This is a genomic window from Maricaulis maris (assembly GCF_049116555.1).
Classification (GTDB): Bacteria; Pseudomonadota; Alphaproteobacteria; order Caulobacterales; family Maricaulaceae; genus Maricaulis; species Maricaulis maris_C.
This window is the reverse complement of sequence record NZ_JAGDYT010000025.1, coordinates 112,497-337,541: the sequence shown is the minus strand read 5'-3', so window position 1 is coordinate 337,541 and position 225,045 is coordinate 112,497. Positions and strand designations below refer to the sequence as shown.

Here is a 225,045-nt window from a genome sequence, read left to right as displayed (position 1 = left end):
ACCGCCTCCCCTTTTTCTATTCTCCCCCCGCGAGGAGCGGCTCATGGGCCCGCGGATCGAAACAGAACGTCTGCTGATGCGGCTGCCCGAACTGGGCGATGCCGCGAGCATCTCGACCTATCTGGGCGATTATGATGTCGCCAAGAATACGGCGCGCGTCCCCCATCCCTACCCGCCGCTGGCGGCGGAAATGTGGGTCTTGACGACCCGTGCCAGCTGGCAGCCAGGCGGCAATCTTTCCCTGACCGTCGAGATGGATGGCATGGTCATCGGCGGTGGCGGCGTATTCAAGCGGACACCTGATGCCGATTGGGAAATTGGCTACTGGATCGGCAAGCCGTGGTGGGGCCGGGGGCTGGCGACGGAGCTTGGAGAGGGCCTGATCGACCACGCCCGCAATACGCTGGGCACCCGTCGCGTCATCGCTGGATACTACACCGACAACCCCGCTTCCGGCCGCGTGCTCGAAAAGCTTGGTTTCCAGCATGACGGCGATGGTGTTCGCGCGTTCTCGATGGCGCGCATGGGCCCGGCTGACATGCATGAGCTTTCACTAACGCTTTAGCCGGACCCGAAGGCTGTCTGACCCGGTCAGCCGTTCAACGTGCGTCCGAACTCACTGAAGCTGATAGATCCGTCTTCATTGAAATCGCCGCGCCCGCCGCCCCGCTCACCGCTAAAACGCACTGATTTCCCGTTGTTTTGCCTGTATAGACTGTGCGAACACCCGCTGTGCAGTCCAGAAAGCCACGTCCATGAAATTCCTCGACCAAGCCAAAGTCTATGTCCGCTCCGGCAATGGCGGCGGTGGCTGTGTGTCGTTCCGGCGCGAGGCCTATGTCGAATATGGCGGGCCCGATGGGGGCGATGGCGGCAAGGGCGGCGATGTCTGGATCGAAGCGGTCGAAGGCCTCAATACGCTGATCGACTATCGCTACAAACAGCATTTCAAGGCCGATACCGGCATGCATGGCATGGGACGCAACCGCACCGGGGCAAGTGGTGAAGATGTTGTCCTGCACGTGCCCGCCGGCACCCAGATCCTCGATGAGGACAAGGAAGAAGTACTCGCCGACCTGACCGATATCGGCCAGCGCGTCCTGCTGGCGCGCGGCGGCGATGGCGGCAAGGGCAATTCCCACTTCAAGACGTCAACCAACCAGGCGCCGCGCAAGACCATTCCGGGCTGGCCCGGCGAGGAGCGCTGGATCTGGCTGCGGCTGAAACTGATCGCCGATGTCGGTCTGGTTGGCCTTCCCAACGCTGGAAAGTCGACCTTCCTGTCGGTTGTCAGCAAGGCCAATCCGAAGATCGCTGCCTATCCGTTCACGACGCTCTACCCCAATCTGGGTGTGGTCGATCTGGGCCCCGGCTCGCGCTTCATCGTGGCTGATATTCCCGGCCTGATCGAAGGTGCTCACGAGGGGGCCGGCATCGGGGACCGTTTCCTTGGCCATATCGAGCGCTGTGCCTCCCTGATCCATCTCATCGATGGGACCCAGGAAGATGTGGTTGGCGCCTACCGCACTGTCCGTGGCGAACTGGAAGCCTATGGCGACGGGCTTCCCGACAAGCACGAAATTCTCGCGCTCAACAAGACAGATGCGATGGACGCCGAGATGGTGGCCGAGAAAGTTGCCGCCCTGGAAGCTGAAAGTGGAAAGACGGTCATGACCCTGTCCGGTGTTGCCGGAAATGGCGTCAAGGAATTGTGCGGCAGCGCCTGGGAAGTCGTGCTGGAGACCCGCCGGGCCGAGAAAGCCGCCATTGAAACTGCCCTCGCAGCAGAAAATGGCGAGGACGGCTGGACACCGTCATGACACCGCGCGACCTCGGCACGGCGCGTGGCGTTGTGGTCAAGGTTGGCTCCAGCCTAGTTCAGGCTGGCGCACCGGTCATGGGCGCGATCGCGGATGACATCATGGCACTCCGCGAGGGCGGAGTACGGGTCACGCTGGTTTCCTCAGGCGCGGTGGCACTCGGTCGTGATCGACTTGGCCTGCCGGCGGGGACTCTCTCGCTCGAACAGAAACAGGCCGCGGCGGCAACCGGCCAACCACGCCTCCTGGACCTCTGGGAAAGCGCCTTTGCGCCCCATGGCGTCGCCACGGCGCAGGCCCTCCTTACTCTTGATGTGACGGAAAGCCGCCGCAGCTGGCTGAATGCGCGCGCGACGCTGTCCACCCTGATGGATCTGGGTGCCCTGCCCATCGTCAACGAGAATGACACGATTGCCACGGACGAGATCCGCTATGGCGATAATGACCGTCTTGCTGCTCGCGTGGCGCAGCTGACCGGGGCCGAACTTCTGGTTCTTCTCAGCGATGTCGACGCGCTTTACGACGCAGACCCTCGCAGACGCCCCGGGGCGCAGGCGCAACACGATGTCCCGGTCATCAATGCCCGCATTCAGGCCATGGCCGGTCGGGCCAATGCCGAGCACGGCGTTGGTACCGGCGGAATGCAGACCAAGATCATGGCCGCCGAGCTGGCCGGCGCGTCCGGCTGCGCTACCGCGATTGCGATCGGGACAGCCCGGCATCCCATTCTCAGCCTAGCGCGTCCGAACCATGGCAGCTGGTTCCATCCGGCAAACAGCTCGACCAGCGCCCGCGAACGCTGGATTTCCGGGATCGTCAGCCCGAATGGCGCGCTTCGTGTCGATGCGGGCGCGGTCGGAGCGCTGCGGGACGGCAAGTCACTTCTGCCAGTGGGTGTAACGGCGGTCGATGGACAGTTTGAACGCGGTGAGACCATACGTATTCTCGGGCCTCAAGGTGAGCTGGTGGCGCGCGGCGTCACAGCCTATGGCGCTGACGAGGCCCGCAAACTTGCGGGCTGCCGCAGCGACGAAGCCGAAGACCGGCTCGGCTATCGCCGCGCGGCCGCCCTGGTCCATACTGACGATATCGTTCGGGTTTCGTCACAGGAGGACGGTCGATGAGGCGCCTGGGGGCGCTGCGGGGAGAGGGCGTGTCTGCCGGCATGCGCATTGGCCTGTTTGGCGGCAGTTTCGATCCGCCCCATGCCGGTCACAGGCATGTGGCCCAGACAGCCATGCGCCGACTGGGCCTTGATCAGGTCTGGTGGCTTGTCACGCCGCAGAATCCGCTCAAGGGCAATCCGACAGGCGATTTCGAGCGCCGCTTCGCTGCGGTCGAGGCCATCGCCAGGCAACCGGGCATGAAGGTCAGCGATATCGAGACCCGCCTTGGCACCACCCGGACAGTGGACCTCCTTCACCACCTCAAGCGCCGCTATCCCGCGACCCATTTCGTCTGGCTGATGGGTGCGGATAATCTGGCCGGAATTCACCACTGGGCCAATTGGAACCGCATTTTTGAAACCGTGCCCGTGGCCGTTATTTCTAGACCCCAAGATGCTGTCCGGGCGCGGCTGTCGCGCGCAGCGCGGCACTATGCCAGTTCACGACTTCGTGAGAGCGAAGCCGCCTCACTGCCGCTCCAATCGACGCCGGCATGGACCTATCTAACTGAGCGGTTACACTCGCACTCCTCGACTGCGCTGCGCGCGCACGATTGAATCTCCAGACGAAGCCGACAGGACAAAACCATGCACGACCGGGTCTCCGGCCGCCCGAGCACTCACGCAGCGCTTGCCTTCTATGACGACCAGCACCCACCGGCCGGAGACTTCCTGGCCGATGTCCTGGACGGTTTTTCGCGAACCCCGAAACAGCTCACCCCCGTCTATTTCTATGACGCCAAGGGGTCGGCGATTTTCGACGAGATTACCGCGCTCCCGGAGTATTACGTCACGCGGACCGAGCTCGGCATACTCGACCAGATCGGCTCGGAACTGTCCGCGCTCGCCGGGCCGGGTGCCGTGGTGATCGAGCCGGGTTCCGGTTCGAGCGTGAAAATCCGCAAACTGCTGGACGCGCTCAGCGTGCCGGCCGCCTATGTCGGTCTCGACATTTCCGGCGAGCATCTTGAATCGGCCTGTCAGGAGATAGCGGCGGACTATCCAGACCTTCAGGTCGGAGCGATCTGTGCCGACTTTACCCAGGGCCTGGACCTCAAACACCTGACACTCGAGAGCGGTCGCCGGATCATCTTCTTTCCAGGCTCGACGATTGGCAATTTCGAGCCCGAGGGCGCGCGCGAGCTTCTGTCTGGTTTCCGCAAGGCCATGCGGCCCGGGGATGCGGTCCTGATCGGAGCCGACCGTGTGAAGAATGCCGACCGTCTGGTGGCGGCCTATGATGACAAGGCCGGGGTCACCGCACGGTTCAATCTCAACCTGATCGACCGCATCAATGATGAACTCGGCGGCACGATCGACGCATCGGCCTTGCGCCACAAGGCGATATGGAACGCCGAAAAGGCTCGCATCGAGATGCATCTCATCGCGATCCGCGATCTGCACTTCACGGTGTCAGGGCGTGAATTTGAACTGCGCGAGGGTGAGAGCATCCACACCGAAAACTCGCACAAATTTACACCGGAAAGTTTTACTTCCCTTGCAAAATCAGTGGGTTTTGATGTCTTGCAGGCTTGGTCCGACCCGGCTGACTTGTTCACGCTGCATTGGCTCGAACCTGCCGCCAAAGCGTGATATAGCTAGGGCTGCATTAGGATGACAGAGAGGACTTAGACCCTGTCTACGGAATTATCGCGCCGCGCTGAGCAGGAAACGGCCGCCGCCGTTCGCGTCACCGGCGATGACGGCCCCGTCGAGGCCCTGGAAACCCTGATCCTCGACTCGCTCGATGACGACAAGGCGGAAAACGTCGTGGCCATCGATCTGCGTGGAAAATCATCCATCACCGATATCATGATCATCGCATCCGGTCGTTCGGCAAGGCATGTTGCCTCGCTGGCAGATCATCTTGTGCGCAAGCTCAAGGATGCCGGCGGCGGAAAGGCCCGTATCGAGGGCACCCAGACCAATGACTGGGTCCTGATCGATATTGGCGACATAATCATCCACCTGTTCCGACCGGAAGTCCGGGAATTCTACAATCTTGAAAAGATGTGGTCGGTCGAGCCGGACTCATCGGCCTCCTAGGTGAAGCTGCGAATTACGGCCCTCGGGCGGGTTAAATCCGGCCCCGAACGTGATCTCGTTGATGATTATACCGGTCGTGGCACAGCGACCGGTCGCGCGATCGGCCTGGGCCCTCTCTCCGAAACAGAGATCGACAACCGGTCGCTCAAGAGCGCGCGCGACGAAAGCCGCGCACTCGCAGCCAGCCTGGAACCCGGCGTACGTCTCATTCTCCTGGACGAGCGCGGCAAGGCGCTGTCCTCGCGACAACTTGCTCGCCAGATCGGGCAATGGCGCGATGAGGGGGCCCGAGAGGCAGTTTTTTGTATTGGGGGCGCCGACGGTCATGATCGTAGCCAGCTGCCGCAGCCCGATTTGACGCTCGCTTTCGGTCCCGCTGTTTTCCCGCACAAGCTGGTGCGGGTCATGCTTGCCGAACAGCTTTACCGAGCGGTCTCCATTCTCGCCGGCACGCCTTACCATCGTGATTGAGCCTCAACCGGTAGCGAGCTAGCCTTCCTGCCATGTTGAGCATCATCGCAGCCCTGCTGATATTACAGACCCAGCCGGCCAGTCCACCGGACCCGGAGGAGGCAGCGCGTCTGGAACAGGAAGAGCAGGCGGCGGCCAGCCGTGCGGAGGCTGCCCGACGTCAGGCTGAAGGCCTGGCCAATGAAGTCGCCCTGATGCAGCAGCAACTGGTTGATCTGGGCGAACGTGTCGGAGCAAGCGAGAATGCTGCGCTGGACGCCGAGCGCGAACTGGCTCGACTGACCCGAGAAGAAGCGGATCTTCTCGGGCGACTCACGGCAGATCGTGAGACCCTTATCGATATTCTTGCCGCAATTCAGCGGATCGAGAGCCAGACCCCGCCCGCCGTACTGACCGCTCCGGATGATGCGGCCGAGGCCGCCCGCGCTGCTGCCCTCATGGCAGAAGTCGCACCGGCCCTGCGTGAAAGGGCCGATCAGATTGCAGGCCAATTGACACGATTGCGTGATGTGCGGGCATCCATCGAGGCGGAGCAGACGACGCTGAATACTGCCGAACGGACTTTGTCTTCCCAGCGTCTGGAACTCGAAGTGCTGATCGCCGAACGTCAGGCGCTGGAAGCCCGGCGCCGGAATGAGGCTGTTGCCTATCTGGTAGCTTCGAGCACAGCCGGTCAGCGCGCCCGCTCTATCCGGTCGCTGATCGGTGAATTGTCACGCATGGCTGAGGTCATGCCGACACTGAATCCGCGCCGGCAACCGCCTGAGACCGCCATTCCCGCCCCCCGGCCGCGTCCGCCTCGCGACCTCGTCTCGGCCCGCGTTCCCAATGCACCGCTTGAAACCCTGCGCTTTGCCGATGCGCGCGGCCGCCTCCGTCCGCCGGCGAGCGGAGAGATTGTCCGCGAATTTGGCGAAGTGGCCGAAGATGGCACAGCATCTGAAGGAATTTTCATTCGGACCCGCCCGCGAGCGCAGGTAGTGTCTCCCTTCGATGGTCGCGTCGAGTTTGCTGGACCGTTCAACACATACGGCGGTCTCTTGATACTCAATGTCGGCGACGGCTACTATGTTGTGCTGGCAGGCATGTCCGTGACGTATGCCAGCGTCGGTCAAAGCGTCCTTGCCGGAGAGCCGGTTGGCGCCATGTCCGAGAATGCCCAACCGGCACCGGATTTGTATCTGGAGCTGAGACGGAATGACGATGCGATCGATCCGGGCCCGTGGTTCCGGACCTGATCGCAACCGGGCCTGACCCATCGCGCTCAAAGGACGCGAGTTAGCATGCGTATCAATGTCTTCGTTTCGATGGTGGCTCTGGCCGTTGGTGCTGTCGCCATCGCGGTGTCCGCTGAGGGCGCTCAGGAAGACCGGTCAGCGAGCTTTCGCCAGATCGAACTTTTTGGCGATGTGCTCAGCCGGATCGAAGCCGATTATGTGTCGGACACCGACCAGGCCGAGCTGATCGAGGCCGCGATCGAAGGCATGCTGACCTCGCTGGACCCGCACTCTGCCTATCACAGTCCCGACGCCTACGAGGATCTCCGCGTCACCACGCGCGGCGAGTATGGCGGACTGGGCATGGAAGTGGTCCGGCGCGACCAATACATCACGATCGTCTCTCCGATAGCTGACACGCCGGCCGAGCGCGCCGGCCTGCGCACCAATGACCGGATCATCGCCGTAGATGGTGATGGCATTGTCGGCATCTCCGTCGACGAAGCGGTCGCCCTGATGCGGGGCGCCGTCGGCGACCCGGTCACCATCACGATTGCCCGAGAGGCCGACGATCCGTTTGACGTCACCCTCGTTCGCGACACCATTCCGCTGCGCACGGTGGCCACGCGGATTGAAGAGGGCGTGCCCTATATGCGCATTGCCGGCTTCAATGAGCGCACGACCGAAATGGTCCATGAAGGTCTGACGGACCTGCAGGATGAGTTCGGCGCCGAACTGCCGGGCCTCATCCTGGATATGCGTTTCAACCCCGGCGGACTTCTGGACCAGGCCATCGGCGTTACCGATGTTTTCCTTGATGGCGGAGAGGTGGTCTCGACCCGCACCCGCGATCCGCGCGACACCCAACGCTATAATGCCCGGCCGGGTGATCGCCTCGACGGCGTCCCGATCGTGATCCTCATCAATGAGGGGACGGCCAGCGCTGCCGAAATTGTTGCGGGCGCCCTCCAGGACCGCGAACGAGCCGAGCTGATCGGCATGACAAGCTTCGGCAAGGGGTCGATCCAGACCATTATCCCGTTGCGTGGCGGACGTGACGGCGCCTTGCGCCTGACCACTGGCCGCTACTACACGCCGGCCGGCCGCTCGATCCAGGCGACCGGGATCATTCCGGATCAGCTGATTTCCGCGTGGGCGCTGGAAGAGGATGCGGAAAGCCCTGTTCCACAAATCGGCTCCGAGGCGGACCTTGATGGCGCGCTCGAGAACGAAAATGGCGACGAGCGTGAAACCACCGACATCGCATCCGTCGAACAACCGCCCGCTGACTGGCCGGAAGACGAGGATTACCAACTGCATCGCGCGGTCGAGCTCCTCAGCGCAGCCATGGAAACCCAACAGGCTTCATTGCGCCCCTGACGCTGACAGTCAAAACAGGTTGGACCGGAATCGACGGCGGCGGGCAAAAGCCCGCCGCCGTTAACCGTTTCTTACAGCAGGGGCACGCACATTGGCACTTACGCGAGATCCGTAAATCTCGCCTCACGTGCAACCCAAAGACCGTGCCGCCGCCATGTCGACCGCCCTTCTTCGTCACGCTCAGCCGCTTCTCACCTTGCGGGCTCCGCTGTTTGCCGGCTTGGGCGCTGCCGTGGCCCTGAGCCTCGCGATTGGCGGCGTGGCGCTGTTCGGCAATGGCGACATCGCCCCGCCGAGCGCGGTACGCGGCGTCGAACCCGCGCCAACACCAGAACCGGTCCGGCAAGCCATGCGCGCTGATGAGGCGGATCGGGGGGATGGCATTCGCTTCCTCGATCCGGACGGCGAAGATGAAGTATCCCTGTCTGGTGTCCGCGAAGGTTTCAATGCGCCGGCCAGCACGCGCTCCGAAGCAGCGTCAGCAGACACGCCGGGCTCTGACCCCGCTGAGGCCGAAGCCCGCCTCGCGGCAAGCACGGCAGCGGTCGCCAATCCCAATGCGCTGCCCAGAGCGCCGATCGCCGGTCTCACTGAACCTGGGCCGGGCGGCCCACTCCCGATCATCGCCGCTGATGGCTCTCGCCCGTCACGCGCCTATGCGCGGCCTTACCACGGCGATCCGGGTGCCCCGACAATCGCTGTCGTGATCGGTGGCATGGGGCTTAACTCTGCCGTGACCGAGGCCGCCATCAACGACTTGCCGCCAGAAGTGGCGCTTAGTTTCGCCGCCTATACACGCGATCTCCAGACCTGGATTGACCGTGCTCGTGCCGCTGGCCACGAAGTCCTCATCGAAGCGCCGATGGAGCCCTTCGACTATCCCAATAATGATCCGGGTCCGCACACATTGCTGGCCGACGGTACTGCGGAAGAGAATAGCCGCCGCCTCACTTGGGTGCTGAGCCGCGCAACCGGCTATTTCGGCGTCACGAATTATCTGGGGGCTCGTTTTTCGGCATCACAGGGCGCTATGCGACAGGTCTTCGGCACTCTGGAAGAGCGCGGCGTCGCGTTCTTGCATGATGGCTCCGGACGCCGCTCCACCATCGAGGCTGCCGCTGACGCCACCGATATCAAATACGCCGTCGCCGACCGGATCCTGGACGAGGATTTGTCGCCGGACGCCATTGACGAGCGCCTCCTCGCACTGGAAGCGCTGGCCATCCAGAACGGCTCCGCTCTGGGAACGGGATTCGCCTATCCCGCCACGGTTGAACAGATTCGCGACTGGGCTATCAGCCTTGACCTCCGCGGCTATCAGCTGGCCCCGCCTTCAGCCGTGATGGCACGCCGCCGCCTGGAAGCCCGCCTTGCGGCAGAAGCAGAAGCCGCCCTTCCGCATGACGAGTCGGCTTCCACCGACCATCGCTGGGCGCGGAATCCCGATGATGCAGCAGCAAGTGATGACAGCTATGGCGCGCCGGCTGCCGACGGTCACTGATGACAATCACGGCCTCCGATCCCTACCCTCATCATCGCGCCAATGTCGGCATTGCCCTGTTCAATCAGAATGGCGAAATCTGGCTCGGCCGGCGTGACAGCACACCCGGGCCCTGGAACTGGCAATTGCCACAGGGCGGGATTGATGCCGGCGAGAACATGCAGGATGCGGCTTTGCGCGAGCTCGCCGAAGAAACCGGGATCACCTCAGGTCTGGTGAGCTATCTCGGAGAGATCAAAGGCTGGCTCGCCTATGACTACCCGCCGGAAGTCCGTGAGGACCCTCGCTTCCACAAAAAGCGCCATCTGGGCCAGAAACAGCGCTGGTTCGCCTTCCGCTTCGATGGCAGTGACGCAGACATCAACCTTCAAACCCATGCCGAAGTGGAGTTCGATGCTTGGCGCTGGGGCCAGTTGACCGATATTCCCGACCTCATCATCCCGTGGAAGCGCGACGTCTACGTGGAAGTCGCCCGAGCCTTCGCGCCCTTCGCCCAGCGAGACTGAGCGCGTTCACTCTGCCCGCGCCGACAAGCTGGCCCGATTGATCGGGCGCCCCTCCAGAACCACCGTCTCGATCTGCTCGAACGCCGAGATGGCCTCCCTCGGGTCCGCATTGAGGATGAGGAGGTCGGCATCATAGCCTGAGGCGATCAGGCCCCGCTGATTGCCCATGCCAACGGCCCGCGCGTTCCGGATCGTTGCCGCCGCGAGGATGTCCTCGGGGGAAATGCCGGAATCCTCCCAATCTCGCATCTCCCAATACCCTGCCAGACCCGGCGGCGAAGCCCATCCAAATCCACCGACAGCCGTGTCAGTCCCGAACAAGAGCGAGCCTCCATTCTGGTGGAAACCAGCCAGAAGCGCCTGGTAACGACGAAAGAAATTGGCCTGGAGGGCCGGCATGTCCTCGACAGTTTGACCGGAGGCGAGGATGACGGGGCCAAATCGTGCCAGGAATTCGTCTCGTTGAATCTGGGCGCCCGAACGCAAATGACGGAGCATGTCGGCCGGGATGACATCGAGCCAGGCGGGATCCTCCAGAAGCTCCGGCCGAAAGAGCGAGCCGGTATTTGCCAGCGTCCTCATGGTGGATTGCATGCCGATCCCGGTCTTGGCGAGTGCCGCCATGGTCTCAGTAACCTGTTCACCTGGCTCAGGGGCTGCAAATCCGTCCCGCGGCCACTCCCAAGGGCCGTGTGCAAGGATGTCGATATCCGCCGAGATGCCCACCTCAACCCCTGCCGGTGTCGTGGCGTGAAACAGGACCGGCATGCCGCGAGCACGCGCCGCGGCGGTCATTTCCCGCAGGATCGGCAAGGATGGCAGCGCGAAGTCCGGCGCGCCTCCCGGCCACCAAAGCGCCTCTTCATAATAGAGTTTGACGCATTGGCCGCCGGCGGTCTGGATGGCGTCCAGAACCGCTTCGGGCGTGTGGTCAGCCGCAAGCATGCCAGGGGCGAGCGTACCCCGCCCGAACCGATCATGCAGAAGGGCTGGAAAGGCATCTGCCAGAGCATCAATTGGCACCTCCAGCGCCATGAAACCGTCAGGCAGTACGACCCCGGGCCCGCAGTGAGTGAGGCGCGGTCTGTCCGGGGCCTCCAGAAATCTCGCATTTGTCTCGGGATCGGCATTGAGCTCCACTACCGTCGTGAAGCCATGAAACAGGTAGCTTCGCGGCATTTGTCGAAGATAGGCCGCATGCAAGGCGTCAAAGTCTGGGGTGTCCCGGCGCCTCAAGCCCGTGGCGTGGTACAGGTGCACGTGACCATCAATCAGACCAGGCAGCAGGAAGCGGCCATCGGCGTCGATCACGTCACGCGCTGCGCCCGAGGACAGATCACCCACTGCCACGATCTGTCCAGAATCAATGGCGACGTCCAGAACCTGCCCATCATGGACGCTTTCCGGCGACACGATCATCGCGCCTGTCACGATCAGATCATAGGTGGGTTCAGGAATGGGTAGCTGAGCCGACTGACAAGCCGTCACCACGCCGCAAACAGAGATCGAAATAGCGCCAAGGCGGAGCGAGGCAAGGAAATTCGGGCGTATGGGGTCGTGTCGCATGTGATCCTCCATCTGGACTTCGCGGTGATAGTCCGGGCCGGGCGACCATGCGTCCTCGAACGCGATCTTGGACATCGCAATCAGACCCCGCTAGATGAGCGCATGATTTGGCTCCTGCCCGTCTCGATCACATTGTCCGCGCTCATGTCGCTCTATCTGGCATCCTTGAAGGGCGAGCAGAGGGTCGCACATATCTGGCTCGCGGCGTCCTTCGCGCTCCTCGCCCTGATGCATGCTCTGACCGGTCTCGCGGCGAGCGGACACCCGGCCCAGCTCCATCTGGTCCGACCGGCTCTGGCAGCCGCATTCCCGGTCCTGATTTTCCTGCACGCCCGAGCCCTGACACGCCCGCCCGGCATGCCGAGGCGGCGCGACCTATCCCACCTGACAGGCCCGGCAGTGCTGCTTGCGCTTCCCTGGCTGGACGGACTGCACACTCTGCCAACCGGGTGGCTGGTGGATGTTGCACTCTTCGCGATCACCGTTGGCTACGCAGTTGTCACCCTCGGCCTGGCGCGCAGAATGACACCGCCACCACAGGCCCGGTGGGGCGTCATGCTCGCTAGCTGGCTCGCCGCCACAGCTGTTGGCGATGCGATTATCGTCTTCGAGCTTGCCCGCCCGGTACCCCTGTCAGGCTCGGTAGGGCTGGTGATCTCCCTCGCAGGCCTCATCGGATTCTTCGTCTATTTTCTCTATTGCAGCCTGCATCAGAGCGGTCCGATCGCATGGATAAGGGCGCGGGCGAGAACGCCCGAGCGCGGCTTTCCGGAACGACTTGAAGCGCACATGGTCACGCGCGAGCCGTGGCGCGATGCCGAACTGACCGTGGCCCGTCTCGCCCGGCAGATCGGATGCCCACAGCGCCAGATTTCCGAGACAATCAACGCCCGTTGGAACATGTCCGTCAGTCGTTGGCTGGCGACCTATCGGGTCGCAGAGGCCCGGCGCCTGATGCTGGAGACACCGAAGCGGCCCTTGGTCGAGCTCATGCTCGATTGCGGGTTCCAGACCCGGTCCAACTTCAACCGTGCTTTCAAGGATATCACCGGGCAGTCGCCATCTGTCTGGCGACGGGCCCATGAAAAAGGCCACCCCTGACGGAGCGGCCCTGATCAACCCATCACAAATGCGTCGGCGCTAGTGGGCGACAACGGCCTGCATGGCTTCATATTTGGCAACCAGCGCGGCTGCAGTATCGCGCTCGTCCTCGTCCTTGGCTGCCGTCACATCTTCACGGGCGTCGGACAGGTCCTGGGCGAGTTTCTCGGTATCGATATCCGCAACAGCGATCGCTTCTTCGGCGAGGATGGTCAGGCCATCCGGCGTCACCTCGGCGAAACCGCCATGGATGAAGGTGCGAGTTTCCGACCCACCATCAATGACGGTGATCGCACCCGGACGAATCACGGACATGAAAGGCGCGTGGTTCGGCAAGACACCGAAATCGCCTTCTTCACCGGGGACAACAACCTGATCGACAGTGCCTGCGAAAAGCCGGCGCTCCGGAGAGACGAGATCAAATTGGAGTTTTTCAGCCATGGGTCTACCCTTCGATAATCCGCGTCCGTCTAGCAGGTAATCCTGGACTTGTGGACCCCCTTCATTCAGCCCGCCACCGGGTGTCGCAGCGGGTGCGACAACAGGGTCAGCGACAGTCCGCGATCCCTTCCGTGATGACCTGCCAGAGATCGGAGACCGCCCGGTTCCGGACACCCTCGATGCGAACCGTCACATCGGCCCCCCCATAGCCCTCCACCGGCACTTCGACGACTTGTCGGATATGAATTGGGTATGGCGGTGGTGGCATTGACGCCAATCTCCCGTCCTCTGGTCCAAGAAGCAGCGGATCCTGATCGGACAGCCGGGTCCGCCAACGGCCCACGGCCGGACAGTCCTGCTCCCAGGCCACCTGAACCGAGCGCGTGGCCTGCAACAACGTGTCGAGGGCATCCAGGTCCGGCATGGTTATCGCGGGCCTCTCCGACAGATCGACAGGCGTGATGCCCTGCCCCCGAAGACTGCGGGCAATCGCCTGACCGTCAAAAGATGCCTCGGCCAGGACATGAAAGTCATCGGCTCGCGCCGTCAGTCGGGCGCTGCGATAGACCCATTCGCAATCCTGCGTCGCGGTATTGCAGAGTTGAACGAAACTGGCCTCGAACGCTTCGGTCCAATAGCCGGTTGTGCTCGACGTGACGGGCCCATCGGAGGTGCGCCGCCACCCCTCACGATCAGCGGCAGCCGCGTAGGCAGCATCACGCTCCTCGACAGCGCGAGCGCGAACCAGATCGGACCACGCCTGCCACAAGTCTGCGCCAGCATACCCGTCATGATCTATCTGGGCCGCGGCCGGAGGGCCGGGAGGCGGCGGAGGAGGAGATCCTGTGCCGGCAACAAGACTGGCCAGTAGAGCAACGAACAAAAAACACTCTCCCATTTTGAAGGTCGGCGGATCGGACCGTCGCAGGCTGCCCTTGTCGATGCCAAAAGAAAAGGCCAGCTCCGTGAGGAACTGGCCTTTTAACTCAGATCTGCAAGAGAACCTTAGGCGGCTTCGGCAGCCAGCTTCTCGGCCTTCTTCACAGCGTCTTCGATGGTGCCAACCATGTAGAACGCGGCTTCCGGCAGGTGGTCATACTCACCGTCACAGATGGCCTTGAAGCCCTTCACCGTATCGGCAACCGGCACCTGGATGCCCGGGAAGCCGGTGAAGATTTCAGCCACGTCGAACGGCTGCGACAGGAAACGCTCGACCTTACGGGCGCGGGCCACTGTCAGTTTGTCTTCTTCTGACAGCTCATCCATGCCGAGGATGGCGATGATGTCCTGCAGGGCCTTGTAGCGCTGGAGAATTTCCTGGACGCGACGGGCGGTCAGATAGTGCTCTTCACCGACGATGCGCGGCTCGAGGATGCGCGAGGTGGAGTCGAGCGGGTCAACAGCCGGGTAGATACCCTTTTCCGAGATCGCACGGTTGAGAACCGTGGTCGCGTCAAGGTGGGCGAAGGTCGTGGCCGGAGCCGGGTCGGTCAGGTCATCGGCCGGGACGTAGACGGCCTGGACCGAGGTGATCGAACCCTTGTTGGTCGAGGTGATGCGCTCCTGCAGGGCACCCATGTCGGTTGCCAGTGTCGGCTGATAGCCAACGGCAGACGGGATGCGGCCCAGAAGGGCGGACACTTCGGAACCGGCCTGGGTGAAGCGGAAGATGTTGTCGACGAAGAACAGGACGTCCTTGCCTTCTTCATCACGGAAATACTCTGCCTGGGCGAGACCGGACAGGGCCACACGGGCACGCGCGCCCGGAGGCTCGTTCATCTGGCCGAAGACCAGCGAACAACGCGAACCTTCCGTCGAACCGTCATTCTCTTTCGGGTTCTTGTTCACCTTGGAGTCGATCATCTCCCAGTACAGGTCGTTACCCTCACGGGTACGCTCACCCACACCGGCGAAGACCGAGTAGCCGCCGAACAGCTTGGCGATGTTGTTGATCAGTTCCTGGATCAGAACCGTCTTGCCGACGCCGGCGCCGCCGAACAGGCCGATCTTGCCGCCCTTTGCGTAGGGGCAGAGCAGGTCGACGACCTTGATGCCGGTCGGCAGGATTTCCGCTTCCGTAGCCTGTTCCGCAAAGGACGGGGCCGGACGGTGAATCGGCGCCTTCATCGTGTGCGGGACATCGCCAGCTTCATCGATCGGCTGACCGGTGACGCTCATGATGCGGCCGAGCGTGCCCGGACCAACCGGAACCATGATCGGGGTGCCGGTGTCGGTGACAACGGTACCGCGCTGGAGGCCTTCGGTGGCGTCCATGGCGATGGTGCGGACGGTGTTTTCGCCGAGGTGCTGGGCAACCTCAAGCGTCAGCGCCTTGCCATCATTGGTGGTTTCCAGGGCGTTGAGGATGTCCGGCAGTGTGCCGTCAAATTCAACGTCAACAACAGCGCCGGTAATCTGGACGACGCGTCCTTGGGAAGTGGTCATAGCGTGTGTTCCTCTGCCTAGAGGGCCTCGGCGCCGGAGATGATTTCAGTCAACTCCGTGGTGATCTGCGCCTGACGGGTGCGGTTATAAACAAGGTTGAGTTTGTCGATGAGTTCGCCGGCATTGCGCGTCGCATTGTCCATGGCAGCCATCTTGGCACCCATTTCGCCGGCGACATTCTCCAGCAGGGCGGACAGGATGACCGTGTCGGCATAACGCGGCAGCAGCACGTTGAGGATTGTCTCCTCATCCGGTTCGGCGTCGTAGACGGCGCCGCCCAGATCCGGACGCTCAACACCCTCATCAATGGCGTCGATCGCCGGGATGAGAACCTTGGAGCGCGGCTTCTGGGAGATAACCGAGACGAACTCAGCCGAAACGAGTTCGCAAACGTCGAACTCGCCATTCTCGAACATGTGGCGGATCTTGTCGCCGATCCGGGCCGATGTAGCGCCGGAAATCGTCTTTTCAGCGGAGAGATCCATCTTGTCGACGATCAGCGAGGCAAAAGTACGCTTGAGCTGGTCAGCGCCCTTCTTGCCCACGCAGATGATCTTGACGTCCTTGCCCTCGGCCTTCAGCGCATTGATACGCTCGCGGGCCTTCTTCACGATATTCGTGTTGAAGCCGCCGCACAGGCCGCGGTCTGCGGTCATGACGACCAGCAGATAGGCGTCCGACTTGCCGGTACCAACCAGAAGCGGTGACGCCCCCGGTGTTCCCGACATGGCGGTGGACAGATTGGCCATCACGGCCCCCATACGCTGGGCATAGGGGCGCGCGGCTTCCGCAGCTTCCTGCGCACGGCGCAGTTTTGCTGCGGCGACCATCTGCATCGCCTTCGTGATCTTCTGCGTCGACTTGACGCTTTCGATCCGGTTTTTAAGGTCCTTAAGGCTCGCCATCAGGCTCTCCTCAGCGGTTGATCTCGATCAGGCTCACGCGAAATGTTCGGTGAACTTGTCGAGTGCCGCCTTCAGCTTGCCTTCGCTGTCGTCGGTCAGCTTCTTTTCGGTGCGGATCGAGGTCAGCAGCGCAGCGTGTTCGCTGTGCAGGTGACGCAGAAGATCCGCTTCATAGCGCTGGACATCGGCGGTCGGCAGTTTGTCCAGATAGCCACGGGTACCGGCATAGATCACGCAGACCTGCTCTTCCATCGACAGCGGCGAGAATTGCGGCTGCTTGAGGAGCTCGGTCAGGCGCTGACCGCGGTTCAGCAGTTTCTGGGTCGCGGCGTCGAGGTCCGAACCGAACTGGGCGAAGGCCGCCATCTCGCGGTACTGGGCCAGTTCGCCCTTCATCTTGCCGGCGACCTGCTTCATGGCCTTGGTCTGGGCAGCCGAGCCAACGCGCGACACCGACAGACCCACATTCACGGCCGGGCGGATGCCCTGGTAGAAGAGGTCGGTTTCCAGGAAGATCTGACCATCAGTGATCGAGATCACATTGGTCGGAATGTAGGCCGACACGTCGTTCGCCTGGGTTTCGATGATCGGCAGGGCCGTCATGGAACCCGAACCGTTCGCCTCATTCAGCTTCGCGGCGCGCTCGAGCAGGCGGGAGTGGAGGTAGAAAACATCACCCGGATAGGCTTCACGGCCCGGCGGGCGACGCAGAAGCAGGGACATCTGACGATAGGCAACAGCCTGCTTGGACAGATCATCATAGACGATCAGCGAGTGCATGCCGTTATCACGGAAATACTCGGCCATGGCGCAGGCAGTGAACGGTGCCAGGAACTGCATCGGAGCCGGGTCCGAGGCGGTCGCCGCAACGATGATGGTGTAATCCAGCGCGCCATTTTCCTCGAGCGTCTTCACGATCTGGGCGACCGTGGAGCGCTTCTGGCCGACGGCGACGTAGATGCAGTAGAGCTTGGCGCTCTCATCATCGCCTTCGTTGATGGCTTTCTGGTTGAGGATGGTGTCGAGTGCAATCGCGGTCTTGCCGGTCTGGCGGTCACCAATGATCAGCTCGCGCTGGCCACGGCCGACCGGGATCATGGCATCAATGGCCTTGATACCCGTCGCCATCGGCTCGTGCACGGATTTACGCGGGATGATACCCGGCGCCTTGACGTCGACGCGACGACGCTCGGCGACGTCCGTGAGCGGACCCTTGCCATCAATCGGCTCACCGAGACCGTCAACGACGCGGCCCAGCAGGCCTTTGCCGACGGAGGTATCGACGATCGAGCCAAGACGCTTGACCGTGTCACCTTCCTTGATGCCCCGGTCATCGCCGAAGATCACGCAACCGACATTGTCGCGCTCCAGGTTCAGGGCCATGCCCTTGATGCCGCCCGGGAACTCAACGAGCTCGCCGGCCTTCACCTCGTCGAGGCCGTAGACGCGGGCAATACCGTCACCAACGGACAGAACGCTACCCACGTCCGAAACCTTCGCTTCGGCACCGTAATTCTTGATTTGATCCTTGAGGATCGCAGAGATTTCTGCGGCACGGATGTCCATGGACCTAGGCCTCTTTCATCGCGGTCTTCATCCCATCCAGCTTGGTGCGGAGGGAGGAGTCGAACATGCGGGAGCCGACCTTCACGATCAGCCCGCCCATCAATTCAGGCCGTACTTCCGTACGAACCTCGATTTCGCGCCCGAAGGCACCCTTCAGCGAAGCCGCAAGGGCCTCGGTCTGTTTCTTGGTCAATGCGGCCGCTGTCTGTACATCGGCCGTGACAACGCCGCGGTCTGCGGCAGCCAGCGCAGCGAAGATGCGCGCGACCTGGCCGAGCTGTCCGGCGCGGCCGTTGCGCGCAGCGACGCCAAAGGCATTGCCTGTCATCGCGTTGAACTTCGCCTTCTTCGCCAGATCGGCGAGGACGCCGGCCTTGGCTTCGGCAGAATGCAGCGGCGAGGCGAGCGCCCCGCTCAGCTCGGCGGAGTCGCCAAGCATGGCCTGAAAGGCCGAAAGATCAGCCTCCACAGCATCCGCTGCACCTTCGGATTTCGCCAGCTCGAACAGCGCAGTCGCATAGCGGCCCGCGGCGTTGGCTGTCATGGCGTCTTCGCCGGTCTTCACCGTGACGTCACTCTCTAGCTGGATCAGCGCTCATCAATTTGCCGCGAACGACATAAACGCTTGATTATCAACGATATAAAAAACGAGACTCACCGTGTTGCACTGCAAGCCCCTCAGGTTCGGCGCTGCGATAGCACAGGGGGGAGCAGGCAGCAAGCCACTCACACCGGGCGATTCAGCTTGCAAGCACCTTCTGCCGTCCTCCCAAGAAATAATCAATTGACATATTACAAAGTAGATAAATACTATTTGATAAGAAGAGAGATTGACCATGCCCGCAAGCCCCAACGAGCTAAAACGACACGTCCAGCCGGCCCTCGCGGTCGATCTGGCACTCCTGACCATAGTGGACGGCGTGATTGAGGTGCTCGTCCAGAAGCGCTTGGATGGAGACAAGGTCGGCGGCACACATGCTCTTCCCGGCAGCATTGTTCGCATCGATGAAACACTCGAGCAGACGGTAAACCGGGTTCTTCAGAGCAAGGCGGGTCTTCATGAGGCCTTTGTCGAACAACTACGGACATTCAGCGCTCTCGACCGAGATCCGCGCGGCCGCGTTGTTTCGGTCGCCTATTTCGCACTCGTTCCGCCCGAGACATTCAAGAAGGCGGCTCGCAAGCAGCATGGTCTCGATACAGCAGTCGTCCAGCACCTCGGCACAAACGAAGAGGGCCCTGCCGCGCAGCTGCGCGACCGGAACGACCAACCAATGCAACTGGCCTTCGACCACAGCCTGATCGTCGCCACAACGCTGCAGAGACTGCGCGGCAAGCTGGACTACACGGGTGTTGGCTTCGAGCTCCTGCCGCACCGTTTCACGCTGCGTGAGCTCCAGGAGATCCACGAAACCATCCTGGGACACACGCTCACCAAGCCCGCCTTCCGAAAAAAAATGATCGACCGGGGCTTCGTCCGACCGACCGGAAAACGGGAGAAGGGCAAGGCCTTTCGGCCGGCAGAACTCTATGAGCGGACCAACAAGGAATCAGAGTCATGATTGAAATTCGCAATTACCCGGGAATCCGGCACTTGCGCAGCGACGCCTCCAGCTACGTCATGAAGTATGCGCGTGGTCAGTGCATCGCCTCGGGTCGAGGCCTGTCATTCTGGTTTCGACCAGACCAGGTTTCGCTTCAGGAATTGCCGATGGATGATCGCCAGACTCCCTTCGTGATCAACGCTCGGTCGTCGGATTTTCAGGACGTGATGGTGCAGGGAACGCTCCTGTGGAGAATCCGCGATGCCGAGCGGATCAGCGAGCGAGTGGACTTCAGTATCGACTTGCGACGCGGAACGCATATTGCCACTCCAATGGACTATATCCGGAACCTGCTTGCGTCACATGTGCAACAGGCGGCCACGGACTATCTCGGCGCCTTGGCCGTGCGCGATGCCCTCGATACCGGAGTCCGCGCCATCCAGACCTATTTGGCCGAACAACTCACCGAAGCCGTGGCGCTCACGGAGCTGGGTCTTGAAATCATCACCATCCACGTGGCGGACGTGAAACCATCGGCGGACCTCGCGCGCGCCCTGCAAACACCGACCTTCGAGAAAATCCAGCAACAGGCGGATGAAGCGACATTTGCCCGGCGCGCCATGGCTGTGGAAAAGGAACAGGCGATCGCCGAGAACGAGCTGAAGACCCGGATCGAACTCGCGCGCCGCGAGCGCGAGCTTATCGACCGGGATACAGAGAACGCCCGCCAGCGCGCAGAGGGCGATGCCGCAGCAGCCCTGGTGAAGGCGACGGCCGATGCAGAAGAAATCCGCCTGATTGAGGGCGCTCGAAACCAGGCTGAAGAGGGCCGCATCAACCTGTATCGCGACCTTCCGACAAGCACCCATATCGGTCTCGCCGCGACAGAGTTTGCCGGGAGCATTGGCACGATCGAGCACCTCAACATCACCCCCGAGCTTGTCGCCGCTCTTGGCACAGAGTTCAAACGGATCGCGCGAAAGGACGACTGAGGTGAGCATCCTCGCACCCCGCGCGGTCCTCGTGACACGGAAGACCGATCTCGACCTGCTGATTGGTCGACACGGCACGCTCGGTCAGGTGGAATTCTTTTTGCGTTCGCATGATCGGGAAATGGAACCGCTCTTGGGGCAGGCGGACGCTCAGAAGCGGGCCTTGATGACAGTTCAGCGATCGATTCCGCAGGACTGGCGCTATGTCGAGATCGACCGCTCCGACCTGTCCCGCTTCCTTTTCGCCGAGGGCGATATTGTCATCGCGATCGGCCAGGATGGCTTGATCGCCAATCTGGCAAAATATGCGCACGGCAAGCCTGTCGTCGGTGTGAATCCGGCCCCCGATCAGATCGCCGGACTTCTCGTCGCCCATCGGGCCGATCAGCTTCGCTCGCTTCTGCCACGAGTCGCGGATGGAGCCGCGACCGTACAGCACCGGACAATGGTGGAAGCCTCGCTGAGTGACGGCCAGCGCTTGCTGGCCCTCAACGAAATATTCGTTGGACACCGCTCGCATCAATCGGCGCGTTACACGCTCAATCATGCCGGGTCCATCGAGCGACAATCGTCTTCCGGTGTCATAATTGCGACGGGGACCGGCGCCACAGGCTGGGCGCGATCGATCATCGAACTGTCCGGCGCAAGCGTTTCGATCGACCCATCCGACACAAAGCTCGCCTTCTTTGCGCGCGAGCCCTGGCCGAGTCCGACAACAGGGAATTCAATCAAATACGGCTTTATCAAGCCCGGCGAAGCCCTCTCCCTGACGTCCGAGATGAACGAGGCGGGCGTTGTCTTTGCGGACGGAATCGAGGACGACCGTCTCGCTTTTGACCGCGGCCTGAGCGTATCCATCAAGCGTGCTCACGAGACCCTGCAACTCATCCAGCCTGCCTGAAAGAACCTATTTCGGCGACACCTTCCGGCCCTTCCGCGCCATGATGTTGAGCACCTCGACAAGAAGCGAGAAGGCGATGGCGAAATAGAGATATCCCCGGGGGATATGGAAGCCGAGGCCGTCGGCGATGAGCGCAACACCGACAAGAAGAATAAAGCTCAGCGCCAGCATCTTGGCGGTCGCGTAGCGTTCGAGAAAGTCCGCGACCCGCTTCGCCGACGCCACCATGATGGCTGTCGAAACGAGCACCGCTGTGACCATCACGAACAGACGCGCCGCAGCACCGTCGGGACCGCCCAGATCGCGGGTCATGCCGACGGCGGTCAAAACCGAGTCCAGCGAGAAGACCAGATTGATCACCGACATCTGCACTATTACCGCCACAAAGCCCGACACCTTGCCGCCCTTGCCGGCATCAGGATGCCCCTCAATCGTGTCGTGAATCTCGGTCGTGCCCTTCCACAGGAGGAAGAGCCCGCCGAGGAGCAGGATCAGGTCCTCAAGCGTCACTTCTATCAGGCGGTCAGGATGTTCGGGGTCTGCCAGACCGTGGAGGAATTCCGGAAGGTTGAAGAGCGTCGCATGGGTCAAGCCGGTGAGCCACACAAGACCGAAAAGGAGGACGACCCGCATCACGGCGCCCGACCAGATTCCGATATCGCGACCACGGGCTTGCTGGTTTTTGGCCAACTTCTGTGAAGCCACCGAGACGAACACCACATTATCCACGCCCAAAACGATCTCAAGGAAAGTCAGGGTCAGGAGCGACATCCAGACGGCGGGTGAAGTCAGGAATTCAATCATGGCAGATCAGTCCCGGGTTCGGTGCTCAGATAAAGCTATAGGGTTCAACATCGATTGACACCCGTACAGATGGGGGCGTCTTTACGCGCTTTGACCAGGCCCTCAGATAGGCCGAGATATCGATCGCCTTGTCGGCTCGAACGAGAATGCGGCGTCGATGCCAGCCACGCACCATGGCGCGTGGTGGTTCTGCCGGCCCCCAGATTTCGACACCTTCGGAATTTGGCGCCTTGGCGGCGTAGTCGTTGGCGACTCGATCGACTTGTTCGGGATTCATCGACATGAAGCCGATCGCGGCCAAGCGCCCGAAGGGCGGGAGGCCAAGCGATTCGCGGACCATGAATTCCATGTCGAGAAAAGCGTCCCGATCCCCGGCAATCAATGCCTGGATGGCATCATGCTCGGGCTGGTGGGTTTGCAGAAGTGCTCGCCCGGGACGGTCGGCACGCCCGGCACGCCCGGCGACCTGGACCAGCGTCTGGAAGGTACGCTCCCCGGCCCGTGGGTCGCCCCCGGCCAGACCCAGATCGGCATCGATGACACCGACCAGGGTGAGGCCCGGGAAATTGTGACCCTTGGCGGCAATCTGGGTGCCCACGAGAATATCGATCTCGCCCTGCTCCATCGCAGCGACGATTTCGGCTCCGGACCGGCTGTCCGACGAATAAATCTCAACGCGCGCGTCCGGGAAGGTGAGGCGCGCCTCCTCGGCCACACGCTCGACCCCCGGCCCGATCGAGGTCAGGCTTTCCTCGGCGTCACAGCTGGGGCAGCGCTTCGGCTTGGCCATGGAGAAGCCCGTGACGTGACAAACAAGACGGCCGGTATAGCGGTGCTCAACGAGATAGGATTGGGTATCCGGCGAGACCATGCGATGGCCGCAGGCGCGACAGAGCACGAGAGGCGCATAGCCGCGGCGGTTGAGATAGAGAAGCGACTGTTCGCCACGTTCCAGCGTGTCCCGCACCGCCTCGATCAGCGGCGGCGACATCCACCGCCCCGTCTCGGCCGGGTGCTCACGCAAATCAATGGTGTCGACCTCGGGCAGGATCGCCGCACCGGGTCGAGCCGCGAGGCGGACATGGACATAGCGCCCGGCCTGGGCATTGGACAGGCTTTCCAGAGACGGGGTGGCCGAAGCGAGAATGACGCTCGCACCTTCGATCTTGGCCCTGACCACCGCCAGATCCCGCCCCTGATAGGGCAGCCCCTCATCCTGCTTGTAGGTCGGGTCGTGCTCCTCATCGACGATGATCATGCGCAGGCCCGGAAAAGGCAGAAAGAGCGCCGAGCGAGCGCCGACAACGATGCGGGCGCGACCCTCCGCCACTTCACGCCAGGTCCGGCGCCGCGCTTTCGAACCGGCTCCGGAATGCCAGAGCGCGGGTTCCGCACCAAAGCGGGCCCGGAAGCGCGACAGGACGGCCTCTGTGAGCGCGATTTCGGGCAACATGATGAGGATTTGTGCCTCGGGCTCTCGTCGCAGCAATTCGGCAATGGCCTCGAAATAGACCTCCGTCTTGCCAGAGCCGGTCACCCCATCGAGCAGCGCCGCCTGGAAGCCGCCAGCCTGGACAAGCCGGCGCAGAACGCCAGACGCCTCAGTCTGCATGGGCGTCAAGGCAAGCCCTTCGCCTTCCGGGTCCGGGGTCTCGAAGGGAGGGTCGACAAGGCGAACCAGTTCGGTCAGCGCGCCGGCCTTGGCCAATCCCTTGACGACAGAGGCCGAGACCCCGGCTTCACGCGCCAACTCGGACGCGCTGGCCTCGCCCAGGGCCACCACCGCATCGAGCACACGCTCCCGGGCATCGGTCATCCGCTCGGCTTCGCCGGCACCACGCCGATAGACCGTCTCCGTGGGCGAAGGCTTGAGCGCTTCACTTGACCGCAGAACAGAACGAAGGACGACACCCGGCGACTGCACCAGGTAACGGGCAAGCCAGTCGACAAACTTGCGGATGCCTGGCGGGAGGGGGGCTCCGCCTTCGGGAGCCTCGACTGTTTTGAGCGCCCTGTCTCCCGGACCAGGCTTCACTGCCCAAACGACGCCGCGCGCCGAGCGCTTGCCCAGTGGTGCCCGCACATGGTCACCAGGGCGTAACTCCATCTCCGCCGGGACGAGGTAGTCGAAGGCTTCCGGCAGGGGCAGCGGAAACAGGATGGACACGCGATAGGGCAAGGTATCGGTCAATATCTGGGCCTGGCTCTGGGCAGGAACGAATCAGGTGTCTGCTCGACTGTCATCATAGCGATGACCATGCGGGGAGACTCCGACCACACTCAGCCTGCTCGGGATCTCTGATATCAGTCGGATCACCATATCGTCGCCGAGCGGGTTTGATCATGCGCCACCTCAGATCAATCAGATCGGTTTGCTTCTCGTAAACCGAATAGGACAAGAGTGGGCGTTCAAGGCGAGGGAGACAATCGGCATGTCAAAGGATGAGACCCGGCAAATTAGCGCCGCGAGCGACGCCGAGGAGGTTCGCGCCTTCCTTATCGCCAACCCCGACTTCGTGCGAGAAGACGCCGAGCTTTTCTCGCTGATCGTTGAAACCAGCCGCGATGACGGCGCAATCGACCTCGGTGCGGCTGCGCGTGGCAAGCTGCGTGAAGAGATTCGCCAACTGAAGTCGCTGAACGGGTCGATCGTTGAAACCGCGCGCGCCAATCTCGCTATCCAGTCCCAGATCCACATGGCGGTGCTGGCCTTGCTGGAAGTGGATTCCCTGTCCGGACTCGACAGCAAGATCTCGAACCGGCTGACCGGGGCATTGGGAGTGGATGTTTGCCGGGTCCTGATCGAGGGACACGCGCCCCTGAAGAATGCCGAGTCAATCCTGGGTGCCGCCGAAGGCTTTGTCGGTGACGTTCTGGGCGATCATGTTGAAATGCTGGGCCCTGTGGATCCCGGCAATGCACACGCTCTCTATGGCCAGCAAGGCGCGCGGGTCAGCTCGCAGGCGATCGTCCGGCTCGACTTCAATGGTCAGGACGGCTTGATCGCTCTGGCTGCCCGGGACGCACACCTCTTTCAGTCAGGCCAAGGCACCGAATTGTTGAATTTCCTCGCGCGAGCCGTAGAGCGCATGGTGGTCCAATGGCTGCATCAGACCTGAAGACGGGATGGGCGGAGTCTCAGTCCGCCTTCCTGGCCCATCTCGCCGGCGAACGGCGGCTCTCCCCCCGGACGCTTGACGCCTATCAGCGTGACCTGGACGGATTTGGGAATTTCCTGTTCGGTCATCTGGGAGCACCACCAGACCTCGGCGGTCTCGCCACCCTCACATCCCGTGACTTTCGCGCATGGATGGCCGAGCGCCGACGCGCAGGCCTGTCGGCGCGCTCGCTTGCCCGCTCGCTATCCGCTGTTCGGACCTTCTTTGCCTATGCCAAGCGACGCTGGGGACTCGACAATCCAGCGCTCTCGCTCGTGGAGAGCCCCAAGCTCGGCAGAAGCGCCCCCAAACCGGTCAGCGAAGAGGCTGCACGCCAGCTGCTTGAGGAAACCGGCGCGCGCGGAAAACCGGACTGGATCAGCGCCCGTGATGCGGCTGTGCTCCTCCTCCTGTACGGATGTGGTCTGCGAGTATCCGAGGCGCTTGGCCTGACCGGCGAGGACTATCCCTTCGGGGACACGCTCCGCATCGCCGGCAAAGGCAACAAGACCCGGATCGTCCCGGTCCTGCCGGCCGTCGCGGAAGCTGCCGCGCGCTATGTCTCACTCTGCCCTCATCCTGCCGAGCGGGAGGCAGCGCTCTTTCGGGGTGCGCGCGGCGGGGCTTTGGGCCCGCGCAGCGTGCAGATGCTGATGCAAGACCTGCGCGGCCGCCTCGGGCTTGCCGAGACTGCGACACCGCACGCATTGCGTCATGCCTTTGCCACCCATCTGCTCGCGCATGGGGGGGATCTGCGCGCAATCCAGGAATTGCTCGGCCATGCCAGCCTCTCCACCACCCAGATCTATGCGGATGTTGAGAGCGCCCGACTGATGGCGATCTATGACGGTGCACACCCACGCGCTCACAAAGGCTGACCCGCCGCCTGCAGCCTCGCAGCAAAGCCCGTCGAGCCCGCCAAACGTCACAAGTACCGGGAGCCGGGAATATCGCGCGCCCAATCCCCTTGCCGGACGCAGGCAATCCCTGTACTTTATTTTTCAAAGAACTTGGGAGATCGTTATGAACGAACAATCCGACCTCGAATACCTGCGCGACGTCGCCGCCAGCGGACAATATGCGCCTTCCCTCAGCGGACGTTTTTTCATCTGGTGGGGCGGGCTGGCCGCGCCGGCACTCCTTGCTCACTGGAGCATCATCACCGGAACAATCGCCATCCCGACCCAATATGTCGGTCTGGTCTGGCTGGCCTACGGGATAATCGGTCTGATCGGTTCCAGCCTCCTGGGGCGCACCTTGCGGAACAAGCCCGGCACAGGTGCGGTGAATAATCGCGGCGAAGCCGCCGCCTGGCGCGGCGTCACCTGGATGGTGGCTGCCTATGCAATCGGCGCCGTGGTCGCCGCCTTCCTCGGTCGGGGCCATGCGATCCTGTTTGACACCATCCCCCTGGTGGCCTTCGCCGGCTATGGAATGTCATTCAATGTCAGCGCCCAGTTGGGCGGCGCGCGCTGGATGCAGGGGATGGCCATCCTGGCCTGGTTGTTCAGCGGCGCCGGCCTGCTTCTGGTCGGAACGCACAGCCTCTACCTGTTCGCGGCAGCGGCCGTCGGCATTCTGGCCATCGTCCCGGGGCTTGTTCTCCTGCGCGGAGAGCCTGCAGCGGAGGCCGTGTGAATGCCGGACGATTTCGACGCCAACGCTCTGGACGATGTCATTCACGGCAAGCTTCGGCTTGCTGTGATGGCCTTTCTGTCGGCAACACGGGATGCCAGCTTCACCGAGATCAAAACCCAAACCGGCGCCTCCGACGGGAATTTGTCGGTACATCTGCGCAAATTGGAGGAAGCGGGTTATGTCGCGATCGAGAAAAGCTTCGTTGACCGCAAACCCCAGACCCGGGCCTCACTGACCAAGCCCGGGCGCGCCGCCTGGATTGCCTATCTGGACCAGCTCAAAAACCTGATTCAACCTTGAAAACCCGAGCCTGACGGAGGTCAGGCCGCTTGCCGATTGGGGGTATGGTGCCAGGCAATCACGTCAAAGCCCTCATCCGGCTCCTGGCGTGTTTCGCCCTGAACGAAGCCCGCCTTCTCGAGCACCCGGTGCGACGCGTCACGATCATCGCGGGTATGGGCGACAACCGATTTGACCCGCTCATGCGCATAGGCCCAATCCAACAGGGCCACGACACCTTCGGTCGCCAGACCCTGCTCACGGTAGGAGATCAGCATGGAGTAACCGATCTCGACAATGCCGTTCGCGTCCGGTGCCCCCTTGAACCCGCCCGTACCAAGCAATCGGTTCATGACCGGCGAAATATAGACCCAGGAATACCAGCCGGACTCCCCGGGATGCGCCGCGAGCTGGTCGCGCGTCCATTCCATGGTCGCCAGATCCATGAGTTCCGGCGGCCAGCTTGGTTCGGGATCGACGCCCAAGGCTTTGAAAAACGCCAGGCGATCCTCAAGCTGAAGCGCGGCGAGTTCGGCATTCAGCGCAACCAGCCGCAAGCGCGGCGAAGCGATTTCGATCGGCTTCGGCATCAAAGTTAACCCTGACCCAGACTTGAACAGACGCATGCGGCACACCGGCCACACAACTCTCTTAACGCGCACCGCCGGGTCCGACCAGCTTTGGACAAACCCTTTGGCCGCTCACAGCGACGCGCTGAAGCCTACCACGGAGAGAGCGGACTTGTACGACATCAGCGTGAAACAATTCGCGTCAATCGAACCCGAACGTGTGATCAGGACTGCATCGTCCAGCCCTCGACACCCATAGCCGCCTGGCGGACCGCCTCCGTCAAGGTCGGGTGTGGATGACAGGTGCGCGCAATATCCTCGGACGCGGCCCGGAATTCCATCGCCAGGCAGACTTCCGCGATCATCTCGCCAACATTGGCGCCGATCATGTGCGCGCCGAGGATTTCATCGGTTTCCGCATCGGCGAGGATTTTCACAAATCCGTCAGTGGCATGATTGGTCCGCGCCCGGGAATTGGCCTGGAAAGGGAATTTCCCCTTCTTGTACTTCCGGCCTTCCGACTTGAGCTCGTCTTCGGTCTTGCCAACCGAAGCGATCTCCGGCGCCGTGTACACGACACCCGGTATGACGTTGTAATTCACATGCCCCGCCTTGCCGGCGATCCGCTCGGCACAGGCAACGCCCTCGTCTTCAGCCTTGTGCGCCAGCATCGGGCCGTGCGTGCAGTCGCCCACAACCCAGACATTCTCGGCCGTGGTCCGATAGTGATCGTGCGCGATGAAGCCGCGCTGATCGGTCTCGATTCCCACGGTCTCAAGACCCAACCCGTCAGTGTAGGGGCGGCGGCCGATACAGACGAGGACGGTGTCCGCCTCAATCGTTTCGGCCTCGCCACCGGCAGCCGGCTCCAGCGTCACCGCAAGCGTCTCGCCAGACGTGTCGACTCCAGTCACCTTGGTACCAAGCTTGAAGTCCATGCCCTGTTTCGCAAAGGTCCGCTGGGCGGTCTTGGCCAATTCGCTGTCCATTCCGGGAAGAATGCGGTCGAGATACTCGACCACGGTGACGTCTGCCCCGAGGCGACGCCAAACCGAGCCGAGTTCCAGCCCGATCACGCCGGCGCCGATCAGGACGAGCTTACCCGGGACGGCTTCTAGCGACAGGGCGCCGGTCGAGGAAACCACACGCTTCTCGTCGATCTCTACGCCCGGAAGCGGGGTGACTTCAGACCCAGTGGCTATCACGATATTGCGCGTTTCCAGGGTATGGCGGCTACCCTCGGATTCGACCTCAACCTGGCCCGGCCCGGCAATCCGGCCGCGGCCGCGGATATACTCGACACCGTTTTTCTTGAAAAGGAATTCGATCCCCTTGGTGAGGCCATCTACCGCCTCGTCCTTCTGACCCAGCATCGTATCAAGGTCGAGTTCGACATTGCCTGTTTTGATCCCGAGTCCGGCAAACCCAGTCCGCGCGACATCAAACATTTCAGACGCGTGCAACAGGGCTTTGGAAGGTATGCAGCCAACATTGAGGCAGGTGCCGCCAAGTGTGCCGCGCATCTCGACGCACGCCACTTTCAGTCCAAGCTGTCCAGCGCGGATCGCGCAGTTATAGCCACCCGGGCCGCCGCCAATGATTACAATATCATACGTGTCGGACATGCTCGCCTCGCTCTGCTCGCCGCCGTTGCGGCTTGTTGGTCCTATATGCCCCGGCAGGGGCCAGCTTGTAAGAGGGTAAAACGCCGCCGCGGCAGCTGTTCAGCGGTTCTGTATCATATGCCTCGGGATGGCACCGGCCTGGCGCAAAATGATCATGACAATCAGCCCGGCCAATAGCAGGCTATTTGCAATCCAGTCCGCCGGAGCCGGTGTGGACGCAGCCCAAAAATCGTAATTAGAATCAGACGAATAGACCACCCATCCCGTCAGATCAAAGACAACGGCCGCCGCGTAGACGGGCAAAGCCGCCGAGAAACGCGCGGCCAGCAAGATCGTGCTCGCAGCATAGCAAAATGCGTTGGCAACCGTGAGCACGACCAGAAAAGGGCCCATCGCCTCAACGATTATGATCAGGCTTGGGTCTATACCGGCCGAGACCGCGTCTCCAAACTTGATTGCAAGGACATTGGCCGCCGACGATAGCTGGTTGTAAGCCCAGGCGCCGATTGCAAGGACGAGCACCCATCTTGCTGCGAGCAGAAACAGATTTGCCGTCACATCAAAGCCCCTTATGGCGGATCGCACCGCGTCACGAGACCACGGCCTCGCTCATCAAACCCTCTCCGACCCGTGCCGGATTCCAAGCGCGAGCGCCCCGGCAGCGATCAGCGTTTCGAGCGTGAACAGGATCCAGCCCAGCATTTCCGGGTCAAAAGCCTGGTCGACCCGCTCCTGCTGGTGGGCCGCCACATCCTCAGGCCGGACGCTGAACCCGATCCACATCGCCTGATCGACCAGATAAACCGCCAATGCCAACCAGAGTAGCCGACGCGCATTGGTCCAAATAGCCCAAGCGACCAGGAAGTAACCGAGTTGCAGCGCCAGAGACAACACCGACAATGCCCAGCCGGTCTCGGCGAGCATCCGCGTGATTGTCACCGAATAACCAAGCTGCCCCTCGACTCCGGCCTGATGCAGAAACCCGGCAATCGGCGACCGCAGCCCGTACATACCCCGCAAGACCGCCAGCACGACAAGGACATATCGGAGCAGCGGCATGAGCTGTCGCCTACAGATCAAACAGCATGCGCTGAGGATCTTCGAGATTCTCTTTGACGCGGACGAGATAGGTCACCGCTTCCTTGCCGTCGACGATACGGTGATCATAGGACAGGGCGAGATACATCATCGGCTTGATGACGACCTGGCCATTCTCGGCCATCGGGCGTTCCTGGATTTTGTGCATCCCCAGAATGCCGGACTGCGGCGCGTTGAGTATCGGCATGGACATCAGTGAGCCATACACACCGCCATTCGAGATGGTGAAGGTTGCGCCTTGCATCTCATCAATGGAGAGCTTGCCGTCGCGGGCCCGCTTGCCGAGGCGAATGATTTCCTTCTCGATCTCCGCCAACGACATCTGGTCGGCATCGCGCACAACCGGAACCACGAGGCCGCGATCCGTACCAACGGCAACGCCCATGTCGTAGTAATTCTTGTAGATGATGTCAGCGCCATCAATCTCTGCATTCACTGCCGGGACTTCCTTGAGCGCGTGACAGCAGGCCTTCACGAAGAAGCTCATGAAACCGAGCTTGACCCCGTGCTTGGCCACGAAGGCTTCCTGATGCGTCTTGCGTGCCGCCATGATGGCCGACATGTCGGCCTCATTGTAGGTGGTCAGGATCGCCGCCGCGTTCTGGGCATCCTTCAGGCGCTTGGCGATGGTCTGACGCAGCCGGGTCATGCGAACACGTTCTTCACGCGGGCCGGTTTCGCGTGGCGAAGCTGCCGGAGCGGGGGTCGGGGCACGAGCCGGCGCTGCTGCCGGAGCTGGCGCCGCAGGCTTCGGTGCCGCGGCCGCCTTGAGCGCATCGCCTTTGGTGATCCGTCCATCATTCCCGGTGCCGACGATAGTGGCGGCGTCGAGCTTGTTTTCCTCAATCACGCGGGCTGCGGACGGCATGGCCGCCTTGTCGTCGCCTTGGCCTGACTTGGTATCCGGTATCTCTGTCGGGCTGGAGGCCGCCGCCGCGACGCCTTCGCTGATCCGGGCGACCGCATCGCCCGGCGAGACCGTGTCGCCTTCATCGACCAGCAGGTCAGAAACCATGCCGGCAACCGGCGAAGGAACTTCAACCGCGACTTTGTCAGTCTCGATTTCGACCAGAGCCTGATCGATCTCGACCGTATCGCCGGCCTTGACCAGCCAGGAACCAATTGTGCCCTCGGTGACGCTCTCGCCCATTTGCGGAACAGTCGCTTCAACAGCAGCGCCCGACGCGGCTGGAATGACTTCCGTGTGAGCGGCCTCCGTCGGCGCATCCTCGACCGGAGCGGCAATCTCCTCAGCGGGCGCCTTCTCAGCGGCCGGAGCCGGTCCACCGCCGGTTTCCAGAACAGCCAGCTTGGCCCCGATTTCGACGTTATCGCCTTCATTCGCGAGGATCTCGCCCATCACGCCATCAGCGTCAGCTCGAACTTCCACCGCAACCTTGTCGGTCTCGAGTTCAACCAGAACGTCGTCCCTCGAGACGGCATCGCCGGCCTTGACCATCCAACTGCCCACGGTGGCTTCGGTGACGCTTTCGCCCAGCTGCGGCACGGTGATATCGGTCATGTCTCTCGTCTTTCCTTCAAAGAAGTTGGTCGTGCCCTAGGAGAGGGCTTCATCGACCAGGGCATCCTGTTGTTGCTTATGCTTTGAGGCGATACCGGTCGCCGTCGACGCAGTCGGCGTACGGCCGACATAACGCGGACGCTCGGCCTTGCCGTCGATCTTGCCCAGTACGTATTCGATATTGGGCTCGACAAAGGTCCAGTAGCCCATATTGCGAGGCTCTTCCTGGCACCAGACGATCTCGGCGTTCGGGAAACGCGCGAGCTCGGCGATCAGCGCCTTGTAAGGGAAGGGGTAAAGCTGCTCGACACGCATCAGGTAGACGTCGTCCGTGCCCCGTTTTTCACGCTCTTCCAGCAGATCGTAATAGACCTTGCCGGTACACAGCACGACACGGCGGATTTCCGCATCCGATTTCAGATTCACCGTGGTCTGGCGGATCTCGCCTTCCGGCCGCGACGCCTCATCCGCATCATCCCAGAGCACGCGGTGGAAGGACGAGCCCGGGCCCATCGCAGCCAACTGCGAGACGCAACGCTTGTGACGCAGCAGGCTTTTCGGCGTCATGATCACCAGCGGCGTACGGAAATTGCGGTGAATCTGACGCCGCAGGATGTGGAAGTAATTGGCCGGCGTCGAGCAATTGGCGACCTGCATATTGTCTTCCGCACACAGCTGCAGGAACCGCTCGGGACGCGCGGACGAATGCTCGGGCCCCTGCCCTTCATAGCCATGCGGCAGCAACATCGTCAGACCGGACATGCGCAACCATTTGCGTTCACCAGAGGAGATGAACTGGTCGATGATGACCTGGGCACCATTGGTGAAGTCGCCAAACTGGGCCTCCCACATCACCAGCGTGTTCGGCGCCGACAGCGAAAAGCCATACTCGAACCCAAGCACAGCCTCTTCAGACAGCATGGAGTCGATGACCTCATACTTCTTCTGGTCCGGCGTCAGGTGATTGAGCGGCGTGTATTTCTCGGCGGTTTGCTGGTCGATGATGTGCGAATGGCGCTGCGAGAACGTGCCACGGCCACAATCCTGCCCGGACAGACGCACCGGGAAACCCTCAGCCAACAGCGTTCCGAAGGCGAGGTGCTCGGCGGTCGCCCAGTCAATCCCTGTACCCGTCTCGATGGCCTCGCGCCGGCTACCAATGACGCGCTTGAGCGTGCGGTGGATATTGATGCCGTCAGGCACTTCGGTCATCGCCATACCGACGGTCATCAGACTCTCGGTGGTCGCGGATGTTTCGCCACGGCGGTCATCGCCCTCGGCCAGGCCAAGTCCGGACCAGCGACCGTCGAGCCAGTCAGCCTTCTTGGGCTCGAAATCCTTGCCGGCGTTGAATTCCTTTTCAAGGAAGGTATCGAAATCATTCTCGATCGCCTCGGCCTCGGCAGCGGTGAGCACGCCTTCGGCCAGGAGCCGGTCCTGATACTTCTTTTTGACCGGCGGCATGTCCTTGATGATGCGGTACATGATCGGCTGGGTGAATGTGGGGTCGTCACCTTCATTGTGGCCGTAGCGGCGGTAGCAGATCATGTCGATGACCACGTCCTTGCCGAACAGCTGACGGTATTCCGTCGCCATGCGGGTGGCGTGGGTCACGGCTTCAGGATCGTCGCCATTGACGTGGAAGATCGGCGCCTGGACCATCAGCGCCACATCCGAGCAATACGGGCTGGAGCGGCTGTCCTTGGGGTCGGTGGTAAAGCCGATCTGGTTGTTGACGATGAAATGGATCGCGCCGGCCGTGCGGTGCCCGCGCAGACCCGACAGGCCGAGACACTCGGTGACGATACCCTGGCCCGCAAAAGCCGCATCACCGTGCAAAAGCAGAGGCAGAACGCTGGAACGTGGCGTACCGGCTTTCTTGCGGCAGTTTTCTTCCTGTTTGGCGCGCGCCTTGCCCAGGACAACCGGGTCGACGGCTTCGAGATGCGACGGGTTGGCGGTCAGCGAAAGGTGGACCTTGTTGCCATCAAATTCACGGTCGGAGGACGCTCCGAGATGGTATTTGACATCGCCCGAGCCGAATTCATCCTCGCCTTGCGTGTTGCCGCCCTGGAACTCGTGAAAGATCTGGTGGTAAGGCTTGCCCATGACCGAGGCGAGAACATTGAGCCGGCCGCGGTGCGGCATGCCAATGATCACATCTTCGACACCCATCGAGCCGCCGCGCTTGATGATCTGCTCCAGCGCCGGAACCATGCTCTCACCACCATCGACGCCGAAACGCTTGGTGCCCGGATATCTCTTGTGCAGGAATTGCTCGAACCGTTCGCATTCAATCAGCTTTGACAGGATCGCGATCTTGCCTTCACGGGTGAAGGAGATGTCCTTGTCCGGCCCCTCGAAGCGCTCCTGCAACCAGGATTTCTCTTCGGGATTCGAGATGTGCATGAACTCGACGCCGACCGGACCGCAATAGGTCCGCTTGAGGATGTCGAGCATCACGCGTGGGGTTGCGGTTTCGAGACCGAGATAGCCGTCGATGAAGACCTCTTCGTCGAGCGCCGCACCTGTGAACCCATAGGTCGCCGGGTCGAGCTCTGCCTGATAACCGAAATCGGTCAGCCCCAGCGGATCGAGATCGGCAGCCAGGTGGCCACGCATGCGGTAGGCCCGGATCATCATGATCGCGCGAATCGAGGACTGGGTCGCCTTGCGGACATCATCCGCACTGGCGCCGGGATTGGTGGCCGCGACATGGTCGGCGACCTTGTCGACCATTGCGCCCTCGTCGGGCCCGATATCGCCCAGGGCCGAAACCATTTCGCCATTCGCCTGGCGCGGCCAGTCGGCGCGCTTCCAAGCAGGACCACGAGCGGCATGCGAGCTCTCACCTGGCGCGTCGCCCATGGCGGCAAAGAAGGCTTTCCAGCTGGGCGGCACCGAATTCGGATCCGAGGCGTACGCAGCTGCCATCTGTTCGAGATAGACGGCGTTGGCGCCCTGGAGGAATGAGGTATCCAGGAAGTTCTGATTATCTTGGGAGCGGCTTTGGTCAGACATATTGGGGGGAGGCCTGAGTCAGGAGTGTGTCTGGATGGGGTTAAACCGTGTCGGTTAACCAACCCTCTATGCTTTTCAGGCGCGTCACGAAAGGGATTGGCGCGGGTCTGCTGCCAAGATGGTGACAAAACAAAACCGCGCCCCGGAGACCCGGAGCGCGGCTTGTTGTTTCTGCCATGACGGCAGCAGTCAGCCCTTGAGGACTTCCGCGAGGGTCGTGCCAAGGCGCGCCGGGCTCGGAGAGACCGTGATCCCGGCCGCTTCCATGGCCCCAATCTTGTCTTCCGCGCCGCCCTTGCCGCCCGACACGATGGCGCCGGCATGGCCCATCGTCCGACCCGGAGGCGCCGTGCGACCGGCGATGAAGCCGACGGTCGGCTTGGAGCGTCCCTTTTTGGCTTCATCGGCCAGGAATTGCGCCGCATCCTCCTCGGCCGAGCCACCGATCTCGCCGATCATGATGATCGACTGGGTCTCGTCGTCGGCGAGGAATTTCTCCAGCACGTCGATGAATTCGGTGCCCTTGACCGGGTCACCACCAATGCCGACTGCCGTGGTCTGGCCGAGGCCGACCTGGGAAGTCTGGAAGACCGCTTCATAGGTCAGCGTACCCGAACGCGAAACCACGCCGACGGAGCCCTTCTTGAAGATCGAGCCCGGCATGATGCCGATCTTGCACTCTTCCGGCGTCAGGATGCCCGGGCAGTTCGGACCCAGCAGCATGGAGTTCGACTTGTCGAGGCGATCCTTGACCTTGACCATGTCCATCACCGGAATGCCTTCGGTGATGCAGACGATGAACGGGATTTCGGCATCGATGGCCTCGATGATCGCCGCACCGGCGCCGGCCGGCGGGACATAGATCACGGAGGCGTCGGCACCGGTGGCCTCCTTGGCTTCACCGACCGAGGCGAAGATCGGCAGCGTCGCCGCGCCGTCAACACCGGCCGACCAGCTCTCGCCACCCTTTTTCGGGTGCACGCCGGCGACCATCTTGGTGCCATAGTATTCGAGCGCCTGCTCGGTATGGAAGGTCCCCGTCTTGCCGGTCAGGCCCTGGACGATGACCTTGGTATTCTTGTCTACGATGATCGACATCAGTTGGCCTCCTTCACGGCGGCGACAATTTTCTGGGCAGCGTCGTCGAGATCATCGGCGGCGATCACGTTGAGACCGCTTTCATTGATGATCGATTTGCCCTTGGCGACATTCGTACCCTCAAGGCGAACCACGAGCGGGACCTGCAGGCCGACATCCTTGACCGCGGTGACCACACCCTCGGCGATCACGTCGCAGCGCATGATGCCGCCGAAGATGTTGACCAGAATGCCTTTGACGTTCGGGTCGGCGGTGATGATCTTGAAAGCTGCCGTGACTTTCTCGGTCGTGGCGCCACCGCCAACATCGAGGAAGTTGGCCGGCTCGGCGCCGTAGAGCTTGATGATGTCCATCGTCGCCATGGCGAGACCGGCACCATTGACCATGCAGCCGATATCACCATCGAGGGCGACATAGGCGAGGTCGTATTTGGAGGCCTCGATTTCCTTGGCGTCTTCCTCGGTCGTGTCACGGAGCTCCATGATGTCCGGGTGACGGAAGAGGGCATTGCCGTCAAAGGAGACCTTGGCGTCGAGAACGCGCACATGGCCATTGTCCATGACGATGAGCGGATTGATCTCCAGCATCGACATGTCCTTCTCGCAGAAGGCCGTATAGAGGATCTTCGCCAGACCCATCATGTCCTCGCGCGCCTGACCGTCCAGCTTCAACGCGTCGCAGACAGCAGCGGCAGAACCATCGGTGACGCCGGTGGCCGGGTCGATATCGATGGTCTGGATTTTTTCCGGTGTTTCCGCCGCGACTTCCTCGATATCCATGCCGCCCTCGGTGGAGACGACAAAAGCGACCTGGCCGGTTTCGCGGTTCACCAGAAGCGAGCAATAGAGCTCGGTAGAAATGTCGGCCCCGTCCTCGATATAGAGGCGATTGACCTGCTTGCCGTCCGGGCCGGTCTGGTGCGTGACCAGCGTATTTCCCAGCATTTCCTTGGCATTGGCGATCACATCTTCCTTGGAGAAGGCAAGACGGACACCGCCCTTGGCGTCGGGCCCAAGTTCCTTGAACTTGCCCTTGCCGCGCCCGCCGGCGTGGATTTGGGATTTCACCACCCAGAGCGGACCGGGCAGTTGATCGGCCGCCGCGGCAGCCTCTTCGGCTGAGAAAATAGCGACACCGTCAGCGACTGGAGCGCCGAAGGATTTCAGTACGGCTTTCGCCTGGTGTTCGTGGATATTCATGAATGGGCCTCGCGGGAGGAAGAAAGCGACAAAACGGCCAGAATGGACTCGCCTTATAGCACTGGGCTGCTGCGGTGCAACGCACTCGCGGCGGCTAATTGTCAGTCAATCTCGAAGGTGTCGTCAGCTTGCCCCGCTTCGGCGGGTGGTACGAGAATGCTCGACAGGGACAGTCGGCGCGGAGCGCCCGGCACATCGACGTCCGGCGCAATGGCCGGACCTGAGAAGTACCGGATGCCCGCCGACATGGCCGCCTCCAAGAGAGCGGTATTTTCGACGTCCAGCAATGCGGTTTCCGCTGTCATCGCCTGAGCGGTCGTGACCCATTCCACACAGGTCATGAGCTCCTTGTCTCCCGCCCCGTCATCATTGAACCGCGGCGGCGTATCGGCGCTGAATATTCCGATGCCACAGCTTTCGAATCGATCGAGTCCGGGATGGCCAAATCGGTGATGCACCAGGACATAGGATCCGAAATGCTTCATCGACCGACACACTTCCTGCAATTGCGCCATGGGTGCACCGTCCGGCACCCCGTCAATGCGCAACTGGAAAAAGCGGCGAGCCGCCTCGGGTATCGGCTGAAGAATGCTGAAATACTCCATCCGTCGGGAAATGGAGGACAGGCTGTCATAGTGAACCGGCACGATGATCATGCTGGCATGTCCGGCCGCCCGAGCCTTTTGAAAGCCCCGCTGGGCCGCGAGCGCGGTCGCCCGATCCAGCTTACGGTGGGCCTCGCGATCCGGCGCGCCGGACAGGGTATCGCGTCCGTATCGGGCACCACCGCCAACCGATTTTCGGGCAACACAGAGATGATGGCTGACGAAGGCTTTGCGACTGTCCCAGGTCGGCATGAAAATGAAATCATCCCAGCCGACGGACTGATCGCGCTGGCGAGCCGCCGGCTTCGAGACTATGGCGGACTTGGCTTGATCGACCGGCTTCGGCGCCTCCACCCAGCGGGTCTTGCCGTCGTCATCGCGAGACTGTGTCGGCACGGATTGCCAAGGAACCTCCAGCGCGGGCGGACCGGCGGGGGCGGGCACATCTGGATCATCAACCGGCTTCTCCAGCTCATCAAGCTGGGCGCGAGCCACAATATCGAGCAGCTCCACCGTTGGCACATTGCGCGCCTCGGCCTCGGCCTTCACCTCATCAAGACCCATTTCCCCCAGGAAAAAGGTATTGAGCTCGCCGGCGATCGCATCGACCATCTCCTGGGAGGCCTCGACATCCGAGGCCCGGAAAATGATCAAAAATCCACCCTGAACGCGGATCATCACGTCTTCCGGGCCGATGCGGCGCTCGATGAATTGTGTCGATGTCTCGTAGACCTTGTCGCGCAGTCGCGGCCATTGCGCACCCGCGCGAGCCCGCACGCGCTCCAGATTGAGAAACTGGAACTGCCCCATATCAACGGATTGTCGTCCGGCAAGGGCCTGTTTCAGTTTCTGGCGTAATTCAGGTGGCATGCATTGACCATTCGTGTCGGGAGCTCCCGAGACGTCCAGTCTGCCTCCATATGTCTTGCAATTGTGTAAGTTCCGCTGCCGTTTCAGCGCAATGTCGCGACAATCGCCCCATCAATGGACAGGCCGCCGCCGCCGCGCGCGAAAAGATAGAAGCCAATCGCGGCAAATACGGCCACCGACGTCCATGCCTCAGGCAGCACCCAAAAGGCGTAAATGGCGCACGCCATCAAAAGGGTGAGGCCGACCAGTCGGGTCAGGAAACCAATGGTCAGCATGAAGGCGATCAAATGGGCACCCCATACCGCGATCTGCGCGGTCTGGGCGGCGGAAATGAGCGGGACATTCCAAACTGTCGCGGCCGCCACCATGTCCGGCATGACCCCCGGCCACGCATCTGCATTCGCCCGCGCCCAGGCCCACAATCCCGGGACCACGGACAGCCGAACAACCCCGCCGACAATCCAGTCCGGCAGAAAACGCTCGGCACGCGCCGGCTGATCGCTGGTCTCCATCCCACCCCCCGGTGCTCACATCACCCGCCCCTCCGGATGACCCGAACGACCATGCCGCAGCCATCAATCTGGCGCAATCGAACGCACCTAAGGCGCGAAAACGCGGCGCGCGGCATGGTCCAGAGACACACGCCCGGGGCCGTTGACGGCCAGATACAGCCCGATCACCACCCAGAGGGCATGCGTACTCCACCAGGCTTCCGGAAAGACGAAGACCTGGATCACCAGTGTCATGCCAACAAGCGCGAGTGCGCCCAACCGGGTCGCGACGCCCAGTATGAGCGCGATGGGAATCACGAATTCAGCCAGCGTCGCCATCCACGCTGCCCACTCCGGCGGCAGAAGCGGCAGCGCGAAATCGGTGCGGAATTGGTGCAGGGTCGCTGCCTTCAGGTCGAGTGGCAATTCGGGCAAGCGCATGCGGGCGCGCTCGACCGGGAAATCATTGATCAGCTCGGTATAGGTGAACAGCTTGACGGTGCTCACCTTGGTAAGCAGGGAGCGCCAGAATATCCCGGCCAACGCCAATCGCGCGAGCAAAGGAAGAAAGTCAGGCGCCAACCGCGCTGACAGGAAGTCGAACACGGCAACATGCCAGGCTCGCGGGCTCTGGATCGTTTTCATGGCAATAATGCTCCGGACAGATAGCCGGCACTGAGCGCAGCCCCGAAAGCAGCGGCCGGGTCGAAATCGGGGTATCGGACAAGCGTGTGCTCACTCGCACTGGCGAGCGCCTTGCCTTCATTGAGACTGGCAAGGAAACAGGCGGAACCCGGATCGAGAACGACCGACCGGACATCGCCATACGGGCGCCAGACCAGAACAGACTGCGCCTCCGCAGCCAGACGCAGATCCCGCTCGATGCTTTGACCGGACCGGTGCCGCTGCCAGATATCGTGGATCGGCCAGGACAGATCGAGCAATCGCGCCGACGGGTGAAGGCCAGGGGTGAGTTCTGCGAGACTGGCCGGCGAGAGAGCCGCCACCTGCGCGGGTCGGCAGACATGGCCATCCGCCGCGTGATGCGCCTCGATCCAGGCCCGATCGAGGCGAGCGATGTCTGCGAGGTAGGGCAGCATCCGTGCGGGCTGATATCCGGCAACATGATTGGCAAAACCATCGCCATATCCAGACAGGCCCCGGGTTCGCGGCGGGCAGCGCCGCCAGAAGGCCTTGGCCATCGGCGAAAAGAAGCGCGAACCGGTGACCGCATTCACAACAGGATAGGCGGCACGCAAGGCTTCGATCGCGGCGCTCGCGACATTGTTGCGATAAACGGCCAGCCGACCTGCCTGCCCGGGACGCTCAAGGCGGAGCGCCATCGGCTCGGATGCGGCCCCGTTCACAAGATCGGCGAACCCATCATAGAATTGCCTAGACATGGGCGACCACGGAGCGCTCGACCGGCATCAGGCGGCGCGCTGCCCGGTCTCGTTCGGCGATGAGCTCCCCGAAGGCTGGCAGGTCCGTGTCGCGTTCGATCAGCGTCGGTCGTGGGCCGATCAGGGCAATGACGGTTTCAAACAGGCGCCAGACCGGTTGGGCGACCGGCCCGCCATGGGTATCAATCAATACCGGCTCGCCCAGCCCCGTATCCACCTCATGTCCCGCCAGGTGAATTTCACCCACGGCTTCCGCCGGAATTCGGCGCAGCCAATCCTGGACATCGAGGTCGATATTACGCGATCCGACGTAAAGGTTGTTGACGTCCAGGAGGAGGCCGCAACCGGTCCGCCGGACCGTCTCGGCAAGGAAATCCGCCTCATCGCCATCGCCCTCGAACCGAACATAGCGCGCCGGATTCTCGATCAGGACCTGCCGACCCAGAGCGGTCTGCATGATATCGACATTGCGACAGAACCGGTCCAGCGCCGACCGGGTCATCGGGACCGGGAGAAGGTCGGGGAACCAGACATCGTCCAGCGCTGACCAGGCCAGATGCTCTGAAATCAACACCGGCTCATAGCGTTCGATCAGCCGCGCCCAGTTTGCGAGATGCTGCGGATCGGGGCGGTCGGGTCCACCAAGCGACATGGCGACACCGTGCAGGCTGAGCGGATGACTCTCACGGATCGCGTCCAGCCAGCGAAGGCGCGGACCGCCATCCGACATGTAGTTTTCCGGGTGAATCTCGAACCAGAGGCCGTCCGCCCGCGCCTCCAGCGCCGAACGGAAATGTTCGGGCTTCAGGCTAATGCCTGCGACGGGGGGGATGTCGGGGAGCGCCATGACGGACAGCCTCACAAGGGGTCGGCGAGACCAACCCCCTGACCTTTGAATCAGGGTCGTTCGACGGGCGCCAGGGATCCCGTTCCATACGGCGTCTGGATCGACTCACATGTCCCCTCGGGCACATAGGTCCAGGCATTACCCTGGTAGTCGACTGTGGACGTCCCGGCGCAGGATGTTCCGGGGCCTGCGGCACAATCATTCTCGCCGGCAAGCGCGATGCCGTAGCATTGCTCCATCTCGTCGGTCGTAGTGGACATGCTCGCCTCGGCCGCGGCCCCTGACAGGGACAGGGCCAGCGCGGATGCGGCAAGGGCAGTGGTACGCGTGGGGGCTTTCATCGTGTGCGATCTCCAGCTTGGGTGACAGCCGGAACGGCCTTCTGACCGCCCGGACACCCCGACATTGACGCCCGATCGCACAACACGCCAATCACGTGGTCGCGCAGGCCGTCACCTTCGCGTGACCTCCCGTCAGCCCGACCTCTTCATTTCGTCAGGAGACTGTGAGCGGCATTATCGGAGGAAGGCGGTGAAGCGCGAGACATTGCTGCGAAAGACGTGTCTCTCCGGCGTTATCCAGGCCGCCTCGCCGCAGCCATCTTCCGCTGCCTGGACGACGGCTTGATCGTCGCCTGTGAGGCAGAACCGACCGATCGCATCGTCATTGAGATCACCAACGCCACCGACAAGGATGGTCTGGTCGGGCGGAAACCCACGGTAGATATCGGCACACCCTGCAGCGGGAACAGTCTGCCTCGCCGCGATCTCGAAACCGCCATCAGGTCTCGAAACCAGAACAACCGTATCCGAGTCCTGTTGACCGGTTTGGCAGACTTCAAGCGTGCGTACGGTCTGAGCGAGGCCGCGTTCATCGCGCGGCGCGCCAACGCACAAATCCGCATCCGACTCGTTCAGGTCACTGCACCGGACCCTGTAATCGGCTTGCCCCACGCCGCGGTGCCGACTGGCCATCACGGGCAAGCGCACGAAAGTGCGAGCTTCCTGACCGGCCCGGCATGGCGCGCCGGTCGCGAGGGCGAAGGTCGAATTGGCTGGCGTGCAGTAGACCGCATCGCCGGCCCGCGCGGGCCAGCGCCATTCGCCTGACATCACATGCAGGTCGACGCTGTCGCCAACGACATTGTTCACGGCGCCCTGAAGGCAGGCCGCAGGCTCCACCAGAAACCAGCTGCGCAGGGTCCGGTTCTCACTGGGCGTTGTCCGATAGGCGGCCGCAATGGCAACACTGAAGCCGGTATCGTTGCAAACATTCAGCAGCACATCGCGCTGGGCCGCGGCCACGCCGGTCAGACCGGACAGCATGGCCGTGGCAAACAGGACGACGAGAGAAATCCGGGTCGAACGCATCACAAGCTCCATAGCGACCTCAAAGACCTCGCAAAACCGGCCTGCGTGGTCAATTCCAGCAATGCCACCCTGAAGCGTTTCTCATATCACTCTGCCGGCGCAACGAAACTCATGGGCTGACCACCAACATCGATCCGGACTATCCGGCCGCTTTCGCGGTCGATGTAGATATCATTCGGCGGCGTGCCACCGCGCTGCTCGATATGAAGGGTCCGGTACACGCCGGCCGGGGTCTCGACATCAGCCTCACCAATAGCGGTCAGGGTCACGGCCTCTTCCGTATTGCTCATCGTGGCGAACCAGTTGAGCGACACGCTGTCTCCGATCTCAAACGGGAACGCGGCGGCGACGAGGAAATAGCTGGCGCGCAGGATGGTGCCATCCGTCAGGTCGGACGAAAGCGGCTGAGAACTGACTCCGGACGCCGGCTGCACGATCTGGACGCTGCCCGCAGCGGAGCCCGGCTCGAAGTCGATGTCGAAGACGTAGTAATTGGCGCCCTGGTGAAATCTGATATCGCTCGAGACAGGGGCAAGACCGTCCCGACGCATCCGCACTTCCATTGTCTCGTAGACCTCGCCAGAGGCCCACATGGTCCGGTCATACAAGACGATATCATCGCCCTCGGTGCGCCAGCCATAGCGCATGAATCCGTCAGTCTCGCCTTCGTACTGGAGTTCAAGATGGATTTCGCCTCCAGCCAGGCGCTCCGGATCAAGCCGGGACCACCAATCGCCAGGCTGGGCCTGAGCGGGAAAACTGGCAAGGGCCGCCGCGGACACGGCGGCAAGGCAGGTCATCTTCATCATTCATCTCCCAACGCCCAAGCCGGGAGGGGAACGCTTTCACGTCGCCCGTGTCGACAGCCTTTCCGGCACATTAACTCCCGAAAGTGGCGCCAATAACCGTCGTGAACATCAAGCGCCCCGGGAGAAAGGCGAACAGGCCGGGGATGATCAGTGCCGCGAAGAAAAGCGAGGTCGCATTCTTGCGATGAGCCGCGAGATCACCACGGCGAACGCTCCACACCAGCCCGGTCAGGCCGACAAGGGTAACCGGGACAAATATGTGGATCCAGGAGAAGGCGCCATCATTGATCTGACGGATGAAAAAGGCGCTCACGGCGGTTGCGGTCATCAGGGCGACAAATGTCATGCCAAGCAGCCGATGCGGGAGCTGTCCCTTGGGGCCCAGCCACTGGATCAGGCCGATGGCGAAAGCGGTCAGGGCACACAGAGCATGGATTTGGATGAGCCAGGGTGCATCGGTGAAGGCCTCAATATTCATGGCTCAGACCTGGCGTCCCGAGCGCCAGCAGCCATGGAAGCCAAACGGGCAAGCATAGCCGAGCTGCCAGCTGGCTACCGGGCCGTCAGACAGATGACCGGCATTGAACACATGCAGTTCCGTGCGACGGGCATTGGCATTGAGGGCCGTGTGAAGGATCCAGCCCTGACCTTCCGGCGCATCAGGCGCCGCCGGAATAAACAACGGTTCCTCGACATAGACATTCGGACCGTGATCGAACGCATCATGGGCGCCGGTGTGCAGATTGCGTCGCTCGATCCGAGTCGCACCCCGCGGCTGGTCGGCATCCCAGGCGATGTGCCAGGTATCATTGCGCCGCAAGCCGGTCAGGCGGGGGTCGATCTGCGGAAACTCGATATAGCCCGCCCCCAGCGGCTCGACGCGACTACGCCCACCCGGTGCAAGCGTTACCAGCATGTGACGACTCTGGGAATCGGTCTCGGTTTCGGCCTGACCCCGCATGACATCATACGCGCCTGCCATGGCGAAACGGGCGTCCTGAGACAGGGCTGCGTCAAGCCGGATCGTGCCATCCGCCTCCTCCCAGGCGCCACCGAAATGGAAGAGGAAGCCGGGAGGCAATTCCCAGGTCCTGCGGACAGACCAGTCATTCTTGTCGACCGCAATCGCCACCATCGGAGCGTCCTCGTCGAACCCGAAACTCTCGATGAAAGGCAAACGCATCTGATCGAACCGGTAACTGCCGACCAGGAAAACCAGCGAATGCTCGGTGATCACGAAGTCATGCACCATCCCGCCGGGAACATCATTGAGAAGCCCCGCATCGAGCAGCCTGCCGTCCGGCGCCACCTTCCAGAGGATCATGCGGGCGCCAGGTGCGTCCTGGCCGAAATTCCAGACGATGCCGGTTTCCGGCTCCCGCTTGGGGTGGGCGGAGAAGGGGACACCATCGAGACCATTGCCCCAGCGCCGCGCACCCTGACTGGCCAGGGTATCGGGATCGATTGACCAAGCGGATCCGCCTTCCCACAAGGCCAGAAGCTCGTCTCCGAGCAGAATGACCGACGTATTGGCGACATTCATGTCGTCCGGCCCGGTCAGGCCGCCCGGTTGAGGGGGAACCGATCCGAGAGCCGGGACGATGAAGCGGCCTGCCGCTTCCTCGGCCTGCCATTTGTCGGTCTCGATGAAACGACCGCGATGATGCACACCGTCCGGGCCGATCTGCCAGGATTGCAGAAAACCATCACCGTCAAACCAGTGGCGGTAACGCCAGTCCTGTCGCGAGAAGCGGCCCGGGCCATTGCGAAAAAGCGTGCCGGCGAACCCATCGGGAACCTGGCCCGAGATCAGCTCGGCCTGACTTTCGAAGCCGGCGACCGGCGCGTCCCGGACGATCAATGTCCAGGGATCGTTCGCGGCTGCGGTCTGATAGTCCAGGAAAACCGGGTCACCCTGGCGGGCGAAGGCCGGGGCATTCAGTGCGGCGGCGCCACCTGCGGCGGCAATGAGCTGGAGCGCGTCTCGGCGTGACAGGGCGGTCATTGCGTTCTCCCTATTCGAAGCGGATGACGTGAATGGTGCCGTCAGTCGCGACGTCGAAGACTGCAGCATCCCAATTCGGCGGACCGAAGCGGCCACGGGCATTGTTGGAGAAGGCAAAAGGCTCGCTGGGAATGCCCATGAGATTGGTGTCCATCTCACCATTGGCATTCACGTCGTGATACATTTTCACGCCGTATCGGCCGGCTGGCAGGTCATCAAAAACTGCCACCACCTGGTCACCGGACACTTCAGCGCGTGTACCGGCAACGGCATTTCCGGAGTCCCAGGACGTCTCGCTGTCATAGAGGCCAATCATCACGAAGCCTTCAGACGGGGCGACGCCGGCGATCTCGAGGGTCAGGGCCGCACGGCTCTCTTCGGCGCCCGACAGGCCTGACAGGCTCGCGGCCAAGGCAGCGGTGGACAGCAGGGTCTTTGTCATCATCTTCATGGTGTTCATGGTGTTCATCATCATCACTCCTTGGCAGCCGGGGCGTCCGGCCTGTTCGAAAGACGTGATGAACGACCTGCCGGGCCGGCGCGACCGCGTTTGCGCAAACGGGCTGCCAGGCTTCGCGAATTGCGCTAGGTGTTCATTCGCGCTTCGTGAATGACGGTGACCATGACGCTCAAACGACTGAGACCCCTGCTGGTGAACATCGCCGCGATCCTGGCCCTCGGGACCTTCCTGTCCATTCTGGGCCCCTATAACTCACACAATTTCGGGGTTCCGGGTGTCTGGTTCTACTGGACCGGCCTCATGGCGCTGGGCTGGGGATCGGGATCGCTCTTTACGTGGCTGTTTGACCGCTACCTGCCGGACTGGCCCCGCGTTGCGACCGGTCTGGCCCTGTCCGTGCTGATCAGCCTTCCCGTCCTCCTGGCCGTCACCGCCATCCAGGCACTGATCGGCACGCCCTTCCAGCTGGCGAACACACCAATTGTCTTCTTCTTCGTATGGGTCATCTCCGCGGCCGTTGTGACCATCTCGATTCTGACGGATCGAAGCCGCCGGGCGCCCGATGAGCCCGGGCCACCAGTGGCGAGTCGCACGCTGACCGACAAACTCCCCCACCACTTGAGGCAGGCCCGACTGATCGCGATGGCCGCCGAGGATCATTACCTGCGCGTACACACCGACAGGGGTGAGGCTCTCATCCTGATGCGATTGAGTGATGCGATCGCTGCCGCCGACCGTCTCGACGGTGCACGGACACACCGATCCTGGTGGGTGGCGCGCGATGCGGTGGCGCGTGTCGAGCGCGGGGACGGCCGGGCCAGGCTGATCCTGAGCGGCGCCATAGAGGCTCCCGTCAGCCGTACCTATGCGCCCAAATTGCGCGAAGCGGGCTGGTATTAGAGCAACAGCTTGCGGTGCTCGCGCCATTCCGCCGCGCTCTGACCCCACACATCCACGATCATGTCGAAGCCGGCGACCGGGACATCGTGGCCCAGATCGCGCGAGCCGAGCTTGCGGGCGACGCCCTGACTGGGCGCATTGTCCTCATGGATCAGATGGATCACATCGCGCCATTCCAGCCGATTGAACACATCGTCGAGACAAGCTGCTGCTGCTTCCGTCGCATATCCCTTTCGCCAGGTTGATCGATTGAGGGACCAACCCACTTCAGGCTGCGGCCAGCCATGCGGATACCAGGGTCCGATCCGACCGAGCCAGGCCCCGCTCTTTTTCTCGATGACAGAGTAGAAGCCGTATCCACGCAGGGCCCAATGGCCAACAATTCCGCACAGGCCTCGCCAGACATGCGCAGGCTCCTGCTGACCGCCAATGAACCGCGTGGCTTCCTCGTCCGCCATGAGTTCACAAAGCGGTTCGAAATCGGACAGGTCGGGCTGGCGCAATATGAGACGTTCGGTCTCGAGAATGATCTGGCTCATGGCACCAATGGGGGCAGAGCAGCGCAACCGGTCAAGTGAATTTCCGGAAACAGGTTCCACGCGATCCGAATGGCGGCAGGCAGCTGCCCGCCGCATTCTGGCCGCCTTGGGATGGCCTATGGGTTGAAACGGTCTCATGTGCCGCAAGATGGATCAATTCTTGCAGCCGGGAAGGTGAGAGCAAATTCGAGTGAGTAGTCGTATCCATGGCTGACAAGCGGCACGGTCCGGGCGTCATTACCCTTCTGGTCTATCTGGTCGGCGCAGCTTCGCTGTCGGGCGGGCTGTCCGGCTGGCTGCATGCGACCGGCGGCATGGACTGGGCGCGCACACTGACCGCGCCAAACTGGGCACCCAGCTTCGGCCTCGTGAACCTCGTCGGCCTGTTTATTCCTGCCTTTGCCGTCATTGCCCTGTGGATCATGCAACGCAATGGCAGGGATGGGATGCGCCTGCTCTGCAGCCTGCTGATTGCCCTCCTGCTCGCCGGCATGGCGACACAGGTCTGCGTTTTCTTCGGCCTGAGGGACCCGGCGCTCGGTTTCCTCGCCGCCATGGCCATGTGGGTCTATACGCTCTTCGCTGCCGGGATTGTCGGTCGGGCTTCAAGCGCTGCCGGCGTCCTCTTGTGGATTCCCTTTGCCTGGGTCACCGCCATGCTGGTTCTCGGCTTCGAATTCATGCGCCTGAACTCGGCCGGAAACTTCGCAGGTGGACTCTAGTCACGAAAAAAGCCGCCGCCCGGACAGGCGACGGCTTTTGCCAAGAGACAGGCGGTCAGCCGCCTAGCCGAGCGACGGCTCGAGGCCCTTGCAGGCCGCGACCAGGCCTTTAACCGACTCAACAGAATTATCGAACATGGTCTGTTCGTCGGCATTGAGCTCGATCTCGACCACTTTCTCGACACCGCCAGCGCCAATCACAACCGGGACGCCAACATAGAGGTCGTCCTGGCCGAACTGTCCGGTCAGATAAGCGGCGCATGGCAGGATGCGCTTCTTATCGCGCAGATAAGAGACTGCCATGTCGATCGCACTCTCGGCGGGGGCATAAAAAGCCGAACCGGTGCCGAGAAGCGCCACGATCTCGCCGCCGCCCTTGCGGGTACGGTCGATGATGGCGTCCATCTTCTCGTCGGTCGACCAGCCCATCTTGACCATGTCCGGGACCGGAATGCCGGCGATGGTGGAATAGCGCAGCAGCGGCACCATCGTGTCGCCATGCCCGCCCATCACGAAGGCCGTGACATCCTCGACCGAGACCTCGAACTCGTCGGCGAGGAAGTGACGGAAACGCGCACTGTCGAGCACGCCGGCCATGCCGACGACCTTGTTGTGCGGCATGCCCGAGAATTCACGCAGCGCCCAGACCATCGCGTCGAGCGGGTTGGTGATGCAGATGACGAACGCGTCCGGAGCGTGCTTGGCGATACCTTCGCCAACAGACTTCATGACCTTCAGATTGATGCCCAGAAGATCATCACGGCTCATGCCCGGCTTGCGCGGCACGCCGGCCGTGACGATGCAGACGTCGGCGCCGGCAATGGCGGCATAGTCATCCGCACCGGCGAGCTTGGAATCCTTGCCGAATACCGGGCTGGCTTCAGCAATGTCCAGCGCCTTGCCCTTGGCCACGCCTTCCGCAATGTCGAACAGGACGACATCGCCCAGTTCTTCACGTGCCGCGATGTGAGCCAGGGTGCCACCGATCATACCGGATCCGATGAGCGCAATCTTGTTACGGGCCATGGGGGAGCTCCTCTTGTGGGGGTGTTCAAGCACTTGGCCAGCGGTCTAGCGCTGCGCGGCGGCTTCGGCAAGGCGGTGTTATAGCCGCACCCGGTTCGGAGCCGTGCTCAGCCCTCCCCGGACGGCTCCAGACTGAAGATATCCTCAACCGGCACGGAGAGCGCGGCAGCCAGCTTCAAAGCGAGAATGGTCGATGGCACGAAGACCCGGTTCTCGACGGTATTGATGGTCTTGCGTGTGACACCGACGCGAGCCGCCAGCTCGGCCTGGGTAAGGCCCTCACGAGCCCGCAACGCCTTCAGCGTGTTGGCCAGCTCGCTGGTCACGCTTCATCCTCCAGATCGTCCCGACCCAGAACCAGGAAGGTCACCAACGGCGCCGTGATGCCAATGATCAGCAAGGCGCGCAGCGCGACCGTCGCGGAGAAGTCAATCAACAGATCGGCCGCGAGCAAGAGCGACGTCGCGGCAATGAGTGCCATGAAACCGAAACGGATCGCGATGCGCTGATTGTGGCAGAACAGCTCGTCCTGGATGACCGATTGCGTCCTGGTGCGCTGCACCCGGCTGGCATAGAGCAGAAACAGGAAGGACGCGCCCGCCCAGCCAAGTGCGCCCGCGAGGAGAACAAGCTGGACCACCAGGTTGAAGGGCCCGAGCTCCCAGCCGCCTTCCTGCGCAATGTTTTGAGCGAGCTGCGCACCCTGCCAGAATACGAAGCTGACGGCTGCCAGCGTGAGAACCCGGTCGCGCTGGCGGATGAGTTTGGACACCTGATCTTCCATGACGGCACCTCCTTGTAACCTTTGCGTTACAAGTTACCTATAGGTGACATTGAGTGTCGTCAAGGTTACATTTCATTCCCGTTCCGCTGCGCATAAAAGACGTCATATGCTGCCGGCTGCCGTGCCGGAACCGGCGTGATCCCGGCGAAATGCCGAAACTCCCGGGTCATGTGCGCCTGGTCGGCATAGCCCGCCATGTCCGCGACCTCGACGAGGTCGATACCGCGCTTGATGGCGTCCCGGGCATGGTGGAAGCGGACAATGCGAACCATGGCGCGGGCCGTCAGGCCGCAAGCCCGTTCGAAACGGCGACTGACCGTGCGTTCGGTCACGCCGAAGCGCCGCGCCAGGCCCGCTGTCTTGGTCTCCGCTCCGCTCTCAAGAACCTCAACGAGTTCACGCCCCGCTGTCAGGGCCTCACTGTGCGGCAGAGTCCGGTCCAGTAACGCGGCGGCAGACACCCAGAAGGCCGAGGGGTGGGCCGCCTGGCGCGCATGCGAGAGAAGCTCACAGGCCGGGCCGGTACCGATTATCTCGGCCAGCGGCACCGCACGATTGCGCCAGCGGGCTGGCCGGGAACCCAGCGCCCCCAGCGCCCAGGGGCGCAGTCGGATGCCCAAGACATCCATGGCACCGGTTTGCTGCAACTTCAGAACCCGGTCCAGGGGACCGTAGAGAAAGGCCTCATCCTGTCGCGTCCAGCGGCGTTCGCGCAGTTCCAGCGGCGGCGTGGCGCGGTGAAGGATGATTTCGCAAGCCCCGTCCGGCGCGATGAATTGCGGGGCCTCGTCGCCGTCATGGCGCAAGTGCCAGACCGCCTCGACCCGGTCAGCCAGGTCCGGTCCGGCGGGCTCATAGTGATAATCGGCCTGGCCCATATCGCCCCCTGTCCGGTTCATTCAAGACGGCGGGCAAAGCGCGTGTCAATAAGGACCCACGCCGACCAGGAAACGCTGTCATGTCCCTTTCTGTCCCCGCCCCGCTCACCCTCGCAGCCACGGCCTCGGCGAGCCTCCTCCTAGCCTGTTCGCCGCTCATGGCGGCCGATGGCCAGACGCCCGAACTGGACTGGATGGCCGGTCACTGGACCAGCACCGACGGCGACCCGCTGATTGAGGAAATCTGGTCGGATGGCGATGGCGGCCTCCTGCTCGGGGTCAACCGGACGCAAGTGGGAGGGCGCGCGGTTGGATTCGAATTCCTGCGCATCGAGGTGTCGGACGAACAGACCCGCTATTGCGCCCAGCCCGGCGGGGGTGCGGCGACCTGTTTCGCCCTGACCGAGCACAGCGACCACCATGTCCGGTTCGAAAATCCCGACCATGATTTTCCCCAGGTCATTCAATACCGGCGAGAGGGTGACAGGCTGAGTGCAACGATTTCCGACACGTCCGGCGAGCAGGCCATGCGCTTCGTGTGGCAGCGCGTAACCGATTGATCACCGCTTCAGCGCCATCAAAATCCCGTCGCCCAGGGCTGTGAAGGCGATATCCACCCGCGCATCAGCCCGCAGTTTTGCAGCAAGCGCCACCAGGGCTGCGGTATCCGGGTCTTCCGCGACATGTGCGGCGTCGACGACGTCCCCGCCCCACAGGACATTGTCAAACAGGATCAATCCGCCCGGTCGCACGAGCTCCAATGCAGCTTCGTAATAGGCATCATAGCCGGTCTTGTCCGCATCAATAAAAACCATGTCGACAGCGCCGGCGCGGGTGGCAATCAACTCGGCGAGCGTCTCGCGGGCATCACCGATACGAAGCTCGATCTGCTCACTGACACCGGCCTCGTCCCAGTATCCGCGCGCCTTTCCGGTATAATCTTCGGAAATGTCGCACCCGATCAGACGGGCGGCATCGCCATGCATGTCGTGCATGGCCAGCATCGTTGCGAGAGCGGAGTAGCCAGTGAAAACACCGACTTCCACCGCCGTACGAGCCGATACCAGGCGCGCGCACATCTGCAGGAAAGCGCCTTGTTCCGGCGATATCTGCATGCGCGAGACATCGCCCATGGCGTCAGTCTCCGCCCGGCACCGCGCAAGGGCCGGATGCTCCGACCGATTGGCGCCGCGCACATAATCGACGAGCTCCGGCGACAGACCGATGGACCGTGACATTGGCATTTCCTTCTATTGCGGGTCGTTGCCTTCGCGCTCGCGGCGCTGGGCGGCGAGATAGTCATGCGTTCGCATTTCCATCAGGCGAGACGCGGTGCGCTCGAACTCGAACGCCCCATCGCCGTCGGGATAAAGGTCAACCGGCTCGGCATCCGCACTCATGACCAGCTTTGTACGGGCCTCATAAAGCGCATCGATCAAGGTCACGAAGCGTTTGGCCTCATTGCGCTTGTCTGGCGATAATTTCGGCACGTATTCCAGCAGTACAGTGTGGAACCGGTCCGCCAGTGTGAGATAGTCGGCCGGCCCGAGCGGGCGTGCGCAGAGCTCGGAGAACGTGAAGCGGGCCACGCCGGCCGCCTCGCGCTCGACTGGCAGGCTCCGCCCCTTCACATCGAGCACGCAGTGCTGCGGCACGGCGCCCGAGGTCAGACGCTCCCAGGCCTTGTTCATGGCCAGCTCCGCATCCGCAGAAAGTGGCGTGTAATAGACCGGTGCCGCTTCCAGTTGGCGCAGACGGAAGTCCGTCCCGCCATCCAGCTCCATGATGTCGAGCCGGTCCTTGAGCATCTCGATCACCGGCAGGAAGCGCTGTCGGTTGAGGCCATTCTTGTAGAGATCGTCCGGGTGACGATTGGATGTCGCCACGACCACAACGCCGCGCTGGAAGAATTGCTCGAAGAGGCGGCCCAGGATCGAGGCGTCGGCGATATCGGTGACCTGGAATTCGTCAAAGGCCAGGAGGCGCGCCGTCGCGGCGATCGCCTTGGCAACGGGCGGAATCGGGTCGTCGCCGGCGCTCCTGACATACTCGGAGCGCTTGCGCCGCGCATCTCTTGAAAGCCCCCGCCACTCCGCGATGCGCGCATGCACGTCCTGCATGAATTCATGGAAGTGAACGCGGCGTCGGGCGTCGATGGGCGCATGGTCGACGAACAGGTCCATCAACATGGATTTGCCGCGTCCGACCCCACCCCACAGATAAAGGCCACGAGGAGCCGGATCAGGCTTGCCAAACAGTCTTTTGCGATCAGGGCGCCAAGCGGCGATCCGATCAGCGAGCTCGGTCAGCACAATTGCCGCCCGCTCCTGTTGCGGGTCCGGGTTCAGCACACCAGTTTCGACACGATGGCGCAGGGCAGTCAGGGGCGTCGTCATGTATGGAAGGGTTGAGTGCTGCGCGTGCTCAGGTCAATGCCTGACACCCGCTTGGACGGAGCCGGCAGCAGGGCGCGAGACACAGCATCGTGAACGCCCTGCTGCGGAACACATCTGTCGACCAATCCGCGACTCGCTAGAAATGGAGGTCTCGGGTGGGGCCCTGCGAGGAAGTTTGAATCATGAGAATTTTTGTGTTGGCCATCACTTTGATCATGGCGCCAGCGCTTGCCAGCGCCCAACCGGTTGATGACGGCTCGGCGCTGAGTGCGGCCGAAGATGAGATCCGGGCGGTGATCGCCGACTATTTCTGGGGCCGCCAGGCGGGTGACCCGGACCGGCTTGGGCAGGCTTTCAATCTCGAGAATGGCCAGTTCGCCTATGTCCGGCGCAGTGATGACGGAGACACGGTTGTCGCAATGTCACTCTCAGACTTCGCGGCCCGCGCTGACGGCCCCCTCTCGAGTCCCAATTCCGGTCGGATACTGACCCTCGATATTGTCGGCGACCAGATGGCATTCGTGAAGTTCGAGCTTGCCGGCGAGACCCGCACATTCATTGACTACTTCATCCTGTACCAGGTCGATCAGCGCTGGATGATCCAGTCCAAGACTTCTGCCTTGTTCCTGCACGGCGAGTGACCATCGCCTGACGATCGATGACGGGCACAACAGCTGCGGATTGCCTGACAGGGCCCCCGGCCCCTTCTCTCATATCCGGATAATCTCGAGCGCTTGCCGCATGGCATCAGGCAGGGAGACGGGTCGACGCGTCTCCCTGTCCACATAAACATGGACAAATCGCCCCTGGGCCGCAGGCTGGTCTTCCCCCAATCTGAACAGGCCGATCTCATAGCTGACCGAGGAATTGCCCAGCCGTGCGACGCGCACACCGGCTTCCACGGTTTCCGGATAGGCGAGCGGCGCAAAATAATTGCAGCCGGTCTCCACCACCAGACCGATCACACGGCCCGCATGGATATCAAGCCCGGCCTCCTCGATCAGGAAGCTATTCACCGCCGTGTCGAAGAAGCCGTAATAGGCCGCATTATTGATATGGCCGTAAATGTCGTTGTCGGCCCAGCGGGTCGGCAGGGCGCGAAAGCGGGGATAGGCGTCGCGTGTCCGTTTTTCCATCACAGCACGGCCTCATAGCAGGCCTGGGCCGCCTCGAGCGTCATCGGACGCGGATTATTCTTCAACAGGCGCTCAACCTTCATCGCATCTTCGGCAAGACGCGGCAGGTCATTGTGCGAAACTCCCACCTGCGTCAGGCGGGTTTCAATGCCAACCACGTCCGCAATCCGCTCCATTTCGGTGACCAGCGCATCGGTCGAAGCGCCCGCCAGATCGAGATGGGCCGCCAGCTGGGTATAGAGCGGCTCGGCACTGGTCGCATTATAGCGCAGCACTGGCGGCAGCATGAGCGAGTTTGAGAGGCCATGCGGGACATGGAAAATCCCGCCCAGCGGGTAGGCCAGCGCATGGACCGCGCCGACCGGCGCATTGGCAAAAGCCTGGCCGGTCAGCAGGGCCCCGAGCAGCATGTCCTCGCGCGCCTCGATATCGGACCCATCCAGACAGGCCCGCTCGATTGCCCCATGCAGCTTCTTCAACCCGGCCAGGGCCAGGGCGTCGGAGACCGGATTTTTCTCGATGGCAGAGGTATAGGCCTCGATCCCGTGCACCATGGCGTCGATACCGGTCGCCGCCGTGACGTGACGCGGCAGGCCGAGTGTGAGCTCGGCATCGAGCACGGCCAGATCGCCATAGAGAACCGGATCATTGACCCCCATCTTCGAGGTCTCGCCAACGGTGACCACCGAGATCGGCGTCACTTCGGACCCGGTACCCGCCGTCGTCGGCATGAGAATGAGCGGCAGGCGAGCGCCCTTGACCTGGTTGACGCCATACATGTCCGCAAGCGGCTGGTCGCAACCGAGAAGCAGGGCCACCAGCTTGGCCGTGTCCATCGACGATCCGCCGCCAAAGCCGATCACCAGCTGCGCCCCGAACTCGCGCGCCCGCGCGGTCGCGGCGAGCACCATGTCTTCCGGCGGGTCGGCCACGACATCATCGATCACGAGAACCGAGCAACCGGCAGCGTCCAGCCCGTCGAGCGTGCTGTCGATCAGGCCGAACTGGCGCACGCCGTTGTCGGTGACAAGCACAACGCGCTCCACCCCGGCCATAAGCGGCGCGGCAATCCCGGCCAGCTGGCCGGACGCACCCCGCCCGGAGTGGATATGCGGAACGGTTCGGAACTGGAATGTGGCCATTTTGGACTCTCAACGCCGGATTACAGTTAACGGTATGTTTTCCATGTCCTAATGAAACGCCCTTGGCAAGGGCAGGAAAGATCGCAGTTTAACGTTCATTTTCTACGCTTTTGAATTGATTGAACTTGGTTGGTTAACCGGGCACATAGCCTGTCATGCCGAGCGATTTCGAACCAACTGCTCATTTTGAAATACTGGCGAACAGCGTTCAAGAAATCTAGTTTGGGTCGGCAAGAAAAACAATTACGTGTTAGGTGTTCGAGTATGACGGTGCGGGTTACCCTTATCGACGGCGGAAGTGTCGTTGAAATCAAGGCCAGTGGGCAAGCGACGCGACGCGAAGCCGGTTGGGCAACGGAGCGCGCGCGCGAACTGAGCGGAAACAGTGAGGTGACGGCAATCCTGGCCGATTGCCTGGGCGCCGAGCGCCAGAAGTCGCCGCAACTCTCTGCCGAGATGATCGAGAACTTCCTGTTTGCGCTCGAGCGCCCGCTACCCAGTGCCTATATCGTGCCGCAGGTCTGGGATGAGTCCTACGCTCAGGCTGTGCGCGATGAATTGATCGAACTGCCGCCGCATGCGCGCTTCTTCACTGATCGTGAAACTGCCCTCGACTGGCTGGCCAGTTTCCAGGCCGCCTGACCATCCACCCAGCTTCCCTGCAAAAAAGGGCCTCCCGGCATGCCGGGGGGCCCTTCTTTCATGCAGGACGGATGATCCGACCTATTTCATCGTCGGAATGACAAAGGCCTGATCGCCGATATCACCGGTCGGCCAGCGCTGGGTCACCGTCTTGATCTTGGTGAAAAAGCGGATGCCATCCGTGCCGTACTGATTGGTGTCGGTGAAGGCCGAGCGCTTCCAGCCTCCAAAAGAGTGATAGGCCACCGGCACCGGAATCGGCACATTGATGCCGACCATGCCGACCTGCACCTTTGACGCGAATTCGCGGGCCGCGAGACCATTGCGCGTAAAGATGGCAACGCCGTTTCCGTACTGGTGCTCGGACGGCAGATGCGCTGCCTCGTCGAGGGTGTCGGCCCGCACGACCTGCAGGACCGGGCCAAAGATCTCTTCCTGATAGGAGGACATGGACGGCTTAACATTGTCGAACAGGCTCGGCCCGATGAAGAAGCCCTTCTCATGGCCCTGAAGCTCGAAACCGCGACCATCCAGCAGGAGGTCTGCGCCCTCATCAACGCCGGTCTGGATCCATTTCTCGATCGAGGCGCGATGCGCGGATGAAACGACCGGGCCATAATGGGCATCCGCGTCCGTGGACACGCCCACGCGAAGCTTGGCCGCCTCTTCCATGATCCGACCGACAAATTCATCTGCCGTGTCCTTGCCCACCGGGACAGCAACCGGCAGCGCCATGCAACGTTCGCCAGCCGAGCCGAAAGCCGCACCGAGGAAATCATTGACGACCTGGTCCATGTCGGCGTCGGGCATGATGATGCCGTGGTTCTTGGCCCCGCCCATGGCCTGAAAGCGCTTGCCCTGCTGGGCACAGGTCTGGGCGATATAGTGAGCGATATTTGACGAGCCCACGAAGGACACAGCCTTGATGTCGTCATTGTGGAGAAGGGCGTCCACGGCAGTCTTGTCACCATGCACGATCTGGAGGACGCCTTCAGGCAAGCCCGCTTCGATCATCAGCTCCGCCAAGCGGACCGGCACCGACGGGTCTTTCTCGGACGGCTTGAGGATCATGGCATTGCCGGTCGCCAGAGCCATGCCCATGAACCACATCGGGATCATGGCGGGGAAGTTGAACGGCGAAATGCCGGCAACGACGCCGAGCGGCTGACGCATGGAATAGACATCAATGCCTGTGCCGGCGCTCTCGGTATATTCGCCCTTGAGCAGATGCGGAGCTCCACAGGCGAACTCAACCACTTCCAGACCGCGGACCAGATCACCCTTGGCATCGGCGATCACCTTGCCATGCTCGGAGGAGAGGAGCGCCGCGAGGCTGTCCATCTCTGCCTCGACCAGCGCCTTGTAGGTCATCAGGACGCGAGCGCGCCGCTGCGGATTCATGGCCGCCCATTTGACCTGCGCGACCTTGGCATCGGCAACCGCCTTGGCGACTTCGTCGGTGGTCGCAAACTGGACGCGTGCCTGCACTTCGCCCGTATTGGGATTGAAGACATCGCCATACTGACCGGATGTGCCAACGGCCGCCTTGCCATTGAGGAAATGATGGATCTCGCGCGTCATTGCTACGCTCCCGAAACTCGTGTGGACCCGATCCTCGCCGGGACCGGTTGCTGGCGCTGACTTAGTATGCCGGCCCGCATATGTCGAGCCGGTCCGCAGACCACGCGGCGCCGTTTCTCCAATGCCCACAATCTGGCGCGGCCCGCCGGGTTGGGATCTCGGCCAGCGGTTCGATTGCGCCTTGTCAGGCTGACAGGTTCAGCCGACAATCTTGTCAGAAAATGCGACCGAATGGGATGAGCACTGATGCTCTGTGTCCCGGGTCCGCACCGGGGGAAATAGGCATGACCGAACTTCGCGCTTTCAAGACTCTGCTCATTGCCACGTCATCCGTCTTAGCGCTGGCCGCTTCGCCAGCCCTGGCGCAGCAGGAGGTCGGACAGATCGTGCCGGTGGACGGCGTCACACCCGATGACATCGTCGACACCGCTACGGATGTGACCGGGGTCGGCATGTTCTTTCGCAATGACGGCTTTGTCTGCTCGGGGACGCTCATCAATCCGCGAACCGTCCTCTTCGCCGCCCATTGCGTGAATGATCGGGATGCCAGCGATTTCGGCGACACGATCGGCGCGGCCTGGTCGTTCGGCGCCGATTCCCTGCCGGGCTTCATGGACTGGGCAAATAACGGTCTCAGCAGCAATCCTGACCTTGCCGTCTTCAACGTCGCGCAGGTCCTGTACAATCTGGAATCGCGCGCGCGACCTGAGAGCTTTGGCTTCCTTGAGGGCGACGTCGCCCTGTCTGTGCTCGATACACCGGCCGGCAATGTCCCAACCTGGGCCCTGCTCTTCTCCGCCCTTCCGGCGCCGACCGCCTACACGCAAGCCACCGGCTCGGGGTATCACGTCGACCTCATCGGCTACGGGCGAAGCGGAGATGGCACGACCGGCGCCTCGATCGGGATCAACTGGCGCCGGCACGCAGCCGAGAATTTCATCGGCGCCCTCGCCTCTCTCGATGATCGCAATATTTTCCTGTTTGGCGCGGCCTTCGGCGACCTGCCGCAAAATCTCTACCAGCTCGATTTCGATGATCCGACGCGGACCAGCCCGTTTGATTTCGACCTGTTTCGGGGCGACGCGGCCCCCAATGAGGGTACCACCGCGGGCGGTGATTCCGGCGGCCCGCTCATTCTTGATGCGGCGGGCAATGCTGGCATCGAGGAAGACCTGGTCATCGGCGTCCTTTCGGGCGGCTCGCGCTTTTTCGGACCGCAAGTCTTCTCATCCTACGGCACATCAAACTTCTACCAGCCGCTCTACCTGTTCTGGGACTGGATCGTGGAGAACAGCCCCTATCGTTACGTCTCGACGACCGGCGGTGACGGCAATTGGGAGGACCCGAACCATTGGGTGACGATGCTTGATCCGGCCTTCCGGGTCATTGATGCGCAAGGCAATATCGTCAATGGCCTCCCCACTTCGCCGGGTGAAGGGATCAACGATACATCCGACCCCTGGGGTGAAATCTGCTTTGCTCCGGTCGAGTGCCAGACGCTGGAGACCGGGGCCACAACGCCCTATACGGGTGGCAGTACCGAAGTCAGCGGTCTCGGCTCGCTTTCCCTTGAGACCGGCGACCAACCAATGCGCCTGCCCGTATCGGAACAGAATCCGGCCTACGCCGTTTCCGGGGTCGCGGCGACCGGGCCAGGCACCCTGTCAGCCCTGCCGGCCGCCACGCTCGCTAATGGCTTGCCCGGGGCTTCCGGCTTCGTGGCTGACAATATCAACGCCACATCCAGCTCGATCGGTCGTTATTTCGATGTGACCCTGAGCAGCGGTACAACCCGTCTGTCCAGCGCGGTCGAGATTGACCGACTCACACTCGCAGGCGCCGAGGCCGGCCTCAACATCACCACCGGTGGCGATCTGACCAGCCTGATCGAGATCATGCACCAGTCCGGCACGATGAATGTCGACGGAAGACTGACGAGCTATGGCGACTACCTCCTGATGTCCGGCCTTCTGACCGGCACGGGCACGATCAACACGCCCTACCTTACCAATATCATGGGGTTGATCGGACCCGGCGGGCTTGGACAGGTCGGCAATCTCACCGTGAATGGCAATGTCGTCCTGGCATCGGCCAGCGGTCTCGCAATCGATATCGCTCCCGGCGGCTCGGACCGCCTGACGGTCAACGGCACGATCTCGCTCGGCGGGACGCTTTTGCTCAATCCGGTGAACGGCTACCTGCCGCGCTATGGCGACAGCAACAGCTTCATCCTCGCGACGGCCATTACCGATGGCTTCACCGACATCATGGATCTGCCCGGCGCGCTGCGACCGACGATCAGCTTCGCCAATGGCATCGCTTCCTACCGCATGGAAGCCGACGACCTGACCAGCCAGGCCAGCTTCAGCAATTTCTTCCAGTACAACCTCGCCAGCGCACTCGATGGCGGTCGTGCTGGCAGCTATGACGATCTGGCAACGGTTTACGGCCTGGTCGACCTGCTGGAGGGCGGAAACCTGACCGCCGCGCTCGACAGTTTCGCGCCTTATGAAAGCGTGATGTTCGATCGCTCTGCCCGTGCCCAGACCAATGCCCTCAACGCAGCCCTGCGCCGCCAGATCGGCAATCGGGGCAGCGAGGCTGAAGCCATGGCAGAAGTTCTGGCCAGCGCGGAATTGCACGCCAATGGCATGGGCCATGCGGTCCAGTCGAGTGGCGCGAAATCGCTCTTCCGCCGCTCAACACCGTCCGAGGTTGCCCACGGCGAGACCGGATGGCGGGCTTTCGGGCAGCTCGGCTTTGTCGAGGGTGATGCCGCACTGATCGCGGGCGCCGGCCGGTTCGACTTCGATGGCGGGTTTACGCTCCTCGGAATTGAGGGGCAGGGCGCGAATGGCTGGTCTGGTGGCGGTGCGATCGGCTTTGCGCAGACGGATGGCGATGCATTGAATTCGGTCGGCTATGTCACCTCGGAAGTCGCCACGACCCAGTTCAGCCTGTTCGCAGGCCATGCGTCGGAGCATTGGAACCTGACCGCTCACGTCAATTATTCCGATTTCGAGAATGATGGCCTCCGCAGCCTGGCGACGGGCGGCATGTCCCGCCTGCAACAGGACGGGTCGGCCTTCGGTGGCGGCGTCGAGATCACCCTCGATTCCTGGTCTTCCGGTCCGATCGCGATCCATCCGGTCGCCAGTGCCGAATACACCGAGTTCAGCTTCGATAGCGCAACAACGATCGCCGGGCCCGCGAGCCTGGATATTGCCAGCCGATCTGCGACCAGCTTCCAGACCCGAGCCGGAACGCTCATCGAGTGGCAGGCCTTCGGAATCGAGCCCAGCGTCTATCTCGGCGTTGTCCATGATTTCGGCGACGGCGGAGAAAGCTACGCGGCGGCCTTCTCGAATGCCCCGAGCGTCGCCTTCGCAGCGCCCGGAGACCTGACCCTTGACGGCACTTGGTACGAGGTTGGGATCGGGTTTGAAAAGACGCTCGAGAACGGTCTGGTCGCTTCGGTTAGCCATGAGCGCGAGATCAACCGTAATTATCTCGACCGGTCGGTCACCACACTGGCGATATCCTTGCCATTCTGAGACTGATCAAACAAAGGGCCGCTGCGACTGGCGCGACGGATTGCCCGGTTCAACACGTTGAACCGGGCATGGCTATTCGGGAATTTGCTGATGTATCGCGCGACCACCGCCCTCGTGGCTTTGCTCTGTCTGACAGCTTGTGCCGGGGGCCGGAGCGCCCAGGACGAACGACCTCCGTCTGGTTTCGAGGGCGCTGCCCGTCTGGTTGACCGAGGCCAGTACGCCGAAGCCCTGCCAATCCTGCGGTGCGTGGCGCGGCAGGGAGAGGGGTTCGAGATCGCCGAATACCTGGCCGGTCACAGCGCACTGGCCCTGTCGCGTGAAGCCGAGACGCCGGACCTGCTGCGTGACGACATGCGCGCGGAGGGCTTTGATCGCCTGATCAAGGCTGGCGAGGCGGGCTGGCCCGCCGCCCAGGCCGAACTGGCCGAGGCCTTCTCCACGCTTGAAACCGACACATCGCACACGGACGCGGCCTATTGGGCGGAAGTGTATCGCGGCAATACCCGGGAACGCGCCTATGGGCTGGACCGTCTCGACGATGCCGTGGAGGCCAGGATTGACGCCGCCCTGTCGGCCGAGGAACGCGTTTCAGCCACGACCCGGGCAGCCGCATTCACCCGAACGCCGCTGGAACGCCTCCCCATGACACCGGATTGCGCGGCCCATGTCCGCTCAGGACGCGGGCGCTCCGGTGCGGGCGAAGGTCGAGATCGCCCCGGCGGCAATGGTGGTCGAGGCGGGCAAGGCCGGGGCCCAGGCGGCCGCGGCTAGGCGATCCGTTCAGGACGCCTCAGCCAATGCCGCACGGACCGGGCCGACAAGGTCTGATCGGTTGTGGCAGCACTCATCGACGAGAAAGTTGACGAGTTTCCGCGTCCCGGACGGGTCCACCGAATAGAGCATGAAGCGCGAGCGACGCTCCGCCTTGACCAGGCCGGCCCGCGCCAGCGCCTGCAAATGCCCCGTCATGGTGGAGGGTGGGGTCTCAAAGCCCTGGGCCAGCTCTCCGGCCGAAACACAATCGGGGGCCTGATCGCACAAACGGCGAAACAGGGCGAGGCGCACGGGATGAGCCAAGGCTGAAAATCCGGCGAGAGCGTTGCGAGCATTCATGCCTTCCGGGTTACGGGTAAAGCATGACTACCAGATTGGGTTTTGGTGAAAGTTTTGCGACAGATGGCCTGTCCCGGCAGGGACGGACTCCGCTCAGGCCGCGCTATGCCGTTTGGGAAAGACACGGTCGATCAAGCGGCTGACCAGCCCGTATCGCACGCCCCGCGGGCGGCGGGCCGGATCCGACACCCGGGCCAGGCCTGCCAGCGAGGTGGCTTCGCACACCCTGCCCGTTTTGCGGAAGACCGCCGCCTCGCCACCGATCCGGGCTTCCATCACCCAGGTCTGGTCGCCTTCCAGCGCATCCGCGAGGCGGGCGCAGGCACCGTGATCAGCACCCAGGAGCACCAGCACACCGCCATCACGCAGACGACCGGACACGTGGCGCCAATTGGCGGCCATGGCCGGGAAGCCTGTTTCGGCGCCGAAAATGGCCAGGTCGAACGGAGCGGCGTTTACATCGGAACGCGCCGCCGGACCGCCGCTCAGCGCATCGGTCGGAATGGCGCGACTGTCACAAGCGGCCTGCAAGGCCTCGATCGCCCCCATCGGCGCCACGATCTGGTGATGTGCGCCTGCCTTCAGACAGACCGCGCCCAGATCACCGGCGCCGATCTGGATGGTGCGCTGGCCGGACTCGAGCACGGCCGCAAGATAGTCAGCCACCATGTCATCCTGGATCCGCGCGCGCTTGGTCGGAAGGCGGCGGATATCCCCGGCAGGCCGTGTCTGGGTCATCGTCATGGCGTGTTCCATTCGTGAACAAGGCGTTAACGTCTGACCGGGCCGTCGCAAGCGGCGGGCCAATTCGTCAATCTTCCGGTAACCCTGTTGCGTCGCAACGTGAAAACCCGTTGCTTCGTGCGCGGTGCGGGGGTTTCCTGCCAGCATGACCCAAGCCGATTCTTCGCCGCCCGCGGTGAAGCCGCATATTGTCGACGAGCTGATCGAGGACAGGGCGCCACGCCTGATCCACACACCGATCTGGCCGCTGATTCGCACAATCGGCTATCCCATGCTGGGTTATCGACGCGCCGTCGCCATGGCCGATGCCATCGCCGACCTGTCCGGCACGGAATGCTTTGAATGGGCGTCCGACTATCTTCGGCTGAACACCGATTATAGCGGCCTGGACAATGTCCCGGAGAGCGGGCCCTGCGTGATAGTCGCCAATCACCCGGGTGGGATCGCAGACGGCATCGCCCTCTGGGACAGCTTGAAAGCCCGTCGCTCCGACCTGCTCTATTTCGCCAATAACGACGCCTTGAAGGTCTGTCCCGGCCTGGAAGAGCGGATCATTCCGGTCGTTTGGCGCGACGAGCACCGCAATCGCAATCAGAGCCGGGAAGTCCTGCGGCGCGCGATCGATGCTTTCAAGGGCGGCCAGTGCATTGTCCTGTTCCCGTCCGGCCGCATGTCGGAGTGGAGCTGGAAGCATTGGGGTCTGCGTGAAAAACCCTGGCAGCCGACCGCCATCAGCCTGGCCCGGAAATTCGGCGCTCCGGTCATCCCGCTGGCCGTGCGACAGCGCATGCCTCTGCTCTACTACGTGCTCGCCCAGATCAATGAAGAGCTCAAGGACATGACGATTTTCCACGGCCTGATGGGCAAGGCCGGCGCAAAATACAAACTCGCCTATGGTCGCCCCATGATCATCGGCAAGGAGGACGGCAGCGACGCCCACGTCACCGAAATGTTCCGCGACATCTGCGAACGGATGGCTTGGGAGCGCTAGTGCGCCTCCATCCGGTTGATAAGGGTGTAGTTCGAGCCTTCCGACACTGCGTAGACGATGTCGGGTCTGCCATCTTCATTCAGATCGCCGACACTGAGGTTGTAGGTATCCGAACCGTCATCGCCGACCTCAACCGCGATGAACCCGTCGGGCGAACCGAGATACACACGGTTTCGGACGCCAGCATTGGCGATCGCGATGTCCGTCCGACCGTCCTGGTTGAAATCTGCCAATGCCAGCCCGAACACAACATCCGTATCTGCCCCGAATCGTTCGATCCGATCAAAACCGCCAACTCCATCATTCACGAAGACGAGACTTTGAGCCTCCAGCCCACCGGCGATGATGTCGGGAAAGCCATCCCCCGTGACATCGCCAACCTCAACCGCCCGGATTTCCATCGCCAACTCACCGCCGAGCAGTTCAGGGGCTGAAAAACCGCCGTCGACGTGACCGCGATAGAGCACCACGCCCTCCCCACCCCGGTTCGAGAAGACGAGATCGAGCCGGTCGTCTCCGTCCAGATCACTGATCGCGACCTGGATGGTCTGCCAGGCACCCGGCAGTTCAATATCGGCGCCGAAATTGCCTTGGCCATCATTGAGGAAGTAGCGATTGGCCTCGCCACGCTGGACCAGGACGAGGTCCTGGTCACCATCGCTATCTAGGTCGGCAGCCGCGACGCTCCGGGCCTGGGCGACCGGACCAAGTTCGCGGGGGGCATTGAAATTGGCCTCGCCGTCATTGAACAGGAGCAGGACCGGCAGCAGGTCGCGTGCGATGGCGGCATCGAGATCACCGTCACCATCGAAATCCGCCAGCGCCGCCTCATATCCCGTAGCGCGATCCGCACCTGCATCCCGCGCCGACCGGAAAAAGCCCATGCCGTTATTGAGGAAAACTTCATCCTGCTGGATCCAGTGGCGGCCATTGACCGCAAATCCGTCCAGATCACCATCGCCATCAAGATCGCCGAGATTGACCGAGGCGGTCAGCGCCGTCTCCTCGCCGAAAAAATTGAATGGGTGCAGCCAGAAGGGGTCCTGGGCCTGGGCAATGGCTGTGACACCGCAAGCGAGCACCAGACCGATAGCGAGATGCTTCATGAAAACCCCTCCCGAACCGTGCCAAGCTACGCGCGGACCGCCCACTCCGCCAGTTACGCTTTTGTTGGGTTGCAACCCAACAAAAAAAGCCCCGCCGGGGTCTCCGGCGAGGCTTGATTTCGACAGTGTCGCGACAGACTAGCCTTCGCGTTCGACCATCATCTGCTTGATCTCGCCGATCGCCTCGGCCGGGTTCAGGCCTTTCGGGCAGACCTGGGCGCAGTTCATGATGGTGTGGCAGCGATAGAGCTTGAACGGGTCGTTGAGCTCGTCGAGACGCTCGCCTGTGGCTTCGTCGCGGCTGTCGGCGAGCCAGCGATAGGCCTGCAGCAGGGCCGCCGGGCCCATGTATTTGTCGCCATTCCACCAATAGGACGGGCAGGCCGTCGAGCAGGAGGCGCACATGATGCACTCGTACAGACCGTCCAGCTTTTCGCGCTGTTCGGGGCTTTGCTTCCACTCTTTCTCCGGCGCCGGCGTATCGGTCTTGAGATAGGGCTTCACCGCAGCGTGCTGGGCGTAGAACTGTGTCAGATCCGGGATCAGGTCGCGGACCACCGGCTGGTGCGGCAGCGGGGAGATCGTGATCGCACCCTTGTATTCATCGATGCCGGAGGTACAGGCAATCGTGTTACGGCCGCCGATATTCATCGAGCAGGACCCGCACACGCCTTCGCGGCAGGAACGACGGAAGGCCAGCGAGGCGTCGACATTGTTCTTGATCCACAACAGGGCATCGAGAACCATCGGCCCGCAATCATCCATGTCGACCTTGTAGGTGTCCCAGCTGGGCGCCTCATCGGTTTCCGGATTATAGCGATAGACCTTGAAGGTCCGCGTATTCTTCGCCCCGTCCGGCGTTGGATGGGTCGTGCCCTTTTTCGGGGCGGAACCTTTGGGGAGTGTCAGCTGAACCATTTGGGTCCTCGTTCAGTTCACAACGCGCTTGGCGCGCGGGATCATCAGTTTCAGGCCGGACCAGATCGAATCGACGGCACACACTTTCACATCGACCAGGTCGATGGGCAGGGCGACGTCACGGATCACGTCCTCGGTCATATCGGTTTCGACTTTCGACGCCTTCTTGGGCCAGGAGACCCAGATCATGCCGTCTTGCCGTATGGATGAGCGCAGGCGCGGCAGATCGGTCTCGAACTCGGCACGCACCTTGGTGAAATAGTGCACGAAATCGAGGTCGTCTCCGCCCTTGGCGGTCGATTGTTCACGGGCAAAGACCGCCGCCGCGCGCAGATCGTCATGCGCCTCGGGCAAATTCAGGAATGCCACCGCCTGCCCGTCCTTGAGGCCGAGCTTTTTTGGCAGGGGCGTGCCTGAATATCCGGCGGCTTGCACCATGCCTAGTAAACCCGCGCCTTCGGCTTGATGTACTCGATATCGTTGGACATCGTGTAGGTGTGGACCGGGCGATAGTCGATCTTCACATTGCCGGCCTCGTCGCACCAGGCGAGGGTGTGCTTCATCCAGTTCTCATCGTCGCGGTCGGAGAAATCCTCGCGAGCATGGGCGCCGCGGCTCTCTTCGCGATTGGCCGCGCCATTCACGGTGACGGCCGCCTGGCTGAGCAGGTTATCCATCTCGAGGGTTTCCATGAGATCGGTATTCCAGACCATGGTCCGGTCGGTGACACCGATATCGGCCATGCCCGTATAGACCTGCTTGATCGCCTCGACGCCCTCATCCAGCACTTCGCCCGTCCGGAAGACGGCGCAATTATTCTGCATGGAGCGCTGCATTTCGAGGCGCAGTTTGGCGGTTGGCGTGCCACCGGACGCATTGCGATACTTGTCCAGCCGATCCAGCGAGACTTGGCCGTCCGTGGCCTTGATCTCGGGCTGGCTGGCACCGGCCTTGGTCGTCTCGCCCAGGCGCAGGCCAGCGGCACGGCCGAAGACCACGAGGTCGATCAGCGAGTTCGAGCCGAGGCGATTGGCGCCGTGCACCGAGACGCAGGCGGCTTCGCCGACAGCCATCAGACCCGGCACGACCGTATCGGCATCGCCGCCGACCTTGGTCAGCACTTCGCCGTGATAATTGGTCGGGATGCCGCCCATGTTGTAGTGGACGGTCGGCAGGACCGGGATCGGCTCCTTGGTCACGTCAACGCCGGCGAAGACGCGGGCGCTTTCGGAAATGCCCGGCAGGCGCTCGCCGAGAATATCCGGATCGAGATGATCGAGATGGAGATGGATATGGTCGCCATTGGCGCCGACACCGCGGCCTTCGCGGATTTCCATCGTCATCGAGCGTGAGACAACATCACGGGAAGCGAGATCCTTCGCCGACGGCGCATAGCGCTCCATGAAACGCTCGCCGTTGGAATTGGTCAGATAACCGCCTTCACCGCGGGCACCCTCGGTGATCAGGCAGCCCGCGCCGTAAATGCCGGTCGGGTGGAATTGCACGAATTCCATGTCCTGCAGCGGCAGGCCGGCGCGCAGCACCATGGCATTGCCGTCACCCGTACAGGTGTGGGCCGAGGTGGCGGAGAAATAGGCACGGCCATAGCCGCCGGTCGCAAGAACGACCGTCTGGGCCCGGAAACGGTGCAGCGTGCCGTCATCGAGCTTCCAGGCGGTGATACCCCGGCAGACGCCGTCATCATCCATGATCAGGTCGAGGGCGAAATACTCGATGAAGAACTCGGTCTCATTGCGGACCGACTGGCCATACAGCGTGTGCAGGATGGCGTGACCGGTCCGGTCGGCGGCGGCACAGGTCCGCTGGACCGGGCCTTCGCCGTAATTCTTGGTCATGCCGCCAAAGGCGCGCTGATAGATCTTGCCGTCCTCGGTGCGCGAGAAGGGCACGCCCCAGTGCTCGAGCTCGTACACAGCATCGGGCGCATTGCGGCAGAGATATTCAATCGCGTCCTGGTCACCCAGCCAGTCCGACCCCTTGACGGTGTCATACATGTGCCAGCGCCAGTCATCCTCACCCATATTGCCGAGCGAGGCGGAAATTCCGCCCTGGGCCGCAACCGTGTGCGAACGGGTCGGGAAGACCTTGGTGATGCAGGCGGTCTTCAGACCGGCCTGGGAAGCTCCGAGTGCCGCGCGGAGGCCCGAGCCCCCGGCGCCGACGACGACCACGTCATAGGTGTGATCGATCCAGTTGTATTCGGCCATGTGGTGCGTCCGTTAAAGCGCGAGTTTGAGCAGGGCGAAGGCGGTAACGAGCCACAGCCCCAGCGTCAGGAAAGTATTACCCAGCATGAGCACCATTTTGGTGCCCGGCTTGTGGATATAGTCCTCGATGATCACCTGCATACCCAGGCGCATGTGCGACAAACCCGCCGTCAGGGTGAGCAGCGTAATGATGGCGCCCGCCGGGCTGGCGAAGAAGTCGGCGGCACTCGCCGGCGCGCCGGACTTCGCCAGCATCCAGACGAAGACAGGCGCCAGGAAGAACAGGGCGATCGAGGTGACCCGATGGGTGATCCAGTGACCGGCTGCGTGGCCGGACGCACCGAGGCCGCGAACCTTGGCGGCGGGCGTTCTGTAATCGCTCATGGTCAAATCCCCAGCTCGATCCAGACCAGTGCGGTCGGAATGACGGCGCCGACAATGATCAGCACGGAGCGCAGATTGGAACCGGCCGGATCATAGCCCTTGCCGGCATCCCAGACGAGGTGACGCAAGCCATTGAGCCAGTGGTAACTGACCGCATAGGTCAGGGCGATCAGGCCAAGCTGCGTGACCCAAGCCATCCAGCCCTCGAAGAGAAAGCCGACCGCGCCCTCGGCGCCGAATGCCAGCAGGATCACCCAGACGCTGATCGCGACAGCGCCGATATAATTCGCCACGCCTGTGGCACGATGAAGGATGGATGACGCCATCGTCGCGTGCCAGCGCCAGACCTGAAGGTGTGGCGACAACGGACGCGGATCAGACCAGTCGGAAGCCATGCGGCAGCCTTTCGCTCTTTTGTCCGGAACCTGCGCGGCAGCCCCGCCGTCGCAGAAAGTCAGTGCTGATGCAGCACAATAGGCCTGAAGCTGTCAGGGTCAACGCGACAGGAAGTGCACCGCTGACAACATCCAGACATTTTTTCAGGGATTCGGTACGCAATCCCGTTTGAGAACGGTCCGGCACGCCCTAGGTTAAGCCTGTCCATCAAGGAGATCGACATGACCCAAGTCCAGCCATCCGCCGTCGTGACAGGCGCCTCCACAGGGATCGGCGCTGCCTGTGCCAAGCGTCTTGTCGATGAGGGCTGGCGTGTCTTTGCCGGCGTGCGAAAGCCGGGAGATGGCGAGCGCCTCAAGGCCGATCTGGGCGCCAGCCTCATCCCGGTCATTATCGACGTCACCGACACGGCGAGCGTCAAGGCCGCCGCCAAGACAGTCGGCGCGATGCTCGACGGCCAGACGCTGAAAGGCCTGGTCAATAATGCCGGTATCGCCGTCGCGGGCCCGATGCTGGAATTGCCGCTCGAGGAATTCGAGAACCAGATGGACGTCAATGTGACCGGCATTGTTCGCGTCACCCAGGCTTTCGGACCACTTCTCGGCGTCGATGAAAGCCTGAGCGGTGAGCCGGGCCGGATCGTCATGATGTCCTCGGTCGCCGGCGAAATGGGGGCGCCCTTCCTGGGACCCTATGCCGCGTCCAAACATGCTGTTGAGGGGATCAGCAAATCGCTGCGTCGCGAGCTCATGTTGTATGGCATCGAGGTTGTCGTGATCGGGCCGGGCGCTGTTGCGACGCCGATCTGGTCCAAGGCCGAAGAGATCGACACCACGCCGTATGAGAACAGCCCCTTCTTCGAGGCCATGACCCGCATCCAGGGCTGGATGGCCAAGAACGGTCCTGCCGGCTTCCCGCCGTCGAAGATCGCGGACCGGGTCTTCCGCGGGCTGACAGAGGCCAAGCCACGCTTCCGCTATGCCATCGTGCCGGACAGGCTGACCAATTGGTCGCTGCCCCGCATCCTGCCCGAGCGGCTGGTCAACAACATGGTTGCCAAGCGCGTCGGACTTCAACGCAAACATCGCTAGATGCGCATTTCCGCTAGTTAATTTGATCAGATGTCCGGTTTGTCGCTGAATACGACCCACTCGGGGAGACACGCATGCTGCACACACTTCTGGTCACTGTCGGGACGCTTGCCCTTCAAGCGGCCGACGAACCCGCCAAGCTGGACTACACGCTCGATATCTCCAGCGAAGCCGGGGTGACCTACGTCACCGTCGAACTGAATCTGGCTGGCGAGGCCGACGGCGAAACCGGCATCATTCTGCCCAATAGTTGGGGGGGTCAGGACGCGTTGTGGGGTGCCATTGATGACATCTCCCTGACCAGCGATGGCAGCCCAGCGACCATCCGGACAGGTGATGACCCATCAAGTCTGACCCTGACACACACTCCCGGTGCAGACCTCAGCCTGCGCTATACGATCACGCCGGAACGCACTGGCGAACCGCAAGCTGCGCTGGACGACAATTATCGCCCCTATGTGGAACCGGACTGGGTTCATCTTATCGGGCAGACCATATTTGCCTTTCCTGATTCCGACGCGGATTTCGATGTCGAGGTCGCGCTCACGGCGCCGGATGGCTGGGCGCTGGCATCGGACCTCGAACAGGGTGACCTCGACGTCAATACACTGCTGACCAGCATCACGGTGGCCGGCGATTTCAGACTCCAGGACAATCTGGTCGACGGTGCCTCCCAGCGGGTCGCCATTCGCGGTGACCAGGCCTTTACCGATACCGACATGGCGCAGTCCGTCAGCCAGGTGCTGGCCGCCAATGCCGCCTATTGGGGTGCCGAGGCCGAACCCTTCCTGGTCACGGTTCTGGAACTGGAGGCTGAACCGGGCGTGATGAGCGTCGGCGGCACCAATCTGGGCGATGCCTTTGCCTTCTTCACGACCAGCAATGCGGAGGGCGCCATTCTCCTTCGCATCCTCATGCATGAACATGTCCACACCTGGATCCCCGGCCGCGTCGGTGGGGCCATTACAGGCGACACCGAGCCGTCCGGATACTGGTTCTCCGAAGGCTTCACCGACTTCCTGACCCAGCGCGCGGCCGTGCGGGCCGGGCTGTGGCCAGCGGACGTCGCAATCGAGACCTGGAATGAAGCACTGGTGGAGAACCACGCCTCACCGGTTCGAGATGCGCCCAATGACGCCATCATCGCCGGCTTCTGGACCGATGGCGATTTTCAGCGTCTACCCTATCACCGCGGCATGATCTTCGCGGCCCTCATCGACCAGACCATCCATGCCGAAACCGGCGGCCGCCTTGATCTCGACGACGTCCTTCTGGCCATGCGGGATGATCCTCCCGCTGAGCCCGCGCCGCTCGCGTTTGCGGATCGGGTTCTCGATGTCACGGGTATCGACATCGCTCCCCTGATCGAACGCCACATCATCAATGGCGAACCGGTCAGCCTGCCAGCCGAGACATTCGGGGCCTGCGGCCTTGTCGAGACGGTCAGCGAACCGGTCTTCGTCTATGGCATGTCAGGGCAGCGCAATGCCGATGATCGCTACGAGATCGCTGCCGTCGATCCGGACGGGCCGGCGGCGCCCGCGGGCTTCCAGCCCGGCATGATCATTCTGGAACGCCTCGAAGGGGCCGTGGGCGACGCTACGGTGGACAGTGTGCTGCGCGTCCAGACACCGCAGGGCGAGACTCTCGACCTGCGCTACCGCCCGACCAATGGCGAGGTACAGACCTATCCGCGCATCACGGTGGCGCCCGGCGATCTCGTTTCGAATGGCTGCACGGCACGGCTGGCGGGCTTGCCCGCAACCGGCACAGACTGATCGGATCCGCGCGATGACGGCCCGGCTTGCGGGTCGTCGCGTGCCGGGCCATCCTCTGGCCAACAGGGGAGAGATTTATGCTTTTTCAACGACCCGCGCGCCTGCTCGCCGGCGCCTCGCTGCTCGTCTTGGGCATGACCGCGCCTGCCGCTCTTGCCATGTCGCCGGCGGACCAGACCGCCAAGACTGCCTTGACCACGCAGGACGAGACGGCCGCCAGCGCTTTCGCCCAACTGGTCGAGGATTTTGAAGCTTTCGAGCATGAGAACAGCCCCGGCGCCCGCGCTCGCGACGGCGATCTGGAAGCGGCCGGCGAATGGTTTGACGTTGCGCCCGAAAGCCTCGCCGCCCAGGCCGAGGCCGAAGCCGGGTTTCTGGAACGGCTCGAAGCCATCAACGTCGACGCGCTCGATGAGAATGACGCGACCTCCTATGCCGTACTCGACTACATCCTGCGTTTCCGGGTGGAATTGGCACCCTTTGACGAAATGCGCGCCCCGTTCCGGAATGACAGCGGCTTCTTCTCGGCCCCGTCCTATGCCTCCGCCTCGACCCGCCCGCGCACAATTGCCCGCGCCGACGCCTGGGTCGCGCGGATCAATGCCATCCCGGATTATTTCGACGCCAATATCGCCTGGATGCGGCAGGGGCTGGAAGACGGCTTCACCCAACCGCGCCTGATCGCCGAGCTGGCCGCCTCCCAGATCGAATCGCTGAGCGACCCGGAAACGCTGACCACACTCCTGATCGCCCCGATCGACCGCTTGCCGGAAGGTCTGCCGCAAGCCGAGCGTGATCGCGTGCGCGCTGACGCCGAGGCTGCCATTCGCGACGCCGCCATCCCGGCCTACGAGGCTCTGCTCGCCTTCTTCCAGGACGAGTACATCCCGCAGACCCGCGAGAGTCTGGGCATTTCGGAAACTCCGGAGGGTCGCGAATACTACCAGACCGTCGTCCGCTACCACACCACACTGGATACATCGCCGGAGGAGGTTCACCAGCGCGGCCTCAATGAGGTTGCGCGCATCCGGGCGGAAATGGACGACGTGATTTCCCGCACGGGCTTCGAAGGCACATTCGCGGAATTCCTGAACTTCCTGCGCACGGACCCGCAATTCTACGCCGAGACACCGGAAGAATTGCTGATGCATGCAGCCTGGATATCGAAGCGGGCCGATGACGCCATGCCGCGCTTCTTCGGCAATCTGCCGCGCCTGCCCTACGGCGTCAGGCCCGTTCCGGACACGATGGCCCCAACCTATACGACGGGCCGCTACTGGCCGGGCGATCTCGAAAATGGTGTGGCCGGCGGCTACATGGTCAACACCTATGACCTCACCCAGCGCCCGCTTTATACCTTGCCGGCCCTGACGGTGCATGAGGCCGTGCCGGGTCACCACCACCAGATCTCGATCGCCGCCGAGCTCGAAGACGTGCCGGATTTCCGCCGCGACAGCTATATCACCGCCTTTGGCGAGGGCTGGGGTCTCTATACCGAGACACTGGCCACCGATATGGGGCTCTATACAACGCCCTATGAGGAATTTGGCCGCCTGACCTATGAGATGTGGCGCGCCTGTCGTCTCGTGGTCGATACCGGCATCCATTACATGGGCTGGACCCAGGCCGAGGCTGAAGCCTGCCTGCTGGAGAATTCAGCCCTGGCGCCTCACAATGTGCGCACCGAGGTCCAGCGCTATATCTCCTGGCCAGGCCAGGCGCTGGCCTACAAGTCCGGGGAGTTGCTGATGCGTGATTTGCGCGCCCAGGCCGAAGCCCGGCTTGGCGCAGACTTCGACATCCGGGCCTTCCATGATCGGCTTCTGGACGATGGCGCCATGCCGCTGTCAGCCCTGGAAGCGAAGATGCTGGCCTGGATCGGTGAGCAGGAAGCGGAGCTGGCGGAGGCGGTCGAATGATCGCCTTTGCCCTGACCGACGCCCTGGTCACGATCGGGGCGATTCTCGGCATTTATCTACTCTGGCCGCACCGGCGCAATGGCAAGGTCCGGATGATCCGGCTGGGCCTCGGACTGATGGGCTTTGCCGCACTGATCGGGGCGATCCGTTTTGCCTCGGGACAGGTCGACGCCCTCGCCGAAGCACACAGCCTGACCAGCCAGTTCGCAGCGGCGGCCGGCCTGCTATTGATCGCCACCGGGTTGTTGCTGAAAGCGAATGATGCCCGACTGGATCCGGGCATCACTCGCTATGTGCGATACGGCATTCCCATGCTTGTCGTTTTCCTGATGATTTTCCCCGGAACGGGCGGCGTTCTCGGCTTCCTGCCGACGCTGGCCTTCATCCTCGGACTGATCGGCAGCGGCATGTTGATCATGCACGGCCAGCGCCCGGCGGGCCTGGCCTGGCTGGCCAGCTTCCTGGTGCTTGGCGTGGCCTCCATCCTGATAGGGGGAAGCCGAACCGAAACAACATTCGGGATCACCAACTGGCACCTCTACCACGCCCTGCTCGGCATCTGGGCGGTCATGGTTGGCGAGGCGACCAAGCGGGTCATGGCCCGATCCTGACACCGGAGTGACGGAGTGATTGCCCGCGCGGCTTGACGATGGGCAGCCACTCCACCACTTATCCGCACGCCATGAGCACGCATGATGACAATCCGGCCGCTTCCGGTGCCGACACCCCGCCGACACGGCCGGTCGACACCGAAGCCGGGCTCGACATTCTGACCTTCGGCTGCCGGCTCAATGCCTGGGAGAGCGAGGTCATGCGCAAGCATGCGCGTGAGCAGGGGCTGACCAATACAATCCTGGTGAACACCTGCGCCGTGACCAATGAGGCGGTGCGCCAGGCACGCCAGCACATTCGCCGAGCGCGCCGCGACAACCCCGACGCCCGGATCATCGTCACCGGCTGTGCCGCCCAGGTCGATCCGGACATGTTCGGCAACATGCCGGAAGTGAACCGTGTCATCGGCAATGACGAAAAACTCAAGGCGGAGACTTTCAAGCCGGCTGACCTTCTCGGTGGTACCGAGAAAGTGCGCGTCAACGACATCATGAGCGTCACCGAAACGGCGGGCCATCTGGTCGAGGGCATGGAGGGCCGCGCCCGCGCCTATGTTCAGGTCCAGAATGGCTGCGACCATCGCTGCACCTTCTGCATCATCCCCTATGGCCGTGGCAATTCACGCTCGGTCGGAGCCGGCGAGGTGGTTGACCAGATCAAGACGCTCGTTGACAGCGGCCATAGCGAAGTCGTGCTGACCGGTGTCGACCTGACCTCGTGGGGTGACGACCTGCCCGGAACGCCGCCGCTGGGACGCCTGGTCCAATCCATTCTCAAGCATGTGCCTGACCTGCCGCGCCTGCGGCTGTCTTCGATCGACGCCATCGAGATTGACGAGGCGCTGTTCGAAGCCGTCACCGGCGAAAACCGGATCGCACCCTATCTCCACCTGTCGCTGCAGGCCGGCGATGACATGATCCTCAAGCGCATGAAGCGCCGGCATCTGCGCGATGACGCCATCGCCCTGTGTGATCGGCTGAAGTCAGCTCGACCCGAGATCGCGTTTGGCGCCGACATGATTGCCGGTTTCCCGACCGAGACCGAGGCCATGTTCGATAATTCGATCCGGCTCGTCGACGAATGCCAACTGGCCTATCTGCATGTATTTCCCTACTCGCCGCGCCCGGGCACGCCGGCGGCCCGCATGCCTCAGCTTGAACGGGCCGTCATCAAGGATCGCGCCACCCGGCTGCGCGCGAAGGCCGATGAAGCGCTGGTCGCTCATCTCGACGGCATGATCGGCATCGAGAAGGCCGCGCTGGTCGAAAAACCGGGCTTCGCGCGGGCCGGCAATTTTGCCAGTATCCGCATACCCGAAGCCGACATTCCGCGGCCCGGTGCGCTTGTCGATATCGCCATATCCGGGCATGACGGGCGCGAACTTCAGGGGGTCATCACCGGATGAGCGAGAAGAAACCGGGCTTCTTTTCCCGACTGGCGCAGGGGCTGAAACGCTCCTCCACCAAGCTGGGCGACAGCGTCACTGCAATTTTCACCAAGCGAAAGCTCGACCGCGAAGCGTTGGACGAGCTGGAAGATGTCCTCATCGCAGCCGATCTCGGCGCGGCCGCGGCCATGCGTGTCACCGAGCGCCTGGCCAAGGATCGCTTCGACAAGGAAGTGTCGGATGAAGAAGTGCGCGAAGCGCTCGCAGACGTCGTCGCCGAAACCCTCACACCACTGGAACAGGCGCTCGATCTCGGCGGCAGCAAACCGCAAGTCGTCCTGTTTGTCGGGGTCAATGGCTCGGGCAAGACCACGACCCTGGGCAAGATTGCCGTGAAGCTGAAGCGCGAAGGCCGGAATCCGATCCTCGCCGCCGGCGACACGTTCCGCGCGGCCGCGATCGAACAGGTCTCGATCTGGGGTGAGCGGGCAAACGCCCCGGTCATCAAGCGTGAAATCGGCGCCGATGCGGCAGGCCTCGCCTATGACGCCATCGACCGGGCCGATCGCGACGGGCATGACGTCGTGCTGATTGACACGGCCGGCCGGCTTCAGAACAAGGCCGAGCTGATGGATGAGTTGAAAAAGGTCGTGCGGGTCATCAAGAAGCGGATGCCGGACGCGCCCCATCATGTCGTGCTTGTGCTCGATGGCACCGTCGGCTCCAACGCGGTGTCCCAGGCCCAGGCCTTCCTGGAAGCCTCGGACGTGACAGGCGTGGTGATGACCAAGCTGGACGGAACCGCCAAGGGCGGCGCCCTCGTCCAGGTTGCCGAGAATTTCCAGCTGCCAATCCACTATATCGGCATTGGCGAGGGCGAGGCTGACCTCCAGCCCTTTTCCGCACGGGATTTCTCGCGCGCATTGGCCGGGCTGGAAGGCTGACGCGTGGACAACACGCTCGCCTTTGCCACAGTGGCGATGCTGGGCTCGGCGCTGGCTCACGCCATCATGACCCTGCTGACCAAAAAGGCGGATGACCGGCTGGTCTTTCGGGGCCTGACCCAGGGCTTTCTGGCCATTCTCATCCTGCCCTGGCTCCTCTTCCAGCCGATACCGCCCTGGGAAGTCTGGCGTTTCCTGCTCGCCGGGGCCCTGGTGATCTGGGCCTTCAACATGCTGCTGGTCGCCGCCTTCAATGAGGGCGAGATGAATCTGGCCTACCCCGTCATGCGTGGCGCCGCCCCTGCCCTGGCAGCGATTGCCGCCTTTGTCTTTCTCCAGGAAGCCGTCAGCCCGGGTCAGATGGCCGGACTGGGCATTGCCACCGCCGCCCTGATCGGCTTTGCCTGGCCGGAGAAGGATGGTCGCCCGAAATTGAAACTCATCTTGCTGGCCCTCGCCGCAGCGAGCATGACGGCCAGCTATACCGTCATCGACGCGGCAGGCGTGCGAACGTCCGGCCAGCTCTTCATCTATCTGGGCTGGTTCTTTGTCCTGTCCGGCTTGACCATCCTGCCGACGGCCATCTTCCGACGCGGCGCGCATTTCCTCGCGATCGCGCGGCAGGAGACAAGGCCGGCCCTGATGTGCATGGGTTTCAATCTCGCCACCTACGGCCTCGCGCTCTACGCCTATGCCAATGCACCGGTTGCGCCGATGGCAGCCCTGCGAGAGCTCTCCATCGTGCTGGGTGCGCTGCTCGCCGCCCTCGTACTGAAGGAACCCTTCGGCGGACGGCGCATCACGCTTGCAATCTGTCTTGCTGCCGGGCTCGTATTGCTTCAGGTGATGTAAACCGCAAACGGAGAGCCGATCTTGGCCCAGACCCAGAAAACGTCCGAGCAGAGCTCGCGCCTCCTGATCGATGCCGGCCCCATCGGGGTGTGGATCGTCGTCTACAATGTCGCCCGCATGATTGCGGCCGATCAGGCGATCTATATCGGTACCGGCGCCTACATGATCGCCGCAACGATCGCCCTGGTGATGTCGATCCGGGTCGAGAAGCGGATCCCACCCATGCTCGTCTTCACGACGGTCATCGTGCTCTTCTTTGGCGCTCTGGGGATTTTCCTGCAGGACCCCGTCTTCATCTACGCCAAGCCGACCATCATCAATCTTTTCCTGTCCTATCTGATCCTCGTCAGCCTCGCCTTCGGCCAGAACATCTGGAAGGTCTTCTTCAAGCACATTTTCGAACTGACCGACCGGGCCTGGATGCTGCTGGCAATTCGCTGGGCGCTCTGGTTCCAGTTCCTGGCCTTCCTCAACGAGGTGATGTGGCGCCACATCACCGACAGTGTTGTGCCGGAGAGCGCGCGCTGGTTTGCCGGGCTGGAGCTGAGTGAGGCCTTCTGGTCCAACGCCAAGCTGGGTGTGATGGTCCTGTCGATCGGTTTTGCCGCATCACAAATGCCGCTTGTGCTGAAGAACCAGCCCAAAAATCCGGATGGTGGGTAGAACCGATACCGGCATTCCGTGCTCGGACATTTGTCATTCTCGCGTTATAAATCCGACCTAGGATGAATTCCCGAGCACACGGGGGGCGTCATGGCGCACGACAAGCACGACACCAAGGCCTTCCACCTCTCGGAATCCCCGGGACACCTGCTTCATCGCGCCCAGCAATTTGCCGCGGAACGCTTCACCAAGGCGATGGCCGGGGCGAAGCTGACCCAGCGCCAATTCGCCGTCCTGCACGCGACTGCGGAGGAGGAGGGGCTGACCCAGACCCAGCTGGTGAAGTCGACCGGGATTGATCGATCCACCCTGGCCGAGCTGGTCGCGCGAATGGTCAAGAATGGCCTCCTGGAACGCGAGAAACTCGCCGATGATGCACGCGCCAATGCGGTCAAACTGACAGCCGATGGGCGCACGCTTCTGGAGGCAGCTACGCTCGGGGCCATGGACGCGGACAAGGCCATTCTCTCCGCCCTCCCCAAGAACAAGCGGGCCAGCTTCCTGGAAACCCTCCGCCGCATCGCCGAGACGCTCGAGAAGGGCGAGGAGGCAGCCAAGGCGGCCAAGCTGAAGGCCAAGGAAAAGAAGAAGAAGGCCAAGAAAAAGGCGAAGGAGAAGGCCAAGGCCAAGGCCAAGAAGGCCGAAAAGAACGCCAAAAAGGCCAGGACGCCCAAGGCTGCCCGGAAAGCCGACGCCGCCTAGTCGCGACTGGCGCGATCGAGGGCCGGATAGATCGCGTTGCGCAAGGCGTCCGAGGTCAGCGGTCCAGGCCAGCGGGCGTATATCTCGCCATCCTTGATGACCAGGGTCTCCGGCGCCCCGTTAATGCCCAGCGCGGTGACCGATGCATTGTCGACATCCTGCATCACGCCGACAAAGGGATTGCCGAGATCGTCCAGGAATTGCTGGGCGTCTTCGGGCGTGTCCCTCCAGTTGAGCCCATAGATTGCAATCCCCTCACTGCGCAGCGCCATCAGCACTGGGTGCTCGGCATGACAGGGGGCACACCAGCTGCCCCAGACATTGAGCAGCCAGACACCCTCGACCTCATCCGGCTCGAAACCGGCGCGTGCTTCCAGCGTTTGCATCTGCAGTACCGGCAGAGCTTGTGTCGGCGGCGGCGCCTGATCGGCCAGATAGCGCCAGCCCAGGGCTGCCACGAGACCGAGCACCGCCAGCCAGGCAATGAGGCGAGCCCACGGCATCACGCTTCATCCTCTTCAAGCCGGCGCAAGGCGGCCTGTGCCGCACGACGTTCCATGATCGCATGCACGACCAGGCCTGCGAGCGCGGCAAACGAGAGCCCCCAGGTCGGCCAGACGAAGGCCGCATACCCGCCCATGTCCAGAAACGCGTTCATGATACGGCCTCCTCTCGTGCCCGGGCCGCCTGCTCACGCTGGCGCTGCAGGGTCCGGGCACGGCGCCGCAAGGCCTGGCTGCGCAGGCGATAGAGGATCAGCCAGCCGGCAAGGAAGCTGTACCCCAATGCCATGATGGCCAATGGCCAGAGCTGGCTGGAATGGATGGTCGGGCCATCGAAGCGAATAACCGAGGCCGGCTGGTGCAGGCTGGACCACCAGTCGACCGAGAATTTCACGATCACCAGATTGATAATGCCGGCCATGGCGAGGATGGCCCCGGTCCGGGCCGCCTGCTGGACATCCTCGAGCGCGGCGCGCAGGGCCATATAGCCCAGATAGACAAGAAGCAGGACCAGCACGGAGGTCATCCGGGCATCCCATTCCCACCATGTCCCCCACATCGGCTTGCCCCAGAGCGAACCGGTGAACAGGGCCAGAACGGTGAAAACGGCGCCGATCGGGGCGATCACCTCCGCCGCTGCATCCGCCAGCGCATGGCGCCAGACGAAATAGACGAAACTCGCCGCCGCGAGCGCCGCATAGAGTGCCATCGCCATGTAGGCGGCGGGCACATGCACATACATGATCCGGATCGTCTCGCCCTGCTGGTAGTCCGGCGGCGATGCGAAGAAGGACAGATAGACCCCCACGGCGAGCAGGCCGAGCGCCAGCACCCCGAAAATCGGGACCAGGGTCCGGGCCAGCTGATCGAAACGCTGGGGGTTGGAAAAATAGGACAGCATGTCAGCTGATTACTTTGCGACCGACCAACCGGCAAGTGCGGCAAACGATCCCGTCCCGGGCCACAAGAGGACGCGACGGCACAGACAGCGCGGTCGGGCGCCCGGCATTTCCGGTGAGGCACGGGTCAGCCGACCTAACCCAACCGGCTACGGATCGCCGCGGCAATACCGAAGGGAGCAAGCGCGATTGTGCCAAGCGAGACCGCCGCAGTGAGCAAAAGATTGGCCAAGGCCCGCTCGTCACCCTCGAAGGCAGAGCGTCCGGCGCCCGCGGCAAAAATCAGGACCGGCACCATCATCGGAGTCGCAATCAGGGCAATCAGCAAGCCGCTGCGCCGTATCCCGGCGGCGAGGGCACCGGCAAATCCGGCAATCAGCGACAGCGCCGGGATAGCTGCCAGCAGCGCCAGTGCGCCCATCATGGCCGGTTGGACGGGCACGCCGTACATCATCGCGCCGAGGCATCCGATCACCGGCAGGGGCCAGAGTGTGGCCAGCGCCTGACCCGTGACCTTGGCCAGTACCAGCCAGGCCGGCGAGACGCCGCTGAGCAGGTAGAGCTCGGCGGTTCCATCGCCATGATCATCACCAAACAGGCGGTCGGCGGATTGCAGGACGGAGAGCAGCGCGGCAAAGCCCATGATACCGGGCCCAACCGCGGAGAGGAGGTCTGCCGCCGGACCGATGGCCAGCGGTGCCAGGGTTATCGCGGCGAGGAAAAAGGCTGCCGGCCCGGCTGCGCCGCCGCCACCGGCCCAGGCCAGGCGAGCCTCTCGCATGAAGATCGCTCCCAGCGCGCTCATCGATGCGCTCCCAGATCAATCCGCCTGGCATCAGGCCAGTCGAGCAATTGATGGGTCGCGGCAACCACACTGCCGCCGCGGGCACGGTGCCAGGCGACAAGGGAGGCCAGCCGCGCGCGACCGCCGCCGTCGAGCGGACCGGCCGGTTCATCGAGTAACCAGATCGGGCGATTGGCCAGGGCGACGCGCACCAATGCCGTCCGCCGCTGCTGGCCGCGCGACAGGCGCGCAGCGGGCCGGTCGATCAGGCTCTCCACCGCCATCGCCCGCATGAGCGGTAGAATGGCCTTCCGGCTCTGCCCGGTGAGGTCCGCCCAGAAGCGCAGCGCAGCGCGGGGCGTCTCATTGGGCTTGAGGCCATCGGCATGCCCAAGCCAGCCCAGACAATCCGCAGCAACCTCACCGGGAGGCAGCTCGCCGAAACGAATGTCACCCGCATCGGGTCGGATAAAGCCGGCAAGCGCTCTGAGCAATGTCGTCTTGCCGGTCCCGTTCGGGCCGCTCATGAGCACGGCATCCCCGGGCGCGAGATCAAGCGAAAAACCGCGGACCAGCTCAATCCCCCCGCGCGCCAGCGACAAACCGGAAACCCGGAGTGTTTCCGTCACAAGTTCCGGCATGTCCGGAGAAATTTCGATCGCGCTTTGCATGGTCATGCATGTCGCCTGACCGCGCGCCATCCGTCAACGCACGGAACGCCGCATTGCAGCAAACCGAATGTCCGGCTAAAACCCCGCCAAAACATATGGCCGTAACCTGCGGCTACCCTCCCCACCGGGTATTTTACCCCTGACCTCATGAGGACGACGCATATGCCCTCTCTCGACAGCTTTTCCTGTAAACGCACCCTCACCGCTGCCGGTGAAACCTATGTCTATTATGACCTGAAGGTCGCCGAAGCGAATGGCCTGGCCGGGGTTTCCCGCCTCCCGGGCTCGCTGAAAGTGCTTCTGGAAAACCTGCTGCGTTTTGAAGACGGCAAGACCGTCACCAAGGCTGATATCGAGGCGATGGCCGAATGGCTGACGACCCGCAAGTCGACCCATGAGATCGCTTACCGCCCGGCCCGCGTGGTCATGCAGGACTTCACCGGTGTTCCGGCCGTGGTCGACCTCGCCGCCATGCGCGATGCCGCGACCAAACTCGGCGCAGACCCGGATCGCATCAACCCGCAAGTCCCGGTCGACCTCGTGATCGACCACTCGGTCATGGTCGACAATTTCGGCCAGGCCAACAGCTTCGCCAAGAATGTCGAACGCGAATACGAGCGCAATGGCGAGCGCTACAAATTCCTCAAATGGGGCGCCAAGGCGTTTGACAATTTCCGCGTCGTCCCGCCGGGCACGGGCATCATCCACCAGGTCAATCTGGAAAATCTTGCCCAAGCTGTCTGGACCAAGGAAGAAAACGGCGAAACCGTCGCCTATCCCGACACCTGCGTTGGCACTGACAGCCACACCACCATGATCAATGGCCTCGCCGTCCTGGGTTGGGGTGTCGGCGGTATCGAAGCCGAAGCAGCCATGCTCGGCCAGCCGGTCTCCATGCTGATTCCGGAAGTCATCGGCTTCGAGCTGACCGGCAAGCTGCCGGAAGGCGCGACCGCGACCGACCTGGTCCTCAAAGTCGTCGAAATGCTTCGCAAGAAGGGCGTGGTCGGCAAGTTTGTGGAGTTCTACGGCACCGGCCTCGACCATCTTTCCCTGGAAGACGAAGCCACCATCGCCAACATGGCGCCCGAATACGGTGCGACCTGCGGCTTCTTCCCGGTCGACAACGAAACCCTCGCCTATCTCAAGGCCACCGGCCGCGATGACAAGCGCGTCGCGCTCGTGGAAGCCTATTCCAGGGCCCAGGGCATGTTCCGCCCGGAATATGACGCCGACCCGACCTTCACCGATACGCTGCACCTGGACATGTCGAGTGTCGTGCCGGCCGTGTCCGGTCCCAAGCGTCCGCAGGACTGGATCGAGCTGTCCAATGCCGCTGCCGGCTTCGCGCGCATCATGGAAAGCGAGTACGGCAAGGGCGACGAGCTGGACAAGTCTGCACCGGTCACTGGTGAGGATTTCCCCTTCACCAATGGCGATGTCGCGATCGCGGCCATCACCTCTTGTACCAACACATCCAACCCGTCCGTCATGCTCGGCGCCGGCCTCCTCGCCCGCAACGCCGTGGCCAAGGGCCTCAAGACCAAACCCTGGGTGAAGACCTCGCTGGCTCCGGGTTCCCAGGTTGTGACCGATTATCTGCTGCGCGCCGGCCTGAATGACGATCTCGACGCGCTGGGCTTCGATCTCGTGGGTTATGGTTGCACCACCTGTATCGGCAATTCGGGCCCGCTGCCGCCGGCCATTTCCAAGACGATCAACGAGAATGACCTCGTCGCGACGTCCGTACTGTCGGGTAACCGCAACTTCGAAGGCCGGATCTCGCCGGATGTGCGCGCCAACTATCTGGCCTCGCCGCCGCTGGTTGTCGCCTACGCCCTGGCGGGTTCGATGAAAGTCAATCTGGTCACCGACCCGCTGGGCCAGGACCAGGACGGCAATGACGTCTATCTGAAGGACATCTGGCCGAGCTCGGCAGAGATCGCCGAAGTGGTGCGCACCTCGGTCACGCCGGACATGTTCGCCAAGCGCTATGCCGACGTGTTCAAGGGTGATGACGCCTGGGGCGGTATCGAAGTCTCCGGTGGCCTGACCTATGCCTGGGACCACACATCCACCTATGTTCAGAACCCGCCCTATTTCGAAGGCATGACGATGGATCCGGAAAGCCCGGGCGATGTCATCAATGCCAAGATCATGGGCCTGTTCGGCGACTCGATCACGACCGACCACATTTCGCCGGCCGGTTCGATCAAGGCCGACAGCCCGGCTGGTCGCTACCTGCAGGAACGTCAGGTTCCGGTGCTGGAGTTCAACTCCTACGGCTCGCGTCGCGGCAATCACGAAGTCATGATGCGCGGCACGTTCGCCAATATCCGCATCAAGAACAAGATGCTGGACGGCGTCGAGGGCGGTTACACGCTCAAGGACGGCAAGCAGGTCGATATCTTTGACGCCTGCATGGAGCACCAGGCCGCGGGTACGCCGCTGGTCGTGTTCGGTGGCAAGGAATACGGCACGGGCTCCTCACGTGACTGGGCAGCCAAGGGCACGCGCCTGCTGGGCGTGAAGGCCGTCATCGCCGAGAGCTTCGAGCGTATCCACCGCTCCAACCTGATCGGCATGGGTGTCCTGCCCCTGCAATTCGAGGATGGTGGAAGCTGGGAATCGCTCGGCATGACCGGTGACGAGACAGTCACGATCAAGGGCATTGAAAGCCTCGAGCCGCGCGCCGTGATGACCGTCGAGATCACTTTCCCGGACGGCGCGGTGAAAACCGCCCCGGCCCGCGCCCGGATCGATACCGAGAACGAGCTCGAATACTTCCGCCATGGCGGCATCCTGCACTACGTTCTGCGCAACCTCGCAGCGTCGTAAGTCGCCGGACAGCATTCTCCCGCCCGCGTCACGTCCAATTGATTGGATGATGCGGGCGGGCATGCTTATCTAGATGCCATGAAATGGCTCCTTCCCCTTTTGCTCGCAGTCATGAGCGGGCTGTCACTGCCGGTTGCGGTCGCTCAGGATGACGCCGAGGCGCCCTGCGAAGAGCGCCCGGTCCTGGTCGAGCTCTTCACCAGTCAGGGCTGCGGGCTGTGCCCGGAAGCGAATCGCTATCTCGGTGAACTGGACCAGCGCGAAAACGTCTTCGTGCTCGCCTATGCGGTGTCCTACTGGGACATGTATGGCTGGACCGACACCTATGCCCGACCGGAATATGTCCAGCGCCAGCGGACCTATCTGCCGCGGCTCGACGTGCCCCGTCTCTACACGCCCCATTTCGTGGTTGATGGCGTGACCGATGCGCCCGGCTGGGAGCGCGATGCCGTTGCCCTGGCCGTGGGCGAACGCCTGACGGCCATGCCGGACAGCCCGGTTATCACGGTTGCCGACGGTCCCTTCGGCTCCTTTCAGGTCACGCTGGACGGCAATGCGCCGGAAGAGGAACTGGATGTCTGGCTCGTCGCCTACTCGCCCGGATGGGCCACGGTGGAAGTCCGCGCGGGCGAGAATGACGGCCTCGACATGCTTCACTACAACATGGTCAAGAGCATGACATATCTGGGAAATTGGTCGGGCGGACCGGCCACTTTCACCGGTGAGAGTTTCCGTCGCTATGGCACGGTCGCCATCGTTCAGGGCGCCAATGGCGGCCCCGTTTATGGCTATGCCCGGGTCGCCCCCAGCGAGATGGCCACCCGCTAGCGCGGTGCGCGTTTTGCCAGGATGCGCTGCAGGGTGCGGCGGTGCATGTTCAGCCGGCGCGCGGTCTCCGAGACATTGTGATCACACAGCTCGAAAACGCGCTGGATATGCTCCCAGCGCACGCGATCGGCCGACATCGGGTTCTCCGGCGGCTCCGGCTTGTCTTCCGGGTGGGCCAGCAGCGCCTTGATGATGTCATCGGCATCGGCCGGTTTGGAGAGATAATCCACGGCGCCGGCTTTCACGGCAGCCACTGCCGTCGCGATATTGCCGTAACCGGTCAGCATCACGACACGGCAATCGGCGCGCGAGGCGTGCAACGCCTTGACCACATCCAGTCCGTCCCCGTCCTGCAGGCGCAGGTCCAGCACGGCGAAGGCCGGTGGGTTGGAGCGGGCCACTTCCTTGGCCTCATCAACACTGGCCACGGCCGAGACGATGAAACCGCGACCGGTCATGGCACGGCCAAGACGGGTCCTGAAGGGCGCATCATCGTCCAGGATGAGAAGGGATTTGTCTTCGGGAAGCTCGTATTCGATCTCGCTCACGCGTCGGTCCTCGTGAATTTTGGTCTTTGTCCATTATCTAGCCCAGTGCAGGCGTCGCCTCCACCCGTTTGCGCGGCCAGCGGATTGCGACGATCGCACCACCCGGCCCGGGCGCATTGTCAAAACGGACCACACCCCCGCTTTTCTCGATCATGGTCTTGGCGATGAAGACGCCGAGCCCGAGACCGCCCTGACCGGGAGTCCCCGACCGGGTCGTAACATAGGGCTCACCGATCTTGGAAAGAATGTCCGAGGTAAAACCAGGCCCGTCATCGAGCACACGAACATAGATGTTGGACCGGTCCCATCGCCCTTCCACAACAACGCGGGAGGCCGCGAAATCTACTGAGTTTTCAATGAAATTCCCGATGCCATAGAGCAGCTCCGGAATGCGCCGCAGGACAGGCGCATCGCCATCGCCGGTTTCCGACAACTCGACGGTCACGACCGGGCCAAGGCCGCGCAAGGGCACGCTCGCCTCCTCGAGCGCGGCGAGAAACTCGATACGATCATGACGTTCATCGGAGGCTTCCTGCACCTCGCCCAACCGCTTCAGTATGTCGCGGCAACGGCGCGCCTGTGCAACCAGGAGATCGGCGTCCTCGGCCAGCGGCGAGTCGGCCTCGATCTCGCGGAGCATTTCCTTGGCGGTCAGCTGGATGGTTGCCAGCGGCGTTCCCAGCTCATGCGCGGCAGCGGCCGAAAGGGCACCCAGTGCCGACAGGCGCTGCTCGCGGGAAAGAACGCTCTGGGTTGCCGCCAGCGCCGTGGCCATGCGTCTGCCTTCCTGACTGACCCGCCAGGAATAAACGGCGGTAAAGGCGACGGCGATGAAGATAGCCGCCCACAGGCCAAAGACATACATGCCCGGCAGGTCAAGCGTGTCACCGCCATACCAGGGCAGGGGCAGGCTCCACAGCCACATCGCACCTGTCCCGCTGATCGCAACCGCCGCGACACCGCCGGACCAGTGCGCCGGAAGGGCAGCGACGGCAATGATGATGGGCGCTGCGAGCATCACGATGAAGGGATTCTGCAGGCCACCTGTCAGGGTCAACAGCGCACACATCTGGAGGATGTCGAAACCCAGCTGGGCGAAGGCTTCCCAGTCTCGGGCGAATTTCTGCGGCGGCACGGCAAGGGTCAGCCAGGTATTGACGAGCGCGCTCATGGCAATCAGGCCGAGGCAGAATCCGATCGGCAGCTCGAACCCGACGACGAAATGCACGACGAGAATGGTCAGCGTCTGTCCGCCAACCGCGAGCCATCTCAGCATGACCAGCGTACGCAGGCGCAGCCGCCCGAAGACCGGTGTCAGATGGGCGTCCCCGCCATAGGGGTCCCAATCGCTCTCACTCATCGCGTGCTTGCCTCCTGAAAGCGTGACCGCGTCCGGTTATGGACAGGGAGCGGGCTTGGCCCTACCTTCGCATCCGCAGCAAAACCGGAGCATTCTGACTAGCATGCTTCGTTTGCGCCCGGATAGACCGGGCGCCGGCCAAGGAGTGACAATGCCGCGTCCATTGCTCTGGCTGCTGATCGCAGCGCCCACAGTCTTGTTGATAGCGTTCTTTACCCTCTTGCTGACCCAGCCGGGCGAGGTCGTGGAGCGTCGCTCAGGCGTGCGCACAACCGGGGAAGCCCAGGTGGGCGGCCCGTTCGAACTGATCGACCAGACCGGCGCAAGCGTCACGCAGGAAGCCTATGCCGGCAAGGTCATGCTGATTTATTTCGGCTACACGTATTGCCCGGATGTCTGCCCCTTCTCGCTGCAGATCATGGCCGCCGCCATGGACCAGCTGGATGCCGGACAACGGGCGCGAATTCAGCCCATCCTGATTACGGTCGATCCAGAGCGAGACACGCCGGAACAGATGGCCCGCTATGTCAGCTCGCCGGCTTTTCCCGACGGTCTTGTCGGCCTGACAGGGAGCGAGGCGCAGATTGCCGCCGTCGCCCGGGCCTATCGCGTGGTCTACCAACGCGCGGAAGAAGACAGCAGCAGTGACTATCTGATGGATCATTCGTCGATCATCTATGTAATGGATGGCGACGGGCGTTTCGTTGATCTCTTTACCTCAGGCGTGGACCCGCGCGATGTCGCGCTCCGCCTGCAAGACTTCCTTGAGGAAAATCCCGGATAGTCGTCCGGAACAGTGCCGGCGCACGGCGCCGACGCGAGGAGAGCGTATGCTTTACAGCGTCTATGAATTCAATCGACTCGCCATGACTCCATGGCGCGCGGCAGCCAATGCCACCCGGCAGGCCCTCCGCTCACCGATGAATCCGATGGCCGACTCCATTGCCGGTCGTTCGATGGCCGCCGCCGCCGAACTCTTTGAATCCGTGACCCGGCGCTATGCCAAGCCGGAATGGATGCTCGACCACACCACGGTCAACGGGCAATGCGTTGGCGTCAGCGAGGAAGTCGTCTGGACCAAACCCTGGTGCTCACTGCTCCACTTCGAACGCGATCATGACGCGCTCATCGCGGCCCGCGGCAATGAAACGCCGGATCGAAAAGTCCTCTTCGTCGCTCCGATGTCAGGCCATTATGCGACCCTGCTGCGCGGCACCGTTGAAGCCTTCCTGCCTGATAGTGAGGTTTACATCACCGACTGGCAGGACGCGCGGATGGTCCCGGTCACCGACGGCCGTTTCGATCTCGATGAATTCACCAGCTATGTCCGCGAAATGGTCAGCCTTCTGGGACCGGATGTCCACGTCGTCGCTGTCTGCCAGCCAGGCCCGCCAACACTGGCCGCAATCGCGCTGATGGCCGAGGATGACGACCCGAACCGGCCGGCTTCAATGACCTTTATGGGCTCCCCCATCGATACGCGCCTGTCGCCGACCGTGCCGAACAAGCTGGCAGAAGAGAAGCCGTTCGACTGGTTCGCAGGGAATCTGATCCACACCGTTCCCGCGCCGAATCCCGGAGCCTTCCGGCGTGTCTACCCGGGCTTCCTGCAGCTGGCTGGCTTCATGAACATGAATCTCGAGCGCCATGTCGACGCTCACTGGGATTTCTTCACCCATCTGGTCGATGGCGATGGCGACAACGCCGACAAACACCGCACTTTCTACGACGAATATCTTGCCGTGATGGACCTGTCGGAAGAATTCTACCTGCAGACGATCACTGACGTCTTCCAGGAGCACAAACTGGCCAAGGGCGAGCAGACGCACGGCGAGCGCACGGTCAATCCGGCCGCAATTCGCGACATCGCCCTGTTGACGGTGGAAGGCGAGAATGACGACATTTCCGGCATTGGCCAGACCCAGGCCGCGCACACTTTGTGCTCAGGCCTCCCGGACGCGCTGCAACAGGACTGGATCCAGCCCGATGTCGGCCATTACGGCGTTTTCAATGGACGCCGTTTCCGCGAGCAAATTGCTCCACGGATGAAGACCTTCATGGACGAAACCGGCGAGGCCGCACTCGCAAGCCGCTAGGACTCGCCCCCTTTCGAAGGCGAACAAGAAAAAGGCGCCAGTCGAACCGACTGGCGCCTTTCCTGTCTCTCGTGAAGAAACGATCAGGGTGCTTCGGATGTGAAGCTCAACCCCAACACGTTGTAATCGAAGGTGCCGGCCTCGATATCCACCAACATCTCACCGATGCTGAGCGGCTCGGGCGGGGTCATGTCAATCGTCAGACTGCCACCCTGATTGACGAAATTCGTCAGGGCAGATGACAGCTCGGCGAGAACCGTTCGCGGAATCTCCGGCGGTGCCGCCATCAGGCCCATACCCATCATCGCACCCGCCTGGACACGCAATTCGTCCTTCGTGATGCCCTGGGCCGCAGCGCCAGCATCAAGGGCGCGGTCAAGCAATGACAGGTCGACGAAGCGCATGGACATATTATTGATGAGGAGCGGCCCCATCAGACTGACCATCGCATCCATCTGGGCGGCCTCATCGGACTCGTCGACGGCAGAGAGCGTCTCCATCGCCGACGGCATGTTGGCCAGATACTCGTTGAAGCCGGACATGTCCTGCGCCATCTCGATACGCAGACCATCAGTCAGCTCGAGATAGTTTTCGCCAGTTGTGTAGGAGCGACCCGTGTCTTCGTCATAGACCGAGTTGGCCTGCATCCGCAGTTCGAGCTGATCATAGCCGAGCATGCCCAGACCCATGGCGAGTTGGGCCCCGCCCGGCTTGGACGCGTCCGGGATCAGCATTGCGGAGCCGAGTTCAGCCGTGCTGAAAACCCGGGAGCCGCTGCGCTCCATTTCGGCCGTCAGGTGATCCATAGAAAAATGAACACCCGACGCCTCGACCAGGATGTCGCGCACGGCGAAGCGGTCATAGATATCAACCGGTGAGAGGAAGGCGCTCTGGTAATAGGCCTGCATCACGGCGTCTTCATCAGCGCCCGCAGCGGCCGCATCCATCATGTCGGCATAGGCCGCCGTCTGGAAGCCGATGATCGACATCTCGCCGAGATTGACGGTCACATCTTCACCGGTCTCGTCTGCGCCCGAGAAGGCGAAGCCGAGCATGGCCAGGCGACCCAATTCTACGCGTGAGTATTGCTCGACGACGAATTGGGCGAGGCTGAACTCGAACGGATTGCCGTCTTCTTCGCCTTGGCCCACGAGACCTTCAATCGCGAATCCCTCAAACTCGTAGAGATTCCAGTCCGGCTCGAAATCATCATCATTTTCGCCTGCGACAGCGCGACCGAAATCATGGGTCATGACCGAGTTGGGGCCATCAAGGCTGACGCGGTCGAGCCGGATCACGGTGCCATCCATATCATCGGTGGCCGAGATGCCTTCCAGAGCGAGACCGTCAAACAGCACTTCACCGTCGGAATCGAGGCGAAGCGCGTCAAAGATCATGCGCTCGACCTGGACCACGTCCGGGCCGCCATCGCCTTCATCATTGATGTCGCTGAAAGTGACATCGTTGAGAATGTAACGACCGCTGCGGAAGCTGACGCTGTCATAGCTGAAGCCGTCCTGTCCGCCATCCAGTCCCATCCGCTCCATGGCGGCTTCCGCCGCTGCGCGGCTCTGGGCCTCTACGCTGCCGGCCGGCAGCATGTAAATGGCGACGCTCGCCGCGGCAGCGGCAGTAAGCAGGCTGTATCTCATAATGACCCCCTTATTGGATCGGTGTTTCTAGGTCCCTCGAACGGGAGTTTAACACCACGGCGACCACACGTCCTTGAAACAGTGTGGCTCTTTGGGGGGATTTTGGGTCAGTCGCGTCCCCCCAAGCCGGCGAGGAAAGCGCCGATGGGGTCTTCACCACTGTCCGTGTCATCTTCCGCACGCGCCGCGGGTGTAGCGGGCGTGGCTTCGGGTGATGGGTCCAGGCTTGCCGCGAGTATGTCGGCGAGCGCATCAGGAGCGGCAATCGGCGCCGCGCCGAGGCCGTGACGCGGAGCGTTCTGCAGATAGGCCTGGAATATCCGCGCCGGCGGACCGCCGCCCGTGGCCCGGTCAGTGGGCGAATTATCGTCATTGCCGGTCCAGACGACCGTCACCAACTCGCTGTTGAATCCGGCAAACCACGCGTCCCTGAAATCATTGGTGGTCCCGGTTTTACCGCCAATCGTCAGTCCGGACACTGCAGCGCGCCGACCTGTGCCCTGACGGACATTGGTCAGAAAGAGATCGCGCATGCGCTGACCCGTGCGCGCATCCAGCACCAGCTCACCACCGGCGGGCGCAGCGGCGTAGACGAGCTCACCGTCGGCGCTTTCAATCCGGTCAATGCCATAGGCCGAGGCCCGCAGACCGCCATTGGCGAATGGCGCATAGGAGGAGGCGAGTTCCAGCGGCGTCACCTCGAACACGCCGAGCGCCAGCGAGCGATCGACCCGCATCGGGCTCTCAATGCCCAGCCGACGCGCCAGACGGGCAACATGACCTCGGCCGGTCTCCTCGGCAATCTGGACGGCGATGGAATTGGAGGAGCGTATGAACCCCTCGCGCAGGCTCATCTCACCCCGATATTCGTCATTATAGTTCTGCGGTGCCCAGTCCCCGATCCGCACGGGGGCGTCATTGCGCCGGTCTTCCGGTGTCAGCCCCGCTTCGAAAGCCGAAGCGTAGACAAAGGGCTTGAAGGCGGAGCCCGGCTGACGTTGGGCCAGGACGGCGCGATTGAATTGCGACCGGGCATAGGATCGCCCGCCAACCATCGCGCGCACGGCGCCATCATGCGCCAGGGAGACCAATGCGCCCTCGCCGGCACCGGCAGCCAGGTCTTCATCGTCCAGTATACTGCTGAGCGCCCGCTCGGCCGCGCGTTGGGCATCAACATCCAGCGTGGTGTGCACGACCAGGTCCCCATGGTCGAGGCCGGCAATGCCGCGCACCTGTTCCGCGGCCCAGTCGACGAAATACTGGGCGCCCTGGCTCGAGGCGCCGCGTGATACACGGATCGGAGTCGAGGCGGCGTCAATCCGTTCGGCGTCGGTAATCCGGCCGGTCTGGGCCATCAGATCAAGCACGACGGTCGCCCGAGCCGCAGCGCGCTGGGCGTCATTGACCGGACTGTAGCGGGAGGGCGCCTTGAGCAAGCCGGCAAGCAGGGCCGCTTCTCCCAGACCCAGTTCGCTGGCCGGACGAGAGAAATAGCGCAGGGATGCCGCCTCGACGCCATAGGCGCCACCGCCGAAATAGACGCGGTTCAGATAGAGCTCGAGAATCTCGTCCTTGCTGAAACGGCTTTCCAGCCAGAAGGCCAGCATCATTTCCTGGACCTTCCGGCGGAGAGTCCGCTCAGGTGACAGGAACAGGTTCTTGGCCAATTGCTGGGTCAGCGTCGATCCGCCTTGAACCACACGACCGGCACGCAGATTGGCGACCATGGCGCGGCCAAGGCCGATCACATCAATCCCGGGATGGCTGTAGAAGCGACGATCCTCTACCGCGAGGACGGCATCGACGAGATAGGGCGGCAGCTCGTCGATCGTCACTTCATGCCCGTGAGCCGAGCCGCGTCGTGCGATCAGGGCGCCATCCTGGTCAAGAAATGTGATTGTGGCCGTGCGTTCGACCGCTTCGAGGCCACTTGTGTCCGGCAGGTCGCGCGCAATCGAGACCAGCAAGCCGCCGATGAAAAGTGAGGCGATGATGACAAGGCAGGCCGCCATGCGGAACCAGGGAAAGCCCCTGCCGGTCGTACGCTTTCGCCGGCGCGAACGCCTTTGACCGCGCGACGGCGCTGCCGAGCGGGCGCGCTGCGCCGCCTGAGATTTCCTGGGCCGGCGGGCCATGCTCGATCCTTGTCGCAAAACCGGGAGTTTTATCTGCGCGCGGCAGGGTTAATTCCCCATGAAGGCACGCCCCTAAAAGCTTGCACTGGACCAAGCCTGACGGCACGATATGGCCGAAGAGGGGCCTCATCATGTCAGTCAAGCGTTCACTTCTTGTCCTCGCCGTGCTTCTGGGCGCAGCCAGCCTGTCCGGCTGTATTGCTATCTATGAAGGCACGGATGCGGTCTGCCCGCACGGCGACCCCAATGCCGACAACTGGCCCTATTGCGGCGGTGCCCCGCCGGGCGGGTCACAGCCCTACGACGACTGATCGTCAGGCGTATTGTCCGGTGCGTCCGCCTCTGGCGGTCCAAAACGGATCAGAATCGTTCCCGGCTGGCTAGGTGCCTCGCGGCCCGAGCCCAGCAGATGGAAACTGCCATTGGGCATGCGCGCCAGGACCAGGTCCGGACTTTCACCTGCGTCTTCGAGATAGGACTCGAGCGGATAGGTTTCAGACAATTTGGTGTTGCGAAACCGCCAGCCCTGCCACCAGTCCCGGGCCAGGCTGTCATAGCCGCGCCCGCGCCGGATAAGCGTGCGACCACGCGCCGTGAAGGCAATTGCCCGCGGATCATCCTCGACCTTCTCCGCGTCCACAGGCCCGTCAAAGCCGGACAGCTGAAACACCCGGCTACGGCCCATGTCCGGCCCGTATTCAATACAGACCAGCGCGTTGTAGGCATCATTGGGGGAGACGGCGAGCAGGGCCGAGAAACGGGCAGGTTCCAGCCGGTGATCAGCGACCTCCGACAGGACTTCGCCATAATGGACATCGTGCCCGGCCAGACGCGCGGCCCGCAGCCGCCGCCAGCTGGTATCAGCGATCGTGACCGGCACCTCGGCCTTCTTCAGCGCATCCGCGAGGCCGAGACTCCACGGGTTCGCGCCGACGAGAAGAAGACGCTCGGGACCCGACTGGGACAGGCCCAGCAGCTTGGCCAGCGGTGAAACCGCAAACCCGCACCCGAAGACACTGATGAAGATGGTCACGAAGACCAGCGGGGCGAGAATGGCCGCATCCTCGCGCCCGACCTCGACAAGGCTGGCGGCAAGATGGCCCGCCGCCGCCGCCGCAACGACACCGCGCGGGCCAATAATGCCGATAAAGGCCGTCTCTTTGAGATTGAGGCCAGACCCCCAGGTCGCGAGCACGACCGAGATCGGCCGGGCCACCAGGATAAAGACGCCGACAAAGGCCAGATGCCAGCCATTGAGCGCCAGCAGATCGCCCGGGGCGAGATCGGCCGCCAGCACAACGAAAACACTGGCGACAAGGATGGAGGCAATACCTTCCTTGAAACGGCGCATTTCCTCGATCGAGGCCAGCCGCGAATTCGCTACCACGAGGCCAAACAGGGTCACGGCAACAAGCCCGGTTTCACTGGCCAGCGCGTCGGCGACAGAGAAGCAGACCAGGACAGCCGCGAGAATGAGCGGCGCTTTCATGGGCTCCGGGACCCAGCCGCGCCGGAAAGCGCGCGAAAGTCCAGTCCCGAAGGCGAAGCCGAGCGCCGCGCCGATCAGCGCCCCCAGCCCAAGCGCCATGCCGGCCTGGATCCAGTCCTGGCCCAGTGCGGTCTGGCGGATGGCTTCAAAGACAAAGACGGCCGACAACGCACCGATCGGATCATTGACGATGCCTTCCCATTTCAGCACCGACGCGATCCGGCCGGGCAATTTGGCCTGGCGCAGGAGCGGCAGGACAACGGTCGGACCGGTTGTGGTTAAAAGGGCCCCGATCATGGCGGAAATGTCCCAGGCGAGACCAGCCACATAATGCAAGGCGAGGACCGCGCCGGCCCATCCGAGCGGATAGCCGAGAAAGACCATGCGCCGCACCGGTCCGGAGGCATCGCGCAGCTCGCGAAAGTTCAGCGTGATGCCGCCCTCAAAGAGAATGACGGCCACGGCCAGGGCAATCATGGGGCGCAGATAATCGCCGAAGACGGCGCTGGGATGGACCAGGGGCTCGCCGGCGGCGAAGGCCCAGATCGGCCCCAGGATAAGGCCTGCCCCCATCATCAGGACGATGGAGGGCCAGCGCAGGCGCCAGGCCAGCCATTGGGCGGCAACACCTGAACCGGCGATGAGCGCGATGGTCAGGGTGAGGTCAGGTCCGGTCTCTATCATGGCGATCCTGTTAGCGCGTTTCGTTCCATTCGTCGCCCGGAGGCGACAGACCTGGGGAGGCAAAAATGGACACCCTGCCGCAAGAGGCCCAACTGGCCGTGACATCCTTCATCGCCGCCATGCTGATCGGCGGCCCCGTCGCCCTGGTCGGCGCCGGCAATGCCTTTGCCATCGCCCGCTGGACCGGGGCCTTCATGCTGCGTCGCCGGCTGGCGTCCAGCGCCCTTCTGGGCCTGGTCGGCGGCGCAGGCGTTTTCGGATCCGGCCTGTTTGGCAATCCGGCGCTGGATATCGCGGCCCTGATCGGTCAGGCCTTCGCCTAGAGCGATCCCTCGTCGGAGTGAACCAGATCGAACCCGATCGTTCGACCGCCATAATCGCCGTTCTCGTAGAGATCGGCCTGGTCATTGAACCAGGCAATCAGATGCGCCTGCAAGCGCTCGAACACGATCGTCAGGGCCGACTCGTCAAGCGGCAGCTCCAGATCGAAAACCGGACCATTGGCGATCGCGATCTCGACATGATGACCCTTCTTCGCACAGGCCAGGACGAGACGCGTCCAGTCACCCGTACGCGAGACTTTCACTGCCAGTCCGAAACTGATGACGCCCAGCGGCAAAAATCCCTTGCCCGATACCGAAAAAGCGCCGGACCGGTGTGGTTGCGGTGACCACGCACCCTCCGGCGGGACCAGGTGGACGCACACCTTGTCACCCGACCCGAGAAAACGGCAAAATCCGGTCGAGACATTCTCGGCCACCGAACGGATCACCGCATAATTGTCCAGCGAGCACGCGCCATAGCGCTCCGCCGCATCGGCAAGCTCGTCAAACCGGCTCTTGTCGCGCATTTGTCACTCCCGTGCGATACCGGCTCAGGCTAGAGTGCAAATCAGCAAAGCGGGAGGGGGCGATGCGACAAATCTTTCTGGGAATTGGGATACTTGTCGGGCTCGCGGCCTGTATGCCCACTGCGGAGGGCCCACAGCCGCATGTCTGGACCACGCTCGACGGCCAGCCGCCCCTGGTCATCGCTCATCGCGGCGCATCGGGTGACCGGCCGGAACACACGCTGGAAGCCTTCAGACTCGCGATCTCCCAAGGCGCCGATGTGATCGAGCCGGATCTCGTCATGACCGCCGACGGCGTTCTGATCGTGCGCCATGATCACTATCTCTCCACGACAACCAATATCGCCGACCTTCCCGAATACGCAGACCGGCGACGCATCCAGGGCGATCGCGAGGATTGGTGGGTCGAGGACTTCACCCTGGCCGAAATCCGCACCTTGCGCGCCCGACAGCCCTGGCCGCAGCGAGATGCCAGCTTCAACGATCAATTCCTGATCCCGACTTTCGAGGAGGTTCTGGACCTCGCAGCCGAGCACAATGTTCGCACCGAACCCGAGGTGAAGGCGCCGGGCCATTTCACTGCCATCGGCCTCGACCCCTTGCCGGTTCTGGTCGAAATCCTGCGCGCCCGCGGGCTGGATACGGTCGACGCGCCAACGGCGATCCAGTGTTTCGAGCCGGACTTTCTCGCCCGCCTCGACAGTGAGGTCGAAACCCGTCTCCTGATGCTGGTTTTCCCGATGATCGAGCTGGACCCGGAAGCCGACCCGCTCACCCCGACGGTCTCACTGGAAGATGCCGCGACCTTCGCCGACGGAGTCGGGCCCTCCAAGGCCCTGCTGATCTCTGCGGACGGAGGTGATACCGGTTTCGTGAGGCGCGCCCACGCGCTGGGCCTGGCCGTCCACCCATGGACTTTCCGTGACGATGTCCCGGTTTCCGAGGACCTGGATATCGAGGCCGAGCTGCAGCGTATCTATGCCCTCGGCGTGGATGGCGTCTTCACGGACTTTCCCGCAACGGCGGTGCAGGTTCGAGACACCATGAGCGACGGCTGATCCCGACCGGACAAAGAAAAACGGCGCGGAGCTTGAGCTCCACGCCGTTTCCCGTAGATCTTGCGATCCCTGAACTGCCTTAGTCGGCCAGCTGCAGGTCAACCGCCTTCGGACCCTTGCCGCGACGATCCGGCTCGGTTTCGAAGGAGACTTTCTGGCCATCTTCCAGACCCGGCAGACCAGAAGCCTGGACAGCCGAGATGTGCACGAAGACGTCATTGCCGCCCTCGTCCGGGGTGATGAAGCCAAAGCCTTTGCTTTGGTTGAAGAATTTAACGACACCTGTAGCCATTAGAGGGAACCTTCCCAGTATGCATGCCCCGCGTCCGGACAAAAAATAAAGTCAGTATCAGCGTCCTGATACCGGTAATACGGACGTAGAAAGTCGGGGAAGGCTGAAGTCTCTGGGCCCGATGGGACCCTGCCATGAAGGCAGGCACCGGGTAGGCGATCAGTTTTCCGTCCGGCCAGTTCGGCCGCCCGTTGCCAAACTTATGCGCATGAAATCGCGCCCAACGCAAATGAAACTCCTGTGGCGCAACGCGATTGGAGCGGCATAATCGGGGCCGGGGAGACCGTGTCCATGACCGAGCATGACCGCAACCAATACGTCCTGTCTTTCGGCGCTGTCGCGATGTCGGCCCTTGCGTTGCTGTTCGCCTTCCTGGAATTGCGATCGTCTGATCGTCAACTCGACGCCTCGGTCTGGCCCTATGTCGACACCACTTTCACCCTCAATTCCGAAGCCGGGAGCCTGACCCTGTCCAACAAGGGGCTTGGACCGGCCCTCATCCATGAATTCCGGGTCCTGTACGAGGGCGAGGTCGTCCGTCATCCGATGGAATTGCCACAATTTGCCGAGCTCGTCGGAGATTATTCCGTGACCACAACATCCGTGCCGAGCTCGGTTCTGTCGGTCGGTGAGGATCTGGTTGTGTTCGAAGTGCGCGGCGATGATGCTGGCGAACGCATGCAATCCGCGCTGCGCGGACTGGAGCTGGAAATCTGCTATTGCTCGCTGAATGACGCTTGCTGGAGCAATGGCTCCATGGCCAATTTCAGTGAGCCCGTTCAGGCCTGCGCGGTGCAGGATGTCGACATTGATGATGCGCTGGATGTCCTTCGGGATATCCACCCGCCCTCGGACCAATCACAGGAGGATGAGGGATGAGTCGACGCCGCTTTCTCGAGCGCACGCGCCGCAATCGCGAAGAACAGTCGCGGGCCGGTCGCAGTTTCAATCCGGCGACGATGATCCGGCTCGCCTTCTTCGGCGTGGCCATCGTGGTGGCTGCCGCTGTCTATATCGGTTTCTGGCGACAGGGCGAGACGATTTATGACGGCCCTTGGGGCCTGCTACAGCGTCTGATCACACCACTCTTCCTCGGCATCAATGCCCTGGAGCTGATTGTCATCGCGCTCGGTGGACTGGTTGCCTGGCGGATCTGGCTGCAGATGAAACGGCCCCGCCAACCCTGAACATCGACCCAGGTCAGTGTTTGAATATCGGATCCTATCCGGGGTGTGGGTCGACCCTTGCTGGCAGGCGGCAGGGCAACCACGAACAAGGCCAGGCGGACCACGACCTCGCCGAAACGCAATCCGGGTGTCATTGCCGATCGGGGGCATCGCCGCGCCTGAATCCGCTGCAACATTGGAAATTTTTGCCCGCCCGGGCCAGAAGAACAGCGCCATACCGCAAAATCAGCCTAGCCAGTGCCCTGATGCGGGTTTATGTGCACCCGATCGGCATGGATCAACCCTTGGGCAAGTGAAAGGTCATCACGCAAATGGGCGTCAAGATAGCAGTATTCGGAGCGACCGGAGCCGTGGGCAAGGAGATGCTCACCATCCTCGCGGAGCGTCTTTTCCCGGCAGATGAAATCCATGCCCTGGCCAGCCGAAAATCCATGGGTGTCGAGCTGTCCTATGGCGACAGAACACTCCGCTGCCAGAATGCCGAAAGTTTCGACTTCTCCAGCGTCGATCTGGTCCTGATGTCGGCCGGCGGTGATGTGTCCAGGGAATGGGCGCCGAAAATCGCCAAGGCTGGCGCCATCGTGGTCGACAATTCCTCGGCCTGGCGCATGGACCCGGATGTCCCTCTGGTCGTGCCCGAGGTCAATCTCGACGCGCTGGACGGCGTGACGAAAAAGCGCATCATCGCCAATCCGAATTGCTCGACCATCCAGCTCGTCGTGGCCCTGAAGCCGATCCATGACCGGGTCGGCATCAAGCGCGTCAATTGCGCCACCTACCAATCAGTATCCGGCGCCGGACAGGCGGGCATGGACGAGTTATGGACGCAGACGAAAGGCATTTTCGTCAATGATAGCGTCGACCCGCAGGCGTTCACCAAGCAGATCGCCTTCAATGTCATCCCCCATATCGACACCTTCATGGAAGACGGGTCCACCAAGGAAGAGTGGAAGATGATGGTGGAGACGAAAAAGATCCTGGACACGAGGATCAAGCTGTTCGCCACCTGCGCCCGCGTTCCGGTCTTTGTTGGCCACTCCATCGCGGCACATCTCGAACTGGACGCCCCGATGTCCTCCGGCGAAGCGCGCGACCTGCTGCGCGAGAGCCCGGGCCTGATGGTGATCGACAAGCGCGAGGACGAGGGCTACGTGACGCCGGTCGAATGCGTTGGCGAATTCGCCACCTTCGTTTCCCGCGTTCGCGAGGACCCGACCGTCGACAACGGTCTGGCCCTGTGGATCGTCTCCGATAATTTGCGCAAGGGAGCGGCCCTCAATGCGGTGCAGATCGCAGAAGGCCTGCTGAACAAGGGGCTGATCGGCAACTGAGCGCAACAGGCAGGCTGACGCAGACCTGTCATGCGCAAGAAGCGGGTCGTTATCGACAGGCGGGCACCCTATGTGCGATGGACGACTTCGACCGAGGAGCCCGCATGTCCACCGAGACTTCGACTGATACGCGGCGTGCCCTCGCGGCGGGCCTTTCCGGCTATCTCATCTGGGGCATTTCGCCCTTCTTCTTCCAGGCCCTCAGCTTTGCTGGCGCGATCGAGATCATCCTCCATCGTGTGGTCTGGGCTGTGCCACTTCTGGCAGCCTCGCTACTCGTTTCCGGTCGACTGAGGACAGCCCTGGGCGTCCTCTCGGACCGCCGGACCCTGCTGACACTGCTCGCGACCTCGGCGCTGATATCGGTGAATTGGTGGGGCTTCATCTTCGCGGTCAATACCGGCCAGGTTCTGCAGGCTTCACTGGGCTATTATATCAATCCGCTGATGAGCGTCGCCGTCGGTGTGGTCATTCTTCGCGAACCGCTCGGCCCGTGGCGGATTGCGGCCATCTCGCTGGCCGCCCTTGGCGTCGCCAACCAGATTCTCACCGTCGGCGAAGTTCCCTGGATTTCCCTGATGCTGGCGACGAGCTTCACGGCCTATGGCTACCTCCGCAAGGTGGCTGCGGTAGACGGCCGCGTCGGGCTGTTGTGGGAAACACTGTTCCTGCTGCCCTTTGCCATCATCGGCCTGATCTGGATGCAAGCCTCCGGCGTCGGGCATTTCCTCGAATCCCCGACCCAGGCAGCGCTGCTGATCGCCGCCGGCGCCGTCACCGTCGTGCCGCTTCTGCTCTACACGATCGGCGTGCGAGGCCTGCGTCTATCGACCATGGGGCTGATGCAATTCCTCGCGCCGTCCATCCAGTTCGGTATTGGCGTGATGAGCGGCGAACCCTTCGCGACCGGCCACATGATTACCTTCGCGCTGATCTGGTCAGGCGTGGCCTGTTTCGCCTGGAGCCAGATCCGCCGCGACCGCAAGCAGGACGCGCTACCCGGGGATGTCTGAACCAGCCGCGTCGCGCTTGACCCATGCCGGTCCCTGCTTTCTCCTGCCCGCCAACCCGTAATGATCTGATCCCGCTCACCGACCGGGATCGAGACGAGGCTGTTCCATGACTGATTTCCCGACACCACAACGGATCGCCACCAACGGAATAGAGATTTCCGTTCATCTCGCCGGCCCCGAGACCGGGCAGCCATTGCTGCTCGTCCATGGCTGGCCGGAGCTGGCCTATTCCTGGAAGAACCAGATCAGCGTGCTCGCCGGGGCCGGCTATCGGGTAATCGCACCCGATCTTCGCGGCTTTGGTGGCTCAGACTGTCCGGGCGGTGTCGACGCCTACGACATTGACACGATGATCGCCGACCTCACCGGCCTGCTCGACGCGTTGGGCCACGACAAGGCTGTCTGGGTCGGTCACGACTGGGGCGGGATCATAACCTGGCACGCCGCCATGCTGGCGGCCGACCGATTTGACGGTGTGATCGGGGTCAATACGCCCCACTTGCCGCGGGGCGCCCAGGCGCCGACCGAGGCCTTCCGGGAAATTGGCGGAGAGGACCACTATATCCTGCGTTTCCAGGCGCCCGGTTATGCAGAGAGCGTGTTCGAGGGCAAGGAAGATGAGTTTTTCGCCTTCATCTTCGGCAGCCCGCCCAAAATCGGCAAACTCGAGGATTATTTCCCCGACATCACCCATATCCCGGCCCAGTTCGAGAGCTTCAATGGCCGCCCGGAAAAGCGGATCGTGGTGAAGCCGGAGGATCGCGCCGTCTATGCCGAGGCCTATCGCAAGACCGGCTTCGGGCCCGGCATCAATCTCTACCGGAATTTCGACGCCAACTGGCAGCGCATGGGCGGTGTCGACCACCGCCTCTCATTGCCCTGCCTGATGATCTCCGCGGAGCTCGACTTCATGCTGCCGCCGAAACTGGCCGGATGGATGCCGGCCCTGTGCAAGGACAGCGAGTTCGCCGTGATCGAAGGCTGCGGCCACTGGACAATGTGGGAAGCCCCGGATGAACTGAACGCCTACCTGCTGGACTGGCTGGAGCGCCGCTTTCCGGCCTGATCACAGCAAGATAAGAAGATATCTGGCGCACTGGCCAAGGAACATGTCTAGAATACACGTCTTCAATTCCGGGGAGCCATATGGGCAAGGCACACTGGACGCTCCATCGTGATCTCAAGGTCGCCGAACTAATCTTCGGTGCCGATACCTCGATGTTGAATTTGCGGCACTCCATTGCGGAATTACCTGGTATTCCGGGCTGGCAGTCCGACTTCGATTTGCTGTTGATTATTGGCGATTTCGCCACGCTCGAAACCTTCACCCCAGCGGCGATGAATGACCACCAGACCTTCATGCGAGGCTGGAATGAGCGCTACCGCGCCGGCCACTCACCAAAAACAGCGCTGGTCTGCGCCGATGATCTCAAGCGAATCATCCCCGAACTCTGGTCCGCCATGACGCGGGAAGGGTGGAAGACGAGGATCGCCGTCTTCACAACCCGACCGGAAGCACTGGAATGGCTGGCAGAAGACGACACGTAACCAGGGCCTCGTCAGAGGCAGCCGTAAACAGCCTCGATGATCCGGACCGGACGCGGATCGCCTGCCAGGTAATGGTGCTGGCGGTTCATGACATAGGCGCCGGTCAGCGTACGCACCGGATCGGCGAAGGCGCAGGATCCGCCCCAGCCTGAATGACCGACGGTTTCCGGCGTCGGTCCGTAAAAGCCCGGCGACACATTGCGCATGATACCGGCACCCCATGAGAGGTCGAAGGGCAAGACCTTGTCAGGCCCGCGGACGCGTTCCTTGACCAGCGCGGCGAGGGTCGCCTCGGAAATAAAGCGCTTGCCCTCCAGCTTTCCGCCATCGGCATAGGCGGTCATCAGGCGGGCGAGCGAGCGCGCGGTGGCGTGAGCGTTGGCGGCGGGGAATTCGGCCTTGCGCCATTCCGTTGCACCGCGGCGGCCCGGCGAGGACCAGGGCTTCAGAAAGGCCAGTTTGCGCGCCGTGTTCAGCTCACCGAGATCAGGGACCTGGCGCGGCATGGCGTGCTCGGCCGTGCGCTCATGCTCGCTCTCGGGCAGACCGACATGGAAGTCGATGCCGCGCGGACCACAAACCTCCTCCCGCAGGATCGCGCCGATGGAGCGGCCATCGGTCCGGCGGGCGAGCGCATCGGCGATGAAGCCGAAAGTGACCGGGTGATAGCCCGATCCCGTGCCCAGCTCCCAAAGCGGGACCTGCCGCGCCAGCCTGTCTTCGATCTTCGCCGCATCGAACCAGTCGCCGGCGTCCATCTCCTCGGCAATTCCGGACAGGCCCGCCTGGTGGGACAGGGCCTCGGCCACCGTTACTGCGGATTTGCCGCCCGCACCAAATTCCGGCCAGTAGTCGGCGACGGGGGCGTCATAGCTCAGCAGCCCCCGATCCACGAGGCGGGCCAGGACCAGCGCCGCGATCGCCTTGCCGGTGGAATAGACCGGAACCAGCGTATCGGCTTTCCAGTCCTGCGATTTCTTGCGGTCAGCCCAACCGGCATGAATGTCGACCACCATCTCGCCATCCAGGCAGAGGGCGAAGCCGGCGCCGATCTCGTCCTGATCTTTCCAGTTGGCAAGGAAGGCATCGGCCACCGGTTCGAAACCGGCGGCAACATGTCCATGGAGGGCGGGCAAAATCTCTGTGCTCATAAGGAACTGGCTAACGCGCGCCGCGGCAGCGATCAAGCGAGCTAAACTGCCTCGGCGTCGAGTGTGACCAAGGGCGAGGTCAGCACATCCGCTGCCGCGACCACCGGGAGTTCAGGCGCGGACCATTCATGCGCCCTCATGACGAGGCTGACCGTCATCGCCACGGATTGCTCCAGAGCGGTGCGCGCGTCATCCCCGGCGAGAAGGCGATTGATAAAGGCAGCGGTAAGGGCATCGCCCGTACCGTTCGGCGCCTTGGGAAGTCGATCATGGGTCACCAGCCAAGCCTCTTCGGAGTCGACATAGAGCACACCGATCTGCCCATGGCGCGGCAGCGAAGAGACCAGGACTGGCCGCTCCATCGCCCGCGCCGCCCGCACCATCGAGGCCAGGTCGGTCAAGGGCCGGCCGGTGATGTGGCCCAGCTCGAACAGGTTCGGCGTGACCAGGTCAGCGCGGGGGATCAGTTGATCCTTGATGGCAGCCGCGATCGCCGGCGATACATACAACCCGCCCGGGGAGTCGCCCATGATTGGATCTACCACGATGATGGGCGCCGGCAGGGCCGCCTTGACGCCCTTGTTCATGCGCCGCCCCTTGCGCACGACATCGATCACCGAGGCGGTATCGAAAACCTGGCCGACATCGGCAAAATAGCCCGCCAGCACGATATCGGTGATGTCGAGCAGACCCTGATCGGCAATACCACTGAGGACGCTCTCGAACTGGTCCTGCTCCACCGGACCACCGCCGGGCTCCCCCCAGCCGGGGTGCCGCCCGAAGAGGACGGTCGGCACCAGCATGGTGTCGATCCGGGCTGAATTAAGCACGCGCTGGGAGACCCCGCCTCCGACCATGGAGGCGGCCACATGACTGGAAAGGATCAGCGCCATCGGCATGGAAAACATGCTATATCCAAAACCTCACCGAGCAGAAACCCCGGAAACGACTTGATGCGCCGACTGATCCGTTCAGCCCTCTTTGTGCCCGCTTCCAAGCCCCGCGCCATCGAGAAGGCCGCCCATGTCGGCGCCGACTTGCTCATCCTGGACCTGGAAGATGCCGTCGGACCGGAAGAAAAGACCGATGCGCGCGCCGTCGTCGAGAACGCCCTGCACAGTTGGGACTCATCGGGCGCGGTGCGAGCCGTGCGGATCAATGCCCTCGAGACCGAGTGGGGCGCGGCGGATCTGCGCAGCGCGGCCAGGGCCGATGCCATCATCCTTCCCAAGGTCGAACAGGTGGGCGATCTGCACGCTGCCCGGTCGGCTTTGAGTTCGCACGGGTCCTCGATCCCGATCTGGGCGATGATCGAGACGCCACGCGCTGTCCTGGCCCTCAACGCCATCGCCAGCGCCGTGGGGACAGGCCTCGCCGGACTGATCGCCGGCACCAATGACCTCAGCAAGGAATTGCGCTGCTCACTTGAGCATGAACGGCTCGCCCTGGTACCGCATCTGGTGAATATGGTCTGCGCTGCGCGGTCACGGGGGATTTATGTCCTGGACGGCGTTTACAATCATTTCCGTGACCCCAAGGGGTTTCGGGCCGAAGCCGAACAAGGGCGCGCGCTGGGCTTTGACGGCAAGACACTGATCCACCCCGGGCAGGTGGATCTGGCGCATCTCTATTTCGGTCCGACCTCACGGGATCTCGAGCAGGCCGCCAAGGTCGTCGCCGCCTTTGCTGACCCGGAAAACGCGGGAAAGGGTGTGATATCTCTGGAGGGCAACATGGTCGAACGGCTCCACCTGGAAGCCGCGCGCGCGCTGCTTTCGACCGCCAGCGAAAATGATTCCTGATTGCATAAAAGCAGAAGAAACGCAGGCCAAGACTTGATGTTGCAGCACAAGACCGGCTTTCATGGCTGCACTTGAGGGACTTTCAATGACCGATTCGACGATTATCTGGCACAATCCGCGCTGTTCGAAATCGCGGCAGACGCTGGCCTTGCTTGAAGCCCGTGGCGGCGCGCTTGAAGTCCGTGACTACATGGACGACACACCCAGCGTGGACGAATTGAAAGCCGTGATGAAGAAGCTCGGCTTCGTTTCCGCCCATGAATGGCTGCGCAAGGCGGAGCCCGACTATCGTGAACTCGGCCTCAAGGCGGTCGAGGATGAGGAAGCGCTCTTCAAGGCGATGACCGAGTATCCGAAGCTGATAGAGCGGCCCGTCGTCATTCATGGTGACACGGCGATGATCGGTCGCCCGCCAGAGCAGGTCCTGGAGCTGTTCTGACGTCCGGACGTCAGTCCGACGCCTGTTCCAGCCGTCCCCGATATCTCACGATCAGACCGACCAGCGGCAGGCTGAGTGCGACATCGAACAGATGCGCCTGACCATCCGCGTCTTCGCGGGCCTGAATTCGTGGCCACAGGATGGGAGGCAGGGAGAGCGACCAAAGCTTCACACCGGCCTGATCGAACATCAGGGCCCCAGCCTCCAGTCGCAGGTCGAACGCCAATGTGAACGGTCCGATACGCTCGGTCAGTCGACCGGCCGAGCGACCCTGATGGGTCGCGAAATAGCGGCCGTCATACCAGCGCTCCAGCAATTCATCGCCGTCGAACCGACTGACCCGGACCAGAGCCGGCAGGGCGCGACCCGACTTTGGCAGGCCGAGCATGGCAGCCACCAGATCCGCAAGCGGATTGCGGCCACGTATAATCTCGACCCGACCTTCGAAGAGCACCGCCGGGTCGGGGCTGTGCAATGCCTGCGTAACCGCAGCAAGGTTGGCCCAGTCCGGCCCCAGAAGCGCCTGATAGAGATGGGTCATGGCGACCGCCTCATCCGCCGACGAACCGGGCGATGCGGCTGCCCATCTCCATGAGCTTCAACAAGGTGCCCTGCGGGAGTTTGCGGATCTGCGCGTACCAGCCCGTCAGATTGGTGACAAAGCCCTCCATGCGTCGCAGACGCTGGACCGCCAGTTTCGGTGTGTCCGGGTCAGCTTCGGCGGCTTCAGCGCACTCGCGCAGGATGTCGATCATTGGATCGATCTCCCTTTGCTTGCGCGCTTCGGCGATCGCCATAAGCATATCCCAGGGCTCATGGGTCGCGGTAAAATGATCGCGACGGTCGCCCAGAACATGCTCACGCTTCACCAGACCCAGCCCCTGAAGTTCTTTCAGGGAGTTGGACACATTCGAGCGGGCGATCTGCAAGACTTCGGTGATCTCTTCGGCGTGCAGCGGGGATTCGGCGAGGTAGAGGAGGGCGTGAATCTGTGCGATCGAGCGGTTCACACCCCAGCGGGCGCCCATCTCCCCCCAATGGAGGACAAATCGCTGCATGGGTGCGGAAAGCTTCACGACGCCTGACCTTCTTCAATTTCTGTCCTGACAGAAACTAACAGGAGACCGAAGCGTTGTCGCGTGTCGCCATGACGCAGGCCGCGCAGTCGAGAACCGGGATTTTTTATACATTCTACCGGTGACCGATTCAGCGGAGTTTCGCGTCTTACCTGGTAGAAAGATACCCGCATGCGCGTTGCAGTCGTCGATGATGATCCTGTCGAGCACGTCATCCTGAGCGAAATGAGCCAGTCATTGGACTTGAATGTTCATATGGAAGGCTTTGCACGACTGGACGAGTTTCTCGACTCGGAGCCAAGCAGTTTCGACATCGTTTTTCTGGATCGGCGCATTCCACCGCATGAGTCATACGCGGAGACCCTGCCGCGACTTCAAGAGAGCGGCTATTCGGGGCATGTGGTCCTGATGACCGCCCATGCCAACGAACCGCGTTCCGACCAGTTTGCGTTCCGTGTGACCGGGCCGGTCGACAAGATTGACTTGATGCGCGGCGATCGCCTGCAGCGGATTCTGACTGCGGGGTCTGGCTGAGGCCTCAAGGGCTGTCCGGCGCCTGCAGGATGTCGCGGATAGCATCGCCAAGCTGGATCGCTTCGTCCGAGCGGGCGGACCCTTTGCGCCAAGCCACCCCGATTTCCCGGCCGACAACGGGCGGATCAAAGGCTCGGACTTCAAGACCCATGCGATCCACAAGGCCGGCTTCCACGGCCATGCGTGGCAAAAGCGTCGCGCCGAGGCCGGACTTCACCATGTGAACGAGCGTATGCAGGCTTGTGGCCGCAAAATCGGCGCGCGCCGAGCCGGTCGCGCAGGCGGCGAGTGCGTGATCGCGCAGACAATGCCCGTCCTCGAGCAAAAGCAGGGGCTCGTCCGACAGGTCGGACGGCGCGAGTGTCTTGTTTCGGGCAAGGGGGTGATCCGGCGGGGCGGCAAACAGGAATTCATCCGCCCACACTGCGTGCGTCTCGATCATCGGTGCATCATAGGGAAGCGCAATCAGGGCCGCATCGATGCGCCGGTCGCGCAGGGCGTCGAACAGACGGTCGGTCAGATCTTCACGCAAAAACAGCTCGATATCGGGAAACCGCTCCCGCAGCGCGGGCAGCACACGCGGCAACAAGAAGGGCGCGATGGTCGGAATCACGCCCAGTTTGAAAGGGCCGGAAAGTGGCTCACCGGCGGCCTGCGCGGCGATCACCAGATCCTCCGCCTCGGTCATGACCCGGCGCGCGCGCTCCAGCACCGCGTCACCAGCCGGAGTCAACACCGCACCCCGGGCACCGCGTTCAACCAGGACCGTTCCGAGAATGGTCTCCAGCTCCTTGATGGCTGCGCTGAGCGTTGGCTGAGTGACGAAGACTGCCTCGGCCGCGCGGGAAAAGCTTCCATGCTCGGCAAGGGCGATGATGAATTGCAGTTGGCGAAGAGTCGGAAGCTGAGACATAGCCATAGATAATACCTATGACTTATCCAAATACAATCCATTGGATTAATCTCAGAACGCCCGTAATACCGGCCCCGTTCACAACGCCGGCAGACAAGCCGGCCCGTCCAAATGGAGAGACGCAATGCTGGGTATCGGCGAAAAACTTCCGGAATTTGAAATCGTCGGCGTGAAGCCGGGCTTCAACGCGCACGAGGAAAACGGCGAGTCGGCATTCGAGCCGGTCAACCAGGACAGTTTTGAGGGCAAGTGGAAGGTCATTTTCTTCTACCCGAAGGATTTCACCTTCGTCTGCCCGACGGAAATCGTCGCCTTCGCCAACCTGGCCGAAGAGTTTGCCGATCGCGACGCCGTCGTGATGGGCGGTTCGTCCGACAATGAGTTCTGCAAGCTGGCCTGGCGCCGCGAGCACCCGGACCTCGACAAGCTCGGCATGTGGCAATTCGCCGACACGACCGGCTCGCTGATCGACAGCCTGGGCATCCGCTCCGAGGAAGGCGTTGCCTATCGTGCGACCTTCATCGTCGACCCGCACAATGTCATCCAGCACGTCTACGTCACCAATCTGAATGTCGGCCGCAACCCGGAAGACACGCTGCGCGTCCTCGACGCCCTGCAGACGGACGAGCTGTGCCCGTGCAACCGTCCGCTCGGCGGCGACACGCTGTAGTCCCGCGATTCTGACCGGCGACCTGCCCTGCGCGGGTCGCCATTTCCCTGGAGCCGCCCTCACCCGACCGGCGCATGGCCGGCCCGGTATTCGGCTCCAGGGCCCTTTTCGCCTTCCCCGATCACAGACCGCACCAGATGGGAGCGAATGATGTCGCTTGACGCCCTGAAGAATGAATTGCCGGACTACGCCAAGGACCTGAAGCTGAACCTGTCCTCGCTTGGCCGTGAAACCGAACTCGATGCGCAGAAGAAGTGGGGCACTTTCCTCGCCTCGGCCCATGCCATTGGCGAGCCGAAAACCCTGGCCGCCATCAGCGCCGCGGCCGAAGCCGAGTTGAGCCCGGAAGCGATCAATGCGGCCAAGGCCGCTTCGGCCATCATGGGCATGAACAATGTCTACTACCGCTTCGTTCACCTTGCGAAGAACAAGGAATACAGCACACTTCCAGCCAAGCTGCGCATGAACATCCTGGCCAATCCGGGCGTCGACAAGGCCGACTTCGAACTGTGGTCACTGGCCGTCTCGGCCATCAATGGCTGCGGTTTGTGCATCGACAGCCACGAAGCCGAATTGCGCAAACATGGCATGACCACGAGCCAGATCCAGGCGGCGGTCCGGATTGCTTCGACGGTGAATGCGGTCGCTGCGGTGGTCGCAGCTGAAAGCTGATTCAGGGTCTTTTTTGCGGTGCGGGAGCGAGTTTGAAAAGTCGCTCCCAAAACGCTGAAAAGGGGATTTAAAAGCGAGTTTTACACAGCCCGGTTGCATTGCTAAAAATAAGTCCGTACAATGAGTGAATGTCGCTGATAGATCACACATTCGATCCGCTGCCGAGGCGGACCACTCGCAAGGACCATGACGTCCGGGGCGGCCGCATATGGTTCTCCCGCGAGACGATCAACAAGGCTCGCAGTTATGACGATGTGTCCTGGCTGCGGGTGTCCCGCACAGCCCAGATCGGCGCCGGCCTTGTGGCCGCCGGGCTTCTGATTGGCAGTGGCGGCACCAGCTCCCTGCTGATTCTGTCTGGGGTCGCGGCGATCGCGATCAACATGCCGGCCCTGATCCTCAAGGCTGCCTACGCCTCCAAGGCGGGCTGAACCCCACCTCTCCCCAAAGATTGACCCCGACCGCGCACCCACTAGTGTGCGAACGCATCATCGCGCCTGCACGGCGCGTCTGGATCGGGGAGAGACTTCATGGGCTGGTGGTTCAAGATCAAGCTGTGGCAGCGCGTGCTGGCCGCACTGGTGCTGGGGGTTGTGTTCGGTCTGGTGACATCCAATTTGATGGGTCAGGACGCAGCAACAAGCTGGATCGACAGCTATATTCGCCCCGTCGGCCTGCTATTCATCAACTTGATCCGAATGTTGATCGTCCCGTTGATTTTCACCACGTTGGTGGCGGGTGTGATTGCGATGGGCAAGCCGTCCAAGCTGGGCTCGCTAGGTCTCAAGACGATCGCCCTTTATCTGATAACCACGTTCTTCGCCAATGTGATTGGCCTCACCTTCGGGGCACTCTTCCGCCCCGGCGCCGGCGTCAATCTTGAAGGTGTCGAGGCCGTGCCAGTCAGCACCGACCCGCCCTCCATTACCGAGCGGCTTCTCGAGATCGTTCCCACCAACCCGATCGCGGCCCTCGCGGATGGCGACGTACTCGCGATCATCTTCTTCTCGCTTTTCCTCGGCATTGCGATCCTGTCGACGGGTGCCGCCGGCAAGCCACTGGGCGACCTGTTCAACTCGGCCTCCGAAGTTGTTCTCAAGATCACCCACTACGTGATGGAAGTTGCGCCTTTCGGCGTCTTTGCCCTGGTCAGCTACACGGCTGCCAGCCAAGGACTGGAAGCGCTCCAGGCCATCCTGACCCTGATTGTGGCAGTCTATCTGGGCCTGATCGCGCACGCGATCATCACCTACGGCATACTGGTCCGCTTCGTGCTGAACTTGCCGCTGGTACGGTTCTTCCGCGGCATGACCGACCCCATCGCGGTGGCCTATTCCACGGCATCTTCCTCCGCGACCCTGCCCGTCACCATCGCCGCGGCCTCCGATAACCTCGGAGTCAAGAAATCCGTTGCCGGTTCGGTCCTGCCGCTCGGGGCCACCATCAATATGGATGGAACGGCGCTCTATCTCGGCATTCTCGCGCTCTTCACGGCCCAGGCCTTCGGCTACGACCTGACCTTCATGAATTACGTGATGATCGCCTTCACGGCCGCGATTGTGTCAATCGGCGCCGCCGGCATACCGTCGGCGTCGCTCTTCTTGTTGGCGATCGTGCTTGAGACCTTCGGGGTCACGCCGGAGCACACCGCGATCATTGTCGGCTTCATCCTGCCGGTTGACCGGATCATGGACATGGCGCGGACGGCCGTGAACGTGACCGGCGATGCTGCCGTGGCCACCGCAGTCGCCAAATGGGAAGGCGAACTCGACGAGGAACGCTTCCGCGATCCCGCCGTCATCTAGCTGCACCGTCCCCGGACGTCTGCCATTCGCATTGAACCCAATCAAACCGTCCCTCCACCTGTCTCAATAGCGGCAAGGTGGGGGGACGGTTTGTCATGAAGATTGCCATCCACACATTCGGCACGCGCGGCGACGTGCAGCCCTATCTCGCCCTGGGGCTCGAACTGCAATCCCGCGGCCATTCGGTGACCCTTTCGGCGCCGCGCGATTTCACCGCCTGGATCGACAGTTTCGGCCTTCCGGCCCGCGCCTTCGATTTCGACATGGGCGATTTCATACGCCGGGCCGAGGCCCTGGGCGTCACCCGCAATCCGCTCAAGGCGTTTTCCAATCGCCGCGAGATGATCGACCCGATGATCGATGCCTGCCTGAAAGAGGCGGTCGAGGGTACGCGCGATGCCGACATGGTCATCGCTCACCCCAAGGCCCTGTTTTCCGCCAGCGGTGCGGAGGCGGTCGGCGCCGGCTTCATCCTCGCCGCGCCGCTTCCCATTATCAGCCCGACCCGCCACTTTCCGATGCCCGGCGTCATGGCAAACAATCGGGCTCGCTGGCTCAATGCGCTGAGCTGGGCCCCGCTTGGACTGGGCATGACGCCCTTCCGGAGCAAGCTCAACGCCTTGCGGACCTCGCTCGGCCTGCCCCCTGTCGGCCATGGTCTCGACTATGGCCGGTATCGGGGTGAGCCATGCCTGCGACTGACGGCCAATTCCGCCCATATCCTGCCGCGCCCGGATGATTGGGACGATAACAGCGTGCTGACCGGAAACTGGGTCCTGCCGGAAACGTCCCGATCTCTGGCGCCAGAGATCGACGCCTTTCTCGACGCTGGCGCCCCGCCCGTCTATGTCGGCTTCGGGTCCATGGTCACCGGTGATGCGACCCGGCTCGTCACCGCCGCGATCGCCGGGCTTCGACAGGCGGGTCTGCGCGGGATCATCGCCCGCGGATGGGCCGAACTTCCGGCCACTGCCGAACCGGACATGCTGGTGATCGACGGCGCCCCGCACAGCCTGCTTTTTCCGCGTTGCCGTCTGATTGTCCATCACGGCGGCGCCGGCACGACGGCCGCGGCCCTGACGGCCGGCAAGCCCAGCCTGATCACCCCCTTCATGGTCGATCAGCCCTGGTGGGCTGAACGATTGCGTGAGGCCCGGCTCGGACACAAGGCGCTGCGCCCTGAACGTCTGAACGGCGGACGCTTTGCGCGCGCGCTCCGGCGGCTCGAAAACGACAAGGCCGTCGCACAGAATTGCGCAAATCTGGGCGCGCTGCTCCGCCGTGAGAATGGCCTGGCCAACGCCGCCGATCTCGTTGAACGAGACGCGGAGCGGTGGGCAGGACTGACCCGAGCTGGAACCTCGTCCAAATCAGGCTAGGCTGCGCCTTCACACGGGTCGGGGAGGCGTCATCATGAAACTGCACCACCGCATGATCGAGCTGGTCGTGGCTGTGAGTGTCGTTGTCATCTCGCTCGCATCCCTCTTTGTCGCGGTCTACCAGGGCATTGTCATGGACCGCACGATGAAGGCGTCGGTAATGCCGGTCATCCAGGTCGAAAGCGGCAATATCGATGATGACCGCGAAACCTGGGTAATGACCATCAACGTCAAGAATACCGGCCTTGGCCCCGCCGAAATCCGCTATTTCAACATGTATTGGGGCGACGAAATCATCCGTGACACATCGGCTTTCATCGCGCGCTGCTGCCTTCCGGAAGACATCCCGGCCGATGATCGACTGCCCTTTGTCCATGACGCTTTCCGCAATGGTCAGCTGAATCTCGTGTTCGACAATGTCCGACGGCGCTTTCTCGCTCCCCAGGAAGACATCGACTACATCGCCTTCGACCGACCGGATGCCGCAACCCAGCCACTTGGCCACGCGCTTTGGGAATCCCTCGACGCCGTGCGCCATGAAATGAGCTATGAGATCTGCTACTGCTCGGTCTTCGATGATTGCTGGATGGCGCGCTTCCCCGATCACAGCCGCGAACCGGTTCGCCAATGCATTGACCCGGCCATTGCGGACTGATCCGGCCCTTGCGGGGCCACGTATCAACCGCATGACCTCTTCGGAACCCCGCTCCAAATCGCTTCTCATTCGTCTTGCTGCCCTCGTCGGGACGCTTGGGCTGACCGCGCTGATTGTATGGGCGGTCCAGGCCGGTGACTTCGGAGCCGCCGGAGACTGGCTGACACATCATCCGTGGGGCCTGGTCACGCTTGCCGATCTGTATTTCGGCTTTTTGATCGCCGCCGTTTTCATCGCTGGCATCGAGCGGGACTGGCGCTGGGCCATGGTCTGGATCCTGCCCCTTCCCCTTCTGGGCAATGTCTGGGCCGGCCTGTGGCTGTGCCTGCGGGCCGGTCGTATCTGGAACACGCTGCGCGGTCGGACTGGCCAGGGCACACAACAAAACCGCCCCGAGTGATCCAGCTGGGCTCAGGCAGCGTAACTGTCATGTCCCCCGAGCGGCGCACGGGCTGACCCTCCAAAAACCGTGCCCGCTCAACCCGCGTCGGCCCTGTCCGCCTCATGTCCCCGGCGGGCAGGCCGGCGTCTCCTCCGGACAGCCCTGATTCCGGATCAGACATCGCCCCTCTTGAACGGGCCAAACCTGCTCCCATATTCAGGCCACATTCATTGGATACGCCAACAAGACAGTTTGAGGCGTATTTTACTTGTTTTAACGATAAACCCGCTTCGAACGCCGCCGCTAGGACCCCGTTAAGGGAATCGGCGCTCAAATCGGTACGCGTATAAACGGGCAATCCCGCCCCGAGGACATCATGGCCAAGGCTCAATTCGCAATCAGCATGCTCGCAAAGACAGCCCTTCTGTGGCTGACGGCAGCGCTGATCTTTGCGTCTCTGTTCGGCGCCATGCTCTCTGCGCGCCCCGACCGTCCGGGTCTGACCTTCTCAAGCTCGGAAACGGTCATTGTCTCCGGCGAAGCCGACACGGTTGCCGAGACCCGCTGAACCACGCCCCGCATCGTGCGGGCGGCTTGACTCTTTTCCACCCGCCACGTACTAGCCCCGCTTCATCTTGCAAGCATCACGCTTGTCTTACCGGCACATCCGCACCAACTGGTCGGGGGAGGTCGGCGAGAACCCTGCTCGGCGAAGGTTTCGCTCAGCGGGGTCGCTTTGCTTTGTGATGATGACGACGGATTGAGGTTTTGATGTTCGACACACTGACAGAACGACTTGGCGGCGTTTTCGACAAGCTCACCGGGCGCGGTGTGCTGTCGGAGAAGGATGTCGATGCGGCATTGCGCGAAATTCGCGTCGCCCTGCTCGAGGCCGATGTCGCTCTGGACGTTGTGAAGGCCGCGACCAGGCAGATCCGCGAACGCGCTGTCGGAGAAGATGTGATCCGCGCCGTCTCGCCGGGTCAGCAAGTCATCAAGATCGTCCATGACGCCCTCGTCGACCTGCTGGGCGGTGACGGCGAGCCGGTCGGCCTATCCCTGGACGGCGAGCCGCCGGTCGCGATCCTGATGGCCGGTCTGCAGGGCTCCGGTAAAACCACGACCTCGGCCAAACTCGCCAAGCGCATCCAGGCGATGCACAAGAAGAAGGTCCTGCTGGCCTCGCTCGATACGCGTCGCCCGGCCGCCATGGAACAGCTCCAGCAGCTGGCCGGCCAGATCGATGTCGCCTTCCTGCCAATCGTTCCGAACCAGCGCGCGGTCGACATTGCCAAGCGTGCGATGAGCGCCGGCCGCCTGCAGGGCTTTGACGTCGTCATCCTCGATACGGCCGGTCGGACCTCGATCGACGAGGACATGATGGCCGAGGCGCATGAGATTGCGCGCGTCACCAATCCACACGAGACCCTGCTGGTCGCCGACGCCCTGACCGGTCAGGACGCCGTCGAGACCGCCCGTCGTTTCCACGCGCGCCTGCCGCTGTCCGGCCTGGTGCTGACGCGGATGGATGGCGATGGCCGTGGCGGCGCCGCCCTGTCCATGCGCCACGTGACCGGCCTGCCGATCAAATTCCTTGGCGTCTCGGAAAAGCCTGACGGGCTGGATGCCTTTGACGCCAAGCGCGTCGCCGGCCGCATTCTTGGCCGCGGTGACATCATCTCGCTGGTCGAGAAAGCCGCCCAGAATGTCGACGAGGAAAAAGCCGCCCGCATGGCCAAGAAAATGGCCAAGGGCAAATTCGATCTCGACGATCTGCGCGAGCAGTTCGGCCAGCTCAAGACCATGGGCGGGCTTGGCGGCATCATGGGCATGCTGCCGGGCATGAACAAGAAGATGCAGGCCCAGGCGGCCGCCGCCGGCATGGATGACAAGATGCTGACCCGCCAGGAAGCCATCATCCAGTCGATGACCCGACAGGAGCGCGCCAAGCCGGAAATCCTCAAGGCCAGCCGCAAGAAGCGCATCGCCGCCGGTTCCGGTGTCACCGTCGCCGACGTCAACAAACTGCTCAAAATGCACCGCCAGATGGCGGACATGATGAAGAAGGTCTCGAAGGGTGGCCGCGGCGGCCTGGCCAGCATGATGGGTGGAATGCCCGGTGGCATGCCGCCTGGCATGAAGGGGATGAACCCAGCTGATATGGGCAAGGCCACACAGGACCTGCTCGGCGGCAACGCTCCCTCCGGCACCCAACTGCCCGGCCTTGGAAACACAAACACCAGCAAGCCTGCCAGCCTGCCGGGACTGGGCGGTGCACCGCTTGGTCCGGACGGGCTGCCGCTCGGCTTGCCCAGAAAATAGTCACGTTATTCAAAGATCAAACTGAAGGAATACCCCATGTCTCTGAAAATCCGTCTCGCCCGTGGTGGCGCCAAGAAGCGTCCCTACTACCGTATCGTCGTTGCCGACAGCCGTTCGCCGCGCGATGGCCGTTTCATCGAGAAGATCGGCTCCTACAACCCGATGCTGCCGAAAGACGGTCAGCGCGTCGAGCTGGACATGGACAAGGTGAAGGCCTGGATCGCCAAGGGCGCCAAGCCGACCGATCGCGTCGGTCGCTTCATCCACCAGATCGAGGCTGACGCCTGGAAGTGGGAAGCCAGCAACAACCCGAACAAGGGTGAGCCGGGCCAGAAAGCCAAGGAACTCGCTGCCGAGAAGGCCGAGAAGGAAGCCGAGCGCAAGGCGGCTGCCGAAGAAGCCAAGGCCGCTGCTGCCGCCCCGGCCGCTGAAGAAGCGCCTGCTGAAGAGGCTCCGGCCGCTGAAGCTGCTGCTGAAGAAGAAAAGTCCGAATAGGACTTTCTCTCCTGACACGCTGGGTGGACGGTCCTTCCCCTTGATGGGGAAGGTGTCCGCGCAGCGACGGAAGGGGTGAAACGCAAAGCGTGAATTCGCAGACCGTTTCACCCACTCCGACCCCTCCTTCGCTATCGCTACGGAGGGCCCACCTCGCCCATCGAGGGCGAGGACCTTATCCCTCTCAGGATACATGCCATGACCACGCCCGCCGACGATCTCGTCTTCATTGCCGCCATCGCCGGCGCCCACGGGGTCCGTGGCGAGTGCAAGGTCAAGAGTTTCGCCGGCAATCCGGCTGACGCCTTTATCTATGGCGCCTTCCTGGACACGGACGGCAAGACCCTCCTGACGCCCAAGGCCGCCCGGCCGGTCAAGGACGGTTTCGTGGTCCGTTTCGCCGAACCGCTCGACCGCGACAGGGCCCAGGCCCTCAAGGGCACAAAACTCCACGTCCTCCGTTCCGCCCTGCCTGAGTTGGAAGAGGACGAATTCTACCATTCCGACCTGCTCGGCCTGAAAGTCCAGGCCCTCGACGGTGCCCCGATGGGCACACTCAAGGCCGTCCATGATTTCGGCTCCGGCGACCTGCTGGAGATCACCGGCACGCCCGACCGCAATGGCAGCTGGATGCTCCCCTTCACGCGCGAATTCGTCCCGCACCTTTCGATTGCCGACGGTGTGGTGACAATCGACCCGCCGGAAGATGTCGGCTCGAAGGCTGAGGAAGAGGCGGGCGAGTAGGCGAAGCGGCACACCTCGGGGCTGCGGAGGGCGCATTCGCTGATTGCCGAGACCGGTTGAGCTAGGGCAAGGTACAGACGATGAGTTTTGCCGCTTTACCCGCTCTGTTTCTGGCCGTCATGTCCAGCTCCCATGAGGAAGCAGGGCGCGGCCCCAGCGAACCCAATAACGACGCCGCGCGCACCTGTGGCTTTCTATCGGATCTGGTGAACGAGCAGGCGTCGACAATCGAAGAAGACCGCGGGGACGTTCTCGGCGTATCGCGGATGTATCGGCCTGTTTCGGGCGACGAAACCGACCTCGTCGACGAGATCGCCAATCGACCCATGTTACATGCGGATCGATTTCTGGCGCGGATCGGCTTGTCGGCTGGCGCCTACCTGGATTTGATCGCGCGGGCGCTGATGCCGTCATCCGAGAGTGAGCTTGAGGTTGACTGCCCGGGCCTGCTGGCACAATGGCCAGACGCGGATGAGGCGATGACGGTCTGGTCGCGCAGATTTGAAAGCCGACAAGCCAGAAGCGCCTTGCCGGAAGACCATCCGGACTATCTGCCACCCGTCGAGTGGATGGCCTGCGGACCCGCAGGTGAAGCGGTGCCCCGGCTGAATGTAATTCTCGTCTCTCGGCCGGTGTTTGATGAAGCGGGACATTCTGCCATCGCGGAAGTCCGATCCGGCCTGACGCAATACATGCAGGAAGATGGGCGCTGGGTCCCTCTTGGAATTTTGCGCCCAACCTATTGCTAGGTAGCGCTGACTCCCCCCTCCCCAACGCCCCTCATCCCTGCTACACCCGCGCGCCATGACTCACGCCACCACCCCTTCCCTGCCTTGGACCGCGACCGCGCTGACGCTCTTCCCGGATGCCTTTCCGGGACCCCTGGGTGTTTCGCTGATTGCAACAGCTGCGAATCATGGGTTGTGGGCGCTTGAAACTGTGGACATCCGGGATTTTTCCCGTCATAAGCACCGCTCCGTGGACGACACCCCTGCTGGCGGAGGCGCCGGTATGGTGCTCAGGCCGGATGTCGCGACGGAGGCGATTGATGCGGTGCAGTCTCGCTGGCAAGGCGAGAAACGACCGTTGATCTATTTGACGCCGCGCGGAAAACCGCTGACCCAGTCCCGGGTTCGGGAATGGGCTGAGGGTCCGGGCGTTGTCGTGTTTTGCGGACGCTTCGAAGGCCTCGACCAGAGGGTGATCGAAAGCCGCGAAATGGAAGAGGTCAGTGTTGGCGATGCCGTGCTGGCCGGGGGCGAAGCGCCCGCGCAGGTTCTCATCGAGGCCTGTGTGAGACTTCTCCCCGGCGTGCTGGGCGACCCGATGTCGGCCGAGGATGAAAGTTTCGAGGGTGATCTCCTCGAATATCCTCACTACACGCGACCGCGCGTGTTTGAGGATCGGGAGATCCCGGACGTCCTGTTGTCGGGGCATCATGGCCGTGTTGCGGCCTGGCGCCAGGAGCAGGCTGAGAAAATTACGAAGGCGCGTCGCCCCGACCTCTGGACGAGGTACAAGGCCCGCAAGGAGAATGCACGATGAACATGATCGAGCAGCTTGAACAAGAAGAAGCCGCCCGCGTCCTGGGTGACAAGAAAATTCCGGATTTCAGCGCCGGCGACACGCTGCGCGTCCATGTTCGCATCAAGGAAGGCGAACGTGAGCGGATCCAGGTCTTTGAAGGCGTCTGCATCGCCCGCAATGGCGGTGGCCTGAACGAGAGCTACACCGTCCGCAAGATCTCCTTCGGTGAAGGCGTCGAGCGCGTTTTCCCGCTCTACTCGCCGAATGTCGAGCAGATCGAGATCAAGCGTAAGGGTAAAGTCCGCCGCGCCAAGCTCTACTATCTGCGCGATCGTCGCGGCAAGTCGGCCCGTATCGCCGAGCGCGTCACCGGTCGTGGCATTGAAAAGCGCGAGCCGAAGAAGAAGGGCTAGTCCCACCTCTTCGCGACAGCGACACGAAAAACCCCGTCAGCCTGGCTGGCGGGGTTTTTTCATCCGATCGCTCTGCAATTCGGGCCCAAGTGTCGCTGTGACTGGCTTGCGCGAGAATTCTGTGCCCGAATACGCGCTGATCCGCTCGCCGCTTGAATGACAGGACCGCCACCGAGATGTCGATGACGCCGCAAGAAGCCTTTGCTCGTTCCCAGTCCGGGTTCGCCGCCTATCGCGACCATCGCTTCGTCGATGCCGAATCCGTTGCCGATGCCATTCTCGCCACCCTGCCGAACGACCCCAACGGGCTCTATCTGAAGGCGATCTGCCGACGCGCCCGGCAGGATCCGGACGCCGCACTCTTGTGGATCAAACAGGCCTGTGATGCGGCCCCGGGGCAGATGGGCTTCGAGCTGGCCGCCGCCCAGATCCTTGGCGATCTCGCGGATTATGTTTCCGCGCGAAGCCGCTTCGACGCCATTTCCGATGCCTTCCCGGACGCTGTGGAACCCCACGTACTGCGCGGCGCCATGGAGCGTCAGGCCAATGATCTTGCCGCTGCGCGTGCGGCATATGAAGACGCCCTGACGCGGCAGGCCGGTCATGTCGAAGCCCATCGGGGCCTGGCTATTGTGTGTGAGAATCAGCGTGACTGGTCGGCGGCGCGCGAGCATGCGGACGCGGTCCTGGCCGTCGAACCAAGCGATGCGGCCGCCCTTTCTGCACGCGCTGGCTCCGACCTCGCCAACCGGACGCCGGACCGGGCGCGCCAGCTGATCGAGGCGCAATTCGATGCCAGCCGGGCGAATCCGGCGGTCAATGCTTCCGTCTGGCGCCGCCTGGGTGATGCCTGCGAAGCAATGGACGACCATGCGGCCGCCTTCGCGGCCTGGGAGACGGGCTATTCAGCCCTGCGCGAGCATCTCGCGCCGGGCGGGCAATTCTTCGATGGCCTGCATGGGCTAGACAGCCTGAAACGGCTGACAGCCGCCTATGCGACCATCAAGCCGCCGAGCCTGCCGGCACCTGACAAGTGCCGCTCGCCGGTCTTTCTTGTCGGCTTTCCGCGGTCAGGCACGACGCTGCTGGAACAAATCCTGGCCAGTCACTCGCGGATCTCCACGAGTGACGAGGCCCTTCTGGTCCAACCCATCCTCGATGAGGCCGGCGACAGTGATGACAGTCTGCGGCGCTTCTTCGCGGCCCTGCCCCGGAACCGGGCTCGGCTGCAAAGCGAATACTGGGAGCGCGCGAGAGCGCTCGGCGTACCGGACGACACCGTCTTCATTGACAAATTGCCGCTGAATTTGCCCTGGCTGGGCGTGCTGGGGCAGGTCTTCCCGAATGCCCGGGTCCTGTTGGCACTGCGCGATCCACGGGACAGCGTGTTCTCGACCTTCAAGCGGCTCTTCCAGTTCAACACGGCGATGCTGCGCACCTACACGCTGGCCGACACGGTCGCGCTTTACGATGCCACCATGAAAGCCGGCGAAGCGGGCCGCAAGGTGGCACCGGACCTGCGCGTCACCCAGGTCCGCTATGAAGACATCGTGACCGACATGAAGGACGAGATCGCGCGGGTGCTTCTGGCGCTCGGTCTGGAATGGGAAAGCGAGATGGCCGACTATCGCGAGCGCCTGTCGCCCAGCCTCTCGACACCCTCAGCCTCGCAGGTGGAGGAGGCCATTCATGACCGCTCCATCGGTCTCTGGCGGCACCATGCCGAGGCGCTGGAGCCCTATCGGGCCCAACTCGATCATTGGATCAACCATTGGGGCTATCCCGCCCGATAAAGGCTGAAAGCCGTCAGTCCGCGTCCTCTATACGGTGCATATCCTCATCGGAGAGGCCGAAATGATGGCCGATCTCATGCACCAGGACATGAGCAATCAATTCGCCCAGCGTGATGGATCCGTGATCGGCCCATTCATCAAGGATAGGGCGGCGGTAGAGGACCACCCGGTCCGGCTCAGGCGACGGGTCCGAGACCGATTTCTGCGACAGGTCCACGCCGATATAGACGCCGGTCAACTCAAACGGGTCGGTCAGCCCGACCGCGGCCAGGGTCTCGGCATCCGCAAATTCACTGACAAAGACGTCCACCCGACCGCAAAGCGCCCGCATCTCGCCAGGCAATGCCTCAAAGGCGGACGCGGCGAGCCGCTCGAAATCATCCAGCGATGGCGCGATACTGTCTGCGGTCATGGCGCGTCTTTCTGTCATCCCGCCTCAATCTGATCGAGCCCGACTGGCTTGAACAGAGGCATGATCAGCATACGCTTGCAGCGCGAACAAATCAGGTACAAACTCCGGCAATGTCCAGAGATGATGTCGCCTCAACCGCCAACCCGCTGATCGATGATGCTCAGGCCCTGACGCGTGGCGCCGCGCGCCTGCTCTGGCATATGGGATATAGCGCGGTCCCGGAGTTCAGCCTTCCCGATGGACGGCGCGCCGATCTCGCTGCGCTTGGTCGCAAGGGCGAGATCACCATTATAGAGATCAAGTCCGGCCTTGCCGATTTCCGCGCCGACAGCAAATGGACCAATTATGCCGGCTATTGCGACCGGCTCTATTTCGCGGTGTCCGAGCGCTTTCCCCGTGACGTCATTCCGGACGATGCCGGTCTGATCATCGCCGACGGCTTCGGCGGTGCGATTGTCAGGGAGAGCCCGATTCTCAAGCTCGCCCCCGCCCGACGCAAGGCGCTGACCTTGCGCTTTGCCCGGGCCGCCGCAGACCGGCTGATGCGTGTGGGCGAGCCCTCGGCCGACACGGCGTCGACCGCCGATTGACAGATCAGGCGTCTGCCGTGGCCGAGACCCGATCCACAACTTCCAGAAACGCCTCCAATCGCGGCGCGAAGCGCGCGTCAACGGCGTCACGAACCGCCGCCGGCGCCTTGTCGGGAGACCCGGCATTCACAGGAGGCGCCGGATCATACTCCAGACCCAGCTGGATGGCCTGGGCCAATGCCTCGCCATAAAGTTCGCGCACGATCGTCAGCGCGAAATCAATCCCGGCCGTGACGCCGCCGCCGGTGAACAGGTTTCCGTCCCGGACAACCCGGGCAGTGACCGGCTCGGCACCGAAGCGGGACAGGGAGGCGTGATAACGCCAGTGGGTGGTGGCCTTGCGGCCCTCGAGCAGCCCTGCTGCCCCGAGAACAAACGCCCCTGTACAGACCGAGGTCATGAATTGCGCCCCGGCGGCCTGCCGGCGCAGGAAGTCCACCGTCGCCGCATCTTCCATCGCCGCGTCGACGCCCCAACCGCCGGGCACACAGATCAGGTCGAGCTGCGGACACTCGGAGAAGCGGGTGTCAGCAAGAATGAAGGGTCCGCAATCCGTCCTTACCGGACCGGCCTCCCGGGCGACCAGGTGGATCTGGACGCCTGGAATTCGGCTGAGCACTTGCAGCGGCCCGGTGAAGTCCAGCTGGGTGAGGTCGTCGAACAGGACAAAGCCGATATGTTTCAGACGGGGCATGCATGTCTCCAATCCCAGCCACGCGCAAGCTAGCCATCGCCATCAGAAGCGGGAATGCCAAACCCCCCGCAAATCCTGTCAGCGACTGTCCGGCGAGACGCGCCAGGGCGGATCGATGCGGTTTTCGCCCGCGTAGTAGAGTTTGATGCGATGACCATCCGGGTCCCGAAGAATTGCTTCACGCCAAAGCCAGCTCTCGTCACGCGGCCCCGTTTCAAAATCAAACCCCGCCGCCTGCAGGCGGTGGTAATCCGCGTCCATGTCCTCGGATTCCAGATAGATGACCGCCCCGGTCCCAACCGGTATTTCGACATGGATCGAAAAGGTCGCATCCCCGTCCGGTGCGAGAAACCGACAATAATGCGGACTGTCGACCAGGAGCCGGAAGCCGAGGCGCGCGTAGAAATCCTTCGAACGCGGAATGTCGCTGACGGGAAGGGTGATCTGGTTAAGGCGCATCGCGGGTCTCTTCGCGCGGGTCCGCAATCCTGTCGAGCGGTCTGATCAGACGATCAATCGTGAGATCAGACATCAGATAGGCCCAGCCATCGCTGAGCGCATTGAGCGCCGACGCTTCAGCGGCTGCATCATCGGTGATGGCTGACGCCGTGATCAGCGCCCAGCGGGTTTCGCCCAGCGCCTTGACGTCAATCCGAACCCTCAGACCCGAAAAGGTTTCGGCCGTGTGGTGGGCCACGAACTCACCGCCCAACCGGTCCGCGCGGCGAACATCACGGAAGCGAACGCGGCCAAGCGCGGCTGCCGGGCCATTCCCGGCTGCGGCGGTTATGGTCTGCCAGCCAGCTGGTTGCCGCAGGGCGAAATTCCGTGACGCCGTCGATGCCCGTTCCAGACGATAGGCCGGGCCAGCCTCCGGCTGGATATCCGCACGGGCAATGTCATTCGTGCCGAGGGAGAGGAAATCGAGATCGAGCCAGGCATCCGCCGGCAGCAGGTCGGGCCGTGCCACCGCACCGTCGCCGAGCCGGGCCGCAAAGGCCCGGTTGCGACCGGGTTCACGCACATAAACCCGCTCACCGCGCGTCTCGCCCAGAAGAATGTCGGCCAGAATGGTCCCGTCCGCATCGCGAACGCTGATACGCGTCGCGCCGTTCTCGGTGCCGGGTTCGGCCAGTCCGAGACGGCCGAGCCTGCCGGGATTATCGGTTCGGGCGCCCTCGAATGTCAGAGCCGCAAGATAGGCGTCCAGCTCGGCGAGGCGTTCCGGCCGGACCGGATATCCGTCCCGACTGGGCATGGTCCAGACGCCAGCCGCCTGTTCAAGGAGAAAGCTTTCGTCCCCGGTAATATCGATTGCCCGGGCGCTGGCCACTGTATTGGACCAGTTTGGCAGAACCGGTCCGCTGACAGCCGGGCGCCAGGTCTCGCTGGCCTGCGAAAAAAGCGTCACCAGGGCGCCGCTTGCAAGCAGCAAGGCCGCGCCGGCAGCTACCAGCAATTGGGTGCGTCGTCGCTTGTCCGTGGTCACACTCATCCGCGCCGCCTCCGTCGCCGGACGACCGCCCCGGCGATCCCGAGCAGGATGATCAAGGCGGGCGGGACGCCGATCGTCCAGAATTGGAGGTCTGCATTGAGCGCATCGATATCCTGCCGGAAATCACGTTCGATTCCCCGCAATGACTCGCGTCCCTCGAGGATTTGTTCACGCAAGCGCATCGCCTCATCGCGATCACTGGCCTGCGAGTCGGCGAGCAGGGCCGAAGCCTGACCGCTGTTCAACAACACGCTCAACCGGTCCTGTGCATCGGCAATTTCCGCTTCGAGCCGATCCTGTGTTTCGACATAGCGGGCCTCCGCTTCTGCCCGCAGACGTTCAACCCGTGCCATCGGGCGCAGGGATGGCGTCCGCGAGCGCAGTGAGACAAGGGCCGGGTCGCCCGCCGCCATATCAATGAGATTGAGCGCCAGGGTCAGATTGTCGGCGACAAAGCTGCGGCCCGTGCCCGGATCATTGCGGACATAATAATTGTCATCGAGCCAGTCTGCGTCGGCGACAATGACGATATCCACCGGCCCCGAGGCCAGCGCGCGATGAGCGCCCGGATTGAAGGCGATCTCGCCGGCGGGTGGCCCTGACGGGAAAGCCGTCTCGATCATGCCCGTAACGCGCGCCGCGATAATGGGCGCCTCGCTTGCCGCATTGTAGTCCTGCAACAGGGCGTCCGGTCCCGGCGCACCTGCGGCTATGTCAGCGTCCAGCAACGCGCCTTCCGGCGATGTCGACAGGAGAGGTGTCACTTCGACACCGGCAAGCGGATTGATCGACAACGCGCCGGGCGAACCGAAATTCAGGCCGAGATCGAGGGTGGCCGTGGCCAGATCTGTCTGGCTGATCTGGCCCGCGCCCAGTGAAAACCAGAGCGGGTAGGCTCGCCGTCGGGCACGACCGTCGGATTCCACAATCTCGACCGGCAAGCCGAGCTGCCGGTCCATGCTCACCGTTTCACTGTCATATCCAACGCCCCAGCGGGTGAGGAGCGGCCCGAGATCGGACGAGCGACGGGCATTGATCGGCGGCAAGCCGTCCGGACCAGGCCGCAAGGCCATGTGCGCCAGCGGATCGAGGAAGGCGAGGACACGCCCATGGCTCAGCGCGAACTGATCAACGAGATAGAGCTGCTCCTCACTCAAGGCGCCCGGGTGCAGAATCAACAGGGCGCTCGCCTCTGGCATCGCTACAAAATCGCGCTCCAGCCAGATCAGATCATAGGCCGCGTTCAGTTCGGCAATGAAGGCGTTCGGAGCACCATCATCGGGACTGAGCGGCAAACTTGTAAGGACGGCCAGTCTTGGTCGGGCAGGCCGCTCGATGTCGACGATGAGGCGGGTGAGATCGTATTCAAGCCGCGCTTCCGCCTCTTCCCGGAAAAGTGGAATAACAGCCTGTTCGTCGACAGAATTCCGCGCCACGAGGCCGAAAAAAAGATTGTCCCCGCTATCCGTGGGCATGGGCGATAATCCGGCGGCAAGCGCCTCATCCTCGTTCGATGAGAAGGGCTCCGGATCAATCTCGGTTACGCGGATACGCCCGTTGGACCGGTCCGCATACGCGTCGAGAAACTCGCGGACACGGGTCGCATAGGCCCGGATCGCAGGATACTGGGCGGCCTCGGCGCGGGAATAGTAGAAGCGCCACTCGATCGGCTCTTCGAGACGGTTCATGACCGCGACCGAGCCGTCAGACAGGCGGTAGAGCCCGTCCTGTGTCAGGTCGAGGCGGGCGCTGCCGAACCATCGACCCGCCAATTCATTGCCACCCAGGAAGACGACGATCAGGCTGATCAGCATCAGGGGCAGGAAGAAAGTGCGCTTCATCGCCCTCCTCCACGCCGCTCGGCAATGAGGACACCCGCAATCGTCAGCGAGACGAGGATGAGTCCGACAAAATAGATCAGGTCGGACAGGCCGATCACGCCGTATCGGAAGGCGTTGTAATGCTCCAGAGCGCTCAGCCGCGCGACGAATTCGGACAGGACGGCTGGTGCATTCTCCCCCAGCGCCGAAAGCACAAATGGCCATCCCGCCATGGTCAGGAGAAAGGCAGCCCCCGTACCGAGAACGAAGGCCACGACCTGGTTCGATGTGGTCGCAGACAACGCCTGGCCAACAGCCAGATAGCTGCCCGCCATGAGCCAGGCACCCAGATAGCCGGTCGCGATCGCCGCATTGTCCGGTGCGCCGAGATAGTTGACCGCGATCCACATCGGAAAGGTCAAAGCGAGGGCGAGACCGGCAACCGTCCAAGCGGCGAGGAATTTGCCACCCGTCGCAGCCCAGAGCGGGATCGGCAAAGCCATCAGGAATTCCAGTGTGCCGCGATCACGCTCCTCGGCCCAGGCACGCATGGCCAGGGCCGGCATGAGGACCACAAACAGCCAGGGCAGATAGTCGAACATCGGCGCGAGATCGGCGCGGTTGGTGTCGAAAAACCGCCCGATATGAAACGCGAAGGCGGGCGCACAGATCGCGAAAACCGCCAGGAAGACATAGGCGAGTGGCGTCTGGAAATACGCGGTGAGTTCGCGGCGATAAACGGCATGCAGGGTATGGATCACGCCGCTGCCTCCGCGCCGTCAACGCCCTGGGTAAGGGCTCGGAAGGCCGATTCCACCGTCGCATCAGGGCCTTTCGCAGCCAGCGCGTGCGGGGTGCCGTCAAACAGGACACGGCCCTTGTCGATCACGATCGCCCGCGAGCAGACAGCGGGCACTTCTTCCAGGATATGGGTTGAGATGATGATCGCCTTTTCCGGCGCCATGTCGCGGATCAACTGGCGCACACCATCCTTCTGGTTGGGATCAAGCCCGTCAGTGGGTTCATCGAGAATGAGGACAGCCGGATCATGGGCGATGGCCGCGGCAAGGGCAGCGCGTCGCTTATAGCCCTTGGACAACGTCCCGATCGGCTGATCCGCCATCTCGCCCAGAACAGCGCGCTCAAGCGCCAGACCCGTCGCGCGCATCAATGCATCGCCGGAGAAGCCACGTGCACGCAGGCCGAAAATGACAAAACCCCGTGGCGTCATGGCCGGATAGGCGGGCGCCCCTTCCGGCAGGTAACCAAGGCGCGACTGCGCCTCCAGGCGCTGGGTCATGCAGTCATAGCCGGCAATCGACGCGGTCCCGCCATCCGGCTCCAGCCCACCGGCGAGCATGCGCATACTGGTCGTCTTCCCGGCTCCATTTGGGCCGAGAAAACCAAGCACTTCGCCGCGCTCGAGGGTGAAGCTCACACCATCGACCGCACGAAAGGACCCGAAATCCTTGATGAGTTGATCGGCAACCAGCATGGTTCGCAGGGCTCATGATCTGACTGATCTAGCGTTAGCGCGACGCGGCGCGCTTGGCCAGAGGCAAGGCAAGTTGTCCATTTCATGAGCGGAATTGGGGGTGTCGACCGGACCGCAGCCTCTTGACCCGGGGGGCTGGGGGGGCTGTCTAAAACCAGGCTGGGAGGCGGTTAGTGCGACCGGCCGACAGGTGAGACGGTGGTCGGGCGGTATGGCCGGAACGCGCCGAGAATGTGGCGACTTTGCGGCGCTGCGTGAAATGTTTGTAAGCTGGACAGGGTGATTCAACTGGTGGGAGAATTCGGCGTGCAATCTTTATCCCCCTTCGCGAAACGCAAGCCGGACCCGGTCATGTGGAACCGGCGCGAGCTCGATGCGATCCTGCGGGTCTATGGACGTTTCGTCGCCCAGGGGGAGTGGAAGGACTACGCCATTGACGGTCTGCGGACCGAAGCCGTGTTCTCGATTTTCCGCCGCGCCAGCGAGGTTCCGATGTTCACGGTCGTCAAAACGCCGGCGGACACCAATCGCCAGGGCCAGTACAAGGTCATCGCCATGAGTGGGCAAATCCTCAAGCGCGGCAATGATCTGACCCAGGTAATGAAGGTCTTCGAGAAGAAGAAATTCCAGGTCATCGACTGAGGTGGCTCTTTCGAACCGGCAAAGAAAAACCCCGGAGCAACCGCTCCGGGGTTTCTTGTTTCAGTCAGTCAGATCAACGCTAGTCGCGGCTGCCCAGCAGGGACAGGATGATCTGGAACATGTTCACAAAGGCGATGTAGAGGTTCAATGCGCCCATATTCGTCATCACGGCCATGGAGCGCTGGTCGCCGGCAATCTGGTAATAGGTGACCTTCAGCGCCTGAGTCTGCCAGGCGACAACACCCGCCATAAGCGCCAGCACTGCAAACTGCAGCAGAAGCTCAAGCATGCCCGACTGGAAGAAAAACATGTTCAGGATGCCCAGTGCGACCGCACCGAAAACAGCCATGAACAGGAAATTCTGCATCGGCATCAGATTGCGCTTCGTCGTATAGCCGAAGACTGACAGCGCCATGAAAGAGCCGGCCGTAATCACGAAGGCTTGCGCGATGGTTCCGAAATCAACAGAGAGGCCACCGCCGCCAATGCGCTGGACCGTCTGGCCGCTACCCGCAAGAACGACCCAGAAGCTCAGGCTTGCCCCGATCAGGGCGACAATCGCCCAGTAAAGGACAGCGCTACCAATCGGCGACGGGTTGCGCATGAAGAACATGGAACCGAAGAGCAGGGCGATTGGGCCCCACTGCACGACGAAAAGAAGCGGTGTGCCGAAAACGAGATTGGTCAGTGGCGGGAAGGTGCCGACCGAATAGGCAATTGCGGCGGACAGTAGAAGGCCCAGAGCCATCTTGTTGTAAACGCCGAGCATGAAGCTGCGCAGGCCGGCATCCACCGACATGTCCAGCGAACCGGCGCCGGGATGAGTGCGGGAAAAATCGTTCATGGAAGACGTCTCTCTTGTCTACGCGCGCCAACACAGGCGCTTTGTGCAGACTATATCATGTTCCCCGGGCTGGAAGGCAAGTTTCCGTCATCAGCGCAAGGGGGGACTGGAAAGCCGGGAATCCCGGTTTGGGCGGCCCGATTGCCTTGGCCGGGAAAATCGCCCTAGTTGGAAGGGATACCCAGCGGATTGACCCATGACACTTCGCCTCTTTGCCGCCCTGCCCGTGCCAGACAGCCTGCACGCCGACATTCGTCGCCTGCAGAAGGGCGTCCCCGGTGCGCGCTGGCGTCCGCCTGAAAACTTTCACGTCACGCTGCGCTTCTTCGGCGAGATGGATGAGCGGCGCGCCGAGGACCTCGACGCAGAACTGGCCAATATCGTCATGGCCCCGTTCGAGCTGGCGCTGCTCGGCTCGGGCTGGTTCGGCAAGCTGGATCCGCGCGCACTCTGGCTGGGCGTCCGCCCCAGCGAGGCATTGCTCCAACTCAATGCAAAGTGCGAGCGCGCGGCGCGGCGGGCCGGTTTGGAGCCGGAACACCGCAATTTCCATCCGCACATGACGCTGGCCTATCTCCAGGGCACGCCGATCGAGAAGCTGACCCGCTTTGTCGAGCGCACCGGCGGCTTCGCCACCGAGCCCTGGCGGGTCACGCATTTCACGGTCTATTCCAGCTGGCTTTCGCGCGGCGCCAGAAATATCTACGAGCCGGAAGCGGATTATCCGCTGCTCTGATCCGGGCTCAACGAGGCCAGCAGTCCGTCGACGCTCCGCTCGATCATGTCGAGCACGCCCTCAAACCCGTCCTCGCTCCCATAATAGGGGTCCGGCACATCAACCCCGGTCTCGCCAGCCCAATCCATCATCAGACTGATTCGGGCTCCGCGCCCGGCACCGGGCATGCGGCGCAGAAAGCGCAAATGGCTGCCATCCATAGCGATAATGTGATCAAAGCGCAGGAAATCCTCCGGACAGACTTCGCGGGCACTCAGCACGGACAGGTCATAGCCGCGCGCCTTTCCGGCCTCGGTCGCTCGCTCATCCGGCGCTTCACCGACATGCCAGCCTCCCGTTCCGGCGCTGTCGACCTGCCAGTCCAGACCGGCGGCCTCAACGCGTTGGCGCGCCACGGCGTCAGCCGTCGGCGACCGACAGATATTGCCGGTACAGACGAAAAGCAGGCGCACTGGCTCAGTCAGCGAGCGAGAAGGCATCGGGCAGGACCGCCAGCGACCAATCCTCACCGGTCCGATAGAGCCAGAAGATGTCGCCATAGGCATCGTCGGGAAGCCGGCCCTCGCCATCGCAGCCGGCGGCCTGGGCTGCATCCGAGCCGGCAAAGGCCGACATCCAGAGACAGGAGGTGTTGGAATGCTCACCCACCAGGGTCCAGACGGCCTCGCCGGCAGCGACCTCGGCATAGGCATCGCCTCGGACACGTGTCACCGTCTCACCTTCGGTACATCCCACCGCATAACCGTCGACTGCCTGGTGAGCCACAACAGGTGCGCCTCCGGCGGCCGCTGTCAGCTGCGTTCGGCATGCCGCGCTCGAATAGGCCCGCTCGAAGGGCGTGTCCCCGACCAACCCCTCGAGGCGTTCGACCATACGCTCGCCATCAGCGCTCAGCGGACAATCCATCCCGTTGCAATCCGGCGATATCTTCAGGGCGTGGCGGACAACGAGGACATGCTGGTCTGCTGCCGCAATGTCGGCCCGAACCGCATCCGGAGCCAGGGCCAGCAATGCGGGGTGGGCGCTGCCCTCGACAACCGGGCTACAGGCTGACAGCCCCAACAGGACACTCGCGGCAAACAAGATCGACTTCATGATGAATTCCTCCCCGTCATCACTCTAACGTGAGGAAGCGGGAAGGCGAAGTGACGAGACGGTAAGGCGCTAATCGATCGCTTCGGGTTCATCCGGGACACGGATCCGGACGGTGATGGTCGTGCCTGCGCCGGGCGCCGACTGAATCTCGAGCTCACCGTCCATCAAGAGGGCCAGCCGGTGACAGATTGACAGGCCGAGGCCGGGATCGCCGCCCGCATCAGACCCCGCCGCGCCGGAAATCCGCGCGAGAAGCTCGCTGTCCATGCCAATCCCGGTATCGCGGACCTGGAACTGGACCCAGCGTTTCTCACGCTTGTCGGAAGGCTGCTCCACAACAAGCACAATCGAGCCGTTTGGCGTGAATTTGAGGGCGTTGGACATGAGATTGTTGAGAATCTGACGCACCCGCCCAGGGTCACCCAGAACAGGGGAATCCGCGCCCTCATGCACTTCCAGCACAAGTTCCAGCCCCTTTTTGCCCGCCAGCGGCTCGAATAGCCCCACGACAGTCTGGGCGATTTCGTCCGGCCGGAAGGCGACGCTGCGCAATTCCACCTTGTTGTTCTCGAGGCGCGCGAGATCGAGCACATCGGACACGCGCGCCAGCATGGCTTGCGCCGAACGCTCCACCGTCGAGAGCAGCTTTCGCTGCGAGGCGTCGAGCTCGGTGTTCGAGAGCAAGCTGGACAGGCCGAGAATACCATTCAGCGGTGTCCGCAATTCATGGCTGAGGCCCAGCATGAATTCAGAGCGAGACTGGCTCTGGGCGCGTTCGGTATTGGCCCGCGCCTTGAGCTCGGCCTCACGCTCGCTCCGGGAATCGATCTCACTCTCCAGCGCAGCCCGAGATGAGCGGAGCCCTCGAAGAATTTCGATCAAGCGGGCGAAAAACCAGATGAAGCCAACGGCCAACAGGAGCGTCACGACCGTGTCTGAGATCCAGCGCAATGGCCCTTGAATGAAGCCTGTAATCGCCGGCAACTGCCGGGTTTCGACGAAAAACGGCCCAAACAGCATGACGATGGCGGAGAGGGAGTGATACGCGGCCCAGACCAGCAAGCCGGCCGTCAGCACGGCAACCGGACGAATGGCGCCGGCCTCACGCAGCACGTCAGCATGGCGATACATATACATCACCGCCACGATCGGGACCGCGGCGAATGCAATATCCAGCAGCACTGTCAGCAGGATGGAGTTCATTTCCCCCTCATCCCCCGTGCGAGGCCCACAAGTCCTGCAACCTAGGCCTGATCTCTGAACACAAAATTAACCCTCGATGACGCTCCGGCGAAAACGGTCCACTTCACGCGGCGTTTAGTAAAGGTCCGCCCGGCAAAATAAATTTTTCATTCATCGGCCGGGCGCCTCGACTCGCGCCGTGATCAATCGTTCTGACCGAGTCGGCGTTTACGGTGGGCAAGGAGCTGGAGGCGGAGGGCGTTGAGGCGGATGAAGCCTTCAGCATCCGTCTGATCGTACACGACATCCTCTTCGAATGTGACGTGTTCGAGCGAATAGAGGGAGTGCTCGGATGCCCGGCCGACGACATTGACGGAACCCTTGTAGAGCTTCACCCGAACATCGCCCGTGACATGCTTTTGCGAGTGATCAATGGCCGCCTGAAGCATTTCGCGCTCGGGCGAGAACCAGAAACCCTCATAAAGGAGTTTGGCGTAGCGCGGCATCAGCTCGTCCTTGAGATGGGCCGCGCCGCGATCCAGGGTGATTTGCTCGATACCGCGATGGGCTGCCATGAGAATGGTGCCGCCCGGCGTTTCATAGATGCCGCGCGATTTCATGCCGACAAAACGGTTCTCGACAAGATCGAGCCGGCCAATCCCGTGCACGCGCCCCATCTCATTCAGCTTGGTGAGGAGTGTGGCCGGGCTCATCTCCATGCCGTTGAGGCTCACCGCATCGCCAGCCTTGAAGCCGATGGTGACGTATTCAGGCTGGTCCGGCGCATCCTCCGGCCGCTGCGTCCGCTGATAGACGATCTCGTCGGCTTCCTCGGCCGGGTCTTCCAGCAATTTGCCCTCCGAAGAGGTGTGCCAGAGATTGGCATCGACCGAGAAAGGGGCCTCGCCGCGCTTGTCCTTGGCGACGTGGATCCCATGCTCCTCGGCATAGCCAATCAGCTTGGTGCGAGAATTGAGGTCCCATTCACGCCAGGGGGCAATCACGCGCAGATCCGGGTCCAGCGCATAGACGCCGAGCTCAAAACGAACCTGGTCATTGCCCTTGCCGGTCGCGCCATGGGCCACGGCGTCGGCGCCGGTTGCATGGGCAATCTCGACAAGCCGCTTGGCGATCAGGGGCCGGGCAATCGATGTGCCCAGCAGGTAGAGGCCTTCATAGACCGCATTCGCCCGCACCATCGGATAGACATAGTCGCGGACGAATTCCTCGCGCAGATCCTCGATGAAGATCTCCGACACGCCCGCAGCTTCGGCTTTCTCGCGGGCCGGGTCCAATTCCTCGCCCTGGCCCAGATCAGCCGTGAAGGTCACGACTTCGGCGTCATAGGCATCCTGCAGCCATTTCAGGATGACCGACGTGTCGAGACCGCCGGAATAGGCAAGAACGACCTTTTTGACGGGCTTTTTCGACGACATGAGCAAATTCCTTCTCGATTTGCCCCTGCGCGTAGCGCTGCTCTTGCTCACAGGCAAGTGTTTCACGGCAGTTTCGGCATGATCATGACGCGTCTTGCCGGTGGACAGATGGACAATCCTGCCCATTCTGACTCCCATGACCGCATCCGGAAACGACCCATTCGCCCGATTTATCGCCCGGCCGGCCCGCTTTGAGCAGGACGCCGCCGATCGCGATTCGCGGCGTGAGTTGGCCCAGGCCGTCTGCCGCGCCGGCCGGGCAGCCGGGTGCGAGGATGGAGCAAGCCTGATCGACCATCTGGCATTGGCCGGCCTGGTCCCGGAAGAGCTGCCGCGCCTGGCGAGCCTTGCGGATCTCGCTGCAGGACCGCTGGACGCCGACAGCCTGGCGAGCGGATTGACGTCGGACGCGCTCAACCTGATTCACAATGCCCTGGACAACCGCCTCGCGATTGCCAGCTTCGGGCAGTTCTCCAGCCGCCTGGCCAATATTTTCGCCTATGCCCGGGACGCCGATGGCGGCCATCTCGCTGACTATATTCCAGAACTGGCAAAGCAGGACCCGGACGCCTTCGGCATGGCGGCCTGTACGATTGATGGCCAGCAGATGGCGATCGGTGATGCCCGGACCGCCTTCTGCCAACAATCCGTGATCAAACCGCTGATCTACGCTTTCGCGATGGCCCTCAACGGAGAGAACCAGGTGCATCGCCATGTCGGACGCGAACCATCGGGGCGCCGCTTCAACGAACTGGCTCTTGATGCAGACAACCGGCCGCACAATCCGATGATCAATTCCGGTGCCATCATGTGCGCCTCAATGATCCGGCCGCACTTGCCGGTGACAGAGAGGGCCGAACTCCTGAAACGCTTTGTCAGCTCGGCGACAGGTGGGGCCGGGGCCGAGATTGACCAGGCGGTTTATGAGAGTGAGCGCGCCACGGCGCATCGTAATCTCTCCCTCGTCAAACTGATGGATGAGCACGATGCCTTCCCCGAGGAATCGTCCCCCGGCGAAGCGCTAGACCTTTACTTCCGGGCCTGCGCGATCCGGATGGATTGCCGGCATCTGGCCGTGGTGGCCGGCACGCTGGCCAATGGCGGGGTCTGTCCGACCACCGGGCACCGGGTGATAGACAGCCAAATCGTGCGCAATACGCTCTCGCTCATGCTGACCTGCGGCATGTATGACTACTCCGGCGAATACGCCTTCACGGTCGGTCTGCCGGCCAAATCGGGCGTGTCCGGCGGCCTGATGATCGTGGTGCCTGGCGTGGGCGGCTTCAGCCTCTGGAGCCCGCGCCTCGATCGACAAGGCAATCCTGTTCGCGGAATTGAAGTCTCAAAACGCCTCGTCGAGGCCTTCCCCTTCCATATCTTCTCCGGGGTCACCCGCGCCTAATCGCTGGAGGCCTGAGGGTCGTCTGTCTCGATCTCATCCGGCATCGCTGTCTCGCGGGTCGGGTCATTGCGCCAAACCCAGTAGGAATAAGCCGTACCAATGACAGCCGGCGCCAGGCCGACAATCAGGGCCAGACCGAATTGAAGCTTTGCCGGCAGGAACCAGACGCCGGCGAGCAGGATCAGCCCGGCCAGAACCATCAGGCGACCGACCAAGCGGTGCGTTTTGTCCCAGGCCAGGTCCGAGGACAGCGTCCAGGGGGTCCGGATTCCGACAAACCAGTTCGGCCGCGCCTTGCCCAGGACATTGCCGAGCAGGATGAAGAGAATGCCAACGGCGGTCAGGCTCAGACCCGGCATGAACCGGGTCCCATCCGCGTCGACCCAGCCCAGGCCGAAAGCAAGCATCGCCGCCTCGAGCACAAGGAGAAGGGCCAGCGTTCCGGACCAGGCCGTATTCAGGACCACACGGGAGCGCGCCAGGTTGCGGCCACGCGGATCGATCGCAGGCAGTATGGCAAAGGCGAGACTGATCCCGATCATGATCGCAGGCAAAAGGAAGAAGGCTTCGAGGCGTCCGCCCCAGCGGTCAGGCTGGCCGTCAATGCCCCAATGGACCGGTATCCGGGTATCGGCATCTGTTCCGAGCCATCCCGCGGCCGCCATGGCCAAGGCTGGCAGGATGAAGACCATTGATCTGAGAAGTGCCGCTCGCATCCCTATTCCTCTTTCTGGCCCGGCTTTGCGCCATGCTGGTTGCCGACCAGTTCCATGAGCCAGCCCAGAGCCTCATCGGCAACGCTGGCATTGAGACGATAGACAATGGTGGTGCCATGCCGCTCGGCGATGATCAGGCCGGCCGCCTTGAGGCTGGCGAAATGGCCTGACATGGTTGGCTTTGACACCGGATACCGGGCCGCCAGCTCACCGGCCGACTGGGGTCCGTCCCGAAGGGCACGAAGCACGTCCCGCCGCACCGGGTGGGCCAAGGCCTTGAACACGTCACTCATCGGGTCGGAGTCTCATGTCCCATCAATAATTCGGCATGTGACTAATCACAAGTCACCGACTCTTGAACCCGGCGAGAATGGACAAAGCCGTCAGACGCGGCAATCTGCCGACAAACGCCCCCGTCCCTCACGAGTTCACCATGCTTGATCCTGCCCTTTTTCCGGTCTTTCTGGTCGGCGCGACAGCGCTCGCCCTGGCGCCCGGACCCGATATGGCCTTCACGCTCGCCACGGCTGCCTCACGGGGTCGCGTCGCCGGCCTCGCCGGCGCTGCCGGCATCGTCGCCGGAGGCGCAATCTGGACGGTGCTGGCCGCTGCAGGCCTCGCCGCACTCCTGGCCACCGTCGAGCATGCCCTGACGGTCGTCCGATACGCCGGCGCCTTCTATCTTCTCTACTTGGCGTGGAGAACGTTGCGTCACCTGGATGCTCCGCTGGATTCCAAGGGCGCCCGCAGCAGCTGGCGCGCTTTTCGTCGTGGCCTGGTGACCAACTTGCTCAACCCGAAGATCGGCCTCTTCTTCCTCGCCTTCCTGCCCCAGTTCACGAATGCCGAGCTGTCGCCTGTCTGGCTGCAAATGCTTGTGCTGGGCGGGATATTTTTCTCCATCGGCACGGGAGTCCTGATCATTGTCGCGCTGGCAGCCGGGCAGGCTCAGGCCTGGCTGGCCGGGTCGCGCACCGCACGGCGCGCGCTGAATGGCCTGTCAGCGACCGCGTTCGGTGGTCTGGGCCTACGCTTGATTCTGGTCGACGACGCGGTTTAGAAGCGCCCTATGTCACACGCTGATTCCCGCCTTATCGTCGCGCTCGACCTGCCGACGACCGACGCCGCATGGGCTCTGGTCGAGTCCATTGGCGATACCGCCAATTTCTACAAGATCGGGCTCCAGCTCTTTCCCATGGGCGGGATGGAGCTGTGCCGCAAGATCAAGGCGACAGGCAAGCAGGTCTTCCTCGACTTCAAGCTTCACGACATTCCTGCCACGGTAGAGAAGGCAACCCGGTCAATCACGACGGGAGGCGCCGATCTCCTGACCATCCACGCGGAACCGGCTGTCATGCGCGCCGCCGTTGCCGGTCGTGAAGGCTCAAATCTCAAGCTTCTCGGCGTGACCGTGATGACTTGCTATGACGACGCCATGCTGGCGGAGATGGGGTATGCCTATGGCGCGCGCGACCTGGTCTTGCGCCGGGTCGAACAATCGCTTGAAGCGGGCGTCGACGGGATCGTCGCCAGCGCGCATGAAGCGAAGGAAATCCGGGAACGATTCGGCGATGAGCTGCTGATTGTGACCCCTGGCATCCGACCAGCCGGCGCGGATGTCGGTGATCAGAAGCGGGTTGCGACGCCGGCCAGCGCCCTCGCAGACGGCGCCAGCCATCTTGTGGTCGGCCGACCGATCAATGCCGCGCCGGATCCCGAAGCGGCCGCAGCGGCCATCGTATCGGAAATCGCCAGCGTCTGATCCGACGACAAGGGTTTACGGACCGACCAGGCGCGTCCGCAAACCGGCCCGGGCCTCCATGCTCACCACCGGCCCGCTGGCGCGCTGGCCCGGAGTGAGCAGTGCAACGCGGCCGGATGCGTCAATTACGATCATGCCGCGATAGCCGTACTGGATTGTCGGTGCGCGGCCGACCCCGCCAACCAGGCCTCCCTGGAAGAAGTCATCGGACAATCGGACCGTGGCCGCTTCGGCGCGCGCCACGGGCATGGCCGCGGGAAATGGCGTGCGCGGCATCTCGCGCACAGCCATGCGGCGCGGCTCCGGCTGCGCAACCGTTCGCTCATCCCGCACTGTTGGCCGGGCGCCGGCCAGTTGTGGCGAGGCGTCTGCGGGCATTTCAGTAAAGCGACACGGCGGACCGGCATAATCACCCGCCAGAGCCTGCCGGATATCCTCGGGCGAGCAATCGCGCACTGGCGCCGATTGAGCCGTGGCGGCGGTCGAGCCGAGCGTCAGGCTCGTCAGGGCGATCATGAGACTGAGAATCCGGTGTTCCATTCCGGCACACTAGCAGCCCGTCACGGTCCCGCTAAGCCTCTGCACCGGTGAGGCGAAGCCGGAGCCCTCGGCTTCACGCGTCAGGCGCGTCCACACGAACCCCGTCAAGCCAGTCCGTCGCCGCGTCGCGTGTCTTGAATATGCGCACTGTCAGGGTCTCATTGCCCTGATAAAGGGCCTCCCAGACTGCGCCGAGCGCGTCAAAGAACGGCGATTCAACGACATTGGCGCCAAAGAGGCTGTGGCCGGGCGCATGATCCGCCTGCCAGTCCGAAAGGGCCGTCTTGATGGCGTCGATATCCGCGAACTTCATGTCATCGACATCGGCCTCCGCCTTGTAGACGACGAGACGGTTGAAATGGGGCTTCCAGTCAGGATGGGCAGCGACTTCGGCATAGGCGGCACGCACAGCGTCCAGCCCGATCTGACCACGCCAGACAAGCTCGAAGAATCCGCGGTCGGGATAAACGGAAATCTCGTAGGGAGGTCCGACCGGGGCGTCAGAAGTCACAGATAATGCCCTTCTTCTCCCAGTCTCCGAAACGGGTCGGCTCCGGCCCCTTTCGACCACCCAGCTCAGCAGGCGCATCAGCCGCTTCCGCCTGTTCCGCGGCTTCACGACGCGCCGCGGCTTCGGCCAAGGCCCGCTCCGCCGCCGGGCTGAGCGCTTTGGGGGCCGCCTTGGCGTTCGGCGTGGAAGAGGGGATGGGCGCGGTGTCGTTCCCGCCTTGCTGATCTTTCTCGCTCATCCCATCTAGATAAGCCGAGAGCCACAGCTCGCCAAGACAACCAGGCAAGACCAATGACAGCGAATACACTTCGAACCTTCCTCCTCCTCGCGGGCATGACCGCGCTCTTCATGGGGATTGGCTATCTGCTCGGAGGGGCTGCCGGTGCGATGCTGGCCTTGATCGTGGCCGCGGCGATGAATCTTTTCGCCTGGTGGAATTCGTCTGACATGGTTCTGCGCATGCATGGTGCCAGGGAAGTCGGGGCAGACGAGCGCCATCCCGCCCTGCGTCAATATGCCAGCGATGTGGAATTTCTGGCGCGACGCGCAGGCTTGCCCATTCCCCGCGTCTTCGTGATCGAGAGCGACCAGCCCAATGCCTTTGCAACCGGGCGCGACCCGGCCCATGCAGCCGTTGCCGCGACAACCGGGCTCCTGCAACGCCTTTCACGGTCCGAAATCCAGGGCGTGATGGCGCACGAACTGGCACATGTGAAGAACCGCGACACCCTGACCATGACAATCACCGCCACGCTGGCGGGTGCCATCGGCATGCTGGCCAATTTCGCCCTTTTCTTCGGCGGCAATAACCGCGCCGGATTGCTCGGCTCGCTGGCCATGATGATTTTTGCTCCGATGGCAGCGATGTTGGTCCAGAGCGCGATCAGCCGGGCCCGCGAATACGAGGCGGACCGGGTCGGTGCAGAGATCGCCGGCGACCCGATGGCGCTGGCCGGTGCCCTCGAGAAGATCGAGCGCTCAGCCCGGCAGACAATGAATGTCGGCGCGGAACGCAATCCGGCGACCGCTCACATGTTCATCATCAATCCGCTCAATGGTCAGCGAATGGACAATCTCTTCTCGACCCATCCGGACACTGCCAACCGGATCGACCGCCTGCGCCAGATGGCGGGCGCCAGCGCCGCGGTCCAGCCAGGACCCTGGTCACAGCGCGGTCCCTGGGGATGACGGCGCCGCAGCGAGTGATCGACGGGGCGCGGCCCGCGTGCTAGCTCCGCGCCATGAGTGACGGACTTGCCCCACGCCGCGCCGCGGCCCTTGCCTATCTTGCCGTGATGAAACAGCGCCGGACCCTTGAGGCTGCGCTGGAACACACGCCAGACTTCAACGCCATGAGCGATCGCGACCGCGCCTTCGCCCGCGCCATCACCGCCACCACTTTCCGGCGTCTCGGCCAGACGCGCACCGTGCTCAACAAGCTGCTTTCGCGGCCGCTGGACGAGACATCAAAGGGCGCAGAGGCCCTGCTGGTGACCGGCGCCACGCAGCTCCTGTGGATGGAAGGCGCACCGCATGCCGTCGTGTCCTCGACCGTCGACCTGGCCCAAGAGCGCCCCGACGCCCAACGCATGAAGGGCCTGATCAATGCGGTCCTGCGCCGTATGGACCGCGAAGGTGCCAGTCTCGTCAAGCAGACCCTGCCCCGCGACAATCTGCCGGAATGGCTGCGCGATAGCTGGCGGACGGCCTATGGCCCGGGAACGCTGAGCCGCATTGCCAACGCCATCATGACTCCGCCACCACTCGATCTGACCCTGCGCAACCAAGCCGAGACCGAGGCCTGGGCTGAAAAGCTGGAGGCGGAGATCCTGCCAAATGGCAGCTTGCGCCGAAACGTGGTCGGCGATGTCCGAGCCTTGCCCGGTTATGAGGAGGGCGCCTGGTGGGCCCAGGACGCTGCGGCAGCCATTCCCGCCACCTTGCTTGATCTTGGCCCCGGCAAGCTTGCCATCGATCTGTGCGCCGCACCCGGCGGGAAAACCCTGCAGCTGGCCGCCACCGGTGCCGATGTCACGGCGCTGGACCTGTCGGAAAAGCGGCTTCAGCGGGTGCGGGAGAATCTCGACAGAACGGGTCTGAATGCTCAGCTGGTAGCCGGTGATGCGCGCGAATTCATGCCGCCTCAGCGGGCGGACGCGGTTCTGCTGGATGCCCCTTGCACCGCCACCGGCACGCTGCGCCGCCACCCGGAAGCAGGCTGGATCAAGCAGGCCGAAGATACGCCGCGCATGGCCCGACTTCAGGACGAAATGATCAAGGCCGCCGCCGACATGCTGAAACCTGGCGGTCAGCTGGTCCTGTGCACCTGCTCGCTGCAGCCGGAAGAAGGCGAGGCCCTTGCCGGGCGGGTTGTGGGCCGCAACAGGCAGCTCAAGGAATCGCCCATCAGGGCCGAGGAATTGCCGGGCCTGGAAACCGCGCTGACGCCAGCGGGCTGGGTGCGCCTCACGCCGGCCCTCTGGGCCGAGCAGGGCGGTATGGACGGCTTCTTCATTGCCCGGTTCGTGAAACGCGCCGGATAAGACCAAAACCGGCCCCACCCGCCGCATGCGACTTGCGCGGGTCAGGCCCCACTGTTATCGGATCGATATGGGCGCTCCTGTAATCATTTCTCCGTCCATCCTCTCGGCGGATTTCGCCAAGCTGGGTGAAGAGGTTCGGGCTATCGACGTGGCCGGGGCCGACTGGATTCATATCGACGTGATGGACGGGCATTTCGTGCCCAATCTCACTATCGGGCCAGCTGTCATCAAAGCCCTGCGGCCGCACAGCAAAAAGCCGTTCGATGTGCACCTGATGATCACCCCGGTCGATCCGTTTATCCAGGACTTCGCCGATGCCGGGGCCGACATCATCACTGCCCATCCCGAGGCGGGACCCCATTTCCATCGCACGGTCCAGACGATCAAGGCGACCGGTGCGAAAGCCGGTGCGGCGCTGAACCCGTCCACGCCTGTCGAGGTGATTGATTACGTGCTCGAGGAGCTCGACCTTGTGCTTGTGATGAGCGTCAATCCGGGCTTCGGCGGCCAGAGCTTCATCACCAGTCAGCTCAAGAAGATCGAGGCTCTCAAGACGCGCATCGATCAGCGGGGCCTGGCAACAAAAATCGAGGTGGATGGCGGTGTCAATCCGCAGACCGCACGGGATTGTGTCAATGCCGGGGCCTCGGCGCTGGTCGCAGGCTCTGCCGTCTTCAAGGGCGGACCTGACGCCTATCGCGACAATATTTCAGCCCTGCGTAGCTGATCCCATGGCTCGCGCGGTGCGTCTGTCCGACTATGCCGGCGCGATGATCGCCTCAGCGCGGCGCGAGGCCTCCTCGACGCTTCAATCCATGGGCCTGTTCTCGAGTCTGCGCGATCTCGGCCCCTTGCCCTCGGAGACCGGGCCGTTACCGGAAGATTTCTACGCCCCCCGCCCGGATCGGGGTACCGAAATCCTGGCCGGTCGATTCCAGCTCGCCGGAGATCTGGTCTCGGTTGATCCTGAACACGACAATATCTGGCTAAAGCCCGCCCCGACCCGGGCATTTGCGCGACGCTTGCACGGTTTTGGTTGGTTGCGCGACGTCATTGCGGCTCCAACCCCGAAACAGGAAGACCCGGACGATTTCGGCCTCTCCGATGAGGATGAAGAGGCGGGTGCTGCCAACGCCCGGGCCCTGGTCGACAGCTGGATCCGCGCCTTTGGCCGCTGGAACAGTTTCGCCTGGAGCCATGGCGTGCTGTCGGCACGCCTGATCAATTGGCTGCGCGCGGGCGACACATTGTTTGAGACAGACGAGTCCGACAGGAAGGCGCGCAACGCCCGTTTGCGAAGCCTTTTGCGGCAAGCGCGCTATCTCCAGCGCACGATTCCGCTGGCTCATGACGGCGCTGTTCGACTGCGTTGCGCCATCGCGCTCAGCTTTGTCGGCCTGTGTGTCCCCAGGCAGGCCGGTCTCCAGAAATCCGGACTGGCGGCGCTGGAGAAAGAGGTCAAACGCCAGATTCTTCCGGATGGCGGACATGTCTCGCGCTCACCCCGAGCCGGCACCGAAGCCCTGATTGATCTCATCGTCCTGCGGGATGTCGCTGAAACCGCGGGCGTCGACATACCGCGGGAGATTGTGCGGGCCATCGACCGTCTTGCGCCGATGTCGCGATTCTTCCGCATGAGCGATGGCGGGCTGGCCAGTTTCCACGGTGGCGGCGAGTGCGATCATGGCGCCTTGAAGATGGCCCTCTCGCGAGATGAAACCGGCGCCAAACCCTTCGGTTTCGCGCCCCATTCCGGTTATCACCGGGCCGAGGCCGGCGGCGCCACAATCCTGCTCGATGTCGGCAAAGCGCCGCGTGGGACGCTGAGCACCAGCGCCCATGCCAGCGCACTGGCCTTTGAGCTGTGCACGACGGGCGGTCGGCTGGTTGTCAATTGCGGCTGGCATGATGACCAGCCGTCGAGTTGGCGCGAAGCGGTCCGGGCGACGGCGGCTCACTCCACGCTCACGCTCGAGGAAACCTCCTCTGCCCGCCTGTTCGCGCCCGGCTGGAAACGGGACCTGCTTGGCCCGCGCCTGACCTCGGCCCCCGGATCGGTCACGGCCCGCCGCAATGAAGAAGATATGGGCGTCTGGCTGGAAGGCATTCATGAAGGCTATCGCGCCGATTACGGCCTCTCTCATCGTCGCCGCGTTTTCCTGGCGGCAGATGGCGGGGATTTGCGGGGCGAGGACGCCCTGTTCCGGCCGGTTTCGGACGGACCGCCGGAGGATGTCGATGTTCGCTTTCGTTTCGCCATTCGCTTTCACCTCCACCCCGATGTCCGTGCCTCGCTATCGCGCGATAGTATGAGCGCCTTGCTGGTTCAGCCCGATGGCGATGGCTGGCGTTTCAGGACCGATGGCGGGCCGATCCGGCTGGAACGATCTGTCTATCTGGCTGCCGGTGCACCTCCACAACGCGCCACGCAGATAGTAGTACAAGGGGAAGCCGAGCCCTTCGGGGCCGGAGACAGGCCACCGAACCGTGTGCGCTGGGCGTTTCAGCGCCTGGGCCAGGTCGGGGGTACGCAGGGGGAAACCGGATGAGCCAGCCGCCGTCCAAGGCGCGGGGCGCGACATCAATTCGCAGCCAGATGTCCATGGTGACCGTCGCCCTGTTCGATCTTGCTGCCGGCGCTGTGTCGATGTGGGCAGCCGTCCTGTTGCGCTATCGATTCGAGCCGGGCCCTGCTCCCGACGAGGTGATGCTGCAATCCGTGGCCGTCTTCGCCCTCGCTTGCGCGATCATTTTTCCGATCGAAGGCCTTCATCGCGGACTTTGGCGCTATACCGCCCTCAATGATGCCGCCCGTATCGTGCGCGCTGTCGTCCTCGCCAATCTCGTCTTCCTGCCCATTCTCTTTCTGATCAACCGACTGGATGGCTTCCCGCGGACCTCCATCCTGCTGGAAATGCCGATCCTGCTCTTCATCCTGCTCGCCGCACGCCTGTCTGTGGCCGCCTTGCGAACACAGGGTTTGCGCGGCGCATTGCAGATCGAGGATCGCTCCAAACCCACCGCCATCCTCGTTGGAACCGACCTGGAGCTGGACGACGCCTTGCGTGATCTTGGTCGCCGCAATGGCTCGGCGCCTTTCCGGACCAAGGGCCTGATCGAGCCTGGCGCCAGCCTGACCGGCCACGCCATTCGCGGCATTCCGGTTCTCGGTGGTCTGGAAGCCCTGCCAGCAGCCCTCAAACGCCTGTCGGAAGTCGAGAAGGATCCGCCACGCGTCGTGCTGGCCGGGGCCCATCCCGATTCCGATACGGTCAATCAGCTCATCCGCATCGCCTCTCACACCGGGGCAAAACTGTCGCGGGCTCGCCCGAGCGATGGGCGTGAGGCCTTCTCGCCGGTTGAAGCGGCTGACCTGCTCAATCGACCACCTCGCGCACCCAATCTGTCGCCGGCCCGACCCCTTATCGAGGGGCGTCGCGTTCTGATCACGGGCGCGGGAGGTACCATCGGGTCACAGCTCGCCCGCCTGGCGGCCACTCTCGGGCCGGAAAAACTGATCCTGTTCGACGCCTCTGAGGCCAATCTCTACGAGATCGATCTGGAGTTTGCGCAACGCCATTCGGGTATAGCCTGGCGCGCTGTGCTGGGCGATGTCCGCGACCGCGACAGACTCGACCAGGTCTTCCGGGAAGAGAAGCCGGACGTGGTTCTGCATGCGGCCGCCCTCAAACATGTGCCGATGAGTGAGCGCAATCCCGGCGAGGCGGCGCGCACCAATATCATCGGCACGGTCAACACGATCGAGATGTCACAGACCCACGGTGCCAGCGTCGTCGCCCTCATCTCCACCGACAAGGCGGTCAATCCCGGCAATGTCATGGGCGCCACAAAGCGGGCAGCGGAACTCTACGCCCGGGCCGCGGCGCCGAAGTCGGAGGCGACTCGCGTTTGCGTGGTCCGTTTCGGCAATGTGCTTGGGTCGACGGGGTCCGTCGTACCGCTCTTCGAACGCCAGATTGAAGCCGGCGAGGCCGTGACCGTCACCGACCCGGAGGCGACCCGCTATTTCATGACCGTCGAGGAAGCCTCTGGCCTGGTCCTTGATGCAGCCGCCCAGACCGCCGCCGATCCGGCGCTCAATGGCGCCCTTTATGTGCTCGACATGGGACGCCCGGTCCTGATCATGCGCCTGGCCCGCCAGCTGCTGCGCTTGCGGGGCCGCGACCCGGACGCACCGGGTGCGATCCGCGTTGTCGGCCTTCGACCGGGCGAAAAGCGCCATGAGAGCCTAGTCTATGATTTTGAGAGCACGATCGAAACCTCGATCGACGGGGTCTGGGCCGTGACCGGGCCGGAGCTTGATGCCGAGGCGGTCAAGGCTGGCCTCGATGTCATCGTGACAGCTGCCGGCAGTGGCGATGCGCCCGGCGCGTCGGCGGCGCTGGAAGCGCTGTGCAAACTGCGCCCCTCGCCCCGGGAAGATTGACTTGACGGCCCGCCGTGTTACCTCGCCGCGAACCACCGGCATGAAGCAATGGAGACCATTCCATGTCCGACCATGACCACGCCCCCATTCGCCGCGCCCTGATCTCTGTCTCCGACAAGTCGGGCCTTGTTGAACGCGGGCGCCAGCTCGCCGATGCCGGCGTCGAGATCCTCTCAACTGGCGGCACGCTGCGCGCCCTCAAGGATGCCGGCATCCCGGCCAGGGACGTGTCCGAGGTCACGGAATTTCCGGAAATGATGGATGGCCGCCTCAAGACGCTGCACCCGCGGGTGCATGGTGGTCTGCTGGGACGACGCGACAATGGTGATGATCGCGCGGCAATGGGCGAGCACGGAATCCCGCATATCGACCTGCTCTACGTCAATCTCTACCCGTTCGAGGAGACTGTCGCCAAAGGCGCTGAGTATGCCGATTGCGTCGAGAATATCGACATCGGTGGCCCGGCCATGATCCGCGCCGCAGCCAAGAACCATGCCTGGGTGAATGTCTGCTGCGATGGCGAAGATGTTGACCGTGTCCTGGCCGAGATGAGTGACCATGACGGTCATTCCAGCCTCGATCTGCGCAAGGCGCTCGCGGCCAAGGCCTATGCCCGTACCGCCGCGTATGACGCCGCCATATCAAGCTGGTTCGCGGATGCCCTCGACGATCCGGCCCCGGCCTATCGGGCCTTTGGCGGCGCGCTGACGCAGGCCCTGCGATATGGCGAGAATCCGCACCAGAATGCGGCTTTCTACGCCAGCGCCGAAAACCGGCCGGGCATCGCTACCGCGCGCCAGATTCAGGGCAAAGCTCTGAGTTATAACAATCTGGCGGACGCGGATGCCGCATTCGAGTTGGCCGGAGAATTCGCGCCTGACGACAAGGCCGCCGTCATCATCGTCAAGCACGCCAATCCCTGCGGCGTTGCCCTGCATGACGATCTGGCCGTCGCGTATGAGAAAGCTTTCGCCGCCGACCCGATCTCCGCTTTCGGCGGTATCGTCGCGATGAACCGCAAGCTCGATGCCGACACAGCCGGCGAGTTGGTGAAGATTTTTACCGAAGTCGTGATCGCGCCGGACGCCGATGAAGGCGCGCTGGCGGTTCTCTCCGCAAAGTCCAATTTGCGCGTCCTGCTGACGGGCGGCATGCCGGATACGACCCAGGGCGGATGGCTGACAAAGACGGTCGCCGGTGGCCTCCTGGTGCAGGAGCGCGATATCGGCATGATCGGCGCGGACGCGCTCAAGGTCGTGACCGAGCGCGCGCCCACCGAGGCCGAACTCGCCGATCTCCTGTTTGGCTGGAAAGTCGTCAAGCATGTGAAATCGAACGCCATAGTCTATGCCCGCAATGGTTCGACCGCCGGGATCGGCATGGGCCAGACCAGCCGCCTCGAAGCGGCTCGCCTGGCGGTTCGCAAGGCCGAGGCGACCGCTGCCGAAAATGGTTGGGACGAGCCGAGGACCCAAGGGTCAGTCTGCGCGTCGGATGCCTTCTTCCCCTTCGCCGACGGCCTGCACGCAGCCGTGGAGGCGGGCGCCACGGCTGTCATCCAGCCGGGGGGATCAATCCGTGACGAAGAGGTGATTGCTGCCGCCAACGAAGCTGGCGTGGCAATGGTCTTCACCGGAATGCGTCACTTCCGCCACTAGCGCGCCCTGCATGTGAATCGACTAAACATTGCGCCATCAGGCGCAATGGGCTCACCTTGCCGGCATGACACTGTCCCGCTTGATCCGACCTCTCATCATCGCACTCCTTATCCTCATGTCGGGGCTGGGGGCCTGTGCGACCGGTAATTTCACCGGCTGGAGTGTGCCCGAGCGCACCTTGGCTGAGCAGACCGCCCTCCTGCGCGAGCATGTCGAGATCCGGCTGCCTGAAACGGCGAATGGCCCGGTTCCAGCGGCAATCCTGCTGCACGGGTGCGGCGGTCAACGCGATGTTCAGGCGGATTATGCAACCGCGCTTCTGACGGCCGGCTATGGCGTTGTCCTGGTCGATTCCAACAGTGCGCGCGGGATAGGGCGTTTTGGCGCCATGACCCAGATCTGCACCGCTCAGCGCCTGTGGGGGCAGGAACGCGCTGCCGACATCCCCGCGGCGATCGCAATCGCGTCGGAATCGCCCGGCATCGATGCTGATCGCCTGGCCCTGATTGGGTGGAGCCATGGCGGCTGGACAGTTTTGGAAGCGCTCGATTTCGCCGATGAGGGTCGCAGCTCACCGGCCCTTTCCCCGCAGCCCTCCACGCCCTTGCCGGGGGTCAGAACCGCGATCGCGATCTATCCCTATTGTGGTTTTCCAGTCCGGGCAGACGGGCGCGGATTTGCCACCGATATTTCGCTGCACGCCCTGCTGGGTGGCCGTGATGTGGTGGCACCCGCGCGCGATTGCGAGCGTCTGTTTGCCCGCGCCGCCGAGGCGGGTCGCCCTGTCAATCATGAGCTCTGGTCCGGCGTGACCCATGCTTTCGACGAGCCCAATGGGCCGCCCGATCCGCGGATGGAATATGATGCTGACGCGGCTCAGAGAGCCCGCGCCAGCATCATTTCATGGCTGGATGAGGCGTTTGCCGATCAGGGCTGAACGACGGCGGCCATCTCGCCGAGCTGGGTTGAGGCAATGGCCAGCTTGGACAGGGTCCAGCTGCCCGATTCATCGAGCTGCCGCTGAACCGAGTCGACCCGTCCCGCCTCTTCCTCATTGATGGTGTTCCAGGCTTCCACCAGCGCATCGGCCCATTCTCGGGTCGGCTCCTCGACGCCGGAGGCCAGAGATCCGCCCGCCTGGACAGCGAACTGCATCGCAGACGCGGTGAAGGCCTGCTGGCTGGCGTAGAAGTCTTCCATGAGGCGGCGCACAGCCAGACGGTCCCAGTGCAGCTCGGAGGAAACCTCCTGGCCTAGGCCTCGCAGGCGGTCGAACTTAAAGCGCGCGCCGACAGCGTGGTAGATATAGGCGGTCGAAGCCAGGGGCCAGTCCGACCCCATAGCCATGTCAATCACGTCCGTCGACGAGGTGAGCGGACGCAGCTCGGCAACGGCCAGGGCGATGTCTTCGGGGGCACCGGCTTCGATAAAGCGCTTCTGGCGCGCCTTCACACCCCGGCGTTCATGGGTGGAGATGATTTCATGGACCATACCGCGCAAGCGCTGCACGCCTGGCTGATAGGCCTCGATCACATCCGTGATGGAATCCGGGATTGACGAGTTCTGGTTCCGGCTGCGCCGGACCAGCCAATAGGTCTGACGACGCAGGAGGCGGATGATCTCCTCGTGCAGCTGGACCTGGACCTCCGCTGGAGCCTTGTTGTCGAGCGCATTGATCGCCTCGGTGATCTCGGCAAAACCGAAGATCTGGCGACCGGCCTCAAAGGCCCGGGTGATGGCGGGCACAGCCGCAGTGGTGGAGTCGATCGCCCGGTGAATGAAGGTCGGGCCGCCCAGATTGATCATCTCATTGGCCAAGACGGTCGAGACAATCTCGCGGCGCAGGCGATGGCCCTCCATCGCTTCGCTCAGATCATGCAGGCCCTTCGGGAAATAGCCCACCAGCATGGAATTGAAGTGCGGGTCATCCGGCACATCCGACGCAACCAGCTGATCAAAAAGCGTGATCTTGGCGTAGGAGTTCAGCACGGCGAGCTCCGGTCGGGTGAGACCCTGTTCCCGCGCCTTCAGACCGCGAACCTGCTCGACAGAGGGCAGGCCCTCGACTTCCCGATCCAGCTGACCCAATTCCTCCAGACGCGCCATGAAACGCTCATGGGCATCAAGGTCGGCGGCCGCCGTATGCTCGGCCAGCGAAATGGCCAGGGACTGATCATAATTGTGACGCAGGACATGGGTCGCGACATCATCCGTCATCGACTCAAGAAGCCGGTCGCGCGCCTCGCGGGTCATGTCGCCATTGCGGACCAGCGGACGCAGGAGGATCTTGATATTGACCTCATGGTCGGAGCTGTCCACACCGGCGGAATTATCAATGAAGTCGGCATTGGCCCGACCACCATGGCGGCCAAATTCGATACGGGCCGCCTGGGTGAAGCCCAGATTGGCACCTTCACCAATAACCCTGGCCCGCACCTCATTGGCATTCACGCGCAAGCCGTCATTGGTCTTGTCGCCAACCTCCCAATGCTGCTCGGTGGTGGCCTTCACATAGGTGCCGATTCCGCCGAACCACATCAACTCGACATCAGACTTCAGCAGGGCATTGATGAGCTCGATCGGGCTGGCATTATTGGTGGTCAGGCCTGTGATGGCCTTGATCTCGTCGCTCAGCGGAATCGATTTGGCCGATCGGGCGAAAACACCGCCACCTTTTGAGATCAACGACTTGTCATAGTCCTGCCAGGATGTTCGCGGCAGGTCGAACAGGCGTTTGCGCTCATTCCACATCGTCTCCGGATCACCCGGATCGGGATCGATGAAAATATCGCGATGATCAAAGGCCGCCACCAGGCGGATCTGCTTCGACAACAACATGCCATTGCCAAAGACATCGCCGGACATGTCGCCAACACCGATCACCGAGAAGGGTTCGGCCTGGATATCCTTGCCCATCTCACGGAAATGACGCTTCACCGACTCCCAGGCTCCGCGCGCCGTGATGCCCATTTTCTTGTGGTCATAGCCGGCCGATCCGCCTGACGCGAAGGCGTCGCCAAGCCAGAAGTCGAACTCGTCCGTTGCAAGCCCGTTGGCTGTATCGGAGAAGGTTGCTGTTCCCTTGTCAGCGGCAACGACGAGATAGGGGTCATCATCATCCCAGCACGCCGTGCCTTCCGGATGAATGACACCATCGTCGACAATATTGTCGGTCAGGTCGAGCAGGCCGCGGATAAAGGTCTTGTAGGCTTCACGCCCGGCCTCGAAAATCTCTTCCCGCGAGCCGTGACGGGGCAGGGATTTGGGGTAGAACCCACCCTTCGATCCAACCGGCACAATGACCGCATTCTTGACCTGCTGCGCCTTGACCAGGCCAAGCACTTCCGTGCGGAAATCATCTCGACGGTCCGACCAACGCAGGCCGCCGCGGGCGACCGGTCCGAAGCGAAGGTGAACCCCCTCGACATCAGGCGACCAGACGAAGATTTCACGATAGGGCTTCGGCAGCGGCAATTCTTCCAGCAACTCGCTGGCAATCTTGATCGCGATCCGCGATTTTGGCTCGCCGTCCTCGCCCCGCTGATAGAAGTTCGTCCGCAAAGTGGCTTCGACCAGATGGAAAATGCGGCGCAGCGCCCGGTCATGATCTAGGCTGGCAACATCATCGAGTTGCTTGCGCAGGGACTCCGAGACATCCCACACCGCATCCGACCGGACTTTCTGATCATCGGTGAAATCGGGGTCGAATTTGACCCGCGCCAATTCCAGCAATCCGCGCGCAATACCGGGATAGGCCGCGAGCGCCTCTTCCTGGATTGCCTGTGACGGGTCGAGACCGGTCTGCTGGCGATAGCGGGCACAGGTTCGCAGGAAGGCCGCTTCACGCCAAGTCACACCAATCTCGACGATCAGGCGGTTAAAGCCGTCATCTTCCGCCCGACCGTCAGCAACAGCCATAAGAGCGTCTTCGAGGCTGGGCGCCAGCTCGGCGAGATCACGGCCCTTCAGCGCGTCCGATTTCATCTCGAAATCATGGACATGGGCGCGATCAAACGCATCTCCGTCGGCACCGCGGCGATCAACCGGAAATCCGGTTTCCTGAACCACATAGAGGCCGAGATTTTCCAGAACCGGCATGACGCGCGACAAGGAAACAGGACGCCCGACGCGATAGATTTTCAGGCGCAGATCGGTCTCGTTGTCGTCGGCCTCGCGATAGACACGCACAGCGACTTTTCCGGGGCCTTCCAACGATTCCAGCTTGAGAACATCGGCGAGCGCCTCTTCCGGGTCGTAGAGTTCGCGATACCCGGCCTTGAAGGCGTCCTGATAGGCCCCCATTCGCATCCGGATGGCTTCCGGCGCATTGCGACGAACATGGGTTTCCAGATCGTCTTCCCAGGTGCGGGCGAGACGACCGACCTTGCGCTCGAGCTCGCCGGTATCCGGCTCCGGGTGATCAAACGGGTTGAGCCCGATGATGTAGTGAACGCGCGCCAGTGAGCTGTCGCCGAACTGCGGGTAGAACGCTGACAGTCGGCCGCCAAACGCTTCGCGTATCAATTCGCCCGCCTGCTCGCGGACCTTCGAATTATAGCGGTCGCGCGGAACGAAAAGGAGCGCGGAGACAAAGCGGTCGAACTGATCGCGGCGAATGAACAGCTTGGTTCGCGGGCGATCATGCAGGTGCAGAATGCCGAGCGAAATCTCCAGCAGATCATTCTCATCCATCTGGAAGAGCTCATCGCGCGGGAAGTTCTCGACGGTATTGCGCAATTTCTTGGCCGAGTGCGTACCCGGTGTCTTGCCGGCGCGCTCCAGGACACGGCGCACCTTGCGCCGGATCAGCGGTACAGCGCTCGCGCTCTGGTCATAAGCTTCGGCCGTGAACAGGCCGACAAAGCGCGCCTCTCCGATAACGGCCCCGTCTTCGCGATACCGTTTGACGCCGATATAATCCATGTAGACGCGGCGATGGACGTGCGACTTCATGTTTGCCTTGGCCACGATAAGCGGGGTGGGTTCACGCAGGAAGGTTTCGATGGCCGGTGTCAGAACGGCTGGCTCGGAGCCCTTGCGGAGCACATGGCGATCCGGGTCGCGCAGCACACCACGGCCGGATTCCGGCCGCACGCGCGGATGGCGTTGAGCCATCGAGCCGTCTTCATCCACCTCGAAATCATAGACGCGGCAACCGAGGAAGGCGAAGTGGTCGTCGCGCAGCCAGCGCAGGAATTCCATCGCCTCCGCCAGTTCATCCGGTGATGCGTGGGTCCGTGCGCCCGACAGATGCGCTATGGCATCATCCATCTGGGCCCGCATGTCGGTCCAGTCCTCGACCGCGACACGGACATCATCCAGGGTCGCGGTGACGCCTTCGATCAACGTTCGGCGGGACAATTCGTCCAGTGGTGGCAGATGAACCTGGATCATCGACTCGGCGAGACATCGCCCGCCTTCCGACACGCGCGCACCGGCATTGTCCCTGCGAACCTGGACAATCGGGTGGAACATGGCCGTGATGTCGTGGCCTTGCGCCCCAACTTCGCCCATCACCGAGTCGACGATGAATGGCCGGTCCCGACCGATGATCTCCAGGACGTCACGGGGCAGGTCGGTGCCATCCGCGTGTGTCGCGGTTCGCATGCGCACGAGGATATCATCGCCCGGGCGCGTCTCCCCGAACTGCCAGAAATCGAGACTGAGCGCGGCAAGGTCTGACGGACCGACCCGTTCGAGGTCCTCCGCAAGCGCATCATCATAGATCTGTGAGAAGAAAGAGTTCCCGGTCTCACCGCATTCGGCGCCGAAAAGCTCGAGCCAGCGCTCCCGCGCCGCCTCCATGAAATCTGCACGACTGTAAGCGTGCGCGACTCCGACGACCGCCCCCATGGTGGCGCTCCCTGGACTGTTGTGTTTATGGACCGACCCTAGTCCTGTTTGAGAAGCACGCAACCCGCCTACGCCGTTGAAAACGCAAACGTGCCATTCTTTTTCTCAAGAGTGCAAAAGGTAGCGATAACGGCGCCGCCGAGTAGGGACAGGGGAACCCGGCGGCGCCTGGCAGACCTCATAGGCAGGCTGGGGGGACGCACTTTGAGGCCTGATCTTCGCGAGCGGGTCCGGAATGGCGGACTGGGGGAAGGCCGCACCGACCGGTTTCCCGCTACAGACAAACATGTAGAATGCCCGCCCCGGATTTAAAGCCCGGGACGGGCAAAATTCTCATGAATTCGTGCGGGATGCGGCAATATCACCCAGTTGTGAACCGTGCTCGGTACTCGGTAACCGCAGTCAGGCTGTCGGCGCGTCGACTGACCAGTCCTGTGTGAGATGTTCCCAACTCATCATTGGCGCCATGCGGGCCACAAGGTCAAAAGCCATGGCGCGGGTCTCGGCGACATCGCGCGGCTCTACCGCCAATGCACCCACCGCTTCAGGCACGACGGTCAATGCCTTGTCCCGATTGGCGTCATCGAAAACGGTCGCCAGAATGGAGAAAGGCGCGGAGAAACCCACAAGCAGCGCACTCGATCCGGCACTGCGCGCGAGAACCTGATGGAAGAACGGATCCGAGAACGCCGACAAGCCGCGACGTTTGAACACCGCTTCCTGGGCCGTCGGTCGCAAGCCGTCAATCGGCGCGCGGCCGGCAACAGAGCCTTCACCCTGGAACTGGCAATGACAGACCCGCCAGCCTGATTGCCGCGCGTGGCGCAGCAGCTCGCGGATACGATCGATCACGGCCTGATTGACCGGGTCAATCTTCCCATTGCTTCCGGTCACCTGATCGCGCTGGCAGTCCAGCAGGATCAGGCAGGGGTCAGCGAAGCTCATGCGGCCTCCTCCGGCTTGCGCTCGTCCTGATCCTCTTGCATCCGCGCAAGCGAAAGGTCAAACGGGCCGGGGCGATCCCATTCGCCATCCGGACGAATGACGACCATTGGATCGGTATCCATTGTGATGGCGTTGGCTGGCGGAACAAGATCGCGCTCGATCTCGACATATTTATAGTCAGAGAAGCCGAATTCGGGCCGGTCCGATCGAATTCGGAAGCCATGCGTGCGCCAGTATTTGACGCGATTGAGTTGGGCGTGGCCGAGCATTTTCTTGTAGCCGCGGCGCGCAGAATAGCGCTGGGCCTCCTGCATCAGGACCCGCATGACACCGAAACGCCGGTACTGGCGCAGGACGGCCGCCCGCTCGACCTTGGCGAAATCAGCGAAGAAACGCAGGCGCAGGACGCCGACCGGCTCCTTGCCCCGCCAGGCTATCAGGTGGCCGGCGCCAACAAAGTCATTGCCGTCATACTCTTCGGCATAGGGGGCAAACTGCTCGCCGAGATAGATGACCCCGCGCAAGGTCATCGCCATGACCACCTGGTCAAGCGATCGCGCGACTGTCACTTCCAGACTATCGGGTATCGCGTTTTTCATGAGGAACCCTCCCATTTGCCGAGAACGGTCCGCTTGAGCAGCATATCGCCGAGCTTCCTCGGGAAGCCGGTGCTGCAGTAGAGCGGGCTTTCGCCGTCCGGATAGGCGCAAACCTCGAAATTGAGCCGCCGCATCAGCGCTTTACCTTCAGTCGTCCGGGCCCTGGCATAGACACGGACATCGCCATAAAAGCCACGCCACCCAACGAGCAGGGCCCGCAAGGCGGCGGCCTGGGCATGCGGCGTTCGCCCGGCCAGACCCCAGGACAGCAGGGCTGAGGCCCTTTCTTCCAGCCCACACACCCACTCACGGCGCGCATTGGAAAAACCGAACTCGCCTTGCAGGAGTGCAGTTACGCCGGAATCGCTAAGCGGGATTGAGGCAACGAAACCGTCAGGGCGGCCATTCCATCGGCGCATGTGAAGGGAACGGCGGGTCCATTCCTGGACCCGGCCTATGGCTGTCGCACTCGCAATCTCGCCATCGATCAGATCGTTGGCCAGCGCGTGAAACTCATCAATCTCAGACAGCTGAACAGGCTTGAAATCCAAGGAACCAAAGGCCTGGTCAAGCCGTTCGAGCGGGAACTCGAACCCTGTCTTTGTGGAGCTGAAACGCAGCCCATCACTCACCATTCCGCGCACTCCGCCATGTAGTTAATTCTTCGTTAACACCGGCGCGATACTTCTTCTTCGGCAAAGTTGGAATGCGGGGTAGTCTGAAATTGGATAACGATCTGAGGCGGAACGTCTTTGACTGGGATGACCTTCAAATCTTTCATGCCGTTGCCACAACCGGATCGATGAGCGCAGCGGCGACCGTGCTTGGCTGTCAGCAATCCACCGTCTCCAAACGCATGCGGCAGCTAGAAAGTCGCCTGTCCTCGCAGCTCATTGAGCGGCGGGCCGATGGGGTTGTGCTGACACGGGCGGGCACCGCCGCTTTGGACTATGCGATAACCATGCAGCGCTCCGCCCAACGGCTGGAGACCGAGATTGCCGGCATGGATCGCAGCCTGGCCGGCCAGGTCTCATTGCGCGTGCCAGACGGATTGGCCACCTACTGGCTTGCGCGCCATATACCGGAATTTCAACGGGTTAACCCGGAGGTCGTGCTCAAGCTGATCAATGACCGGTCTGCCGCAGCGAGCGATACAGCCGCAGCATTGAGCCTGACTTTCACCCCGGACAAGGCGATGGATACCGAGGCCAGGGCGCTGGGCAGCATCCACTACATGCCCATGGCGTCGCGGGAATTCATCGCCACCTATGGCGCCCCACGTTCGCTGGAAGACGTGCTGACACTGCGATTCCTGAGACTGGAGCAGTATGATCCGTCACTCCACCTGTGGCAGCGAAAAGCCACAGCAACGGATGAGGTTGTAAGATATTCCTTCACTGCGGACATCAGTTCAGTGCTATTTGAAACCATTCGCCATGGTGGAGGAATAGCCATGGCACCAACCTATCTGGCGTCCTTGTATCCGGATGAGCTTGTCGTTCTTGATTATGATTTCCATCAAGACGTCCGTTTCTGGCTGAAGAACTCACCAGGCAGTCTTGGAATATCGAGAATAAAATGCGTTGCCGACTGGATCGCCGAACTGTTCAATCGTAGACTCCACCCTTGGTTCCGCGAAGAGTTCTGCCATCCAAGCGAGTTTTGCGACGTAGAAGTCATCAAACCACAGACGTGAGGACGCGATGAGTGCACGAGGCCCGACCAGTATTGATCAGCATGTAGGGGCCAGACTGCGCCTGCGCCGCAGCCTGCTGGAAATGAGTCAGTCGGAATTGGGCGAGAAGCTCGGTGTGACTTTCCAGCAAGTCCAGAAATATGAGCGCGGCACCAATCGGATTGGTGCCAGTCGGCTCTTCCACGTGGCCAAGGTCATGGAAGTCCCGGTCGCGTATTTCTTCGAGGGTCTTGAAGAAGACGGCTCGTCCGAACTCAAGGGCGGTGACTCCGACACCCTGTATGATTTCATCGCCAGCCCGGACGGCCTGGCTTTGGCGTCTGCTTTCTCCGGCATCAAGGACCAGACGGTCCGTCGCCGTGTGATCGACCTGCTGCGCTCGCTCGCAGACTGAACGTCCAGCGCCCGGCCTTCGGGTCGGGCGCGGACGACACCCGTCTTCTCCCAAAACTGATCCCGCGATGAACGCAATGGCCGGAAAATGGCCTTGTCGCTGCCCCGTGCCTGCCTTGCTCGCGCGGGACCATGGCCTCTCCTACCAAGGAGGCTCACATGACCATGCGCTCGAACAAGACCCCTCGCCCCTATATCCAGGCCCCCGCCGCCTTGCGGATCGGGTTGCCGCATCTGCTCTTCAGCACGCGGCCCGCCCTGCGTGCCCGTGATCCGCGCCACGATGCCTATGTGCGAGAGCGCGAGCTCAAACTGTCTTGAGCCTCAAACTGTCTTGAGCACTGGGAACAGGTGGTGAGCCGGGAGCAGAGGGCGCGCACCCGGCATGGAGCTGCCCTTCCAGCGTCGGGCCACACCGAAACCACCGGTTTTCGAGCTTTGTCCGTTGTTTGAGGACCCGTCGGCAAATCGCCCCTCGGGCTGATCAGGAAAGCATGGTGTTCAGTCTCAGCTCGACCGCCACGCGGTGTTTCACGGCGCAGGCAAAGCGCAGGATTGCATCGCGGCAATCCTGATCATCAAGCGCAACGCGCCAGGCCGGGTCGACGTGCAGGATCAGACCGCCGCGCAGGTCAAACTCGTAGGCTATCTCCTGCGCCCACAGATAGAGCGTGCACAGAAACCGTCCTGCCTCAGACCGGTCGACCGCTTGCGGTTGCGTGCGCAAAAGGCGCTGCAGGCCCTGGCGGGCTGTTTCGCCCTCGCGGCGCGGCAACGGCCAGGATGCGAGCGTCTCATCGTCGAACAGATTGTCCGGAGCCACCTGCGGAGACAGGCAGTAACGCGTATGCCCGTCGAGGTGAAGCTTCAGACCATCGGACGGGGAAACGCTCGCCCGAAGTCCGCCCTCTGGGTCAATACTGCCGTGAATCCGAATGGGCGAACGGTCGATATCAGCTGACAAGGTCGGGTAGAAATCGGCAATCGGAAGAGGCGAGCGGGTTGCGTTCAGGGAATTGCACATGTCAATGATCCTGCTCCTCGAATTGCCCCGGCAGCGGCACACCTGTCGGCAGGAGAGCGCCTCGCACACCGAGCACAGCGGCTGCCAAAGCATGGGCCCGCGCAATGGATTGCCGGCAGTTTGCACCGGACAGGCGTGCGTGCAGATAGCCCGCATTGAAACTGTCGCCAGCGCCGGTTGTGTCGAGCGGTTTGATGATTTCTGGCGGCGCGACCCAATCGCCGTCACGGCTTGACCAGGCCCCGCGAGGCCCACACTTGACGATCACCTCGTCCACGCCGGCCTCTCGCCAGAAATCACTGCAGTCCTCGACACGGTCAAAGCCGAACAGAGCCTGCTCGTCCTCGAAAGTCGGCAGGGCAAGCGACACCATGGGCATCACGGCCCTGACCGCATCGCGCGCCTGCGCCTTCGAGGCCCATCCTGCGGGCCGGTAATTGGTGTCAAAAACGACCTGGCCGCCTTTACGCCGGACCGCTCCCACCAGGTCGACCAGTTTTTCCTGCTGGCTGGGAGTCTGGAAAAGCGACAGGCTTATTCCGGACAGGTAGAGCACGTCCGCATTCGCCATTTCAGCGATCACCGGATTGGACCGCGGCATGTCCAGAAACTGCCGCGCCGCACTTTGCGATCGCCAGTAAGTGAAGCTGCGCTCCCCTGTCGCATCGACCTCGATGGCATAGAGACCGCAATTGCGGTCCGGTGATGTCATCACCAGATCGTCGCCGACCCCTTCGGTCGCCATACGGTTGCGAATCCGCAAGCTGAATGGATCCGTCCCGAGCGCCGTTGCGTAGCGGACAGAGGTTCCGAGACGCGCGAGATAGACGGCAGTGTTGAACGTGTCGCCGCCGACTCCGACCCGGGCCGTGTCAGCCTGCAGGTCGGCGAGTTCTGCCATGACCTCGCCAAAACAGATAACTCGCTTGCCCCGCGGCTCGAAGTCGGACTGACGACCCATCGCATTCATCTCCCGGATACCCCCTGGCGCCTACGAGAACAGCAAGCCGCCATTCACATCCAGGCAAACACCCGTGAGGAAGGATGCTTCGTCAGATGCCAGATAGCTCACCACATCGCCGACCTCGTCGGCTGCGCCCTGGCGGCGCAGCGGGGTCATGCCGGCAACCTTCTCACGAACCTCATCCTTCGAAAAGCGGTCATGAAAGCTGGTTGCAATCATCCCCGGGCACACTGCATTGACGCGGATACCCTTCGGACCGAGCTCCTTCGCCATGCCACGGGTGAACGTCATCACAGCGCCCTTGCCCGTCGCATAGGCGGTAGCGCCGGGACCACCCCCGTCACGACCCGCTTGCGAGGCGAAATTGATGACGGAGGCCCCTTCCTTCATGTGCGGGACGGTCGCCTTCATTGCGAAGAAGGCCGAGTGCACATTCAGGCGCATCACCCAGTCGAAGAATTCCTCGTCCATTTCATCCAGCGTCTTGCGAGCGACCATTCCGCCCGCAACCGTTGCGAGGATATCGATTTGAGAGCCGAAGGCGTTCTGGGCTGCCGAAACCAACTTCTCCATTTCGGACATCTTGGTGGCATCGGCCTTGACCAGGATCGCGTCACCACCAGCCTTGGTGATATCATCGACCGTCGCCTGGGCTGCGGTGTCGTCATTATTGTAATTCACGACCACCTTGGCCCCTTCGCGGGCCAGGGAAATCGACACGGCGCGTCCGATGTCACGGCCGCCTCCTACAACGATCGCGGTTTTTCCAGCGAGTTTCATGTTCTTCTTCTCCTAGAATTGCGAAGCCGTCAGGCTTGTTCTTTTTTGGGTTTGAGAGGTTCGATACGGCCACACACAAGCCACACACTCGCCAGGGCGAGCAGGGCCAGGCCGGCACCGATCACGAAAGCCGGCGTGTAGTTTCCACCCAGGGTGAGCCAGGGCACGAGATAGGTCAGGCCAGCCGCGCCCAGTTTTGCCGCCATGCCGGCAAAGCCCGCGAGCGTGCCGACAGACTTCCCGCTCAGGAAATCGCTGGCCAGGGTTTGCACATTGCCGATTGCGGTCTGGAAGCCGAACAGGATGGCAGCCATGATCAGTACCGCGACCACCGGATTGCCGGCCTGTGACATGGCAAGCAGGCAGGGCAGCATGATCAGGCAACCCAGCGTGATCGTCAGCTTGCGCGTTGCGTCAACGCTCCAGCCGGCCTTGATGCGGTTCTGGGCAAGAAGGCCACCGAACCAGGCGCCGAACATGGCACCGACATAGGGAACCCAGCCATAGATGCCGATCTCGCGGACATTGAAGCCGTAGACTTCGGACAGATAGATCGGGATCCAGAAGACGAAGAGCCACCAGATCGGGTCGATCGCCGCCGAGGCTATGATCACGCCCCAACTTTGCCGACGCGACAACAATTCCGCGGTTCCCGGGGCGTAGCTGGTCTCCTCCTCGGAAGACTCGGCATCCACGACCTCCGCGCCTGTGCGCCGTTGACCGGTCAGGATGTATTGGCGCTCCTCCTCGGTCACCCAGGGGTGGGATTTCGGTGGCGCTTTCACCAGAACCATCCAGGGCACAAGCCAGAGCAGACCGGTCAGACCGATGATGATGAAGATGATGTGCCAGTCGAAGAAGACCGACAGGAACGCGATCAGCGGAATCGAAATGATGCCACCAATGGCCGCACCGGAGTTGAAAATCCCCTGCGCGAGCGCGCGCTCCTTGGTCGGGAACCACTCGGCATTCGCCTTTGTCGCACCGGGCCAGTTGCCGGCCTCGGCCACACCCAGGATTGCACGAAAGACGGCAAAGGAGGTCAGTCCGCGAGCAAAGGCATGGGCGGCTGTTGCAAGCGACCAGACTGCGATCGACAGGGCAAAGCCCATACGGGTCCCGATCCAGTCGAATATCTTGCCGAAAATTGCCTGACCGAACGCGTAGGCAAACACAAAGATGACCGAGATCAGGGCGTAGATTTCCTTGCGCTGATCCTCACTCTTGTCCGGATAGAGTTCAGCGGAAATTTCCGGCCACAACACATTCAGGGACTGACGGTCGATATAGTTGATAACGGTCGCGAGGGCGACAAGGGTGACAACCCACCAGCGGAGACGGGGAATTTGCATCAGACACTCCCCCGCGACGGCAGGAAGTCTTCCCGTGAAGGCGAGAACACATCAATCAGGACACCGGCTTCAAGGCAGACCGCGCCATGTGGGCTTTCGGACGGCACAAAGAAGCTGTCCCCTGCTGTCAGCACCTGTTCCTGATCGCCGATCTCGACCTTGAAAGCACCGGATTCGACGTAGGACATCTGCGTGTGCGGGTGCGTGTGCACCTCGCCAACGGCACCACGGGCGAACCAGACGCGCGCGCCCATGAGGTCATCGCCATACCCCAACAATTGACGCCGGATGCCCGGCGCGACCTGCTCGGCACCCTTCGGATCGGCCTTTATGAAGTTGGGCGGTTCGTCGTCGACGGTCCGACGGACCGCCCCTGCTTGTGCTGACGGCATGTTTCACTCCCGGAAAATATTGTAGGCCCCGGTCCACTCATAGAGGTGGCCGTCGGCGCTTATCGTGTGAGCTCCAGAGTGGAGATCATGGGAAAGACCAACATTGAGCTGTTGGCCGGTACTAAACACAATCTGGATGAGGGTTGCGGTGTCGCCTTCGACGGTGCGGACAGTATCGATTCCACTCTCGCTCGCGACGGTCACCTCCTGGGCCGGGTCATAGAGACCGTGAGGCTCGATGACGGAGATGAAGCGGGCTTGCTCCGCACTTGGCACCCGCAGAAGAATTCCCTGCTGTGAGCGAAGGTTGAAGTCGGGATCATTGGCACCGGTGCGGACAATCCGGGCCTCGACAGGCTCGCTGACAAGCGCGTGATAGGTGTAGAAACGGTTCTCGGTCAGCCAGGTGAACCGGGCGGCGCCGGTTTCCGAGACGCCCTCGGCTTCAACCCACAAGTGCTGATAGCCGTTTTCCGGCCCCAGGGCCGACTGCTGGCCGGCATTGCGCGCGAGATTGACATCGAAGTCGGTTATCTGGCCGTTGAAATAGGTCGGAAGGTCGATCTGCGATGCTTCAGGCGCCTCGACATCGAACACGTCAACGACCAGCGGGCCGGCTGTGCCCGACGTGCGGACCTGAAATGTGGTGCGCGCGAGCGTGGCACCCGGATAGGCATCATCAATGCTGGCTGACACCACATTGACGCCATCCTGCTGCTCAAACAGGGCAATGCTGGGCCAGCTTTCCTGGCCCCGTCGCCAATCGCCATCATGATGACTGGTCGCGTTGAGGACCACCGTATTGTGGGCAATCGTCTGGCGCGCCCAGCTGGTATTCTCGGGCAGGTATCGGCCGCCATCCTTCGATGGCACATTGAGGAAGCGCGCCGCGCCATAATCGGTCAGTATTTCCTGTCCGCCGTCGTAGAGAATGAGCGACAGCTTGTCGAAATGGCCATGCCCCATGCCCTGGCCCGTATGCTTGGCGACAAGCGTCTGGGCCAGTTCGCCCTCGCCCATGCGCAGGATCGCCAGACCGCCCTGATCGCCATCGGGCCCGTCGCGAAGCAGGCGGGTGTCGAACTCGAAGGGCGTGGCCATCCCGGCCGCCAGATCGGTCGCAACCGCAAAACCACCACCGGTAAGAACCGTCGTGCCTTGCTGTTCCGCGATCGAAAGGAGGCCTGCATCGCCGGTCAGCCCATAGGCTGCGGCAACGCCATAGACGACCTCAACCGTATCGAGACCTTTCTCGCGGATCGCGTCATTGATCGGGAAGAACAGCCCGGCATAGCTCTGCTGGATGGTCGCCATGATGGCATTCAGCAGGATGCCGTCGCGATACTCGAAGATGCCCCGCTCGGGTTCATTATTCTGGACCGCCTGTCCGAAAAGGACGAAGGGCATCAGTGCGTAGCGCTGATAATAGGGGCCCTCGGTATAGTAGCCGTCGGGTGAGAAGAGCTGGTCGAGCTGGGCCAGGAAGCCGGCATTGCCGTCCAGCTCGAGACCCAGGAGCGCGCGCTCGACGAGATGGTCGTCATCGAGCGCGTAACCGGTCATGCCCACCGCCGCAGCAGCCCAGGTCCCGTGATTGTGGATGCGCTGGAAAGTCTGGGGTGAGTCGGTGGAAAGGAATTCCGCCATCGGCCGTAACAGGGCGGTCTCGATCCTGTCCCGCGACTCCTCGGACAGGTCATCACGGATCGCGTCATACCCCTGGATCGAGTAGACGAGCCACACCGCCTCATTGAGGCTCTGCCAGAACAGGCGTCCCGGCGCCTGGTTCCGACGCTCCGGATGCAGGGGCAAATCCCCGTACATGTCGGCATAGGCCAGCAAATAGGCCTCGGCATGCTCCAGATAGCGCCGGTCCCCGGTCAGCTGGAAGAGCAGTCCGGCGTCATGGATGATCTTGTAGTTTTCCTTGTGCCGCTCATGCGAATACCCGCCGCCCGGATCGACCGGCACCGGCACGACAAGGCCCGCCTCGAGACTGGCCTCGACCCGCGTGACGGCAGCATCGTGGGCGCGCGCAACGAGAGCCGGCATCGTGTCCGCCCCCCGAAAAGCATCCACGCCAGCCTCGGTGAGAATGAGGTTGGGCTGAGCTGACGCACAGGCGGTCGCCCCCATCAATGCCGCGGCGAGGCAGGTGGCGCGGATCATTGAGCGCCCCCCGCGAGGGTCGCGTCCACTGGCTCTCCGTCAACGCCGCGCAAGGTCAGGCTGACAGTGTCATCAACATCATTGGCACCGATTTCGAAAGGCCAGCCAAGCACCCGGCGACGGATCTCAAATGATCCGGATGCGACGATCCGGTTGTCGGTTACATGCAACTGATCAATACCGTTCAGGTCGAGGGCGACACCGCCTTCTGCCACCGCCTCCAGGCGAGATCCGGTAAGGCTGAAGCGCGGGCCGAATGTGCTCTCGTCGCGACCTTCGCGACCGAAGCGGCCGAATCCGTCAGCGAGCCCGGAAAAGTGGCTGTCCTCAATGCGGACCTCATCGGCGAGATACCAGCCATCAAGACCGTCGCCGCTGAGATCTATGATCGATCCGGGCCAGTCTGCGACGTGCAAACGCGCGATCGTCACAATCTGGGCAAAGGTCGCCTGGTCGGCTCCGAGGAGCGGACCGACACTGTCGACGCGGTCAGTTGTCAGGGCCACATCTTCAATGTTCAGGCGATAGGCGCCGCGATATTGCTCGCCCGCGGCATGGATCAAAGCCGTATCTGCGCTGGCTTGATGCAGGGTCACATTGCGAAGCGTCAGATCCGCACCGGCTAGGAGACGAAAGAGCCCGTCGCTCGCAGACATTATGTGCACGCCCTCCGAACCCGCGATCGCAACGGGGGTGGCGATTTCGATCGGTGATGAAATTGCGATTTCACCGGGGCCGACAAGGATTGTGTCGCCCGGCTCGGCATCAGCGACAGCCTGCAGAAGCGCGGCTTCGCTCGCCTCAACCTCGATCACATCTCCAGTGATCGTGCCCTGAGACGGCTTTTCATAATATCGCGGCCCCGTCGCACTGCGGGCCACGGGCTGCAGGTCGCGGGGCGCCCCCACGGCGCCATCGACGGCGTCACCCTGCATATAGACCAGGCCATTCTCGGCACGCGCGAGACTGAAGCCGGCCACAGCCGTTGAGCCAATCACGTCGAAACGGCGATTATTGGATATATTGCCGGAGAAGCTGATGCCGGAGACGTCATCGAAAATGGCAACCGGCTCGCTTTCATCCGACAACAGGATATTGGCGGTCATCTCGCTATTGATCGGAACAGCGCTGCGCTCTTCATCGCTGCCAACCGCAAAACCCAACTCGAGAACGTCTACGAAGCTGTTATTGCTGATCAGGGCGCCGTCCACTTGATGGTAGCGATTTTCCGGTGAGTTCGGCACACCATTCATGACCACAAGCGCGCCAAGGAATTTTCGGCCGCGCAGCCCCTCCAGATAGTTGTCGCGAACCACCTGGTTGTCATTGATGACGCGAATGCCGCCGGTATCCGGAACGCCATTGCCAAAGAAGACGTTTCGCGAAACCTCATTGCGCCCTCCATGCCGGAAGACGACGGAGCCACGCGACTCGTAGAAGACATTCTCGGTAATCAGATTGCCTTCGGACTTGATCGAGATGATTTCGACCTCGCCATCGCACCGGTCAAAATAATTCTGTCGGACAATGGTGCCCGAATTGATCCGCGAATAGGCACTGACGCCAATCCGCAAGGTTTCGCCGCCATTGCCACCGAGGGGCGCCCGCGGACCGAAATAATTGTGCTCGATCACATGGTTATTGTTCTGGCTGCCTTCAGAGTTGAGGCGCACCACCATGGTCGGCCCGCGATTGGTCTTGCCGACAAAGGCATTGCGGTCGATCCGGTTCTCCCGGCCATAGACAACCACCCAGGAATCCTGGGTCTCGCGGTCAGGCTGGTTGTAATTCTCGATCACCGTCTCAACCAGGCGCGTATGGTTCGCCAGGGTTTGACTGTCGCGGCGGAAGGAAATCACTTCGCTGGTCGGCGAATAGCCGTCACGGAAGGTGAGCCCCCATACAACCAGATGCTCGCCGCCGATCCGCAAATTGGACTGACCAGTCAGCACGACATCGCCTGGCGTTTCGGCCATCAGGTAGATCGGCGCATCCGCCGTACCCGTCGCCTCGAACACGATTTCGAAGTCTTCCCAGACGCCATTGGCGAGCACGATGCGGTCGCCAGGCTCGGCCCGCTCCAGGGCTGCTTGATAGCCCTGCTGGTCCGTAACCAGGAAGTCTGATGCGGACGCGATACCGGGCAACCAGACAAAAACTGCGACCAGCAAGGCTACAGCGCCGCGCAATATCCGCGGCCCATTGGATCGTTTCCGAGTCATGCATCCTCCAACTCGCTTCTTTTAGTGAAGCGTCAGTCAGGAGCATAACCACTCAGATGGAAGCGGACAACATATTTCACAGTCCAATTTGTAAGAAACGGACTAGTAAATTGGTCTATGCGGTTTGCGGGGCAGTTTCGCCATTGCCGAGATAACGCTCGCGCGCCTCACTGGTCCGGCGGCGCGCCTCCTCGATTGCCATCTGCTCCGCAGTATTCAGCATTGCCTCGACGATGCAGGCGAAGTGCCGGCGCATCGCGGACCGGGCCTTATCCGGGTCCCGTTCTCGCAGGGCGAGCGCAATATCGCGGTGCTCCGACAGGCGCATGTCCGGCGATATTCCGCAGATTGAATCGTATGCGGTTCGGATTTCATCGATTTCGGTGCGGAAACGCCAAAGCCGCTCGATCATGTCGATGATGGCGGCATTCTTCGAAGCGCGCGCGATCGTCAGGTGAAACTCGCGATCGGCATCCTGATGCAGCGCTTCGTCATTCTCGCTGTCATCCGACATCTTGGATACCAGCTGATCGAGTTTCTCGAGCTCGTCATCGGTAATCATCGTGGCTGCCAGGGCGGCCGCCTCGCTCTCGATCATTGTCCTTGCCTGGGTCAGCTCGAAAGCCTCGATAGTCGGCAAGGCGTCACTGGAAGGCTTTGCCGGCAACACTTTCGCGCCCGATCCGGTGCGCACTTCAATCCGGCCCTGGGCCTGCAATGCAATCTGCGCCTCGCGTACTGTCACCCGGCTTACGCCGAGCTGGACGGCCAGGTCCCGTTCCCCCGGCAGGCGGCTGCCCGGCGGAAACTTACCCTCATCGATCATCGCCGTGATCCGGCGCGCAATCTGATTATAGAGGCGCTTGTCTGTCGTCATTTTGCCTAAGCCCGTTCTGATCATTCTCGAGAATCGGGCCGATCTTATAGCCCTACGAAAACTATACCATTATCGCAATTGGTCTACAAACTTTCCAGGCCATCTCCAAGAACAAGGCGGCGCCCCGCTGGTGCCTGGACGAGCCAGGCACCAGGAGACGCCGAAGTTCCCTTTAGGGTAAGGGTATGGAGGTATGGGAAAGAGACGTGGATCAGAAACGTCCACGCACCCCGAAATAGATGCGAGGCCCGTACACATTGACTTCCGCAAAGTTGTCGGCGGTCGGATTGTACTGAACCTTGGGCTCATCGAAGATATTGAGAGCTTCGACACTCACCCGAACCGAGTCGGAGACCTGGTACGAAGCGCGCGCCTCGAAGATGCCCCGATCGTCGATGTAGCGCAGATTTCCAGGCGTCGAGATGAACTGCTGGAAGTATGAGCTGCGGTACTTGTACACACCCTGCAGATCGAGATCGCCGATGCTGTAGTAGACCTGTGCCGACGCAACGTGCTCGGACAGACCCGGAACATCAGCCGGAGCAACGATACCAACACGCTCGATCGCTGTACCATCAGACGCGATGATCGTAGACGCACCGAAGACGGCATCTTCGAACTCGAAATCGGAGTTGGCGTAGTTGTAGCCGAACCGGACACCAAGACCGCTCCAGGCCCCCGGCAGATAGCTGAAGGAGTGAGCCGCCGAGATCTCGAAACCGGAGATCGTGCTTTCTTCACCGTCAACATCCTGCGTCGTCACAACTGCCTGCAGGTCCTGCCCGTCAACCGAGAAGGTCTCGATCTGGCCGACATTGCGGAAACCACCATTGAAGCTCTTGTGGTAGACGCCGACCGCAAGGATCGTGTCTTCGTTCGGATACCACTCGAGCGCCGCATCATAGTTCCAGGACATCAGCGGATCGAGCTCCGGATTTCCGAAACCCGTAACCTGGGCAATGATATCGGCGACGTCGGTGGAGCCGCCATCATTTTCGATGCTGCTGGAGAAGCTGCGGCCAACGCCGAGGTCCGACGGATCCGGCCGCGAGAGGGCGCGATAGACGCCACCACGAAGCAGGACATCATCCCTCAGCTCCACAACGAGGTTCGCGCTCGGCAGAACTTCCGTGTAGCTGTGATTGGCTGTGATCTCGACCAGATTGCTGTTGTCGACACCGATGCCGGTGATGACATTGGCACCATCGCGATCAAGGGTCAGCGCTCCGCGATACCCGTTGGACGTCACTTCGGTGTCGACGACGCGAACACCGAAATTGCCGCGGACCGGCATGTCGCCGAGATCGCCCATGAAGTCAGCCTGGAGATAGGCTGCGATCGTCTCTTCCGCCACATCCACGACTTGAAGCGGATTCTGGCCCGTGCCCATTACAGCGGACGTCAGGAAGACATCGCTGGCATCAGGAATGCTGATCGAGCGACCCAGCAGGGCCTCGGCCAGGCAGACCGGATCGAAGGTCACGTAAGAATTGCCGGTACCGGCGTCAATGACATTGCCCGAACCGTCAACATTGGTGATCAGCGGTCCATCGACGACATCCGAAAGGAAGTCATTCTCCGGGAAGACGCTGTTCATACAGGCCGCACTTGCGGCAGCCCCGTCGCCAACGGCAAGCGGACCACCATCTGTCTCGCGGCGAACCCGCGGCACGGAGTCATACTCGAGTTCGGATTGGCGAATGCCACCCCGGACATTGGTGATGAAGCCGTTATCCCACGCATAGTCGAAGTCGAGACGGAAGGCTTCGATGCTGTTGTTGCGGAACTGGTTCAGATCCTCACGCGTTCGCGGACCCACATCGAAATTCGCCGGATCGGTCACGTCAAAATTGCCAAAGATGAAGCGCTGGGCGTCATCCTCAACAATGATGCCGACATAGACATCTTCGGAACCGCTATCACCATCCGTGTCGCTGCGCAGGCGAGACTGGACGATATTCTCGCGGCGCATGGTCTCCGAGTAGGAGTAATCCGCGGAGACGCTGAGCGCGTCAGTCACCTGATACTCGGCAGCCAGGCCATAACCGGTGTATTCCTCGATCCGCTCTGCGAAGTGAGAGCTGACCTCGGCACCGTCATAGGTCGTGCCGCCAAGGAATGCGCCTGTCGGGCTGACCGAGAGCGGAACAATCTCACCCGATTCACCGACATTGAGGACTGAATTGCCGTCAATTGTCAGGTCGCTGCGAAGCTCCTGGAAGGTCCGGTCGGACTGCTGGAAATCGACATTGATGTCCCAACGTGCATTCGGCTGCCACTGCGCCGCGAGGAAGATCGAGTCGCGCTGGTCTTCGGTGATGTTCTGACGGAAGTGGCGCTGGCTCGGCACAAAAACGAAGGGCGTGTTGGCGTCCGGCGCTACGCCGGTGAGCGGATCCACTTCAAGCGCCAGGTCGCCGCCGCCGGAATCACAGTTCTGATCCGCGTCGCCGAGACTGTCGACGCCGAAGTTATCGCTGTTGGGATCACCGGAAATGACGTTACGGCAATCCCGGAAGCCGCTGGATGTCCGCGCTTCCTGCTCCGGGTTGGTGGAGCGATTGCTCTGATAGCCGAAGGACAGACCGAAATCGCCCGCGCCGGTTTCCCAGCTATCGACGAAGCTGAGCGTCGCGCGGTGGCCGATATTCTGCTCGTTGAAATTCAGGTCCGCATTGTCGGGATTGTAATTACCCTTCAATTCGAGCTGGACACGGCTGCGCCCGTAATCGATCGGACGGAGCGTGGAGAGAGAAATCTGGCCGGACACACCACCTTCAATGAAGCTGGCTTCCTGGGTCTTGTAGACAGCCAGGGAGTTGAACAGCTCGGACGGAAACTGGCTGAAATTGACCGAACGATCACCACTGCCATTGGCCGCCTCGCGTCCATTGATCACGGTCGAACCAAGATAGGGACCGAGACCACGAATGGAGATCTCCGTCGCGCCGCCCTGCTCAATATGCGAGGTCGCACTGGTCAGGGTTTCGAGCGCCTCACCAATGGATAGCGCCGGCAGGTCGCCGATATCATCTGATGACAGCGCCTCAACGACCGTGTCGGAATCCCGCTTGGTCGCGATCGATGTCTGAATTGTCTGGCGAATACCTTGAACGACAATAATGTCGTTGTCCGGCTCGTCCTGGGCTTGCGCGAAGGCAGGCGCCGAGAAGGCAGCAACCGCGCCGCCCAGCATGAGCGCGCGCGTCCACCTGGAGCGCGACAGACGGCGCCCCTCTCCTGATTTAAGCATATTCACTCCCCTTAGGTTTTTATAGACCGATTGGGGACCAATATCGAAAGCCTGTCAACCATTCTTCTAGTCCATTATGTGGTTTTGGTACCTACGATTGGTATAGATAAAGCTTCCAAACTGGTACTACCAATTAGCTGTTCGGCACAATAAACAGTGTGAAAACAACCCTCTCAACTAGGGCCTTTCTCTGGGGAAGGAACCCTGTCGGAGGAAAAATGGGGCCCATGGCCCCCGCCCGCGCCGGACGCGGCAGACCGTCAATCCTCGTGGAAATCCGCTCGACCATTGGCAGGTCTGGGGGCGGGAAATCTCAGACTGCGCAACAACGCCTCCCCCTCCGCAGAGCGCAGAGCGCAGAGCAGCAATCTGCCCGAGCGTCACACCGACACGGGTGCGGCGGCCGCGAGAAGACTGATCGATCAAATCCCGTGCCACGACATCCCGGAATTCCATTCGACGGACAAAAGGGTGCCGGAAGGCGTCACTGCCCAGAATTCGATGATCGCTATGTCATTGGAATAATGGAGCGGGCGATGAGATTCGAACTCACGACNNCACCTTGGCAAGGTGACGCTCTACCCCTGAGCTACGCCCGCTCACGATTGGCAGGGCATGGCCCCGCCGGGGAGCGGGGTATATCGCGCAAAGCACCGAAGATTGCAAGCGTCTGTTTCCGTCCTCTTGCACATGGGCTGCAGCCGCGCTTCAACAAGGTCATGACACCCAGCCGCACAGACTTGTTTGCACGCCTCGACGCATTGGGCATCGCCCACAAAACCCACGAGCATCCGCCCATCTTCACAGTCGCGGAGGGGGTGGGGATGAAAGATGACATGCCCGGGGGGCACACGAAGAACTTGTTCCTGCGGGACAAGAAGGGCACCCTCATTCTGGTCTCGGCGCTCGCCGAAACAGAAATCCGGATCAACAGATTGCACACCGCCCTGGGCTGCGGTCGCCTGTCCTTTGGCAAGCCCGAGCTTCTGCTCGAAACCTTGGGGGTCACGCCGGGCTCTGTCACAGCGTTTGCGCTCTTGAATGACCCGGATGCCCGCGTGCGCTGTGTTCTGGATTCCGCGCTGATGGCGCATGATATCGTCAACTTCCATCCGCTCTCGAACACGGCGACCACCGCAATTGCAGCAGAAGACCTTGTCCGCTTCGTGCGCGACACAGGCCACGAACCAGAGATTTTGGACTTCCGCGCCCTCGCGGCGGCGGCCGATGCGGCGCAGTGACCGCTTGCATCCGCCTTCCCCAGAGGCCACTTAGGCAGTCATCACAGACCTCGGCACCAACCCCGGCTATGACAAGGAAACCGGCATGACCCTTATCGGCGGCGACAACGGACAAGACACGGCCAATGACGACCTGGTGCGCGATTCCTCCGATCGCACCTTCATGCAGGATGTGGTCGAGCCGTCCAAGGACGTGCCCGTCATTGTAGATTTCTGGGCCCCCTGGTGTGGCCCTTGTCGCCAATTGGGCCCGATGATCGAGAAATGCGTCCATGATGCCGGCGGCGCCGTCAAATTGGTCAAGATCAATATTGACGAGAATCCGGGCATCGCCCAGCAATTGCGGGTTCAGTCCATCCCGGCCGTCTATGCCTTCAAAAATGGTCAGCCGGTCGACGGCTTTACCGGTGCGCTGCCGGAAAGCCAGATCAAGGACTTCATTGGTCGCATCTCCGGCAAGGGGCCCAGCGAAACCGAGATCCGGGCCATGATCGAACGCGGACTGGCTGCGATCGAAACCGGTGATTTGCAGGGGGCATCGCAGGATTTCGGGACTATTCTTCAATCGGACCCCGGGCATCCTGGCGCCATTGCCGGGCTTGTGCGTGTCTGGCTGAAAGCTGGCGATACCGACAAGGCCCGTCAGATCCTCGCCCAAATTCCCGAGGATCGCGCCGATGATCCCGCCATTGATGGCGCTCGCGCCGCGCTGGAGCTGGCAACGGGTGCCCCGGCAGACGATGCGGCAACGGCTGCCCTGCGGCAGGCTGTTGCAGCGGACTCCGGTAATTTCCAGGCGCGATACGAACTCGCCGAAGCACTCGTCGCGACCGGTGATCACAAGGGAGCGGTCGATCAGTTGATCGCCATTACCGCACTTGATCGTGAATGGAATGAGCAGGCTGCACGCACCCTGCTCCTGAAAGTCTTTGACGCAGCCGGCCCGGCTTCCGAGGTTACCCGCGAGGGCCGCCGCCGCCTGTCCGCCATCCTGTTTTCCTGAGGAGAGTGTCCATGAGCGACGCCGAAACCCGCGACATCGACCCGAAACTCCTGGAAATCCTGGTCTGCCCGGTGACCCGCGAGACGCTGCACTATGACCGTGACGCGCATGAGCTGATTTCCAAGGGCGCCGGGCTTGCCTATCCTGTGCGCGATGGCATCCCGATCATGCTGCCCGACGAAGCCCGCCGGATCGAGGATTGAGCATGTCACGCCCCTGGCCCGAAACACTGGACTTCTCCAGCGCGGACAAAGCCCTGCATGCCCGCTTTGATGATGGCCAGAGCTTCTCGATTCCCTTCGAAACCTTGCGGGTGGAAAGCCCGAGTGCAGAAGTCCAGGGCCATGGCGCCGGACAAAAGAAGATCGTCACCGGAAAAGAGAATGTCGGTATCACCGCCGCCGAGCCGGTCGGTCGCTATGCCGTCCGCCTGACCTTCGACGATGGCCATGACAGCGGGATTTTCACCTGGGACTATCTTTACGCGCTCGGTGAAGCCGCACGCTGATTTCACGCCGGATGGCAGCAGGACAAGCGGACCGGACCTCGCTAGGCTGACCTCATTCAATCTGGAGTCTGCCATGTTGCCTTCCATTCGCGCGCAGTCTGTGCGCCGCTCCCTGCTTGGTCTTGCCAGCCTTGCCCTTCCGTTCGCCGCTGCGCCGGCGATCGCAGGGCCAGATGACTTCGGACCCGGCCCCCTTATCCCCGAATACGGCCAGATCGCCAGCGTCGACACGACGGTCGCCTTGCCTCCCGGAGCATTCTTCCAGATCGCCTTCGATACCGCGACCCGGGCGGAAGAGGATGGCCTCAATCGCACGCTGACCAGCGCAGCCCGCTTCCTGAACATGCACGTCGCCAATGGTGTGGAACCCGGGAATCTTCATCTCGCCATCGTCATTCATGGCGGCGCCGTGCATGACGTGGCCAGCGAAACGGCCAGACGCAATGCAGATCTGGTCGAGACACTGCTGGAGCACGGCGTTCGCGTGATCGTCTGCGGTCAGAGCGCGGCTTATTACGACGTCTCCCGCGAAGATTTATTGCCCGGCGTGGAAATGGCACTTTCGGCCATGACCGCGCACGCCCTTCTTCAACGGAACGGATATACGCTCAACCCGTTCTGATCTCCGCCTGCCAGGCGGGACCGTGACCCTCACATTCCCTCGCCGCGTGACCTTGTTGAGCGCCAGACGGTCTGGAAAGCTCCTCAGGGCACACACAGGCGTGTGCAAGACGCCTGAAGGGGATAATGATGTTCAACAAATATGTCCGTATCGGCCTGATCGGGTGTTCGGTCCTGGCCCTGCAGGCCTGCGGTGAACGCGACTGGCAAGCCACGGCAACCGCCGATGTCGAGCACATGTTCACGACCCTCCGGGATAGTCATCCCGGCCCGGTCGATCCGGACAATCCGGGGTTCGCCTCCGCACTCGACGCGAACTATGCCCGCGCGCTCGCACTGGCATCCGAGGTTGAAGACGAGGCGGGATATTTCTACGCGCTCCGCGCCTTTACGACACCGTTCCAGGATGCCCATCTCAGCGTTGGCTTCTATCGCGCGATCGAGCGGGAACAGGCGTGGCCCGGTTTTGTGGTCACCGGTGACGGGCGTGACGTTACAGTGGTCTCACGAGTGACGGACGCCGCGCCGCCCGTCGGTGCGCTCCTTCTGGGATGTGACGGCCAGAGCATCACCTCGATGATTGAAACGCGCGTGCAGCCCTTCATCGGAAACTGGAGCGTTGCGAGCGCCCGGGCCGGAGACCTGCCCTATCTTGTCATCGACTCGGACAATCCCTTCGTCCCGCGCCTGACCGCCTGTGACTTTGAAACGGCCGATGGACGCGAGACCTACACGCTGGAATGGCAGCCTTACACCGATGAGATTGCAACCGGGATCGCGAACCGGTTCGAACCGCGCATCGAGAATGGTGTCGGGTTGCGCTGGGTGGGTAATATCGCTTGGATTTCAGTTGGTTCGCTGGATGTGACCAATCCCGAAACCGCGACAGATTTCGCCACATTGCAGTCCGCGCTTGCCGAGCAGGCCGACGCGCTCGTGGCGGCGGACCGGATCGTCATTGATCTCCGTGGCAATCTGGGCGGCGCTTCCGAGCCGGGTCGGGCGCTTGCCGCCAGCCTGTTCGGGGCTGACTTCATTGCCGCCACCCGACCGCGCATCACACAGGTGGAATGGCGCGCATCCCGGGCCAATCTCGACAAGCTGGACCTGTATCTGCCGATGATGGAAACGGCCCTCGGCGCCGATGCGCCGGTCGTCGCGCGCATGCAGCAGATACACGCCGGCATGAGCCAAGCGCTGGAAACGGGCGATGCCTATTTCAGCGAGCCGGCCGAGGCCCGCCCGGCCTTCGAGCGCGCCCCGATGGCCCTCGACATGCCGCCCGTCTTCGTTTTGACCGGCCGACGCTGTGTCAGTGCCTGCCTCGACCTGGTCGACACGCTGAAGGCTACCGACCGGGTCACCCAGATCGGGCAGCCGACATCGGGCGACACCCACTATCTCGAGGTGATTACGGAAGACCTGCCGAGCGGCATTGCGCAGCTCTCATTCCCGACCGCGGTCCATCGTGGCCGGGCGCGCGCCGACAATGCGGTTCACGAACCGGAACTTGTCTTCAATGGCGACATGCAGGACCTCGAGGCCCTCGAGGCCTGGGTGAGGGATCTCGAGGTAGAGCCCTGATCAAGCACCGCCCCTGTCTGCTCAGGCCGCGTCCAGTCGCTGACCCCTGAGCAGACGCGGCGGATCGCCGGTCTCACCGCCGGCCTGGCGCATGAAGAAACGTCGGGCCGGGCCGATCTTGTTGACCAGAGACAGGCCAAGGCCGCGCAACTGGCGGATCGGCTCGATATCATTCGAGAAGAGGCGGTTGAAGATATCCGTCCCGGCCGCCAGCGTGGCACTGTCGAACTTGCGCCACTCCTCATAGCGTCGCAGCGTGATGAGGGCCCCGATATCAAGCCCGACACGTCGGGCTTCGCCGACGACTTCGGCCAGAGCTGCAGCGTCACGAATACCCAGATTGAAGCCCTGTCCGGCGAGCGGATGGATTCCGCGCGCCGCATCGCCAACGAAGGCGACACGGTCGTCGCAAAAGCGCTCGGCATAGCGCAGCCCCAGCGGATAGGCGAAACGCGGTCCTTCCGGACGCACATCGCCGAGAAAATCACCAAAGCGGTTTTCCAGCTCCTCCTGAAAGACCGCCTCCGGGGCATCCTTCAGCGCGTCCGCGACGGCATCGGGTTCGGTCCAGACAAGCGAGGCGCGATTGTCAGGGAGTGGCAGGATGGCAAAAGGGCCTGAGGGCAGGAAATACTCATAGGCCACGCCATTGTGTGGCTCGGCATGACGTACCGTTGCGACCAGCCCTTTCTGGCCGTATTGCCAGCCGGCCGTACGGATGCCTTCCTGCTGTCTGCGGCGTGAGAACTTGCCGTCACACGCGACCAGGAGCTGCCCGGACAGATAGCGCCCGTCTTCGAGGAACAGGTCGACTCCGTTACCGCGCTTCTCATGCCGTTCAGCGCGTGCCGGCGCGAACACCTTGATACCCGGCCGGGCCTTGATGGCCTGGATCAGGGCGAAGCGGGAATGCCGGTTTTCCGCCATCCAGCCAAGCGGCTCACCATCATCGCCCTCAGAGATTTCCCGACGGTCGAAATGCAGGGTATTCGGCCCTGGCCCGCCGGGCTTGTCACCGCCATAGGGCCGCCCGTCACACACCAGGATATGCTCGATACGCTGGGTATGCGGCTTGAGATATTCGGCTACGCCCAATGCCTCGAACATGCGCCAGGACGTGTAGGCAAGAGCCGAGGCGCGGCCATCAAAGCTCGGCGCCAGCTGGTCTTCGATCTCCAGAGCATCGACAAGGGCCACACTCAGCCCGGCCTGGTCCATCGCCAGGGCCAGGGTCATACCGGCCAGGCCGCCACCGGCGATCACAACATCGCCATCAAATTCTGCTGACTTCATCATCGGTGCAGAATAGGCGCTTTGCTGACGGTGAAAAGCGGCCAGAGCGTCGCAGCGCTGTTAACCTCTGTTTACCGCCCGGGAAGACTTGCAGCGTTAGGACGATAGGATGAGCCGCAAACCCTCAACCCGCAAAGCCAAGAGCCCCAAGTCTGCCGCCAAGCCGACCCCACGGTGGCGGCTGCGTCTGGCCGATATTGTTTTCGGCAGCCTGATGCTTGCTGCCGGTGTCTTTCTGATGGTCTCCCTCCTGACCCACAATGTGCTCGATCCGAGCTGGAATGTGGCGTCCGACGGTGAAATCGGAAACTGGATGGGACGGCCGGGCGCAACGGCCAGCGACGCTTTTCTGCAGGCGCTCGGATGGGCCGCTGGTGGTCCCGCCATCGCTCTGGTGATCTGGGGCGGCATCCTGATATGGCGGACACCGCAGCCGCGCAGCGGTTCGGTCGCGGTTTTCCGCTGGTTCTTTGCTGCACTGGGCACGACCGGTTTCGCAGCAGCTGTTGCCTCACTGCCCGTGCCACAAGCCTGGCCACTGGCGCCTGGCCTGGGTGGCGTGATCGGCGATGCGGCCCTGACGTCCCTGGCCTCATTGCCAGCCAGACTCGATCTCCCGGCCCCAGCGGCGCTGGCAGCCGGATTTGCACTCCTGCTGTCGATTGCGGGGATCTTTTTCACCTTCGGACTGCGTGCCCGCGATCTCACCAATGCCGTGGACGCCGGTGGTCTCGCCTGGGCGACATTGCGGGTCTGGTTGGATCAGCTTCGTGGACGCCTTGGACATTGGGGTCGTGATGAAGCTGACCATGATGATGAGGATGACCACCCCCTGGACCAGCGCGAAGAACCGGTGCTGAGACGCGCCATGCGCGCAGCGGAGTCCGACCCGGTGCCGGCGGCGGCCCGGGCCGGTGAGCCAGACATCGCCCCGCTCAATCCGTCCGTCAAAGTCGCGCCATCGCGCAAGTCCAAGGCGTCAGACCGTGATGTGCGCGAGGCCCAGGGGGCGTTGCCGTTCGCACGCAGTGAGGGCTTCAAGCTTCCGCGCCTCGACCTGCTTACCAAGCCGGGCGTCCGGAATGACGCGGTCGACGAGCTCGCCCTGCGCCAGAACGCGGAACTGCTTCAGGGCGTTCTGTCAGACTTCGGTGTGAAGGGCGAGATCGTCCAGGTCCGCCCGGGACCGGTCGTCACCCTTTATGAATTCGAGCCTGCTCCGGGCGTGAAGTCGTCTCGCGTGATCAATCTGGCCGATGATATCGCCCGGTCCATGAGCACAATGGCGGCCCGTGTAGCCGTCGTCCCGGGTCGCAATGCGATCGGTATCGAGCTGCCCAATCCCAAGCGCGAGACGGTTTTCCTCCGCGCCCTGTTCAATTCCAAGGCCTTTGAGGACGCCAAGGCGGAACTCCCCTTCGCCCTCGGCGAGACGATTGGCGGCGAACCCTTTGTCGCCGACCTCGCCCGCATGCCGCACCTGCTGATCGCCGGTACAACCGGCTCGGGCAAATCGGTCGGCATCAATGCCATGATCCTGTCCCTGCTTTACCGTCTCCCGCCGGAAGACTGCCGGATGATCATGATCGATCCGAAAATGCTGGAACTCTCGGTCTATGACGGCATTCCACACCTTTTGAGCCCGGTTGTGACCGATCCGAAAAAAGCCGTGGTCGCCCTGAAATGGGCCGTCCGGGAAATGGAGAGCCGCTATCTGCGCATGTCCAAGGTTGGCGTTCGCAACGTTGCCGGCTTCAATGAGCGCGTCGCCGACGCTCTCGCGAATGGTGAGGGGCTCTCGCGCACCGTCCAGACCGGTTATGACAAGGAAAGCGGCGAGCCGGTCTTCGAGACCGAGACCATTCCCGCGGAGAAGATGCCCTATATCGTCGTCGTGATCGACGAGATGGCCGATCTGATGATGGTTGCCGGCAAGGAAATCGAGGGCGCCGTCCAGCGACTGGCCCAGATGGCCCGGGCTGCCGGCATTCACCTGGTCACGGCCACGCAGCGCCCTTCGGTCGACGTCATAACCGGCACGATCAAGGCCAACTTCCCGACCCGCATTTCCTATTCCGTCACCTCGAAAATCGACAGCCGTACCATTCTGGGCGAACAGGGTGCTGAACAGCTGCTGGGCATGGGGGACCTCCTCTACATGGCATCAGGCGGCCGTCTGCGCCGACTGCACGGCCCCTTCGTCTCGGACAAGGAAGTGGAGGATGTCGCGGCTTTCCTGAAAAAGCAGGGCGCGCCAGAATATCTCGAAGCTGTCACCGCCAGCAGCGAGGAAGATGAGGGCGGCCTGCCAGGCATGGATGATGGCGAGGGCAGTGGCGATGCCCTGTTCGATCAGGCCGTGGCCGTGGTGGCTCGCGATCGCAAGGCCTCGACCTCCTATATCCAGCGTCGGCTTCAGATCGGCTATAACCGCGCCGCCACGCTGATCGAGCGACTGGAGGAAGAAGGCATGATCGGCCCCGCCGACCACGCCGGTCGCCGCGAGATCTACCTGCCGGAGCATGGTGACGCCTGAACATCGCCTCACCGGTTCGTGACTGGCCCTGCCCCCTTCCGTCTGCAAACTTGCGGACGCCGGGGGGCGGAGTTGAGGGACGACTATCTTGAAAACGACTTTTTTGGCCGCCGGCATCGCACTGGCCGGCGCAAGCGCCTGCGCCCAGGACCACCCGACGGCGATAGAATTATGGCGGACCGACTCCGTCGCTCGCCCCGAGGCTGTGCATGTCCCGGACGGCAGTGACTGGGCCTATATCGGCAATCAGGGTCCGGCCAGCGAATCCGAAGAGCCGCAGGCGACCGGCTATGTATCGCGCCTGAACCTGGTGACAGGCGAATGGCAGGCACGCTGGGTGGAGGGTTATGTGAGCCCGCTTGGCATCGTCTCGGCCAATGATCGCCTGTTCATGATCGAAGCCGCCCGGACGCTTGTGGCGATGGACCTGGAAACCGGTGCCGAGCTCGATCGCTGGGATTTCGCCCATGATGATGTCGTGTTGAACGACATAGCCATCGACCCGAGCGGCCGTGTCTGGATTACCGATACCCGTGGCGGCGCGCTCTACACGCTGACTGACGGCCTATGGGAGCAGGTTTTCAATGATGACCGTTTCACCGGGGCCAATGGGGTCGAATATGTCGATGGCTCGATCTATGTCGTCAGCTCCAGCGGCGAAGGCCGACTGATCCGGATTGATCCCGGCACGCTTGAAGCCACCGTCCTGCTGGAGAATGAGGGGTCACTGGACGGGGTGGTTACAGATGGTCGGGGCGGGCTTGTGCTGAGCGATCTTCGTGGCCGCCTCCTGCACTGGTCTGACGAACACGGCCTGACCGTGCTGGACGCCTTTGACGGCGAAGACATCATGCTCAACTCGATTGGCGGTACGCCGGACGGGCGCTTCATTTTCTCTCCGCACTGGGAGACATCTGAACTTTCCGCCCACGAAATCCGCTATCCGGACGCCAATGGCGACTGAAACAGGGCAGGCGGCTGAGCGCGACATGAACATCGCGGTCTTGCTCACGCCGCAATCCCGGGCCAGCTTGGCGACATGATCACACTGCTTGCTTCCCTGGCCCTTCTGCAGGCCACCGACCCGGCTCCGACCGATCCGCAACCCGAACCGACGGCGGCATCGACCGAGGCGCCGTTGGAGACATCCGGCCCGGTGAGAGACCGGGATGAGGTCCTGGCCGGGATCAATACCTATCTGAATTCGGTCGACACGCTCCAATCGCGCTTCATCCAGATCGCGCCGGACGGGTCTTTTGCCGAGGGCGATCTGGCCCTGTCGCGGCCTGGCCGGCTCCGCCTGGACTATGATGAGCCCAATCCGCTGCGCATCATTGCCGACGGCACCACGGTGGCGGTTGAGGACCAGGCCCTGGAAACCGTCGACCGGATTCCTTTACGCTCGACGCCTCTTTGGTGGCTTCTGAAGCCGGAGATCGACATTGAATCCGACGCGGCCATTGTCTCGATGGAGCGCGAATTCGGTTTCTTGTATCTCACACTCCGCGACCCATCGCAGGAAATGGAAGGCGAGATCATGTTCGTCTTCGCGGAACCGAATTACGAGCTGCGTGAGTGGTATGTGACTGACGCATTAGGGGAAATCACCCGGGTCAGCCTGACGGGCATGCAGTCTGGCATGCGTCTCAATCCACGCCTTTTCGTTATTCCGGAACCGGAAGAGCGGCGCAATTCCCGACGCGGTCGTTAACGGGCTGAGGCTTTTTCGACACACGCAATTCCTTTCTCATTTTTTATTTGTAAAAGTCTGAACGCTGTGGCGTTATTGTAACGCTGACTGAGAGGCAATGGATCGGCGTCGTCCCCCCGCTTGCGGATCCCGATCTCAGTCGCGCCGGATTGATCCCCTCCCGGCGCTGCGCTCGAACAGACAAGCGCATGGCTTTGCGCCCGGTCTCCTCCCCCTCGAGACCGGGCGCAATTCGTTTGAGACCTGGTTCAACCTGATCACACGCACCTAAGCCCCTGTTGCGCGGCGGGAATGAGGGTTAAATACGCCCCATGCAATTCCATGATGATCCCGATGACGCGGACATCCCGCGCCTGCTCGAAGAAATCCCGCTGCTCTACAAGGCGAAAGCTTTTGCCGAGAGCCTGAACTCCAATTCCTGGTTCGCCCGCCTCGGCGAGCCACTGGATGAGCGCGAGAAATTCCTGGCCCGCGCCTATCTGGACGGGCTGGGATTCCCCGATGCCGAGGCTGCGGTCCTGTCCGATTGGGAAGAAGCCGCAGGCGCCGCTGAAACCCTCGATCGTGACCCGGTCAGCTGGGAGGCCGAGGAAATGCTGCGCACAGGCCTGGTTTCACGCGTGCTGGAACGCCTCGACGAAGAAGCCGTTTCGGCTGCGCTCTCCATGGTCGCCCAGAAGACGGGCGATAGCTCCCGAGACATCGTTGAGGACGCCGCCGCAATGGACGATGTCGAAGACATGGCGCTGGTGAACGCCGCTGCCGGCGCGCTTGCCCAAGCCGCCAATGGCGCCGCCCTCGTTATCCTGGCCGAGGCCGAGGATGACGAGCCGCCTCACCCCTTCCTTGCACGCTGGCGCCTCTTCGCGCGTGGGCGCTGGCCGGTCGGCTTGGCCGGGTCCACTTATAATATCCTCTGATCAATACCATCTGACGGAAAGTCTGCCATGCCGCTCACACTTGCCAGCTGGAATATCAATTCCGTGCGCCTGCGCGCCGTCCCGCTCATCGCTGACTGGGTTCGCGAAGCCGACCCGGACGTGCTCTGCCTGCAGGAAATCAAATGCCAGAACGACCAGTTCCCGGAGGAGAGCTTCCGCGAAATGGGCTTCAAACATTTCCATGTGCGGGGCCAGAAGGGCATGCATGGCGTCGCCATCGCGTCGAAATACCCGCTTGAGGACCTTGGCGATTGCGACCTGTGCCCGCGCGGCGAGGCGCGGCACCAACGCGTTGGCGTGGAAGGTCTGGAATTGCACAATTTCTACATTCCGGCGGGCGGAGACGAGCCGGATCCGGCGATCAATCCCCGCTTTGCCCACAAGCTGGCATTTCTCGAGCGGATCGAGCGCTATTTCACCGAGCGAGCCGCCGACAATGCGCCGCTTGTCCTGGTGGGCGATTTCAATATCGCCCCCTATGAGCACGATGTCTGGTCACACAAGCAATTGCTGAAAGTGATCTCGCATACGCCGATCGAGACGGAAGCCCTGGAACGAATTCGCCAGGCAGGCCAGTTCTCGGACATCGCCCGCGAACTCATTCCGATGGACGAGAAGATCTACACCTGGTGGAGCTATCGCGCGAAAGACTGGCGCAAGGCCAATCGCGGCCGGCGGCTGGACCATATCTGGGCCGCACCGGCCGCCCGCGACCGGGCCCTGTCTGGCGGCCGAGAGGCGTTCCGGATCTGGGAAGACGAACGGAGTCGGGAGAAGCCGTCTGATCATGCACCGGTGGTCCTGACCTTCGGCGACTGATCCCGGGCAGTCCGGCTTCAGTTCTGAAGCCGGTAGCCGCCGCTCTCCGTAACCAGAAGCCGGGCGTGCGCCGGATCGGGTTCGATTTTCTGGCGCAGGCGATAGATATGGGTTTCCAGCGTGTGCGTGGTCACCGCCGGATTATAGCCCCAGACCTCGTGCAGAAGCTCGTCGCGCGGCACCGGTTTGCCGCCAGACCGATAGAGATATTTGAGAATATTCGTTTCTTTCTCGGTCAGGCGGATTTTCTTTTCGTCCGACGTCAGCAAGAGCTTCATGGCCGGCCTGAATTCATAGGGTCCGACCTGGAAGACGGCATCCTCGCTCTGCTCATGACTGCGCAAATGAGCCCGTACGCGCGCGAGCAGAACCGAAAACTTGAACGGCTTGGTGACATAGTCATTGGCGCCGGATTCGAGGCCAAGGATCTGATCGGCGTCCGTGTCCTGACCCGTCAGCATGACGATGGGCGCGGTAATCCCGTTCTTGCGCATGAGGCGGCAGGCCTCGCGCCCGTCCATGTCCGGCAATTCGACATCAAGCAGAATGAGGTCAGCGCGCTCATTGCGGGCGATGCCCATGCCGCCACCAGCCGTGTCTGCCGACAGGGTCCGGAATTCCTCATGCAGGGCGAATTGCTCGACGAGCGCTTCGCGAAGGTCTTCATCGTCATCGACGATCAGAATGGTTTTTTGCGCGTTCATGCGTTGATCATGCCCATTTCGTTTCACAAGGCAATTCCTGCCGGGCGGCAGAATGTGCCCGGCAGTTTTTGCTGGTACGGCCAAATTTGCCCAGTTTTGTGTGTGCCCGGTCTGGCCTTGAACTTGCTTGGTTAATGACAGGTCCGGTTGCCCGGACAAACCTCCGTGGTGGGGGAGGCGAAGTGGACAGCCGCACTTTCCAGTGCCGTTCGTCCCTCGCCGACCACCGCGTTACCCGCTACGATTCCCGAATGGATTGGCAAGTCAGCCGAAATGGCCACCTCTCGCTGGAAAACCGCAAGGTACGCGCAGCCCTTGGTCGCGCGGGAGTCACGAAGGCGTCAGACAAGTGTGAAGGTGATGGCGCAACCCCGCTCGGTGCCTATGCGGTGCGACGCGTCCTCTATCGCGCGGACCGCCTGGACCGGCCGCAAACGGTGCTTCCATGCCGCCCCCTGCAAGCCAATGATGGCTGGTGCGATGCCCCGGATGACCCGGCCTATAACCGACCCGTCCGTCGGCCCTATCCAGCCTCCCACGAGGCCATGTGGCGTGAGGACGGGCTTTACGACATCATCCTGGTTCTCGGCCATAATGATAATCCACCCATTGCGGGTGCCGGATCGGCGATTTTCCTGCACTGCAAGCGGGACGACTACAAACCGACCGAGGGCTGTATCGCGCTCGACCCGGACGATGTCCGGGCCTTGCTCGCCGCCCTCCAGCCGGGCGACACGCTGACAATCGCCTAGCCGTCTCGGCTGTTAGCTGTCCCTGGGACCGAAAAACCCTGTCCCGATCCGCACCGAGGTCGCGCCCAGGCGGATGGCGGTCGGATAGTCGGAACTCATGCCCATCGACAATTCCGGCACGCCCAGACCGGCCGCGAGCCTGGCGAGCAGCGCAAAATGCAAGCCGGGCGGCTCCTCGACCGGAGGAATGCACATAAGACCGTCTATCGTGAAACCGTATTGCGTGCGCATTCGGCCCACGAAATCATACAGCTCGGCGGGAGAGACCCCGGCCTTTTGCGGTTCCTCTCCGGTATTCACCTGAACGAAAAGGCGCGGCGCCTTCTTCTGGGCATCCATTTCCTTGCGCAGGGCCTTGGCCAGCTTTTCCCGATCGAGAGTCTCGATGACATCGAACAGGGCTACAGCCTCTGCCGCCTTGTTGGACTGCAGGGGCCCGATCAGGCGTAATTCGAGATCCGGCCAGCCAGCGCGGCGCCCGGCCCAGTGCGCCTGGGCCTCCTGGACCCGGTTCTCGCCGAAGACACGCTGGCCGGCTGCCAGGGCCGCCTCCAACCGCGCTTCGGGCTGGCGTTTGGAGACCGCGACCAGTTTGATGGTATTCGGTGGACGGTCCGCATCCTTTGCGGTCGCGAAAATATCGTCGAGGAGGGCCTGACGGCGTGCCTGTATATCCGGAATATCAGTCATGACGTCGCCCTACGATGCAGCGCGAAAGATGGCAAGCGCGGCCGTGCGTGCGCGCGGCGAAAACAGGGCCATGACACCAGCCCTGCTTGCCCTCACCGACCCGCAACGCCAACCCGACCCGCTCGCCCTCGCTCGAAACCTGCCGGCGGGTAGCGCCCTGGTCTATCGGCATTTCGGCGCGCCCGATCGCGTCGCCCTGGCGCATGAAACCGTGCGCCTGGCGCGGGCCCGTGGCGTGCAGGTCCTGATTTCCGGCGACGCTGTGCTTGCCCGGAATTGCAATGCCGACGGGGTTCACTGGCCGGAACGCATGTTGGCCCGGGCGCATCATGAACGCGCCTGCGGGAATACCGGACTTTTCACGGGGTCGGCACACTCACCGCTGGCCCTTTCCCGCGCGCAGGCGAGCGGGCTGGACGCGGTATTGGTCTCCACCGTTTTTTCCAGTGCAAGCGCAAGCGCCGGACATCCGATGGGCCCCTTGGCGCTGGCCGCGTGGGCGAGGCGTTCGCGCATACCGGTTTATGCACTCGGCGGCGTCAATTTGCGCACAGTCAGACGTTTGGCAGGCTTTGGGATGTCAGGTGTTGCGGTGGTCGGCGCGATCAGAAGCGCAGGGCCGACTCAAACTTGATTTCCGGCTGACGCTCTTCCTCGTCGTTATTGCGAACGAAAAAGCTGTCATCGGGGGACGCAAAGCGAACCTGGCCACCCAGACGGATGCGATCGCCAAAGGTCACGAAGGCGCCGGCCGTCAGATCATCATCAAGGCGCGGATCCGACCGCTCCAGTGTGCCCAGCGTCACGCCCCAGCGCTCGCCGAACTCGAGGTCATAGGTCGTTACCTCGTCCATTTCCGGGGTCGGCGCCTCGGCCATGGAGAGCGTGAACGCTTCATACCAAGGCGCAACGGCATCGGTTTCAGCCGTATTGTCCTGGGCGAAAGCACCTGGCGCGCAGAGGATCATGGCCGCGGCCGCACCGGCCACGGTTGATTTTCTACCAATGATTTCAAACGGATCGATCCGCCAGATCATTGCACTTCTCCCTCACGCCCGATATTTGTAGCGCAGCGAACTTGACCAACCCAAACAGAATCTGCCGCAAGGGTGAAAGAAGTCAGAGTCCTGTGGCGGATTTGTCAGTATCGCCAGCCCAGCTCGACAAAGGCCGTGACATGACTGGCCTCAATCTGGCGGCGCCCCGCGCCGGTCAACACCGGGCTGGCCGTCCGCGCAGACTGCAGACCAAATGCGACGAGGCCATGGTCACCAACCAGACGCGATGTGGCCGCCTGCCAGACCGCGGTGTCCTGGTGGATGAAATCATCGCTCGAGGCCGCATATTCAAGCGTGGAGAGCCAATCGCCCTGTTCCCATCCGGCCGATACCGACCACGCCTCGAGGGCACCGGAGCCGTCCACGCCATTATTGCTGCGCCGCCAGCGCCCGCCGGCGCGCCAGGCCTGCCAACGCCAGGACAGGCCCGCATCGACACTCTCGACGGGATCGAAACCAGGCGGACCGTCCAGGCTGCCCGCCTGACTGGTAGCGAGGCTCGCCGCCCATTCATTGTCGCCGCGGCGGATTTGATAGGTCAGGGCGAGCTCCGAGACGGCTTTGTTGATTGAGCCGGCCTGGCCGCCCGGGCCTGTCCGCCGCGGGCAGGTATCAACGCCGCACTGGCTGACCTCAGGCGTGAAGGAGACAGACGCGCGCAACGTCCCGACACTGCTTTCCTGGCCCAGGGCGATGGATCGGAAAACCAGTTTGGGATCGTGGCCGGACACATGACTCTCGGTCCGGATCGCTCCGGGACCTGCCGCGACCAGATGGCCCCCATCCGCCCGCACCAGTCGGGCGGTCGCCGGGCCGCCGACTGGATCAAGCCTCGCAGCCCCCGGGCCGTAGCCAAGGCGCAATTCGCCCCAGCCGGTATCGGCAAAAACATAAGCTTCGGACACCATGGCGCGAACCCGACTTCCGTTTTCAACGCCGTCGCTGAAAAATTCGCTGTCGCCGGCGATCGGGGTCGAGGTCGGCGAGACCAGCGTCGCGCAATCGCCGCTGCCCGCCGGGCATGCGCCGGTACGGCCCCCACTGGAGGAAAGGTGTTGGTCACGCTCGGCATGACCGGCAAGGACCCAGCCCCAGCGACGGCCGCCTTGGGTGAAGCCCTCGAAGTCAACGCCCAGCTCCATATCGCCGAGCCAGGCAGGGCGCGTAGTCGGTGTATCGCCGGCCAGTAGAACCAGGCCGAGATCGGCCCGCCAATCGAGACTGTACTCGGCGCCCAGATCAAATGGATCCGACACTGATGAGGCTGAATTATCAGGAATGGTTGGGCTTTGAGGGAATGCCGGCGGGCCCGCAAGCGTTCCGGACAGAGCGGCGAAGAAAATCGCGCTGGTTGTCCTTCTCATCGCTCGCGGTCCCGCCGATCGGCCCCGTCCCCCCGGACGTCGCGCCTTACAGGAGGTGAGCGCGCGCCTTCGGTCAAGCACCGGGAAAGAGTTGAACGCGTGTTCACCAGAATATGTTGCAGGTTTGCCACGCCCGACCGGGTGCCTTTCGCCGCTGGCGCGCGCGAATTCGCGTGTTATACAAGTCGTTCAAAACCTGAGGCGCATTCGCGTCCTGCAGTTTCTCGCGCGTTTTCGCCGTTTGTTTCGAAGGAGTCACGGCACATGTCGGACCGTCGGATTCTTGGATTGATCCTTTCTGCCGCCATTCTCACACTTCCGGCTTGCGCATCGCGCAATGCCGATACGGCGGAATCGTCGTCGGAGTCATCCGGATTGCGTCTGCCATCATTGCCAAACCCGTTGGCCGGCAATCGCGTCGCCGAGCCGGAAGGCATCGGAGTGAACGGTTTTCTCTGGCGTGCCAGCCTGGACACGATCAGCTTTATGCCGCTGGCTGAAGTCGATCCGTTTGGCGGCGTCATCGTGACCGATTGGTATGCCAATCCGCAGATGGCGAGCGAGCGCTTCAAGCTCACAGTCTACATTCTCGATACGCGCCTTCGTGCTGATGCACTGGCCGTCAGTGTCTTCCGTCAGGTTCGCAGCGAGAGCGGCGAGTGGATTGACGCCGAAACCGGTGGCCAGACGGCTTATGATATCGAGAACGCTATTCTGACCCGCGCGCGTCAGCTGCGAATCTCGCAACTGGAAAACTAGTCAGGCTGCTCAGCCTGATCGATTACCGGGGGCGCGGCGCGGCCGCGGGCCAGACATGACACGATACAATCCTCGCGAGGCCGAACCCAAGTGGCAGGCGGCCTGGGATGCCTGTGATGCGTTCAAGGCCCTTGGCCCCGACGCTTCGGGCGGCAAGCCGAAATACTATGTGCTCGAGATGTTTCCCTACCCGTCCGGGCGGATTCATGTCGGCCATTCCCGAAACTACGCCATGGGCGATGTCGTCGCGCGCTACAAGCGGGCCCGGGGCTTCGACGTATTGCATCCCATGGGCTGGGACGCCTTTGGCCTTCCCGCCGAGAATGCTGCCCGTGATCGCGGTGTGCATCCGGGGGCCTGGACCTATGACAATATCGACGCCATGCGGGGTCAGTTGCAGCGCCTCGGCCTGGCGATCGACTGGAGCCGTGAATTCGCGACCTGTGATCCGGCCTATTACCGTCACCAGCAGGCGATTTTCACGCGCCTGATGGAACGCGGTCTGGTCTATCGCAAGACCGCCAAGGTGAACTGGGATCCGGTTGACCAAACCGTCCTGGCCAATGAACAGGTCATCGATGGTCGGGGATGGCGCTCGGGCGCCCTTGTTGTCCAGCGCGAGCTGGATCAATGGTTCTTCAAGATCACCGAATATGCCGACGAGCTGACCGATGCGCTCGACGATCTGGATCGCTGGCCGGACAAGGTCCGCACCATGCAATCCAACTGGATTGGTCGCTCGCGGGGTGCAGAAGTGCGTTTCCCGCTGACACAGGCCGATCTGGCGTCCCAGTTCGGCGACACGATCGACGTCTTCACGACACGGCCCGACACACTGTTTGGTGCCAGCTTCCTGGCCCTCGCACCGGACCATCCCATCGTCAAGGCGCTGGCCGTGGACGATCCGGAAATTGATCGCTTCATGCATGAATGTGCCCGCATGGGCACCACCGCCGAGGAGATCGAGAAAGCACCCAAACGCGGTGTGGACCTCGGAATCACGGTCAAGCACCCCTTTGATGACAATTGGGAATTGCCGGTCTGGTCGGCCAATTTCGTGCTTTCTGGCTATGGAACGGGCGCCATTTTCGGCTCGCCCGCCGGCGATCAGCGTGACCTCGATTTCGCCCGCAAGTACGAGCTCGCCGTCAATCCGGTCGTGCTGCCGCCAAATGCCTCTGCCGAGGAACATGCAATCGAGGACGAGGCCTATACGGGGCCGGGGACGATCTATAATTCCCGCTTTCTCGACGGCCTTTCAACGGATGAGGCCATCGAACGCGCCATCGCGGAGCTCGAGACGTTGAAACTGGGCGAGGGCGCGACCAGCTATCGTCTGCGCGACTGGCTGGTTTCCCGCCAGCGCTATTGGGGTTGCCCGATTCCGGTCGTCCATTGCGATGATTGTGGTGTTGTTGCTGTTCCTGATGATCAATTGCCGGTCAAATTGCCGGAAGACGTCACGTTTGATCATCCCAGCAATCCACTGGAACGTCATCCGACCTGGAAAGACACCGAATGCCCGACCTGCGGCAAGCCGGCCCGTCGGGAAACCGACACGCTGGACACATTTGTCTGCTCGTCCTGGTATTTCCTCCGCTTCACCTCTCCCTGGGCAGAGGACACCCCTTTCCTGGCCAGCGATGCCGAGCATTGGATGCCGGTTGACCAGTATGTCGGCGGGGTCGAGCACGCGATCCTTCACCTGCTCTATGCTCGCTTCTTCACGCGCGCGCTGAACGATGCCGGCCTGATGAACATGACGTCGGGCGAGCCCTTCGCGGGCCTGTTCACCCAAGGCATGGTGACCCACGAGACCTACAAGTCGGCCGACGGAAAATGGCTTTTGCCCGATGATGTCGACCAAGGCCCGGACGGGCCGGTCGAGATCGCCACAGGCAAGCCGGTGACGGTTGGCGCCATCGAGAAGATGTCGAAGTCGAAGAAAAATGTTGTCGACCTCGATGCCTTTATCGAGAATTACGGTGCCGATGCTGCCCGGTGGTTCGTCCTCTCCGACTCCCCGCCGGAGCGCGACGTCGAGTATACCGATAGCGGCGTCGAAGGTGTGTGGCGCTTTATCCAACGCCTCTGGACGACCGTGAACTCTCTGCCCGATGGCGCTCCGGGTCCCCTTACCATAGCCGGTGATGCCAGCGGCGATGCGCTCGATGTGCGGCGCGCGGCCCACAAGGCGCTGCAGACGGTCACCGAAGCGATTGAGGGCTTCCGGTTCAACTCGGCCGTCGCCCAGGTCCATGACCTCGTCAATGTCCTGCGCAAGTATGAGCCGGTCGATGCGTCCGGGGTCGCTGCCAAGGCCGAGGCTCTTGGAATTCTCGTGCGCATGATTGCGCCCTTCGTCCCGCACCTTGCTGAAGAATGCTGGGAGATTCTTGGCGGAGACGGGCTGGTCATCGATGCAGCTTGGCCCGTCGCGGAGTCCGCATTGCTGGTGGACGACAGCGTCGTCATGCCCATCCAGGTGAATGGCAAGCGTCGAACCGAGATCGAAGTACCCAAAGGGTCCACACAGGACGCTGTACAGGCTCAGGCCATGGCGGATGAAACCGTCCAGCGGGCTCTCGAAGGGCTTACCGTTCGCAAGGTTATCGTGGTACCTGATCGTATCGTGAATATCGTCGCAGGATAAGAATATGCGTTCCAGCCGCCGCGCTCTCCTCGCCAGCCTTGTCCTGTCGACCGGCTTGTTCATCTCGGGCTGCGGCTTTTCGCCGATGTATGGCAGTCAGGGCGTCAGTCAGGGCCTGGCAGACATTCTTGTCGAGACCGGTCGCGAGCAAGTCGATTTCCATCTTCAGGAAGCCCTGCTCGACCGGATGGGCGCACGTCATGCCAGCGGTCCTTACACATTGCGCACGGAAAGCGATGTGACCCGCTCACCCCTCGGCGTTGGCGCCGATGCGGCTGTTTCGCGCTATGCGATCAGTCTGGAGGTTCAATATGGCCTGTTCCGTGATGGCGATACAGATCCGGTCATGACCGGTATCGTCCGCTCGGAAGCGTCCTACAACGTGCCGCGGTCGGTCTACGCGTCCGTCGCCGCGGAACGGGATGCAACCGAGCGTGCCGCTCAGCTGGCCGCAGAGCGCATTGCCAATCAGCTCGTCCGGGCGCTGCAGGACGCCAACTCTCAGTGAAAGCGTCGGCCCGCGATGCCGACGCCCGGGTCCGCAAGCCCGACCCGTCGATCCGGGCCTATCTGATCTATGGTCCGGACCGAGGCCTGACTCATGAGCGCGCCCAGACCCTGGTCAAGGCGGTGCTCGAAGATCCCGACGATCCCTTCGCCCTCACCCAGCTGACCGAGGAAGATCTCAAGTCGGATCCCGCCGGCCTCGCCGACGCGATGGCCACCATGTCCCTGACTGGTGGCAAGCGCCTGGTTCGCGTCCGCCTCAATCGCGAGACCGGGAGTGGCCCGATTATCGAGGTGATCAAGGGGCTGGAAGACGGCTCTGTCGCGGCGGAAGCCGTGCTGTTGGTCGAGTCGGGCGATTTAACGCCGCGAGGGAAGCTTCGAAAAACCTTTGAACCCGCTAAAAACGCAATAACAATAGCATGTTATGCTGATACAGCGCATTCACTCGAAACGCTCTGCGAAGACATGCTCAAGGTTGAAAAACTGGTTCTTGCGCGCGATGCGCGTGACGCGTGGTTGCCGAGACTCGAAGGAGACCGGGCCCTTGCCCGCGGCGAGATCGAAAAGCTGATCCTCTATAAAGGGCTCGCCAGTCAGCGCGGAGATGGGGAGGACACCGTCACGCGCACCGATATTGAGGCGATCGCGGCGGATCAGGGAGAGGCCCAACTCGACTCGGTTCTTGGCCCCGCCCTACTCGGCCAGCTGACGAAGGCAGACAGTGCCTATCACCGTTCGATTACCGCGGGCGGGTCTGCTGTCGGCATTCTTCGGGCCCTGCAGCGGCGCCTCGATCAACTCAGCGCCGTCCACGCGGCCGGGGGGAATGACGGGGCGGTGGCGCGAAGCGGTGCACCGCGCTTCGGGCCCCAGGCCGACATGTTCAAGCGGCAGCTCTCTCTTTGGCGTGGCCGACGACTGGACCATGCGCGTCAACTCGCCTTCGACGCGGAGCGCTCTGTGAAACGGTCAGGCGCCCCGACCGAAGCGCTGGTCGGTGATCTCTTGCTCAGACTGGCCCGGGGTGCGGCCCAGATTGGTCGCTGATTATCCGCGCGTGACGTCAGCGCTGAGGCGCCGGCAGACATCGTCCAATTGCTCGAGCGTCTTGTACTGGACCCGCAATTCGCCGCCCTTTGTGCCATGCCGAATATCGACGGTCAGACCGAGTCGGGCCGTGATATCGGCTTCCAATGCCCGTGTGTCAGCATCCTTGTCAGCACCCGATTTCACGGCAGACTTGGTCTCCGGTGCGCTGGGATTGTGGACCGTTTTCGCAAGCTTCTCTGCCTCACGAACCGACAGGCCACGGTCGATGATCTGCTCAGCCAGGGCAGTGGGATCGGGCGCACTGGCGATCGCTCGAGCATGACCAGCGGTCAATTTCCCCTCGGCCAGATAGGTCAGCACAGAGTCAGGGAGTGACAGGAGGCGCATCATGTTCGCGACATGGCTACGGCTCTTCGAAACAGCCTGGGCGACGTCTTCCTGTGTATGACCGAAGCGATCAATCAGCTGGCGATACGCCTGCGCCTCTTCAACCGGGTTCAGATCGGCGCGCTGGACATTCTCGACGATACCGATCTCGAGCGTTTCACGATCGGTGAGCTCGCGAACCAGGGCGGGAACTTCATGCAGGCGGGCCCGTTGCGCTGCCCGCCAGCGGCGTTCGCCGGCGACGATCTGGAAATTCGTGCCACCATCGATCGGGCGAACGAGGATGGGTTGAACAATGCCCTTGTCGGCGATGGAGTCGGCCAATGCATTGAGCTCTGGCTCGGTGATCGTCTTGCGGGGCTGATCCGGATTGGGGGTGATCAGCTCGATCGGAAGCATGCGGACGCCATCACGGGACGGCCGGCTGGTTTCAGGGGTCTCCGCTTCCGGTGCGCTATAGCCCTCCGTATCGGTTTCGCCGAGAAGGGCCGACAATCCGCGCCCGAGGCGCTTGTTCTTTTCGCTCGCGCTCATGCCACTTCACCTTGTTCTTCACGTCGCCGCTTGCGTTCCTGCTGAACGATTTCCTTGGCCAGGCTGATATAGGCCTGGGATCCAGAGCATTGCAGATCGTACAGCAGAACCGGTTTTCCCACAGACGGCGCCTCTGAGACGCGCACATTGCGTGGGATCACCGTCTTGTAGACCTTGTCGCCGAAATGCTCTCGGACATCGGCAGCCACTTCCGCGGAGAGATTATTGCGGCTGTCATACATCGTCAGGACGACACCCTGGATATCCAGACGGGAATTGAGATGTCCCCGGACGCGATCAATCGTCTTGAGGAGTTGGGACAGACCTTCAAGAGCGAAAAACTCACACTGAAGCGGCACCAGAATCGCATCGGCGGCGGTCAGGGAATTGACGGTGAGCACGTTCAGCGAGGGCGGACAGTCGATCAGGATATAGTCGAGACCGGCCGCATCCGTTCCCAAGGCCTGCATGCTCTGGTCGATTGCGCGCTTGAGCCGATAGGATCGGCGCTGATCATCCGCCAATTCGAGTTCGGCTCCTGACAAAAGCTCATCAGACGGGACGATGGAAAGCCCCGGCACGACCGTCGGCACCATGGCAGACTTGAGGGAATCCCCGCCCACAAGCACGTCATAGGATGTCAGGGTGCGTTTGGCAGGCGGGACGCCCAACCCCGTCGAGGCATTGCCCTGCGGATCAAGATCGATAATCGCGACCTTTTGCTTGATCGCCGCCAGAGCGGTTCCGAGATTGATGGCGGTCGTGGTCTTGCCCACGCCCCCCTTCTGATTGGCAACAGCAATGACTCGGGGCGCCTTGGCGCGCTGGACGTCAGTTGGCACGGTCCACCTCATGAATACGCAGGATCACACCGTCACTGGTCTGACTGGGTATGACTTCATGATCGAATGTCCAGTTTTTACGGGCCTCGGTCAATTCATCCCGATAGTTTTGCCCTTTGAAGAAAAGGCCTTGAGCCTTGTTTTTCAACAAAGGCGCGACATAGCCCAATAATTTATTCAAGGGGGCGAAGGCCCGCGCTGTCACCAGATCGAAATTCTCCGCCGGATCGAGTGTTTCCACGCGCACCGAACGCGCCTCCGCATCGAGTTCCAGCGCCGCAATCGTCTTGCGAAGAAAGGCCACCTTCTTGCCAACGGAATCCACCATGGCGACCGAGGCTGACTGCCCGCGATCCCGGAAACCCAGAGCCAGGGCTATGCCTGGAAAGCCTGCTCCGGCGCCCAGATCCGCAACCTTCTTCACATCCATCGATATGTGCTCAAGAAGCTGGAAGCTGTCGAGCGCATGACGATGCCAGAACTGGTCAAGCGTTGACCGGCCGACCAGATTGGTATGGGCATTGGTCTCGACCAGAAACGTTCGCCACTGATCAAAAGCGGCCAGTGTTTCACGTGAAACACCGGTCTGGCGGCCAAAGGCCTCACGGTCCATCTAGCTCGCCTCCCGATTACGGCGCTTCACGTGGGCCAGCACGGCCGTCAAGGCACCAGGCGTTACACCTTCAATCCGCGCGGCCTGCCCGAGCGTCTCGGGCCTGGCGGTCTCCAGCTTCTCTCGCGCCTCGTTGGAGAGCCCACCAATCCCGCGATAGTCCAGATCCCGGGGAAGACGGACCGCCTCGTCCTTCCGAAAAGCCAGAATGTCCGCCTGCTGCCGATCGATATACCCGGCATAAAGCGCATCGATCTCGATTTGCTCGGCGACCGCTGGCGAGGCTCCTGCCAACTCCGGCCAAATCTCGCATATCTTGGCCCAGTCCACCTCGGGATAGGCGAGCATGTCGGACACGCTCCGCCGCTTTCCATCCGCATTCACGGCAACACCGTGAACGGCAGCTTCATTGGGCGTCAGCGACAATCCGGAGACGCGAGCGCGCAGTCCTTCAAGCTCTGACATCTTTGCGGCAAAAGCCGCGCGCCGTTTCGTTCCGCTGAGGCCCAAAGCCTCAGCCATACCCGTCAAGCGCTGATCGGCATTGTCCGCCCGCAGCGTCAGCCGATACTCGGCGCGCGAGGTGAACATGCGATAGGGCTCGCTGACGCCCCGCGTCACCAGGTCGTCGATCATCACGCCGATATAGGCATCCGACCGGCTCAACACGAAGGGCGCCCGCCCCGTGGCGGCGAGCGCCGCGTTCGCACCCGCCATCAGCCCCTGTGCGGCGGCCTCTTCATAACCCGTCGTTCCATTGATCTGACCCGCCAGCCAAAGCCCGGCCCGTTTGCGCAACTGCAATGTCGCGTCCAACTCCCGCGGGTCGACATAATCATACTCGATCGCATAGCCGTAACGCTTCACCTCAACCTGCTCGAGCCCGGGGATGGTTTCCAGAAAAGCCTGCTGCACATCATCCGGAAGCGATGTTGAAATCCCGTTCGGATAAACCGTGTCATCCTCGAGACCTTCCGGCTCCAGGAAGACCTGATGTTGGGACCGGTCCGCGAAGCGTACGACCTTGTCCTCGATTGACGGGCAGTAGCGCGGTCCGCGCCCCGCAATCGCTCCGGAATACACGGCAGACTGCCCCAGATTGTCCGCAATGATCTGGTGCGTCGCGTCTGTCGTCCGCGTAATCGCACAGCTGATCTGGGGTACAGAAATCGCCTCGGTGAGAAAGGAGAACGGCACGGGCGCCTCATCGGCCGATTGCTGCTCAAGAGATTCCCAGTCGATGGACGATTTCCTCAAACGCGCCGGCGTACCGGTCTTCAGCCGCCCCATCCGCAGATCGAGGCCATAAAGCGTGTCCGACAAGCCGATCGATGGCGCTTCGCCAGCCCGGCCCGCCGGAATCCGCTCCGAGCCTTTATGGATCAGACCGCGCAGGAAAGTCCCGGTCGTCAAAACCACCGCCTTGGCGTGATAGACCACACCCTCCGCATCGATCGCGCCGGAGCAGACATCACCATCAAAGAGAAGATCCTCGACGGCGGCCGCGACGATCTCCAGATTATCCGTGGCCGACAACTCGCCCTGCATGGCAGACTTGTAGAGCGCGCGGTCAGATTGGGTCCTCGGCCCTCTGACGGCCGGACCCTTGGAGCGGTTGAGCAAACGGAACTGAATCCCGGAGGCATCCGCTACCCGACCCATCACGCCGTCCAGGGCATCAATCTCCCGCACGAGGTGTCCCTTGCCCAGACCGCCAATGGCCGGGTTGCAGGACATCTCTCCAATGGTCTCCAGCTTGTGGGTCATCAACAAGGTATCGGCGCCCAGGCGTGCCGACGCCGCCGCGGCATCACAGCCAGCATGACCACCGCCAATGACAATAACATCCCAGGTTTTCATGGGAGCGCTTCCGATCCGAGACAGGCTAGATTGAGGCCGGACTACATAGGGCTTTCGCCGAATAGAGTCGAGATCACGGAGGCGGTGTTTCACGTGAAACAGGCGCCAGGATTAACTCCGCCCTATTTCCCGATGCAGAATTGCGAGAAAACGCGGTCCAGAATGTCTTCAACATCGACCCGACCCGTCAGGCTCTCCAGGGCCCGCACCGCCAAACGCGCATCCTCACCCGCGAGCTCAGGCGCGAGCGCAAGATTGTCCCGGCAGCGCACCAGCGCTTCAAGCGCCGACTCGACGGCTCGCCTGTGACGCACCCGACTGAGCGCGGGCATCTCACGTGTGGAGAGACGGTCTCGGACGATACTCTCAATCCTGTCCTCAAGCGCCTCCACACCCTGGCCCGACTTCGCGCTCAGCGGATAGGCCCCGTCCCGTTCCGCATTCGGCGAAAGGTCGACCTTGTTCAGAACGAGAAGGTCACCGTCGGTAAGGCGTCCACGCAGGTCGGATAATTCTTCCTCCTCCCGCACATCTGCGACACCAATACGCAAATCAGCATGTTCGGCCCGATCCAGTGCCCGGCGAACACCTTCCGCCTCGATCGCATCAACGGCTTCACGCAGCCCGGCCGTATCCGAGATCACAACCGGGAAGCCCGCCAGGGTCAGCTGGACCTCCACAATGTCCCGCGTGGTCCCCGGGATATCCGTGACAATGGCGGCCTCCCGCCGAGCCAGACAATTCAGGAGACTCGATTTTCCGGCATTGGGCGCTCCAATCAGGGCAATCGAGAAACCCGTCCGAACCCGCTCGCCTCGCCGACCATCATCGAGATGGGCAAACATGGACGAGACCAGCTCACTCAGCGGCGCATGCGCGGAATGGGATAACGCATCTGGCACATCTTCCTCGTCCGGAAAATCAATCTCGCCTTCGATCGACGCCATCGCGGAGATCAACCGGTCCCGCCATCCATCATAAAGTTGACGGAGGGATCCTGACATCTGGGCCAGGGCCTGTTTCCGCTGACCTTCGGTCTCTGCTTCAATCAGGTCGGCAAGACCTTCGGCCTCGGTCAGATCGATTTTCTCATTCTCGAAAGCGCGCCGCGTGAACTCACCCGCTTCAGCCGGATGGGCACCCGCCTCATCAAGCGCGTGAAGAACCGCCTCGATAACGGCCGGCCCGCCATGCACGTGAAACTCGACACTGTCTTCGCCGGTAAAGCTCGCAGGGCCCGGGAACCAGATCACCAGACCATGATCCATCACCGCGCCGTCGACCGACCGCAAGGCTCTTAGCGACACATTCCTGGGCGACGGACGCGGGAGACCGGCGAGCGCATCAAGAATTGGCCCGGAATTGGCTCCCGACAGCCGGATAACCGCAACACCCGAACGCCCAGGCGGCGTCGCCAACGCGTAAACAGTTGTATTCAATGGACTAACTGCCCTTGCCGGACCCGGGAACACCGCCTGCCTGGCGCATCATGTCCATGAATTGATTGGTCATTTGACCACCAACGGCGGACCATTGGCGCATCAAGACCTCAGGCTCCATGGATTCCAGATTGGCTTCGGTGCGGCGCACGACCTCGTCCACCATAGCCTCATTGATCCGGGTCACATCCGGAAGGCCCAGAAAGCTTCGGGCTTCTTCCGGACTGCACTCGATGTCGATCTTGACCTTCATACCGGCCTCGCTTGAACTGGCTGCAAGAGCACTCAACAGGAGCCCCCCATGGCAGGTCAATATATCCCCATCAAGGGACGTGATGGGGATTTTTCCGCTTACCGCACCGAACCCGCATCAGGGCGCGGGCCGGGTGTGCTGGTCTTGCAGGAGATATTCGGGATCAACGCCAATATGCGCCTGATCTGCGACGGCCTCGCCGAAGCCGGTTTTGTGGCCTTGTGCCCGGATCTCTTCTGGCGCATTGAGCCCGGCATCGACCTCGACGACCATAGCGATCCTGACCTGAAGCGCGCCTTCGCGCTCTTTACCCGGTTCGATGTCGAGACCGGCATGCGCGATATCGCCGACTCGCTGTCTGCCCTCCGCGCGGATACAGCCTGCACCGGCAAGGTTGGCGCCATGGGATACTGCCTGGGCGGTCTGCTGGCTTATCTGACGGCGTGCAGAACCGATAGTGATGCGAGCGTCGGTTATTATGGCGTCGGCATCGAAGCCCGCCTCGATGAAGTCCGTGCACTTGATCGCCCCTTGCTCCTTCACATCGCGGGTAGGGATCAATTTGTGCCGCCTGATGCACAGGCCAGGATTCATGACGCCCTGGACACTCATGTTGCAATCAGGCTCGAAGACTACCCGGCAGATGACCACGCCTTCGCACGCCCGGGCGGGCAGCATTACAACGAAAGCAGTGCCGGTCGGGCCAACGGCCTCACCATTCGCTTCCTTCATGAAGCCTTGAACTGAGCCAGCATTGGCGAGCGCCGGGACGGCTCGCGCAATTGTTAGCGTAAAGTCACTTGCCCACTCGAGCCACGATACGGCACTAAGGTTGTCAACATCCAACCTGGACAAGACCCTTGGCCCTCGTCGACGATCTACGCGAAGTCCGCATCACCGGCTTCCCGCTTCGCTCACCCTTCCTGATCATCACCACACTCGTCTGGGTGAGTATTGTGTGGCTGTTCGCCACCGCGAGCTGGATCGATGCCACTCGCGTCCAGTCAGGTGCGCCCTACCACGCCTATATCCTGGGCTGGACGCGGGGCATGCTGCCCTGGCTTTTCCTGTTTCCGATTGTGTTCAAGATTGGTGCTCGCCACAGCAATTCGGATTTCGTCGAGACCGCCAAGTCGGCGGTGATCGCCTGCGTCCTCGGCATGGGCGGCGTCGTGATCTATGCCGCCTTGGCTTTTTCAATCGGGACCGAGCTGACGCCACTGCAGACATTGAGCTCCTTGGGTCTCAGAGCCTTCCTCTGGGACACGGTCTTTTTCATCCTCGCCTTTCTCTTCGGTCGGCAAATGCGCCCGCAGATCGATCCACGCGAATTCCACGCGCCCGACTTTGGTACACTGGCTGTCAAATCGAGCGGCAGCGTCGAATATGTGCCCGTCCGCGAGATCCTCGGCGCAACCGCGCAAGGCAATTATATCGCCTTGCATCTGATCGACCGCGACGTCCTGCACCGGACGACCATGGCGAATCTGGAGGGCGCCCTGTCAAAGGCGGGCTTTGTCCGAATTCACAGATCGCATCTCGTCAATCCGGCCCGGATAAGCGTTGCCCGCTCCCGGGGCGAAAGCTACCGGATTGTCGAGTTGACGAATGGCATTCAACTGCCCGTGTCGGACCGTTATCGCTCCGAAGTTCGAGACCAGCTTGACCAGCGAGCGCTCGCCTGACGGCATTCGTCACCGCAACCGGCTCACTCATCACATCCCGCCCGGGACGAGCTTCCGGGATCAACCCGACCCGCCTAATCAGGACAAACGGTTTCCGTTGGACGCCGTTCCGACCGGTGCGAAGTCCGGCCGGAATCTGGGCGGTTCATGGACAGGCCCCCTTTCAACCGATCCATGAACCGCTTTTTTTCGTCCGCTTGGCAGACCTTCAGTCGGTCGCACTTGCGATCGCCCAGCTCGGCCTGGCCGTGATCCGCGCGAAATAGTCTTTTACCGCTGCCGGCGCCTCATCGAATTGTTTGATGATTTTCAACAGGAAGAGCATGTAGCCGACCGAGATATCAGCAGCAGTGAAACGATCACCGGCGAGGTAGTCCCGCCCCTTCAATCCGTGTTCAGCCAGCATGGTCAGGGCTTTTGTCGTGTCCGCCCGCGCGGACGCGGCGATACCCGGATTCCGCACTTTTTCCGGCAGAAGCATGGTGTGGGCCAGCAAAAGAGAGACCGGCATGATCATCCCGCTCTCACCGAAATGCAGCCATTGCAGATAGAGGTCATAATCCGTCTCATCCGGCCGAACATCCAGGTCAGTCGGCCCGTAGCGGCCCATAATGTACTGAAGGATGGCGACGGATTCGAACATGACCCGACCGTTATCCTCAAGCGCCGGGACCTTCCTCAGCGGATGGATTTCGCCATAACGCTCGTCCCCGGCTGGCCGCTTGGCAAAGGCGACCGTTTCGAGTGAGTAGGGTAGCCCCATTTCCTCAAGCAACCAGCGGACCCGCACTGAACGGGTCCGAGGCGCGTGATAGAGACGAAGTGGTGATGTATCGACCATGATATTCTCTCCCCGATGATCGACAAGCCGATCATTCTTCTGATTGATTGCCATTGAAGCCTGACAATTGGACGCCGACCATCAGGAAATGTCGAATGTCCTCCATACAGGTTCAACTGACACTGACCCCGCAACCCGGACCTTGAAATGCTCAGAACCCTGCCCGTCCTCCTCCTCTTTCTTGGCGCCTGCAACCCGGCCAGTCCGGCGCCCGATACCGAGTTATCAGCCCAGGCCTCAGCCCTGACCTGTTTCCGGGAGAACGGCTTTGCCATGCTGGCGGCCCACCGGGGCGGACCGGCCCCCGGCTATCCGGAAAACGCCCTGTCCAGCTTGCAGCGCCTCGTGGACAATGGTGTGCTTTATGCCGAGATCGATGTCCGCCGCACGGCAGACGGCGTTTATTACCTGCTTCATGACGACACGCTCGAGCGCACCACAACGGGTAGAGGCGATCCAGGGGGGCGGGTCTGGTCCGAACTTTCAAGCGAGCGCTTGCTCGACAGCAATGGCGATCTCACCGACCAGACCATACCCCGCCTGGAAGCTGTCTTCGCGCTGGCCCGGGAAACAGGCCTGGTTCTCAATCTCGACCTCAAATCCGTCACGCCAGCCGAGATTGTCGCGCTGGTCGCCGCAAACAATGCCCGCGATCACGTCGCCATTATCGCCTACTCGGTCGAGGATGCGGCTGCGATCCACGCACTGGATCCCGGCCTTGTCCTGTCGGTTCCCGACGAACCGGACGCTTTGAGGGCCTCCGGTGTCAATCTGGATGCCAGCTATATCTGGCTCGGTACCGGCGCCCTGACTCCGGCCCGTGACGCCGAACTGGCCGGTCGCGGGCTGGAGACATCCGTCGGCCTGTTTCGACGTGAGGACGGAAGTGCCACACCCTATCTCGAAGCGGCGGAAGCCGGCGTCGAGCTTTTGTCCATCGACAATGTCGACGCCGCTGTCTCGGCACTGGGTGGGCCGGATGCATTACAGGCCCGGATAGATCAATGCCGGACCTAGCCGGTCGCCATGATCCGCACCCATGATAGACACGCAATCAACGAGATGAGGCGAAACCGATGAACCAGGCCATCCGCATCCACCAGACCGGTGGTCCCTCCGTCATGCAGCTCGAATCCGTGGAGATTGCAGAACCCGGCGCAGGTCAGGTTCGGGTCCGCCATGGAGCGATCGGCGTGAATTATATCGACACCTATCACCGGTCAGGCCTCTATCCCGTCCCCCTGCCATGCGGGATCGGACTGGAAGCCGCCGGCCATGTCGATGCCATAGGTGACGGGGTAACCCAATTCGCGATCGGCGACCGGGTCGCCTATGGAAACGGCCCGATTGGCGCTTATGCCGAATTCAACATCGTCCCGGCAGGCCGTCTGGCGCGCATTCCCGACGCCGTCTCGCTGGAGCAAGCTGCAGCCATCATGCTGAAAGGCATGACAGCTCGCTATCTCCTCAAGGAGACCTATCCGGTCAAACCTGGCGACACGATTCTCTTTCATGCTGCAGCGGGTGGCGTCGGCTTGTTGATGTGCCAATGGGCTCGCGATCTGGGCGTAACCCTGATCGGAACCGCCAGCACGTCGGAAAAATGCGAGCTGGCCCTCTCGATGGGTGCAACCCACATGATCAATTCATCGCAGGAAAACATCGCATCGCGAGTCCGCGAAATCACCGATGGCCGCGGCGTTCCCGTCGTCTATGACGGCGTCGGGCGAGATACGTTCGAGATTTCGCTCGATTGCCTGCAGCCGCGCGGATTGCTGGCCAGTTTCGGCAATGCATCCGGAGCGGTGACCGGTATCGATCTTGGTATTCTGACACAGAAGGGGTCGGTCTATGTCACGCGGCCTTCGCTCGCTCACTATGTTGCAAGCGATGAAGCCCTGGCGGCAAATACGGCTGATGTCTTTGACGCAGTGGCGCGCGGGGCGCTGACGATACAGATCAACCAGCGCTATGCGTTGAAAGACGCCGTTCAGGCCCACATCGATCTGGAGGGCAGAAAGACGACGGGAGCCAGCATACTGGCTCCCTGATCGCGTTCGTCGCTGCTACGTGTTCATCGAGTCGAAGAACTCGTCATTGGTCTTGGTCTGGCGCAGTTTGTCGAGCAGGAACTCGATCGCATCCTGGGCGCCCATCGGGTTGAGGATACGGCGCAGGACGTACATTTTCTGCAACTGACCCTTATCGACCAGGAGTTCTTCTTTCCGCGTGCCGGATTTGAGAATGTCGATCGCCGGGAAGACACGCTTGTCTGCCACTTTCCGATCGAGGACGACTTCCGAGTTACCCGTGCCCTTGAACTCTTCGAAAATGACTTCATCCATCCGCGAACCGGTATCGATCAAAGCGGTCGCGATAATGGTCAACGAGCCACCATGCTCGATATTTCGCGCAGCGCCAAAGAAGCGTTTCGGGCGCTGGAGTGCATTGGCATCAACACCACCGGTCAAAACCTTGCCCGAGGACGGAACCACGGTGTTGTAGGCGCGGCCGAGACGCGTGATCGAGTCCAGCAGAATAACGACGTCACGGCCATGCTCGACCAGACGCTTGGCTTTTTCGATCACCATTTCAGCAACCTGGACATGGCGCGTTGCCGGCTCGTCAAAGGTAGAGGAGATGACCTCACCCTTCACGGTCCGCTGCATGTCAGTGACTTCTTCCGGCCGCTCATCGATCAGCAGAACCATCAAGTAACAATCCGGATGATTGCTCTCGATCGCGTGGGCGATGTTCTGCAGGAGAACGGTCTTACCGGTCCGCGGCGGCGCCACGATCAGGCCTCGCTGGCCCTTTCCGAGCGGCGAGACAATATCGATCACCCGACCGGAGCGATCCTTCACGGTCGGATCGGCCAACTCCATGTTGAAGCGGCTTTCGGGATAGAGCGGCGTGAGATTGTCGAAATGAACCTTGTGGCGCGCTGACTCCGGGTCCTGAAAATTGATCGCGGACACTTTGAGCAGGGCGAAATACCGTTCACCGTCACGTGGGCTGCGAATTTCGCCTTCAACCGTGTCACCCGTTCGCAAACCGAATTTCCGGATCTGGGTCGGCGACACATAGATATCATCCGGACCAGCGAGGTAATTGGATTCCGGGGAACGGAGGAAACCGAAACCATCCTGCAAAACTTCCAGGACGCCACCGCCATGAATTTCGACATCCCGCTCGGCGAGAGCCTTGAGAATGGCAAACATCATGCCTTGCTTGCGCAGGGAAGACGCATTCTCGATCTCGAGCGCCTCAGCGAACTCCAACAGCTCGGTCGGCTTCTTTTCCTTGAGGCCCTGGAGCGTCATGCGCTCCACACCTTCAAGCAGGGCAGGCACAGGTAGGATGGTTTCGTCGGTCATGGTTTTACTATCAGCTCAAACAGAAGCGCCGGTTCGGAACGAACCTTGCGCGATCAGGCAGACCGGGTGCCGCCAGAGCGGAGGTAACCCGAGAATTGTGGAGCAGACGGGCGCGCTGTGGTTCACGCGTCTCACGTCACGAAGGAGGGATCCTGAAAAAGGAGTCGAGAAACCCTTGCCATGCAGGGTCAGGGTCGTCAAGCGCGGCTTGATCCAGACTTCCGCAAGCAGAGCCTCAGGCCAAAGCCACAACAGCGATCAAAACGATCGCTATCGCGAACACAAACGGGATTTCATTCAGGATGCGATAGCGTTTGTGGGGCCAATCATTGGTGCCAGCCTCGAAGCGCTTGAACCGAGCGGAAAACACGTGGTGAAGCCCGGTCATCGCGAAGACCAGAAGAAATTTCACCAACCAGCCCCAGTGCAGGAAAACCGACCATCCACCGGCTCGTTCCATGTTGGCCCAGACCAAGGCCAAGCCAAACAGCCACGCGACGATCATGGCCGGGTTCATGATGACTTTCAAAAGACGCCGTTCCTGGAGTTTCAGCGTCGTATCCAGTTCGCCGCCCGGTATGGCCTCGCAATGATAGACATAAAGTCGTGGCAGATAGAGCAAACCAGCCATCCAGGCGATGACCGCGAGGATATGGAAGGCGCGCAACCAGTCATAAGCGGCAATCAGCATGGCGTACTCGGTCCTGGCCCGAATTGATCAGATCAGGCTGCAGACTTGCACGGACAGGCTGAACAGTCAGCTGGACAAATTCGCTCTCCGGCCTCGGATCGCAGCCCGGCCGGGCCATTCAATGCCTGCCCGACCATGCTGGCCAGGCCTTCTATGAAGACCGGGTCATTGCCCAATGCGGGAACGCGCACATAGGTTTCGATCCCCAGTTCTTCCGCGATTTCCGCATATTCCTCATCCAGCTCCACCAGCGTTTCGATATGCTCGGACACAAAGGCGATCGGCGTCAGAAGAATGGATTTACCGTCCTTGGCAGCCTTCTCGATCGCATCCTCGGTTGACGGGCCAATCCACTCCAGCGGGCCCACCCGGCTCTGATAACAAATCTGGTGGTCCGGAAAGTCCGGCAATTGTTTCATCACCGCCGCCACAGTCTGCTCGACCTGCCACTGATAAGGGTCGCCGGCATCAATGATTTTCTTGGGCAGGCCATGAGCGGAAAAAAGCAGGCGCGCATTCTCCGGTCGACCTGATTTCTCCCAGGTTTTGCGGATCAGCGCCGCATGCGCATCGATAAAGGCGGCCTCGGTCGGATAGCAGCACAAGGCTCGGGTTTCCGGCCCGCCCGCCTTGCGCCAGGCCCCCAGTGAAGAACCCGTCGTCGTGGTCGAGAAATGTGGGTAGAGCGGCAGGAGCACCGTCTCATCCGGCTCCCAAGCTTTCACCTCATCAGCAACATCCTCGGTAAACGGATGCCAGTAGCGCATCGCCGGCCAGACCCGCACGTCAAAATCGGGCCATTGGGGTGCCAGGCTATCAGCCAGCGCATTGGCCTGACGGATGGTTGCGGGCAAAAGCGGGGAGCCGCCGCCCATCTTGGCATAATTCGCCTGGGCTTCCTTGGTCCGAACCGTCGAAATGAACAGGGCCAGCGCTTCGCGGATCAGGCCGGGAGCCTGGATAATGGCTGGATCCCGAAACAGATTGCGCAAGAAGGGGCGCACCGATTCCGGTCCGTCCGGTCCGCCGAGATTGAAGAGGACAACTGCCAGTTTCTTGCGCGCTTCACTCACCCTTGGCTCCTTCAGCTCAGGCAGATCAGGCGCGGTTGCGGATTCGCGCCAGCAATTGTTCAACATGGGCAACGGGCACATCCGGTGTGATGCCATGGCCGAGATTGAAGATATGGGGCCGACCGACCCAACTATCCAGCAAGCGATCGACCTCACTGTTCAAAGCGGCTCCGCCGGCGCGCAATGCGGCCGGATCAAGATGACCCTGGACCGGCATGCCCTCGGGAAGAACGGACTGGATCCACGCCGGGTCAACACCCGTATCGACCGCTATCGCCGTTACTCCGGTTTCCCGGGCATAGCGGGGATAGAGCGTCCCGGCGCCGCGCGGAAAGCCGATGATGGGAACATCTACTCCCGCGGCGCGCACCGCATCAATGATACGCCGGGTCGGTCGGATGATAACACGCTCGAACAGAGGTTCAGGCAGACCTTCAGCCCAGCTGTCGAAGAGTTTGAGGACTTCGGCCCCGCACCGCGCCTGCATGACCAGGTATTCCGCGGTAACATCGGCAATCCGGTCCATCATGCCGTCAAAGGCTTCGGGATGCTCCCAGGCAGCGACACGGGTCTTGAACCGGTCCTTCGACCCGCCGCCCTCGACCATATAGGTCGCGACGGTCCAGGGGGAGCCCGCAAAACCGATCATGGTGGTCTGGCCAGGAAGCTGCGGCACAACCTGTTTGAGCGTCTCACCGATCGGAGAGAGCACGGCTTCGGTCTGATTGAGAGTGAGCGTTTCGTAGTCGAGCACGTTGAAGGGTTCGAGCTTCGGACCTTCACCGGTCACGAACCAGACTTTCCGACCCAGCGCGATCGGTACCAGCAGGATGTCGGCAAAGAGGATCGCTGCATCGAAACCGAACCGGCGGATAGGCTGCAGAGTCACTTCTGCTGCCAGATCCGGAGAGAAACAGAAATCGATGAAGTTCTTCGCCCGAGAGCGAACTTCCCGATATTCAGCGAGATACCGGCCAGCCTGGCGCATGAGCCAGACAGGTGGCGGGCTGACGGTTTCACCGGCGAGTACGCGAAGGAGTGGTTTTTCAATCATGTCATTCATCCGCCCTGCTTAGGCATCTCTTCTCAACGGATCAATCTGTCGCCTTCATCTCTCTAAAAAGAATATATTGATTGTAGAAGATTGTTGGGGCGTGGAAGACGTGGATGAATGCGGTTCTACCCGCTTTTCCGGTTATCCGGCACGCGAGTTATCCATCCACAAGCCTGCAGGTAGCTGGATGGGCATAATCGGAATCAGTGATATCTTCCAGGAAGATGAGAGTTATCACGAATGTGGAATGACAGTGGAAAAACGATCATGTCCCGTCGATCTCCTCTCGGATGATCCACAGCCATTTCCACGCTCACGGAGACTGTGGACAGGGCTGTGGGTTGTTCATGGTAAGACCGGGTACTACTCACAGCTTGTCGCTGCCGATTGCGGCGCTGGGGAAAACAGCCCAACTTATTAACAATTGGTAAACGCGAACCCGGTGACCGGCCTCATGCCCCCCCTGAATTCTCCCTTCGACACCTGTTTCCATATTCACATGGTTTCCGACTCCACAGGCGAAACGCTGATGGAAGTCATGCGGGCCTCGGTTGCCCAGTTCGAAGGAACGAGTCCGCTCGAACATCTCTACGCATTGGTGCGTTCGTCCAGGCAGCTCGATCGGGTTCTCGACGAGGTAGCGGCCTATCCCGGTGTTGTCATGTACACGATCGTCAATGCTGATCTGCGCCGTGAGCTGGAGACCCGGTGTGTCGAGCTTGGCGTACCGGCGATCGCGATCCTGGATCCCATGCTGGCGACATTGAGCTCTTATCTCGGACGCCCGGTCGCCAGCCGTGCCGGTGCCCAGCGCTCCCTGGACGCCGACTATTATCGCCGGATTGATGCCCTGAATTACGCGATGGCTCATGATGATGGCCAGGGTGATGATTTTGAGGGAGCCGACATCGTGCTTCTGGGCGTCAGCCGCACATCAAAGACACCGACCAGCGTCTATCTCGCCCATCGCGGCTATCGCGCAGCCAACATCCCCTTGGTCAAGGGAGTGCCGCTGCCGCCCGACATCTTCAATCTGCGCAATCCGCTGGTTGTTGGCCTGTCCGCTTCGCCGGAGCGGATTGTCCAGATCCGTCGCAATCGCCTGCTCAGCCTGAATGAGGACCGCGACACCAATTACATTGATGATTTCGCTGTTCGCGAAGAAATCCTCTACGCCAAGCGTCTGTATGCAAAACACAAATGGCCGACGATTGACGTCACGCGACGCTCGATCGAGGAAACGGCTGCGAAGATCATCAATCTTCTGATGGAAAAGCGGAACATGACGGCATGACCCGCTTCATTCTCGCGTCCGGCAGCCAGATCCGCGCCGATATACTCTCGCAGGCCCATATCCCCTTTTCCATTATCAAGTCAGATGTGGATGAGAGTGTGATCAAGGCCGAACGATCCGACTTGTCCCCGCGCGATATGGCGCTTTGCCTGGCGGAGGCGAAAGCCCGGCCGGTTTCGCTGGCCCATCCTGACGGTCTGGTTCTCGGCGCCGATCAGACCATGGAGCTTGACGGCGAGCTCCTGGACAAGCTTCCCGATGCAGCGCTGGCGCCGGATCGTTTGCGTCGCATGCGGGGTCGACCTCATTGTCTTCATTCAGGCCTAGCCTTGCTGTGCGATGGCAAGCCTGTCTGGACGCACCAGCAGACATCAACCATCCATGTCCGCGATTTTTCGGATGAATTCCTGGCGCACTATCTGGCCGAAGCAGGCGATGCCCTGACCAAGAGCGTGGGTGCCTATGCTTATGAAGGTCTCGGTGCGCAATTGTTTGAACGCGTTGAGGGTGATTATTACGCCATTCTTGGTTTACCGCTTCTGCCCCTGACAAAGGTGCTGCGTGATGAAGGGGTCTTGGCTCGATGATCACCACCGGCGCCGCCCGGCTTGCTGGCGTAACCGGTGATCCGGTCAGCCATTCCCTTTCCCCCATCCTGATGGGACTCTGGATCGATGCTGCCGGCCTGGATGCGCAATACGTCCCTTTTCCAATCGCGCCGGAGCATTTCGACCGAGCCGTATCGGGTCTGGCAAGTGCTGGCTGTGTCGGGCTGAATGTGACCTTGCCGCACAAGGAAGCGGCTCTGGATCTGGCCGATAGTGCCGCCGCGGCAGCCCGGGCCGTCGGCGCGGCGAACCTCCTGACAATGAGCGGCGGCAAAATCCACGCGGACAACACGGATATCGCCGGCTTTCTCTACGCTTTGGAACCCGCAAATATCAATTATGACAAAGCCAAAGTGCTGGTTGTCGGCGCCGGTGGGGCTGCCCGCGCCCTCGTCTATGCACTCCTGACAGTCGGGGTCTCAGACCTGGCCATTTGCAATCGCAATCTGCCGCGGGCCGAGGGATTGGCGCGCGACCTTGCGCCTGGTGCCAGCCTCATTCCCTGGGAGGCGCGCAATGATGTGCTTTCTGATCGCACCTTGATCGTCAACGCGACGTCGCTTGGCCTCAAGGGGCGCAATGAATTGTCTCTCGACTGGGACCGGGTCAGCCCGGGTAGCGTTGTCTTTGACAGTGTCTATACGCCTTTGAAGACAGGCTTTCTGGCCGGCGCTGCGGAACGCGGTCTGACCGCGATTGACGGACTCGACATGCTGATTGGCCAGGCCCGGCCGAGTTTTCAGGCCTTCTATGGCCAGCCGGTGCCGCAATTGCCGGATCTGCGCGGACAACTCATCCGGCATCTGGAGCCGTCGTGATGCTGCGTATCGGCCTCACCGGTTCCATTGGGATGGGCAAATCCGCCACCGCGCAATTGCTGCGAGAGGCCGGTCTTCCGGTCTTTGACTCCGATGCTGCTGTTCATGCGTTGTATGCGCCCGGCGGAGCTGCTGTCGAACCGGTCGGGCGGGCCTTTCCGGGGGTTGTTGTTGATGGCGCGATTGATCGTGGCCGCTTGTCCGAGGCCCTGAAGGCGGATCCGGACGGGTTCGAGCTTCTCGAAGAGATCGTGCACCCGCTTGTCAGCGCGGCGCGGGAGGCCTTTATCGCCGATGAAACGGCCTCGGGGCATGACATATTGGTGTTTGACGTGCCTCTCCTGTTTGAAACTGGCGGCGAGAAGCGGGTCGATGCGGTGATTGTCGTTCATGCACCCGAGGCGGTGAGACGCGCGCGCGTGATGCAGCGACCGGGCATGACCGAGGCCAAGCTGAACGCCATAATCGCGCGACAGCTGGACGATTCGATCAAGCTGGAACGGGCGGATTATAGTGTTGAGACGTCGGGCGGAATTCCCGATGCGAGGCAACAAGTGGCTGAAATCGTTAAGGCACTGAAAGCCCGAGCGACCAAAGCCAGTTCTTGATGGCAGCAAACTCAGGCGGGGCGGCCGGAATGCGCGAAATAGTCTTCGATACCGAAACCACCGGGCTTGATCCCAATACCGGTGATCGCATCACCGAATTGGGCGCGGTCGAGGTGATCGACTATATCCCTACCGGGAAGACGTTCCACGCCTATGTGAATCCGCAGCGTTCCGTGCCCAAGGAAGTGGTCGACATTACCGGACTGACCACGGAATTCCTGTCCGACAAGCCGTTGTTCGATGAGGTCGGGCCGGATTTTGTGGCCTTCGTCGGTGATGCAACCCTGGTTGCCCACAATGCGCCGTTTGACCGCGGGTTCATCAATATGGAGCTGGCGCGCCTGGGGATGGATATCTACGCCGATGACCGGTTCAAGGACACGGCCCGGATCGCCCGGGCGAAATTCCCCGGCTCCTACGTCTCGCTGGACGCGCTCTGCAAGCGTTTCGATATCTCGCTCGACACGCGTGACAAGCACGGTGCGCTGATCGACTCCCTGCTTCTGGCAGAAGTTTATCTCGAGCTCATGGGGGGGCGGACGCGGGCGCTGGATCTCAGCGGCAAGGGTTCAGCGACCAGTAATGCGGTCGAATTCCCCACCCGGTCGCCGCGTCCAATTGCGTTGAACCGGGGCCAGACAGAGTCAGAGCGCGCCGCCCATGACGCCTTTGTTGACGAGATGGGCGATGACGCGCTCTGGAAGAAACTCTCGTTTCAATAGGACCGTACGGATCGGTCAGTCCTAGTTTGCGGCGGCCGGATCGCCATTGCCATTGCTATTGCCTTCCGAACCCGGAACAGCGGCAGCACGCTTGGCCAGCTGGGCGCGGTACAGGCCCGCAAAATCGACCGGATCCAGCATGAGGGGCGGGAAATTGCCGTCACGCGTGGTGTCGCCGAGCACGCGGCGCGCAAACGGGAAGATCAGGCGCGGACATTCGATCAGCAAGAAGGGCTCGCGCTCGGCATCCTGCACATTGGCGAGCTGGAAGAGGCCGGCATAGGCGAGCTCGGCGATGAAGACCACGGTCTCCTCACGGCTTGCCTTGGCATTCACGGTCAGAACAACTTCATAGGTGTCTTCGCCAACCGCGCGAGCCTGGACATCGATGCCCAGATCAATCGCCGGGGTTGCCTGGCCTGGACGCAGGGTGTCGGGAGCGCCCGGATTTTCGAAGGAGAGGTCCTTCACGTATTGCGCAAGGACGCGCAGCTGCGGCTGTTGGGCGGCCGCGTCGTCGGCGGGCATGTTGGGTGCGTCGGTCATGGAACTCCCCGGATGGGTCTGTAAACGGCTGGCCGTGGGCGGCCGGGTCAATGAGAGCGCGCCCGTTAGCATGGCCACAGTCCAGCGGCAAGCTGGCAAGACCACAGCGAAGAGGCTGACGACCGGGCAAATAGGGCCTATATCAAGGAAAGGAACGAGGCTTTGGCGCGTGGCGCCCGGGCTTGTCAGCGCAGCAAAGGTGTAGCGGGCCGTATGGATATCTGGACACTTCTCAGCGGTGTGGTCGCGATCTTCTTCGCTTATCGTCTCTATACGGTTCTGGGGCGCCGGGAAGGTCACATGGAGGCTCCGACGCCTCCGGAGGAAGTGGCAAAGACCGGCGATGCCGGCCGAACGCCGGGACTGCGCCCCGCCTTTGAAGGGCCGGCAGCTGCGGGGCTGGAAGCCATCGCAGCGGCTGACACGCGCTTTGACCCGAACGCTTTCGTCGACGGCGCACGCAGCGCTTATACGATGATTGTCGAGGCCTTTTCCGCGGGTGACCGCAAGACCCTTGAGCCGCTCCTGGCCGCCAAGGTTCTCGATCGATACACGACTGCGATCGACCAGCGGGCGGATCGTGGTGAGACGGTACGGACCGAGATCGAGCGCATTCGTTCTGCCGAAATCACCGAGGCCAGTCTCGAGAGTGAGACTGCGCGCATCAAGGTGCGCTTCGTGGCCGAGATCGCGACGGAAACCAGGGATGCTGACGAGGCCGTCATTGCGGGTGATCTGGGCCATCTCTCGACTGTCACTGAAGACTGGGTGTTCGAACGTCGCACCGATACCGGCAATCCCAATTGGGTACTGACCCGTGTTGCGGCGGTTTGATCGTCTCGGCCTGATCGGTGTCGTATTGCTGGCAGCCTGCCAGCCCACGACACCGGACCCCGAGCCCGAACCGGACGTTCCGGTCGTTGAGCTCCCGGAAACCCTTGATTTTCAACCTGTCCTCTGGACCGACCTGAGCGGTTGGGAAGAGGAGGATCTGGCGCCTGCGCTGCAGGCCTTCCGACGCAGCTGTCAGCGGCTTGACCGTCGCGCCGACACTGATGCGCTCAACCCGCGGGCGGAATGGGCCGGGCGGGTTGAGGATTGGCGCGGTGCCTGTGCAGCCGCCGCCATGACGCGTGAGGGGGTGGACGCTGCCCGAGCCAGTCTGGAAGCCGTCTTTACGCCGGTGCGCCTGCTCGCCCGCGAGGCGGAGACCGGTGAAACACGCCAGACCGGCCTTATGACCGGCTATTACGAGCCCTATGTCGAAGTGCGTCGTGCGCGCCAACCCGGCTTTACCCAGCCGCTTCGTCGTCGACCGGATGATCTCGTGACCGTGGATCTGGGTCGGTTCGATGACAGCCTGTCCGGTCGCCGGATTGTCGGTGAAGTCCGTGATGGCCAGCTCGTTGAGTACAAGGACCGCAGTACGATCGAGGAAAGCAATGCCGGCGAGGTCTTTGCCTGGGGCCGGCCTATTGATGTTTTCTTTCTGCAGATCCAGGGCTCGGGCCGGCTCGTCTTCGCCGACGGACATGAAGAACGCGCGGCTTTCGCGGCCCATAACGGGCTGCCCTACCGTTCCATCGGCCGCGAGCTGATCAATCGAGGCGAGCTGGAAGCCCATGCCGCGTCCAAGCAGGGCATTGAAGCCTGGCTGAACGAGAATGGCCCTGACGCCACAGCCGAACTGTTCGGCGTCAATCCGCGCTATGTTTTCTTTCAGAGCGAGAATCTGGATGACCCGACGCTGGGGCCGCGCGGCTCGGCCGGTGTGCCGCTGACGCCGATGGCGTCAATCGCGGTTGATACCGGTGTTATGGCGCATGGGGTTCCAGTCTGGCTTTCGGCTGACCTGCCTGAACTGGAAGGCTGGAACGGTCTCGTCGTGTCGCAGGATTCCGGCGGAGCCATCAACGGGCCGCTGCGCGGAGATTTCTTCTGGGGCTGGGGTGAGACGGCTGAGCGTCGGGCCGGTACAACTAGAGCCCAGGCTGGCTGGGTCGTGCTCTTGCCGCATACGGTCGTCGCGCGCCTTTTCGCCGACACCGAGCCGGCCTGATCCATGTCGCGCAAACGCACCATGCGGCCGGAAGAGCGCGCCTTGTGGACGCGTGTCGCCAAGTCTGTGAAACCCCTGTCAGACGACCGTATGGCGGCGTTGGAAGCGCCAGAGCCCAAATCCGCAGCGCCCAAGAAAGACAAGATGGACACGGCTGCCCGTGCCTATGAAACCGGTTTTCGCCTGCCGGCCACGCCGCGCGCACCGGCGGCCTATGACCCACCGGTACCGCATGACCGCTCGGGCGAGAAGCGGGTGCGTCGCGGCCGGGTGGATATTGATGGACGGATCGACCTGCACGGCCTGACCCAGGACCAGGCCCTGCGCTCCTTGCGTCACTTCCTGCAAATGGCCTTCGCCAGCGGCTATCGCACGGTTTTGATCATCACCGGCAAGGGTTTCAAGTCGCGCGAGCGCGATGTCGCGCCATGGGAACAGGTCGAGGAGCCCGGTGTTTTGCGCCGCAAGCTACCGGAATGGCTGGGCCTTTCCGATTTTAGTCAGTATGTGTCAGGATTCGCGAAATCCCATGCCCGTCATGGTGGGAGCGGCGCCTTTTATGTCACGCTCAGGACGCGAAACCGCGACTGATCCCGGCTCGTCAAAGAATGAATTTCGACAGGTCGGCATTCTTTGCGAGTGTGCCGACATGCTCGGCGACATAGTCGGCATCGATCGTGATGGATTCACCGGAGCGATCAGAGGCGGAGAAGGATATTTCCTCGACCAGTTTCTCCATGACGGTCTGGAGTCGCCGGGCACCGATATTCTCGACACTGGCATTGACCTCGGCCGCCAGGCCGGCAAGCGCGTCGATCGCGTCATCGGTGAAATCCAATGTCACGCCTTCCGTGCCCATCAGGGCCACATATTGTTTGATCAGGCTGGCTTCCGGCTCAACCAGAATGCGTTTGAGATCGGCTTCGGTCAGCGCGGAAAGCTCAACCCGGATCGGCAAACGCCCCTGCAATTCCGGCAGCATGTCCGACGGCTTGGCGACGTGAAATGCGCCGGACGCGATGAAGAGGATATGATCGGTCTTGATCGCGCCATGCTTGGTCGCGACCGTCGTTCCCTCGATCAGTGGCAGCAGGTCGCGCTGCACGCCTTCTCGGGAGACATCGCCGCCGCGGGCATCGGCGCGCGCCGCGATCTTGTCGACCTCATCGAGAAAGACGATGCCATCATTCTCCGCCAGCTTGATGGCGTCGGCAGTGATCTGGCCATCATCGAGCAGCTTGTCGGCTTCCTCATTGATGAGCGGTTCATAGGCATCCTTGACCTTCATGCGCACGGTCTTGGTCTTCTGGCCAAAGCCCTTGCCCAGGATATCCCCCAGATTGATCACGCCGGCACCGCCCGACGGCATGCCTGGAATATCCATCATCTGCATGGGAGAGCCATTGTCGGCCAACTGGATCTCGACTTCCTTGTCGTCCAGATCACCGGTCAGCAAGCGTTTGCGGAAGCTTTCGCGGGTAGCGTCGCTGGCGCCGGGCCCGACCAGTGCATCGACGACCCGGTTCTCGGCTGCGGCATGCGCTTTCGCTTTCACATCTTCACGCTTCTTCTCGCGCACGATGGAAATGGCGATTTCCACCAGGTCGCGGGCGATCTGGTCGACGTCGCGACCGACATAACCGACTTCGGTGAATTTGGTGGCCTCAACCTTGATGAAGGGGGCGCCGGCCAGTTTGGCCAAGCGGCGCGAAATCTCGGTCTTGCCGACACCGGTCGGCCCGATCATCAGGATATTCTTCGGCGTGACTTCCTCCGCCAGCGTCTCGTCCAGCTGTCGCCGGCGCCAGCGATTGCGCAGGGCGATGGCGACCGCTTTCTTGGCATCGCCCTGTCCGACGATGAAGCGGTCGAGTTCGGAGACTATTTCGCGAGGAGAAAAATCGGTCATTATTGTCTTTGCATTGCTTGCGCGGTCCCCTGATGTAATCAGGGGCGATACGCAAAACCAGTCCTGAAAGGCATAAACCGATGACCCGACCGCGTTTTCACCTGGCCTTCCCGGTCAATGACCTGGCCGCGGCCCGGCATTTCTATGGGGAGCTTCTGGGCTGTCGTGAAGGTCGGTCGAGTGCGAGCTGGGTCGACTTCGACCTGCATGAACACCAGATTGTGGCTCATTTGGCACCGGAAGAATGCAAGGCCGCGGCCGTGGGTGCGGTCGATGGCAAACAGGTCCCTGTGCGCCATTTCGGGCTGTTGCTCGATTGGGCCGACTGGGAAGCCCTCGCCGCTCGCCTCAAGGCTGCCGGACAGGACTTTATCATAGATCCCTATGTCCGGTTCGAGGGCGAGCCTGGCGAGCAGGGCACTTTCTTTGTTCGGGACCCATCCGGCAATGCGCTCGAATTCAAGACGTTTCGGGACGAAGCACAGGTCTTTGCGCGCTAGCCGGCGACGGGCGACCCGCAAGCTCTCCCGCATGTGAGCAGAGGCATGTGCGGGTTGATCCAGGCCAGATCATGCCATCCTCGACGTTTCGGGATGCAATTTGGGGGGTGGCGCGCTACGCTGAGCTTGTGCCGACGGTCGATCGTCGACCTCGCAGGAGATGGGCCCGCATGACGCCGAACGTTCAAGGCCAAACGCCCTATGTCCGATGGCTGGCGCGAATATCAATCCTGTTATTGCTCGCCCAAGCGGCTTACGTGACCGGCTGGGCCATCGTGGACATCATGGTGCGCCTCGAGCTCTGGCCTCGCAGCACCGAAGGCTGGGACGCATACAGTTTCTTCGCGTCGCTCTCATTCTGGCAGGAAGCCGCCTTCTTCAGCTCGACCCTGTTGGCGCTGGTCAGTGTCTGGCTGCACTGGCGCCGGAGTTTCTGGGTTCTGCCCGTCTATTTCCTGTCCTACCTCCTATACCGACTCGACAGCTTCCTGCTCACGCTCAACAGCCTCTTCAATGGCATTGCCGGTGTTGAAACATTCGCCCCGATGCTGATCCTGCAACTCGCACTCTTGCTGGCGCTTATCCTGCTTTGGGGCGAAGGCTATTTCGACCAGGACCGGCTCCGCTTCTGGCGCAAAGGTCCGCCCGCTGATCGCTGATCTCTGCGATCCTCGGGTTATCAACCGCGAAGATACCGATCCGGTCGTTGGCGGCGGCGTCATAGCGGTCAATGCTCACCGGCCCGCTGACGCCGTGAAACGGGCCATGTCCGGCACCCAATCAAGCATCACCTGACCGGTCTCCACATTCAGGAAATTGTGATCCGCCTGCTCAACGAGAATGTATTGATAGGGCTGCCCCGCCAAAGCGAGCGATTCAATCACCTCGATATCGAGCCTTGACGGGTTGCTGTCATCGCGTTCGCCCAGAATCCAAAGCATCGGAACGGACGCATGTGCCAGGTCGCAAGCCGGGTCATATCCGATCGTCTCGGCCTGGCCTGGCGTCATTTCAAGCGCGGCATCGATCGACAGGCCCGTATCGGTCAGGGCGTCGAACGTATCAGAGACCGAAACCGAGCTCGCACCGCCAACCAGGCTGACGGCAAAGTCAATCGAGTCTGAGCGCGCCGCCGCCGCGGCATTGATCCATCCACCCATGCTCGAGCCGACAATCCCGATCCGGTCATAGCCCAATTCATCAAGATGGTCGGTGATCGCGACCAGGTCCGCGCCAAGGGCGGGAATCAGCCAGGCGCTGTTGGACGTATCGGGGACCGTCGAACTCCCGGATGAGTCGCCAAACCCTCGGCGATCGTAAATGGCGACAGCGGTTGTTTCATTCAGGAAGAGATTGATCGCTGCAGAAGTGTCGCTGCGCACGCCAACCCCGGATCCGCCGGAGATGACGAGGACGGTTTCCGGGTCAGAACCTGGCAATAGGTGGACTTCGCCGGCTATCCGGCCCTCCGGTGAGGGCGCTTCAAATGGAATGACCGGATTTACGACTGGCGGGTCTGCCCTCAGGGTCGCAGGCAAGGCGAGACTGGCAAATGTTGCAAGGAAGAGTGGGCGCAGCAGATTGGGCATCGGGAACTCCATGACCGGTTGGGCCCCGCACTCTTGCCGCAAAGCGTGCGTCGAGCGCCTCACTTTGCAAAGTGAGACGTGCGAAACTCGGTTGGAGATTGTCCTGTCACGGATTTGAAGGACCGGTTGAAGGCTGCCTTGCTATTGAATCCGCAGGACAGCGCGATGGCGAGAATGGTTTCATCCTGATCGCTGCCCAGGCGTCGCTTGGCATCCTCGACCCGCAAGGTATTGAGCCAGGCCTTCACATTGAGTCCGGTTTGCGCGTTGATCACATAGGACAGGTAGTGCGGTTGGAAACCGGTAAGCTCGGCAAGGCGGGACACCGTCAATTGCGGCTCCCGGTGCAGGCGCGATTGCGTCACCGCATCCCGGATCTCGGCAAAGAGCCGCTCGGTTGTTCCCGCATCCAGCAAGCCCTCTCTGACCCGGGATGGCGACGCTTGGACGCCGCTTTTCGGGATGAAGGCGAAGGCGCGCCAATTGATCAGAACAACCAGCGAGAGACTGTACAGGAAGAGGGCGAGCCCTATCGTGGCAAGCAGGTCGGAGGACACGGGTAATCGGTCGACCAGGTGCTCGGTGGCAAAGCTGGCGGCGACCAGAAGGACGAAGGCGAGGAAGCCCAGGATCGACCAGAATGCATAGCGGCCAAGTGTGGAGCGAGGCAGTTGCCAGAGCACCCAGAGCGTGGCGATCAGATAGCCCAGCAGGGCGACCGCTTTGGTCAGGCCAAGCAGGCTCGTTTCGACCGGTATGGAATGGGTGGCGTTAACGAAGGCGATCTTGTCCGCTCCGGAAAGCGCATAGAATGGCAGGAAATAGACCAATGCCAGCAAGGCCGGGAGGGCGTGCAGGGCAGACCAGCGCAGTTCGAAGGGTCGGACAAGGGAGCGGGCAAACAACCAGATGCCCGGCCCGATCAGGTAGGGCATCCATGTCGTCGCGCGCAGGATATGGGGAAATTGCCGCCAGCCGCCGCTCTCGACAATCCATTCTTCGACGACAATCGCCATCGCTGCGATCAACGCTGTCAGCAGAGCGGCGAAACCCACCGGGTTGCGGTTGCGGGCCCGAAACAGCGCCGCCGCGAGGACCAGACCCTGGGTCAGACCAAGAGCCGCGAGAATGTGGAGGATCACCGCTCTCTACCCCGCCTTCATGACTCGATCCGGAGAGCCGGACATTGCCTGGCCGGGTTTGTGGTGCCCGGTTCCATGATCTAGCTGATCTCTTCGATCGTCAGATTCTCGTTCGTGTAGACACAGATCCGGGCGGCAATCGCCATCGCCTTCCGGGCGATGATTTCCGGGTCGGCCTCATACTCGTAGATGGCGCGCGCGGCCGAGAGGGCGAAATTGCCGCCGGATCCGACCGCGACCACACCGTCTTCGGGTTCCAGCACATCCCCGGCCCCGGTCAGCAGATAGGTCGCATCCTTGTCGCCGACGATGAGCATGGCTTCAAGGCGGCGCAGATAGCGATCGGTGCGCCAGTCCTTGGCCAGTTCGACACAGGCGCGGGCAAGTTGTTTGGGATATTGTTCCAGCTTGCCTTCCAGACGCTCGAACAGGGCAAAGGCATCGGCCGTCGCGCCGGCAAAACCGGCAATCACATCGCCCCCGGCAAGGCGGCGGACCTTTTTGGCATTGCCCTTCATCACCGTCGGTCCGATCGAGACCTGACCGTCACCCGCGACGACCAGGCGGCCATCCTTGCGCACGGCGATGATCGTGGTGCCGCGCCACAGGCTGGCATCGGCATAGTCGGGGGAAGAAGCGTGCGTCATGGACCGGTCTCCGGATGATGTCGTCACAAGGATGTGGCCGACACCGCGGAGCGGATCAAGGGGTCATGCTGCCGGATGTCCGACCACACTGCCCGTATTATTCGTTGACGGCGCGGTCGGAATAGCTGTCCGAGGCAAAGGCGACAAAGTCGGTTGCCGGCATCGGGCGGGCGAACAGGAAGCCCTGGGCCAGGGTCGCGCCCTGACTGCGCAGCATCTCGTACTGCTCTGCCGTTTCCACGCCTTCGGCGACGGTCTCCAGCTTCAGCGACTTGGCCATGGCCAGAATGGTCTCGACCACGATGCGGGCATGATGATCGGTGGTCATGTCGCGCACGAAGCTCTGGTCAATCTTGAACACGTCAAACGGCATGCGCGTCAGATAGGCGAGCGAGGAGTGACCGGTTCCGAAATCATCGATGGCGAAATTGACGCCACGGTCGCGCAGCGGCTGAACCTGTTCAATCACGCGCTCGGGGTTTTCCATGGCGATGGATTCGGTCAGTTCGAGTTCGAGCAGGTGCGGCGGCAGATTGGCCGCGGCCAGGGCATCGAGCACGGAGTCCGAGAAACCGTCGCGATCAAACTGCATCGCCGAGACATTCACCGCGACCGGAATTTCAAGACCACGCTCACGCCAGGCGGCGGCTTCGCGGCAGGCGGCACGCAGGACCCAGTCACCGATCTCACCGATCAGTCCACATTCCTCGGCGGCCTCGATGAAGGCGCCTGGTGACAGAAGTCCGGCGGTCGGATGCTGCCAGCGCACGAGCGCCTCGGCCCCCGCGCAAGCGCCGTCCTTCATGAGGACCTTGGGCTGGTAGAAGACGACCAACTGGTCCTGGGCGACGGCATCGCGCAGTTCATTTTCCAGCACCAGGCGCTCGAAAGCGGACTGGTTCATGCTCGGTTCGAAGAATTGTGCGGACGATCCACCGGCGCGCTTGGCGTGGGCCATGGCGAGGTCGGCATGGCGCATCAGTGTCTCCGGATCCGCTCCGTCCTGCGGGAAGACCGCGACCCCGATCGACACACCGAGGAAGACCTGGTGGCCGGAGATCTCGAAGGGCAGACGGATTGCATCGACCAGCTTGTTGGCGACGCGCGCCGCGTCGGCGCTGTCCTCGATACTGGGCAGTAGCACGGTGAACTCGTCTCCACCCAGGCGGGCCACCATTGACGGGTCCTCGACATTGCCGGCAGCAAGGTCACAGCCACGCGTGACTTCGGAGAGGCGACGTCCGACCATTTCCAGCAGGCGGTCGCCTTCGCCGATGCCCAGCGAGTCATTGACGCGCTTGAAACGGTCAAGGTCCAGGAAGAGCACGGCACCCGAGGAGCCGACTTCCAGCGATTTGCGGGCCACGCGCTCCGTTTCCTTGCGGAAGCGTTCGCGGTTCGGCAGCTCGGTGACCAGATCCACATAGGCGAGGCGATGTATGCGCTTCAGATTGCCGTCGAGGCGCGCGAACATGCGATTGAATGCGTTCGCGAGAACTTCCAGCTCGTCGCCAGTCTTCACCTTGATGCGCATGTCGAGATTCTTCGACGAGGCGAGGCGAGCGGCATCGGTCAGGGTCTGAACAGGGCGCAGGGCACGGCCGACAATCAGCGCAGCCAGCGGCAGGAAAATACCCAGAGCGAACAAGGCAATCAGGGTCTGGCGCTGGATTGCGGCATTGCGTGATGCGGCGAGTTCGACCAGCGGCTGCTGCATGTAGACGACGCCAACCAGGCGGCGCGACTGGGTGTAGACCGGAGCCGAAACCTCAAGCAGACCTTCATGGAGATCATAGCGAAGATCGCCGGCGCCGAGTGACATGACGGCGATGTCGGCAGCGCGGAGCTGACCCTGCTCGCGCTCATCCCCATAGGCTTCACCGAGGACTTCACGGCGATTGTTCAGCACGTAGAGCTGGGACGCGCCGATCGAGTTGATCAGTTCTTCGATATACTGGTCGACATGGGTCACGTCATTTGTGGAAACGGGAATGGCGAGCCGGCTGGCCGAGGCCTGCAGTGTGGCCACCGAACGCTCGATGAGGAGGTTTCGCGTCTCGCGTTGGGCGGACACGCTTTCCAGCGTCATCAGCATGAGTGTTGTCGCAAAGATCAACGCGCCGGTCAGAAGCGTGAACTTCATCACCAGCGAGCGCATGACTCGAGCAACCGCTTTGCGGATGGGTGCCATATTAACCCCTAAACGCGCCCCCCGTGAGGTCGCGCAATCGCCACCAAACTCCGGATGAATATCGCTACTCACCCGTTCTCAGTGACAAGCATCTCAGCAACCACTTGAATTGTGGTTAAAGTGCCGGAGTTAAATCGTTAAGTTTTTAGGCAAATGCCCTGAATACCTTTATTCAAAGGTGATCCCGCCGGACTCCGCGAGTGACTTCAACCCCGTTTCGGGTCTCGCGCCATAGTGCGAGATGATTTCCGCGGCACAGATCGCTCCCATTCTACCCGCTTCGGCGAGGGGCCGATCCCGGGCCAGACCGAGCAGGAAGCCGGCGGCAAAGAGATCGCCGGCGCCGGTGGTGTCGACCAGTTTGGAAACCGGTTCTGCGGCGACCGTGACCATGTCTGCGCCGCGGGCAATGACGGCGCCCTTTTCCGAGCGCGTGACGGCCACCACGGCGACGTCCTCGCGGGCCTGGGCCATGGCCGTGTCGAAATCCTCGGTTTCGTAGAGCGCCTTGATCTCGGCCTCATTGGCCAGAAGGATGTCGATATGATTGGCGACCAGGTGGCGGAATGCTGCCCGGTGACGTTCCACGCAAAACAGGTCGGACAGGGTCAGGGCGGTGCGGCGCTTGTGGGCAGCGGCCATTTCGGCGGCGGCCACATAGCCGCGCTTGGCTTCCTCGCGATCGAAGAGGTAGCCTTCCAGATAGATGATTTCAGAGGCTTGAAGGGCTGCGGCACCGGCCTCGACGTCTTCCTCGGTCACCAGGGCGGCCGCGCCCAGGAAGGTCGACATGGAGCGTGCCGCATCCGCTGTGACATTGATCAGGCAGCGCGCGGTTGCCGGACCGGTCTTCAGCGGCGGCGTGTCGAAATGGACGCCAACCGTGCGGATATCATGGGTGAAAATCTCGCCCAGCTGATCGTCTGCGACCTTGCCGATATAAGCGGCCTTGCCGCCCAGTGAGGCGATGCCGGCCACGGTATTTGCTGCCGAGCCGCCCGAAGCTTCCTTGCCAGGCTGCATGCGCTCATACAGCGTACGGGCCCGATCCTCATCGATCAGTGTCATGGCGTCCTTGGCGATGCCCTCGGCGGCCAGGAAGGCGTCGGTGGCGGGCGAGAGAACGTCGACAATGGCATTGCCCACGGCAAGCACGTCAAAACGGGCATCGGACATCGGTATAATCCATTTCGGCTGGCAAGAATGGCAGGGTTAAACGCAGCGCCCGTCGAGAACAAGGCTTGCCGTCACGATCCGCTCCGGCTAGCCAGCCCCTCATGACCCGGATCGCTTTTCTGACAGCGAGCTGCATGCTTCGCGACCATCCCGATGCCCGCAAGGACTATTGGGAATATGAGCTTGAAATTGCCGCGCTTCAGCCGGCCTGTGCCCAGCGTGGCATCGATCTCGAGCCGGTTATTTGGGATGCGCCCGACTTTGATCCCGCGCCATTCGACGCGGTCATGATCGGCACGTGCTGGGATTATATGGAAAAGCCGGACGCCTTCATGGCGACCCTCGAGCGCTGTGATCGCGAGAGCCGATTGCTCAATCCGCTTGAGCAAGTGCGCTGGAACAGCCGCAAGACCTATCTCAAGGACCTGGCCGATCGCGGTGCGCCGATGATTCCGACGATCTGGGCTGATGCCGCCAACGCACAGACCATCGCAGCGGCCTTCGATACGCTGGGGGCCGGTGATGTCGTGGTGAAGCCGGTTCTGGGTGCTGGTGCCTGGCGCCAGGCTCGTATTCGTCGGGGCGAGGCGCTCCCGGCAGCCGCGGACCTGCCGCCGGCCGAGTGCATGATACAGCCCTTCCTGCCGGCTGTCGGCGAAGAGGGCGAATACGCCTTCCTCTTTTTCAACCGCGAATTCTCGCATTGCGCCCGGAAGATTCCGGCCAAAGGTGATTACCGCGTCCAGTCGGAATATGGCGGGCATGAGGAAATTCATACGCCGAGCCCCCAAGAGCTCGCTCTGGCACGCTCCGTCCTCGATTGTATCGAGGGCGACCTCCTCTATGCCCGCGTCGACATGCTGCGCGGTCTGGATGGCAAGCTGGCCCTGATCGAGATCGAACTCATCGAGCCCTATCTCTATCCCGAACAGGGCCCGCAGATCGGGGCGGTATTTGCCGAGGCGCTTGAGGCGCTGCTGGGCTAGTCTTGGGGAGAAGACCAGGGCCGCAGTCCCTCTTGCGGCTTGGGTGGGACATCGACAGGATTCCGTGCATCCATTCGTCACATCCAGGGGGGATATGACCGTGTTTGCCCGATTCTTCCGTTGGTTGATTGTGATCGTCTGGATGGCGCCGGTCGCGGCTTTGCCGCTCGCCCTTGTCGCCCTTGGCGAGGTGACGTTCTCGCCTGAGGGCCGGTGCAATTTCGGGCAGTGTTGGGGAACCGGAAAATGGGACCCCTTCTTCTATATCATCCTGTTGTTCCCGCCGGCCTGGGGCGGGGTGATCATTCTGCATTTGCGCGGGTCACGGAAGCTTTCCTGGGGGCAGTATGTCTGGTCGTCCCTGGCCAGCCTTCTGGGCCTACAGCTCTTCAACATTATCTGGACCAGCTTCCTGCTGAATTTCTCGATCCAGCAAGCCTTCGTGGTCGGTCTGTCACATCCGATCACCTGGCTGATGTTCGCGGTGACGCTGAAGGGTTACATCATTCTCTGGTACGCCGCCCATGAAGCGCTTCATCGACTTCCAAGGCCGCTGGGTATCGCCGGCCGGGATGAGTGGGACAGGTCAGCGAGTCCAGCCTAGGCGCCCGGAAAATCGGCGGGCCCGGCCTTTCTTTCACCCGCGCCTCCACCCACCGTCAAACCGCTTATCCCCGTTTCGGCCATCCTTCCTTCTCCTTGGGGAAAAGGTGGCCCAGGGCCGGATGACGGAAATTTTTCCTCGCTGGTACAGGACCTTACTCCTCATCCTGGCTCTCTCCCCGGGGCGGCAGAAAAGGCCTCTCACCCGGAAAATCACCAAACTTGTCCTCCCCCCGGCCGGGCCATGGGATACTGCCCTCGGTTTTCGGGACGGGAGGCGCGAGCTCAGTCACTTGTGCCCGGAAGCGTGCGGAGCCTGTCCGCGTGCGGGGATGACAGCCCGACACTCCGGCAGGGCGTGCGACCAGGTCGCGGGGCACTAAACGACCGACCCCATCTACCTGTCGCATTGGAATCGGGGTGGAGACAGCCCGGGAAACCTCCGCGAACGGGATGTCGGCGATGTCACGTTATTCAAATCAACCGGTTATCGGCATTGGCCGACATCCCGTTCTCCTCCCTCTCTCGCCGGCGCCTCGCGCGTGCGGTGCCAAA

The 225,045-nt window shown here is 62.2% G+C and carries 232 protein-coding genes and 1 tRNA gene; 116 read left to right on the top strand and 117 right to left on the bottom strand.

The window, feature by feature from the left end; translation table 11 throughout:
* Positions 1-43 precede the first annotated feature (43 nt).
* The 11 genes from JXQ94_RS15790 to JXQ94_RS15740 all read left to right on the top strand — a co-directional run bounded on the left by JXQ94_RS15790 (position 44) and on the right by JXQ94_RS15740 (position 10,106).
* Complete coding sequence (locus JXQ94_RS15790; protein WP_421924734.1) at positions 44-565, top strand: GNAT family N-acetyltransferase; 522 nt, start codon at positions 44-46, stop codon at positions 563-565.
* A 190-nt stretch (positions 566-755) separates the two neighbouring features.
* Positions 756-1,820, top strand: a complete 1,065-nt coding sequence (gene obgE, locus JXQ94_RS15785) for a GTPase ObgE (protein WP_421924733.1) — start codon at positions 756-758, stop codon at positions 1,818-1,820.
* Entirely contained in the window at positions 1,817-2,944 is a 1,128-nt protein-coding gene (gene proB, locus JXQ94_RS15780) for a glutamate 5-kinase (protein WP_421924732.1), read from the top strand. The genes obgE and proB overlap by 4 nt, the downstream gene beginning before the upstream one ends.
* Positions 2,941-3,543, top strand: a complete 603-nt coding sequence (locus JXQ94_RS15775; RefSeq protein ID WP_421924731.1) for a nicotinate-nucleotide adenylyltransferase — start codon at positions 2,941-2,943, stop codon at positions 3,541-3,543. Before proB ends, JXQ94_RS15775 begins: the two co-directional genes overlap by 4 nt.
* Positions 3,544-3,573: 30 nt before the next feature.
* Positions 3,574-4,578 carry an L-histidine N(alpha)-methyltransferase gene (gene egtD, locus JXQ94_RS15770; RefSeq protein ID WP_421924730.1) on the top strand — a complete coding sequence of 335 codons (1,005 nt, stop codon included), beginning with the start codon at positions 3,574-3,576 and terminating at the stop codon, positions 4,576-4,578.
* 42 nt (positions 4,579-4,620) lie between these two features.
* The gene (gene rsfS, locus JXQ94_RS15765) at positions 4,621-5,031 is read left to right on the top strand and encodes a ribosome silencing factor (RefSeq protein ID WP_366523926.1); all 411 of its coding nucleotides are present in this window, start codon (positions 4,621-4,623) and stop codon (positions 5,029-5,031) included.
* On the top strand, positions 5,032-5,502 hold the full coding sequence (gene rlmH / locus JXQ94_RS15760; protein ID WP_421924729.1) for a 23S rRNA (pseudouridine(1915)-N(3))-methyltransferase RlmH: 471 nt from the start codon (positions 5,032-5,034) through the stop codon (positions 5,500-5,502).
* 32 nt (positions 5,503-5,534) lie between these two features.
* Positions 5,535-6,740 (top strand): murein hydrolase activator EnvC family protein, encoded by a 1,206-nt coding sequence (locus tag JXQ94_RS15755; protein WP_421924728.1) that lies wholly within the window; start codon positions 5,535-5,537, stop codon positions 6,738-6,740.
* Between the two features lie 45 nt (positions 6,741-6,785).
* A complete protein-coding gene (locus JXQ94_RS15750; RefSeq protein ID WP_421924727.1) occupies positions 6,786-8,099 on the top strand; it encodes a S41 family peptidase in 1,314 nt (437 codons plus the stop codon).
* Between the two features lie 127 nt (positions 8,100-8,226).
* Complete coding sequence (locus JXQ94_RS15745; RefSeq protein WP_421924726.1) at positions 8,227-9,600, top strand: divergent polysaccharide deacetylase family protein; 1,374 nt, start codon at positions 8,227-8,229, stop codon at positions 9,598-9,600.
* 5 nt (positions 9,601-9,605) lie between these two features.
* Positions 9,606-10,106, top strand: a complete 501-nt coding sequence (locus JXQ94_RS15740) for an RNA pyrophosphohydrolase (RefSeq protein ID WP_421924783.1) — start codon at positions 9,606-9,608, stop codon at positions 10,104-10,106.
* Positions 10,107-10,112: 6 nt separating this feature from the next.
* Here JXQ94_RS15740 and JXQ94_RS15735 read toward each other — a convergent pair whose 3' ends face one another.
* Positions 10,113-11,747, bottom strand: a complete 1,635-nt coding sequence (locus tag JXQ94_RS15735; RefSeq protein ID WP_421924725.1) for an amidohydrolase family protein — start codon at positions 11,745-11,747, stop codon at positions 10,113-10,115.
* A gap of 27 nt (positions 11,748-11,774) precedes the next feature.
* On the opposite strand from JXQ94_RS15735, the gene JXQ94_RS15730 reads away from it, so the two are divergent.
* Positions 11,775-12,773 carry a helix-turn-helix domain-containing protein gene (locus tag JXQ94_RS15730; protein ID WP_421924724.1) on the top strand — a complete coding sequence of 333 codons (999 nt, stop codon included), beginning with the start codon at positions 11,775-11,777 and terminating at the stop codon, positions 12,771-12,773.
* A 39-nt stretch (positions 12,774-12,812) separates the two neighbouring features.
* On the opposite strand, the gene JXQ94_RS15725 is transcribed toward JXQ94_RS15730, so the two are convergent.
* The 6 genes from JXQ94_RS15725 to JXQ94_RS15700 all read right to left on the bottom strand — a co-directional run bounded on the left by JXQ94_RS15725 (position 12,813) and on the right by JXQ94_RS15700 (position 18,674).
* Positions 12,813-13,214: a F0F1 ATP synthase subunit epsilon gene (locus tag JXQ94_RS15725; protein WP_421924723.1), complete on the bottom strand. Its 402-nt coding sequence runs from the start codon at positions 13,212-13,214 to the stop codon at positions 12,813-12,815.
* 106 nt (positions 13,215-13,320) lie between these two features.
* Positions 13,321-14,097 carry a hypothetical protein gene (locus JXQ94_RS15720; RefSeq protein ID WP_421924722.1) on the bottom strand — a complete coding sequence of 259 codons (777 nt, stop codon included), beginning with the start codon at positions 14,095-14,097 and terminating at the stop codon, positions 13,321-13,323.
* A gap of 122 nt (positions 14,098-14,219) precedes the next feature.
* The gene (gene atpD / locus JXQ94_RS15715; protein WP_421924721.1) at positions 14,220-15,659 is read right to left on the bottom strand and encodes a F0F1 ATP synthase subunit beta; all 1,440 of its coding nucleotides are present in this window, start codon (positions 15,657-15,659) and stop codon (positions 14,220-14,222) included.
* A gap of 17 nt (positions 15,660-15,676) precedes the next feature.
* A complete protein-coding gene (locus tag JXQ94_RS15710) occupies positions 15,677-16,564 on the bottom strand; it encodes a F0F1 ATP synthase subunit gamma (protein WP_421924720.1) in 888 nt (295 codons plus the stop codon).
* 33 nt (positions 16,565-16,597) lie between these two features.
* Entirely contained in the window at positions 16,598-18,130 is a 1,533-nt protein-coding gene (gene atpA, locus JXQ94_RS15705; protein ID WP_421924719.1) for a F0F1 ATP synthase subunit alpha, read from the bottom strand.
* A 4-nt stretch (positions 18,131-18,134) separates the two neighbouring features.
* Positions 18,135-18,674: a F0F1 ATP synthase subunit delta gene (locus JXQ94_RS15700; protein WP_421924718.1), complete on the bottom strand. Its 540-nt coding sequence runs from the start codon at positions 18,672-18,674 to the stop codon at positions 18,135-18,137.
* 292 nt (positions 18,675-18,966) lie between these two features.
* Between JXQ94_RS15700 and JXQ94_RS15695 the strand changes: the two genes are divergently transcribed.
* Genes JXQ94_RS15695 through JXQ94_RS15685 form a run of 3 tightly spaced genes read left to right on the top strand, consistent with a single transcriptional unit; the run spans position 18,967 to position 21,567 of the window.
* Positions 18,967-19,692: an NUDIX hydrolase gene (locus tag JXQ94_RS15695; protein WP_421924717.1), complete on the top strand. Its 726-nt coding sequence runs from the start codon at positions 18,967-18,969 to the stop codon at positions 19,690-19,692.
* The gene (locus JXQ94_RS15690) at positions 19,689-20,666 is read left to right on the top strand and encodes an SPFH domain-containing protein (protein WP_421924716.1); all 978 of its coding nucleotides are present in this window, start codon (positions 19,689-19,691) and stop codon (positions 20,664-20,666) included. The genes JXQ94_RS15695 and JXQ94_RS15690 overlap by 4 nt, the downstream gene beginning before the upstream one ends.
* A 31-nt stretch (positions 20,667-20,697) precedes the next feature.
* Positions 20,698-21,567 carry a hypothetical protein gene (locus tag JXQ94_RS15685; protein WP_421924715.1) on the top strand — a complete coding sequence of 290 codons (870 nt, stop codon included), beginning with the start codon at positions 20,698-20,700 and terminating at the stop codon, positions 21,565-21,567.
* Between the two features lie 6 nt (positions 21,568-21,573).
* On the opposite strand, the gene JXQ94_RS15680 is transcribed toward JXQ94_RS15685, so the two are convergent.
* Both JXQ94_RS15680 and JXQ94_RS15675 read right to left on the bottom strand, forming a co-directional pair.
* Positions 21,574-22,371 (bottom strand): TerC family protein, encoded by a 798-nt coding sequence (locus tag JXQ94_RS15680; RefSeq protein ID WP_421924714.1) that lies wholly within the window; start codon positions 22,369-22,371, stop codon positions 21,574-21,576.
* A gap of 25 nt (positions 22,372-22,396) precedes the next feature.
* Positions 22,397-24,562, bottom strand: a complete 2,166-nt coding sequence (locus tag JXQ94_RS15675; RefSeq protein ID WP_421924713.1) for a primosomal protein N' — start codon at positions 24,560-24,562, stop codon at positions 22,397-22,399.
* Between the two features lie 241 nt (positions 24,563-24,803).
* Between JXQ94_RS15675 and JXQ94_RS15670 the strand changes: the two genes are divergently transcribed.
* The 4 genes from JXQ94_RS15670 to JXQ94_RS15655 all read left to right on the top strand — a co-directional run bounded on the left by JXQ94_RS15670 (position 24,804) and on the right by JXQ94_RS15655 (position 27,467).
* Positions 24,804-25,490 carry a DUF484 family protein gene (locus tag JXQ94_RS15670; RefSeq protein WP_421924712.1) on the top strand — a complete coding sequence of 229 codons (687 nt, stop codon included), beginning with the start codon at positions 24,804-24,806 and terminating at the stop codon, positions 25,488-25,490.
* Positions 25,472-26,407: a tyrosine recombinase XerC gene (locus JXQ94_RS15665; protein WP_421924711.1), complete on the top strand. Its 936-nt coding sequence runs from the start codon at positions 25,472-25,474 to the stop codon at positions 26,405-26,407. Before JXQ94_RS15670 ends, JXQ94_RS15665 begins: the two co-directional genes overlap by 19 nt.
* A 145-nt stretch (positions 26,408-26,552) precedes the next feature.
* Positions 26,553-27,167, top strand: coding sequence for a hypothetical protein (locus tag JXQ94_RS15660; RefSeq protein ID WP_421924710.1), 615 nt, complete (start codon positions 26,553-26,555; stop codon positions 27,165-27,167).
* Positions 27,168-27,467, top strand: a complete 300-nt coding sequence (locus JXQ94_RS15655; protein WP_421924709.1) for a winged helix-turn-helix domain-containing protein — start codon at positions 27,168-27,170, stop codon at positions 27,465-27,467.
* Between the two features lie 20 nt (positions 27,468-27,487).
* On the opposite strand, the gene JXQ94_RS15650 is transcribed toward JXQ94_RS15655, so the two are convergent.
* From JXQ94_RS15650 to JXQ94_RS15560, 19 genes are all read right to left on the bottom strand, one after another.
* Positions 27,488-28,036, bottom strand: a complete 549-nt coding sequence (locus JXQ94_RS15650; protein ID WP_421924708.1) for a GNAT family N-acetyltransferase — start codon at positions 28,034-28,036, stop codon at positions 27,488-27,490.
* Positions 28,037-28,239: 203 nt separating this feature from the next.
* Positions 28,240-29,640, bottom strand: coding sequence for a dihydrolipoyl dehydrogenase (gene lpdA / locus JXQ94_RS15645; protein WP_421924707.1), 1,401 nt, complete (start codon positions 29,638-29,640; stop codon positions 28,240-28,242).
* A 99-nt stretch (positions 29,641-29,739) separates the two neighbouring features.
* On the bottom strand, positions 29,740-30,198 hold the full coding sequence (locus tag JXQ94_RS15640) for a hypothetical protein (protein ID WP_421924706.1): 459 nt from the start codon (positions 30,196-30,198) through the stop codon (positions 29,740-29,742).
* A 54-nt stretch (positions 30,199-30,252) separates the two neighbouring features.
* Positions 30,253-30,699: a hypothetical protein gene (locus JXQ94_RS15635; protein WP_421924705.1), complete on the bottom strand. Its 447-nt coding sequence runs from the start codon at positions 30,697-30,699 to the stop codon at positions 30,253-30,255.
* Between the two features lie 10 nt (positions 30,700-30,709).
* On the bottom strand, positions 30,710-32,260 hold the full coding sequence (odhB, locus tag JXQ94_RS15630) for a 2-oxoglutarate dehydrogenase complex dihydrolipoyllysine-residue succinyltransferase (RefSeq protein WP_421924704.1): 1,551 nt from the start codon (positions 32,258-32,260) through the stop codon (positions 30,710-30,712).
* 36 nt (positions 32,261-32,296) lie between these two features.
* Positions 32,297-35,281: a 2-oxoglutarate dehydrogenase E1 component gene (locus tag JXQ94_RS15625; RefSeq protein ID WP_421924703.1), complete on the bottom strand. Its 2,985-nt coding sequence runs from the start codon at positions 35,279-35,281 to the stop codon at positions 32,297-32,299.
* Between the two features lie 189 nt (positions 35,282-35,470).
* Complete coding sequence (gene sucD, locus JXQ94_RS15620) at positions 35,471-36,379, bottom strand: succinate--CoA ligase subunit alpha (protein ID WP_421924702.1); 909 nt, start codon at positions 36,377-36,379, stop codon at positions 35,471-35,473.
* A complete protein-coding gene (gene sucC / locus JXQ94_RS15615) occupies positions 36,379-37,578 on the bottom strand; it encodes an ADP-forming succinate--CoA ligase subunit beta (protein WP_421924701.1) in 1,200 nt (399 codons plus the stop codon). Before sucC ends, sucD begins: the two co-directional genes overlap by 1 nt.
* 101 nt (positions 37,579-37,679) lie before the next feature.
* Positions 37,680-39,053, bottom strand: coding sequence for a hypothetical protein (locus JXQ94_RS15610; protein WP_421924700.1), 1,374 nt, complete (start codon positions 39,051-39,053; stop codon positions 37,680-37,682).
* Positions 39,054-39,136: 83 nt separating this feature from the next.
* Entirely contained in the window at positions 39,137-39,565 is a 429-nt protein-coding gene (locus JXQ94_RS15605) for a hypothetical protein (protein WP_421924699.1), read from the bottom strand.
* A gap of 87 nt (positions 39,566-39,652) precedes the next feature.
* Complete coding sequence (locus JXQ94_RS15600) at positions 39,653-40,189, bottom strand: DoxX family protein (RefSeq protein WP_421924698.1); 537 nt, start codon at positions 40,187-40,189, stop codon at positions 39,653-39,655.
* Positions 40,186-40,947 carry a putative DNA-binding domain-containing protein gene (locus JXQ94_RS15595; protein WP_421924697.1) on the bottom strand — a complete coding sequence of 254 codons (762 nt, stop codon included), beginning with the start codon at positions 40,945-40,947 and terminating at the stop codon, positions 40,186-40,188. The genes JXQ94_RS15600 and JXQ94_RS15595 overlap by 4 nt, the downstream gene beginning before the upstream one ends.
* A complete protein-coding gene (locus JXQ94_RS15590; protein WP_421924695.1) occupies positions 40,940-41,794 on the bottom strand; it encodes a DUF692 domain-containing protein in 855 nt (284 codons plus the stop codon). The genes JXQ94_RS15595 and JXQ94_RS15590 overlap by 8 nt, the downstream gene beginning before the upstream one ends.
* Before the next feature lie 50 nt (positions 41,795-41,844).
* Positions 41,845-42,135 (bottom strand): DUF2282 domain-containing protein, encoded by a 291-nt coding sequence (locus JXQ94_RS15585; protein WP_421924694.1) that lies wholly within the window; start codon positions 42,133-42,135, stop codon positions 41,845-41,847.
* A 174-nt stretch (positions 42,136-42,309) separates the two neighbouring features.
* Positions 42,310-43,164: a DUF1036 domain-containing protein gene (locus JXQ94_RS15580; RefSeq protein ID WP_421924693.1), complete on the bottom strand. Its 855-nt coding sequence runs from the start codon at positions 43,162-43,164 to the stop codon at positions 42,310-42,312.
* Between the two features lie 86 nt (positions 43,165-43,250).
* On the bottom strand, positions 43,251-43,973 hold the full coding sequence (locus JXQ94_RS15575) for a hypothetical protein (RefSeq protein WP_421924692.1): 723 nt from the start codon (positions 43,971-43,973) through the stop codon (positions 43,251-43,253).
* 70 nt (positions 43,974-44,043) lie between these two features.
* On the bottom strand, positions 44,044-44,451 hold the full coding sequence (locus tag JXQ94_RS15570; protein ID WP_421924691.1) for a DUF2306 domain-containing protein: 408 nt from the start codon (positions 44,449-44,451) through the stop codon (positions 44,044-44,046).
* Positions 44,452-44,454: 3 nt separating this feature from the next.
* A complete protein-coding gene (locus JXQ94_RS15565; protein ID WP_421924690.1) occupies positions 44,455-45,978 on the bottom strand; it encodes a carotenoid oxygenase family protein in 1,524 nt (507 codons plus the stop codon).
* A 10-nt stretch (positions 45,979-45,988) separates the two neighbouring features.
* A complete protein-coding gene (locus JXQ94_RS15560) occupies positions 45,989-46,453 on the bottom strand; it encodes a DUF2141 domain-containing protein (RefSeq protein WP_421924689.1) in 465 nt (154 codons plus the stop codon).
* A gap of 135 nt (positions 46,454-46,588) precedes the next feature.
* Between JXQ94_RS15560 and JXQ94_RS15555 the strand changes: the two genes are divergently transcribed.
* The gene (locus JXQ94_RS15555) at positions 46,589-47,338 is read left to right on the top strand and encodes a LytTR family DNA-binding domain-containing protein (RefSeq protein WP_421924688.1); all 750 of its coding nucleotides are present in this window, start codon (positions 46,589-46,591) and stop codon (positions 47,336-47,338) included.
* Here JXQ94_RS15555 and JXQ94_RS15550 read toward each other — a convergent pair.
* Positions 47,335-47,877, bottom strand: coding sequence for a GNAT family N-acetyltransferase (locus tag JXQ94_RS15550; RefSeq protein ID WP_421924687.1), 543 nt, complete (start codon positions 47,875-47,877; stop codon positions 47,335-47,337). The genes JXQ94_RS15555 and JXQ94_RS15550 overlap by 4 nt on opposite strands.
* A 206-nt stretch (positions 47,878-48,083) precedes the next feature.
* On the opposite strand from JXQ94_RS15550, the gene JXQ94_RS15545 reads away from it, so the two are divergent.
* On the top strand, positions 48,084-48,599 hold the full coding sequence (locus JXQ94_RS15545; RefSeq protein WP_421924686.1) for a tryptophan-rich sensory protein: 516 nt from the start codon (positions 48,084-48,086) through the stop codon (positions 48,597-48,599).
* A gap of 63 nt (positions 48,600-48,662) precedes the next feature.
* Here the strand turns inward: JXQ94_RS15545 and mdh are convergent, their stop codons facing one another.
* The 4 genes from mdh to JXQ94_RS15525 form a co-directional block, all read right to left on the bottom strand.
* Complete coding sequence (gene mdh, locus JXQ94_RS15540; RefSeq protein ID WP_295690699.1) at positions 48,663-49,625, bottom strand: malate dehydrogenase; 963 nt, start codon at positions 49,623-49,625, stop codon at positions 48,663-48,665.
* Between the two features lie 107 nt (positions 49,626-49,732).
* Positions 49,733-49,951, bottom strand: coding sequence for a helix-turn-helix transcriptional regulator (locus JXQ94_RS15535; protein WP_421924685.1), 219 nt, complete (start codon positions 49,949-49,951; stop codon positions 49,733-49,735).
* Positions 49,948-50,409 carry a hypothetical protein gene (locus JXQ94_RS15530; RefSeq protein WP_421924684.1) on the bottom strand — a complete coding sequence of 154 codons (462 nt, stop codon included), beginning with the start codon at positions 50,407-50,409 and terminating at the stop codon, positions 49,948-49,950. Before JXQ94_RS15530 ends, JXQ94_RS15535 begins: the two co-directional genes overlap by 4 nt.
* A 65-nt stretch (positions 50,410-50,474) precedes the next feature.
* The gene (locus JXQ94_RS15525) at positions 50,475-51,308 is read right to left on the bottom strand and encodes a helix-turn-helix domain-containing protein (RefSeq protein ID WP_421924683.1); all 834 of its coding nucleotides are present in this window, start codon (positions 51,306-51,308) and stop codon (positions 50,475-50,477) included.
* 59 nt (positions 51,309-51,367) lie between these two features.
* On the opposite strand from JXQ94_RS15525, the gene JXQ94_RS15520 reads away from it, so the two are divergent.
* Complete coding sequence (locus JXQ94_RS15520) at positions 51,368-51,847, top strand: DUF6265 family protein (protein WP_421924682.1); 480 nt, start codon at positions 51,368-51,370, stop codon at positions 51,845-51,847.
* Here JXQ94_RS15520 and JXQ94_RS15515 read toward each other — a convergent pair whose 3' ends face one another.
* Both JXQ94_RS15515 and zapE read right to left on the bottom strand, forming a co-directional pair.
* The gene (locus JXQ94_RS15515) at positions 51,848-52,525 is read right to left on the bottom strand and encodes an O-methyltransferase (protein WP_421924681.1); all 678 of its coding nucleotides are present in this window, start codon (positions 52,523-52,525) and stop codon (positions 51,848-51,850) included.
* A gap of 12 nt (positions 52,526-52,537) precedes the next feature.
* Entirely contained in the window at positions 52,538-53,683 is a 1,146-nt protein-coding gene (gene zapE, locus JXQ94_RS15510; protein WP_421924680.1) for a cell division protein ZapE, read from the bottom strand.
* A gap of 182 nt (positions 53,684-53,865) precedes the next feature.
* On the opposite strand from zapE, the gene JXQ94_RS15505 reads away from it, so the two are divergent.
* The gene (locus JXQ94_RS15505) at positions 53,866-54,324 is read left to right on the top strand and encodes a nuclear transport factor 2 family protein (RefSeq protein WP_421924679.1); all 459 of its coding nucleotides are present in this window, start codon (positions 53,866-53,868) and stop codon (positions 54,322-54,324) included.
* A gap of 69 nt (positions 54,325-54,393) precedes the next feature.
* On the opposite strand, the gene JXQ94_RS15500 is transcribed toward JXQ94_RS15505, so the two are convergent.
* Both JXQ94_RS15500 and JXQ94_RS15495 read right to left on the bottom strand, forming a co-directional pair.
* On the bottom strand, positions 54,394-54,819 hold the full coding sequence (locus JXQ94_RS15500) for an acyl-CoA thioesterase (RefSeq protein WP_421924678.1): 426 nt from the start codon (positions 54,817-54,819) through the stop codon (positions 54,394-54,396).
* Positions 54,819-55,961, bottom strand: a complete 1,143-nt coding sequence (locus JXQ94_RS15495; protein WP_421924677.1) for an iron-containing alcohol dehydrogenase — start codon at positions 55,959-55,961, stop codon at positions 54,819-54,821. Before JXQ94_RS15495 ends, JXQ94_RS15500 begins: the two co-directional genes overlap by 1 nt.
* Positions 55,962-56,225: 264 nt before the next feature.
* On the opposite strand from JXQ94_RS15495, the gene JXQ94_RS15490 reads away from it, so the two are divergent.
* On the top strand, positions 56,226-56,603 hold the full coding sequence (locus JXQ94_RS15490) for a hypothetical protein (RefSeq protein ID WP_421924676.1): 378 nt from the start codon (positions 56,226-56,228) through the stop codon (positions 56,601-56,603).
* 81 nt (positions 56,604-56,684) lie between these two features.
* Here JXQ94_RS15490 and JXQ94_RS15485 read toward each other — a convergent pair whose 3' ends face one another.
* Positions 56,685-58,184, bottom strand: coding sequence for a CoA-acylating methylmalonate-semialdehyde dehydrogenase (locus JXQ94_RS15485; protein ID WP_421924675.1), 1,500 nt, complete (start codon positions 58,182-58,184; stop codon positions 56,685-56,687).
* Between the two features lie 284 nt (positions 58,185-58,468).
* Here JXQ94_RS15485 and JXQ94_RS15480 point away from each other — a divergent pair, with 284 nt between their 5' ends.
* Together JXQ94_RS15480 and JXQ94_RS15475 are read left to right on the top strand one after the other, a co-directional pair.
* Complete coding sequence (locus tag JXQ94_RS15480) at positions 58,469-61,738, top strand: autotransporter domain-containing protein (RefSeq protein WP_421924674.1); 3,270 nt, start codon at positions 58,469-58,471, stop codon at positions 61,736-61,738.
* A gap of 90 nt (positions 61,739-61,828) precedes the next feature.
* Positions 61,829-62,512: a hypothetical protein gene (locus tag JXQ94_RS15475; RefSeq protein ID WP_421924673.1), complete on the top strand. Its 684-nt coding sequence runs from the start codon at positions 61,829-61,831 to the stop codon at positions 62,510-62,512.
* A gap of 9 nt (positions 62,513-62,521) precedes the next feature.
* Here JXQ94_RS15475 and JXQ94_RS15470 read toward each other — a convergent pair whose 3' ends face one another.
* Both JXQ94_RS15470 and JXQ94_RS15465 read right to left on the bottom strand, forming a co-directional pair.
* Entirely contained in the window at positions 62,522-62,854 is a 333-nt protein-coding gene (locus tag JXQ94_RS15470) for an ArsR/SmtB family transcription factor (RefSeq protein WP_421924672.1), read from the bottom strand.
* Between the two features lie 93 nt (positions 62,855-62,947).
* Entirely contained in the window at positions 62,948-63,598 is a 651-nt protein-coding gene (locus JXQ94_RS15465) for a hypothetical protein (protein WP_421924671.1), read from the bottom strand.
* A gap of 145 nt (positions 63,599-63,743) precedes the next feature.
* Between JXQ94_RS15465 and JXQ94_RS15460 the strand changes: the two genes are divergently transcribed.
* On the top strand, positions 63,744-64,589 hold the full coding sequence (locus JXQ94_RS15460) for a 1-acyl-sn-glycerol-3-phosphate acyltransferase (RefSeq protein ID WP_421924670.1): 846 nt from the start codon (positions 63,744-63,746) through the stop codon (positions 64,587-64,589).
* Here JXQ94_RS15460 and JXQ94_RS15455 read toward each other — a convergent pair.
* The 6 genes from JXQ94_RS15455 to sdhC all read right to left on the bottom strand — a co-directional run bounded on the left by JXQ94_RS15455 (position 64,586) and on the right by sdhC (position 69,620).
* Positions 64,586-65,695, bottom strand: coding sequence for an FG-GAP repeat domain-containing protein (locus JXQ94_RS15455; protein WP_421924669.1), 1,110 nt, complete (start codon positions 65,693-65,695; stop codon positions 64,586-64,588). The genes JXQ94_RS15460 and JXQ94_RS15455 overlap by 4 nt on opposite strands.
* A 138-nt stretch (positions 65,696-65,833) precedes the next feature.
* Positions 65,834-66,613, bottom strand: coding sequence for a succinate dehydrogenase iron-sulfur subunit (locus JXQ94_RS15450; RefSeq protein WP_421924668.1), 780 nt, complete (start codon positions 66,611-66,613; stop codon positions 65,834-65,836).
* 12 nt (positions 66,614-66,625) lie between these two features.
* The gene (locus JXQ94_RS15445; protein ID WP_421924667.1) at positions 66,626-67,051 is read right to left on the bottom strand and encodes a DUF3052 domain-containing protein; all 426 of its coding nucleotides are present in this window, start codon (positions 67,049-67,051) and stop codon (positions 66,626-66,628) included.
* A gap of 2 nt (positions 67,052-67,053) precedes the next feature.
* Entirely contained in the window at positions 67,054-68,841 is a 1,788-nt protein-coding gene (gene sdhA / locus JXQ94_RS15440; protein WP_421924666.1) for a succinate dehydrogenase flavoprotein subunit, read from the bottom strand.
* Between the two features lie 12 nt (positions 68,842-68,853).
* A complete protein-coding gene (gene sdhD, locus JXQ94_RS15435) occupies positions 68,854-69,225 on the bottom strand; it encodes a succinate dehydrogenase, hydrophobic membrane anchor protein (protein WP_421924665.1) in 372 nt (123 codons plus the stop codon).
* A gap of 2 nt (positions 69,226-69,227) precedes the next feature.
* Complete coding sequence (gene sdhC, locus JXQ94_RS15430) at positions 69,228-69,620, bottom strand: succinate dehydrogenase, cytochrome b556 subunit (protein WP_421924664.1); 393 nt, start codon at positions 69,618-69,620, stop codon at positions 69,228-69,230.
* A 222-nt stretch (positions 69,621-69,842) separates the two neighbouring features.
* Here sdhC and JXQ94_RS15425 point away from each other — a divergent pair, with 222 nt between their 5' ends.
* From JXQ94_RS15425 to JXQ94_RS15385, 9 genes are all read left to right on the top strand, one after another.
* Entirely contained in the window at positions 69,843-70,712 is an 870-nt protein-coding gene (locus tag JXQ94_RS15425) for an SDR family oxidoreductase (protein ID WP_421924663.1), read from the top strand.
* A 74-nt stretch (positions 70,713-70,786) separates the two neighbouring features.
* Positions 70,787-72,490: a hypothetical protein gene (locus JXQ94_RS15420; protein WP_421924662.1), complete on the top strand. Its 1,704-nt coding sequence runs from the start codon at positions 70,787-70,789 to the stop codon at positions 72,488-72,490.
* A 77-nt stretch (positions 72,491-72,567) separates the two neighbouring features.
* Positions 72,568-74,409, top strand: coding sequence for a DUF885 domain-containing protein (locus JXQ94_RS15415; RefSeq protein WP_421924661.1), 1,842 nt, complete (start codon positions 72,568-72,570; stop codon positions 74,407-74,409).
* Positions 74,406-75,020 carry a hypothetical protein gene (locus JXQ94_RS15410; protein ID WP_421924660.1) on the top strand — a complete coding sequence of 205 codons (615 nt, stop codon included), beginning with the start codon at positions 74,406-74,408 and terminating at the stop codon, positions 75,018-75,020. The genes JXQ94_RS15415 and JXQ94_RS15410 overlap by 4 nt, the downstream gene beginning before the upstream one ends.
* Before the next feature lie 38 nt (positions 75,021-75,058).
* On the top strand, positions 75,059-76,426 hold the full coding sequence (gene mtaB / locus JXQ94_RS15405; RefSeq protein WP_421924659.1) for a tRNA (N(6)-L-threonylcarbamoyladenosine(37)-C(2))-methylthiotransferase MtaB: 1,368 nt from the start codon (positions 75,059-75,061) through the stop codon (positions 76,424-76,426).
* The gene (ftsY, locus tag JXQ94_RS15400; protein ID WP_421924658.1) at positions 76,423-77,352 is read left to right on the top strand and encodes a signal recognition particle-docking protein FtsY; all 930 of its coding nucleotides are present in this window, start codon (positions 76,423-76,425) and stop codon (positions 77,350-77,352) included. Before mtaB ends, ftsY begins: the two co-directional genes overlap by 4 nt.
* A 3-nt stretch (positions 77,353-77,355) precedes the next feature.
* Positions 77,356-78,204, top strand: coding sequence for an EamA family transporter (locus tag JXQ94_RS15395; protein WP_421924657.1), 849 nt, complete (start codon positions 77,356-77,358; stop codon positions 78,202-78,204).
* A gap of 21 nt (positions 78,205-78,225) precedes the next feature.
* Positions 78,226-78,867, top strand: a complete 642-nt coding sequence (locus JXQ94_RS15390) for an inner membrane-spanning protein YciB (RefSeq protein WP_421924656.1) — start codon at positions 78,226-78,228, stop codon at positions 78,865-78,867.
* A gap of 90 nt (positions 78,868-78,957) precedes the next feature.
* The gene (locus tag JXQ94_RS15385) at positions 78,958-79,569 is read left to right on the top strand and encodes a MarR family winged helix-turn-helix transcriptional regulator (RefSeq protein WP_421924655.1); all 612 of its coding nucleotides are present in this window, start codon (positions 78,958-78,960) and stop codon (positions 79,567-79,569) included.
* Here the strand turns inward: JXQ94_RS15385 and JXQ94_RS15380 are convergent.
* The 5 genes from JXQ94_RS15380 to ccmA form a co-directional block, all read right to left on the bottom strand.
* On the bottom strand, positions 79,566-80,072 hold the full coding sequence (locus tag JXQ94_RS15380; protein WP_421924654.1) for a redoxin family protein: 507 nt from the start codon (positions 80,070-80,072) through the stop codon (positions 79,566-79,568). The two genes, JXQ94_RS15385 and JXQ94_RS15380, sit on opposite strands and share 4 nt — an antisense overlap.
* The gene (gene ccmD / locus JXQ94_RS15375; RefSeq protein ID WP_421924653.1) at positions 80,072-80,227 is read right to left on the bottom strand and encodes a heme exporter protein CcmD; all 156 of its coding nucleotides are present in this window, start codon (positions 80,225-80,227) and stop codon (positions 80,072-80,074) included. The genes JXQ94_RS15380 and ccmD overlap by 1 nt, the downstream gene beginning before the upstream one ends.
* Positions 80,224-80,973: a heme ABC transporter permease CcmC gene (ccmC, locus tag JXQ94_RS15370; RefSeq protein ID WP_421924652.1), complete on the bottom strand. Its 750-nt coding sequence runs from the start codon at positions 80,971-80,973 to the stop codon at positions 80,224-80,226. Before ccmC ends, ccmD begins: the two co-directional genes overlap by 4 nt.
* 134 nt (positions 80,974-81,107) lie before the next feature.
* Complete coding sequence (locus tag JXQ94_RS15365) at positions 81,108-81,776, bottom strand: heme exporter protein CcmB (RefSeq protein ID WP_421924651.1); 669 nt, start codon at positions 81,774-81,776, stop codon at positions 81,108-81,110.
* Positions 81,773-82,432, bottom strand: coding sequence for a heme ABC exporter ATP-binding protein CcmA (ccmA, locus tag JXQ94_RS15360; protein ID WP_421924650.1), 660 nt, complete (start codon positions 82,430-82,432; stop codon positions 81,773-81,775). The genes JXQ94_RS15365 and ccmA overlap by 4 nt, the downstream gene beginning before the upstream one ends.
* 156 nt (positions 82,433-82,588) lie before the next feature.
* On the opposite strand from ccmA, the gene acnA reads away from it, so the two are divergent.
* Positions 82,589-85,264 carry an aconitate hydratase AcnA gene (gene acnA / locus JXQ94_RS15355; RefSeq protein WP_421924782.1) on the top strand — a complete coding sequence of 892 codons (2,676 nt, stop codon included), beginning with the start codon at positions 82,589-82,591 and terminating at the stop codon, positions 85,262-85,264.
* A 111-nt stretch (positions 85,265-85,375) separates the two neighbouring features.
* The gene (locus JXQ94_RS15350; RefSeq protein ID WP_421924649.1) at positions 85,376-86,092 is read left to right on the top strand and encodes a DUF1223 domain-containing protein; all 717 of its coding nucleotides are present in this window, start codon (positions 85,376-85,378) and stop codon (positions 86,090-86,092) included.
* Here the strand turns inward: JXQ94_RS15350 and JXQ94_RS15345 are convergent.
* Positions 86,089-86,640, bottom strand: a complete 552-nt coding sequence (locus JXQ94_RS15345; RefSeq protein WP_295694984.1) for an ActR/PrrA/RegA family redox response regulator transcription factor — start codon at positions 86,638-86,640, stop codon at positions 86,089-86,091. The two genes, JXQ94_RS15350 and JXQ94_RS15345, sit on opposite strands and share 4 nt — an antisense overlap.
* Before the next feature lie 37 nt (positions 86,641-86,677).
* On the bottom strand, positions 86,678-88,000 hold the full coding sequence (locus JXQ94_RS15340) for an ActS/PrrB/RegB family redox-sensitive histidine kinase (RefSeq protein ID WP_421924648.1): 1,323 nt from the start codon (positions 87,998-88,000) through the stop codon (positions 86,678-86,680).
* Between the two features lie 151 nt (positions 88,001-88,151).
* Between JXQ94_RS15340 and JXQ94_RS15335 the strand changes: the two genes are divergently transcribed.
* Positions 88,152-88,784 carry an SCO family protein gene (locus JXQ94_RS15335; RefSeq protein ID WP_421924647.1) on the top strand — a complete coding sequence of 211 codons (633 nt, stop codon included), beginning with the start codon at positions 88,152-88,154 and terminating at the stop codon, positions 88,782-88,784.
* Positions 88,785-88,830: 46 nt separating this feature from the next.
* On the top strand, positions 88,831-90,096 hold the full coding sequence (locus JXQ94_RS15330; RefSeq protein WP_421924646.1) for a polyhydroxyalkanoate depolymerase: 1,266 nt from the start codon (positions 88,831-88,833) through the stop codon (positions 90,094-90,096).
* Positions 90,097-90,179: 83 nt separating this feature from the next.
* On the opposite strand, the gene JXQ94_RS15325 is transcribed toward JXQ94_RS15330, so the two are convergent.
* The gene (locus JXQ94_RS15325; protein WP_421924645.1) at positions 90,180-91,748 is read right to left on the bottom strand and encodes a hypothetical protein; all 1,569 of its coding nucleotides are present in this window, start codon (positions 91,746-91,748) and stop codon (positions 90,180-90,182) included.
* A gap of 107 nt (positions 91,749-91,855) precedes the next feature.
* On the bottom strand, positions 91,856-93,760 hold the full coding sequence (locus tag JXQ94_RS15320; RefSeq protein ID WP_421924644.1) for a transglycosylase domain-containing protein: 1,905 nt from the start codon (positions 93,758-93,760) through the stop codon (positions 91,856-91,858).
* Positions 93,761-94,014: 254 nt separating this feature from the next.
* On the opposite strand from JXQ94_RS15320, the gene JXQ94_RS15315 reads away from it, so the two are divergent.
* Positions 94,015-94,194 carry a hypothetical protein gene (locus JXQ94_RS15315; protein WP_295694996.1) on the top strand — a complete coding sequence of 60 codons (180 nt, stop codon included), beginning with the start codon at positions 94,015-94,017 and terminating at the stop codon, positions 94,192-94,194.
* Here JXQ94_RS15315 and JXQ94_RS15310 read toward each other — a convergent pair.
* Positions 94,182-96,056, bottom strand: coding sequence for a cation:proton antiporter (locus JXQ94_RS15310; protein WP_421924643.1), 1,875 nt, complete (start codon positions 96,054-96,056; stop codon positions 94,182-94,184). The genes JXQ94_RS15315 and JXQ94_RS15310 overlap by 13 nt on opposite strands.
* Before the next feature lie 65 nt (positions 96,057-96,121).
* Between JXQ94_RS15310 and JXQ94_RS15305 the strand changes: the two genes are divergently transcribed.
* Entirely contained in the window at positions 96,122-96,379 is a 258-nt protein-coding gene (locus JXQ94_RS15305) for a hypothetical protein (RefSeq protein ID WP_421924642.1), read from the top strand.
* On the opposite strand, the gene JXQ94_RS15300 is transcribed toward JXQ94_RS15305, so the two are convergent.
* A complete protein-coding gene (locus JXQ94_RS15300) occupies positions 96,376-96,906 on the bottom strand; it encodes a hypothetical protein (protein WP_421924641.1) in 531 nt (176 codons plus the stop codon). The genes JXQ94_RS15305 and JXQ94_RS15300 overlap by 4 nt on opposite strands.
* Positions 96,907-97,019: 113 nt before the next feature.
* Between JXQ94_RS15300 and JXQ94_RS15295 the strand changes: the two genes are divergently transcribed.
* The gene (locus JXQ94_RS15295; protein ID WP_421924640.1) at positions 97,020-97,964 is read left to right on the top strand and encodes a glycerophosphodiester phosphodiesterase family protein; all 945 of its coding nucleotides are present in this window, start codon (positions 97,020-97,022) and stop codon (positions 97,962-97,964) included.
* Between the two features lie 79 nt (positions 97,965-98,043).
* Here JXQ94_RS15295 and JXQ94_RS15290 read toward each other — a convergent pair whose 3' ends face one another.
* A complete protein-coding gene (locus JXQ94_RS15290) occupies positions 98,044-98,256 on the bottom strand; it encodes a cold-shock protein (protein WP_075190102.1) in 213 nt (70 codons plus the stop codon).
* Positions 98,257-98,547: 291 nt separating this feature from the next.
* On the opposite strand from JXQ94_RS15290, the gene JXQ94_RS15285 reads away from it, so the two are divergent.
* From JXQ94_RS15285 to JXQ94_RS15260, 6 genes are all read left to right on the top strand, one after another.
* The gene (locus tag JXQ94_RS15285) at positions 98,548-99,135 is read left to right on the top strand and encodes a hypothetical protein (protein WP_421924639.1); all 588 of its coding nucleotides are present in this window, start codon (positions 98,548-98,550) and stop codon (positions 99,133-99,135) included.
* Positions 99,132-99,443, top strand: coding sequence for a hypothetical protein (locus tag JXQ94_RS15280; protein ID WP_295695009.1), 312 nt, complete (start codon positions 99,132-99,134; stop codon positions 99,441-99,443). The genes JXQ94_RS15285 and JXQ94_RS15280 overlap by 4 nt, the downstream gene beginning before the upstream one ends.
* Before the next feature lie 311 nt (positions 99,444-99,754).
* Positions 99,755-100,774 (top strand): aspartate-semialdehyde dehydrogenase, encoded by a 1,020-nt coding sequence (locus JXQ94_RS15275; RefSeq protein ID WP_421924638.1) that lies wholly within the window; start codon positions 99,755-99,757, stop codon positions 100,772-100,774.
* A gap of 104 nt (positions 100,775-100,878) precedes the next feature.
* Complete coding sequence (rarD, locus tag JXQ94_RS15270) at positions 100,879-101,787, top strand: EamA family transporter RarD (RefSeq protein WP_421924637.1); 909 nt, start codon at positions 100,879-100,881, stop codon at positions 101,785-101,787.
* A 106-nt stretch (positions 101,788-101,893) separates the two neighbouring features.
* Complete coding sequence (locus tag JXQ94_RS15265) at positions 101,894-102,853, top strand: alpha/beta fold hydrolase (protein ID WP_421924636.1); 960 nt, start codon at positions 101,894-101,896, stop codon at positions 102,851-102,853.
* Positions 102,854-102,933: 80 nt separating this feature from the next.
* Positions 102,934-103,335 carry a hypothetical protein gene (locus JXQ94_RS15260; RefSeq protein WP_421924635.1) on the top strand — a complete coding sequence of 134 codons (402 nt, stop codon included), beginning with the start codon at positions 102,934-102,936 and terminating at the stop codon, positions 103,333-103,335.
* 11 nt (positions 103,336-103,346) lie between these two features.
* Here the strand turns inward: JXQ94_RS15260 and JXQ94_RS15255 are convergent, their stop codons facing one another.
* Together JXQ94_RS15255 and JXQ94_RS15250 are read right to left on the bottom strand one after the other, a co-directional pair.
* The gene (locus tag JXQ94_RS15255; protein ID WP_421924634.1) at positions 103,347-104,486 is read right to left on the bottom strand and encodes a serine hydrolase domain-containing protein; all 1,140 of its coding nucleotides are present in this window, start codon (positions 104,484-104,486) and stop codon (positions 103,347-103,349) included.
* A gap of 41 nt (positions 104,487-104,527) precedes the next feature.
* The gene (locus tag JXQ94_RS15250; RefSeq protein WP_421924633.1) at positions 104,528-105,394 is read right to left on the bottom strand and encodes a PfkB family carbohydrate kinase; all 867 of its coding nucleotides are present in this window, start codon (positions 105,392-105,394) and stop codon (positions 104,528-104,530) included.
* 45 nt (positions 105,395-105,439) lie between these two features.
* Here JXQ94_RS15250 and JXQ94_RS15245 point away from each other — a divergent pair, with 45 nt between their 5' ends.
* Together JXQ94_RS15245 and arsC are read left to right on the top strand one after the other, a co-directional pair.
* Positions 105,440-106,288 (top strand): HpcH/HpaI aldolase/citrate lyase family protein, encoded by an 849-nt coding sequence (locus JXQ94_RS15245; protein ID WP_421924632.1) that lies wholly within the window; start codon positions 105,440-105,442, stop codon positions 106,286-106,288.
* Between the two features lie 85 nt (positions 106,289-106,373).
* On the top strand, positions 106,374-106,727 hold the full coding sequence (gene arsC, locus JXQ94_RS15240; protein ID WP_421924631.1) for an arsenate reductase (glutaredoxin): 354 nt from the start codon (positions 106,374-106,376) through the stop codon (positions 106,725-106,727).
* Positions 106,728-106,737: 10 nt separating this feature from the next.
* Here the strand turns inward: arsC and JXQ94_RS15235 are convergent, their stop codons facing one another.
* Positions 106,738-107,268: a DUF4166 domain-containing protein gene (locus tag JXQ94_RS15235; protein WP_421924630.1), complete on the bottom strand. Its 531-nt coding sequence runs from the start codon at positions 107,266-107,268 to the stop codon at positions 106,738-106,740.
* A 10-nt stretch (positions 107,269-107,278) separates the two neighbouring features.
* Complete coding sequence (locus JXQ94_RS15230) at positions 107,279-107,785, bottom strand: GbsR/MarR family transcriptional regulator (RefSeq protein WP_421924629.1); 507 nt, start codon at positions 107,783-107,785, stop codon at positions 107,279-107,281.
* A 189-nt stretch (positions 107,786-107,974) separates the two neighbouring features.
* Here JXQ94_RS15230 and JXQ94_RS15225 point away from each other — a divergent pair, with 189 nt between their 5' ends.
* A complete protein-coding gene (locus JXQ94_RS15225) occupies positions 107,975-108,337 on the top strand; it encodes a hypothetical protein (protein ID WP_421924628.1) in 363 nt (120 codons plus the stop codon).
* Between the two features lie 4 nt (positions 108,338-108,341).
* Here the strand turns inward: JXQ94_RS15225 and JXQ94_RS15220 are convergent, their stop codons facing one another.
* The gene (locus JXQ94_RS15220; protein ID WP_421924627.1) at positions 108,342-109,250 is read right to left on the bottom strand and encodes a hydrogen peroxide-inducible genes activator; all 909 of its coding nucleotides are present in this window, start codon (positions 109,248-109,250) and stop codon (positions 108,342-108,344) included.
* Positions 109,251-109,374: 124 nt separating this feature from the next.
* Here JXQ94_RS15220 and JXQ94_RS15215 point away from each other — a divergent pair, with 124 nt between their 5' ends.
* The 15 genes from JXQ94_RS15215 to JXQ94_RS15145 all read left to right on the top strand — a co-directional run bounded on the left by JXQ94_RS15215 (position 109,375) and on the right by JXQ94_RS15145 (position 122,107).
* Positions 109,375-109,920, top strand: coding sequence for a peroxiredoxin (locus JXQ94_RS15215; protein ID WP_421924626.1), 546 nt, complete (start codon positions 109,375-109,377; stop codon positions 109,918-109,920).
* Between the two features lie 150 nt (positions 109,921-110,070).
* Complete coding sequence (locus JXQ94_RS15210) at positions 110,071-110,592, top strand: carboxymuconolactone decarboxylase family protein (protein WP_421924781.1); 522 nt, start codon at positions 110,071-110,073, stop codon at positions 110,590-110,592.
* A 128-nt stretch (positions 110,593-110,720) separates the two neighbouring features.
* The gene (locus tag JXQ94_RS15205) at positions 110,721-111,023 is read left to right on the top strand and encodes a hypothetical protein (protein WP_421924625.1); all 303 of its coding nucleotides are present in this window, start codon (positions 110,721-110,723) and stop codon (positions 111,021-111,023) included.
* A gap of 99 nt (positions 111,024-111,122) precedes the next feature.
* Positions 111,123-112,397 carry a dicarboxylate/amino acid:cation symporter gene (locus JXQ94_RS15200; RefSeq protein WP_421924624.1) on the top strand — a complete coding sequence of 425 codons (1,275 nt, stop codon included), beginning with the start codon at positions 111,123-111,125 and terminating at the stop codon, positions 112,395-112,397.
* A gap of 95 nt (positions 112,398-112,492) precedes the next feature.
* Positions 112,493-113,776 (top strand): glycosyltransferase, encoded by a 1,284-nt coding sequence (locus JXQ94_RS15195; RefSeq protein ID WP_421924623.1) that lies wholly within the window; start codon positions 112,493-112,495, stop codon positions 113,774-113,776.
* Positions 113,777-113,810: 34 nt separating this feature from the next.
* The gene (locus JXQ94_RS15190) at positions 113,811-114,431 is read left to right on the top strand and encodes a hypothetical protein (RefSeq protein WP_421924622.1); all 621 of its coding nucleotides are present in this window, start codon (positions 113,811-113,813) and stop codon (positions 114,429-114,431) included.
* Between the two features lie 31 nt (positions 114,432-114,462).
* Positions 114,463-114,831 (top strand): hypothetical protein, encoded by a 369-nt coding sequence (locus JXQ94_RS15185; protein WP_421924621.1) that lies wholly within the window; start codon positions 114,463-114,465, stop codon positions 114,829-114,831.
* Between the two features lie 358 nt (positions 114,832-115,189).
* Complete coding sequence (locus JXQ94_RS15180; RefSeq protein WP_421924620.1) at positions 115,190-115,381, top strand: hypothetical protein; 192 nt, start codon at positions 115,190-115,192, stop codon at positions 115,379-115,381.
* 203 nt (positions 115,382-115,584) lie between these two features.
* On the top strand, positions 115,585-117,135 hold the full coding sequence (ffh, locus tag JXQ94_RS15175; RefSeq protein ID WP_421924619.1) for a signal recognition particle protein: 1,551 nt from the start codon (positions 115,585-115,587) through the stop codon (positions 117,133-117,135).
* A 36-nt stretch (positions 117,136-117,171) separates the two neighbouring features.
* Positions 117,172-117,630, top strand: coding sequence for a 30S ribosomal protein S16 (gene rpsP / locus JXQ94_RS15170; protein WP_421924617.1), 459 nt, complete (start codon positions 117,172-117,174; stop codon positions 117,628-117,630).
* 198 nt (positions 117,631-117,828) lie between these two features.
* On the top strand, positions 117,829-118,374 hold the full coding sequence (gene rimM, locus JXQ94_RS15165) for a ribosome maturation factor RimM (RefSeq protein WP_421924615.1): 546 nt from the start codon (positions 117,829-117,831) through the stop codon (positions 118,372-118,374).
* An 80-nt stretch (positions 118,375-118,454) separates the two neighbouring features.
* Complete coding sequence (locus tag JXQ94_RS15160) at positions 118,455-119,123, top strand: hypothetical protein (RefSeq protein WP_421924614.1); 669 nt, start codon at positions 118,455-118,457, stop codon at positions 119,121-119,123.
* Between the two features lie 55 nt (positions 119,124-119,178).
* Complete coding sequence (gene trmD, locus JXQ94_RS15155) at positions 119,179-119,919, top strand: tRNA (guanosine(37)-N1)-methyltransferase TrmD (RefSeq protein WP_421924613.1); 741 nt, start codon at positions 119,179-119,181, stop codon at positions 119,917-119,919.
* Complete coding sequence (gene rplS, locus JXQ94_RS15150) at positions 119,916-120,314, top strand: 50S ribosomal protein L19 (protein WP_421924612.1); 399 nt, start codon at positions 119,916-119,918, stop codon at positions 120,312-120,314. Before trmD ends, rplS begins: the two co-directional genes overlap by 4 nt.
* Positions 120,315-120,496: 182 nt before the next feature.
* Complete coding sequence (locus JXQ94_RS15145) at positions 120,497-122,107, top strand: tetratricopeptide repeat-containing sulfotransferase family protein (RefSeq protein WP_421924611.1); 1,611 nt, start codon at positions 120,497-120,499, stop codon at positions 122,105-122,107.
* 13 nt (positions 122,108-122,120) lie between these two features.
* On the opposite strand, the gene JXQ94_RS15140 is transcribed toward JXQ94_RS15145, so the two are convergent.
* Positions 122,121-122,519 carry a metallopeptidase family protein gene (locus tag JXQ94_RS15140; RefSeq protein ID WP_421924610.1) on the bottom strand — a complete coding sequence of 133 codons (399 nt, stop codon included), beginning with the start codon at positions 122,517-122,519 and terminating at the stop codon, positions 122,121-122,123.
* Positions 122,520-122,629: 110 nt separating this feature from the next.
* On the opposite strand from JXQ94_RS15140, the gene JXQ94_RS15135 reads away from it, so the two are divergent.
* Positions 122,630-123,109: an MmcB family DNA repair protein gene (locus JXQ94_RS15135; protein WP_421924609.1), complete on the top strand. Its 480-nt coding sequence runs from the start codon at positions 122,630-122,632 to the stop codon at positions 123,107-123,109.
* Positions 123,110-123,113: 4 nt separating this feature from the next.
* Here the strand turns inward: JXQ94_RS15135 and JXQ94_RS15130 are convergent, their stop codons facing one another.
* From JXQ94_RS15130 to JXQ94_RS15105, 6 genes are all read right to left on the bottom strand, one after another.
* Positions 123,114-123,803, bottom strand: a complete 690-nt coding sequence (locus JXQ94_RS15130; RefSeq protein WP_421924608.1) for a DJ-1/PfpI family protein — start codon at positions 123,801-123,803, stop codon at positions 123,114-123,116.
* A 78-nt stretch (positions 123,804-123,881) separates the two neighbouring features.
* Positions 123,882-124,262, bottom strand: coding sequence for a VOC family protein (locus JXQ94_RS15125; RefSeq protein WP_421924607.1), 381 nt, complete (start codon positions 124,260-124,262; stop codon positions 123,882-123,884).
* Positions 124,252-125,298 (bottom strand): DUF4340 domain-containing protein, encoded by a 1,047-nt coding sequence (locus tag JXQ94_RS15120; protein WP_421924606.1) that lies wholly within the window; start codon positions 125,296-125,298, stop codon positions 124,252-124,254. Before JXQ94_RS15120 ends, JXQ94_RS15125 begins: the two co-directional genes overlap by 11 nt.
* Positions 125,295-127,139 (bottom strand): Gldg family protein, encoded by a 1,845-nt coding sequence (locus JXQ94_RS15115; protein ID WP_421924605.1) that lies wholly within the window; start codon positions 127,137-127,139, stop codon positions 125,295-125,297. The genes JXQ94_RS15120 and JXQ94_RS15115 overlap by 4 nt, the downstream gene beginning before the upstream one ends.
* On the bottom strand, positions 127,136-127,876 hold the full coding sequence (locus JXQ94_RS15110) for an ABC transporter permease (RefSeq protein WP_421924780.1): 741 nt from the start codon (positions 127,874-127,876) through the stop codon (positions 127,136-127,138). Before JXQ94_RS15110 ends, JXQ94_RS15115 begins: the two co-directional genes overlap by 4 nt.
* Positions 127,876-128,613, bottom strand: coding sequence for an ABC transporter ATP-binding protein (locus JXQ94_RS15105; protein ID WP_421924604.1), 738 nt, complete (start codon positions 128,611-128,613; stop codon positions 127,876-127,878). Before JXQ94_RS15105 ends, JXQ94_RS15110 begins: the two co-directional genes overlap by 1 nt.
* A 306-nt stretch (positions 128,614-128,919) precedes the next feature.
* Here JXQ94_RS15105 and JXQ94_RS15100 point away from each other — a divergent pair, with 306 nt between their 5' ends.
* Positions 128,920-129,255: a DUF2794 domain-containing protein gene (locus tag JXQ94_RS15100; protein WP_421924603.1), complete on the top strand. Its 336-nt coding sequence runs from the start codon at positions 128,920-128,922 to the stop codon at positions 129,253-129,255.
* 79 nt (positions 129,256-129,334) lie between these two features.
* On the opposite strand, the gene JXQ94_RS15095 is transcribed toward JXQ94_RS15100, so the two are convergent.
* Positions 129,335-130,099 (bottom strand): Bax inhibitor-1/YccA family protein, encoded by a 765-nt coding sequence (locus JXQ94_RS15095; protein ID WP_421924602.1) that lies wholly within the window; start codon positions 130,097-130,099, stop codon positions 129,335-129,337.
* A gap of 196 nt (positions 130,100-130,295) precedes the next feature.
* Between JXQ94_RS15095 and thpR the strand changes: the two genes are divergently transcribed.
* Positions 130,296-130,835 carry an RNA 2',3'-cyclic phosphodiesterase gene (gene thpR / locus JXQ94_RS15090; RefSeq protein WP_421924601.1) on the top strand — a complete coding sequence of 180 codons (540 nt, stop codon included), beginning with the start codon at positions 130,296-130,298 and terminating at the stop codon, positions 130,833-130,835.
* On the opposite strand, the gene JXQ94_RS15085 is transcribed toward thpR, so the two are convergent.
* From JXQ94_RS15085 to JXQ94_RS15070, 4 genes are all read right to left on the bottom strand, one after another.
* Positions 130,820-131,287: a low molecular weight protein-tyrosine-phosphatase gene (locus tag JXQ94_RS15085; protein ID WP_421924600.1), complete on the bottom strand. Its 468-nt coding sequence runs from the start codon at positions 131,285-131,287 to the stop codon at positions 130,820-130,822. The genes thpR and JXQ94_RS15085 overlap by 16 nt on opposite strands.
* Positions 131,288-131,291: 4 nt before the next feature.
* Positions 131,292-131,930 (bottom strand): histidine phosphatase family protein, encoded by a 639-nt coding sequence (locus tag JXQ94_RS15080; RefSeq protein ID WP_421924599.1) that lies wholly within the window; start codon positions 131,928-131,930, stop codon positions 131,292-131,294.
* Positions 131,931-131,999: 69 nt separating this feature from the next.
* Complete coding sequence (locus tag JXQ94_RS15075; RefSeq protein WP_421924598.1) at positions 132,000-133,133, bottom strand: sensor histidine kinase; 1,134 nt, start codon at positions 133,131-133,133, stop codon at positions 132,000-132,002.
* Between the two features lie 182 nt (positions 133,134-133,315).
* Positions 133,316-134,548 carry an argininosuccinate synthase gene (locus JXQ94_RS15070; protein WP_421924597.1) on the bottom strand — a complete coding sequence of 411 codons (1,233 nt, stop codon included), beginning with the start codon at positions 134,546-134,548 and terminating at the stop codon, positions 133,316-133,318.
* Between the two features lie 136 nt (positions 134,549-134,684).
* On the opposite strand from JXQ94_RS15070, the gene glsA reads away from it, so the two are divergent.
* On the top strand, positions 134,685-135,950 hold the full coding sequence (gene glsA / locus JXQ94_RS15065) for a glutaminase A (protein WP_421924596.1): 1,266 nt from the start codon (positions 134,685-134,687) through the stop codon (positions 135,948-135,950).
* On the opposite strand, the gene JXQ94_RS15060 is transcribed toward glsA, so the two are convergent.
* Both JXQ94_RS15060 and JXQ94_RS15055 read right to left on the bottom strand, forming a co-directional pair.
* A complete protein-coding gene (locus JXQ94_RS15060) occupies positions 135,947-136,666 on the bottom strand; it encodes an SdpI family protein (protein WP_421924595.1) in 720 nt (239 codons plus the stop codon). The genes glsA and JXQ94_RS15060 overlap by 4 nt on opposite strands.
* 2 nt (positions 136,667-136,668) lie before the next feature.
* Positions 136,669-136,959, bottom strand: coding sequence for a metalloregulator ArsR/SmtB family transcription factor (locus JXQ94_RS15055; RefSeq protein WP_421924594.1), 291 nt, complete (start codon positions 136,957-136,959; stop codon positions 136,669-136,671).
* A gap of 140 nt (positions 136,960-137,099) precedes the next feature.
* On the opposite strand from JXQ94_RS15055, the gene JXQ94_RS15050 reads away from it, so the two are divergent.
* Both JXQ94_RS15050 and pyrF read left to right on the top strand, forming a co-directional pair.
* Positions 137,100-137,726, top strand: a complete 627-nt coding sequence (locus JXQ94_RS15050) for a LysE family translocator (RefSeq protein WP_421924593.1) — start codon at positions 137,100-137,102, stop codon at positions 137,724-137,726.
* Between the two features lie 9 nt (positions 137,727-137,735).
* Positions 137,736-138,428, top strand: coding sequence for an orotidine-5'-phosphate decarboxylase (gene pyrF, locus JXQ94_RS15045; protein ID WP_421924592.1), 693 nt, complete (start codon positions 137,736-137,738; stop codon positions 138,426-138,428).
* A 15-nt stretch (positions 138,429-138,443) separates the two neighbouring features.
* Here pyrF and JXQ94_RS15040 read toward each other — a convergent pair whose 3' ends face one another.
* The 3 genes from JXQ94_RS15040 to JXQ94_RS15030 form a co-directional block, all read right to left on the bottom strand.
* Positions 138,444-138,944 (bottom strand): hypothetical protein, encoded by a 501-nt coding sequence (locus JXQ94_RS15040; protein ID WP_421924591.1) that lies wholly within the window; start codon positions 138,942-138,944, stop codon positions 138,444-138,446.
* A gap of 97 nt (positions 138,945-139,041) precedes the next feature.
* Positions 139,042-139,479 carry a hypothetical protein gene (locus JXQ94_RS15035; RefSeq protein WP_421924590.1) on the bottom strand — a complete coding sequence of 146 codons (438 nt, stop codon included), beginning with the start codon at positions 139,477-139,479 and terminating at the stop codon, positions 139,042-139,044.
* Complete coding sequence (locus tag JXQ94_RS15030) at positions 139,469-139,717, bottom strand: DUF1674 domain-containing protein (protein ID WP_421924589.1); 249 nt, start codon at positions 139,715-139,717, stop codon at positions 139,469-139,471. The genes JXQ94_RS15035 and JXQ94_RS15030 overlap by 11 nt, the downstream gene beginning before the upstream one ends.
* 53 nt (positions 139,718-139,770) lie before the next feature.
* Between JXQ94_RS15030 and htpX the strand changes: the two genes are divergently transcribed.
* From htpX to JXQ94_RS14995, 7 genes are all read left to right on the top strand, one after another.
* Positions 139,771-140,667, top strand: a complete 897-nt coding sequence (gene htpX / locus JXQ94_RS15025; RefSeq protein ID WP_421924588.1) for a zinc metalloprotease HtpX — start codon at positions 139,771-139,773, stop codon at positions 140,665-140,667.
* A gap of 53 nt (positions 140,668-140,720) precedes the next feature.
* Positions 140,721-142,022 (top strand): RsmB/NOP family class I SAM-dependent RNA methyltransferase, encoded by a 1,302-nt coding sequence (locus JXQ94_RS15020; protein ID WP_421924587.1) that lies wholly within the window; start codon positions 140,721-140,723, stop codon positions 142,020-142,022.
* A 67-nt stretch (positions 142,023-142,089) separates the two neighbouring features.
* On the top strand, positions 142,090-142,749 hold the full coding sequence (gene rpe, locus JXQ94_RS15015) for a ribulose-phosphate 3-epimerase (protein WP_421924586.1): 660 nt from the start codon (positions 142,090-142,092) through the stop codon (positions 142,747-142,749).
* 4 nt (positions 142,750-142,753) lie between these two features.
* Positions 142,754-144,571 carry a heparinase II/III family protein gene (locus tag JXQ94_RS15010; protein WP_421924585.1) on the top strand — a complete coding sequence of 606 codons (1,818 nt, stop codon included), beginning with the start codon at positions 142,754-142,756 and terminating at the stop codon, positions 144,569-144,571.
* Positions 144,568-146,469, top strand: coding sequence for an SDR family NAD(P)-dependent oxidoreductase (locus JXQ94_RS15005; RefSeq protein ID WP_421924583.1), 1,902 nt, complete (start codon positions 144,568-144,570; stop codon positions 146,467-146,469). The genes JXQ94_RS15010 and JXQ94_RS15005 overlap by 4 nt, the downstream gene beginning before the upstream one ends.
* Positions 146,470-146,531: 62 nt before the next feature.
* Complete coding sequence (gene purH / locus JXQ94_RS15000) at positions 146,532-148,127, top strand: bifunctional phosphoribosylaminoimidazolecarboxamide formyltransferase/IMP cyclohydrolase (protein ID WP_421924581.1); 1,596 nt, start codon at positions 146,532-146,534, stop codon at positions 148,125-148,127.
* 64 nt (positions 148,128-148,191) lie between these two features.
* Positions 148,192-149,064, top strand: a complete 873-nt coding sequence (locus JXQ94_RS14995) for a dienelactone hydrolase family protein (protein ID WP_421924580.1) — start codon at positions 148,192-148,194, stop codon at positions 149,062-149,064.
* On the opposite strand, the gene JXQ94_RS14990 is transcribed toward JXQ94_RS14995, so the two are convergent.
* The 4 genes from JXQ94_RS14990 to JXQ94_RS14975 all read right to left on the bottom strand — a co-directional run bounded on the left by JXQ94_RS14990 (position 149,055) and on the right by JXQ94_RS14975 (position 156,075).
* Entirely contained in the window at positions 149,055-153,980 is a 4,926-nt protein-coding gene (locus tag JXQ94_RS14990) for an NAD-glutamate dehydrogenase (RefSeq protein WP_421924579.1), read from the bottom strand. The genes JXQ94_RS14995 and JXQ94_RS14990 overlap by 10 nt on opposite strands.
* A 402-nt stretch (positions 153,981-154,382) precedes the next feature.
* Positions 154,383-154,925 carry a cysteine hydrolase gene (locus JXQ94_RS14985; protein ID WP_421924578.1) on the bottom strand — a complete coding sequence of 181 codons (543 nt, stop codon included), beginning with the start codon at positions 154,923-154,925 and terminating at the stop codon, positions 154,383-154,385.
* A complete protein-coding gene (locus JXQ94_RS14980; protein ID WP_421924577.1) occupies positions 154,922-155,524 on the bottom strand; it encodes a GNAT family N-acetyltransferase in 603 nt (200 codons plus the stop codon). Before JXQ94_RS14980 ends, JXQ94_RS14985 begins: the two co-directional genes overlap by 4 nt.
* Positions 155,521-156,075: a hypothetical protein gene (locus tag JXQ94_RS14975; RefSeq protein WP_421924576.1), complete on the bottom strand. Its 555-nt coding sequence runs from the start codon at positions 156,073-156,075 to the stop codon at positions 155,521-155,523. The genes JXQ94_RS14980 and JXQ94_RS14975 overlap by 4 nt, the downstream gene beginning before the upstream one ends.
* 173 nt (positions 156,076-156,248) lie before the next feature.
* Here JXQ94_RS14975 and JXQ94_RS14970 point away from each other — a divergent pair, with 173 nt between their 5' ends.
* The 3 genes from JXQ94_RS14970 to JXQ94_RS14960 all read left to right on the top strand — a co-directional run bounded on the left by JXQ94_RS14970 (position 156,249) and on the right by JXQ94_RS14960 (position 157,934).
* Entirely contained in the window at positions 156,249-157,220 is a 972-nt protein-coding gene (locus tag JXQ94_RS14970) for a LysR family transcriptional regulator (RefSeq protein ID WP_421924575.1), read from the top strand.
* Positions 157,221-157,227: 7 nt separating this feature from the next.
* Positions 157,228-157,614, top strand: coding sequence for a helix-turn-helix domain-containing protein (locus JXQ94_RS14965; protein ID WP_295691815.1), 387 nt, complete (start codon positions 157,228-157,230; stop codon positions 157,612-157,614).
* A 158-nt stretch (positions 157,615-157,772) separates the two neighbouring features.
* Positions 157,773-157,934: a hypothetical protein gene (locus tag JXQ94_RS14960; RefSeq protein WP_421924573.1), complete on the top strand. Its 162-nt coding sequence runs from the start codon at positions 157,773-157,775 to the stop codon at positions 157,932-157,934.
* 163 nt (positions 157,935-158,097) lie between these two features.
* Here JXQ94_RS14960 and JXQ94_RS14955 read toward each other — a convergent pair whose 3' ends face one another.
* From JXQ94_RS14955 to JXQ94_RS14910, 10 genes are all read right to left on the bottom strand, one after another.
* A complete protein-coding gene (locus tag JXQ94_RS14955) occupies positions 158,098-158,637 on the bottom strand; it encodes a hypothetical protein (RefSeq protein WP_421924572.1) in 540 nt (179 codons plus the stop codon).
* Position 158,638: 1 nt separating this feature from the next.
* Positions 158,639-159,607: a sugar kinase gene (locus JXQ94_RS14950; RefSeq protein WP_421924571.1), complete on the bottom strand. Its 969-nt coding sequence runs from the start codon at positions 159,605-159,607 to the stop codon at positions 158,639-158,641.
* Positions 159,608-159,628: 21 nt separating this feature from the next.
* Positions 159,629-160,381, bottom strand: coding sequence for an SDR family NAD(P)-dependent oxidoreductase (locus tag JXQ94_RS14945; RefSeq protein WP_295691811.1), 753 nt, complete (start codon positions 160,379-160,381; stop codon positions 159,629-159,631).
* A 29-nt stretch (positions 160,382-160,410) separates the two neighbouring features.
* Positions 160,411-161,733 carry an MFS transporter gene (locus tag JXQ94_RS14940; protein ID WP_421924570.1) on the bottom strand — a complete coding sequence of 441 codons (1,323 nt, stop codon included), beginning with the start codon at positions 161,731-161,733 and terminating at the stop codon, positions 160,411-160,413.
* Entirely contained in the window at positions 161,733-162,125 is a 393-nt protein-coding gene (locus tag JXQ94_RS14935) for a cupin domain-containing protein (RefSeq protein WP_421924569.1), read from the bottom strand. The genes JXQ94_RS14940 and JXQ94_RS14935 overlap by 1 nt, the downstream gene beginning before the upstream one ends.
* Before the next feature lie 3 nt (positions 162,126-162,128).
* Positions 162,129-164,294 carry an alginate lyase family protein gene (locus tag JXQ94_RS14930; RefSeq protein WP_421924568.1) on the bottom strand — a complete coding sequence of 722 codons (2,166 nt, stop codon included), beginning with the start codon at positions 164,292-164,294 and terminating at the stop codon, positions 162,129-162,131.
* On the bottom strand, positions 164,291-166,516 hold the full coding sequence (locus tag JXQ94_RS14925) for a chondroitinase-B domain-containing protein (RefSeq protein ID WP_421924567.1): 2,226 nt from the start codon (positions 166,514-166,516) through the stop codon (positions 164,291-164,293). Before JXQ94_RS14925 ends, JXQ94_RS14930 begins: the two co-directional genes overlap by 4 nt.
* A 115-nt stretch (positions 166,517-166,631) precedes the next feature.
* Complete coding sequence (locus tag JXQ94_RS14920; protein ID WP_421924566.1) at positions 166,632-167,393, bottom strand: FadR/GntR family transcriptional regulator; 762 nt, start codon at positions 167,391-167,393, stop codon at positions 166,632-166,634.
* Between the two features lie 211 nt (positions 167,394-167,604).
* Positions 167,605-170,646 carry a TonB-dependent receptor gene (locus JXQ94_RS14915; protein ID WP_421924565.1) on the bottom strand — a complete coding sequence of 1,014 codons (3,042 nt, stop codon included), beginning with the start codon at positions 170,644-170,646 and terminating at the stop codon, positions 167,605-167,607.
* Between the two features lie 525 nt (positions 170,647-171,171).
* A tRNA-Gly gene (locus JXQ94_RS14910) sits at positions 171,172-171,245 on the bottom strand.
* 120 nt (positions 171,246-171,365) lie between these two features.
* Between JXQ94_RS14910 and JXQ94_RS14905 the strand changes: the two genes are divergently transcribed.
* The 6 genes from JXQ94_RS14905 to JXQ94_RS14880 all read left to right on the top strand — a co-directional run bounded on the left by JXQ94_RS14905 (position 171,366) and on the right by JXQ94_RS14880 (position 175,603).
* Positions 171,366-171,887: a prolyl-tRNA synthetase associated domain-containing protein gene (locus tag JXQ94_RS14905; RefSeq protein WP_421924779.1), complete on the top strand. Its 522-nt coding sequence runs from the start codon at positions 171,366-171,368 to the stop codon at positions 171,885-171,887.
* A gap of 85 nt (positions 171,888-171,972) precedes the next feature.
* A complete protein-coding gene (gene trxA, locus JXQ94_RS14900) occupies positions 171,973-172,890 on the top strand; it encodes a thioredoxin (protein ID WP_421924564.1) in 918 nt (305 codons plus the stop codon).
* Positions 172,891-172,901: 11 nt separating this feature from the next.
* A complete protein-coding gene (locus JXQ94_RS14895; protein WP_421924563.1) occupies positions 172,902-173,093 on the top strand; it encodes a Trm112 family protein in 192 nt (63 codons plus the stop codon).
* 2 nt (positions 173,094-173,095) lie between these two features.
* On the top strand, positions 173,096-173,398 hold the full coding sequence (locus JXQ94_RS14890; protein WP_421924562.1) for a gamma-butyrobetaine hydroxylase-like domain-containing protein: 303 nt from the start codon (positions 173,096-173,098) through the stop codon (positions 173,396-173,398).
* 73 nt (positions 173,399-173,471) lie between these two features.
* Positions 173,472-174,020, top strand: a complete 549-nt coding sequence (locus JXQ94_RS14885) for a DsrE family protein (protein ID WP_421924561.1) — start codon at positions 173,472-173,474, stop codon at positions 174,018-174,020.
* 125 nt (positions 174,021-174,145) lie between these two features.
* Entirely contained in the window at positions 174,146-175,603 is a 1,458-nt protein-coding gene (locus tag JXQ94_RS14880; RefSeq protein WP_421924560.1) for a S41 family peptidase, read from the top strand.
* 21 nt (positions 175,604-175,624) lie between these two features.
* Here the strand turns inward: JXQ94_RS14880 and JXQ94_RS14875 are convergent, their stop codons facing one another.
* Positions 175,625-176,896, bottom strand: coding sequence for a UbiH/UbiF/VisC/COQ6 family ubiquinone biosynthesis hydroxylase (locus JXQ94_RS14875; protein WP_421924778.1), 1,272 nt, complete (start codon positions 176,894-176,896; stop codon positions 175,625-175,627).
* 109 nt (positions 176,897-177,005) lie between these two features.
* Between JXQ94_RS14875 and JXQ94_RS14870 the strand changes: the two genes are divergently transcribed.
* The 5 genes from JXQ94_RS14870 to xth all read left to right on the top strand — a co-directional run bounded on the left by JXQ94_RS14870 (position 177,006) and on the right by xth (position 182,903).
* The gene (locus tag JXQ94_RS14870; protein WP_421924559.1) at positions 177,006-179,432 is read left to right on the top strand and encodes a DNA translocase FtsK; all 2,427 of its coding nucleotides are present in this window, start codon (positions 177,006-177,008) and stop codon (positions 179,430-179,432) included.
* 88 nt (positions 179,433-179,520) lie between these two features.
* Entirely contained in the window at positions 179,521-180,396 is an 876-nt protein-coding gene (locus JXQ94_RS14865; RefSeq protein WP_421924558.1) for an SMP-30/gluconolactonase/LRE family protein, read from the top strand.
* Positions 180,397-180,471: 75 nt separating this feature from the next.
* The gene (locus JXQ94_RS14860; protein ID WP_421924557.1) at positions 180,472-181,143 is read left to right on the top strand and encodes a LolA family protein; all 672 of its coding nucleotides are present in this window, start codon (positions 180,472-180,474) and stop codon (positions 181,141-181,143) included.
* A 311-nt stretch (positions 181,144-181,454) separates the two neighbouring features.
* Positions 181,455-182,063, top strand: a complete 609-nt coding sequence (locus JXQ94_RS14855) for a hypothetical protein (protein ID WP_421924556.1) — start codon at positions 181,455-181,457, stop codon at positions 182,061-182,063.
* 27 nt (positions 182,064-182,090) lie between these two features.
* Positions 182,091-182,903, top strand: coding sequence for an exodeoxyribonuclease III (gene xth / locus JXQ94_RS14850; RefSeq protein WP_421924555.1), 813 nt, complete (start codon positions 182,091-182,093; stop codon positions 182,901-182,903).
* 17 nt (positions 182,904-182,920) lie between these two features.
* On the opposite strand, the gene JXQ94_RS14845 is transcribed toward xth, so the two are convergent.
* On the bottom strand, positions 182,921-183,607 hold the full coding sequence (locus JXQ94_RS14845; protein WP_421924554.1) for a response regulator transcription factor: 687 nt from the start codon (positions 183,605-183,607) through the stop codon (positions 182,921-182,923).
* A gap of 251 nt (positions 183,608-183,858) precedes the next feature.
* Here JXQ94_RS14845 and JXQ94_RS14840 point away from each other — a divergent pair, with 251 nt between their 5' ends.
* Positions 183,859-184,359, top strand: coding sequence for a L,D-transpeptidase family protein (locus JXQ94_RS14840; protein WP_421924553.1), 501 nt, complete (start codon positions 183,859-183,861; stop codon positions 184,357-184,359).
* 12 nt (positions 184,360-184,371) lie between these two features.
* Here the strand turns inward: JXQ94_RS14840 and JXQ94_RS14835 are convergent, their stop codons facing one another.
* Entirely contained in the window at positions 184,372-185,049 is a 678-nt protein-coding gene (locus tag JXQ94_RS14835) for a YggS family pyridoxal phosphate-dependent enzyme (protein ID WP_421924552.1), read from the bottom strand.
* On the opposite strand from JXQ94_RS14835, the gene JXQ94_RS14830 reads away from it, so the two are divergent.
* The gene (locus tag JXQ94_RS14830; protein ID WP_421924551.1) at positions 185,048-185,683 is read left to right on the top strand and encodes a thiamine phosphate synthase; all 636 of its coding nucleotides are present in this window, start codon (positions 185,048-185,050) and stop codon (positions 185,681-185,683) included. The genes JXQ94_RS14835 and JXQ94_RS14830 overlap by 2 nt on opposite strands.
* Here the strand turns inward: JXQ94_RS14830 and JXQ94_RS14825 are convergent.
* Both JXQ94_RS14825 and JXQ94_RS14820 read right to left on the bottom strand, forming a co-directional pair.
* Entirely contained in the window at positions 185,655-186,086 is a 432-nt protein-coding gene (locus JXQ94_RS14825; protein WP_421924550.1) for an NtrZ family periplasmic regulatory protein, read from the bottom strand. The genes JXQ94_RS14830 and JXQ94_RS14825 overlap by 29 nt on opposite strands.
* Before the next feature lie 104 nt (positions 186,087-186,190).
* On the bottom strand, positions 186,191-187,363 hold the full coding sequence (locus JXQ94_RS14820; RefSeq protein ID WP_421924549.1) for a hypothetical protein: 1,173 nt from the start codon (positions 187,361-187,363) through the stop codon (positions 186,191-186,193).
* Positions 187,364-187,735: 372 nt separating this feature from the next.
* Here JXQ94_RS14820 and JXQ94_RS14815 point away from each other — a divergent pair, with 372 nt between their 5' ends.
* From JXQ94_RS14815 to holA, 4 genes are read left to right on the top strand one after another with little or no spacing between them, the layout of a single operon-like run.
* Positions 187,736-188,230 (top strand): DUF3576 domain-containing protein, encoded by a 495-nt coding sequence (locus JXQ94_RS14815; RefSeq protein ID WP_295691743.1) that lies wholly within the window; start codon positions 187,736-187,738, stop codon positions 188,228-188,230.
* A 55-nt stretch (positions 188,231-188,285) separates the two neighbouring features.
* Positions 188,286-190,883, top strand: a complete 2,598-nt coding sequence (gene leuS, locus JXQ94_RS14810; protein ID WP_421924548.1) for a leucine--tRNA ligase — start codon at positions 188,286-188,288, stop codon at positions 190,881-190,883.
* Positions 190,884-190,887: 4 nt separating this feature from the next.
* Complete coding sequence (lptE, locus tag JXQ94_RS14805) at positions 190,888-191,391, top strand: LPS assembly lipoprotein LptE (RefSeq protein WP_421924547.1); 504 nt, start codon at positions 190,888-190,890, stop codon at positions 191,389-191,391.
* Entirely contained in the window at positions 191,388-192,440 is a 1,053-nt protein-coding gene (holA, locus tag JXQ94_RS14800; protein WP_421924546.1) for a DNA polymerase III subunit delta, read from the top strand. Before lptE ends, holA begins: the two co-directional genes overlap by 4 nt.
* Here the strand turns inward: holA and JXQ94_RS14795 are convergent, their stop codons facing one another.
* The 6 genes from JXQ94_RS14795 to JXQ94_RS14770 form a co-directional block, all read right to left on the bottom strand.
* Complete coding sequence (locus tag JXQ94_RS14795; RefSeq protein WP_421924545.1) at positions 192,441-193,364, bottom strand: ParB/RepB/Spo0J family partition protein; 924 nt, start codon at positions 193,362-193,364, stop codon at positions 192,441-192,443. It abuts the gene before it with no gap.
* Positions 193,361-194,218, bottom strand: coding sequence for a ParA family protein (locus tag JXQ94_RS14790; protein ID WP_421924544.1), 858 nt, complete (start codon positions 194,216-194,218; stop codon positions 193,361-193,363). The genes JXQ94_RS14795 and JXQ94_RS14790 overlap by 4 nt, the downstream gene beginning before the upstream one ends.
* Positions 194,196-194,819, bottom strand: coding sequence for a 16S rRNA (guanine(527)-N(7))-methyltransferase RsmG (gene rsmG / locus JXQ94_RS14785; RefSeq protein WP_421924543.1), 624 nt, complete (start codon positions 194,817-194,819; stop codon positions 194,196-194,198). Before rsmG ends, JXQ94_RS14790 begins: the two co-directional genes overlap by 23 nt.
* Positions 194,820-196,679 carry a tRNA uridine-5-carboxymethylaminomethyl(34) synthesis enzyme MnmG gene (mnmG, locus tag JXQ94_RS14780; RefSeq protein WP_421924542.1) on the bottom strand — a complete coding sequence of 620 codons (1,860 nt, stop codon included), beginning with the start codon at positions 196,677-196,679 and terminating at the stop codon, positions 194,820-194,822. It lies immediately after the preceding gene.
* 122 nt (positions 196,680-196,801) lie between these two features.
* A complete protein-coding gene (gene mnmE / locus JXQ94_RS14775) occupies positions 196,802-198,118 on the bottom strand; it encodes a tRNA uridine-5-carboxymethylaminomethyl(34) synthesis GTPase MnmE (RefSeq protein ID WP_421924541.1) in 1,317 nt (438 codons plus the stop codon).
* 4 nt (positions 198,119-198,122) lie between these two features.
* On the bottom strand, positions 198,123-198,407 hold the full coding sequence (locus JXQ94_RS14770; protein ID WP_295691759.1) for a DUF6489 family protein: 285 nt from the start codon (positions 198,405-198,407) through the stop codon (positions 198,123-198,125).
* Positions 198,408-198,419: 12 nt separating this feature from the next.
* Here JXQ94_RS14770 and JXQ94_RS14765 point away from each other — a divergent pair, with 12 nt between their 5' ends.
* The gene (locus JXQ94_RS14765; protein ID WP_421924540.1) at positions 198,420-199,118 is read left to right on the top strand and encodes a dienelactone hydrolase family protein; all 699 of its coding nucleotides are present in this window, start codon (positions 198,420-198,422) and stop codon (positions 199,116-199,118) included.
* A 113-nt stretch (positions 199,119-199,231) separates the two neighbouring features.
* The gene (locus JXQ94_RS14760) at positions 199,232-200,056 is read left to right on the top strand and encodes a LytR/AlgR family response regulator transcription factor (RefSeq protein WP_421924539.1); all 825 of its coding nucleotides are present in this window, start codon (positions 199,232-199,234) and stop codon (positions 200,054-200,056) included.
* 208 nt (positions 200,057-200,264) lie between these two features.
* Here JXQ94_RS14760 and JXQ94_RS14755 read toward each other — a convergent pair whose 3' ends face one another.
* On the bottom strand, positions 200,265-200,897 hold the full coding sequence (locus JXQ94_RS14755) for a glutathione S-transferase family protein (RefSeq protein ID WP_421924538.1): 633 nt from the start codon (positions 200,895-200,897) through the stop codon (positions 200,265-200,267).
* 147 nt (positions 200,898-201,044) lie between these two features.
* On the opposite strand from JXQ94_RS14755, the gene JXQ94_RS14750 reads away from it, so the two are divergent.
* Together JXQ94_RS14750 and JXQ94_RS14745 are read left to right on the top strand one after the other, a co-directional pair.
* Positions 201,045-201,914 (top strand): glycerophosphodiester phosphodiesterase family protein, encoded by an 870-nt coding sequence (locus tag JXQ94_RS14750; RefSeq protein ID WP_421924537.1) that lies wholly within the window; start codon positions 201,045-201,047, stop codon positions 201,912-201,914.
* Between the two features lie 59 nt (positions 201,915-201,973).
* Complete coding sequence (locus tag JXQ94_RS14745; RefSeq protein WP_421924536.1) at positions 201,974-202,948, top strand: quinone oxidoreductase family protein; 975 nt, start codon at positions 201,974-201,976, stop codon at positions 202,946-202,948.
* A 15-nt stretch (positions 202,949-202,963) separates the two neighbouring features.
* Here JXQ94_RS14745 and rho read toward each other — a convergent pair whose 3' ends face one another.
* The 4 genes from rho to hemE form a co-directional block, all read right to left on the bottom strand.
* Positions 202,964-204,274, bottom strand: a complete 1,311-nt coding sequence (gene rho, locus JXQ94_RS14740) for a transcription termination factor Rho (protein ID WP_421924535.1) — start codon at positions 204,272-204,274, stop codon at positions 202,964-202,966.
* Positions 204,275-204,509: 235 nt separating this feature from the next.
* On the bottom strand, positions 204,510-204,965 hold the full coding sequence (locus tag JXQ94_RS14735; protein WP_421924534.1) for a CopD family protein: 456 nt from the start codon (positions 204,963-204,965) through the stop codon (positions 204,510-204,512).
* 32 nt (positions 204,966-204,997) lie between these two features.
* Complete coding sequence (gene hemH, locus JXQ94_RS14730) at positions 204,998-206,038, bottom strand: ferrochelatase (protein ID WP_421924533.1); 1,041 nt, start codon at positions 206,036-206,038, stop codon at positions 204,998-205,000.
* Positions 206,039-206,063: 25 nt separating this feature from the next.
* Positions 206,064-207,101 (bottom strand): uroporphyrinogen decarboxylase, encoded by a 1,038-nt coding sequence (hemE, locus tag JXQ94_RS14725; protein ID WP_421924532.1) that lies wholly within the window; start codon positions 207,099-207,101, stop codon positions 206,064-206,066.
* Positions 207,102-207,546: 445 nt separating this feature from the next.
* Between hemE and JXQ94_RS14720 the strand changes: the two genes are divergently transcribed.
* Genes JXQ94_RS14720 through dnaQ form a run of 5 tightly spaced genes read left to right on the top strand, consistent with a single transcriptional unit; the run spans position 207,547 to position 211,142 of the window.
* The gene (locus tag JXQ94_RS14720; protein WP_421924531.1) at positions 207,547-208,386 is read left to right on the top strand and encodes a pyruvate, water dikinase regulatory protein; all 840 of its coding nucleotides are present in this window, start codon (positions 207,547-207,549) and stop codon (positions 208,384-208,386) included.
* A complete protein-coding gene (locus tag JXQ94_RS14715; protein WP_421924530.1) occupies positions 208,383-208,973 on the top strand; it encodes a Maf family protein in 591 nt (196 codons plus the stop codon). The genes JXQ94_RS14720 and JXQ94_RS14715 overlap by 4 nt, the downstream gene beginning before the upstream one ends.
* Positions 208,970-209,812 (top strand): shikimate dehydrogenase, encoded by an 843-nt coding sequence (gene aroE, locus JXQ94_RS14710; RefSeq protein WP_421924529.1) that lies wholly within the window; start codon positions 208,970-208,972, stop codon positions 209,810-209,812. Before JXQ94_RS14715 ends, aroE begins: the two co-directional genes overlap by 4 nt.
* Positions 209,812-210,420: a dephospho-CoA kinase gene (gene coaE, locus JXQ94_RS14705; protein ID WP_421924528.1), complete on the top strand. Its 609-nt coding sequence runs from the start codon at positions 209,812-209,814 to the stop codon at positions 210,418-210,420. Before aroE ends, coaE begins: the two co-directional genes overlap by 1 nt.
* A gap of 29 nt (positions 210,421-210,449) precedes the next feature.
* A complete protein-coding gene (gene dnaQ / locus JXQ94_RS14700; protein WP_421924527.1) occupies positions 210,450-211,142 on the top strand; it encodes a DNA polymerase III subunit epsilon in 693 nt (230 codons plus the stop codon).
* Positions 211,143-211,163: 21 nt separating this feature from the next.
* Here dnaQ and secB read toward each other — a convergent pair whose 3' ends face one another.
* Positions 211,164-211,688, bottom strand: coding sequence for a protein-export chaperone SecB (secB, locus tag JXQ94_RS14695; RefSeq protein ID WP_295691782.1), 525 nt, complete (start codon positions 211,686-211,688; stop codon positions 211,164-211,166).
* 213 nt (positions 211,689-211,901) lie between these two features.
* On the opposite strand from secB, the gene JXQ94_RS14690 reads away from it, so the two are divergent.
* Genes JXQ94_RS14690 through JXQ94_RS14680 form a run of 3 tightly spaced genes read left to right on the top strand, consistent with a single transcriptional unit; the run spans position 211,902 to position 214,338 of the window.
* Positions 211,902-212,522 carry a Tim44/TimA family putative adaptor protein gene (locus tag JXQ94_RS14690; RefSeq protein WP_421924526.1) on the top strand — a complete coding sequence of 207 codons (621 nt, stop codon included), beginning with the start codon at positions 211,902-211,904 and terminating at the stop codon, positions 212,520-212,522.
* A complete protein-coding gene (locus JXQ94_RS14685) occupies positions 212,506-213,747 on the top strand; it encodes a murein transglycosylase A (RefSeq protein WP_421924525.1) in 1,242 nt (413 codons plus the stop codon). The genes JXQ94_RS14690 and JXQ94_RS14685 overlap by 17 nt, the downstream gene beginning before the upstream one ends.
* Before the next feature lie 3 nt (positions 213,748-213,750).
* Complete coding sequence (locus JXQ94_RS14680) at positions 213,751-214,338, top strand: Smr/MutS family protein (RefSeq protein ID WP_421924524.1); 588 nt, start codon at positions 213,751-213,753, stop codon at positions 214,336-214,338.
* A gap of 10 nt (positions 214,339-214,348) precedes the next feature.
* Here JXQ94_RS14680 and hslU read toward each other — a convergent pair whose 3' ends face one another.
* On the bottom strand, positions 214,349-215,656 hold the full coding sequence (hslU, locus tag JXQ94_RS14675; RefSeq protein WP_421924523.1) for an ATP-dependent protease ATPase subunit HslU: 1,308 nt from the start codon (positions 215,654-215,656) through the stop codon (positions 214,349-214,351).
* 80 nt (positions 215,657-215,736) lie between these two features.
* Between hslU and JXQ94_RS14670 the strand changes: the two genes are divergently transcribed.
* The gene (locus JXQ94_RS14670; RefSeq protein ID WP_421924522.1) at positions 215,737-216,156 is read left to right on the top strand and encodes a VOC family protein; all 420 of its coding nucleotides are present in this window, start codon (positions 215,737-215,739) and stop codon (positions 216,154-216,156) included.
* Between the two features lie 170 nt (positions 216,157-216,326).
* Positions 216,327-216,815, top strand: coding sequence for a hypothetical protein (locus JXQ94_RS14665; RefSeq protein WP_421924521.1), 489 nt, complete (start codon positions 216,327-216,329; stop codon positions 216,813-216,815).
* 75 nt (positions 216,816-216,890) lie between these two features.
* Here the strand turns inward: JXQ94_RS14665 and JXQ94_RS14660 are convergent, their stop codons facing one another.
* From JXQ94_RS14660 to JXQ94_RS14640, 5 genes are all read right to left on the bottom strand, one after another.
* Positions 216,891-217,745, bottom strand: a complete 855-nt coding sequence (locus JXQ94_RS14660; RefSeq protein ID WP_421924520.1) for an alpha/beta hydrolase family protein — start codon at positions 217,743-217,745, stop codon at positions 216,891-216,893.
* A 59-nt stretch (positions 217,746-217,804) separates the two neighbouring features.
* Complete coding sequence (locus JXQ94_RS14655) at positions 217,805-218,887, bottom strand: helix-turn-helix domain-containing protein (protein ID WP_421924519.1); 1,083 nt, start codon at positions 218,885-218,887, stop codon at positions 217,805-217,807.
* 80 nt (positions 218,888-218,967) lie between these two features.
* Complete coding sequence (hslV, locus tag JXQ94_RS14650) at positions 218,968-219,534, bottom strand: ATP-dependent protease subunit HslV (RefSeq protein ID WP_295691795.1); 567 nt, start codon at positions 219,532-219,534, stop codon at positions 218,968-218,970.
* A 97-nt stretch (positions 219,535-219,631) separates the two neighbouring features.
* On the bottom strand, positions 219,632-221,725 hold the full coding sequence (locus tag JXQ94_RS14645; RefSeq protein ID WP_421924518.1) for a putative bifunctional diguanylate cyclase/phosphodiesterase: 2,094 nt from the start codon (positions 221,723-221,725) through the stop codon (positions 219,632-219,634).
* A 168-nt stretch (positions 221,726-221,893) separates the two neighbouring features.
* Positions 221,894-222,901: an adenosine kinase gene (locus JXQ94_RS14640; RefSeq protein WP_421924517.1), complete on the bottom strand. Its 1,008-nt coding sequence runs from the start codon at positions 222,899-222,901 to the stop codon at positions 221,894-221,896.
* Positions 222,902-223,002: 101 nt separating this feature from the next.
* Between JXQ94_RS14640 and JXQ94_RS14635 the strand changes: the two genes are divergently transcribed.
* Entirely contained in the window at positions 223,003-223,887 is an 885-nt protein-coding gene (locus tag JXQ94_RS14635) for an ATP-grasp domain-containing protein (protein ID WP_421924516.1), read from the top strand.
* 124 nt (positions 223,888-224,011) lie between these two features.
* Positions 224,012-224,491, top strand: coding sequence for a hypothetical protein (locus tag JXQ94_RS14630; protein ID WP_421924515.1), 480 nt, complete (start codon positions 224,012-224,014; stop codon positions 224,489-224,491).
* Positions 224,492-225,045: the final 554 nt, after the last annotated feature.

Coding starts and splice junctions, on each gene's coding strand:
- JXQ94_RS15790 (WP_421924734.1), top strand. CDS start 44: ATGGGCCCGCGGATCGAAACAGAACGTCTGCTGATGCGGCTGCCCGAA.
- obgE (WP_421924733.1), top strand. CDS start 756: ATGAAATTCCTCGACCAAGCCAAAGTCTATGTCCGCTCCGGCAATGGC.
- proB (WP_421924732.1), top strand. CDS start 1,817: ATGACACCGCGCGACCTCGGCACGGCGCGTGGCGTTGTGGTCAAGGTT.
- JXQ94_RS15775 (WP_421924731.1), top strand. CDS start 2,941: ATGAGGCGCCTGGGGGCGCTGCGGGGAGAGGGCGTGTCTGCCGGCATG.
- egtD (WP_421924730.1), top strand. CDS start 3,574: ATGCACGACCGGGTCTCCGGCCGCCCGAGCACTCACGCAGCGCTTGCC.
- JXQ94_RS15755 (WP_421924728.1), top strand. CDS start 5,535: ATGTTGAGCATCATCGCAGCCCTGCTGATATTACAGACCCAGCCGGCC.
- JXQ94_RS15750 (WP_421924727.1), top strand. CDS start 6,786: ATGCGTATCAATGTCTTCGTTTCGATGGTGGCTCTGGCCGTTGGTGCT.
- JXQ94_RS15735 (WP_421924725.1), bottom strand. CDS start 11,747: ATGTCCAAGATCGCGTTCGAGGACGCATGGTCGCCCGGCCCGGACTAT.
- JXQ94_RS15730 (WP_421924724.1), top strand. CDS start 11,775: ATGATTTGGCTCCTGCCCGTCTCGATCACATTGTCCGCGCTCATGTCG.
- JXQ94_RS15725 (WP_421924723.1), bottom strand. CDS start 13,214: ATGGCTGAAAAACTCCAATTTGATCTCGTCTCTCCGGAGCGCCGGCTT.
- atpD (WP_421924721.1), bottom strand. CDS start 15,659: ATGACCACTTCCCAAGGACGCGTCGTCCAGATTACCGGCGCTGTTGTT.
- JXQ94_RS15710 (WP_421924720.1), bottom strand. CDS start 16,564: ATGGCGAGCCTTAAGGACCTTAAAAACCGGATCGAAAGCGTCAAGTCG.
- atpA (WP_421924719.1), bottom strand. CDS start 18,130: ATGGACATCCGTGCCGCAGAAATCTCTGCGATCCTCAAGGATCAAATC.
- JXQ94_RS15700 (WP_421924718.1), bottom strand. CDS start 18,674: ATGACAGCCAACGCCGCGGGCCGCTATGCGACTGCGCTGTTCGAGCTG.
- JXQ94_RS15695 (WP_421924717.1), top strand. CDS start 18,967: ATGCCCGCAAGCCCCAACGAGCTAAAACGACACGTCCAGCCGGCCCTC.
- JXQ94_RS15690 (WP_421924716.1), top strand. CDS start 19,689: ATGATTGAAATTCGCAATTACCCGGGAATCCGGCACTTGCGCAGCGAC.
- JXQ94_RS15680 (WP_421924714.1), bottom strand. CDS start 22,371: ATGATTGAATTCCTGACTTCACCCGCCGTCTGGATGTCGCTCCTGACC.
- JXQ94_RS15670 (WP_421924712.1), top strand. CDS start 24,804: ATGTCAAAGGATGAGACCCGGCAAATTAGCGCCGCGAGCGACGCCGAG.
- JXQ94_RS15665 (WP_421924711.1), top strand. CDS start 25,472: ATGGCTGCATCAGACCTGAAGACGGGATGGGCGGAGTCTCAGTCCGCC.
- JXQ94_RS15660 (WP_421924710.1), top strand. CDS start 26,553: ATGAACGAACAATCCGACCTCGAATACCTGCGCGACGTCGCCGCCAGC.
- JXQ94_RS15655 (WP_421924709.1), top strand. CDS start 27,168: ATGCCGGACGATTTCGACGCCAACGCTCTGGACGATGTCATTCACGGC.
- JXQ94_RS15650 (WP_421924708.1), bottom strand. CDS start 28,036: ATGCCGAAGCCGATCGAAATCGCTTCGCCGCGCTTGCGGCTGGTTGCG.
- lpdA (WP_421924707.1), bottom strand. CDS start 29,640: ATGTCCGACACGTATGATATTGTAATCATTGGCGGCGGCCCGGGTGGC.
- JXQ94_RS15635 (WP_421924705.1), bottom strand. CDS start 30,699: ATGCCGCTGCTCCGATATGTCCTTGTCGTGCTGGCGGTCTTGCGGGGT.
- odhB (WP_421924704.1), bottom strand. CDS start 32,260: ATGACCGATATCACCGTGCCGCAGCTGGGCGAAAGCGTCACCGAAGCC.
- JXQ94_RS15625 (WP_421924703.1), bottom strand. CDS start 35,281: ATGTCTGACCAAAGCCGCTCCCAAGATAATCAGAACTTCCTGGATACC.
- sucD (WP_421924702.1), bottom strand. CDS start 36,379: ATGTCGATCATCGTAGACAAGAATACCAAGGTCATCGTCCAGGGCCTG.
- sucC (WP_421924701.1), bottom strand. CDS start 37,578: ATGAATATCCACGAACACCAGGCGAAAGCCGTACTGAAATCCTTCGGC.
- JXQ94_RS15610 (WP_421924700.1), bottom strand. CDS start 39,053: ATGCCACCTGAATTACGCCAGAAACTGAAACAGGCCCTTGCCGGACGA.
- JXQ94_RS15605 (WP_421924699.1), bottom strand. CDS start 39,565: ATGGAGACCAGCGATCAGCCGGCGCGTGCCGAGCGTTTTCTGCCGGAC.
- JXQ94_RS15600 (WP_421924698.1), bottom strand. CDS start 40,189: ATGAAAACGATCCAGAGCCCGCGAGCCTGGCATGTTGCCGTGTTCGAC.
- JXQ94_RS15595 (WP_421924697.1), bottom strand. CDS start 40,947: ATGTCTAGGCAATTCTATGATGGGTTCGCCGATCTTGTGAACGGGGCC.
- JXQ94_RS15590 (WP_421924695.1), bottom strand. CDS start 41,794: ATGGCGCTCCCCGACATCCCCCCCGTCGCAGGCATTAGCCTGAAGCCC.
- JXQ94_RS15585 (WP_421924694.1), bottom strand. CDS start 42,135: ATGAAAGCCCCCACGCGTACCACTGCCCTTGCCGCATCCGCGCTGGCC.
- JXQ94_RS15580 (WP_421924693.1), bottom strand. CDS start 43,164: ATGCGTTCGACCCGGATTTCTCTCGTCGTCCTGTTTGCCACGGCCATG.
- JXQ94_RS15575 (WP_421924692.1), bottom strand. CDS start 43,973: ATGATGAAGATGACCTGCCTTGCCGCCGTGTCCGCGGCGGCCCTTGCC.
- JXQ94_RS15570 (WP_421924691.1), bottom strand. CDS start 44,451: ATGAATATTGAGGCCTTCACCGATGCACCCTGGCTCATCCAAATCCAT.
- JXQ94_RS15565 (WP_421924690.1), bottom strand. CDS start 45,978: ATGACCGCCCTGTCACGCCGAGACGCGCTCCAGCTCATTGCCGCCGCA.
- JXQ94_RS15560 (WP_421924689.1), bottom strand. CDS start 46,453: ATGATGATGAACACCATGAACACCATGAAGATGATGACAAAGACCCTG.
- JXQ94_RS15555 (WP_421924688.1), top strand. CDS start 46,589: ATGACGGTGACCATGACGCTCAAACGACTGAGACCCCTGCTGGTGAAC.
- JXQ94_RS15550 (WP_421924687.1), bottom strand. CDS start 47,877: ATGAGCCAGATCATTCTCGAGACCGAACGTCTCATATTGCGCCAGCCC.
- JXQ94_RS15545 (WP_421924686.1), top strand. CDS start 48,084: ATGGCTGACAAGCGGCACGGTCCGGGCGTCATTACCCTTCTGGTCTAT.
- mdh (WP_295690699.1), bottom strand. CDS start 49,625: ATGGCCCGTAACAAGATTGCGCTCATCGGATCCGGTATGATCGGTGGC.
- JXQ94_RS15530 (WP_421924684.1), bottom strand. CDS start 50,409: ATGGAAGATCAGGTGTCCAAACTCATCCGCCAGCGCGACCGGGTTCTC.
- JXQ94_RS15525 (WP_421924683.1), bottom strand. CDS start 51,308: ATGAACCGGACAGGGGGCGATATGGGCCAGGCCGATTATCACTATGAG.
- JXQ94_RS15520 (WP_421924682.1), top strand. CDS start 51,368: ATGTCCCTTTCTGTCCCCGCCCCGCTCACCCTCGCAGCCACGGCCTCG.
- JXQ94_RS15515 (WP_421924681.1), bottom strand. CDS start 52,525: ATGTCACGGTCCATCGGTCTGTCGCCGGAGCTCGTCGATTATGTGCGC.
- zapE (WP_421924680.1), bottom strand. CDS start 53,683: ATGACGACGCCCCTGACTGCCCTGCGCCATCGTGTCGAAACTGGTGTG.
- JXQ94_RS15505 (WP_421924679.1), top strand. CDS start 53,866: ATGAGAATTTTTGTGTTGGCCATCACTTTGATCATGGCGCCAGCGCTT.
- JXQ94_RS15500 (WP_421924678.1), bottom strand. CDS start 54,819: ATGGAAAAACGGACACGCGACGCCTATCCCCGCTTTCGCGCCCTGCCG.
- JXQ94_RS15495 (WP_421924677.1), bottom strand. CDS start 55,961: ATGGCCACATTCCAGTTCCGAACCGTTCCGCATATCCACTCCGGGCGG.
- JXQ94_RS15490 (WP_421924676.1), top strand. CDS start 56,226: ATGACGGTGCGGGTTACCCTTATCGACGGCGGAAGTGTCGTTGAAATC.
- JXQ94_RS15485 (WP_421924675.1), bottom strand. CDS start 58,184: ATGACGCGCGAGATCCATCATTTCCTCAATGGCAAGGCGGCCGTTGGC.
- JXQ94_RS15480 (WP_421924674.1), top strand. CDS start 58,469: ATGACCGAACTTCGCGCTTTCAAGACTCTGCTCATTGCCACGTCATCC.
- JXQ94_RS15475 (WP_421924673.1), top strand. CDS start 61,829: ATGTATCGCGCGACCACCGCCCTCGTGGCTTTGCTCTGTCTGACAGCT.
- JXQ94_RS15470 (WP_421924672.1), bottom strand. CDS start 62,854: ATGAATGCTCGCAACGCTCTCGCCGGATTTTCAGCCTTGGCTCATCCC.
- JXQ94_RS15465 (WP_421924671.1), bottom strand. CDS start 63,598: ATGACGATGACCCAGACACGGCCTGCCGGGGATATCCGCCGCCTTCCG.
- JXQ94_RS15460 (WP_421924670.1), top strand. CDS start 63,744: ATGACCCAAGCCGATTCTTCGCCGCCCGCGGTGAAGCCGCATATTGTC.
- JXQ94_RS15455 (WP_421924669.1), bottom strand. CDS start 65,695: ATGAAGCATCTCGCTATCGGTCTGGTGCTCGCTTGCGGTGTCACAGCC.
- JXQ94_RS15450 (WP_421924668.1), bottom strand. CDS start 66,613: ATGGTTCAGCTGACACTCCCCAAAGGTTCCGCCCCGAAAAAGGGCACG.
- JXQ94_RS15445 (WP_421924667.1), bottom strand. CDS start 67,051: ATGGTGCAAGCCGCCGGATATTCAGGCACGCCCCTGCCAAAAAAGCTC.
- sdhA (WP_421924666.1), bottom strand. CDS start 68,841: ATGGCCGAATACAACTGGATCGATCACACCTATGACGTGGTCGTCGTC.
- sdhD (WP_421924665.1), bottom strand. CDS start 69,225: ATGAGCGATTACAGAACGCCCGCCGCCAAGGTTCGCGGCCTCGGTGCG.
- sdhC (WP_421924664.1), bottom strand. CDS start 69,620: ATGGCTTCCGACTGGTCTGATCCGCGTCCGTTGTCGCCACACCTTCAG.
- JXQ94_RS15425 (WP_421924663.1), top strand. CDS start 69,843: ATGACCCAAGTCCAGCCATCCGCCGTCGTGACAGGCGCCTCCACAGGG.
- JXQ94_RS15420 (WP_421924662.1), top strand. CDS start 70,787: ATGCTGCACACACTTCTGGTCACTGTCGGGACGCTTGCCCTTCAAGCG.
- JXQ94_RS15415 (WP_421924661.1), top strand. CDS start 72,568: ATGCTTTTTCAACGACCCGCGCGCCTGCTCGCCGGCGCCTCGCTGCTC.
- JXQ94_RS15410 (WP_421924660.1), top strand. CDS start 74,406: ATGATCGCCTTTGCCCTGACCGACGCCCTGGTCACGATCGGGGCGATT.
- mtaB (WP_421924659.1), top strand. CDS start 75,059: ATGGGCAGCCACTCCACCACTTATCCGCACGCCATGAGCACGCATGAT.
- ftsY (WP_421924658.1), top strand. CDS start 76,423: ATGAGCGAGAAGAAACCGGGCTTCTTTTCCCGACTGGCGCAGGGGCTG.
- JXQ94_RS15385 (WP_421924655.1), top strand. CDS start 78,958: ATGGCGCACGACAAGCACGACACCAAGGCCTTCCACCTCTCGGAATCC.
- JXQ94_RS15380 (WP_421924654.1), bottom strand. CDS start 80,072: ATGCCGTGGGCTCGCCTCATTGCCTGGCTGGCGGTGCTCGGTCTCGTG.
- ccmD (WP_421924653.1), bottom strand. CDS start 80,227: ATGAACGCGTTTCTGGACATGGGCGGGTATGCGGCCTTCGTCTGGCCG.
- ccmC (WP_421924652.1), bottom strand. CDS start 80,973: ATGCTGTCCTATTTTTCCAACCCCCAGCGTTTCGATCAGCTGGCCCGG.
- JXQ94_RS15365 (WP_421924651.1), bottom strand. CDS start 81,776: ATGAGCGCGCTGGGAGCGATCTTCATGCGAGAGGCTCGCCTGGCCTGG.
- ccmA (WP_421924650.1), bottom strand. CDS start 82,432: ATGACCATGCAAAGCGCGATCGAAATTTCTCCGGACATGCCGGAACTT.
- acnA (WP_421924782.1), top strand. CDS start 82,589: ATGCCCTCTCTCGACAGCTTTTCCTGTAAACGCACCCTCACCGCTGCC.
- JXQ94_RS15350 (WP_421924649.1), top strand. CDS start 85,376: ATGAGCGGGCTGTCACTGCCGGTTGCGGTCGCTCAGGATGACGCCGAG.
- JXQ94_RS15340 (WP_421924648.1), bottom strand. CDS start 88,000: ATGAGTGAGAGCGATTGGGACCCCTATGGCGGGGACGCCCATCTGACA.
- JXQ94_RS15335 (WP_421924647.1), top strand. CDS start 88,152: ATGCCGCGTCCATTGCTCTGGCTGCTGATCGCAGCGCCCACAGTCTTG.
- JXQ94_RS15330 (WP_421924646.1), top strand. CDS start 88,831: ATGCTTTACAGCGTCTATGAATTCAATCGACTCGCCATGACTCCATGG.
- JXQ94_RS15325 (WP_421924645.1), bottom strand. CDS start 91,748: ATGAGATACAGCCTGCTTACTGCCGCTGCCGCGGCGAGCGTCGCCATT.
- JXQ94_RS15320 (WP_421924644.1), bottom strand. CDS start 93,760: ATGGCGGCCTGCCTTGTCATCATCGCCTCACTTTTCATCGGCGGCTTG.
- JXQ94_RS15315 (WP_295694996.1), top strand. CDS start 94,015: ATGTCAGTCAAGCGTTCACTTCTTGTCCTCGCCGTGCTTCTGGGCGCA.
- JXQ94_RS15310 (WP_421924643.1), bottom strand. CDS start 96,056: ATGATAGAGACCGGACCTGACCTCACCCTGACCATCGCGCTCATCGCC.
- JXQ94_RS15305 (WP_421924642.1), top strand. CDS start 96,122: ATGGACACCCTGCCGCAAGAGGCCCAACTGGCCGTGACATCCTTCATC.
- JXQ94_RS15300 (WP_421924641.1), bottom strand. CDS start 96,906: ATGCGCGACAAGAGCCGGTTTGACGAGCTTGCCGATGCGGCGGAGCGC.
- JXQ94_RS15295 (WP_421924640.1), top strand. CDS start 97,020: ATGCCCACTGCGGAGGGCCCACAGCCGCATGTCTGGACCACGCTCGAC.
- JXQ94_RS15290 (WP_075190102.1), bottom strand. CDS start 98,256: ATGGCTACAGGTGTCGTTAAATTCTTCAACCAAAGCAAAGGCTTTGGC.
- JXQ94_RS15285 (WP_421924639.1), top strand. CDS start 98,548: ATGACCGAGCATGACCGCAACCAATACGTCCTGTCTTTCGGCGCTGTC.
- JXQ94_RS15280 (WP_295695009.1), top strand. CDS start 99,132: ATGAGTCGACGCCGCTTTCTCGAGCGCACGCGCCGCAATCGCGAAGAA.
- JXQ94_RS15275 (WP_421924638.1), top strand. CDS start 99,755: ATGGGCGTCAAGATAGCAGTATTCGGAGCGACCGGAGCCGTGGGCAAG.
- rarD (WP_421924637.1), top strand. CDS start 100,879: ATGTCCACCGAGACTTCGACTGATACGCGGCGTGCCCTCGCGGCGGGC.
- JXQ94_RS15265 (WP_421924636.1), top strand. CDS start 101,894: ATGACTGATTTCCCGACACCACAACGGATCGCCACCAACGGAATAGAG.
- JXQ94_RS15260 (WP_421924635.1), top strand. CDS start 102,934: ATGGGCAAGGCACACTGGACGCTCCATCGTGATCTCAAGGTCGCCGAA.
- JXQ94_RS15255 (WP_421924634.1), bottom strand. CDS start 104,486: ATGAGCACAGAGATTTTGCCCGCCCTCCATGGACATGTTGCCGCCGGT.
- JXQ94_RS15250 (WP_421924633.1), bottom strand. CDS start 105,394: ATGTTTTCCATGCCGATGGCGCTGATCCTTTCCAGTCATGTGGCCGCC.
- JXQ94_RS15245 (WP_421924632.1), top strand. CDS start 105,440: ATGCGCCGACTGATCCGTTCAGCCCTCTTTGTGCCCGCTTCCAAGCCC.
- arsC (WP_421924631.1), top strand. CDS start 106,374: ATGACCGATTCGACGATTATCTGGCACAATCCGCGCTGTTCGAAATCG.
- JXQ94_RS15235 (WP_421924630.1), bottom strand. CDS start 107,268: ATGACCCATCTCTATCAGGCGCTTCTGGGGCCGGACTGGGCCAACCTT.
- JXQ94_RS15230 (WP_421924629.1), bottom strand. CDS start 107,785: ATGCAGCGATTTGTCCTCCATTGGGGGGAGATGGGCGCCCGCTGGGGT.
- JXQ94_RS15225 (WP_421924628.1), top strand. CDS start 107,975: ATGCGCGTTGCAGTCGTCGATGATGATCCTGTCGAGCACGTCATCCTG.
- JXQ94_RS15220 (WP_421924627.1), bottom strand. CDS start 109,250: ATGTCTCAGCTTCCGACTCTTCGCCAACTGCAATTCATCATCGCCCTT.
- JXQ94_RS15215 (WP_421924626.1), top strand. CDS start 109,375: ATGCTGGGTATCGGCGAAAAACTTCCGGAATTTGAAATCGTCGGCGTG.
- JXQ94_RS15210 (WP_421924781.1), top strand. CDS start 110,071: ATGTCGCTTGACGCCCTGAAGAATGAATTGCCGGACTACGCCAAGGAC.
- JXQ94_RS15205 (WP_421924625.1), top strand. CDS start 110,721: ATGTCGCTGATAGATCACACATTCGATCCGCTGCCGAGGCGGACCACT.
- JXQ94_RS15200 (WP_421924624.1), top strand. CDS start 111,123: ATGGGCTGGTGGTTCAAGATCAAGCTGTGGCAGCGCGTGCTGGCCGCA.
- JXQ94_RS15195 (WP_421924623.1), top strand. CDS start 112,493: ATGAAGATTGCCATCCACACATTCGGCACGCGCGGCGACGTGCAGCCC.
- JXQ94_RS15190 (WP_421924622.1), top strand. CDS start 113,811: ATGAAACTGCACCACCGCATGATCGAGCTGGTCGTGGCTGTGAGTGTC.
- JXQ94_RS15185 (WP_421924621.1), top strand. CDS start 114,463: ATGACCTCTTCGGAACCCCGCTCCAAATCGCTTCTCATTCGTCTTGCT.
- JXQ94_RS15180 (WP_421924620.1), top strand. CDS start 115,190: ATGGCCAAGGCTCAATTCGCAATCAGCATGCTCGCAAAGACAGCCCTT.
- ffh (WP_421924619.1), top strand. CDS start 115,585: ATGTTCGACACACTGACAGAACGACTTGGCGGCGTTTTCGACAAGCTC.
- rpsP (WP_421924617.1), top strand. CDS start 117,172: ATGTCTCTGAAAATCCGTCTCGCCCGTGGTGGCGCCAAGAAGCGTCCC.
- rimM (WP_421924615.1), top strand. CDS start 117,829: ATGACCACGCCCGCCGACGATCTCGTCTTCATTGCCGCCATCGCCGGC.
- JXQ94_RS15160 (WP_421924614.1), top strand. CDS start 118,455: ATGAGTTTTGCCGCTTTACCCGCTCTGTTTCTGGCCGTCATGTCCAGC.
- trmD (WP_421924613.1), top strand. CDS start 119,179: ATGACTCACGCCACCACCCCTTCCCTGCCTTGGACCGCGACCGCGCTG.
- rplS (WP_421924612.1), top strand. CDS start 119,916: ATGAACATGATCGAGCAGCTTGAACAAGAAGAAGCCGCCCGCGTCCTG.
- JXQ94_RS15145 (WP_421924611.1), top strand. CDS start 120,497: ATGACGCCGCAAGAAGCCTTTGCTCGTTCCCAGTCCGGGTTCGCCGCC.
- JXQ94_RS15140 (WP_421924610.1), bottom strand. CDS start 122,519: ATGACCGCAGACAGTATCGCGCCATCGCTGGATGATTTCGAGCGGCTC.
- JXQ94_RS15135 (WP_421924609.1), top strand. CDS start 122,630: ATGTCCAGAGATGATGTCGCCTCAACCGCCAACCCGCTGATCGATGAT.
- JXQ94_RS15130 (WP_421924608.1), bottom strand. CDS start 123,803: ATGCCCCGTCTGAAACATATCGGCTTTGTCCTGTTCGACGACCTCACC.
- JXQ94_RS15125 (WP_421924607.1), bottom strand. CDS start 124,262: ATGCGCCTTAACCAGATCACCCTTCCCGTCAGCGACATTCCGCGTTCG.
- JXQ94_RS15120 (WP_421924606.1), bottom strand. CDS start 125,298: ATGAGTGTGACCACGGACAAGCGACGACGCACCCAATTGCTGGTAGCT.
- JXQ94_RS15115 (WP_421924605.1), bottom strand. CDS start 127,139: ATGAAGCGCACTTTCTTCCTGCCCCTGATGCTGATCAGCCTGATCGTC.
- JXQ94_RS15105 (WP_421924604.1), bottom strand. CDS start 128,613: ATGCTGGTTGCCGATCAACTCATCAAGGATTTCGGGTCCTTTCGTGCG.
- JXQ94_RS15095 (WP_421924602.1), bottom strand. CDS start 130,099: ATGAACGATTTTTCCCGCACTCATCCCGGCGCCGGTTCGCTGGACATG.
- thpR (WP_421924601.1), top strand. CDS start 130,296: ATGACACTTCGCCTCTTTGCCGCCCTGCCCGTGCCAGACAGCCTGCAC.
- JXQ94_RS15080 (WP_421924599.1), bottom strand. CDS start 131,930: ATGAAGTCGATCTTGTTTGCCGCGAGTGTCCTGTTGGGGCTGTCAGCC.
- JXQ94_RS15075 (WP_421924598.1), bottom strand. CDS start 133,133: ATGAACTCCATCCTGCTGACAGTGCTGCTGGATATTGCATTCGCCGCG.
- JXQ94_RS15070 (WP_421924597.1), bottom strand. CDS start 134,548: ATGTCGTCGAAAAAGCCCGTCAAAAAGGTCGTTCTTGCCTATTCCGGC.
- glsA (WP_421924596.1), top strand. CDS start 134,685: ATGACCGCATCCGGAAACGACCCATTCGCCCGATTTATCGCCCGGCCG.
- JXQ94_RS15060 (WP_421924595.1), bottom strand. CDS start 136,666: ATGCGAGCGGCACTTCTCAGATCAATGGTCTTCATCCTGCCAGCCTTG.
- JXQ94_RS15055 (WP_421924594.1), bottom strand. CDS start 136,959: ATGAGTGACGTGTTCAAGGCCTTGGCCCACCCGGTGCGGCGGGACGTG.
- JXQ94_RS15050 (WP_421924593.1), top strand. CDS start 137,100: ATGCTTGATCCTGCCCTTTTTCCGGTCTTTCTGGTCGGCGCGACAGCG.
- pyrF (WP_421924592.1), top strand. CDS start 137,736: ATGTCACACGCTGATTCCCGCCTTATCGTCGCGCTCGACCTGCCGACG.
- JXQ94_RS15040 (WP_421924591.1), bottom strand. CDS start 138,944: ATGATCGCCCTGACGAGCCTGACGCTCGGCTCGACCGCCGCCACGGCT.
- JXQ94_RS15030 (WP_421924589.1), bottom strand. CDS start 139,717: ATGAGCGAGAAAGATCAGCAAGGCGGGAACGACACCGCGCCCATCCCC.
- htpX (WP_421924588.1), top strand. CDS start 139,771: ATGACAGCGAATACACTTCGAACCTTCCTCCTCCTCGCGGGCATGACC.
- JXQ94_RS15020 (WP_421924587.1), top strand. CDS start 140,721: ATGAGTGACGGACTTGCCCCACGCCGCGCCGCGGCCCTTGCCTATCTT.
- rpe (WP_421924586.1), top strand. CDS start 142,090: ATGGGCGCTCCTGTAATCATTTCTCCGTCCATCCTCTCGGCGGATTTC.
- JXQ94_RS15010 (WP_421924585.1), top strand. CDS start 142,754: ATGGCTCGCGCGGTGCGTCTGTCCGACTATGCCGGCGCGATGATCGCC.
- JXQ94_RS15005 (WP_421924583.1), top strand. CDS start 144,568: ATGAGCCAGCCGCCGTCCAAGGCGCGGGGCGCGACATCAATTCGCAGC.
- purH (WP_421924581.1), top strand. CDS start 146,532: ATGTCCGACCATGACCACGCCCCCATTCGCCGCGCCCTGATCTCTGTC.
- JXQ94_RS14995 (WP_421924580.1), top strand. CDS start 148,192: ATGACACTGTCCCGCTTGATCCGACCTCTCATCATCGCACTCCTTATC.
- JXQ94_RS14990 (WP_421924579.1), bottom strand. CDS start 153,980: ATGGGGGCGGTCGTCGGAGTCGCGCACGCTTACAGTCGTGCAGATTTC.
- JXQ94_RS14985 (WP_421924578.1), bottom strand. CDS start 154,925: ATGAGCTTCGCTGACCCCTGCCTGATCCTGCTGGACTGCCAGCGCGAT.
- JXQ94_RS14980 (WP_421924577.1), bottom strand. CDS start 155,524: ATGAAAAACGCGATACCCGATAGTCTGGAAGTGACAGTCGCGCGATCG.
- JXQ94_RS14965 (WP_295691815.1), top strand. CDS start 157,228: ATGAGTGCACGAGGCCCGACCAGTATTGATCAGCATGTAGGGGCCAGA.
- JXQ94_RS14960 (WP_421924573.1), top strand. CDS start 157,773: ATGACCATGCGCTCGAACAAGACCCCTCGCCCCTATATCCAGGCCCCC.
- JXQ94_RS14955 (WP_421924572.1), bottom strand. CDS start 158,637: ATGTGCAATTCCCTGAACGCAACCCGCTCGCCTCTTCCGATTGCCGAT.
- JXQ94_RS14950 (WP_421924571.1), bottom strand. CDS start 159,607: ATGAATGCGATGGGTCGTCAGTCCGACTTCGAGCCGCGGGGCAAGCGA.
- JXQ94_RS14945 (WP_295691811.1), bottom strand. CDS start 160,381: ATGAAACTCGCTGGAAAAACCGCGATCGTTGTAGGAGGCGGCCGTGAC.
- JXQ94_RS14940 (WP_421924570.1), bottom strand. CDS start 161,733: ATGCAAATTCCCCGTCTCCGCTGGTGGGTTGTCACCCTTGTCGCCCTC.
- JXQ94_RS14935 (WP_421924569.1), bottom strand. CDS start 162,125: ATGCCGTCAGCACAAGCAGGGGCGGTCCGTCGGACCGTCGACGACGAA.
- JXQ94_RS14930 (WP_421924568.1), bottom strand. CDS start 164,294: ATGATCCGCGCCACCTGCCTCGCCGCGGCATTGATGGGGGCGACCGCC.
- JXQ94_RS14925 (WP_421924567.1), bottom strand. CDS start 166,516: ATGACTCGGAAACGATCCAATGGGCCGCGGATATTGCGCGGCGCTGTA.
- JXQ94_RS14920 (WP_421924566.1), bottom strand. CDS start 167,393: ATGACGACAGACAAGCGCCTCTATAATCAGATTGCGCGCCGGATCACG.
- JXQ94_RS14915 (WP_421924565.1), bottom strand. CDS start 170,646: ATGCTTAAATCAGGAGAGGGGCGCCGTCTGTCGCGCTCCAGGTGGACG.
- JXQ94_RS14905 (WP_421924779.1), top strand. CDS start 171,366: ATGACACCCAGCCGCACAGACTTGTTTGCACGCCTCGACGCATTGGGC.
- trxA (WP_421924564.1), top strand. CDS start 171,973: ATGACCCTTATCGGCGGCGACAACGGACAAGACACGGCCAATGACGAC.
- JXQ94_RS14895 (WP_421924563.1), top strand. CDS start 172,902: ATGAGCGACGCCGAAACCCGCGACATCGACCCGAAACTCCTGGAAATC.
- JXQ94_RS14890 (WP_421924562.1), top strand. CDS start 173,096: ATGTCACGCCCCTGGCCCGAAACACTGGACTTCTCCAGCGCGGACAAA.
- JXQ94_RS14885 (WP_421924561.1), top strand. CDS start 173,472: ATGTTGCCTTCCATTCGCGCGCAGTCTGTGCGCCGCTCCCTGCTTGGT.
- JXQ94_RS14880 (WP_421924560.1), top strand. CDS start 174,146: ATGATGTTCAACAAATATGTCCGTATCGGCCTGATCGGGTGTTCGGTC.
- JXQ94_RS14875 (WP_421924778.1), bottom strand. CDS start 176,896: ATGAAGTCAGCAGAATTTGATGGCGATGTTGTGATCGCCGGTGGCGGC.
- JXQ94_RS14870 (WP_421924559.1), top strand. CDS start 177,006: ATGAGCCGCAAACCCTCAACCCGCAAAGCCAAGAGCCCCAAGTCTGCC.
- JXQ94_RS14860 (WP_421924557.1), top strand. CDS start 180,472: ATGATCACACTGCTTGCTTCCCTGGCCCTTCTGCAGGCCACCGACCCG.
- JXQ94_RS14855 (WP_421924556.1), top strand. CDS start 181,455: ATGCAATTCCATGATGATCCCGATGACGCGGACATCCCGCGCCTGCTC.
- xth (WP_421924555.1), top strand. CDS start 182,091: ATGCCGCTCACACTTGCCAGCTGGAATATCAATTCCGTGCGCCTGCGC.
- JXQ94_RS14845 (WP_421924554.1), bottom strand. CDS start 183,607: ATGAACGCGCAAAAAACCATTCTGATCGTCGATGACGATGAAGACCTT.
- JXQ94_RS14840 (WP_421924553.1), top strand. CDS start 183,859: ATGGATTGGCAAGTCAGCCGAAATGGCCACCTCTCGCTGGAAAACCGC.
- JXQ94_RS14830 (WP_421924551.1), top strand. CDS start 185,048: ATGACGTCGCCCTACGATGCAGCGCGAAAGATGGCAAGCGCGGCCGTG.
- JXQ94_RS14835 (WP_421924552.1), bottom strand. CDS start 185,049: ATGACTGATATTCCGGATATACAGGCACGCCGTCAGGCCCTCCTCGAC.
- JXQ94_RS14825 (WP_421924550.1), bottom strand. CDS start 186,086: ATGATCTGGCGGATCGATCCGTTTGAAATCATTGGTAGAAAATCAACC.
- JXQ94_RS14815 (WP_295691743.1), top strand. CDS start 187,736: ATGTCGGACCGTCGGATTCTTGGATTGATCCTTTCTGCCGCCATTCTC.
- leuS (WP_421924548.1), top strand. CDS start 188,286: ATGACACGATACAATCCTCGCGAGGCCGAACCCAAGTGGCAGGCGGCC.
- lptE (WP_421924547.1), top strand. CDS start 190,888: ATGCGTTCCAGCCGCCGCGCTCTCCTCGCCAGCCTTGTCCTGTCGACC.
- JXQ94_RS14795 (WP_421924545.1), bottom strand. CDS start 193,364: ATGAGCGCGAGCGAAAAGAACAAGCGCCTCGGGCGCGGATTGTCGGCC.
- JXQ94_RS14790 (WP_421924544.1), bottom strand. CDS start 194,218: ATGAGGTGGACCGTGCCAACTGACGTCCAGCGCGCCAAGGCGCCCCGA.
- rsmG (WP_421924543.1), bottom strand. CDS start 194,819: ATGGACCGTGAGGCCTTTGGCCGCCAGACCGGTGTTTCACGTGAAACA.
- mnmG (WP_421924542.1), bottom strand. CDS start 196,679: ATGAAAACCTGGGATGTTATTGTCATTGGCGGTGGTCATGCTGGCTGT.
- JXQ94_RS14765 (WP_421924540.1), top strand. CDS start 198,420: ATGGCAGGTCAATATATCCCCATCAAGGGACGTGATGGGGATTTTTCC.
- JXQ94_RS14755 (WP_421924538.1), bottom strand. CDS start 200,897: ATGGTCGATACATCACCACTTCGTCTCTATCACGCGCCTCGGACCCGT.
- JXQ94_RS14750 (WP_421924537.1), top strand. CDS start 201,045: ATGCTCAGAACCCTGCCCGTCCTCCTCCTCTTTCTTGGCGCCTGCAAC.
- JXQ94_RS14745 (WP_421924536.1), top strand. CDS start 201,974: ATGAACCAGGCCATCCGCATCCACCAGACCGGTGGTCCCTCCGTCATG.
- rho (WP_421924535.1), bottom strand. CDS start 204,274: ATGACCGACGAAACCATCCTACCTGTGCCTGCCCTGCTTGAAGGTGTG.
- JXQ94_RS14735 (WP_421924534.1), bottom strand. CDS start 204,965: ATGCTGATTGCCGCTTATGACTGGTTGCGCGCCTTCCATATCCTCGCG.
- hemE (WP_421924532.1), bottom strand. CDS start 207,101: ATGAATGACATGATTGAAAAACCACTCCTTCGCGTACTCGCCGGTGAA.
- JXQ94_RS14720 (WP_421924531.1), top strand. CDS start 207,547: ATGCCCCCCCTGAATTCTCCCTTCGACACCTGTTTCCATATTCACATG.
- JXQ94_RS14715 (WP_421924530.1), top strand. CDS start 208,383: ATGACCCGCTTCATTCTCGCGTCCGGCAGCCAGATCCGCGCCGATATA.
- aroE (WP_421924529.1), top strand. CDS start 208,970: ATGATCACCACCGGCGCCGCCCGGCTTGCTGGCGTAACCGGTGATCCG.
- coaE (WP_421924528.1), top strand. CDS start 209,812: ATGCTGCGTATCGGCCTCACCGGTTCCATTGGGATGGGCAAATCCGCC.
- dnaQ (WP_421924527.1), top strand. CDS start 210,450: ATGCGCGAAATAGTCTTCGATACCGAAACCACCGGGCTTGATCCCAAT.
- secB (WP_295691782.1), bottom strand. CDS start 211,688: ATGACCGACGCACCCAACATGCCCGCCGACGACGCGGCCGCCCAACAG.
- JXQ94_RS14690 (WP_421924526.1), top strand. CDS start 211,902: ATGGATATCTGGACACTTCTCAGCGGTGTGGTCGCGATCTTCTTCGCT.
- JXQ94_RS14680 (WP_421924524.1), top strand. CDS start 213,751: ATGTCGCGCAAACGCACCATGCGGCCGGAAGAGCGCGCCTTGTGGACG.
- hslU (WP_421924523.1), bottom strand. CDS start 215,656: ATGACCGATTTTTCTCCTCGCGAAATAGTCTCCGAACTCGACCGCTTC.
- JXQ94_RS14670 (WP_421924522.1), top strand. CDS start 215,737: ATGACCCGACCGCGTTTTCACCTGGCCTTCCCGGTCAATGACCTGGCC.
- JXQ94_RS14665 (WP_421924521.1), top strand. CDS start 216,327: ATGACGCCGAACGTTCAAGGCCAAACGCCCTATGTCCGATGGCTGGCG.
- JXQ94_RS14660 (WP_421924520.1), bottom strand. CDS start 217,745: ATGCCCAATCTGCTGCGCCCACTCTTCCTTGCAACATTTGCCAGTCTC.
- hslV (WP_295691795.1), bottom strand. CDS start 219,534: ATGACGCACGCTTCTTCCCCCGACTATGCCGATGCCAGCCTGTGGCGC.
- JXQ94_RS14645 (WP_421924518.1), bottom strand. CDS start 221,725: ATGGCACCCATCCGCAAAGCGGTTGCTCGAGTCATGCGCTCGCTGGTG.
- JXQ94_RS14640 (WP_421924517.1), bottom strand. CDS start 222,901: ATGTCCGATGCCCGTTTTGACGTGCTTGCCGTGGGCAATGCCATTGTC.
- JXQ94_RS14635 (WP_421924516.1), top strand. CDS start 223,003: ATGACCCGGATCGCTTTTCTGACAGCGAGCTGCATGCTTCGCGACCAT.